Genomic DNA, 230,686 nt, shown 5'->3' on the forward strand with positions numbered 1-230,686 from the left:
GCTGCTGCCCCCTGTGCCGTTGGCGATTCCTGTGTCGCTGACGTTGCAGGTGCGGCCGATGCTGCTGATGCTGGTGCTCCCTGTGCTACAGCTGATTCCGGTGCCGCCGACGATGCAGGTGCGGTCGACGCAGCCGATGCTGCTGCCCCCTGTGCCGCTGGTGATTCTTGTGTCGCCGACGTTGCAGGCGCGGCCGATGCAGTTGATGCTGCTGATGCTGTCCCCAGTACTGCTGGTGGTTCCGCTGTCACTGACGATGCTGGTGCAGCCGATGCTGCTGATGCTTCCTGTGCCGCTGGTGATTCCTGTGTCGCTGACGATGCAGGTGCTGGAGAGTTCACTGGCGACTCCTGTACTGCTGTCTCTGCCGGCGACTCCGACACCGCTGGTACTGCCAGTTTCACATCCGCGAGCAACGCCGTCTGCGCGCCCACCGGCACACTCAAGGCCGGGCCCAGGGTCAGCAATATGGCAGCATAGAGACGGTGCTTACGCAGAGCGGCAGGCGGCATGATGCAGGCACGATTGTGCTGCTTCTTTTGATTCATCATCTTACCTTCCTCGATCTTGGGCGAGGCCATCGGGAAGCTAGACCCATCCCCCGCCCTTGTTGTTATCCCTCCCTGCGTACCGGTTGAACCGGTTTTTGTAGGGAGGCATTGTCGAGGGGCACTGCCTTTCTGGACATTGTCTTTTGGTGCTAGCCAGGATGCAGCACCATGCGCCTTGATGCCTTGCGCGAGAATGGAAGGAGAGCGAGAAGCCGCCCTCAGCCAGGCTGCTGGGGGCGGCCGCGTGCAGATCAGAAGCGCCAGCTGGCCTTGAGCGCTGCGGACTGGTTGATGAAACCGCTGCGACCTTCCGCATCCAGGCGCAGCGAGATATCGGTGGCGGTGCTCAACTGGTGGCGATAGCTGATCCCCGCCTTGAACAACCATGCAGAACGTGCCGCACCGGGTGCGCTGAAGGCTTGGCCCGGCGTCCCGGCATAAGTGGCCACCAGTTCGTCGCGCGCGTTGATGACATCGTAGCTGGCACCGACATGGGCGCTGATCTGCGAAGCCGTCGTGAGCGCATAGTTCAAGCGCGTACCCACACCCAGCAACAAGGCCTGGTTGCGCTTGCCCTGCACCGCCAGGCTCAGATCGCCTGCCCCGCTCTCGGCGTAGGACGGACTTTGCAGACGGGTGTAATCAAGCTGCAAGGCCGGTACTACGCTCAATGCTTCACCCAAGGGCAGCGTATGCGATACGTTTGCGCCCACGTGCGCACTCCAGCTGTCGTAGCGGCTGCTGGCCACGCGGTTCAACCCGCCGAAGCGCAGCTCACGTGCCAGGCGGTTGCTGTTCCAGCCGGCGTCGGCCTGCCACGACAGCGCCAGCTCACCCAGCGGGACGCTGCCATAGACGGCCACCATGTTGGATTCGATACGGCTGCGGCTGCCGGTACCGGTGATGGCGGTGTTGCCGCTGGCACTGGTGCTGGCATAGGCGTAAGAAAATCCAATGCGCCCGCTGTCCAGCTCCGCCTCGGTGCCCGCGGCCATGCCCCGGGTGCTGGCGCTGAAACCGGAGTCGCCATTGCGATCCCCCTGGTTCGAACGCGATTCGAAAGGCATGAGCCAGACCTGGCGATCGCCACCGGCCTCGCCATAGCCCACGCCGCGCCCCGCACCGCCCATACCGCCGCCAGCGTTACCCGCATCAATGCGCGTGGCAATGACGCGATTGAGCGAAGCCAGGGTGCCACGGATGGCGTTGTCGCTGATGTTGCTGGGCAGGGTCTGAGCGGCGGCGCGCAGAACGCTGGTGGCGTCGGGCAGACGTCCCAGAGCAGTGACGACCTGCGCCATATCGGCGCTGGAGGGACGCTGGATCTGACGGTCCAGCACCGGCGCCACCGCAGCCGCAGCAGTGGCGGCAGCGACTGCCATCGGAGTACGCACTGCCGGGGCTACTTTGACTGCGGGTGCTGGCGGTGCTGCCGGTGCTGCCGGTGCTGGCGGTACCACTACGGCCGCCGCTGCAGGCACGCTCGCGGTGGAGGTGCCGGATGCCGGTGCACTGACCACCGGCATGTTCGGAGCAACTGCACTGGAAGCAGGCGCGCTCGTTGCCGGTGTGCTCGCGGCAGGTGTACTGGAAGCAGGCGCACTCGTTACCGGTGTGCTCGCGGCAGGTGTACTGGTAGCAGGCGCGCTCGTTACCGGTGTACTCACGGCAGGTGTACTGGTAGCAGGCGCGCTCGTTACCGGTGTGCTCGTGGCAGGCGTACTGGTAGCAGGCGCGCTCGTTACCGGTGTGCTCGTGGCAGGCGTACTGGTAGCAGGCGCGCTCGTTACCGGTGTGCTCGTGGCAGGCGTACTGGTAGCAGGCGCACTCGTTACCGGTGTGCTCGCGGCAGGTGTACTGGTAGCAGGCGCACTCGTTACCGGTGTGCTCGCGGCAGGTGTGGTGGTGGCCGATGTGTTGGTGACAGGAGTAGCGGAGGCAGGTGTACTGGTCACCGCTGCGCTCGCCGCCGGTGTACCGGATTCAGATGTGCTTGCAGGCGTAGCGGCCGGCGCGAGCGTGTCATGGACCAGCTTGTCGATACTCACCGCACTGACGATATCGAGGTCCACGGCGTTGCTCGTCACCACGGGGTGGAAGTCGAACAGCAGCGAATTGTCCGAAACGTTCAGGCGCGGGGCGCTGAGGCTGCCGGCCGTGACCACGCCAGCCAGCTTCTGACCGTTGTTCAGCGTCGCAGCCTTGGCCACATCGACCGCCATCGCGGCGCCCGAGGCGAAGCTGGCCGCATCGGTCACCACCAGCTTGCCGTATTGGGTGGCGCTGGCCACGCCTATCGTCAGGGTCTGTCCCGCCGTCTGGACGTAGCCTGGCACGCTCAGCGTGCCGGCCGCGATCGTCGTATTGCCGCTGTAGCTCACCGTACCGAGCACGCGCAGCGTCCCCTCGCCCTGCTTGACCAGGCTGCCCGGCGCGCTGCCATCGGCAATGCCGTTGTTGAGCGTGAAGGTGAAAGCCTGAGTATCGATATTGCCCGTACCGCTGATGCGCACCGCATTGGCCAGGGTCAGACTGTCAGCGGCGGCGCGCAGGGTGGTGCCATCGCCCATGACCAGCGCGCCGCTGCCCAGCGCGGTGGATGAGGCCACGCCCAGCGTGCCGCCTTCCAGGCGGGTTCCGCCCGAATAACTGTTGTTGCCCGACAGGGTCAGGCTGCCCTCGCCGGTCTTGACCAGGCTACCCACGTAGTCGGCATCGGTCTTCTTGCGCACGGCGTCGAGGTAGGCGGTCTGGCCGTTGTAGTTGCCCAGGGCCAGGTTGGCCGCGACGGTATTGGCATCGGTGGAGAGCATGTAGGTCAGCAATTGCTCCTTGCTCAGCAAAGGCCCGCTGCCGGACTGCTTCAGAATGGCGGCCGCCAGCGTGTTGGCGGTCACGGCCTTGTCGGCGTTCTGAAAGGCGGTATTGTCGGCCTTGCTCTTGCTGGCCTGATAGGCGGCGTTGAGTCGGGCCCGCGTCTGCACCAGCGCCAAGGCCGCATCGTAGTCACTGTCGACCTTCGCCGTGACGACCGCAGTGGCACTGTCGAGCGTCGCTTGCAATGTGGAGGGAGACAAAGCCTCCCAGGCGGCCAGTTGCGCCTTCTCTTCGCTCTTGCGCTGGATCAGCGCGGCTTCGGAAATGTCGTTGCTCCAGGTATCGGCCTTGCCTGCACCGATCCTGGCATTGAAGACGCCCAGCAACTGGCCGGGGCCGTAGAGAGCCTTGTTCAGATCCGGCAAGCCCCAGCCAAACATGGCGTTGGGAGCATCGGCCGGACCATCGCCGAGATGCTTGGCCGTAGTCAGCAGAATGGTGCGAATGGCCTGGTTGTCCAGCTCCGGATAACGTTGCATCAGCAGGCCCAGCGCGCCCGTCACGTGGGGGGCCGCCATGGAGGTGCCGGAGGCGTTGACCAGGGAGGTATCGGAGGTGATGTTCAGGCTGGGAATAGTCGAGCCCGGTGCGGATACGCACCAGTACCTGGCCAGACCGCACTGGTTGGAAAAACTGGGCAGCGCCGAACTGGCATTGACCGCGGCTACCGCGATCCAGTTCTGCTCCAGCTCCGGCCTGAAATACGGCAGCGCCGAGCGGATGTTGACGTTGGCCTTGCCGGTATTGCCGGCGGCCCAGACCATGAGCGCATTGGACTCTTGCGCCACGTCGGCGGCCGCATCCAGCCAGCTCTTCTTGCCGCCGCCCTGCAGGCGCTGGTAGGAGGCCGCCACGCCGCCGATGCTGCCGAAATCATCGCGTGAATCGGGGCTGCCCCAGCTGCTGTTGATCACGCGCACACCGGCGCTGGCGAGATTGCCGTAGGCCGCCTTGAAGTAGTTGTAGTCCATGTTCACGCCATAGACCGAACTGTCGGTGCCGTTGGTATTGGTAATGTAGTAGTCGCTGTCGAACGCCACGCCCAGGAAACCGGCGCCATTCTTGGATGCCGCGATGGTGCCGGAGACATGGCTGCCGTGCTTGTCGTTGAGGGAACTCAGGGCACCGGTGGTGCTGAAGGCGTCACCAGCCTTCCAGGGCTGCTTGCCATCCTGGTATTGCGATCCATCGTTGGCATAGGTCCCCACGACGGCCAGCGGCGTGGCGTTGCGGCCGACGAATTCGGCATGGGTCAGCAAGAGCCCCGAATCGACCGAGCCCAGCTTGATGCCCAGGCCGGTGTAGCCCGCCGCATAGGCATATTGGGCATTCATGGCGCCCAGGCCCCAGTTGGTCTTGAACTCCTTGTTGTCGGCCCAGCTGGCCACGGCCGCTGCCGCATCGGTGCTGGTGCTGCCGTCATAGTTGACATAGCTCTGCGCCATCGCCGGCACGCTCAGGGCCGGGCCCAGGGTCAGCAATACGGCGGCATACAAGGCTTTTTTCTTGAAGACGGCCGGTGGCATCGGCGCGACTTGATGTAGCGACTTCTTGTTCTTCTTCATCTTCCCTTCCTAGGTCGATCGTGTGGAATTGGCCAGGAGATCGGGAATGCTTGCCCGCCCCCGCGCTGCGTGTCGTCGCCCCGGATGCCGGCTGATACCGGCTTTTTGTAGGGGCGCATTGTCGGGGGCCGACCAGGTTCTGCACATTGTCTTTTGGTGCTGTTTGCACGCAGACAATGTGCTGTTTTTGGCATCACGCCAGGGCGTGATCAGAGGAAGGAAAAGACAAAAAAGAAGCGCAAGCCAGGTCAGCCGCGCTGACCGCAACCTGCTTCAGAAACGCCAGTTGGCGCGGATCCGATAGCTCACGCTGGCCTTGAATGGCCAGGGCGGACGCGGCGTTCCGGGCACGGCCTCGGTCAGGGCGGCCAGGCCGTCGCGCTCGGCAAGGAGCTCGAAGCGACTGGCCGGATGGTGACTGCGTGGCGGCAGCGCACGCCCGCCGGAATGCAGCTGCGTGAGCACGCCTGACAATGAACGTTGACCAGGCTGGCCCGGCAGGGACAGATCCAGATCAGCCACGCCAGCGGTGCCGAAGAATGTGTCTTGCCGACGCGAAGTACCGAGCTGCAGGCCGGGATCAAAGGTCCCCGGGACCAGGCCCAGGCCCGCCGCCAGATTGACGATGCCGGCCGTGGACGCCAGGCTGTGGCTATGGCCGCTGACCCGGTGCTGGGCCCTGGCGGCCAGGCCCAGCATCAGGCCCAGCACCAGCAGCATGAGGGCATTGCGCCAATAGGAAAGGAAGATCGCCGCAACATGCGGCGCGCCATGCTTGCTCAGGTTCTCACGATTGCTCATCTGTTTGCCCACCTCGACGCTGCGGAATCGATCAGGGCAAACCACCATGCCGGATGCCCCGTCCTCGTTTTTTTTCATCCCCGGAGGGACGCTGCTCACCGCTTGTTATGTCGCGTATTGTCGGAGCACTGGGCGATTCTGGACACTGTCTTTTGGTGCAGCTTCCGTAAAGAATATGTGAATTATTTTTCGTAAGCTCACCCACCCGGAAGATGAATCTTCTGTCGCAATGGCGCAAAAAAACCGGCAGCGCATCGAGGCGCTGCCGGCGTGGGAGTGCGCTCGGGCGGATTCAGCCCGGCTGGTCGGACCAGCCCAGTCCCAGCGCCTTCTGGATGCCCACGAAGCTGCGCGTGAGATTGGCCTCGGCCTGCAACAGGTTCTGTTGCGCGGTGAGTTGCTGGCGGGTGGTATCGAGCACCTCGATGAGCGTGCCGGTACCGGCTTGATAGCGTTGTCGCGCCAGCGCCAGCGCACGGTCGGCGGAGACCTTGGTACGTGCGAGGGTGGCCACGCTGATGCGACCATAGCGCATGCGCGAGAGCGCATCCTCGGCATCGCGCAGCGCTTCCAGCACGGCCTGGCGGTACTTCATCTCGGCTTCGTCACGCGCCCGTTCGGCTTGCGTGACGCGCGCCCTGGCGCGGCCAAAGTCGAGGAAATTCCAGCTCAGCATGGGGGCGCCGATGGCAGCGAAATCATCCAGGCGCGTCAGGTCCGATGGATGCGTGCCGCCCAGTCCGATGACACCAAAGAGCTTGAGGCTGGGATAGCGTGCCGCTTCGGCCTGGCCGATCCTGGCGGTATCGGCGGCCAGCGTGCGCTCGGCCGCGCGCACGTCGGGCCGGCGACGCAACAGCGACACCGGATCGCCGACGGCGACCTGCTGCGGTGGCAGCGGCACCGGTGCGGTCGCGGCCAGTTCCGCATCGAGCGTGCCGGGCTCCTGCCCCAGCAGCGTGGCCAGCTGGTTGAGGTAGGCATCGCGCTCGGCCTGCAGGGGGACCAGGTCGGCGCGGCTGGCATCGAGCTGGTTCTGCACACGCAACTGATCCAGCGACGAGGCGGTGCCGCGCTGGACCCGCTGGTCGGTCAGCTGCAGCATCTGCTCCTGCGCCTGCACCGCTTGCCGGCCCAGCGCCAGGCGCTGCTGGCGGTCGCGCAGGCTGATATAGGCGTTGCCCACCTCGGCGGCCAGGCTGACCTGTACATCGGCCAGCGAGGCTTGCGCGGCGTCCGCCGTCGCCGTGGCTGCCTGGACGGCGCGGCGGTGTGCGCCGAAGAGATCGATCTCCCAGCTGGCATCGAAGCCCACGCTGTAGAGATTGGCGCTGGTGGCCGAGCCATTGCCGGAGCTGGAACCGCCGGTCAGCGCCGCCAGATTGGCCGGTGGCAGGCGTGCGTGCGCCGCCAGCGCCGAGGCGCCCACGCTGGGCGCGGCGTTGGCCTGCTCCAGCGCCAGCCCGGCGCGCGACTGCTGCAGGCGGGCGCGTGCCACGCCAAGATTCGGGTTGGCCTGCAAGGCGCGTTCGATGAGGCTGGTGAGCTCGGCATCACCCAGGGCTTGCCACCACTGGTTGATTGGCGCGGTGGTAGTCACGGTGTCGCCGCCGCGCACGAACTGCCTGGTGTGTGCGGCTTGCGGGGCGGCCTCGGGCGGGCCGACATAGTCCGGACCGAGGGCGCAGCCGGCCAGCAGAGCTGCCGCGGCCAGGGCGATGAGGCGCGTGGCCGGGAAGGAAGAAGAGGTCTTGTCCATGTTGTTCATCAATGAGAAGCCACCGGTGCGGCATGGGTCGGCAAGGGACGCAGGAACAGCACCAGCGGTGTCACACACAGGATGGCCACGCCCAGCAGCCAGAACAGGTCGGCATAGGTCATGGTCAGCGCCTGGGCCTGGATGGTGCTGCCCATGAGCCGGATGGCCACATCCTGGCCGCCCAGCAGATGGCCTTGCGCAGCGATGGTGGATTGCACCAGCTCGGAATTGGCGTTGAGGCTTTCCTCCAGGCGGCGGCTGTGCAGCCACAGGCGCTGGTCCTGGATCACGGCGATGGCAGCCAGCGCCAGCGAGCCGCCAAGATTGCGCGCGGCGCTGTAGAGTCCGGAGGCATCGCCGGCCTGCGAGGGGGGCACCGAGCGGATCGCCGCCTGGTTCAGGAACAGCATCGCCAGCACGGTGCCCACCCCGCGCATGAGCTGCGAGGCCACGAAGGAGCCGCCGTAGGAGAGCGGACTGAGGTCGGTCTCGATGAAGGCCGAGGTCGCCAGCAGCAGGAAGCCCGTGCCGACGGCGATGCGGATGTCCACCAGCCGCATCAGCAAGGGCGTGAAGGGCATCATCAGGATCATCGGTACGCCCGAGAGCAGCACGATCCAGCCCGACTGCAAGGAGTTGTAGCCGGCGATGCCGGAGAGGAACTGCGGGATCACATAGGCCGTGCCATACAGCGCCACGCCCACGATCATGGCCATCATCACCACCGAGCCGAACTGGCGGTCACGCAAGAGCCGCAGTTGGATCACCGGATGGCGCGAGCGCACCTGGCCGATGGCCAGCAAGATGAAACCCAGCACGGAAGTGGCGGCCAGCCAGCGGATGTCGGGCGAGGAAAACCACTGCTCGCGCTCGCCCTCTTCGAGCACCACCGTCAGCCCGCCCAGCCCCAGCGCCAGCCCGGCAATGCCGAACCAGTCAGCCTGGCCGAACTGCTCGAACTTGGGACGCTCATAGGGGATCGCCACCAGCAGCAAGGTGATGAGGGCCGCGCCCACCGGCAGGTTGATGAAGAAGGCGTAGTGCCAGCTGACGTTCTCGGTGAGCCAGCCTCCCATCACCGGCCCCAGCACCGGCCCGAGAATGGCAGTAGCGCCGAACAGGGCATTGCCCACCGGCTGCTGCGCGCGCGGCAGCCGGGTGGCGATGATGGTCATGGCGGTCGGAATGAGCGCGCCGCCCGTGAAGCCCTGCCCGACCCGCCCCACGATCATCATCGGCAGCGTGGTCGAGAGACCGCACAGCACCGAGAACATCGTGAACAGGCCGGCTGCCGTCAGCAGCAGCACGCGCAGCCCCAGCAGCCGCTCCAGCCAGGCCGACATGGGGATGATGACGATCTCGGCCACCAGATAGGCGGTGGCGATCCAGGTACCTTCGGTGCCGGAAGCACCAATCTCGCCCTGGATGGTGGGCAGCGAGGAATTGACGATGGAGATGTCCAGCGTGGCCATGAGCGCGCCCAGCGTACCGGCGGCTACTGCCAGCCAGGCAGCGGCATCGGCCTTCTCTCCCTGGACGCCCTGCCCTGGCGACGCGGCGCTGCTCACTGCGGCTCCTTGCGGGTGGCGTTGATCTCGCTGTTGCGTTCGCGCAGATCGCGCAGTTCATCCTTGGCGGCGATGGTGTTGACCTCCACCGTCACCGACAGGCCGGCCACGAAGGCGCGGGTTTCTTCCGGGGTGGCATCGATGGCAATGCGCACCGGCACGCGCTGGACGATCTTGGTGAAGTTGCCCGTGGCGTTCTGCGGCGGCAGCAGCGAGAACTGCGCCCCGGTGCCCGGCGAGAGGCTGTCCACATGACCGTGGAACTCCACGCCCGGCAAGGCATCGACCTTGATGATGGCGGGCTGGCCGATGCGCATGATGCCGATCTGAGTCTCCTTGAAGTTGGCCGAGACGTAGAAGTGTGTCGGCACCACGGTCATCATGCGCGTCCCCGGCGAGACGAACTGGCCGACCCGCACCTGCTTGTCGCCGATGCGGCCATCCACGCTGGCGCGGATCTCGGTATAGCCGAGGTTGACGCTGGCGGCGTCATACTGCGCACGGGCGGTTTCGCCCTGGGCCTGGGCCTGGCGCACCTGCGCCTGCAGCGAGCGCACCCGCAGCCGGGCCGCATCCAGCGCCGCACGGCGCGCCGCCACGGTGCTGCGCGCCTGGGCCTGCTGGTTGCGCAGGCTGGTCAGGCGTTCGCGGGTCTCGGCGCCGGAGGCGGCCAGGGGCGTGTAGCGTTCCACTTCGGCGCTGGCGAAGCGGGCATCCTCGTCCGCCGAGGCCAGCTGTGCCTTGGCCTGGGCGATGGCGGCCTGCTGCTCGGCCAGCTGCGCCTTGGCAGCTTCCTCGCTGGCGGCGGCGGCATCGATCTGGGCCTTGGCCTGAGCCGCCTGCGCGGAATAATCACGGGCATCGATGCGTACCAGTGCCTGGCCGGCCTTGACGATCTGGTTGTCGGCCACCAGCACCTGGTCGACATAACCGGTGACCTTGGAGGAGACCGTCACGCTGTCGGCCTGGACGAAGGCATCATTGGTGCTTTCGAGATACTTGCCACGGAACTGGTAGTACAGCACCCAGGCCGCTACGATGACCAGCACCAGCAAACCCAGCGTACGCAGGATGAAACGGGCACGCGGGCTCATGCGTTTCTTGGGAGCGCTGTTCTTGTCGTTACCGGGAGAGGAGGAATCTGGCTGGGATGGACTGGCTTCTGGTTTGCCGGGTGTGGCGTCGGTCATCTTTTTTATCCTAATATCGGGGCGCGGAAGGTTTCAAACGGAATCCATACGGTGCCAGTACAGTGTTGGTGACTGGCAAGACACTTTGCCGTTGGGAAGCAATACAGTGCCAATACAGTGCCAAGACAGTGGCGATACAGCGTCAGTACGGTTATGCGCAAACCAAGGCAATAATTAATGAGGTACCATATGATATGGTATCTGGAAAAATCATGTCTACAAGCTTTACAAACGATGACAGCAGCAGTGCCGCCGAGGCACTGCGCGACTTCTACATTCGCTCGCACCGCACGCTGGACAAGCTCATGGCCGGTGAAGGCGCCTCGCTGGCGCGCAACAAGATGCTCGGCCATATCGAGCGCAACAGCCCGGTGCGCGCGGCTGATCTGGCGACGGCCTTCGGTTTTGCGCCGCGCACCATCACCGAGGCCATTGATGCGCTGGAGCGCGACGGACTGGTCCGGCGCAGTGGCGACGCCAGCGACCGCCGGGTCAAATACATCGCTTTGACCGCGTCGGGCAAGGAAGTGCTGCGGGCCTCGGAGCCGGTGAAGAAAACCTTCATCGATGGACTGTTCGCTGCCTTGAGCGAAAAGGAGATCGCCAGCTTGACCACTGTCCTGGGCAAGCTCAACCATCGATTGGCGGAACTGGAAGAGGTCTATTCCGCGCCCCCCTCTGCGACAGCCGTTGCAACGGATGAGGTACCCGCCAGGCGCGGTCGAAAGAAAAGCTGACACGGCAGAACAGACAAAAAAAACGCTCCCGCCAGGGGAGCGCCAGAACATGCGGTATGGCGAGGGGTGAGACCGCCTTCAGCGCCGGGCCATCATCGATCCGCGAAACGATCGGTGGCTGCGATGAGCTGGTCGAGAATACCGGGTTCGTTGTAGGCGTGACCGGCACTGTCGATCAAGTGCAGTTGCGAACCGGGCCAGGCCTGGTGCAGGTCCCAGGCGGACTTGGCCGGGGTGGCCAGGTCATAGCGACCCTGCACGATCACACCGGGAATGCCTTCCAGGCGCGCGGCATTGGCCAGCAGCTGGCCCTCCTCCATGAATCCCTTGTTGAAGAAGTAGTGGTTCTCGATGCGCGCAAAGGCCAGCGCGAATTGCGCATCGTTGAAGGAATCGATCAGGCCTTCATCGGCTACCAGGGTGATGGTGCTGGCTTCCCAACGGCTCCAGGCGCGCGCGGCCTGCAGCTTGGCGGCTTCGTCGTTGCCGGTCAGACGTTGGCGATAGGCATGCACCAGATTGCCGCGCTCGGCCACCGGGATCGGGGCCAGGAATTGGTCCCAGCGGTCCGGCACCATCCACGAGGCCCCCTCCTGGTAGTACCAGTCCAGCTCGGCCTGGCGCAGCAGGAAGATGCCGCGCAGGACCAGCTCGGTCACGCGCTGCGGATGGGTCTCGGCATAGGCCAGCGCCAGCGTGCTGCCCCAGGAACCGCCGAAGACCTGCCAGCGCTCGATGCCCAGCAGTTCGCGCAGGCGTTCGATGTCGGCCACCAGGTCCCAGGTGGTATTGGCCTCGAGGTTGGCATGCGGCAGCGAGCGGCCACAGCCGCGCTGGTCGAACAGGACGATGCGGTATTTTTCCGGATTGAACAGGCGCCGGTGCGAGGGGCCGCAACCGCCACCGGGCCCGCCATGCAGGAAGACCACCGGCTTGCCCTTGGGGTTGCCGCAGACTTCCCAATAGACCTGGTGACCGTCACCAACGTCGAGCATGCCGTGCTCATGGGGTTCAATGGGGGGATAGAGGCCGCGCAGGGTGGCAGGGGAGGAAGTGGTCATCAGCAGATCCTTGGGGATGAAGACAAAAGAGGCAGTATAGGGTGGGCAGGATGAGAATACAGATTCCTCATTCCACCACGAGTTCCGGATTGTTCTTCACTTCGTTGAGGACAAAAAAGGAACGCAATTGCCGCACCCCCGGCAAGCGCAGCAGGGTGTTGGCGTGCAGGCGATTGAAGGCTTGCAGATCCTTCACGCGCAGCTTGATCCAGTAATCGAATTCCCCGGCCAGCAGCAGGCACTCCTGGACGGCGGCAATCTCGCGCACCGCCTTCTCGAATTCGGCGAAGCTCTCCGGGGTGGAACGGTCCAGCACCACGCCCACCGTCACCAGTACCGGCAGACCGAGTTTTTCGGGATCGAGGATGGCGCGCACTTCCTTCACATAGCCCTCGTCCATCAGCCGTTTGGTGTGGTTCCAGCAGGCCGTGGCACTCATGCCGAGCTTCTTGGCCAGCTCGGCATTGCCGATGCGGCCATCCTTCTGCAGCGCCTTGAGGATGCGCTTGTCCATGCGGTCGAGCGTCATGATGATTCTTTCCTTAAATGACAAATTGTCGCAATTTTCTTTGCATTAAATAATTTACATCGATTTTTCATCACGAATAATGCCATAAATTCGGAAGCACCATTTTAATCCTCCGGCGTAAAGTTGATCCCGGCGATTCACCATGAATCGGACCAGATTCGGACCCCTTTCGACCATCCACCTGAACCGGAGCACTCCATGCTGGCACTCGACAAACTCTTCCCTCGCAAGACCCTGGGCTTCTTCCCCTCCCCCATCCACAAGCTGGAACGCTTGTCCGCCATGCTGGGCGTGGAAGTGTGGGCCAAGCGCGATGACGTCTCTTCCGGCCTGGCCTTCGGCGGCAACAAGATCCGCAAGCTTGAATGGCTGGTGGCCGATGCCCTGGCCAAGGGCTGCGACACCCTGGTTTCGATCGGCAACATCCAGTCCAACCACACGCGCCAGGTCTGCGCAGCGGCTGCTGCCGTGGGCATGAAGTCCTACACCGTGCAGGAAACCTGGCTGGAATGGGATGACCCGGTCTACGACAAGGTCGGCAACATCCTCCTGACCCGCATCATGGGCGGCAACCCGATCATGGGCGGCTATGGCTACTCCACCACCGAGAAGGACACCTGGGCCCGCGCCCTGGAAGAAGTGCGCGCCAAGGGCGGCAAGCCCTATGCGATTCCGGCCGGTGCGTCGGATCACCCGCTGGGCGGCCTGGGCTATGCCAACTTCGCCGATGAAGTGGCGATGCAGGAACAGCAGCTGGGCATCTTCTTCGACAACATCGTGGTGGCGACCTGTACCGGTTCCACCCAGGCTGGCATGGTGGTCGGTTTCGCCGCCCAGGAAAAGCGCCGCCGCGTGATCGGCATCGACACCGCCGATGACGAAGCCATGACCCGCCGCGCCGTCACCAAGATCGCCAACGACACCAGCGAGCTGATCGCCGCCAAGGGCGGCAAGCGTGTGGTGGTGCGCGACGCCGACATCGAGATCATCCCCGACTACAGCGGCCCGGCCTACGGCCTGCCGAGCGAGCAGACCATCGCCGCCATCCGCACCGCCGCCGAGATGGAAGCCATGCTGACCGATCCGGTGTATGAAGGAAAATCCATCGACGGCTTGATCGACATGGCCAAGAAGGGCCATTTCAAGGGCCAGCGCGTACTGTATGCCCACCTCGGTGGCGCACCGGCACTGAACGCTTATTACAAGGCCTTCGAAGATCCGGAAAACCTCACCAAGCTGGCGCGCGAAGCACGCTACAAGGAGTAAGCCGGAGCGCTCCGCGCAGGCGCATCGGCGCGCTGCACATCCAGCCCGTGCCTGCTCAAGCAGGCCGGGCTTGTGTCATTTTGGGGCGCAAGTTCCCGCTGGCCGGCTCATTTTTTATTCATGTGCCTGCCCGCTTGATCGGCATCAAAGCCCGCAGAAAGCTTCACGCGTACCTTTCGGACATCCTCACTCGACAGGTAAAACACCGTGAAAAAAATCGTCACCCTCACTGCCGCCGTGGCCGCCCTGGCCTCCTCCTTTGCTGCTGCTCCCGTGTTCGCGCAGGAAGCCCAAGGCCCGTGGCTGGTGCGCGTACGCGCCGTCAACCTGAGCCCGGAAAACAAGTCCGACCCGGTCGGCGGCACCGGCGCCTCGGACCGCATCACCATCAACAACAAGGTGATTCCCGAGTTCGACATCAGCTACTTCTTCACCCCGAACATCGCCACCGAACTGGTGCTGACCTATCCGCAAAAGCAGGACGTACGCCTGGACGGCACCAAGATCGGTACCTTCAAGCACCTGCCGCCGACCCTGACGCTGCAATACCACTTCATGCCTGAAGCGGCCTTCAGCCCCTACATCGGCGCCGGCATCAACTACACCCGCATCTCCAGCGTCAGCCTCGCCAACGGCCTGCAACTGGATAGCAGCAGCGTCGGTGGCGCCCTGCAGATCGGTGCCGACTACAAGATCAACAAGAACTGGCTGATCAACTTCGACATCAAGAAGGTGCAGATCTCCAGCGACGTGAAGACCGCTGCCGGCACCAAGGTCAGCAACGTCAAGATTGATCCGTGGCTGATCGGCGTTGGCGTGGGTTACCGTTTCTAAGGTATTCTTGCCGCACCCAAACGGCGCGATCCGTCATCGATGATGACCGGTCGCGTTGTTTTTTGGGATCCGCGCTAACGTCCCGCCACCGGTTTTCCGGCCGCCATGTCTTGCAATGCCATCCGCCCCTTGCAGCGTTAGCTGGAGCAGTCTCCTGCGGCATGCTCCCCCGTCCACCGTTTGATAGTAGGAAGAGGTAATTACGATGTCGACGACTTCGCACCCCCACACCCCGGTCGCGCCTGGCGCACCGATGCCCCATCGCAAGATCATCCGCTCCTGGGTGATCCCCATCAGCCAGCGCAGCACGGCCATCGCCCTGGCGCTGTCGGTACTGGACTTCTGCCTGTTCGGCGCCAGCCTGGCGGCCATCGTCTGGGCCCCCTGGCTGCTGGCCAAGATCGCCTTGGGCGTGGTCAATGGCTTCATCATCGGACGCCTGTTCATCCTCGGCCACGATGCCTGCCACCAGGCCTTCACGCCCAGCCGCAAGCTCAATACCTGGCTGGGCCGCCTGCTGTTCATGCCTTCGCTCACGCCCTATAGCCTCTGGGCCGTGGGCCACAACGTGGTGCACCACGGCTATACCAACCTGAAGGGTTTTGATTTCGTCTGGCAGCCGCGCTCGCTGGAAGAGTTCCGCGCCCTGCCGCGCTGGCGCCAGCGCCTGGAGCGCCTCTATCGCAGCGGCTTCGCTCCGGGTCTGTACTACATGGTCGACATGTGGTGGAAGCGCATGTACTTTCCCTCCAGGAAGCAGATGCCGACCCGTCGTGCCGAATTCATGTGGGATGGCGTGCTGGTGACGGCCGTGGCGGCTGTCTGGATCGCCGGCCTGGCCTGGGCTGCGCAAGCCACCGAACAATCCTTCTGGACCCTGCTGGTGACCGGTTTTGCGATTCCGCTGCTGTTCTGGAAGGCCATGATCGGCTTCGTGGTGTATGTGCACCATACGCATACCTCGGTGGCCTGGTATGAAGACAAGATCACCTGGGCTGCTGCGCAACCCTTCGTCTCCACCACCGTGCACCTGACCTTTGGCCGCTACTGGGGCGCGCTGCTGCATCACATCATGGAACACACCGCGCACCACGTGGACATGAGCGTGCCGCTGTATCGCCTGAAACAAGCCCAGAAGAAGCTGGAAACCATGCTGCCCGGCCGCATCGTGATCCAGCGCTTCTCCTGGCGCTGGTATTTCGATACCGCACGTCGCTGCAAGCTGTACGACTTCAAGCGCCTGTGCTGGACCGACTATCGCGGTCGTCCCACCAGCACGCCGCTGCCGCTGCCGGAAGTCAACAAGGCGACGGCCGAAGCCTGATCCGGCAGTGCCGGTCAACGCCTTCAGATCGCCACGAAGATACTGAAGTTTCAATAACAAGACGGTCGCATGGAAGGGCATTCGCGGGTCCCCGGTAACCCCGCGATACCGCCCACTTTCCCCCATCAAGGCCGCTTCTCTACACTGCGCTGTGCGCGCTTTCCAGTGCCGCTCAGGCACCGTCAGTTGTGATGGATTGCAGTGGAATTGCGCGTGACAACGCGGCCCCGCCAGTCGATTGCGGCGATTACTTCGACCATGTTTGATCTGGGACAAGAAATGCCGTCTGATACGGGAATACTGTGCTTCCTATTACGTTCCGCGCACTTAAAATCGAGTCATTCGATTGCCACAAGTCCGCCGGGAACATCGTATGAACCAGCCTTGCCATTCCACTTCGCTCGCCGCTGGCGCCACCAACGCCACCGCTTCCCTGACCTCATGCTCGCCGCTGACGGCCGCGCGTGAAGCCGCTGCCAGCTCCGCGCTGCGCAGTTGCACCGCCTGCGGCATGCACCAGCTGTGCCTGCCCATGGGTCTGGACGAATCCGACATGAAACGCCTGGACAAGATCATCGGCCGCCGCAAGGTCGCACGCGATGACTTCCTGTACCGTATCGGCGACCGTTTCACGGCACTCTATGCAGTGCGCGTGGGACACTTCAAGACCTACCAGGAAAACCTCGACGGCGACCGCCAGATCACCGGCTTCCAGATGCCCGGCGAACTGCTGGGCATGGATGCCATCAGCACCGAGCAGCATCAATGCGATGCGGTGGCCCTGCAGGACAGCGAAGTCTGCGAAATCCCGTTTGCACGCCTGGAACAGCTGTTCGGCCAGATTCCGCATCTGCTGCGTCATTTCCACCGCATGATGAGCCACGAGATCACCAGCGAACAGAACGTCATCATGCTGTTGGGGAACATGCGTGCGGAACAGCGGTTTGCCGCTTTTCTGGTGAATTTGTCTTCACGTTACGCTGCACGCGGCTATTCCTCCACACGCTTCCAGCTGCGCATGACGCGCCAGGACGTCGGCAACTATCTGGGCCTGACCATCGAGAGCATCAGTCGCCTGATTTCCAAGTTCCGCAAGCAGGGTCTGCTGGCGGTGGAACAGCGCGATGTGGAAGTGGTCGACCTGGCCGCGCTCAAGCGCCTGGCTGCGGGCGTGGATGCCTGCACTCCGGTGGCGGCGGCAACCGCCCGCTCGGGCAGCTAAGCGCTAGCGGCCCGAAAAGCGTCCGGGGTGCTCAGCCCTGGACGTAATGGCGCAGGCGCTCTCTTGGCAGCGCCCGCGTCAGCCGTACGGCCAGCAGGCCACATGCGGCAAAACTTCCCCAGAAACAGAAGAACCCTACGGTGTAGGCCGCCAGTGCTTCCCACTCATGGCCGGCTGCCATGGCCAGCTCCTCGGGATTGAACAGGGAAAAGAACATTCCTTCGGCCGCGATGGCCATCAGGAAGGCGACCCAGCCCACGATGGCGAGATTGCGTTGTTGTTTGCGCATGACTGTCTCCTTGATGCAGGAAGTTTCATCCGTAGAGGGCCGGTCTTGAAGCCGGCTTCACTCCAGCTTAGCGCATTATTCGGCCGGCGCGTAGGCCTCGGCATTCATTTCGATGCTGCGCTGTTGCGGCCACACCCAGGTACCGTGCAGGCGCCAGCGGTGGCTGCCATCTTCGGCTACCAGGCGCCAGCGCGCCTGTTCCATCTCCGCCAGCGGCACCGAGAAGCTGCCATCGGCGGCGGGGTGGACCATGAGCGTCCTGTCCTTGGCGGGCAGCGTCGGGTGCACCAGGTTCAGTACCAGGGTCTGCCCTTCTTCGCCGGTAGCAGGCGTCTGGCGCATCTGCAAGCGGCCCCGCAGCACCGCGCTGGCCGGATCATAGGCAATACCGATGGAGGCGCCCAGGCGCTGCGCTTCGTGATCGCGGCGCAGGTCCTTGTTGATGGCCTTGCCCTGCTTGTAGTAATCGTCGGCCACCAGCGCATCGGCGCGCGAAATGGCCAGCCAGGCAGTGAAGATGCCGGCCACCACCACCACGGCCGGGCCGGACATCAACAGCCAGGGCCAGCGGTGACGGTACCAGGGAAGGGTGTTGCCAAGCTTGGGGGAGACGGTCTGCATGGTTTCCTCTCGATATGACGTTGGGTTCATGTGAGCTGCGCCATTTCCTGCCGTCAGCGGCGCGGCACCAGGAAGACCGCCTTCTCGCTGACGTGCAGCGCGGGCTGGTCCTCGGCCTGCAATTCGATATGAATCTTGTTGGAGCCGGACTCGCCTGCCCCGTGCGGTGCCCTCACCCTGACCGGCACCATCAGGGCCTGGGTCGCAGCCAGTTCGATGGGACCGGCGGGATCGACCGTCAGACCATCGATGCCGGTGGCGCTGATGCGGTAGCGATGGCCGCGCTCGTCGGTATTGATGACCTGCAGGCGATAGACGTTTTCGATGATGCCATCTTCCACTTCGCGCCCCATCGAGCCGCGGTCGCGGATCACATCCAGCTTCAGCGGGGTGCGCACCACCAGCGAGCCCAGGAACAGCGCGATCACCGCCCCCAGGATGGCGGTGTAGATAAGGATGCGCGGACGGAACAGGCGACGCCGGATTTCCGGCGTCGAGAAGCCCTGCTCGATGGCGTTCTCGGTGGAATAGCGGATCAGGCCGCGCGGACGGTCGATCTTGTCCATCACGCTGTCGCAGGCATCGACGCAGGCGGCGCAACCGATGCACATGTATTGCAGGCCCTGGCGGATATCGATGCCGGTCGGGCAGACCTGGACGCACATGGTGCAGTCGATGCAATCGCCCGCCTTGCTGCCCTCCTGCAGCTTGGCCGCCTTGGCCGCCGGCATGCGTGGCTCGCCACGGGTGTCGTCGTAGGTAATGATGAGCGAGTCGCGGTCGAACATGGCGCTCTGGAAGCGCGCATACGGGCACATGTACTTGCACACCTGCTCGCGCATCCAGCCGGCATTGCCGTAGGTGGCGAAGGCGTAGAAGACGATCCAGAAGCTTTCCCACGGGCCCAGCGCGAACTGCCCGATTTCCGGCAGCAGGTCGCGGATGGGCGAAAAGTAGCCGACGAAGCTGATGCCGGTCCACAGGCCCACGCTGCCCCAGGCCAGGTGCTTGGCGGACTTGCGCCAGAGCTTGTCGAACGACCAGGGCTGGCGGTCCAGACGCATGCGGGCGCTGCGGTTGCCTTCGATACGACGTTCAATCCACAGGAAGATCTCGGTGTAGACCGTCTGCGGGCAGGCATAGCCGCACCAGACGCGGCCGGCGATGGCAGTGAAGAGGAACAGGCTGAAGGCACAGATGATCAGCAATGCGGCCAGCCAGATGAAGTCCTGCGGCCACAGCACCAGGCCGAACAGGTAGAACTTGCGCGAGGCCAGATCGAACAGCACGGCCTGGCGCTCGTTCCAGTTGAGCCACGGCAGGCCGTAGAACACCAGCTGCGTCAGGAACACGCACAGCCAGCGCAGGCTGGCGAAGCGTCCTTGAATCTCGCGCGGGTAGATCGGTTCACGCGCGGCATACATGCGGATGACGGCATATTCATCCTTGCCGTCCTTGCGGGGCGCCTCCTCCTGGGATGGCGGGCCCTCTTCCTTGCCCTGCCTGGGTGTCATTGCGGCCTTGTTCATGGTCTTGCCTGCTCTGCTTTCGCTCTCTGGAGCGCCCCTTGGCCGGGCGCGGTGATCATGGCCATCGGGCCATCACGAAGGACGCCGGGGCCGCGCAGCTCTGTGTCTGCGTCGGCCCCGGCGCGGGTTCAACTACGCATGGCGTCCTACTTGGCCGCGGCGTTGCTGGGCTTGTTGGACAAGCTCCAGACATAGGCGGCCAGCACATGCACCTTGGGTTCGCCGAGGAATTCGCCAAAGGCCGGCATGGTGTTGTCACGTCCCTTGTTGATGGTTTCCTTGATGGTGTCGATGCTGCCGCCGTAGAGCCAGATCTTGTCCGACAGGTTGGGCGCGCCCAGGGCCTGGTTGCCCACGCCGCCAGGGCCGTGGCAGGCCATGCAGGCGGCGAACTTGGACTTGCCCAGCTCGGCCTTGATCGGGTCATGCGCCGAGTTGGACAGGCTCAGCACATAGTTGGCGACGTTGTCGACATCCTTGTCCGTCCCCACCGCAGCAGCCATGGGTGGCATGACGCCGTGACGGCCCTTGAGGATGGTTTCCTTGATGATCTCGGGTGTGCCGCCATGCAGCCAGTCGTTGTCGGTCAGGTTGGGGAAGCCCTTGTTGCCGCGCGCGTCCGAACCGTGGCACTGCGCGCAGTAGGTCAGGAACAGACGCTCGCCGATGGCATGGGCCTGCGGGTCGGCGGCCACTACCTTCAGATCCTTCTTGAGGTAGCTGTCGAAGAGCGGTCCGTACTTGGCTTCGGCCTGCTTGACGTCGGCATCATGCTCGCCGGTCGAACGCCAGCCCAGGGTGCCGGGCAGGTTGCCCAGGCCGGGATAGGCGATCAGGTAGCCCACCGAGAAGATGATGGTGATATAGAACAACCACATCCACCAGCGCGGCAGCGGGTTGTTCAGTTCGGTCAGGTCTTCGTCCCAGACATGACCGGTGGTCGAACCGGCAATGGGCTGGTCGCCCTTCTTGACCTTCCAGCTGGACTGCTGCCACAGCAGCAGCGCGCAACCGGCGATACCCAGCACGGTCAGGACGATGATCCAGATATTCCAGAAACCATTGGTGAAATCAGCCATGGCTTGTCTCCTTGTCGCTGCTGTCGGCCGCGGGCTGGCCGATGTCGCCATCGGCGAAGGGGATCATCTCGGCTTGCGTGAAGTCAGCGGGCTTGTGGCTGACATAGGTCCACCACAGGATGCCGGCAAAGGTGAGGAAGCTGATCAGCGTGATCAGGCTGCGTGGATCGGTCAACATTTCAATCATGGTCTTATCTCTCCGCCTTGATCAGGACACCCAGGCCTTGCAGGTAGGCGATCAGCGCGTCCTGTTCGGTCTTGCCGACCAGCTCGGCCGGCGCATTCTTGATGTCTTCTTCGGTGTACGGGTCGCCGATGCGCTTCAAGGCCTTCATGCGCGAGACGATGTCGTAGTTGTCCAGCTTGGCCTGCTCCAGCCACGGATAGGCCGGCATGTTGGACTCCGGCACCACGTCACGCGGATTGTGCAGGTGGGCGCGATGCCATTCATCGCTGTAGCGGGTGCCGACCCGGGCCAGGTCCGGACCGGTACGCTTGGAGCCCCACTGGAAGGGGTGGTCATAGACCGATTCACCCGCCACCGAATAGTGGCCATAACGCTCGGTCTCGGCGCGCAAGGGGCGGATCATCTGCGAGTGGCAGTTGTAGCAGCCCTCGCGGATGTAGATGTCGCGGCCGGCCAAGCGCAGGGCCGAGTAGGGCTTCAAGCCGGCGATCGGTTCTGTGGTCGATTTCTGGAAGAACAGCGGCACGATCTCGGCCAGGCCACCCACACTGACCACCAGCAGCACCAGGCCGATGAGCAGCCAGGGGTTCTTCTCAATCCATTCATGCGAAAACTTCATACTTTCCCCCAATCAGTGCGCAGCGTTGGTCACGGCAGGAATCGGTGCGACAGCCAGTTCGGTGCCGCGCATGGTGCGCCAGGTGTTGTAGGCCATCACCAGCATGCCGGACAGATACATCAGGCCACCCATCAGACGAATGACGTAGTACGGGTAGGTCGCCTTGACGCCCTCGACGAAGGTATAGGTCAGGGTGCCGTCGGGATTGACCGCACGCCACATCAGGCCCTGCATCACCCCGGCGATCCACATGGCGGCGATGTAGAGCACGATGCCGATGGTGGCTACCCAGAAGTGGATCTCGATCAGATCCTTGCTCCACATCTGGGTCTTGCCCGACAGACGCGGGATCAGGTAATACATCGCTCCCATGGTGACGAAGCCAACCCAGCCCAAGGCACCGGAGTGCACGTGGCCGATGGTCCAGTCGGTGTAGTGGGACAAGGCGTTGACGGTCTTGATGGCCATCATCGGACCTTCAAAGGTGGACATGCCATAGAAGGACAGCGAGACCACCAGGAACTTCAGGATGGGATCGGTACGCAGCTGGTGCCAGGCGCCCGACATGGTCATCATGCCGTTGATCATGCCGCCCCAGGACGGTGCCAGCAGGATCAGCGAGAACACCATGCCCAGCGACTGGGTCCAGTCAGGCAGCGCGGTGTAGTGCAGATGGTGCGGACCGGCCCACATGTAGGTGAAGATCAGCGCCCAGAAGTGCACGATGGACAGGCGATAGGAGTACACCGGACGGTTGACCTGCTTGGGAATGAAGTAATACATCATCCCCAGGAAGCCGGCGGTCAGGAAGAAGCCCACCGCGTTGTGACCGTACCACCACTGGATCATGGCATCCTGCGCGCCGCTGTACATGGAGTAGGACTTGGTCAGCGTGGCCGGCATGGTCATGCCGTTGACGATGTGCAGGATGGCCACGGCGATGATGAAGGCACCGTAGAACCAGTTGGCCACGTAAATGTGCTTGACCTTGCGCTTGACGAGGGTGCCGAAGAACACCACGGCGTAAGCGACCCAGACGATGGCGATGAGAATGGTCAGGGGCCATTCCAGTTCGGCGTATTCCTTGCCGCGGGTCAGCCCCATGGGCAGCGTGATGGCCGCACCGACGATGACCAGCTGCCAGCCCCAGAAGGTGAAAGCGGCCAGGAAGTCGGAGAACAGCCGCACCTGGCAGGTCCGCTGGACGACGTAATACGAGGTAGCCATCAGCGCACAACCGCCGAAGGCAAAGATGACTGCGTTGGTATGCAGGGGACGCAGCCGGCCGAAGCTCAGCCAGGGAATCCCCATGTTCAATTCGGGCCATGCCAGCTGGGCGGCGATGATCACACCGACCAGCATACCGACTACGCCCCACAGGATGGTCGCCACGGTAAATTGGCGCACAACCGTGTAGTTGTAGCTATTTTCTTTGCTCACGAAACTCTCCCCACTTTGTTGAGTACTGTTCAATGCGAGCTTACGGGGCAAGCCTTCCAGGGGCATTGACGTGTATCAAGTAGAAAGACAGCGGCAGAGAAATGCCGCAGATCGTGAGCCACAGGCCGCAGCGCGCGGCACGCAAGAGCGGCTCAGGAAGGATCGTGCCGACCCTGCGGCGCAGGGGTGTCATCGTCGTGGAGAATGCGCATGGCCGGGCCTTCGAGGTCATCGAACTGGCCGCCGTCGGAGGCGCGGAAGAACACCCAGATCGCCACGAACACCAGCAGCGTACTGAGCGGAATGAGCAGGTAGAGCGCCTCCATCACGCCCCTCCTGCCAGTGCTGGCCGAGGTGCCGATGTCGGCACCGTGACCGGCAGCGATGGGCGCGTGGCCCGACTCAGGCGCAAGGCATTGCCGACCACCAGCAGCGAGCTGGCCGACATGCCCACCGCCGACATCCAGGGATCGAGCAGGCAGAAGGCTGCCGCCGGGATGGCGAGGAAATTGTAGAGGCTGGCCCACACCAGATTCTGGCGCACGATGCGCATGGTGCGCCGAGCCATCTGCGCGCACTGCGCCACGGCAGACAAGCGGTCGCTCATGATGACGGCATCGGCACTAACCTGGGCCAGCGCCGCACCCTTGCCCATGGCGAAGGACACATCCCCGGCGCGCAGCATGGCGGCGTCGTTGATGCCATCGCCAACGATGGCCACCACCGCCCCGCCCTGCTGCAGTTCGCGCACCACCTCCAGCTTGCGTTGCGGGGTACAGCCGGCAATCACTTCATCGATGCCGACGGCGGCCGCCACCTCGGCGCAGACGTCAGGCTGGTCACCGCTGAGCAGGATCACGCGCATGCCCTGCGCACGGAAGGCGGCCACCGTCTCTTCGGCATCGGCACGCAATGCGTCAGCCAGGTCGAAGCGCGCCAGCCAGCCATCGCTGTTGCCCAGATAGACCGACCCGGCAGCGGCGGCAGCGGGATGACTCAGCTCGGAAGGCAGCTGTGCTCCGGCAAGCTCGGCCACGAAACGACGCGCTCCCAGACGATGCGGTACGCCATCGATGAAGCAGTGCATGCCAGCACCGGTCACCGAACCCGGTTGCATCACCTCGCACGCCGCAACACCCTGGCGCCGCGCCTCGTCCACCAGTGCCCTGGCCAGTGGATGCAGGCTGCCGTGCTCCATGGCCGCTGCCAGCGACAAGGCCCGTGCTTGCGGGATGCGGCTCCACAAGGCTGTCAGTTGCGGCCGGCCCTGGGTGAGCGTCCCGGTCTTGTCGAAGAGAATGGTATCGGCGCGTTGCAAGGTTTCCAGTACATTGCCACGCACCACCAGGGTACCTTCACGCAGCAGGCGATCCGTCGCGGCGGCCAGGGCCGAGGGCGTGGCCAGCGACAGCGCACACGGACAGGACACCACCAGAACGGCGATGGCCGTGGCCCAGGCGCGCGCAGGATCGATCAGGTGCCAGGTGAGAAACGTGATGGCCGCCAGCAGCAGCAAGGCCACCACGAAGCGCGAGGCCACGATGTCAGCCCACTGCGCCAGGGCCGGCTTGCCCTGCCCGGCTTGCTCGGCCAGGCGGGTAATGGCGGCCAGCGTACTCTCGCGCGTGGTGCGCAGTACACGCAGCAGCACCGGCTGGCTCAGGTTGACGGCACCGCCCGGCGCCTCCTGGCCGGGCTGGAAAGTCTGCGGACGACTTTCGCCGGACAGCAGGGCCAGATCCAGTTCGGCCAGGCCTTCGAGCAGGCAGGCATCGGCGGCGATGGTATCGCCGGGACGGGCCAGAATGACGTCGCCGACCTGCAATTGCGCGGCTGCCACCAGCGTCGTCTCACGTTGCTGCGGATAATCGCGCAGCACCAGCGCCGCCGCAGGAAAAGCCTGCTGCATGCGTTCCAGCGCCGCCGCCGACTTGCGTCGTGCGGCGGTTTCCAGATAGCGGCTGGCCAGCAGCAGGAAGATGAACATGCTCACGCTGTCGAACCAGATCTCGCCCTCCCCGCGCCAGGTGGCGATGGCGCTGCCGGCGAAGGCGGCGGCGATGCCAATGGCCACCGGCAGGTCCATGCCCGGCGCACGGGCGCGCAGACCTGCCCAGGCGCCGGTGAAGAACGGCAAGGCTGAATAGAACACCGCCGGTATGGTGAGGAACAGGCTGGCCCAGCGCATCAGCGCCATCATGTCGGGATCGATGCCTTCATGCGTCATGTAGACCGGCACGGCATACATCATCACCTGCATCATCGACAGGCCCGCGATGAACAACTGGCGGAACAGGCGGCGACCGGCGCGGCGCGCCTGTTCACCCTGGCGTAGCGGATCGAAGGGATAGGCGGTATAACCCAGGCCACGCAGACCGCGCAGGATGGTGGAAGTGGAACAAAGGGCGGGATCACGGCGGATGTGCAGCCGTGCACTGGCCACGTTGAGTTCGGCGATATGGATACCGGGCAGCCGCGCCAGGTATTTTTCGATCAGCCAGACGCAGGCGGCACAGCGCAAGCCGTCGATGGACAACACCAGTTCCTGCGCTTGGTCGGTTGTGCCAGAAACTTCACCATCGCCTGTCTGCACGGGCAGGTCCACCAGCGCCAGCTCGGGCGGCAGCAATTGTTCCGGGTCGACACGGGCTGAGGGAACGGTACGACGCAGGTAGAAATCTTCACATCCACTCTCGACGATGAGCCGGGCCACGCTCTGGCAGCCCACGCAGCACAGGGCGCGCTGAACACCGCCGATCTCCAGCCGCCACGACTCCCCCGCCGGCACCGGCTGGCCGCAGTGGAAACACAGGTTCGCCGCGTCACTTTCCTGCTTGCGCATGGTCATCCTCCATGTACCGGACTGACGCAGAATACGTCGATCCAGCCACGTGCGATTCCCAGGCCGCCTATTTCGGCAACGCGCAGCAACCCCAGCAAGCCGAAGGCCAGCACGATCACACCGGCGCTGCGCCGCACCCAGGCCCGCGCGACCAGCTGACGCAGGCGCGCACCCGACATGCCTGCCACCAGCAGCACCGGCAAGGTGCCGACACCGAAGCTCAGCATGGTCAATGCGCCCTGCCAGGCACTACCGGCCATGAGTGCGGTGAGCAAGGCGCTGTAGACCATTCCGCACGGTAGCCATCCCCACAGACTGCCCAGCAACACGGCCTTGGCGGGCGTATCGACCGGTACCAGCCGTGCCGCGTGCGGACGCAGGCGCGCCCACAAGCCGCTGCCCAGTTGCTCCATGCGTGACATGCCGCTCCACCATTGGGTCAGGTAGAGCCCCAGCAGGATCAGGATGAGATTGGTGATGACGTAGGCTACCGTCTGCGCCGGTGCCATCCAGCCCAGCACATCGGCGCCGCGCAGCAGACCGGCGGCGATGCCACCGGCCAGCGCACCCGCCAGCGTATAGCTGGACAGGCGTCCCAGGTTGTAACCCAGCACGCGTACCAGGTCTTGTCCGAAGGCCTGCAGCTGCGCCGGGCCAACGAAATGAAGAGGAATCACGCGAGGTGTGCCGCGCACCGGCTGAGCCGCCATGACGCAGACCTGAGCCGGTGCCGGTGCTGGCCTGCCCGATGCACGGGCAGGTGCGGCCGAACTGAGCGCACCGACGATGCCGCCACACATGCCGATGCAATGGACGCTGCCCATCAGGCCTACCAGGAAGATCGGCAGCAGGTTCATCGTGGCTCCGCTCAGACGGTCTGCGAATAGCGCTGCGGTGCGTCCTTGTCTTGGCTCGCAGCCTTCTCGCGATCCTGGGTCAGGTAACGATCGAACACCATGCAGATGTTGCGGATCAGCAGGCGCCCCTTGGGCTCGACGGTGATCCATTCAGGTTCGATCTTGATGAGGCCGTCTTGCTCCAGCAGCTTGAGCTTTGCCATCTCGGGTGCGAAGTATTCGCGGAAGACGATGGGATAGGCGATCTCCAGCGAGTTGATCGACAGTTCGAAATTGCACATCAGTCGCTGGATGATGAGCCGACGCAGCACGTCATCCATGCCCAGCTGGATCCCGCGTGCAATGGGCAAGGTGGAGTTTTCCAGACGGGCGTAATAGCCGTCCAGGGTCTTTTCGTTCTGGCTGTAGCTGCCGCCCACGGCGCTGATGGCCGAGACGCCGCAGGCCACCAGATCGGTCTCCGAATGGGTGGAATAGCCCTGGAAGTTCCGATGCAGGCGGCCCTGCTGCTGGGCGATGGCGAGATCGTCGGTGGGCTTGGCGAAGTGATCCATGCCGATGTAGACGTAACCCGCACCGGTCAGCTGGCGGATGCACAGCGAGAGCATGTCCAGCTTGCTGTCGGCGCTGGGCAGGTCTTCTTCCCTGATCTGGCGCTGGGTCTTGAACAGCGCCGGCATGTGCGCATAGTTGTAGACGGCGATGCGGTCGGGGCTGGCGGCGATGACCTTGGCCAGGGTGCGCGACATGGACATCACGTTCTGCTTGGGCAGTCCGTAGATCAGGTCGATGCTGACCGAGCGGAAGCCGGCATCACGCGCGGCGGCGATGATCTGCAGGGTCTGCTGCTCGGACTGCACGCGGTTGACGGCCAGTTGCACCTCCGGATCGAAGTCCTGGACGCCCAGGCTGATGCGGTTGAATCCCTGCTGGCGCAGCTTGTGGACACGCTCCACCGAGACCGTGCGCGGATCGATTTCGATCGAATATTCGCCGACGTGATCCGGTGCCAGCGTGAAACTGTGGCGGATGTGGTCCATCAGGTCAGACATCTGCTCGTCCGACAGATAGGTCGGCGTACCGCCACCGAAGTGTAGCTGCTCCACCTGGTTCATGCCGGAGAACAGCGAGCCCTGCATGCTGATCTCGCGCTTGAGATAGCTCAGATAGAGTGCAGCCTTGGCGCGGTTCTTGGTGACGATCTTGTTGCAGGCACAGTAGTAACAGATGGTGTCGCAGAACGGAATGTGCAGATACAGCGACAGTGCCCGCCAGGCGCTCATGTTGCGGCGGTCGGAGACCGCGTGCAGGTAGTCGGTGACGTCAAAGTCGCTGGAAAAGCGGTCTGCCGTCGGATAGGAGGTGTAACGCGGGCCACGCTGGTCCATTTTGCGCAGGACGGCCTTGTTCATGCCGGCGAGACTGGCGGAAGGATGCAGGGTGGACGGATGGGCGACTTGCATGCGATGCTCCTGGCCGGCTGCCGCGCCGGACTGACGCGGCGCGCACATGCGCTGGGCCGCGAGCCCACCGGGCGAGCTGGTATTGACTGGAGCTTGCAGAATAGACAGATCCTTGCAGGATCGCATTGATGTGCATCAAAGGGGCGGGCCTGTTGACCGGTGGATATCAGTTACGCCAGGGCTCAAGCAGTACAGCCGCATACCGGCGCCCGTTGGCTCAACCGTGCCACCAGCCTGAGCACCTCAGTGCTGAGCGCCTGCGCGGGCCTGTCCATAACAGGCCCGCAACGCGTGATAGTCGTAGTAGTGGCTGCGGGGCGCGATTCTGGCCTGATCACAGGACGACTTGAAATCCATCTCCCCCTCGTTGTACAGCAGTCGCACCAAGGTACGCCCGGCGGCATTGGCAAACATGTCCCATTGCAGGTTGGCAGCCATCGGCGCAATCTGCGCGCCACGCCAGCCATTGCGAGCCGGCGCATAGGGTTCACGCGCGTCAACCTGCTGCGCCGCACCGGGCAGGCCCAGCAACGTGGCCAGCGGTATGACGATCTCGGCATGGGCAAAGCGCAGCTTGGCCAGATGCTGGCGCTGACCACGGTCGATGGCGTCGGCCTCATCAAAGAAATCCTGCAGCAGGATGCGTCCCATGCGCGAAGTCACATCGCCCTGCTCTACCATTGCCGGCCCTTTGCTGTAGAAATCTTCAGCATCTTCGATTTCCGCGAAGACCTGCGCCGCCATCGGAGGCATGATGTTGTCGAAAACCTTCACATTGCTGCCAGCCCGCTCCAGTTCAGTACGCATCCCGGCACTGATGGCATAGAGGTCATACAGCGCCCTGGCTGCCTGCACACCACTGGCGATGACACTGCGGCCGTCGCCAGTCAGGGTATTGGTATGACGCCCATCCGCGCTGGTAAAGCTGAGCGTGCCGCTGTTGCTGAAACGATAGCTGCCCTGCTCCAGGCGCGTCAGGAAGTCTGCTCTGAACAGCCGCGACAGGACCGCATCGGCGGCGTCCTGCAAGCGCGGATCCTGGCCGATGCGCGCCAGTTGCGCCTGCAGCGCTGCCCCATGCAGATAGGCCTGGTAGGCGCGGCTATCCTTCCAGGTCTGCAGGCGCAGCGTGGTCGTCTGTGTCGGGGGATTCTTGGGCAAACGATGGAAATACAGCAGATAGGTATCCTTGGAAGGCCCCTCCACATGACCGCGCAAGCCCGGACGGGCGGCCAGCAACGACTGCGTAAAAGCCTCTGCACTATCCACCGCGCGATCCTTGCCCGAACTGACCACGACGACCTCGCGTGCACCTGAGCTGGCCTGGTCGAACAGGCCGGGCAGACGTTGCACCATCCGTCGTGCCAGCTCGATGTGCTCTTGCAGCCCGGCCAGGGTCTCGTTGCCATAGCCGGGCTCGCTGATTCCGGGCACACCCGCCCCCAGCAGAAAATTGGCCCGCAGCATGGCCTGCAAGGCCGGTCCCAGCGTCTGGCCCAGCGGGGTCAGTGCGTGCTCCTGCTCGGCCTGCTGCCACAGGCGATAGAGGGCCAGATCGGATTTCATCCCGGTCAGGCCACGAGAACCATGGCGCGCCAGCAACTGGGTGAACACCGGTGCATAGCCGGCAGGCACCGGTTCCAGGCTGGAGAGCGGCTGGCGCGGGGCATAAGGTGTCTTGGTCTGGCGATCGTCACGATCAGCGGCCTGCGCCAGGCTGGCGGCCAGCAACAGGCCGATCAGCCAGGCACAGGCCCTGGCAGTTTTATGGAAGTTCATGCCACCGATCATGCGATATCAGCCTTTCCGGGTCGGGAACCCCTCACGCTCAGAAGTCGGCGCGCACGTTCAGGTTCAGGGTACGCGGCGCCCCCACGTTCAGGTAGGTTTCCTGATAGTAGGTCCAGTACTTGCGATTGGCCAGATTGGTGATGTTGGCGCTCCAGGTGGTCATGTGGCCACCGATACGGGTGCGATAGTTCAGACCTGCATCGAACAGGCTGTAGGGAGAGAGCATGTTGGTATTGGCCGAATCCAGCGCCATGGTACCCACATACTGCGCGCCGGCATGCAGTGACAGGCCTGCCAGGGTCGGCACCCGGTAGCTTAGCTGCGCACCGGCCTGCACATCTGCCGCGCCGACGGCGCGCTTGCCATTGACCGCTGCTGCCGCATGGGTGACTTCGGAGCCCATCACCATCACGCTGCCATCCAGGCTCAGGTCCCGGGTGAGCTGTAGCGACGCATTGACTTCCACCCCGCGATAGATGCTCTGACCATCGGCCACATAGACGTTGGCGCTGTTGATGTACTGCGAGCCACGCTCGATGCGGAACAGCGCCAGGCTGCCGTTCCAGGCGTCGTGCTCGGTCTTGACGCCCACTTCTGCCTGCTTGCTCTTGATGGGAGCGAAGGTCTGGTTGGCATTGACCGTCGTAGTGGGCGCCGAGGCGCTTTGCTCCAGGGCCTCGGCATAGCTGACGTAGACCGTCGTATCGGCACGCGGCTTGAACATCACGGCGGCCGTCGGGCTCAGCGGGCTGGCAGTGAAGCGTGCACTGGCGGCGTTGGCGGTGGTGTAGGCGGTATCAATGTAATTGGTGTAACGCAGGCCGGCCAGCAACGACCAGCGCTCATCGAACTTCATCGTGTCGCTGGCGAAGAGCGCGGTCTGCGTGGTCCTTTCATCACGATAGGTACCGCCGCTGTAGTTGACGCTATCGGCCGAGTAGATCGTCGGCGCATACAGGTTGCCGGTGCCGATGTAGGGCTTGGGCGTGGTCACGGAAGAAGTGGAAAGCAGGTTCTGGGCCATCGCACCGAACACGACTTCATGCTGCAGGAAGCCGGTGCTCACCTTGCCCTGCACCATGGCCTGTGCTTCGTTGAATTCGTAGCCATGGTATTCGGATGTGAGGCGGTCGCGATAGTTGCCGCTATTGCTGGTGATGTAGTACTGATCCTTCTTGTAGACTCGCACCGATTCGGAATGACGCACGGCGACGGTGGCCTTCCAGTCATCCGAGAGACGATAGTCGGCACTCAGCGTCACCAGGCGGTAATCCACATTGGTGTAGGAGCCATTGCTGTAGAGGCGCGTGCTGCCATCCAGCGCCGATGGGATCTTGAAGCCGCTGACGATGACATCGGTGCCACCGGTGGTGATGCGCCGCTGGTAGAGGGCATCGAGCCTGACGGTCAGGTCGCTGCTCAGCCGTGCATCGAAGGAGGCACCGATGGATTGGCGGTTGATGCTGCCGTGATCGGCCTCGGTATCGCCGCTCTCGTTGACCAGGTTGATGCGGTAGCCCAAGCGCTGGTCCTCGCCCAGACGACCTCCGGCGTCGACGTGTTCCTTCCACGTCCCGCCACTGGCATAGCCGAGATCGGTAGCGAGAAAAGCGTCATCGGTCGGACGCTTGGTGACGTAGTTGACGATGCCCCCCGGCGAGCCAAACCCGTACATGAAACCGGACAAGCCCTTGAGCACCTCCACCTGCTCGAACATCTCCAGCGGCATCTCGGTGCCCCGATTGATGTTGGCCAGGCCATCGATCTTGTAGCCGTTCAGGTCGTCCAGGCGCAGCCCGCGTATCGCAATGGTGGCCGGGTGAGTGCCGTTGACCGGACTGCTGTTGCTGACGCTGGCGTCGTACTTCAGCACTTCGGCAAGCGAGGTGGCCTGGCGGTCTTCGATCTCGTCGCTCGTGACGGCGCGCGTGGAGAACGGCGTCTCCAGTTCGGAACGCTCGCCGAGGGCTCCTCCGCTGACCTGCTCGGCCAGCTTCTTCTTGTCGGCGCTGTCGGTCACGGTGATCTGGGGCAGCACGCTGTCATCGGCCTGTGCCAGCAGCGGGCCGCTACTGCCCAGCAGCAGACCGGCGCCCAACAAGGCGCGCCGCATGGTGGAAGGACGGGGGGTAGCAATACGTCTGGAAATCATCTTGAACTCGCAGTGGATGGAAGTGAGGAATTTGGCCTTGCTTTTTTATGGTCTGAATCCGGGCATGCCCGATCAGCCTTTGGTATCGATTGAATCTGATCTGTCTGTCTGCCTGGCTGCCTGGCTACCTTATGGCCGCGGATCGGTCACGAAGCCGATCTTGGCCAGCCCGCCAGCCTGTGCCATGGCCATCACCTGCGCCACCTTTTCATAAGGCGTGGTGCGGGCCGCGCGCAGATGCAGTTCCGGTGGCTGCGACCGGGCCGCCGCGGCGCCGATGCGGGCCTTCAGTTGCGCCATGTCGACCGGTTCGTCATTCCAGAAGGTCTTGCCCTGGGCATCGATGGCCAGGTTGATGCTGTCCGGCTTGAGCGTATCGGGCTGGGCTGTGGCACGCGGCAGGTCGATTTTTACCGCGTTGTTCATGACCGGAACGGTGATGATGAAGATGATCAGCAGCACCAGCATCACATCCACCAGCGGGGTGGTGTTGATCTCGGGGTTGAAGTCGTCGTCCGATTCGGACAGGGATCCCATGCCCATCACGCTGCTCCCTGGACGCGCAGGTGCATCGTATGGGACTGTTGCGGCCCGGCACCGGAGGCATCGGCGCGAGCGCCAGTGACGAACAGCGCATGCAGTTCGAATCCGAACTTGTTCAGGCGCGCGATGATGCTCTTGTTGCCACGCAGGAGCGCGTTGTAGCCGAAGGTGGCGGGAATGGCGACGGCCAGGCCCAACGCCGTCATGATCAGGGCCTCGCCCACCGGGCCGGCCACCTTGTCGATGCTGGCCTGGCCGCTGCTGCCGATGGAGACCAGGGCGTGATAAATGCCCCAGACCGTTCCGAACAAGCCCACGAAAGGGGCCGTCGAGCCGACCGAGGCGAGGACGGCCATGCCCGACTGCAAACTGGCCGAGGCCTCATCGATGGCCTGGCGCAACGACAGTGTGACCCATTCGCTGACCGGCAGACGATCCTGCAACTGGCCCTGATGGATCGTGTGATGATCCACCGCCCCTTGCCCGGCACTGGCGAGCGCGACGAAGGGATTGTCCCGCCCCAGGCAAGAGACGCCGGCAGCGACGTTGTCAGCCTGCCAGAAGGCGTGACCGGCGGCCTGTGCCGGGGCGCGATAGCGCAACAACTGCAGGGCCTTGGTCAGAATGACGTACCACGAGGCCATCGACATCATCGTCAGCAGAATCGCCACCGCCTTGGTGACGACATCGCCTTGCGACCACAAGGCCGTGAGGCCGTAGGGACTTGCATCCATTGTTGATTCCTTTCTGGCTGGATTACTGCGTCAATTGAAATTTGATCGGCACGACGACATAGGCAGACTGTGCCCGGCCCTGCTCTACATAAGGCTGAAAGCGGGCCTGCGCGACCGCCACGCGTGCTGCCTGGTCGAGGCTGGCGATGCCCGAGGATTTTTCCAATGCAATCTGTTCCACGCTGCCCTGGGCATTGATCAACACGCGCAGCAGCACTTCACCTTCGTCGCCACGACGACGGGCAGCGGCGGGATAAACCGGTTGCGGGGCGGTGAGGTATTGCACGCCGCTGGTGATGACGGGCGGACTGGATGGGCGGGACACTGCCGCTACCGGTGCAGCGGCAGCGCTCGCGGCGGCAGGCGCAGACGAGGATGATGCAGAAGCGGCTGGCGCAGTCACGGCGGCCACGGGAGGCGCCAAGGTCGGCGCTGCGCTCACGGGAAGGGATACGGGCATGGCTGCCTGGTGGGCGCGCGGCGTTGGCGCGGGCCGCACGTGCACGGTGCGTACCGGCGGTGCGGGCGCCGGTAGCGCAGAAGGACGGACTGGCTGGGGTGCAGGCTCGAAGAGCGCCAGCATCACGGTGCTCGGTACCGGTGGTGTAATGGCGGGAGGTGACAGCGGACGCATCTGCAGCGCCAGCCACAGCACACCAAGATGCGCTGCGATCACCAGCAGCGCCGGCCGGACCGTCCGCCACCGGTCCGCTGCTGGCCAGGCGCGCCAAGCCGGTGAAGCAGCCGCTGCCACGGCCATGCCGGCAGCGGTGCGCTGAGGAAAATGAGGGAGAGATGACAACATGACTCGCGCCGCAGGGTACGGCGTTGCTTTGAAAAAAGCAGGAGTCTAGGCAGTCATGATGACCTTGCCGTTACGCTTGTGTGACAACGGCGTCAGGAAGGGCGTCGCCGATGTAAAACTTTGTAAGCCACCCCCTCCCCAACGGAGCTTCCCGCGCGACGAACGTCAAGGGTCCCGGCGTCCCGCCGTCGCCCGCCAGCACAGGATCGACCCGGCACACACCAGCGCGGCCCCCACCCAGAAAGAGGGCGGCAAGGGGGCTCGCAGCAGCAGCGCCGACAGCGCCGATGAAAACACCGGAATGAAATACGAGGCCCCCGCCAGCACCGTCACGTTGCCATGCAGAATGCCGATGTTCCAGGCTGCATAGCCCAGCCCCATGGCAGCCGAGGCCAGCACCAGATAGACCGCTGCGGGGATACTGAAGGATAGTTCATCGACATGCCCACCCAGCAAGACCTTCACCCACAAGGCCAGTGCCACCAGCATGAAGAAAGGAGTCACGCCGTTCTTGCCCCCGGCGATGCGCGTGGTGACGGTACAGTAGGCGGCCCAGATGAGGGCGCCGATGAAAGCCAGGCCATAGCTCAGCGGATTGTCCTGGATGTTGATGAGCATGCCGGGCAGATCCAGCCCCTGGTCGCCGCCCAGCACCCAGCAGATCCCCAGCATGGACAGGATGAACCCGGGCACCACCAGCAGCGTGGCGCGCTGCCCGCCGAACAGGATGGCCGCCACCAGCGTAAAGGTCGGCCACAGGTAGTTGACCATGCCGACCTCGATGGCCTGGCGGCCACTATGCGCATAACCGATGGAAAGCGACAGGCACAGCTCATAGGCCACGAACAGCACACTGCCCCACGCCAGATACCGGCGCGGAAAGCTCGACAGCCGCGGGAAACCCACCGACACCATCAGGATCAGCGACGCCACCGTATAGATCGCCGCCGCGCCGCCGGTGGCGCCGAGATGTTCGCTCACGCCCCGGATCAGGCCCACGATGGCGCTCCACAGGACCACGGCGCTCAGTCCGATCAGGGTTGCCTTCTTGCTGTTCATTACACCTGCCCAAAAGCGCAAGAGTGTACCTCATGGGCCACGCTGCCTGTCCTGCAGCGGCGGGCGAGCCAAGCCCCGCCCCCGCTGCCGTGATAGAATCCTGCCCCTTCTGTCCGCGCTTGAGTGGCCGTCGCCCACCTGGCCGGACGTGTTCCATGGGTTCCCTCGCCCCCATTCATCAAAAAGGTTCATATGACGACTCTCGACCTGCGCCGCCACGCTGCGCTGCTGACCTGGCTATCTCTGTTCCACCTGGTGGTGATCACCTCCAGCAATTACCTGGTGCAACTGCCGGTTTCCATTTTCGGCCTGCATACCACCTGGGGCGCCTTCAGTTTTCCCTTCATATTCCTGGCGACCGATCTGACGGTGCGATTCTTCGGCGCCCCGCTGGCCCGCCGCATCATCTTTGCCGTGATGCTGCCGGCGCTGTTCATTTCCTATGGCATCTCGGCGCTGTTCTACATGGGGCAGTGGCAGGGCTTCGGCACGCTGGCGCATTTCAACCTCTTCGTGGCGCGCATCGCGGCGGCCAGCTTCACGGCCTATGTACTGGGACAAGTGCTGGACGTACAGGTCTTCAACCGCCTGCGCGCCTCGCGCCACTGGTGGCTGGCGCCGTCGGTATCGATGATCTTCGGTAACGCCAGCGATACCATCGCCTTTTTCTCCATCGCCTTCTGGCGTAGCAGCGATCCCTTCATGGCCACGCACTGGGTGGAAATCGCGCTGGTCGACTACGGCTTCAAAATCGCCATCAGCCTGCTGTTCTTCCTGCCGGCCTATGGCGCCCTGATGTCGTTCCTGAAGAGCTGGTTCGCCCGCCCTCTGGCCGCCGATCCGGCCTAAGGCCTGCAGCGATTTCCATCCGGCGGTAAACTTGCGGCTTTTGCGCGCTCTGCCCGGGCGCGCCCTCCTCCTCTCCACTCTCCACCTGGACTGCGCATGAACTGGCCCCTGTTTGCCCTTGCCGTTGCCGCCTTTGGTATCGGTACCACTGAATTCGTCATCATGGGCTTGCTGCCCGACGTCGCGCGCGATCTGGGGGTGAGCGCACCGGCCGCCGGCATGCTGGTCTCGGGCTATGCCCTGGGCGTGGCCGCTGGCGCCCCCATCCTCGCCATCCTCACCGCCAGATGGCCGCGCAAGCAGGCGCTGGTGGGGCTGATGTGCCTCTTCATCCTGGGCAACGTGCTGTGCGCGGTAGCGCCCAATTACGTCTTCCTGATGGTGGCGCGGGTGGTCACTGCCTTCTGCCATGCGGCCTTCTTCGGCATCGGCTCGGTGGTAGCCGCAGAACTGGTCGCGCCGCACAAGCGCGCCCAGGCGGTGGCACTGATGTTCACCGGCCTGACGGTGGCCAACATCCTTGGCGTACCGCTGGGTACGGCCTTCGGCCATGCGGCGGGCTGGCGCTCCACCTTCGGCGTGGTGACCGGGATCGGGGTGCTGGCCGCCATCATGCTGTGGACCATGCTGCCCAGGAAGATCCCCATGCAGGCCGGCAATATCTTCCAGGAGTTCCGCTCCATCATCGATACTCGCGTACAGCTCTCGCTGCTGACCTCCACGCTGGCCTCGATCAGCATGTTCAGCGTGATCACTTATATCGCCTACATCCTGCTGGATGTGACCGGTTTCACCACCCGGCAAGAGAGCTGGGTGCTGCTGCTTTTCGGTGCCGGCATCACCGTGGGCGGGCTGGTCGGTGGCAAGCTGGCGGACTGGAAACTCATGCCGGTGATGTGCGGCGTGTTCCTCTGCATCGCCGTGGTACTGGGACTGTTCTCCTTCACCAGCCACTACAAGTGGCCGACGCTGGTCACCATGTTTGCCTGGGGCGCCTTCGCCTTCGCGGTGGTACCGGGCGCGCAGATCCGCGTCCTCGATACCGCGCGTGGCGCGCCCAACCTGGCCTCCACCCTCAACCAGGGCGCCTTCAATCTGGGCAACGCCACCGGCGCCTGGGTCGGCGGCGTGGCGATCTCGGCGGGACTGCCCCTGACCGATTTACCTTTGATCGGCTCGATCTTCGCCCTGCTGGGACTGCTAACGGTGGCCTTCTCGGCCTCGCTGGACAAGCGCGTGCGCGCCCCGGCCTGATCAACCACGACGCCAGCAAGAAGGCGCTTGTCCCTCGCGGGAAAAGCGCCTTTTCTTCATTGCGGCAACGACAGCGGCGCCGTCAAGCCGCCGTCAGATGTGCCGAAGCGATGAAGTTGTCGAAGAAACCTTCACATCTGGCCAATTGCTCCAGCGTGACGAACTCATTAGGCTTGTGGGCATGGACGATGTCGCCCGGTCCGCAGATCACGGCCGGCATGCCGGCCTGGCCGAACAGCCCGCCTTCGGTACCGAACCCGACCTTGCGTGCACGTTCGCTGCCCAGGATGCGCAACGCCGAGCTCACCAGCGGATCATCGGGTGGCGTGCTCATGCCGGGATAGGCCGTGAGGGTCTCGAATTCGATGCGTCCTTGCGCGCCCTCGATCTGCATCTGCGGCAGCAGTTCCTGCTCGGCATAGCGCCTGACTTCCTCGAACACCTCCGCCGGATCGATACCAGGCAGGAAGCGATGCTCGAAGACGAACTCGGCCTTGTCCGGAATGATGTTGGGCGCATTGCCGCCGTTGGAAAGCGTGGTGACGATGGAAGAGTACGGTACGTCGAAGTCGTAATCCTGCGCCTCCGAATTGCGTACGCGCAGGGCGATCTCGCGGATCTTCAGCTGCATCATGGCGGCATAGTCGATGCTGTTGATGCCCAGGTGCGGGCAGGAGGAATGGGCTGCATGACCATGCACCGAGCAGCGATAGGATCGCTTGCCCTTGTGCGCGATGACGGGCTGCATCATGGTGGGCTCACCGATGATGACGCCGGTGGGCCGGATGTCGTTCTGCTGCAGATCGGCCAGCAGCTCGCGTACCCCGAGGCAGCCGACCTCTTCATCGTAGGAGAAAGAGAAGTGCAGCGGCGTGTGCAGCCTGTCCTGGGCGATGGCGGGCAGGCGCGCCAGGCAGACCGCGATGAAACCCTTCATGTCGCAAGCACCGCGACCGAATAGTTTGCCATCGGCCACGCGCGCCACGAAGGGATCGGAATCCCAGTTCTGGCCGGTGACCGGCACCACATCGGTGTGGCCGGAGAAGACTGTTCCGTAGTGTCCGGGACCAGCGTCGCCCAGGGTAGCGAAGAGGTTGGCCTTGCGCCGTTGCGCATCGTAGGTCAGACGGGTGGTGGCGCCGTGGCGCTCCAGGGTGTCGCGCACCCATTCGATGAGGCCGAGGTTGGATTCGCGGCTGATGGTGTTGAAGCCGATGAGGGTCTTGAGGATATCCAGCGTCGCCTGGGTCGGGGCCGCAGCGGCTGATGTCAGTGGTGCATTCATGATGATGGTTTGCCTGTTCAAATCCGGAACGCCGGGCCATCGGACAGGAGGACAGATGGCGTGGGGGTTCCCTCAGAAGTGCAGCAAGCGGCGTGCCACGGCCTGCCCCTGCTGGCATGGCGGCCAGCCGAGGCAGACGGCGCGGCTGCAGATCCCTGCGCCTGGTTCCCTGCCGTCTCATCGGACGGGATCGGCATTGATCCGGGGGATCGCTACCCTGCACGTGAAGGACTTAGCTTACACCGCAATACATGGCGTGGTTGGAGAGATGAAGGATTTTCACGGCTGGGGGCGGGGATGCGCGCTGGCGAGCTTGCCCTGTCATGGCCCATCGAACAGGCCGGACGGCCTGCTCGACCGCGAAGCCGGGCCGTATCAGGAAAATCCTGCTAGGCGCTTTTGCGCATTTTTGTCAGACTGCTGCTGAAGTTTTGTGCCGGGAGAGGCGCCCGCAGAGGCCAGCATGGATTCCCGCAGCACAGGAATGGTGATCAGGGTCACTACAAGAGAAGGACAAGACCATGAAGCCGCCGATCATATTGATGATTGAGTCGAACGGCGAAGCAGTGGAGCTGGCGCGTTTTGCGCTCTGGCGCCAGAATTTTCACTGTGTATTGCAGTGGTATGACGAAGCAGACGCTGCCATCGAGCGACTGTTGCCACGCCGCCAGGAAGGGCAGGTGCAGTTACCGGGCATGATTTTCCTCGATCCGGGCATGATGGAGAACAATGGCCTGGACTTCATCGAGGCCATGAGGGTGGGCCGCAACACGCGCGCGGTACCGATCGTGGTGTTTCCTGACAGTGATTACCCGCCGGAGATGCCGGCGCTGCTGGAAGCCGGTGCTGTGGAATATCTGCTCAAACCCGAGACGGCCCAGCAATACATGGATGTGGTAGTTGACCGTGCGCGGCGCTGGAGCAAGCGACGGCGCCGACGCGATTCGGCTGCGGTGAAGGCTGACGGGGATGGCTAGCGGCCCGACAAGAACGCCGCGATCCTCGCAGGTCGCGGCGTTTTTTCTTGTGCCCGCACGCATGCCGGGGCAAAGTTGACGCTTATTTCTTCACGCGCGTGCTGATGTGGCCATCGAACTCACGCTGCGCTGCTTCCAGCCTCTTGAGGGCTTCCTGCCAGGGGTGGTAGTCGGCTTCCGTGAGCCAGGAACCGTCAGGATTCTGTTTCCACTGTTCCAGCTTGGCGGTCATTTTTTCATATTCTTCCAACTGGGCGACCAGTAGCGATTCCATTTGCGTCTTCAGCTCTTCAGCGCGGGTGATCCAGGGATCCTGTTCTGACATGGGCGACTCTCTTTCGTCATGAATGAAGGTGCGGGAATGTTAACACGACCGCCAGCGTGTAATGAGCCACTAAAAAACCAGCACTAACTCTGCATCAAGGTCCAAGTTATGTATTCGTGTTTACAATCCAGAATGCACTGCATGGACAGCGCAACCCTCATCAAACTACTCAAGGCCGACAGCTGGGCTCTGGTGCATACGGTCGGCTCGCACCACCAGTTCAAACACCCGAGCAAGCCCGGCAAGGTGACGGCACCACATCCCAAGAAGGATCTGCCGCTGCCCGCGCAGAACAGCATTCTCAAGCAAGTCGGCCTGAAGTGAGGCCAACAGGAGAACTCATGCTCTACCCCCTCTACGTCCACAAGGATGCCGAAAGCGCCTACGGCGCGGCCTTTCCGGATTTTCCCGGTTGCTTTGCTGGCGCGGACAAACTGCAGGACCTGCCTGCCGCTGCGCAGGAGACCGTGGAAGCCCACTTCCATGGCGAGACCGAGCCCATTCCGCATCCGAGCGTTCCCGAGCACTGGGCCGGCGATAAGCAATTCCAAGGCGCCTACTGGTGGCCGAGCTCCATGGGAAAAACGATGTAGCTGAGAAGCTTTTGATCGCTTCTAGCGGCATGTCTCTAAAACTGGTTGCGGCGGCGCGATTTGCCCGTTATCTACCCTTTAGAATCAAATAGCCACCTATCAAATCACCAGGTGCAGAAGCGATCCGAACGCGTAAAGTGCGAAACCGATCAAGATCAAACCGGAGAGTCGCGATACCCATGTCGTGAAGCTTTCCGGTAACCGCTGCCGCATCATCGCCACGCCACCGCTCAGGAAAAACCACCACAGAATCGATCCCAGGAACACGCCCGCTACGACAAGCGTTGCATTGAGCCCGCCGGCAGCCTCTGCCAATCCGAGACCTGCAAACATCGCCGCGAAGGAAAGAATGGTCGCCGGATTGCTGATCGTCAGAAGAAAAGTCGCCGCCACTGTCCCGAGCAAATCGCGCGTACCAAGCTGCGCCGCCGCCCGTTTGGGTCCGGGCGTCAGATTTTTCCAGCCGAGCCAAAGCATGAACAGGCCGCCAATCAACTTGAGAGGCACATCGATCATTGCCAATACGGCGGCAAAAGCGGAAAAACCAATCGCCGCCAGACCCGCATAAAAAGCATCCGCAGCCGCCGTTCCCAACCCTCCAGCCACGCCGGACCAAAAACCACGTTCGAGGGTGCGAGTAATGCACAAAGCACCGATTGGCCCCAGCGGGGCCGCTACCGCCAGACCGAGAAGCAGGCCTTTTCCCAGCAGCAGAATCTCCATCAGACCATTCCTTCCTTCAAAATAAAGGGACCATCCACGACAGACGACAAGGCGATAATCGTCTCGGAACGGGCGAGATAGCCATGCTTTTTCATGTCAGCCAGAAAGTCCTCAATCCCTGCTAGCGACCGCGTATGGATTTTGATGAGATAAGACCATGGGCCGGTTACGTGATGACACTCCGCGATAGCAACATGTGCGGCCGCATAACTGCGGAACGCAGCCTCATCGGCTTGAGGCGCAAGGGCAATCCAGACAAAGGCAAGAATCGGCAAATCCAGCAAATGCGGATCTGCATCAACAGTCGTGCGGCGGATCGCGCCGTTTGCGGTTAGGCGGCGAATACGTTCATTGACGGCCGATGTAGACAGCCCCACCGCGCTACTAACATCTGCCAGAGAGCGCCGTGCGTCTTTCGCCAGAAATCCGATTATTTTGCGGTCAGTATCATCCATGACCACATTATTTATTGTTTAAGTATATTTTTCAATAAAATTTTCTTAACGAGGCATGATTCGCGTGACTGCGATCATAGAGATGAGAAGAGCCTCAAGGCTAGCCCTACGGTGCATGCCGCGTGGACGCACTGCTCAAGAACTCGAAGACTCCGGAAAAGGAAAAACTTGAACTGGCGTTGTTGGCCGCTTGAGGAGATTGGGCTCGAAGCAACACTGGCGTAGCTGAATGCCGTAGCCACTGAGTTATAACTAAGCAGCTTTGATCTGAGGCATAAGGTGGCCACCGCCCGAAAAGCAAAAAACCGCTATCGACCAAGGCTGATAACGGTTTTCTGAGATTTGGTTGCGGGGGCGGGATTTGTCCGTTATCTACCATTCAGGATACGATGAAGTCACATCGCGCTGAGCTAAAGCGCCGCCCCTTTGTTTCCGCCATGCAATTTCTGCAACTGCACCTTTACCTCACGATCACGGCGGGCTTTCTCTTTTTTCTCCGCAGCCTCGGCTAGCACGATCTCGATGGCCATTCTCAAGATCGGCAACGCCTTCTCACAAGTCGCGTTATCCCACTGATGGACGCCTTCGCTGAGCACAGGATAAAGTTCAGGCGTATCCGCCAAAAACTGAGGGATTCGTTCCCCAAGCATCTTGATACGGTCTTTGAATTTAGCGGATACAAATCGTTCTTTATCAAAATCCTTTTCTTCGGACTCGGCTTCCACCGACGCTGCTGCCACAAGATTTTCGACTACCCGCCGAAGGTAGAGGAACGATGCGACGTTAAAACCATATGAAGCGAGAATTCCTGCCTCGCGATATTCTCTTCGAGAAATTTCATCCAGTAGCTCCTCTCTAACAGCAGTTGCAGGAAGCATGTCCGCCATTGACGGATATTGGCCGACCTTTCTCAGAGTCAACAAGTTTTTGTCGAAATAGAAATTAACCTCAAATAGGTGTTGTGGATTCCGCGAACATGCATACTGAATAATAAAGCGTGCTGGATCAAGCCACCATTGGTTTGGGTCGCCATAATGACCTGCAGTATGAACCTTCACTTTATTCGTTGTAATTGCCACCCAGTCCGCGTCAACGCTGCGCTGCCAAGTCGTGTCTTTTTTGCAGAAGGGGCAATAATTATCGACGTTCGCCGAAGTGTGACCGAGGTGGAGTGACCTCGCGTATTTACCCATGCTTTCGAGCTTTGCATCAGCAACAGATGTATAGAGCGGTGCCTTAAAGAGCAAATCAACAGGAGCATATTCCAAGGTCTGCGACTTCATCCTCCCCCCTTATCTTGTCAAATTGAATATTATTTTACCTCATGCGGTAGGATGACTTTTTGCATACCTTTAAAGGGGTTGCTCAAAACGTTCCCCAAAAGACAACAATCTTCCATTTCTCTACAGCAGATATAATTCAATGGCTGAGCTGATGCACAGCTCGGCGGGCGGAATGCAATCCGCTATTAGGTGATTGAAAGCTTGATCTGGAAGTATGGAGAACGGGTCGCACCCGGGGTGGGCTAGGCCTGCTGAAACGCGTAATTCATGCGGATGGTGATGGTGGACATGAGCTGATCAGCCGCGACGAGGAAAACTCCAAATCATAACGGCTGAGCTTGTCGCTATTCTAGATATTGGGACAAGCGGGCGCCTGGTCAAGGCGCCTTAAAAAAATGACGAGCTAATCGCTCGTGCCGGCACGAGCTTTCTCCGGACCAAAATCATGGCGAAAGTTAGTGTAAAGGTGGATGTGAAAGTCGATGCGGCAAAATGCCTCTGGTATGCGCTGCTTATCGTTCTGATCATCGTGACCTAAGGAAGAAGGCGTGACGGCTTGCCGTCACGCCTAACGCCTTTAAACCCGCCTTTTGCTTCTGCGCTACCTCTGTCCCGCAAGCTCCTTCATTTGCTCTGCGCGGTGGTACTTGTCGATGCAGGCGTTGAGGTCCCGCACGATGTCATCGCCCTCGAGGGCGAAATCGAGAAGAACATCAGCAGCCGCTGGCAGTAGGTCGGCTCTCGCTTCTCGATCCCCAGCGGCGGCAGCTTGGGCAGCGGCGGCTGCACTAGCCGCGTCGACGGCGACTGACAGGCGCACAGCACCAGGGCGGAGGCAGCTCGTTTTGGAATTGCGGAGCGGAATTTTCTTAGCGAAATACGAATGTGGCTCCCGATCCTGATACAGTTTGCGATGCCCGCTACCGGCCGAGGCTGTGTAAAAACACCTTCCGGAATTTGAGGGACACGATTGCTGTTTGATAATTTGATAACCAAACTGATTTGGGGGAAAAGTGGCCGTAAAAATTTATGCCTTTTATAACAATAAAGGTGGCGTAGGAAAAACTACGCTCGCACAAAATGCAGCTTGCCTGTATGCAGAGCAGAACCCGGATAAGCTCGTGCTAGTTGTTGATCTTTGCCCGCAGGCGAATATCTCCCAGTTTTTGTTAGGCGGAGGCCATCACGGCTACAACGCGAATCAAAAACTGCAAGCGCAGGCAACACGCCGGAACATTGTTGGTTTTATGGACTGGTTGCTTACGGGGAACTCTGCTTTTACCAGCCTCACTACCAGCTATCTCACACAAGTTCTACCGCTCAATCCGCAGGTAAGTAAAAATCTCTATTTAATTGCTGGTGATTCATTCCTAGAGTCCCAAACATTGGCACTCAATTTCGCAACGATGAATCCTGGTAATGTCATGGCTTGGCAGGAGTATGTAACAGCAATACGCCGTCTTTGCGATTTGGAGCTTCAAAACTCTGCGTACAAAGAGATGACGGTATTTATCGATTGCAATCCGAGCTTCTCGATTTATACGCAGATGGCACTGGTTTCTTCGGATGCGCTGGTTATTCCGATGATGCCTGACTTTAGTTCGCTCGAAGGCATTAAGGGAATTTTGATGTTGCTGTACGGGAAATACCCTTCGGCAGCGGTGCGAAATTACGCAAGTAAAGTTGTGACTTTCTCGCGGCAGATTCAAACTTTTGGGCTAAATTTGCCAAAAATATTTGAGTTACCGTTTAATAATTTCACGGTAAACGCAGGTGTTGCTACAGCGTTTGATGCAGTGAGAGAGGAATTGATCGACTACGTGCATCAGCAATATGTTAGTGATCCGTCAATCTTCTGGCCGCCAGCCGCTCCGGTGAAAACGAAGCAGGAGTTCGAAGCTCTCTATATCTCGAACGTCAAAGATTTCCACACTGCCGGCAAGGTCTCGTCCAGTCTCGGAATCCCTATCCATCGTCTTCCAAACCAGACAAATTACGTGATGCCAAATGGCGACAACGTGAATATTCCATCGAGGAATTACGCCGTTTCTTTGCAGCATGTTCAAGACTTTGTCGCAAAGTTGTAAACGCGTGACTGTCTGAAAGGTTGCTCCGAGATACACCACTGCCCATTCTACGCATGCGCCCTCCCGGCGCGCATGCGTCGTCCGCGAAAATGCCTCCTGAGTGCGTCAAAATGCGTCAGATTTTATGCCCGTCTGGCGGGGCGCCGGGCCAGGATGGGCAAGCTTCGGCGCCTGACGCAAATTTGAGTCAAAACCGACCTATGTAGCGGGCAGGCGCGGGGTGGGGGCAACTGCGCGCGCCGACTCCGATACGCTTTAAAGTTGTTGTTTTAATAATCTCTCCCGCATGTACGGGCTGCGATGACCTGGTGAGCCACAGATCTGGCCTGGGCCAGCATCGACGAGTTTGTCGCATTTGAGAGGCTGGTCCGTTACTCGTCAGAGAAAAAATACATGGACACCCGAAGGCGGTGAAGAACAAGTCGAAGCCGCTTTCTGCTGGCTTTCATTGCCGGGTCAGTGGGACAAGCATACCTTCACACCGTAGCCACCAGCCGATGCTCACCCGGTGTGACGGGCACTCGCAATGCGCCACCATCGCAGGTGAGTGGCATGCCGTCCAGTTCAGCTGCCGAGATACCGACGCAGCGCATCCCCGGCGATTCGACCTGGATGATGTAGCGTGCCGCACCCAAGACGATTTTTGCCTCAAAGCCAGGCCATCCGGCTGGAATACACGGATCGAGGATTAACACCTCGCCTTCGCGGCGAATGCCTAGAATCCCCTCCATACCCGCACGGTGCATCCAGCCGGCGGCACCGGTGTACCAGGTCCAGCCGCCCCGGCCCTCGTGCGGCGATACCGAATACACATCCGCAGCCACCACGTACGGTTCCACGCGGTAGCGCGCCGTCTGAGCAGGTGTCCGAGCATGGTTGATAGGATTGACCAGAGCGAACAGGGCATGGGCGTGCTCGCCCGCCTGCGGGTCGCCGCGTAACTGCGTGAACGCTAGGATGGCCCACATGGCCGCGTGGCTGTATTGACCTCCATTCTCACGTAAGCCCGGCGGGTAACCCAAGATGTAGCCAGGGTCGCTCTGTGTGTGGTCAAAAGGTGGGGTAAAGAGCAACGCCAGCCCCGCCTCTGGCAGCACCAGGTGCGAGCGCAGCGAGTCCATCGCCATCTGTGCGTGGCCAGGATCGGCGACTCCTGACAGTACGGCCCAGGATTGGGCGATCGAATCGATGCGGCATTCCTCGCTGTGGCGGCTGCCCAGCCACGTGCCATCGTCGAATATGGCGCGCCGATACCAGGCGCCGTCCCAGGCCTCGCGCTCCAGCGAGGCCGTCACAGATTGGACATGGCTCCGCCAGCGCGCGGCACGAGTGGGGTCGCGTTCCTCTGCCAGAGGAGCGAATAGGATCAGTGTGCGTACCTGCAGCCAGCCGAGCCAAACGCTCTGCCCCCGGCCTTCCTGGCCCACACGATTCATGCCATCGTTCCAATCGCCGGTCCCCATCAGCGGCAGCCCTAATTCGCCAGTGAGGTCGATACTCTGGTCCAATGCGCGCGCGCAGTGCTCAAACAGCGTTGTAGAGATGCCTGCAGGCATCGGCTGGAAAAAGGCATCATGTTCGCCTACCTGCAGCGCGGGGCCGTCCAGGAAGGCGATGGATTCGTCAAGTACCGCTGTATCGCCCGAGACGATCACATAGCTGGCCGCGGCGAAAGCCAACCAGATGCGGTCGTCCGAGATTCGCGTGCGCACGCCTTGGCCCGAATGCGGCAGCCACCAATGTTGCACGTCACCTTCGAGGAACTGACGGCCTGCAGCGCGCAGCAAGTGTTGACGCGTTTCTTCAGGCCGCGCGAATGTGAGCGCCATGCCATCCTGCAGTTGGTCTCGAAAGCCGTAGGCACCGCTGGCCTGATAGAACGCCGAGCGGGCCCAGATGCGGCAGGCCAGCGTCTGGTAGAGAAGCCAACCGTTGAGCAGGATGTCCATCGCGCGGTCTGGCGTGCGCACTTGCACGGCACCGAGCAGCCCTTCCCAATGGTCACGCACCCGCTGCAGTTCGGCCTCCAGATCAGTCTCACGCCAGCGCGCCGCTAGTTCCAAACTTTCCTGCGCGCTGCCGCATTGCCCGAGTAGAGCGATGATGTCTACCGACTCGCCGGGCCGCAGCACTAGGCTGCACTGCAGCACAGCGCAGGGATCCAGGCCCGCACCCACCGTACCGGATAGGGACGCCTGGCTCTGCAATGCAGCGGGTGCCGCCAGACTGCCGCGATGGCCAAGGAATTCCTTACGGTCAGCGGTCCAAGCGGTCTGCCGGCCCCCGAGATCGGCGAAAGCGACTCTACCCGGAAAGGCTGTGCTCCAGGGATTGCGCGCCAGCAGCACGCCGCTGGCTGCATCGATCTCGGTAAGGATGAAGGGTGCGCAAACCGCACGCGAGGCGCCCAACACCCATTCTGCATAGGCCGTGACGGATAGGCGCCGCGTCTGTGGGCTGAGATTGTGTAAGGTGAGGCGCGACACCTTAATTGGGTCGTCCAGTGGCACGAACTGCAGCAGTTCAAGCGCGATACCGTGCGCCTCGTGCGTGAAGCGGCTATAGCCATGACCGTGGCGTGCAACGTAGGTACCGCCGTCGCGGATTGGCTGCGCTGTAGGGCTCCAGAGCTCGCCGCTCGACTCGTCTCGTACGAAGAACGCCTCGCCGGTCGGATCGATCACTGGATCGTTGGACCATGGGGTAAGTTGATTCTCACGGCTGTTACCAGCCCAAGTACTTGCGCTGCCATCGGCCGAGACCTGGAAGCCGAAGGCAGGGTTGGCGATGACGTTGATCCAGGGGGCGGGGGTGGTCTGTCCGTCGGTGAGTACGGTGACGTATTCGCGACCGTCCTGATCGAAGCCACCGAGTCCGTTGAAGAACTCCAGCCGCGCCGTGTCTGTGCTCTGCCCCTGCCTCGTCAGGTTGGAAGATTGGGTATAGGTAGCTAATTCGAGCGCCGCACTCGCGTAGTGCACCGTCTCCGGCAGGAGACCGATTTGCCGAGCGATGTCGCCCCGACGCGCTAGCAGCAGCACGCGAGCTGCTGAATGCAGTAAGGCCCGGGCTGACACATCCATCAGATCTGCGCGCAGTGTATGGACCACCCCCTGGGCTATCGTCTCGTCGTGTGGTCGAAGGGGCGACTGGCTCCGGCGCACGGCCGTTTCGATAGCGGACTGCAGATCCTGCACATAAGAGGAAGCTCGCTCATTAACGATCACCAGATCGACGCTCAGCCCCTTCATTCGCCAGTACTCGTGCGCACGAAGTAGTTGGCGCACCTGAGCAATATCCTCGATGTCATCGATTCGCAACACCACGATTGGCAAGTCGCCGGAGACCGAGTGCCGCCACAAGCCCGACTGCGGGCCTGCACCACGAGCGATCTCCTCGGCCGGTGGGCGGAAGCGTGTATCCGCATAGAGGATAGGTGCCGCCAGCCGCTGGAAGTCTGCGGCTTCGTCGGCTTCGACGCCGATGTGTCGCAACTGTACCTGGGCCTGGGTCCAGGCCAAGGTCCGAGCACGCTCGAAGGCGCTACGGTCATGGTGCTGGTCCACCAATTCCAGTAGCGCTTCGCGAGTAGGCGCCACCAGCGTCCAGAAGGCCAGGCGCGCCATACGACCGGGCGCGATACGCACGCGGTGTCGCACCGAGAAAACCGGATCGAGTACCGTACCGGCCGTACCAGACAGCATGGCTCCGTCCGCCATGGCTTGCGCCGTGGCGGATGTACGACCTCGGCCCAGGAACCGTGCCCGGTCGGATTCGTACTGCACGGGTGCCGTGACGATGCCTTCGACCACGGCGAAGTGTGCGGCCCAGATCCGCTGCTCGTGCGGCCCGCGAGGGCGTCGCGTAGCGATTAGGGCACCGAACTCTGGGAGATATTCAGTCTGCACGAACATCTTGGAGAAGGCCGGATGGGCATCATCACCCGCGGGCGACGCCAACACCACCTCAGAGTAAGAGGTGAGTTCGATTTCACGAGTCTTGCGGCCTGTATTGACGACTGTGACGCGGCGTACCTCGCCGTCAACTTCGGCGGACACCAGCACCTCCATTGTGGTCGTCAGGCTGCCGTCGTGCCGCGTAAAGGCGGCGTGATCCTCGGCGAAGACTACCTCGTAGCTGTCGGGTGACATGGCCAGCGGCTGCGCCGCAGCGGACCATATCTGACCGGTATCCGTGTCACGTAGATAGACGTAGGCGCCCCAGTCGTCGCGGGTCGCGTCTTCGCGCCAGCGCGTCACAGCCAACTCACGCCAGCGGCTGTAGCCAGCACCCGCTGCGGTGAGCATGACGGCATAACGCCCGTTGGACAGCAGGTGCGTAGCAGGGGCCGCCGTAACAGACGGGTCTATGTGCCGTACCGCATGTAAGTCACCATGTGGATTGGTTGCGCCAGACAGCACCTCTTCAGCGCGCGCACGCGCCACAGAGACGAGGCGCGGCATACGCTCGTGCAACAGCAATTCGCAGGCCTGGATCATCGGTTCACGATGGAAGCGTTCCCGCATGCGAGCGCCCTGGAGCGTATTGGCGATTGCGACAAGTGTCATGCCCTGGTGATGCGCCATAAAGCTGCGTACGATGGCGACCTGCGACCCGCCGGGCAGGCGGGCACGGGTGAAGTCCAGCGCCTCGTAAAAGCCATAGCGCCCGAGCGCACCAAGCGTCTGCAGGTACTCAAAGTTGCGTTGTGCGAGCGGTGCATCGACCATGGTAGCGAGACCGGTCGCGTAAGGCGCGATCACCAGATCCTGAGCCAGCCCCCGTTTTAGGCCCAGGCCTGGCACGCCAAAGTTGGAGTACTGGTAAGTGAATTCCAGGTCGCGAGCGTTGTACGCCGACTCGGAGATGCCCCACGGCACGCTCATCCGCCGACCGTAGGCCATCTGGTGCTGCACGATCAGGCGATTGGTCTGCTCCAGTAGGCTACCTGCCGGTGCGCGCATCACCAGCGAGGGCATCAGATACTCGAACATCGACCCTGACCAAGATACCAGGGCCGATCCACGTCCTACGGGGATGGCTGTCCGATCCAAGCGGAACCAGTGGCGCGTGGATACGTCGCCCTTGGCGATTGAGAAGAGGCTGGCTAGTCGCGCCTCAGAGGCTAGTAAGTCGTAGCAGTTGGGATCGAGCACGTTCTCCACTGCGGCATAACCTATGGAAAGCAGTTTGCGTTCAGGATCCAACAAAAAGGCGAAGTCCATCCCTAGCGCTAGCGCACGCGCCTGTTGCGCCAACGCCTGCCAGCGGGCATCGATAGCATTCGCCGCGACGCCGAATGACTTAGCGTCGCGTGCCTGTTGCTCGATCCGCCCTTGCAGCGCATTGGTCCAGAATAGCAGGTCGTCACCTTCCGCTTGTATTGCTGGGACCAGCGCCTGCGCTTCTTCTGCCGCCTTATCGGCCAGGCGCTGAAATACCGGAAGTGGCATGCTGGCAGGATCGTGGAACCCTGCCTCGATCTCGGCAAGAACGCTCAGCAGTCGCTGTCCCTGTGCCCCTTGGGTCGAAGGTTTAGCAGACGCCGACTCCCGGGCTAGCGCGAGTGCGTCGCTCGCACCCTCCGTCCAATCCGTCGACAGCGACGCACCCATCCATTCTTCGCAGGCATTAGCCAGTACGATCAAGTGGCCGGCGAGGTTACCGCTGTCCACAGACGACACATAGGCCGGTGCAAGCACCTGGTTCGTGCGCGTGTCATACCAGTTGTAGAAATGGCCTCGGAACCTTTCCAATGTCTGCAAGCTGACGAAAGCCGCTTCCAGGCGCTCGCAAGTCTGCAGGGCACCAGCCCAGCCAAAATCGCGGGCCGCCACCGTCGACAGCAAGTACAAGCCTATGTTGGTAGGCGAGGTGCGGTGAGCGATCACTGGCTTCGGATCTTCCTGAAAATTGTCCGGTGGAAGCATGTGCTCAGCCGGCGTCACGAAGGTTTCGAAAAAACGCCAAGTGCGACGTGCAGTAAGCCGCAGGGCCAAGGTATCTGTGAGTTCGGGCGCACCGGGTGTCACGATCGGCGGACGGCGGCTGACGCGCCAGGCCAAGACCGGCGCTGCGACCCAGAGCGCCGACAGCGGCAACGCAATTGCGCATGCTGCAGGAAAGAACACGCTAACGCCCATGGCGAATACTAGGGCCAACAGCACGCCACCGGCCATCTGGCCATAGAAGCCAGTTATACCGGGGCGCGGGCGAGCGGCGGACTGGGCTGCGGTTGTCCATTCCAGCAGATGCCGATGCGTCGCGTAGAGTCTGATCAGGGTACGCGTAATAGCATCCATCGTGCGCCAGGTCTGATCCGGAAGCAGAGCTAGCGTCCAGAGTGTCTGCATTACGGCTAACCGAAGATCGCTGGCCAACCGGCGTAGTTGGCTACCCAGCCCGATGCCCGCGCGCGTTGGCGCTAGTCCGGAGATGTGGGGCAGAAAGAACGGCACTGCCAGTGCCAGTACCAGCATCCCCATGGCTTGTAATGATTGAGGCCAGGGCAACCAAGCGCACAGCGCTAGAGCCAGTAGGCTCGTGGGCGCCAGCAGGGAGCGCCGCAAGTTGTCGATCATTTTCCAGCGGCCCACTGGCGGTAGGGTCGCACCTGAATGGCGTCGCCCGAGTATCCAGGGCATGAGTTGCCAGTCGCCGCGCGTCCAGCGGTGTTGGCGCCTGGCAGCGACGTCGTAGCGGGCAGGGAATTCTTCGACCACTTCGACGTCCGAGGCAAGCCCCGCGCGAGCGAACACGCCTTCGAACAGGTCGTGGCTAAGCATCGTGTTCTCAGGAATACGACCAGCAAGCGCTGCCTCGAAGGCATCGACGTCGTAGATGCCTTTACCGGTGTAGGATCCCTCACCGAAAAGGTCCTGGTAAACGTCAGACACGGCGGACGCGTAGGGGTCCATGCCACCCGAACCGGCCGAAATGCGCTGATAGAACGATCCCTCGCGGCCCAATGGCAGTGTTGGTGTCACGCGTGGTTGCAAGATGGCGTAACCGCCCACTACACGCTGTTCAGCATTGTTCCAGCGCACACAGTTCAAGGGGTGAGCCATCTTGCCGATCAGGCGCAGCGCTGCGTCACGGGGCAGTCGGGTGTCGGCGTCCAACGTGATGACGTAGCGCACTCTGGCAAGGATCTCGGGTTGATGAGCTTTGTCGGCAGCACCACCCAGCGACATAAAACTGGTGTCAGTTGCGCCGCGCAATAATCGATTGAGTTCATGGAGCTTTCCACGCTTACGCTCCCATCCCATCCATCGGTTTTCGCTTGCGTTGAATCGGCGCTGCCGGTGCAACAGGTAAAAGCGCTTACCACCTGGTGCTGGTCCATACCGTTGGTTAAGTGCGTCGATGGCATCCTGCGCAATGCCGATCAGGTAGGCGTCGCCGTCTAGCACTTCCGAATCTGCATCAAGGCCGTCCGATAGCAGAGCAAAAGATAGGTCACCACCGGCACCAGACAGATGGTGAACTTCAAGGCTCTCGATATGCCGGCGCAGTTCCGCCTCGCCGGAGAGCAGCGTGGGCACGACAACTAGTGTGCGCAAATGGGTTGGAACCCCGTCGGCCAGCGCCAAAGCCGGGAGCGTCACTGCGCCAGCGCGGGACGCAATTGCGCGCTGGACCAGCGCTGTGGCTACCTCGGTCGCGGGAATGAATGCGGCCATCGCGAGCACCGCCAGCAGCCCTGTGGGAGCTATCGTCAAGCTGCCGATGCCAAACATGGCCCAGAACGCGAGACCCAGCAGCATGGCCGCAAGCGCGAGGATGGCGGTCACGTATCCGCTAAGCCCCACGCGGACGCTAAAACGGTCGATGCGAAGAACCAGTGGCGGCCGGAATCCGATGGCATGCTCTAATTCGCTGCGTCCCTCGGCGATCAGGTAATGACCGGGATCTATCCTGCTGGAGTTCTGGACGAGAAGCTCGGGCGACTTCGGCGAAGCCGCCTGCGCCAGCGCCAACGCTCGCTCAACAATAGCGAGTTCGGATAACGGTGATCCCCGAGCCAGTTGCTCGATCGCCGTACGGTAGCGATTGCGTGTGGGGAAATCCATCTCCGCGAAGGTGCTGCTAGCGCGCAGACGCGTGTCCACTAAGCTAGTGCTCTCGAACATATCTGCCCAGTCGATATCAGACATCAGGCGCATGCTGGTGATGACGTTGCGCACCGAGACGTTGGAGGCACCCTGACGCTGCTGTGCATGCAGGATAGCCTGGTCAGCATCCGTGCCCTGGTCACGCAGACGCTCATCCAGCCACTGTAGGGCAGGCGTGACGCGCGGGTCCTGGTCGCGCAGACGCTTGGCGAGCTGTGCCGCGAAAAGTTCGGACACAGGGCTGCTCGCGCGCGTGGCGATATCCTGGTTCAACGCGGCATAGGCTGCGCCCGGTTCCAGCAAGCGGTCGGCGAGCCTTTGGGCATCGGCGCGCGCCGCGCGTCCGACAGTGATCTGATCGGCCAATCGGCGCAAGTTCTCCACCAGCACGATACGTAGGGTGATCGCCACAGCCCATAGTTCGCTGATGTCCAGTGGTTGGACCTCCTGGTAGGCTGCAATAAAGCGGCGGAGGACGGCAGGATCGAAGTGGCTGTCGGTGTGGGCGACGAATGCCCACGCAATTCCGAAGACGCGTGGATAGCCCGCCAACGGACCATCTGCCAGCTTGGGCAACTGCCTATAGTAGCCGGGCGGTAGGTCAGTGCGAATCTCGCGCACCTGCGCTTCAACAACGTGATAGTTATCCAGCAGCCATTCAGCGGCCGGGACTACACGGCGTCCAGCAGCCACTTCTGCGGCACCTGCGCGATAGGCCAGCAGCAGATCAACGGCGTTTTCGCGCAACCGATTGTGCAACGACCGAACCCGAGGTGGATGGATGCTAACTAACTGAGCCGTCGCGAGGCTGCGCGCATGCTGCTCTAGGCGCTCGATGCCGAACAGTTCCTCGCGCACAGGTGCGGTATCGGCCCACGGATCTGGGGCGGAGCGTTGGGACGCAAATTGAAAAAATCGGCGCATGTTGGCCTTTCAGGGCACCGCGGGGAGAGACGCCCCGCGATAAACCCGCCGTGAAGAAGCTAGGCCGTATAGCCCCGGGGGCAAAGGCTAGGCGATGTGGCCCAGCGGTTGTCAGGATTTTTATGATTAAGAACCGTTTTCACTACAGTCCTTGATGAGCGCGCTGCACCGGGACTGCTGGCACTGGTTTTTTCTTAGGTTTTTTCGGCTCTCGGTTGCCGCGCTTTTGCTCTTTTTCTGCCATGGGAAACTCCTACTATTGGGATATCGGCCCGTTATCACGGGCAAGGTGCACAACCATTCAACAAAAATTGCTGGCGTGTGCGTCAGGAAAGGGCCTGGATCAGCGATTCACTTACACATCGAGATGATCATCCAGCGGGGTTATCGCAAACAATTGTCCTTTCCACGGCTCAATCGATTCATCGAAAATTGAAATCGACATTTCCTTTGAGCCCGTAGATTCACGAATAAATTGAGCTATTGCTTTTCGACAGACGATAATCTGACTTTCTAGATTGATAGGTGCGTTTCGAATTTGAAACTCTGTTCGTGTGCGGCTGCTTCCTAAACCACTAGTTACTTCAATAACCTCGATCTTCCCAATCCGCAGCCATACGAAGCCAGCCTCATGGCCTCTATCTTCGAAATGAAATCGCATGTCAATCTCCTCATTTAAAAAGGCCGCAACTGCGGCCCCTTTAATAAATTGGACTGCCTGCCCACATACAACATTACCGCGAGCGATCAGCCTTCTCGGTCTCTCTCATGTAGTTCCTTCGATAGATGTCACCCCCTTCATAGCGGCGTGGGCCAGCGTCACTTTGCTGATCAGCTTGCTCTTGCTTTCTCTTCTCGCCATCGCGTGAAGAATAGCGACCATCGTTAGATCTCGACGTCTTCTCCTTATGGGGAGTAAATCCTTGCTGCTCCAGTCGATGAGAGCCTTGGGTCTTATTGAAGTTTGACACGATCATTCTTTCGTATCGCGGTCAGGTTAAGGATTCAATGGAACAGGCCGCGATGTCCGTTGTCGCGATATTTGATCGCGAAAATCATTCAATTAAAATGCTGTCCATCCATATTAATGAATGAAAAATGACGTGAAAGACAAGGGCAACAATTGAGGCTCTCTGTCCGACGGATAACGGACGAGATCTAGTCCACTTGAATCGCTAGTCCTTCCGACTCAGCTGCTAAGATTGCTTGTTGATCTCGAACAGCGTCGGCTCCGAAGATTTGGCTGGCAGCCAATTTCTCATCATTTCTCGTCGACAAGTCCGCCTCAATACCTTTTTCTGGTGAGGAAACAGTCTTTATGAAAGAAAACTCACGCCACCGGTTTACCTTGCTCATAACTTCTCCTACTCATAGGGATATCGCACTGGACTCAGGCAATACCATCAAAGGTTACAAAGGCGCGTACAACTACTATGCATGCAAAATCGGCTTCAGATTAAAACGTGTAATTACCGCTTCGCACATGTTGACGCCCTGCTCAAGCAATACCGCTTCCGCGCGGTAAACTCCTGCGAGATTCTTCTTTGAAAAAATCTGATGATCGCGTCGTTGAATCGAAATGCTATTCATTTGCCACCCATCTGAGTGGTGCGAATATCTGAGCTCGTAGGAAAAGTTTCCGGAGCTGTCTACATTTTGAAAAATGGACATAAGAATCCTGAGTTAGGGTGGCATTTCTGGCGACTTGGTCGGCTACCTGGGATAGTATTTTTATTCGAATTCGCCCTGGAAGTTCGCAAGCCGATATTCGGCATCGATCAATTTCTCTCCATACCTAACCTTTACTTAGTCCACGGATGCTTCACAGCCAGCCGTTGCAAGATCAGTCGCGGGAAACTGTTTTTTTCACCAATGTAAGGTGGTCTTTATTAGGCTTTTCATATAGCCCTTTAGCGGCTTCTTGCTGCTGAGATTGGGAGCCATTACGTTCGACATCGCTAGCCGGTTTACGAATGCGATCCTCGCCCCCCCCTACTTGCTCTTGGTTCGGTTTATGCCCTTGATGCTGCTGCGGATGTCCGCGTGGCGACAAATGTTCTCGGCCTTCGTTTCTTTGATCCACAGGTAGTTTGGTATCTGACATATTCGTCCTTTGTGTATTGTCTATGTATAAGAGTTTCAGGTCTGGGAAGATCCTCCGCATGGGCTGCCCATCGGTTCGGCGGCACCCAAAAATAGGCGTCACAATCCGAGATTTCATTTCAATTTCTCAGCTATTTTTTAATCTTTACCGACGTGACCCGTCGAAAGCTGTTCGGACTCATCGGCCACCCTAGCTTCTTTTCACGAAAGCTCTGCGCCTTTGCACTAAGAGTTGTGGAGTCTTTGATCTCGTTATTTTCAAAATAACAGTCGCCGTGTTCTCGTCGATGCTTATCTATTGCTTCCACAATTTCGTCGCTGTTAAAGCGGCCATTAGAGTAATTTCGCATTTCTTCCTCCAGGCAGGAACAGGTGAATGAAATAAGACGCTCGATGCCTTCGCTCAACTTCAAGAAAGTTTTGGCGAGAGCCAAACTTCTGGCCCCAAGCAAGGTGGCGGCACCAAATTCGGAATACTAAAACCGGTTTGCGGACGATGTATATGCGCACTTTCGCGCTCTAGTCCTCAGACGAAATGGGAGGCCTTGGGTTACAAAGGTCGTTTGTCTTTCCACGACTACGCGCGAGGTCCTCAAGAACTTGCTGAATGCATTCGATATCCGCAAGCTGCCCCGAATAGTCTACGTAGAGGGCACTTCCCGCAACCAGAAAATTTTGGTAATCGGGAACCGGCTCCGTCATTCGAAAGCGATTCATCTTGTTCATATGATTCTCCAATTGGAAAGATAGCAAAGCATCTCAACGGAGGGACTCAGTGAACTGAAGAGGCGGCAGAGTCGGGATGGGGAAAACGAATCAAGCGAGCTTTTTACCTAGCCTTGATTCGCAAAGGGATGCACAGACCTTACTCCCATTACTTCTCTAAAACGGAAATGCACCTCATTTATTTTTCTATCGGTGGGATCATAGTGATAGCGTCGAGACATGCTCCTGTCCAATTATTTTCCCGACGCAGTAAAGGGCGCAGAAATCGTGTTCAAATGGCACCTCTCAATAGGAGATCTAATGAAGAAGCGATTTAACGAAAGCACTGCCAGCCTCAAAGAGCTAACAACAACTATGCCGATGAGCTCAACGGTTCACGCAGAAATTTTACGAAGGAGGGTTGTTATTAGACGGCTCGTCGAAGATGCAAGAGAAGAAACGAAGCTAAGACGAAGTGATCTCGCGTAATTTTTAGGGCCGATCTTCGATTTTTTACGGTCGGGCCCATCGCGTGAAGCACCCGAGGACCTACGCAACGATAACAGAAACTAAAAGTGAGCTATATAGAATCCCTTCTACTGAACAGCTTTAACGGTCGAGACCACTTCAGCGAAGAGACAGGGTTTTACAAGCAACGCGTCAAAAACCTCCAATGCTCTCCAAGAGTTTTTCAAAGGGGTCGCACTCAGGAGAACAATCGGAATGGAAGAAAATCGCGGGTTATTTTTGAGTAAGGTCGCCAACTCGAACCCATCCATGATCGGCATTCGCAAATCTGTCAAAACAACGTTCACAGAATCATCAGACCCCATCATTAGGTCATAGGCTTCTCGACCGTTTGTAGCTTCCAGAACGCGGTAACCCTCATTTTTAAACACCTCTGAAAAGATGGTCCGAACATCGACATTGTCCTCGACAAGTAATATTGTGCGCCCTCGAAACAATCCGTCCATGCCCCCCTCCCAAATAGTGGCCATGGGTCCAGAGTCGGATATCAGAGGGCTACTAATAGTATGAGAAAAAATCTGCCTTATGAACATCAGGCAATTCGCTAAAACGGAGAATCTATCTCCGACAGACACGTAGGATTAATGGATGAAGCTCTGTGGGGAGCGCATCAAATAGCAATAACCTAGAAATGATGTCCCGTTAAAGGCGTGCGCAGAAGTAGTTGCACTTTCGCAGGTCTAGAGGATTATCAGTTGCTACAACCTGAAAAGGATCGGAGCCACACGTAGTAATTCATCGCGGCAGCGTAAGAGCTCCCGGGCTTCGGCTATCGGCGTATGTCCGACTCACTAGCCTGAGCGATTCTCGATTGCGACGGCTCAGACAGCTCATAACCGGCTGCGACTTTTCCCGCCACATTAGCATCTGGTGACCGCGCCCAATTGCCCCTTGTTCGAGTGTTCTTCATTCTCGCCCGCTGCGTTTTCCTGGATGAGCTCCTTGGTAGTGATCGTTATGTGCCATTTTTCTGCACTCATATGGCGGGCTCCGTCAGATGCTTTACTGTCTATGTAGCGCCCATTTCCAACAAGCAAAATAGTCACGAATACACAGCCAATAATCGATAATGTGAGGCAAACATTAAGCAAACCATATCTACCTCCAGACATCGTTTGGTAGTCAAAAAACGGCCAGTCAGGTAGAAAATAGGACATGGGGGAATCCGCCTTGGATTACCCATAGCGGCTTGGCATCGGAAGCTACGGCTTATCGCCCAGAAGCGGGCTATGTGACGAGGATATTAGATGAGCGCGAAATACATCAAACAAGAAATGGAGAGACAACTTGAGTCTGCACGAGATGCTGTGGTGGATGAAGTGAGTTTCATCAATTTTCTGAATGTACTCTCCGCAGACTGGTTCGCAGAAACTGAATTACACGCGGCTTTACTTCCATCACCATACTCTTCGGGTGTATTGGGCTGGAAGAACGGCAATATCGGTGCATTTCTAAATGCCTCCGTTCGTTGGGTGGAGAATTCAAGAAATGGTCCCCATTTCTATGAAGTTTCAATAAATCCCTGGCGTAAGGTTGCCGATATCCTGTTAATGGGGAAGACTTACGAATAGGATGGAATATCTTCTCCCAGCCAAGAGTAGGCATTCTGCAATGGTGAAACGCCAGCTACAATTTTTCTTGGCTCATACGCTTTTCCAAATCTGCCGCAGCTTCCCTCCGTTCGCTGTAGCGGTCGGTCAGATACGGTGAGACATCTCTAGTCAGCAGGGTGAACTTGAAAAGCTCCTCCATTACATCGACGACCCGCTCATAGTAGGGCGAAGCCTTCATCCTGCCGGCATCGTCGAATTCTTGGTATGCCTTGGCGACCGACGACTGGTTTGGAATCGTCAGCATCCGCATCCAGCGTCCGAGCACGCGCATCTGATTGACCGCGTTGAATGACTGGGAGCCACCCGATACTTCCATTACGGCGAGCGTTTTACCCTGGGTCGGCCGAATCGCCCCTTGCGACAACGGAATCCAGTCGATCTGTGCTTTCATGATGCCGGTCATGGCGCCGTGGCGTTCGGGTGAGCACCAGACCATTCCCTCGGACCAGTTGGCCAGGTCGCGCAGCTCTACAACTTTCGGGTGCGTATCCGGCTCGCCGTCGGGCAAGGGCAGGCCGCGCGGATCGAAAATCCTGGCCTCGCCGCCAAATGCCTCCAGCAGACGTGCCGCTTCCATCGTCAACAGCCGGCTGTATGAGCGCTCCCTGATGGAGCCGTAAAGCAATAGGAAGCGCGGCCGATGGCTAGATGCGCCGACTTCTTTAAAGCCGTCAATCGCCGGGACCTGGAACTCGCCTGCCGTGATGTTCGGCAGGTCACTGAGCCGGTGCGACACGTTGTCCCTCCGCGTTGACCACGACTTCACCGTCCTCTTTGGTAAATGGCCCCTGCTGCGGATTGGGCAGGATATCCAGCACCAGCTCCGACGGGCGGCACAGGCGAGTGCCGTTGGTTGTCACCACAAACGGCCGGTTGATCAGGATGGGGTGCGCCAGCATGGCATCCAGCAGCTTGTCGTCCGTAAGATCGAGCTTATCCAGTCCCAGCTCCGCGTAGGGCGTGCCCTTTTGGCGAATCGCCCCGCGTACGCTCAGCCCGGCATCTTTGATCATCTTTGCCAGTTGCTCCCGGCTTGGCGGATGCTGCAGATATTCAATGATAGTTGGCTCTTCCCCGCTATTGCGGATCATGGCCAGAGTGTTACGGGATGTACCGCAAGCAGGATTGTGATAGATGGTGGTCATGACGTTTCCAGGGTGATGTGTTAGGTTCTATTGGAGGCGGATCGCCAGCGCTGCGAGCGTGACAAGCAGCACTGGCATCGTGAGTACAGCACCGACGCGGAAGTAGTATCTCCACGAGATATACAGTTTCTTCTGGTCAAGCACGTGTAGCCAAAGCAAGGTCGCCAAGCTGCCGATTGGCGTGATCTTCGGCCCGAGGTCGCAGCCAATCACGTTGGCGTAGACCATGGCTTCGCGTACCACGCCATGCGCCGTTGTGGCGTCGATGGATAGTGCACCGACCAGCACGGTCGGCATGTTGTTCATGATGGAAGACAAGATTGCCGTCACGAAGCCGGTTCCCAGCGTTGCGGTCCAGAGCCCTTGTTCCGCCAGACCATTCAGTACCTGTGTCAGCAGATTCGTCAGTCCCGCGTTACGCAGGCCATAAACCACCAGGTACATGCCGAGGGAGAAGAAGACGATCTGCCACGGTGCGCCCTTGATCACCTCTCTCGTCGCGATCACATGCCCCCGTGCGGCCACTGCGAGAAGAATCGACGCGCCAGCGGCGGCTACCGCGCTGATAGGAACACCCAAGCCTTCCAGCCAAAAGAAGCCCAGGAGGAGCAGCCCAAGCACCCACCAGCCAGCTGTAAAGGTAGCTTTGTCACGTATTGCCGTAGCCGGGGCGTCTAGCTGCGAAACGTCGTAATTCTTTGGAATATCCTTGCGGAAGAAGAAAAAAAGCGCCAAAAGCGTAGCGGCTAGCGCGGCCAGGTCGACCGGGACCATGACGCCGGCATACTGCGCAAAACTGAGCTTAAAGTAATCGGCCGAAACGATGTTGACCAGGTTTGATACCACCAACGGCAAGCTGGCTGTGTCAGCGACGAAGCCCGCCGCCATAACGAAAGCTAGGGTCGCTTGCGGCGAGAACCGCAGCGCCTGAAGCATGGCAATGACGATGGGCGTCAGGATCAGTGCGGCACCGTCGTTGGCAAAGATCGCCGATACAGTGGCGCCCAGCAGGACCAACAATACGAACAGGCGCTGGCCGTTACCTCTTCCCCAGCGAGCCACATGAAGCGCCGCCCATTCAAAAAAACCAGCCTTGTCCAGCAGCAGACTGATGATGATGATGGAAATGAAGGTCGCAGTAGCATTCCAGACGATGTGCCACACCGTTGGAATATCAGCCCAATGGATTACGCCCAAGGACAACGCCACGACTGCGCCTCCGCAAGCGCTCCAACCAATGCCCAGACCCCGGGGCTGCCAAATGACCAGCACCAATGTAATCAGGAAAATGAAAAACGCTACCAGCATGCTTACTCCGCATCAAGTAGTAGCAGCTGATGGTGGACAGCGTGCACTAACTGGAGAGCAGGGATTGCCACCGCAGCAGTTCTCGGTGAGAAAGCCGAGAACCTCGTTCATGACGTCGTAATTGGCCGCATAGATGACGAAACGCCCCTCCTGCCGCGACGTCACCAGGCCTGCGTGTGACAGCTCCTTCATGTGAAAGGACAGCGAAGATGGTGCGATGTCAAGCGCCTCGCCAATCTTGCTCGCTGCACAGCCGTCCGGCCCGACCTGAACCAGATGGCGAAAGATGCCCAGACGGGACTCTTGGGCCAACGCGCTAAGCGCGGCGATAACGGATTTTGTTTCCATGGCCTGCCTCATTAATTCGATATTTCAATTATTATTGAAATGACAGGCCTGTGCAATAAAATTTTCCGCACCAAACCAATATGCGCTGCTGTAAAAATCTGCCACTCAGGCCTGTGGAAGACGCACGCGGAGATCAAACGCTGCTTGTTTACCTTCGTGACAATGCCCGAGATTATTGATGCCCACCGCATCACCGGAGAAGATTGCTTTCTTGTTCGGATCCTGGTTGAAGAGATGGCGCAGCTGGAAGCCGCTATCGACACCTTGGCAAAGTTTGAGCCTGTTACTACTTCAGTAATTTTGGCAAGTTACCCATCGAAAGCTATCGTTTCGAGAACTTGAATCTCATTTATCATCGGGTCTGTGATAACTATGATCCGAGTCCCCAGCAGATCTTCGTCTACACTCTTGAGATATTCTATTCGGCAAAAAAGTTGTTCCGCAACGGAGAAAAAATGCTTGAATTACGGCCCAGCTGTGAATGCTGCGATAAAGACCTCCCGCCAGAATCGACTGAGGCAAGGATTTGTTCCTTCGAATGCACCTTCTGTACTGATTGCACTATCGACATATTGAAAGGCAGTTGCCCTAATTGCGGCGGCGAACTGGTCGCACGTCCTCGAAGGCCCGTGGAAAAGCTCGTGAATAGTCCAGCAACGACTGAGCGAGTGTTCAAGCAAGGCGGTTGTAAAGGGAGTGCTTAAAGGTACGCGACAAGCCGCTCTGCGTAGATTCTGGACGGCTGTGACCGTTCCCACCACGGCAACCTGCTAGTTGACCAAAATAGCCAGGCTTGACTGACCTGAGATGATTTTTCTAATCACCGATACTTGAGTTATCTATGCTAACGCCAAGGAAAACTCAATGAAGAATGCATTTACGGACGAACAGATCATCAGCATCTTGAAGGAAGCCGAGAGCAGATGGATTCCGACAGTAGATCTGTGCCAAACGGCACAACATTACGGAGCAGGATTTTTACCGCTGCAGAAATGAGTTTTGCGGTATAGATGTCTCGCATGCGTAGTGACTCAGAAATCTAGAATCCAAAAACGACAAGCTTAAACGCTTGGTAACCGAGCAGTTGCTGCCAATGGCTTGAAGTGGGCAAACCGAAAAATGATGGCCACCGCGGTCGGCACGAAGCACTGGAAAGCAATACGTGACGGGAGCTATCGCAGCACAAGGCATGTCGTTATTTGGACTTGAGCCGACGGGTGGCGGGAGAACAATACAGGCACCACCTCGAAATGCGCTGATATCAACATTACCGCAGGCACAGCTAACAAAATTAAAGTCGCTAGTAACTATAAAAACGATAAGGCTCTCACCAGTACCCAGTCAAAACTACATTTGAGCTGGTATCTTGTAGAGCAGCCATCCGCATAACAGCGCGAGCGCAAAAGCCAAAACTCGCAGCGCGATTATCTCCCTTTGAGCACGTCCGAAAGATGCGTCCTTTTCAATGCAAGCCGGACATCCAAGTTGATGTTGCACTCTTTCACTGTGTGCTTTCACCACCTCTGGCACCGCAACCGGACCTGCTTTGGCAGCACCAGCCGAAATCCATTCCTCTAGCGTTTCTTTCACGGTCGAATAATGCTCAATCGGGAGCTCGCGGAAATATCGAATTCCAAAGTCTTTCATAAAGACCTTATAAATTTCGACTTCCTTTTCACCGGAAATGGCAGACAACTCTTTCACTAATACGTTGATTCTTTTCCGCTGGAATTCAGTGATCCGTGGAGGATCTTCCGCGTCTATTACTTCACTCGAATTCCGAGTACCAATGGTCGTTGGGCCACTGATACTATGCACATTCCCATTGATGAGCTGAGAAACGTTTCCGCGAATATTAATTTTCCCTACCATTACCACCCTACTTCGTAAAAATAACCCTCAACGCAGCCATCTATCACATCGAAGAGGCACTACTCCATTTCATGACTTTTTCTTAGACGGGGCTTTGACCATCTGAGGGCCCACGACCTTCTTAAAGGTCTCCCCGTGAATTTGTTGTCCGACGCCGCCGTGAATGGTGATGTTCGCTCGACCTTTGGGAACGGACGCAGGTTTGTCTGTATCGCTCGCTCCTTCGACCACGCCAAGAACACGGGCCTTCGCACGAAGATCCAACTTCCGATATCCCACCAGAAGCTCCGATTCGTCTTCCGTCAACCCGTCGGAAGCCGGAACACCAAGTAAAACATACTGAGTGTCAACACCAAGCGCTGCAACGGCAATTAGATAGTCCGCGCCTGGAAAGCGCTTGTCTTGCTCATAATTGATTTGCGCTCCCTTTTCCACCCCACCGACGGCAGCAAACTCCGGTTGAGTAAGGCCTAGGCGCTTACGCTCATCTTTTAATCTTTGACCAAAGGTACTCATTACGCAAATATTTGTTTGACAGGTACGTTTTTGAGAACTAATATTCACGTCATTGCTAAGTGACGTGTACAACGATTATCCCATATGCCTACCCTCTCCAAGCACGTATCCCGCCCCCATACCGATACCTCGGTGGCCGTTACCTTTCGCCTTGAAGCTGATGAAGAAAAACGACTGGCTGAGCTGGCACGCCAGGATTTGCGTACGCGCTCTTCATTCGTGCGCCTGCTGATCTTGCGCGGCATGGCCGCCTACGACAACGACGTCAAAGCCGGACGGGCTTGAGCATCGGAGACCGCCATGTACGATGATCCCCGCAAAATCCGTCATCGCCGCATCGTAGTGCGCGTCAACGATGACAATTACGACATCATGAAGGCTCTGGCACAGTACCAAGGCGAAAACCTGGCCACCTTGGCCCATGATCTGTTGATGCATCAGGCCATCGCCCTGGCGCAATCCTATTCGATGCCGATCTTATCCGAGCAGAACGTGCAAGCCAAGGCGCTCACGAGCCACTTTTCAGTGCCTCGCAATGCCTGATATCGAACTGCCGTTCACCCACCCTGCGTTAGTCGAAGCCCTGGAAGTGATCATGATGCGAGAAGGCTTCGACACGATTGAACAGGCCGCTGAGTTCGCTCTAGCGCAATCTGTTCGAGAAGGCATTAAACGTGTTACTGGCAAGGGGCGTGCACTCTATGCCATCAAGGAAGAAAAAACAACATGCGTGTAATCAGCCTGCCGTGCCCTCATTGCCAAAGCCCTGTGCGTGCAGCCAAAAGCCGGACCATGTCCACGCTGATGAAGGAAATCACCTATCGATGCCAGAACGTCGATTGCGGCCATACCTTCGTTGCCACGCTGGAGATTTCTCGTACCGTTTCCCTGTCGGCCATGCCCAATCCCGAGGTGAGCCTTCCCATCTCGCCCCGTGCGTACCTTGCCCCCCAAGGAACAGGTACTGCCTGATTTACTGGTGACCGCCTAGCCGGTCGCTGAACCCCAAGTTGACTAAGACCTGTCGTGCGCCTTTGGGCGCACGCGGGATTCGCTCACCCTAAAGAAACCTCACATGGCTCTCGATCAGCAACAGACAACGCTTGCACTCGCCTCGCTGCGGCTTCGCATGGGCGACGACATCAAAGAATTTCAATGCGCCCAACGCATGCTGCAGCGCAAGGCCGTGCTGCAGGACGAACTGCAGTGGAATGTGATCTGGCAAGGGAAGAACGTTATTTCCGCCCGTCTCGTCCAGCGCTTGCAGCGTCTCGGCGGCCTGATGGGAGTGTGGTAATGCGTACTGTGATCGCTCATGGAATCGCTGCTCTGCTGTTGCTTGCACCATCTCTTCTGGCGGCTCTCGGGCTGGTGCGAGGGTAATGATGCGCGGTGCACGAATTAAGGACCATGCGTCATTCCGTCCGGCATCGGACCTGCTGCGCGAGCGCGCGGCATGGGTGCCCACGCCTCCCGGCAATGAAGCCGCTAAGGCTGAGCTAGAGAAATCCATCTCACTCTTGCGCAATCGCAGGCGCCCCAATCTCCAAACCGGGATTGCTTATTCCTGGGCAGCGATGCCCAAGCCAGTGCGTCGACACATCCTCGCCCTGGCGGGACTCTCCGCGGATCGCTGGGAATGCCCTATTCACTCCTTCACAGAAGCTGAACGCTTGGCCATGCGCCATGCGGTGCTGCGTGCCATTACGACGTATGAAAGAGCTCTCAATGCAGTCTAGAACAGTCGATGCCAAGACACGGCGTCGCCATCGGGCTTTCGTCGAGTCGCACCAGTTTGCCGGGGAACTGGCACGTATTCCGCTGAAGTGGCGCGGACGTGTCGTGAGCCAGGCCCTGGAACTGATGTCGGTATGGCACTGGAACAAGATTTTTGAACCGGTCGCCGTTCAATTCGTCCGCGAGTTCGCTGAGCAGTACGTGCCGGCCGGAGTAGATCTGTCGCAGGATGATGCCGATATTTGCGCCACGGCCGAGAAAGCCGCCGAGAACGTCAAGAAGGTTTTGTGGAAAGCGATTTCAGACACCCACGCCCGCGACCTCATCGAACAAGAGTGCAGCGACTACGGCGTTGACATGCCTGACGTGGACGATGACGACCTACGTGCCATCATTGCGCGTGTCGTGGATCCGCGCTGGTGGCGTCGGCAACTGCGTAAGGTAGTCGGCCGTGCCTTTGAGGGCGGCAATATTCGCTTGGGCTATGTGCATTACCACGGCGAGCCCTATGCCAGTAATGACGCCGTACTCTCTCGGCTGGCGCAGAACAGAAGAAATGCCGCCGCTCTGGAAGCGACGATGGTGCGCAATGAGGCTGGCCAGGAATTCAGCATTGCTGAACTGGCCGAAAAGACGACCGCAAACAAGACCATTCGTCGCGGCGAACTCATGCTGCGCATCAATGGTTTCGAGGTCATTGCAAAGGAGTGCAACGATCAAGGGCTTTTCCTCACCTGGTCGTGCCCATCGCGCTTCCATGCCACGCTGCATACGGGCAAGCCGAATCCGAAATATGACGGCTCCGACCCGCGCACCGCCAATAAGTACCTCGGCAAGATGACCGCGCTGGCTCGCTCGGCGTTGGCTCGTCGCGGCATCGGCCTGTACGGATTCCGGATCGCTGAACCGCATCACGATGGGTGCCCGCACTGGCACATGCTGGTGTTCGTGCGCGCGCTGCCGGACTACAACACGCCGCACGTCAAGGACGTGGCCAGCCGCGCTATCCGCGTCATGAAGCGATACGCTTGGCGCGTGGATCGCGGCGAACCGGGTGCATTCAAGCGCCGCCTGGACGTGAAACGCATTGATTGGGCGAAAGGTAGTGCTGCTGGCTATATCGCTAAGTACGTGGCCAAGAACATCGATGGCGTCGCCGACCACAAGACCAAAGAGGGTTATCTCATCACCACTGACATGGCAGGGGATCGTGAGCTAACGCCCTCGGCCCGTGTAGAAGCCTGGGCCGCTCGCTGGGGCATTCGCCAGTTCCAGCAATGGGGTGGCGCACCGGTAAGCGTCTGGCGCGAGCTACGCCGCGTGCCGGCAGATATGGTCAAACAGGCCCCGCCGGCCATGGCCGCTGCCTGGGATGCCGTGCAAAAGGTCGAGGGCGAGAAGCGTGCATGTTGGGCGAGTTATCTGCGTGCCCAAGGTGGCGCGCTGGTGAAGCGAGACGATCTGATGGTCACGCTGGCCACGGAAACCAAGACTGTGACTGGCCGCTATGAAGAGTGCGAACGCGTGATGCCCTATGGCGTCCAGTGCCGCCAGATGGTCGGGGTGGTTTTCAAATCCATTCGTCACACATGGACGCCAGTTCAAGGGCACGACGCCCGCGCATCGGCGGGTTCGGGGTTCCCTTGGACTCGTGTAAATAACTGTACGCAGCCCGCCACACCTGCCTTTGCGGCCGATGTGTCCTTCGAGCCGAAGGCGGCGCCCGCACCGCTCATGTTCAAGCCCGACCAAGCCGCGCAGATCGATCACGCCTGGCTCGCCCTGGGCGCATGCCCATGGCCCCGGCCAACGGTCGACGACAGGCCAGCGTGGCCGGCGCCGGCCATGACGGCCGACGAACAGCGGCAGGCCCTGGCCTCATGGGACGCCATTAAGGCATGCCCCTGGCCGCGCATAGTACCCGCGCCGGACAAGTCCTCGCGCCTCGGCACACCGCGCCAGGTCGCGGACTGGCGCGCCGGCCGGCTCGATGTCAGCGAACTTCCGATTGATCCCAACCCAACGAAAGGGAACGCCCCATGACCGCGTTTCGTGTCGTCGTGCGCACCGCCAGCGCACGCCATTCCTACACCGCCATCGCAGCCCATAGCTGCGACGTGATCGCCGCCGCCGTCGATCGCTTTGGCGTGTGTTCTGTAACGGCCACCAAGGAGAAGAAGCAATGAATGCGCCCGTGAAATTCGATGTAACCACCAGCAAGCCGCGTGACTTCGTGATGCAGCCTCCGCAGACCCTGGACCGCATTACGTTCAACACGCCCGACGATGGGGTGCTAGCGGGCTATGTGTCGGTCATTCGTCAGCACCTGGGCAATGGCGAGCGATTCGCCTGGGTCGAGCTGGATAACGAACCGGCCGGGTTGTTCCGCGGTGTGCCGTTGGCAGACATCCTCACTTGCGATGATGCCGGAGACCTGCGCCGCAATACCCCGAACCGCGAAACTAGACGTCTGTGCCTGAGCGACTACAGCGCGAACATTATCGACAGGGGAAGAATGGATGTCCGCAATTAAAAATCAAACCGCCTGGGGCCAGCTTCTGCGAATACTGGCCGAGCAGGTGGCAAACGAAGTTCCCCAAGTCGAAGGACGGAGCATGAGCAGCCATCCCCGCAACTTGGCGACGCGCGCCGCCCGTTGGCGGAATCAACAACCTAAGCAGAAATATCGGGAGGCGAGATGAAAAAACAGTCCCAGAGCTCACACCAAAGCTCCCCATTTACTGCTGATATGCTTGAAAAAAACTCAAACATGCGTCCATTAATCAGGATGCTTGCAGCCCAGGCGGTGAAGAACTGGTTAACCGGCAACCCACTCAATACAGCAACATCAACGACACAAGATGGTAATGAAGGCAACGATCTACGCACGATATAGTAGCGACAAGCAGAGCGAGACCTCTCTAGATGACCAGTTACGAGTATGCCGGACTCGGGCAGATCGGGAGGGGGCTACTGTCGAATTCGAGCGCTGCGACGCTGCCATCTCCGGCTCGACTGCCGTTGGAAGCCGGCCGGCAGGTAACGCAATGCTGGCCGATGCCCTCGCCGGCCGCTTCGATCTGCTACTGGTAGAAGGCCTCGACCGGCTTGCACGTGATCAGGTGGAGCAAGAGCAAATTGTCCGTCGGCTTGAGCACCGAGGTATCCGGATCATTGGCGTTTCGGACGGATACGACTCGCGGCATAGCGGCCGCAAGATAATGCGCGGCGTGCGAGGTCTGATTAACGATCTATACCTGGACGACCTGCGCAGCAAGACGCATCGAGGCCAAGCCGGCCAAGTGGAGCGAGGCTACATCGCCGGAGGTAAGTCCTATGGGTATGACATTGTGAAGGCTGATGGCGGGAGCACGTACCAGATCAATGAAAACCAGGCGCGCTGGGTAGTTTGGATTTTCGAGCAATATGCGGCAGGAAACAGCGTGCAGCGGATCGCACATGAGCTGAATAACCAGGGCGTGCCATCGCCACGTGACAGCACGTGGGCCGTATCAGCGATTTATGGCAGCCCGGTAAAAGGCTCGGGCATCTTGAATAACTCGATGTATGTGGGGCAGTACGTCTGGAACAGGTCTCAGTGGATCAAAGACCCCGACACCGGGCGGCGCCAGCGGACAGAGCGACCCCGAGAGGAATGGCAGACGGCCAGCCTGCCAGAGCTGCGCATCATTGATGACGAACTCTGGCGCCGCGTGCGCGAGCGCATCGACGCTGGCAGGGACGAGCATGGGCGCAAGCGCCAAGTCCGTCCTGCGACGACTCTCTTTGGGGGCATGATGCTCTGCCCGCACTGCGGCGGAGCAGTGGTTGCGATCAATGCAGAGCGCTATGGCTGTGCAGCTGCCAAGGATCGCGGCCCTGCCGTGTGCAAAGGATTTTCAATACTAAGAGAACTGGTCGAAAAGAGACTGATTTCGATCATCCGCGCAGAACTACTGTCACCGGTGGCAGCTGCCGAGTTCGAGAAGGCCTTTGAAGAGATGCTGAAGGAGAATACAGATTCTACGGAAGATGTTTCTCAGACAACAAAACGTATAGCACAGCTGACGACAGAGATCGGCAGAGTGGTTGATGCCATCACGATGATCGGTGTCTCGGAGGCGCTGGCGGAGAAATTGAAGACCCTCGAAAATGATCGCAGCTCACTGCAGCGCAGGCTTGCGCTCAAAGCTGCGAGCGAGGCAGCGCGCAATCCCAATGTGACCAGCATCTTCAACGAGATCCTGATGAATCTGACTGCTGCGCTTCGGGAAAATCCTCTGATGGCCAGAAAGATCCTGGGCGATATCTTTGGCTCGATCCAGCTGGAGCTCAGGGAAGACAATCAGGTGTGGGCCAAAATGGCAACGGCCCAGCTACTTAAGCAAGTAGCCGGGCCGTCTATATCGGTGGTTGCGGGGGCAGGATTTGAACCTACGACCTTCGGGTTATGAGCCCGACGAGCTGCCAGACTGCTCCACCCCGCGTCTGAAGAACACAATTATAGGACAGCCAAAATGGGAATGCAAACATTTTCTGCAATCTTTTTACAGTGATACACTCCTAACCGCATTGCAGCTTCCTGCAACCGTCCAGCCAGCCGGTCAAGCGGTCCGTGCCGCCACAGGAAAATGCACCCAAGGCCCCTTCCCTACTATATATAAAGACAGACACCTTCCGAGCCTCTATGAAATTCTGTTCCGAGTGCGGCCACACAGTATCCCAGCAGATTCCTCCCGATGACACGCGGCTGCGCCATGTCTGCACCAACTGCGGAGCGATCCACTATCAGAATCCCAAGATGGTGGTCGGCTCCATCCCCGTCTGGGAACAGGATGGCCAGGTCAAGGTCCTGCTGTGCAAGCGTGCCATCGAGCCGCGTCTGGGTTACTGGACCCTGCCGGCCGGTTTCATGGAAAACGCGGAAACCACCGAAGACGCCGCCCGCCGCGAAACCGAAGAGGAGGCCGGTGCCCGTATCCAGCTGCACGAACTGTTCTCCCTGGTCAACGTGCCCCACGTCCACCAGGTCCACCTCTTCTACCGCGCTACCCTGCTCGACCTCGATTACCAGGCCGGCATCGAAAGCCTGGAAGTGGCCCTCTATACAGAAGACCAGATCCCCTGGCAGGACATCGCCTTCCCCACGGTGGAATTCACCCTGCGCGCCTTCTTTGCCCAGATGAAGAAAGTGCGCAGCGGTGAAGGCGGCTTCACGCTGCACACCGAAGACATCCGCCGCCGCATGATCTGATCCGCAGGAGCACGCGGATGATCGCCTGGCTGGATCTCGATACGCCCTTCCCCGATGTCTCGCGCGCCCTGGCCGATCCGGCCGGGCTGCTGGCCGCCGGCGGCGACCTGTCGCCACAGCGCCTGCTCGAAGCCTATCGCCACGGCATCTTCCCCTGGTTCTCCGAAGGCCAACCCATCCTCTGGTGGAGCACCGATCCGCGCATGGTGCTGCACACCGATCACTTCGTCGTCTCCGACAGCCTCAAGAAAACCCTGCGTCGCATCGAGCGCAGTCGCCACGGCGACGGACTCTGGCAAGTCACCTTCGATACCGACTTCGAACAGGTCATGCAAGGCTGCGCCGGCCCGCGCCGACACGAACACGGCACCTGGATCTCGCCCGAGATCATGGCAGGCTATACCGGCCTGCATCGCGCCGGCTACGCCCACTCCTCCGAAGTCTGGCTCAACGGTGAACTGGTCGGCGGCGCCTATGGCGTCTCCATCGGTCGCATGTTCTACGGCGAATCGATGTTTGCCCGCGTCAGCGATGCCTCCAAGGTGGCCCTGGCACACCTGGTGTTCTTCCTGCGCAGCCATGGCGTGCAGATGATCGACTGCCAGCAGGAAACCGCCCACCTGGCCTCGCTGGGCGCACGCCCCATCCCCCGCAGCGACTTCCTGCACCATCTGCGCGCCGCCATCCAGTGGCCGCAGATCCATGGATGGGCACCCCTGAACCTGCTGGAAACCGGCATCCCGTCCGGCCCACGTGACTGAGCCTGGCTCCATCCTTCACTGCGACTATCAAAATGGTGTAAATTGGAACCTGACTCCAGGGACCCACGGTGCGCTCGACACCTCGCCGCCGGCCTCCCGCAAGACAGGACAGGACGCACATGACGCATCTCAAAGACTTGCCGTTCTCCACGTTGCAGTTCTATGCAACCGCGCCCTACCCATGCAGCTATCTCGATGACCAGCAGGCCCGCTCGCAAGTGGCCACACCCTCGCATCTCATCAACGCGGATGTGTACTCGGAACTGGTCAAGACGGGCTTCCGGCGCAGCGGCATCTTTACCTACCGCCCCTACTGCGATGGCTGCACTGCCTGCACTCCAGTACGCATCCGCGTAGCCGACTTCGAACGCAACCGCAGCCAGCGCCGCGCCTGGGAACGCAATCGCGGCCTGCAAACCCTGGTCACCAACCTGACCTACGCCCACGAGCACTACGAACTCTACCTGCGCTACCAGTGCGCCCGCCATGCCGGCGGCGGCATGGACCAGGACAGCCGCGACCAGTACGCGCAGTTCCTGCTGCAAAGCAAAGTCAACACCCGACTGGTGGAGTTCCGCGAGGCCGACGGCACGCTGCGCATGGTCAGCATCATCGACGTGCTCAATGACGGGCTGTCCTCGGTCTATACCTTCTTCGATCCCGACCTGCCGGCCGCTTCCTTCGGTACCTACAACATCCTCTGGCAGATCGAGCAAGCGCGCCAGCTGGAGATGCCCTACGTCTACCTGGGCTACTGGATCAAGGAAAGCCAGAAGATGGCCTACAAGACCAACTACCAGCCGCTGGAAGCCCTGCATGAGGGCCACTGGAGCCTGCTCGAAGGCTGAAGCGGGCTTCACGTCTGTGGCGCAACGTCTGCAAAAACAGCCGCAGAAACTGCAAATGATGGGCGACAACGGCCCGGATACGGAGAACGGAAGGCGGCACGCGTTAGAATAGCGGCAGTTTTTTTGGCCCTCTTCCTTACCTGATCGCCCCATCGTGTCCGACAAATTCCTCTACGCGCTCGCGCGTCCGCTGCTGTTTTCCCTGGAACCCGAAACCGCACACCACCTGGTGCTGCCCGCGTTGCGCTGCGCCGCACGCTACAGCCTGACCGATTTCATCACCAGAAAACCGGCCGCCGATCCGCGCACGGTCATGGGTATCACCTTCCCCAACCCGGTGGGCATGGCCGCCGGGCTGGACAAGGATGGCGCCTACATCGACGGCCTGGCGGCGCTGGGTTTCGGTTTCATCGAAGTCGGCACGGTCACGCCGCGCGCCCAGCCGGGCAATCCGCTGCCGCGCATGTTCCGCCTGCCGGCCGCCAACGCGGTCATCAACCGCATGGGCTTCAACAATGGCGGCGTGGATGCCTTCGTGGCCAATGTGCAATCCTCGCGCTTCTATCAGGAGCGCCAGGGCGTGCTGGGCCTCAATATCGGCAAGAACGCCGATACCCCCATCGAGCGCGCCGCCGAAGATTACGTGCACTGCCTGGAAAAGGTCTATCCCTATGCCAGCTATGTGACGGTGAACATCTCTTCGCCCAACACCAAGAACCTGCGCCAGCTGCAAGGGGCCTCCGAACTGGATTCCCTGCTCTCGCAGCTGAAATCGGCCCAGCGCCGCCTGGCCGACCGTCATGGTCGCTACGTGCCGGTGGCGCTCAAGATCGCGCCGGACATGGACATGGAACAGGTCAAGAACGTCGCCGACGCCCTGCTGCGTCACCAGATCGATGGCGTCATCGCCACCAACACCACCATCACCCGCGATGCCGTGCAAGGCATGCCGCACGGGGAAGAAGCCGGCGGCCTGTCGGGCAAGCCGGTGCTGGAATTGTCCAACCAGGTGATCCGTGGCCTGAAGGCCGAAGTGGGCGAGGCGCTGCCCATCATCGGCGTGGGCGGTATCTTCAGCGGGGCCGATGCGCGCGCCAAGATCGAGGCCGGGGCCTCGCTGGTACAGCTCTACACCGGACTGATCTACCAGGGACCGGCGCTGGTGCACGAATGTGCCGACGCCCTGCGCGTGCCGCAGGCAGCACGCGCGGCGCACCACTGAAGCGGCCCGTACCGCACAAACGAAAACAGCAGGCCAGGTGCCTGCTGTTTGTGTTTCCGGGAGCGCTGCGCTCTCCCGTGGGTGATGCTCAATCCTTGGAGGACTCCCTCTTGAGATTGAAGATCCGGCGCGCATTGGCGTCGGATTCGGACTTCTTTTCAAAATCGGTCTTCTCGCAACCGGCCAGCACAACACCGACGACCAGCGTCAGCAGCATGACGACAAAACGCATGATATTCCCCTGAAGATTCGGATGAGGCCCCGGATGGCCGCACGCCCCTTCGAGGAGCAGGCGGATAGCGCCGCAGGACGGGCCTGTGCGACCAGCATAGGGGGCCGGCAGGCGCCATTTTATGCGCAAAAGATCACTTCGCAATGACTATCAGTGAAAGTTTTCGCTCAAAACCGACTGCCCGTTCCCCTCTATAATGGCAGGCTTCCGACGGCCAGGCCGTCGCCCTGCTTTGTGTCCATGTCCGTCAACACCATCGCCCTCAACCGCCAGATGCGTCGTTTCGATGACCACGCCAGCGTCTGGCTGTTCGGTTACGGCTCCATCATCTTCAAGGCCGATTTCCCCTATCTGGAACGCCGCCCGGCCCACATCACCGGCTGGGCGCGACGCTTCTGGCAAAGTTCCCACGATCATCGCGGCACAGCCCAAGCCCCGGGCCGGGTGGTAACCCTGGTACCGGAGCAGGATGCCGTCTGCGCCGGCATGGCCTACCTGATCACGCCGGAAGTCTTTGCCCATCTGGATCATCGCGAGAAAAACGGTTACCTGCGCCTGGTTACCGAGATGAGCTTCGAGGATGGCCAGGTCGCCGAAGGGCTGATCTACATCGCTGCCGACGACAACGAAGCCTTCGCCGGGCCCGCCAGCGAACTGGAGATCGCGCGCCAGATCGCCGGCGCCGTCGGTCCCAGCGGGCGCAACAGCGAATACCTGCTCAAGCTGGCCCAGGCTTTGCGCGAGCTGGGCGCCGAAGACCACCACGTCTTCGCCATCGAACGACATCTGCTGCAACTGATCGGGCAGCCGCCCGTGCTATCGTCTGCGGCACGCCCCTGAGTCCCGCATCGCCTACGACCACAAGGAAGAGCAACATGATCAAGACCCTCGCCGCCAGCCTCACCCTCATCATGACCCTGGCCGCCTGCACCACCCCGGTGGAACGCACCGCCAGCGGCGCCATCCCCGCCGCGCGCGTCTACATCAAGAGCATGACCGAGCAGGCCGCGGGCCTGTCGCCCGTCACCTTCACCCGTGCCGCCGGCCTGCTCAACAACGACATGCTGGAACTGGCCATCAACGATGTGGTGCTGGCCCAGATCGCCGGCGGTGAACATCTGTCGATCTGGCTCAAGCCCGGCAGCTATGATTTCAGCATCAAGCGCGTCAACAGCCTGGGCAGCAATGCCGGACCGACGACGGACAAGCTGACGCTGCCCGTGGCCCAAGGCGGCCGCTACGAGCTCCGGATCAATACCGAATTGCGCGGCCTGAACCTGCAACTGGTCAAGTAAGCCTGAGCATCCTGCACGACAAAACGTGCCGGATATCGTGATGTTGCCCCATAGCCCCTGTCGTACGGATGACACACCGTGCCACGGGGGCTTGCTGCGTCAGCCCGGAGGGTTTTACGCAAGCCATTGATTAAAAAAGGTTTTTCTCAAGAAAAAAAACATCGGAGATACCCGGACAGCCAATCATTCACAAAATAGATAACTGGTATTGGGATTCAAAAGTGGAAGCACGCCCGTGAAGCGAATATATTGCAATGCAACAGATCAATTTCTTCCTCACGGAGCTCACCATGAACATCATCGCCGACATCCTCCCGTACACCCTGCTCATCGGCGCCATGGTTGCGCGCTACCTGATTTCGGTCAAGTAAGCAGCCTCCTGGCCGGGTGATCGCCCGTCTCCGCACGGAGACGCGATGCCACTTCGGAGCAGTCCTGAAAAGCGGTTATTGTCGCGTTGCAACGCTGACAAGCCGCTTTTTCTTTTGGCGCCGGTCGCGGATCGATTCGCACTGATTTAGGGCAAATTCGCACCATTATCATCATCGTTGATATCTCAACGATTTACCATGGTGCAACTCTGGCTTGCCGGTGTGGTAAATGTCGTGTCGTCGTCTGACTTGCAAAGCTGCTGCAGCGCATTACACTCGCAAGCTTTGCCAACGCAACGAAAGTGACGCATGAAGCGACTTGCCTCCCTCCTCGCCGCCTCCGCCCTGCTGCTGGCCGTGCAAGGCTGCGCCTGCGCGCCTGGCTTCGTCGGCTTTGACAGCCGCTGCCAGTTCAGCAACGTTCCCAGCGGACAACCCTGAGTGAACAAAAAAGCACCGGATCGGCCCCTTCAGAAGCCTGTCGCGGTGCTTTACATGCGTAATTCCAGGTTAATTCCTGAACCCTTCTTCACGCTGGCTTCAGCGTCTTCTGGTTTTACCCCATCGATACCGTCGGCATTGGACTGGCTTGCTCGGTCGGCGGCAACTGTCCCAGCCACTCCCGCAAGTCCTGCATGGCCTGCTCACGCAGTCGGGTTTCCTCATTGAAGATCTCGTGGTAAGCCTGGGCGTACCAGTGCAGCGTCTTGCTTTGGCCGGGCAGGGCCTCGTAGAAGGCCCGGCTGCCGCGCGGGGCGACGAAGGCGTCATCGCCGGCGACCTGCAGCAGCACTGGCCGCGTGAACTGGACGGCATCGCGCGCCGTCTGCTGCATGGCATCGAGCATGAAGTTGAGCATGCGCGGCGCGATCTTGCCGTGATTGAGCGGGTCCTGGCGGTACGCTCTTACCTGCTGCGGATCGTGCGAGATGCGCGCAGCCGGCAAGGCGGTCGGCAGGGCCAGGCCCGGGGCGATGGCCGAGGAGACCTTCAGCAGCAGCCGCTGCCAGCGCGACAGATCCAGCGCCAGCGCCGGTGAGGACAAGGCCAGTGCCCGCACCGGGCTGAAACCGCCGGTGGCAAAGCGCGCCGCCACCAGGCCGCCCATGCTGTGACCGAACAGCAGCGGCGTGCACTGCGTGCGGCGGCTGAAGTCATCGAAGCTCTGCTTCAGGTCGCGCAGCAGATCATCCGGTCGGATCAGGCTGCCCTGGCGGCCACCCGAATTGCCATGGCCGCGATGGTCGCAGATGCGCACGGAAAAGCCGGCCTGATTGAACAGCTGTGCCAATGCCTCATAGCGCCCGCCATGTTCCCCCAGGCCATGCACCATCTGCACCGCCGAGGTGGCGCCGGGCAGCAGCCAGTCGCGGCAAAACAGGCGGGTGCCGTCGGCGGCGTCGATCCAGTGTTCCTGTACGGGGAGAGGATGGCTCATGGTTTCCTGAAGGAAGAGGACTGCGCATCCGCCTGGCGGCGCGTCATTCGCCAGGCCTTGCGCAGGCGCCGGCTCTGGCGCAGGGCGAGCTGCAGCGAGGCAGCCCAGGACAAGGGACGCGGATGCACCACCGCGCGCAAAGCGCGGGCATAGTCCAGCACCATGCCCGGCGTCCAGGCCATGGTCACGGCGCGCTTGCGGATCTGGCTGGCGACCCAGATCTCGGGCGTCAACATCATGCGCACCGCATTGAACCAGTGCCGGTCCCGGGTGCCGATGACGCCCTCAAGCGCGGCCTCCAGGGCATGAGCCACGGTGCTGGAGCAATTGCGATAGGTGAGGTTGTAGATCTCGGTCTGGCGGTAATGCTGCCAGAAGCGCTCCAGCGAGGCGCGACGGTAGTCGCGGAAGACGATCTTCTCGGTCGATTCGCACCAGGCCGCGGCTTCGCTGCGGTAATCGGTGAGGTAGCGGCCCTTGACGTCGTTGTCGGCCGTAGCACGCAGGAGCCGGGCGAACTGATCCGGCGAGCGGTCGATTTCCTCGGCCGGATAGAGGCTGATGTACAGATCGGGCAGGATCTCCAGCGCGGCGTGGCCGGTCGAGATGACACCCTGGGTGTCGACGGCGGCAATGTAGCGGTCGATCACCGGCTGCCGCCGGGCTTGTCCCTTGGCGCTGCCGGTAGGGGTCCATACGTGCAGGGTCATCGGTGACAGCGGCCCTGGTGTCGCAGCAGCCGTGGCCGGGGTGCACAGCTGTGCCTGCAGGTCGGGCGCAGCGTCGTGCAGCCCGGCATCGAAGGGCAAGTCATCGCCGCTGTTGCGCTCGGCCAGCACGTCAGCGGCGGCCTGCTGCGGCAGCATGCGGCTGCGCAGGGCCACCCAGATCATGTTCCAGCCACCGAAGACCAGGCCCAGCGCCAGGCAATACGGCACGGTTCCCTTGTAGTGGGTGGGATAAGGCTGGAAGAAGAAGATCGCCAGCCCGATCTGCACGACCCCGCCGAACATGGCCGTGCGCCAGCGCGGAAAGCGCACCACCAGGGCCGAGGTGATCTGCAGCGCACCGCCGATGGTGAAGGCCAGCCCGAACAGCATGGCCAGCGCCATGTTGCTGGCGTAGTGCTGGGTGATGACCAGGATAGCAATGAGCAGGAACAAGCCGCCCTTGGCGTAGCGCAGGGTCTTCTGCGCGCCCATGCCGCTGTTGGCCACCCACAGGGTGACCAGGCTCTCCAGCAGCAGCAGGTAGCCGAACAGGGTCAAGGGGAAATTGAGCACGCCATCGAGTGCATCGATCATCAGCGACACGCCGACGGCTCCCCAGGCCAGACCGGCCACGGCCAGAGCGTGCCAGTTGCGGCGGATGAAATCGGCACCCAGCAATAACAAGACAAGTCGTATCACGGCATTCCCGGGGCTGTGCCCTTCCTTTTGCGATCCCGCATTCTGGGGGATTCCCTGCGGCGAGGCAAATCGGCATGCGGCAAGGCTGGCCCGGACCGGCACAATCACGCACAATGCCAGGCTGTCCACCATTGCTGCCGATCCCGTTCATGTCATTGCCGGTCCTCCTCTCCGCCATGGCCAGCAGCCTCCTGCTGCCGCCCGTCTCGCCCCTCCTGCTGTACCTGGCCGGGCGATGGCTGCGCCGCCGCGCGCCGCGCAGCGGTCTGGCCCTGATGCTGCTGGGGATGATGATCCTGCTGGTCCTCAGTACCCGCGTCGGCGCCCTGTGGACGGTACGCCCCCTGGAAGACCAGTATCCGCCGCTGACCGGCCCCGGCGATGCGCAGGCCATCGTCATCCTGGGATCGGGTCGGGTCGACCGGGCGCCGGAATACGGTGGCAGCGACGACGCCACCGCCCTCGGCATGAAGCGGCTGCAATACGGCGCCTATCTGGCGCGCCAGACCGGCCTGCCCATCCTGGTGACCGGCGGCAGCCCCGACGGTTCACCGGAAAGCGAAGCCGCCCTGATGACGCGCGACCTGCAGCGCGACTTCGGGGTAGCGGTGCGATGGCAGGAGCAGCAGGCCGACACCACGGCCCAGAACGCCAGCCATTCGGCCGCCATGCTCAAGGCCGATGGCATCACGCGCATCCTGCTGGTCACAGACAGCATCCACATGCCGCGCGCCATGCGCGTATTCACGCAGACGGGCTTGCAGGTCCGGGCAGCGCCTACCCTGTTCCACGGTCGGTCACGCCCCCGACCCACCGACTACCTGCCGCGCGCCAGCAACCTTGAGCTGGCCAGTTATGCCCTGCGTGAACGGATCGGCCTGTGGTGGTATCGGTTCCGCTCGGCGCTGGAGCAGTGAAATTGTCCCGCACCGCACCATTCATTTCCGAAAATGAGCGCACTTGCGCCTCCTGTTCCGGCATTCAGCAAGGCAATACCGGGTTAGAGTGGCAAGGTCGCGCGCATTTCATCTGCGAAAGCCCGTGAACACCACCTTGACTTGGCAACAATGACGCTCACGCAAGACGATGCACCAGGCCCGCGGGGTCCGCTGCCATCGTCCAGGCACGACGATGCCGGCGAGCGTCCAGATAAAAATTGGGAGATTACATCATGGGCCAGTTATCCTTCAGCAAGAAGCTGTGGCTGCCACTCGTATTGAGCCTCGTCGCCCTTCTGGCGATTTCCGTCTTCAGCGCCTATATGGTGCGCGACGTGCGCCTGGAAGAGCGCAAGAACGATCTGACCAACATCGGCCAGACCGCGCTGTCGCTGGTCAAGGCCTATGGCAGTCTGGCCGACAGTGGTGCCCTCACCAAGGAAGAGGCACAAAAACGTGCCAAGGCCGCCATCAAGAGTCTGCGCTACGGGACCGATGGCTACTTCTCGATTTCCACCTCGGCCCAGATCATCGTCATGCACCCGATCAAGACCGAACTGGACGGCAAGGACCTGACCAACTTCAAGGATCCGGCCGGCAACAACCTGTTCGTCGAGATCACCAAGGCCGGCAGCAAGCCCGGCGGCGGCTTCGTGCACTACCTGTGGCCCAAGGTCGGCGCGGCCGAACCGGTGGCCAAGACTTCCTTCGTGATCGCCTACCAGCCCTGGGACTGGAACCTGACTACCGGCGCCTACATGGATGACATCAACGCTGCCTTCATGGGCACGCTGGCCCGCATGGCGATCCTCTTCGCCGTGGTCGCCGCCGCCCTGGTGGGGCTGGTGATCGTGATCAACCGCGGCATCCTGCGCACCATCGGCGGCGATCCGGCCAAGGCGGCCGAGGTCGCCAACCGCATCGCCCAGGGTGACCTCACCCCCAACATCCAGACTGCGCCGGGCGACCAGAGCAGCCTGCTGTACGCAGTGCGCAGCATGCGTGACTCCCTGCTGAGCACCATCGCCAATATCAAGACTTCGGCCGATACCATCGCCACGGCCAGCCACGAAATCGCCAGCGGCAACCTCGACCTGTCCAGTCGCACCGAGCAGCAGGCCGGTTCCATCGAGGAAACCGCCTCGGCTATGGAAGAACTGACCGCCACCGTCAGGCAGAACGCCGACAACGCGCGCCAGGCCAACCAACTGGCCGAATCGGCATCGGACGTGGCGATCCAGGGCGGCAGCGTGGTCGGCCAGGTGGTGCAGACCATGGAAGGCATCACCGACAGCTCGCGAAAGATTGCCGACATCATCGGCGTGATCGACGGCATCGCCTTCCAGACCAATATCCTGGCCTTGAATGCGGCCGTGGAAGCGGCCCGTGCCGGCGAACAGGGGCGCGGCTTTGCGGTGGTGGCCTCGGAGGTGCGTTCGCTGGCCCAGCGTTCGGCCTCGGCGGCCAAGGAAATCAAGACCCTCATCGATGACTCGGTGAGCAAGGTCGATACCGGCAGCAAGCTGGTGGAACAGGCCGGCGCCACCATGACCGAAGTGGTGGCCAGCGTACGTCGGGTCACCGACATCGTCGGCGAGATCAGCTCGGCCAGCCAGGAACAGAGTGCCGGCATCGCCGAAGTCGGCCGCGCCATCACGCAGATGGATGAAGGCACGCAGCAGAACGCCGCACTGGTGGAGCAAGCTGCTGCCGCCGCGCAATCGCTGCAGGACCAGGCCGCTACCCTGGCCGGACTGGTAGGACGTTTCCAGATCGATGGCAACCAGGCACGTACCGCCCAGGCCACGCCAGTGGCACCGGCCGCACCCGTGGCCGCCAGGGCGGCACCGCGCCCGGCGCCGACGGCTGCGGCGCCACGCAAGCCGGCGACGACGCCGGCTGCTCATGCGGCCATTGCCGCACCCAAGGCAGCCGCAGCCAAACCCGCTGCCGCACCAGCCGCCAAGACCGAGCCACCGGCCGAGAAGACAGCCGCCAAGCCGGCCGCCAAAGCCTCGCGCCTGCCTGCCGGAGAAGATGAAGGGGATTGGGAAACCTTCTGAGCCAATGAGCGCAGTACCGCCAGCCCGCCAGCCCGCTTCGTGCGGGCTTTTTCATGGGTGATGCAACTCAGGTCAGGGCGGCGCGGTTTTCCCCGACCAGACGACGGATCAGACCGGTATCAGGCGGCACCGCCAGGGCGCGCGCCGTATCCTGCTTGCCGCTGGCCAGAAGGCCCTGTGCACCGGCCGCTATGGTGTATTCGCTATGGCAGGCCGGACAGTACAGAGTATCGCCCACGGCCGCGTGGCGCGGCTGCACGATGATCGGACCGCAACTGAGGCAGCGTTGCAGGGGGATACCCTCGTCGCTGTGACCGACGATGTGGGCCAGTTCCGGATGGGACTGCAAGCCGATGAACAGCTGACCCAGCTCTGCATCGAACTGCTTGCCCAGCTCGCCCCCGATGATCTCCATGGCGCGGGCGATCGGCATGCCGCTGCGGTAGGGGCGCGTGCTGGTCATGGCATCGAAGGCATCGCAGATGCCGACGATGCGCGCAGCCAGCGGGATGTCCTCGCCGCGTCGTCCGTAGGGGTAGCCGCGGCCATCCGGCGTTTCGTGATGCAGCAGCACGGCCTCTTCGGCCAGCGCCGCCAGCGGGTGGCCGGCCAGCATGCGATGGCCAATCTCGGGATGGGTCCGGATGACCGCATATTCCGCGTCATCCAGTCGAGATTTCTTGCCCAGCACGGCATCGGGAATGCCGATCTTGCCCAGGTCATGCAGGAACGCGCCGATCGTGATGCGCGCCACCTGCTGCGCAGGCAATCCCGCCGACTCGGCCAGCAAACGCGAGAGCCGCGCCACCCGCCACAGATGCCCGCCCGTGTAGGGATCGCGCGCCTCGACCGCCCAGGCCAGCAGAAACAGACTCATCAGCAACTGCTCGTCACGTGCAGCCTGGCCTGCAGCGGTCCTTTGCGTGGCCCGCTGCCACAGGGAAAGCAAACTCATTGGAAAACTCCCGGAGACTTACCAGCGCAACAGGCGCGGACCCAGCAGCAAGCCGACCGCTGCCGGGATGAGAATGCCCAGCAAGTACCAGACGCCCCAGAAGGGAACGCCCATTTCCGGGCAATGCAGGCAATACACCATGGTCGCACTGGCACCGGCCAGCAGCCCGGCCACGGCGCCGGTCAGGCGCAGCCGCGTCGGCGCCATGCCGCGCACGGCCCAGAAGATGCCGATGAACAGCGGCACCGACAACAGCGCGATATTGAAGGGGCAACTGCGCCAGCTGATCCCCATCAACAGCGGCAGACGCTGCGCCACCGGCGCACTGAGCAGCACCGTGACGCCACCCAGCCACAGCGCCAGGCCGGGCAAGGCAATGCCGGCCCAGCGCGCACCCACGCGCAGCCCCGGACGCACCAGACGCCGCAGCACCAGCAGGGTACCCACGGTCAGCGTGGTGGGAAAAGCCAGCTTGATCCAGAACAGCGGCACCCCCAGCATCACGGTCAGATCGGGGCGCAGTCCATAGATCGGCAGCATCAGCAGCAACGAACCCAGGCCGCCCAGCAGCAGTGCCTGGGCCATCTGCCTGGCCGGCAGGCGACGGTCCACCGGCGCTACGTCACCGGCCATCATCGAAATAAGGTCATCAGTCTTCATGCTTGCAGTTTCTCCCGGATCTTCAGGGCCAGGGCCTTGAGGCCGCGATGGATCCCCACCTTGACGGCCGATTCCGACATCCCCGTCAGTTGCGCCGTCTCGGCTACCGACAGGCCCTCCAGCTTGACGTGCACGATCGGCAGGCGCTGCTTGTCGGGCAGCTCCTCCAGCAGGGCGCCGACATCGCGCCGGGCCTGGGCCGGTTCGTCGTCACAGACGGCCAGCAGGTCATGCTCTTCCTCCAGCGGGTCATTGAAGGCTTCGCGGCGCGAGCGCGCGCGCAGGAAGTCCATCAGCTTGTAGCGCGCGATGGCATGCACCCAGGCCGTCAACGGCTGGTCGGGACGATAGGTGTGACGGGCGTTGTGGATGGCCAGCAGGGTTTCCTGCACGACGTCCTCGACGTCATCCTGCAGATGGACCAGCCGCTTGCGCAGGAAAGCGCGCAGGCGTCCGCTGAGTTCGGCCAGGAATTGGCGATAGGCCACGGCGTCACCGTCGAGACCGGCCAGCAGCAGCGTACGCAGGCGTTCCTCGGCCGGGTGCGAAGGCTTGCCGGGAAGACCGGCCAGGTCACCCGACAAGGCCGGGCCGCCAGTGGCCAACAGGAAAGGACTCTCAGTCATGAGCACGCCGACAGATTACCAACGAAGCAGCCATGGGCCGCACAAGGCGCCTGCCCCCGTCGGCAGCGCCACCCCCAGTACATACCAGACGCCCCAGAACGGCGGCGCCATCTCCACGCAATAAAGTGAATAGACTAGCACGCCCTGGGCACCGGCCACCAAACCGGCCACGGCACCGGCTGCGCGCAGTTGCGTAGGTGCCAGTCCGCGCAGGAACCACAGCATCGTTGCCAGCGTGGGCAGCGACAGCAAGGCCACATTGGCCGAACAGACCTCCCAGCTGCTCCCCAGCAGCAGGTCCAGACGCTGTGAGGGTGGTGCCAGCGCCAGCCAGCTGCCGCCAGCCAGCCACAGCAGGGCCGGCGGCAGCAGCAATCCCGCTGCCGGTGCCAGGCCGATGCGCATGCCCGGCAGTGCCAGCCGGGATGCGGCCAGTTGTCCGGCCAGCAGCGCAGCCAGCGGAAACGAGACCTTCATCCAGAACAAAGGTTGCAGCAGCAGGGTGCGCAGGTCGCTGCGGACCCCATACAGAATGGCCAGCAGTAGCGCCGCTCCCATCAGGCCCAAGGCCAGCGCCACGGCCATGCGCGCGGCCACGTTGCGCACCAGGGTGCGCTGGCCGGGGCCGGCGGAACCTCCGGTGCCGGTGGCCAGCATGTTGACCAGTTCCATCGTTTTCATTCACATCCCCTGTTTCGCCCCTGCGGGCAGACTGCGCAACGGCGCGCTCTCCTGTGTATTCGTTCACAAAACCGTTTGGGTTACAGCAAGCGCGAAAAATATTTCTTCAAAAAATTTTCGATGCGCTGTAACCGGCCAGCCTCCGCCTGCGAATTAACCATCAGACCGGCAGCCTGGCTGCAGCAAATCAGCCTGCGCCGGTCAGTGTCATCTTCCACTTCATTCCATTTCAAGGAGCACACCATGAACCACCGCCTCGTCGCCACCGCCGCCCTGACCCTCGCCACCCTCGCCTCCGGCGCAGCCATGGCGCAAGACAAGCAACCGATGAACAAGACTGCCGTCGAGAAGTGCTATGGCGTTTCCATGGCCGGCCAGAACGACTGCAAGGCTGGTGAAGGCACCACCTGCGCCGGCACGGCCAAGATGGATTACCAGGGCAATGCCTGGAAGAACGTTCCGGCCGGCACCTGCACTTCCATCAAGACCCCGCGCGGCATGGGCTCGCTCAAGCCGATCTGATCCATCCGGAGCCAATGGTCATGACAGCGCACCTCCTCACTGCCGGCCTGGGCCTCAAGCCGCAGCACTTCGATGCGGCCCTGGCCTGCACCACGCCCGGGCTGTGGTTCGAAGTCCATCCGGAGAACTACCTGATGGAAGGCGGCCCCCGACTGGCCTGGCTGCAGGCCATCCGGGAAAGGCATCCGGTGGCCCTGCACGGGGTGTCGCTGTCATTGGCCGGGCCGCAAGCGCCCGATCCCGCTCACCTGCGCCAGCTGGCACAACTGGCCCGACGTATCGAACCGGTACTGGTCTCCGAACACCTGGCCTGGTCACGTGCCGGCGCACACTACCTGCCCGACCTGTTACCCGTGCCGCGCACGACCGAGATGCTGGCGCGCGTGGCCGCCAACATCAGCCGTACCCAGGATGTCCTGCAGCGTCGCATCGCGCTGGAGAATCCTTCTCACTATCTGCGCATGGAAAGGCACAGCTGGAGCGAGCCGGAATTCCTGCAAGAGCTGGTACGCCGCACCGGTTGCGGCTTGCTGGTCGATGTCAACAATGTCCACGTCAGCGCCTGCAACCTGGGTATCGATGCCACCGATTACCTCGACCAGTTGCCAGCGGAGGCCATCCTCGAAATCCACCTGGCCGGCCACAGTGCCGACGCCCATCTTCCCGGCCTGCTGGTCGATTCGCATGATGCACCGATCGCGGCCCCGGTCTGGGCCTTGTACCAGCATCTGCTGGCCCGTACCGGCCCCCGCCCCACGCTGATCGAACGCGACGGCAACGTGCCGGCCTTCGATGTACTGCTGGCCGAGCGCGACATGGCCGCTGCATTGCTTCATCCGCAGGTGCCGGCACCAGAGGAGCAGCCCGCATGAATGCCCCCGAGAGCCGCTATCACGACGCCTTCCTGCAGGCCCTCCTGAGCGGTCATAGCGACGATCCCGAGATCGGCGCGCTGCTCGCCCAGCCGGCTTTCGCGATCTATCGCAATACCGTCTTCAAGGGCTGCGTCGATGCGCTGCTGGCCAACTATCCCGCAGTGCACCGACTGGTGGGCAGCGCATGGATGGAATCAGCCGCACTGGAGTTCGCGCATCACCACTTGCCACGCCAGGCCAGCCTGATCGCCTATGGCGAAGGCTTTGCCGAATTTCTCGGCACGCTGGAGGCCGCACGCGCCCTGCCCTATCTGCCCGGCATCGCCCTGCTGGATCGCTGCTGGACCGAATCCCACCTGGCCGCCGACCAGCCCGTCCTGGCAGGCGCGGCCCTGCACACCGCACTGGCCGAGGGCCGGGACGTGACCCTGGTCCCGCATGCCGCCTGCCGCTGGCATCACGATGGGCAACATCCGGTCTACACCATCTGGAACGCCAACCGCAGCGAAGAAGACGCCACGGAACTGGCCCCGCAATGGTGCGGCGAGGGCGCCCTGCTCACCCGCCCTCACGGCCAGGTGCAATGGCAGGCACTGGGCCCGGGCGGCTGCCGTTTCCTCGATGCCTGTCGCGATGGCTGCGCCATCGCCAGTGCAGCCGACCAGGCGCTGACACACGAGCCCGGGCTGGACCTTGCCCTGCTGCTGGGCCAGTTGGTTCTGGCCGGCGCCTTCACTTCCTTCTATTGAACACCCCCACGGAGACCCTCATGGAACCGCCTCTCACCCTGGAAGCCACGGCCCGGCCGCATACCACCCTCTACACCCGCGCCGCCGACCTGGCCAGCCGCCTCATCAGCGATTCACTGCTGGCCCTGGTGGCACGGCTGTCGATTGCCGCCATCTTCTTCCTCTCCGGCCGGACCAAGGTCAGCGGATGGCTGCACATCAAGGACAGCACCTATGTCCTGTTCCAGGAGGAATATCGCCTGCCGTTGGTACCGCCCGACCTGGCTGCACACCTGGCCACCTATGCCGAACACTTCTTCCCGCTGCTGCTGGTGCTGGGCCTGTTCACGCGCGGCGCGGCACTGGCGTTGCTGGGCATGACGGCGGTCATCGAGATCTTCGTCTACCCGGATGCCTGGCCAACCCACCTGTCGTGGGCCGGTCTGTTGCTGCTGCTGGTGGCACGCGGTGGTGGTGCCTGGTCACTGGACCGGCGCCTGGGCCTGCACTGATCGAGGGAGACCATCATGTTGACCAGAATGAAGCTGCGCACTGCCCTGCTGCTGGTACTGGGGCTGTTGACCCTGGCGCTGTGGCTGGCGGTGGCCATGGCCTGGCAGGGCGCGCGCTCGGCAAGCCGTGCCACTGCTGCGCTGATCGAACTGTCGGATCGTCACATCCAGCCCCTGCATGACACCGAGCGCCTGTTCCTGACCACCCTGATCAACATGGACAACGCCTACATCAATCTGGTCAAGGGCGACGAAATCAAGTCCAATGACTACAGCCGACGGGCCTCGGCCGCCCTGCAGGAAGCCCGCAAGGCTTTCGACGGCTACCGCCAGGGCCTCACTCCGCAAGCCCTGGCCGAGCCCGAGGCACTGCGTGTCTCGGCGGCCTATGACAGTTACATCAAGGTGTTGAACCAGCGCGAGGTGGCGCTGTATGACGTGTCGCTGGACGACTACGCCGCCGCCACCGTCAGCGCAGAAGCAGCCGATCGCGAATTTGCCGCCACCCTGCGCGCCGTGATCCAGCGTGCGGAACAGGTCAAGGACGGTCTGCGCCAGGCCTCCGAACGCCGCTCGGCCCAGGCCTCGCTACTGGCCGTATCCATGCTGGCGGCCTCCATCCTGCTCATCGGCGTCTGCTGGCTGCTGTTCGACCGCCTGCTGCTGCGACCGCTCAAGCGCGCCGCCGAACATTTCGACCGCATCGCCGACGGTGATCTGAGTCGCCCGGTACAAGGCATCTCCGGCAATGAAATCGGTGTACTCCTGGCCGCATTGCAGCGCATGCAGCGCGGCGTGGCCCGCACCGTCGACGACATCCGCGAGGCCACCCGCGACCTGCATCACGGCGTCGCCGATATCGCCCAGGGCAACGGCGAACTGGCGCAGCGTACGCAGTCCCAGGCCAGTACGCTGGAGTCGACTGCGGCCACCCTGGAACGGCTCTCCGGTGCCGTGCGCAACAATGCCCAGAACGCCGGCCGCACCAATGCAATGGCGGCTGCCGCCGCCCGCGATGCCGAGCGCGGTGGCCAGGTCATGGGCGGCATCGCCGGTGCAATGGCCGAGGTCACGGCAGGGGCAGCACGGATCTCCGACATCGTCAGCGTGATCGACGGCATCGCCTTCCAGACCAACATCCTGGCCCTGAATGCCTCGGTGGAAGCTGCCCGCGCCGGCAGCCAGGGCCGCGGCTTCGCCGTCGTGGCCTCGGAGGTGCGCTCGCTGGCGCTGCGCAGTGCGCAGGCCGCGCGCGAGGTCAAGGACCTGATCGCCACCTCGATCGGCTCGGTCGACCACGCCGCAGAACAGGTCAAGGAAGCCGACCAGGCCATCGTCCAGATCGTGCAGTCGTTCGGCCATGTCATGACCACCGTCAACGAGATCGCCACGGCGACACAGGAACAGGCCGAAGGCATTTCCCAGGTCAGTCTCAGCCTGGCGGACATGGACCGTGCGACCCGGCAGAACGCGACCCTGGTCGAACAGACTGCGGCAGCCGCCGATGCCCTGACCGAACAGGCGGCTACGCTCACGGCGTCGGTGGCCGTCTTCACCCTGGCCGTCCCTGCCGCCATGAGCAGCACAGACACGACCGATGCGCAGACCCTGTCGCTGCCTCGGCTGGCGGTTTCGAGTCAATAAATTCACATCGCCCCGACGATGACACCAAGAGGAGACCCCCCATGACGTCCAGCGGCGCCCTGGAAGAACTGATCGAAGAAAGCTTCACTTCGGCCTTCAACCACCATGCAGCGGGCCGCCTCGATGCGGCCGAAGAAGACTATCGCCTCATCCTCGCCATGGAAGAGCAGCACGCCCCGGCCCAGCATTATCTGGGCGTGCTGCTGCATCAGTGCGGTCGCCACGAGGAAGGATTGGCGCTGATGCACGAGGCCGCGCGCAACGCCCCGCCTGATGCCGACTGGTGCAACGATCTGGGCAATGTTCTGTTCGCCTGCGGACGTTTCGAGGAAGCGGCACCGGCCTATGAACAGGCCCTGGACTTGCGGGCGGCAGATGCGCAACTGTGGACCAACCTGGCCGCAGCGCGGCGCGCCCTGGGCCAGACCGACGCCGCCATCGCCGCCGGCAAGCAGGCCTTGCAGTATGACCCGCACTGCCTGGCCGCCCTGCATCAGCTGGCAGAGCTCTACGCCCAGCTGGGCGATCGCATGCAGAGTTCGCGCTACCAGTGCATGGCCTTCGTGCTGCCGCCGCACGAGGGCAAGTCGCGCGAGCTGCTGGCGATCTCTTTCTATTTCCTGGGGCAGATGGAGCAAGCCGCAGAAGTATGCCGGCAATGGTTGCTGGAGGAGCCCGGACACCCCATCGCCAGCCACATGTTTGCCGCCTATGCCGGACTGCCCAGCGACACGGTCCCGCGTGACTACATCGTGCAGCGCTTCGATGACTACGCCGATCACTTCGACAGCAACCTCGTCACGCACCTGGACTACCGTGGGCCGCAAGTGCTGGACGCGATGCTGCAGGCGGGCCTGGCCGGCGCAGCACCGGTCAATGTCCTGGACGCCGGTTGCGGCACCGGCCTGTGCGCGCCGGTACTGGCGCCCTATGCGCAGGCGCTGGAAGGCATCGACCTGTCCCCCAACATGCTGCGCCACGCTGCACGGCATGCACAATACACCGCGCTGGCCGAAGCCGACGCGGTGGAGTGGATGAGGGCTCATCCGGCACGTTATGGCCTGGTCGCGGCCTGCGACGTGCTGATCTACTGTGGCCAACTGGCCTCGTTCTTCGGGGCAGCCGTACAAGCCTTGCAGGAAGGCGGCCACCTGATCTTCACCGTCGAACTGGCGGAGGAAGAACGTGCCGCTGGCTACTACCTTCACGCCAGCGGCCGCTTCCGCCACCAGCGCAGCTATGTGCAACAGTGCCTGCAGGAGGCCGGGCTGGCGATGGTGCTGGTGCGCGAGGAAAGCCTGCGCGTGGAAATGCAGCAACCCGTGCCGGGACTGGTCGTCCTGGCACGGCGCTGAGCGGGCAATGCAGATGCGCGTCGGCGAACTCAGAGCACGCTCTGGCCGATGGCTGGCAGCATGTCGGCCGGTTCCGGGCGGCGGGTATAGTCAGGATTGACTTCGGCGTAGACGATCACGCCATCCGGAGCAATCACGTAGCGGGCCGGCATGGGCAGCGTCCAGCTGGGATCGCCATTGAAGGCCGGCAGCTCGTTCTTGAGCGACTGGTAGAGCTGCACCAGGTAGTCCGGCAGCGCAAAACGCAACCCGAAGGCTGCCGCCACCTCATTGCCCGCATCCGAGAGGATGGGGAATGACAGCGCGTTCTGGCGCATGGCCTTGCGGCTATTGGCCGGCAGCTGTGGAGAAATGGCTACCAGGCTGGCGCCGGCCTGCTGCAATTGCGGCAGTGCTTCCTGCAGCGCCTGCAATTCCATGTTGCAGTAAGGGCACCACACGCCGCGATAGAAACTCACCACCAGCGGACCGCGCGCCAGCAGCTCGGCCGACGACACCGGCTTGCCTTCCGGATCGGCGAGCGTGAACTGCGGTGCACGGTCACCGGCCTTGAGCGCCAGCTTTGCTGCGCCCGAGGCGATCAGTTCATCGGTAGCGCGCTGCATGGTGGCAATCACTGGGGCAGGCACGTTGTAGGGCGGCTTGCCGGCCACGAAGTCGGCTTTGAAGGCATCCAGCTTGTCTTGCAGAGTCATGATGAAGCTCCTGTCATTGGTTGGGTTGAGTGCGCTCGGCGGTACGGGTCACCACCGATGAGGCGCATTCTGGTCCCAATGATTCAGGAATGGCAGACAGGTCATGGCTATAATGCTTATTCCAATCAGGAATGAACAAGGCAGATATGGATCGCTTGCTGGCCATGACGGCCTTCGTACGGGTGGTGGAGGCGGGGTCGTTTTCGGGGGCGGCGCGCGTGCTGGGCGTGGGCCAGCCAGCAGTATCCAAGACGGTGGCGCAGCTGGAGGACAAGCTCAAGGTCAAACTGCTGCTGCGCTCGACCCACGGCCTCACGCCGACCGAAGCCGGGATGCGCTTCTACGAACGTGCGCGCCTGGCCATTCAGGAAGCCGATGAAGCCGAACTGGCTGCCCGCGGGGCCGGGGCGGGCCTGGCCGGACGGCTGCGGATTTCGGCGGCGCCGACCTTTGCACGACTGTTCGTGATTCCGCATCTGCCGCTGTTCCTGGCACGTCACCCGGGCCTGGAAGTAGATGTGATCCTGGACGACCGCACCATCGACCTGATCGCCGAGGGTATCGACGTCTCGCTGCGCATGGGCAGGCTGGCCGATTCGGCCAGCGTGGCGCGCAAGCTGGCCACGACCCGACGTTCGGTCCTGGCGACCCGGGCCTATCTGGAGCGGGCCCCGGCACCGCGCGTACCGGCCGACCTGAGCGCACACGAGACCCTGGTCATGAGCCAGCTGGACAATGTCTGGACCTTCACTCGCGCAGGGAGCGAAGTGTCGGTCATGGTCAGGGGACGAGTGCGTTTCAACGCTGCCGAAGGCATCCGCGCCGCCGTCCTGGCTGACATGGGTCTGGCCATCGCGTCGGACTGGATGTTCGCCCCCGAACTGGCCGCCGGCAACGTGGTACGTCTGCTGGAAACATGGTCCCTGCCGGAGATCGCCTTGTGGGCGGTCTTTCCCACGGGCAGACTGGCCAGCGCAAAGGCGCGCGCCTTTGCCGACTTCGTGGAAGAAATCATGCTGCAAGAGCAAACCGCGAACTGATGCACGACGGACATCGTCAGCTTGGTAACGATCCTGCGTCGTGTCGTGGCAACTCTTACCGATTAAGCATGCCGCTACGGCAACGCAGCGGCGAAAAGCATATCCACCATGCAACATCCCCGCAGAAAGCTTCATTTTTTGTTGCACTTTTCGACCAAGGTACAGTCGTAGCTCCATTCGGCATGGCTTAGAATAGCCCAAGCTCACGACGTAATCGATTGGACCGTACCGGCCTGCAGCGCGATGAATCCCCGCTCTTCATTGCCCGCCAGACATCCCCGGTACGACATCTGAAAAGGAAAACGGAATGACGCAGTCTCCCAAAAATATCTCGGCCCTGATGTGTGAGCTCAGCGTGGCGCTGGCGGAACTGTCGGAGAAGATGAGCAATCTCTCGGTCACGCTGGAAAACACCTATCTGCAATCCGACGCCCCGGAACCGGCCGCCCTGATGGAAGCCGCCCGGGAAACCATCGACAAGGCGCGCAACGGCTGAGCGGGCGCTTCGACCTCACCGGGTCTCAAGCTCCTCTCAACTCCCTTCCACCTCACCGGCAGCCGGATCCCCTCCGGTCTGCCCGGCCAGCCGCAAGGCACGCCAGGGCATCAACTCTCCCACGCTCCGCTCAGAAATCGTATTTCAGCTCGGCCAAGACCGTGCGCTGCGGGAAGGGATGGAACAGGAAATAATCCCGGTTGGTCAGGTTGTCCACGCCCAGCGCTGCGCTCCAGTGACGGTCGATGCGATAGCGCACACGGGCGTCGAAGACGGTATAGCCATCAAAGCCCTGATAGGTGTGGGTGTTGATGTCGGTATTGTCGACGGTGGCATAGACCCGTCCGCTGTAACGCCCCGCCAGCGTATAGGTCCAGCGGTCATCGGGCTTGTAGCTGGCCACCAGGGTGGCGCGCCATTCGGGTACATAGGGCGTGCGCTTGCCGACCGAGGTGGCGCCGGCCGTGGTGGCCACATAGCTGCTGTTGTCCAGGATGCGGGCATCCACCCATGTCACGCTGCCATTGAGAGAGAAGCCGCGCATGAACAGATCGTTGCGCTCGAAGGCGGCCTCGATGCCGCGCTGGCGCGTGCGATCCACGTTCTGCGTGAAGGAGGCCACGCCGCTGCCGATGGTCGAGGTCTGCGAGATCAGCGCATCGGATACCCGCTCTTCAAACAGCGACACGCGCCATTTACCCCGCCCTTGCGGCAACTGCTTCTCGATGGCCAGTTCGGTGGACCAGACTTTCTCCGGTTTGAGATTGGGATTGGCCTGCAGATAGACGCCATTGAGCAGCACGTTCTGGTACAGCTCGCCCACGGTCGGGAAGCGCAATGCGCGGCCACTCGAGAGTGTCGCCATCCAGTCGTCGGCAAAGGCCCAGGCCAGCGAAGCCTTGGGCGAGAGCCCGTTGTGACTGACCTGCGGCTGGTTCACCGCAAAGACGGTAGTGCCCGAGGTCGACACATTGCGTCCATCGAAAGCGCGCCACCATTCGTAACGCGCCCCCAGCGTGGCCTTGAGCGCTGGAGCAAGATGCCACACATCCTGTGCCCACAGCGCCGAGGTCTCGGTCTTGCCGCGCGAGTCCGAGGCCAGCGTGCCATTGCCGCCGCTGATCCAGTTGCTGGTATTCCAGGTGGGCGTGGCCAGGGTATAACGATCCACATGCGCACCGAAACTGACGACCTGGGCACTCCCCGCAGGGCGCCAGATGCCCTTGGCGTCGACCGTGCTCCAGCCGGTGCCGCTGGCATCGGCAATGGTACCGGCGCCGCCGCTCTGGCCGGCCGGGAAGGCGGTGGTAGAGGTGCGGGTCAGGTCGCGCGAAGCCGACAAGGTCGAGGCGGCCACTTGCCAGTCCCACTGACCACCGGTCTTGCTGCGCAGCTCCAGCGACTGCATCCATTGCTGCTGGTCTACGTCATTGCTGGCGAAGCTGCTGGTATAGACCGTGGCGCCACTGGCATTGTTCAGGAAACTCTGCGGATTGGCATGGGCCTGGTTCTGCCAGAAGCCCAGCGTATAGGTCGCCGTGAGCGCCGGCGTGAAGTCATAGGAAACCTTCAGCCGCGCCGTATCCTGCACGGTGTGGGTGAGATTGCCGGCCCCCAGCACGTAGAGATTCTTGCCCGTGCGATCCTGCGTCGGCACCGCTCCGGTGGTGCCGGCTGGTGCACTGGCGGCGGTGATGTAGGTCACCGGCTGCGAATAGCTGTCCAGGTGATTGACCGAGAAGCGCCAGGCCAGGGCCCCGCTGCGATTACCCAGACCGACGTTGTATTCCTGTGCGCGATAGGTGCCGGAAGCGCCGTAATGGCTGAAATCCTGCTGCGCGTATTGCGCCTTGATGCTGGCCTCGAACTGCTGTGGCATGCGCGTGGTGATCTCGGTCACGGCACCGTAGGAGTTGCCCGGATACTCGGCCGCGAAGGGGCCATACATCACGTCGATGCGCTCGATCTCTTCCGGTGCCACCATGAACCAGCGTGGCGAACCGTTGCCGTTGTTGTTGTTCACCAGCGCCGAGAGCAGGATGCCATCGGCATAGATCAGGCTGCGCGCGCTGGCGTTTACACCCGTGGTGCGGGTGGCCAGCGGCGACTGGGTATCGCCGATGTAGCGCTTGCGCACCGACAGGCTGGGCAGATACTTGAGCGCATCCGAGCTGTCGGTGACGTTGATGCTGTCGGCGGCGGCGTCGGCAGTGACGCTGGCCGTGGTCTGCGGCAACTGCTTGCGCTCGGCGACCGATCCGCTGCCGTGCACCTCGACGGTCGGCAAGGCCGTTGGCTCGCTGCTGGCAGTCTCGCTCCCGGTTTGCTGTGCCAGTGCACTGCCGCTCCAGGCGCACAGCATCGCCAGGAGCAAGGGCGAGGGACGCAGATCAATGAACCGGGAAGATGACTGCGACGGCGACGGCGAGCGAGATGACGAGGATGGGGAAGAAACAAGCAGCGTGTTCATGGCGAGGATGTCCGGACTTTTCTTGGTATCGTGAGGGAAGCGCGCGCAGCCGCACCCGCGACCGCCGTGACGTTCGCACTCCCTGTTTTTTTCATCGGCGCAATCTATCACGCAGCTTGTGCGCCGCGCTCCGGCCAGTCTGCTGCCGCCCGGCAAGAGCGCGCCGCATGCCCGGAAAAAATCCTTTGCACACAAGCAGTTAGCCACGCCGACCGACAAAAAAAATGGGCTGCGACATATTGCCGCAGCCCGCAAATACAACAGAGAGGAGGTGAGATTGGACCCGATTTCCGGGCCCCTTCCCTTAATCCAAATCAAATGCGCTGCGCGCATGCGAGCGCGTCTACCGTCGCGCAAAACATCCGGAGCAGCCATCACAATCACGACAAGACCAAGCCCGCGCACCCGCTGTAGCGGAGCAACTCGCCACCACCACGCACGATCTTTGCAAGGCGCTGCCCCATGGCCAGCTGTCCGTCCACCGTCCAAACAGGGTATGATCGCTACCCGCCTGAGCACGGCCGGGTCAATGCGAGTCAATGCTTCGCAGGCGGCCCGTCCGTGCCACGCCAGCGACGCCGTGCTCACCGGCCGCGTCAGCACGATCCGCTTCACCCGCATCACCAGGAGAACCCCCATCCATGCTTCGCCGCAACCCTTCCGGCCATCGGCCCCAAGTCCACGAATCTGCCTATGTCGACCACACCGCCATCCTGTGCGGCAAGGTGATCGTGCATGAGAATGTCTTCATCGGCCCCTATGCCGTGATCCGCGCCGACGAAGTCGATGACCAGGGCGAGATGGAGCCCATCGTCATCGGTGCCCATTCCAACATCCAGGATGGCGTGGTGATCCACTCCAAGTCGGGCGCTGCGGTCACCATCGGCGAGCGCACCTCGATTGCCCATCGCGCCATCGTGCATGGTCCCTGCTCGGTGGGCGATGGTGCCTTCATCGGCTTCAACAGCGTGCTCTTCAATTGCAGCATCGGCGCCGGTTGCGTGGTGCGCCACAATGCCGTGGTCGACGGTTGCGACCTGCCGCCGGGATTCTACGTGCCGTCCACCGAACGGATCGGACCCAAGACCGACCTGGCCACCATCCCGCGCGTAACGGTGGCCGCCTCGGAATTCTCCGAAGATGTGGCCCGCACCAACAATGAGCTGGTGCGCGGCTACAAGCAGTTGCAGAACGAGTTCTGAACCCTGCCTCCTGCCGATGACATAAAAAAAATCCGGCTTCTGGCGTGAAGACCGGATTTTTCATTTATCGCTTCAGTCGATGATTCAGGCCCCTCCCATCAACTGCCGCGATAAGTGGAATAGGCCCAGGGCGAGACCACCAGCGGCACATGATAGTTCTGGCTGGCATCGGCCACGCCGAAGGCGATCACCACCTCATCGACGAAACGCGGTTCCGGCAGGCTCACGCCCTGCCCCACAAAATATTCGCCGGCGGCAAATACCAGCTCGTACTTGCCGGGCAGCAGGGCCTCACCTTCCAGCAGCGGCGCATCGCAACGGCCATCGCTGTTGGTGACGGCATGCTTGAGCAGCGTCTTGCCCTCGGCAGTGACCGCGTAGAGCGCCAGCTTCACGCCCGCGCCCGGCTTGCCCTTGGTGATATCCAGCACGTGCGTGCTCAGTTTGCCCATGTTGCTGTCCTTTCCCTTTGTGATAGATGAGTCGTCCTGGGGACCGATGATATACCGCCACCCGCCGATGCCTATACGAGTGCGCTTATACCGGCCATCCTCGCAGCGGACATAATGCCTTACCGCGTCACCCCCTGCCAAACCGGAGTCCACATCCGGTGCGCGGATCACGGCTGCGGCATCAAGGCCAGAAAATCCTAAATCATTTATATCAATAAACATCCATCACTGGAGGAGACACCATGCCCATTTCATCCCTGCGCCGACACGGCCTGCTTGCCGGCGTTCTGCTCGTGACCGGCGGCAGCACGCTGGCGGCCGACTGGTCCGACAATTCGATCGGCTATCGTTACGGCACCCGCTTTGCCGAACCCTACAATTCGCAGGACATCAGCAAGAACATCCTCAACTTCCAGCATGCCAGCGGCTACAAGTACGGCACCAATTTCCTCAACGTCGACCTGCTGATGTCGGACCGCAAGGATGACAACGCCCAGGAAGCCTATCTCACCTATCGCCATACGCTGGACCTGGGCAAGATCAGCGGCCGCGATCTGTCCTTCGGACCGGCGCGCGGCGTGGGCCTGACGCTGGGCCTGGACTGGAACACCAAGAACGACAACAGCTACGCCTCCAAGAAGCGCATGTGGGTCATCGGCCCGACCCTGATGATGGATGTGCCGGGCTTCCTGAACGTGAGCGTGCTGGCACTGTTCGAGAGCAACCAGCCCAAGGGCGTCAGCAGCCGCTACCGCTATGACACCCACCCGATGCTGAACCTGGCCTGGGGCATTCCCCTGGGTACATCCGGTTGGGCCTTCGAAGGCTACATGAACTACATCGCCGCCAAGGGCAAGAACGAGTTCGGCGGTGCCACCGCCCCCGAACTGAACTTCGACGGGCAGCTCATGTACGACGTCGGCACCGCCATGGGCCTGGGCAAGAACACCTTCCGTCTGGGGCTGGAATACCAGTACTGGCGCAACAAGTTCGGCAACCCCGGCAACGTCCCCGGCTCGCTGGCGAAGACGCCGATGGTACGTGCCGAATATCACTTCTGATCCGCGCCTGATCCACGCCTGATCCGCCCAGGGGGCTCATTCTTTTCTTCCAGGATTCAGACGATTCTGATTGAAAAAAAATCGAGTTCCCCGATTCAAATAGCGCGCTTTAAAACTCCTGCAAAAAATCGAAATTTTCAGGAGTTCTTTTTTTCTCCCCGCTTCCTATACTCGTCAGGATCCGTTCCCGGCATGTCTGTCCGCCCGGCCGGATATTCCTGACCTCTCCCCGCCAGCCCTTGCCCGACCGCGCTTCCCGCTTTTCTGCATGAAGCTTCATATCGCGCCGGATACCGCTCTTTGCCAGCCCAGAGTTTTCGCAACCCTTACTCTCGGAACCTGACATGAGCTTCATCAAGAGCCGCAAGCACCCTATCTCCACTCCTTCCACCCCTTCCGCTGCCTCCACGCCTTCCTGTCTCACGGCTGCCATCGCCGGCGCCCTGCTGCTGCCGGTGGTCGCTGCGCAGGCCCAGTCACCCCGTGCGCAACTGCCTGCCGTGCAGGTCGATGCCCTCAAGGACTCACCCTACAAGGCCGAGCAATCGGCCTCACCCAAGTACAGCCAGCCGCTGGTGGACACCCCGCAGACCCTGCAGATCCTCAAACGTCCGCTGATGGAACAGCAAGGTGCCACGACCCTGACCGAGGTCCTGCGCAATACCCCCGGCGTGGGCACCTTCTTCCTCGGCGAGAACGGCAGCACCAGCACCGGTGATACGGTCTACATGCGCGGCTTCGACGCCTCCAGCAATATCTTCGTGGACAACGTGCGCGACCTGGGCGCCATCTCGCGTGACGTCTTCAACCTGCAGCAGGTGGAAGTTCTCAAGGGCGCCGCCGGTACCGACAACGGACGCGGCTCGCCGACCGGGGCCATCAACCTGGTCAGCAAGCAACCCGAACTGACCGACGCGGTGACGGCCAGCGGCACCTATGGCAGCTGGAACCAGAAACGCCTCACCGTCGACTGGAACCAGGTGCTGGTCCCCGAGCATGGCCTGGCGCTGCGCCTGAACCTGATGAAGCAGAACAGCGGTGTACCTGGCCGTCACGAAGTCCACAGCCGCCGCGACGGCTTCGCCCCCTCGCTGGCCTGGGGCCTGAACACGCCGACCCGCATCTATTTCAATTACCTGCACATGGAGCAGCACAACCGGCCCGATGGCGGCGTGATCACCCTCGGCCTGCCCGGCTACAGTTCGCCTGATCTTGCTCGACCTTTCATCTCCCGTGCACCCAAAGTGAATCCGAGCAATTACTACGGCCATCGCGATGATTACGACCGGGTCAATGCCGACATGTACACGCTGCGGGTGGAGCACGATATCGCCCCCGAACTCAAGCTGCACAACACCACCCGCTACGCCCGTACCGACCAGGATTACCGGCTGGCCTCCTTCATCGCCACCGGATCCGACCGCGGCCGCTTCAAGACCGGCATCATCACGCCTTCGGCCACTGATCGCAGCAGTTGGCTGCTGGCGCGCAACATCGTTACCCGGCGCGATCAGGCCAACGAAATCATGAGCAACCAGACCCATGTCACGACGCAATGGCAGACCGGGCGGATCCGTCATGCGCTGGTCGGCGGGCTGGAATTGACGCGTGAACGCCAGCGCTCGCTGTCCTTTGGTACGGACGGCTTCCGCCCCTATGCCAACCTGTACCAGCCGAATCCGCACTTTGACGAATCAGCGGTGCGCATCAGAACCACCGGCAGCAACGAAGGGCAGACCGATACCGTCTCGCTGTACGTGCTGGACACCCTCAAGTTCAACGAGCGCTGGTCGCTCAACCTGGGGCTGCGCGAGGACCATTACCGCACCTCCTTCACCGGCATCGCCTCGGGCAGCCTCACGCAACTCTCGAGCTCGGGCAATCTGCTGAGCTGGAAGCTGGCGGCTGTCTTCAAGCCCACCAGCTACAGCAGCGTCTATGCCCTGCTGGCAACATCGCAGCAACCGCCGGGCGGCAACAATATCACCCTCAGCGCCAGCCGCGGGAACCCGTCGCACCCCGACTACGCGCCGCAAAAGACCCGCACCGCCGAGCTCGGCACCAAGTGGGATCTGCTCAATCGTCGCCTGGCCGTGACCGGGGCGCTGTACCGTACCGACGTGAGCAATGAAATCGAGGCAGGAACGCTGGCCGATACCTACTTCCAGATCGGAGAGAAACGTACCGACGGCGTGGAGCTGGGCGTCACCGGCGAGATCACCCCTGACATTTCGCTCACCGCCGGCTATAGCCGCATGAACAGCCGGGTCAATCAGGGACGTGTGGCCACCGCCAGCGGCGAAAACTATCTGGCCTACGCACCGCGTCAGTCCTTCACCTCATGGGCGACCTGGCGCGCGGCACCGGGCCTGGCGCTGGGTGGAGGTCTGCGCTACACCGACGGCCTGCTGCGCGGCACGGACACCAATGCCGTGGGCACACCCACCCGCACCGATGCCTACTGGCTGGTCGATGCCATGGCCAGCTACGCAATCAACAAGACGGTGGAGCTGCAGTTCAATGTCACCAACCTGTTCAACAAGCAATACGCCGCCGCCATCAACAAGAGCGGCTACCGCTATACCCCAGGCGGTGCGCGTGCCGTCTCGCTGACGGGCAACTTCCGCTTCTGATGACTTCCTCCGGTGGCGGCGTTCTGCCGCCACTGCCCCCGTCTCCCCTTCCTGCAACGCCTTCCTGCAAATCATTTATCACGTTGACCAAAACGGCAGGAGCACGGTGTATTTTCCTCACCACATGCCGAGCCATCCTGCCGATGCCCGCCATGCCCGAGCCCGCGCGGACCATCGGACTGCTGACCGCATCCGACCGGCTGTGACAATAGACTACATGCCAACTTTTTCAGGAATAAGAATCACTTTTATTTTCAATATGTATATAATTGTAAGCATCCTGATTCAATTCGTTACAAAAAAGACCGATACGGGATACACAAAAAGACAACCTCGCCAGCCATTGCGGCGGAGCCTGCCAGGTCATTTCTGACCACGCGATTGCCCGTTCGACTCGTAGCCAGCCAAGAGAACCCTCAACAATTTCTCTCGGAACCAAGCCATGAGTTACATCAAGAGCCGCAAGCACGCACAACCCGCGTTTGCCTCGACCCGCCTGTCTGCTGCCGTTGCCGGCGCCCTGCTGCTGCCCGCCGTGGGCGTGCATGCCCAGACCAGCAGCGCTCTGCCCAAGGTCGAAGTGACCGCCACCCAGGAATCGGACTACAAGGCTGACAAGGCTTCCTCGGCCAAGTACAGCCAGCCGCTGGTCGATACCCCGCAGACCCTGACCGTGATCAAGAAGCAGCTGATCGACCAGCAAGGCGCCACCACCCTGACCGAAGCCCTGCGCAACAGTCCTGGCGTGGGCACCTTCTATCTCGGCGAGAACGGCTCGACCAATACCGGCGACGCCATCTACATGCGTGGCTTCGACAGTTCCAGCGCCATCTTCGTGGACAACGTGCGCGACCTGGGTTCGATCTCGCGCGACATGTTCAACATCCAGCAGGTGGAAGTCCTGAAGGGACCGGCGGGGACCGACACTGGCCGTGGCTCGCCGACCGGCTCGATCAACCTGGTCACCAAGCAGGCCGAGATGAGCAACTTCTTCAATGCCTCGGCCACCTACGGCAGCTGGAACCAGAAGCGCGCCACCGCCGACTGGAACAAGGTGGTCGATGAAGAACGCGGCATCGCCCTGCGCCTGAACCTGATGAAGCAGGACAGCGGCGTACCCGGCCGTCACGAAGTCAAGAACGACCGCTGGGGCGTGGCGCCCTCGCTGGCCTTCGGCCTGAACAGCCCGACCCGCGTATTCCTGAACTACCTGCATATCGACCAGGACAACGTTCCCGATGGCGGCGTACCGACCATCGGCCTGCCCGGCTACACCTCGCCGGACAGCTCACGTTCCTTCCTGAGCGGTGCGGCGCGTGTGGATTCGTCCAACTTCTACGGCCTCTCGGGCGACTACGACAAGGTCACCTCCGACATGTTCACGGCGCGTGTGGAGCATGACTTTTCCTCCGACGTCAAACTGCAGAACACCACCCGCTATGCCAAGACCAGCCAGGATTACCTGCTGACCTCCTTCATGGGAACCTCGGCCAACCTGGTTACCCCGTCGGCCAGCAATCCATCGGCGTGGACCATTTCGCGTTCCAATCCGACGCGCAAGGACCAGAGCAACGAGATCATCACCAACCAGACCAACATCACCGCCGACCTGCAGGCGGGAGGACTCAAGCACACCCTGGTGGGCGGAGTGGAATTCACCGAAGAAAAGCAGCATGCCCTGTCCTTCACCCGTAGCGGCACGCTCTCGGTGGCCAACCTGTACAACCCGAATCCGAACGATCCCAAGACCTACACGATGACGGCCACCGGCTACAACGACGGCAAGACCGACACCGTCTCGGCCTACCTGTTCGACACCATCAAGTTCAATGAGCACTGGGCGATCAATGCCGGCATCCGCGAGGACCACTATCGCACCACGTACTACGCCAACGCCGCCGGCACCATCACCAACCTGTCGACCTCGGGCAACCTGTTCAACTGGAAGCTGGCCGCCATCTACAAGCCCACCGACTACAGCAGCATCTACGCGCTGTATGCCACGTCGCAGCAGCCGCCGGGCGGCAGCAACTTCGCCCTGTCGGCCTCGGCCAACAGCGCTGCCAACAGCAACTACGCACCGCAAAAGACCAAGACTTCCGAGCTGGGCACCAAGTGGGATCTGCTGAACAAGAAGCTGGCCGTCACCGCCGCCCTGTTCCATACCGAAGTGACCAATGAAGTCGAGCGCGATCCGACCTCGCTGCAATACTTCCAGACCGGCAAGAAGACCGTGCAGGGCATCGAACTGGGCGTGACCGGTGACGTGACCAGCAATCTGTCGCTGGCGGCCGGCTATACCTGGATGGACACCAAGGTCGACAACGGCGCCATCGTCACCGCCTCCGGTGACAACAACCTGGCATACACCCCCAAGCAGGCCTTCACCTCGTGGGCGTCCTATCGCCTGCCGCATGGCTTCACCGTGGGGGGTGGTGCGCGCTACGTCAGCTCGCTGCTGCGCGGCACCGATGGTGCCGTCGGCACCCCCAAGTACGCCAACAGCTACTGGGTCTTCGACGGCATGATGGGTTACGTGGTGAACAAGAACGTCGATCTTCAGTTGAACATCTACAATATTTTCGACAAGGACTACGTAGCGGCCATCAACAAGAGCGGCTATCGTTATACCCCGGGCACGCCGCGTTCGGTGGCACTGACGGCCAACTTCAAGTTCTGAGACAGCGCCTCGCGATGACTTGATCTGCCTCAGTTGCGTCACTGCCGGTCTTGCTTAAAGTGAGGCTGCCCACTGAGTCCAGTCATGGATCAGCCAGACTTGACGGCCCCTCCTTCACGGGAGGGGCCTTTTCATTAGCGACAGGAGAAATTCATCATGATGCTGCACATCCCCGCCGTTCTCAGCGCCGACCAGGTGCGCCACATCCGCAGCGAGCTCGACCGTGCCGGCTGGGTCGATGGCCGCGAGACGGTGGGCGACCAGGGCGCGCGCGTCAAGCGCAACCGGCAGTTGCCGGAGCACTCGCCACTGGGTTTCCGGCTGGGCGAGATCATCCTCGAGGCATTGCGCCGCAACCCGCTGTTCTTTGCCGCCGCCCTGCCCAAGAAGACCATGCCGCCGCTGTTCAACTGCTACGAGGGCGGCGAACACTATGGTCTGCATGTCGACGGTTCGGTGCGCAACCTGCCCAACGCAGCGGGCAGCCTGCGTACCGATGTCTCCTCCACGCTCTTTCTCTGCGACCCTGAGGAATACGACGGCGGCGAACTGGTCGTGGTCGATACCTATGGTACGCACGAAGTGAAGTTGCCGGCGGGTGACCTGATCGTCTATCCCTCCACCAGCCTGCACCGGGTGGAACCGGTCACGCGCGGGGCGCGCGTGTGCTCCTTCTTCTGGACCCAGAGCATGATCCGCGACGACTGGAAGCGCAGCATGCTCTTCGAGCTGGATCGCAACATCTACAGCCTGCGCCAGAAGCTGGGAGATAGCGAGGAAGTGGTCGGCTTGACCGGGCACTACCACAACCTGCTGCGGCAGTGGGCGGATGTCTGACTCCGCCAAATTGTTTATTTGTTTTATACCGTTTATATTGATTTGAGTATTTCGATGCGCCAAATGGAAAGGCCGTCCGGCATTGCAGCGGACGGCCTTTCTCATGCAAGCCTGCGCGGGATCAGACGAAACGCCCGATCGCACTCATCACCGCCTCCCGCACCGAACCGCTGACCACAAAGTCATGCGCAGCGCGCACGTCGTCATGGAACCAGCGATCGCCATCCAGGCAGGCCGGGATCTGGCGGCGGATCTCCGCATAGGCCGCCTGCGTACCCTGCCCCAGTTGGAAGCCTTTGAGCAACTCTTCGGTCATGGTCAGCGCCTGCGCCGCCAGCAGCATTTCCACGCCGACGATGTATTGCGTGTTCTGCACCACGGTCATGGCCTTGCGGGCGCACCAGGTCGAGTTGGAAATATGGTCCTCGCTGTTGCCCTTGGAGGGGATGCTGTCGACGCTGCCCGGCATGCAGAGGGTACGGTTCTCCATCACCAGCGAACTCATGGAACACTGCACCACCGGGTAGCCGGTATTGACGCCGCGCACTCCGCTCATGAGGTTGCGCGGCAAGCCCCATGACAGGGTCGGATCGATCAGGCGTGCGATGCGGCGTTCGCAGATGCTGCCCAGATCAGTGATCGCCATGGCCAACAAGTCCATCGCCTGCGCCAGGTACTGGCCGTGGAAGTTGCCACCGGAAATGATTTCGAAACCTTCGCCGTCCTCCTTGTTGAAGATCAACGGATTGTCGGTGGCGGAGTTGGTTTCCTTCTCGATGATGGTGTCGATGTAGTCCAGCGCATCGAAGACCGGGCCATATACCTGCGGTGCGCAGCGCAGCGAGTACACATCCTGGATGCGCGCGGTGTAAGGGATATCGGTACGGCGCAATTCATCGGGCAATTGCACGGCGCGTGCTTCATGCGTGGTACGGGTGGAGCCCTTCAACAAAGTGCGGATGACTTCGGCCGTCTTGATCTGCCCCGCATGCGGCCGTGCCATCTGAATGCGCGGATCGAAGGCCGACATCTCGGCCCGCATCGCTTCCAGCGTCAGCCCCAGCGACAGGCAGGCGTCGGTGAGCAGGTGGCGTGCATCGTGGGCCGCCAGGATGGCCACGGCCAGCGAAGCGGTGCAACCATTGATGAGGGCCGAAGCATCCTTGGCCTTGAGGTCGAATTTCACCGGAGCGATACCGGCCTGCTCAATCGCTTGCGTGGCCCGCATGCGTTGGCCGCGATACATCACTTCGGCCTCATCGAATCCGGCAATGGCCGCCGCCAGATAAGCCAGCGGCGCGAGATCTCCTGAGGCACCGACTGAACCCTTCTGCGGCATGATCGGATGAATACCGGCATTGAGGAAGGCCAGCAGGCGATCCACCACTTCCACGCGCGGCGCAGAGTAATTCGACGCGAAGGCATTGGCACGCAGCAGCATGGTGGCGCGACTGACTTCTTCAGAAAACGGCTCGCCGATGCCTGCGCTGTGCGCGCGGATCAGTTGCGTCTGGAACAGCTCGATGTGCTCGACCTTGATGCGCGTGTCCTTGAGCAAGCCCACACCGGTGTTGAAGCTGTACATCATGGGGGCTTCATCGTGCATCCAGGTGGATTCGATGTAGTCGCGGCTTTGCTTGAGCGCGCTGCGCGAGGAATCGGCCAGTGCGACCTTCAGGTGCGGGGCGCGGGCCACGCTGAGGACTTGCGCGGCGGTGAGGTTGAAGCCGTCGATGGTGATGGTGTGCATGTGATGAGTTCTCTCTGACATGATCGTGTGCGATTACTTGGCCCCGGCCTGGAACCAGGCGGCGACTTCAGCGCGTTCCGCATCGGTCATCTGGGTCATGTTGGCCAGCGGCATATCCTTGGTCTGGACGGCGCGCTGGAAGATCTTGGCCGCGTGCTGACGGATCAGCTCAGGCGTCTGCAACATCATCCCCGCCGGGGCGGTGGCAAAGCCGGCCTGGGTCGGCTTGTCCGAATGGCAGCTGGCGCAACGCTGGGTAATGATGGCCTGAATGCGGGCGAAGTCCGGTGCGGCGGCAGCGACCGGTGCCGCACCCGCAGCAGCAGGTGCCGCCAGGGGCGTCACCGGACGCGGCGCAATCGCCACCGCCACGCCCAGCAACAGGGCCACGCCGGCGATGGGATAGGCCACCACCACGCGGCCCTTGTGTCGCAAATTGAAGAAGTGACGAATCAGCACACCGGCCGCCATGATCGCCGCCAGCACCAGCCAGCTGTAGGCGTGCGTATAGGTCATCGCATAGTGGTTGCTGATCATGATGAACAGAATGGGCAGGGTGAAGTAGTTGTTGTGCACGCTGCGCTGCTTGCCCTTGCGACCATGGACGGGATCCGGCGAGCGGCCCGCCTTCATTGCCTCCACCAGCTTGCGCTGCCCCGGGATGATGACCATGAGCACATTGCCGACCATGATGGTGCCGATCATCGCGCCCACGTGGATATAGGCTGCGCGGCCCGACAGCAGGTGCGTGAGCAGATAGGCCACCGCCACGATGAAGACGAACATCACCAGCCCCAGCAGCCCTTCGCGCTTGCCCAGTGGCGACTTGCACAGCAGGTCGTAGACGATCCAGCCCAGCACCAGCGTACCGATGCCCACGCCCACTGCTTGCGGACCGGTGAGGTTAGCCACCGACTTGTCCACCATCATGGCCGAGGCATTGAAGTAATACACGATGAACAGCATGGCCACGCCGGTGATCCAGGTGGCATAGGCTTCCCACTTGAACCAGTGCAATTCCTCGGGCAGTTCGGCCGGGGCCACCAGATACTTTTGCGGATTGTAGAAACCACCGCCGTGCACCGCCCACAGTTCACCGGAGACGCCCTTCTTCTCCAGATCGCTGCCCGGCTTGGGCGGGCGGATGGAGTTGTCCAGCCAGACGAAATAGAACGAGGCACCGATCCAGGCGATGCCCGTGATCAGATGCAGCCAGCGGACCAGCAGATTGGCCCAGTCGATGCCATATGAAACCAGGAGTGCTTCCATGTCTTCCCCACGCAGGATTGCTGTCCGCCACCGCGACCTACTCCGGACAGGCGAGGCATCGCCTCAGGAATGGGCCGCCATGAAAGTCTTCCCCCGCCATGCGCATGCCATGGCAACGACTGGATGAGTGGAGTGAAGGCTTCCCGCGCGCCGGGAAGCGCGGGCACCGTGATGGTGCCGTGCCTGGTCTCCCGTCGTGCTGCCGCTACGACCCGATGGCTTTTGCCATCTGTTTTTTTGGCCGCCCTGCTGATGCGGGACGGTTGCACGAACGATAAACGCGGGGACTGCACAAAACATGGTCATCAACGTATATTTGACATACGAATGACGATATACAAAAATGCCCCCTGGATGTGGGACGCTTGCGCTCGCATCCCGCCAGGCCGCCGCCCGAGCCGGTCTGGGCAAACGACAACGATAATGCGCCTGCCCCGATGCAGCCGCCCCAGAGTGAACGAAAAACCGTCACCTGTCCCGCACCACAAGACCCCGGAGACATTCCCATGTCCAGGCTGCCTGACCATCTCGACATCCACCTCATCCGCATTCTTTATCTCCTGCTGTGCGAGAAAAACGTCTCGCGGGTGGCCTTGAAACTGAACCAGCCGCAGCCCTCCATCTCGGCCTCCCTGCGCAAGCTGCGCGAACTCACCGGTGACCCGCTGCTGGTGCGCGGTGCGCGCGGCATGGTCCCGACCCAGCATGGCGAGAGCCTGTTGAAACCGGCCAAGCGCATCCTCGACGAGACCGAACGCCTGTTCGTGCCCAAGACCGCCTTCGTACCGCAAGAGGAGGAGCGCACCTTCCACATTGCCGCGCCGGACTACATGAACACGCCCTTCTTCACCGAAGTGATCGCCCGCCTGCGCCGCGAGTCGCCGCGCAGCCGCATCGTCATCCATGCGCTGGGGCCGGATACCGATTACGTGCGCCTGCTCTCCGACGGCGAACTGGATCTGGTCATTGCCAACTGGGACGAGCCGCCCGCGCACCTGCATCTCTCCAAGCTGTTCGATGATCCCATCGTCTGCCTGATGCGCGCCGACTGCGCCTATGCCAAGCGCACCGCGCGCGATGCCATGCGCATCGAGGACTATCTCTCGCTGCCGCATGCAGCGCCCTCGCAGATCCTGCCCGGCTACCACGGCACCATCGACACCTTCCTGGAAAAGCAGAACCTGCATCGCAACGTGGTGGTGGAATCGGCGCACTTCCGCATGCTGCCCTACATGGTGGCGCAAACCGACCTGGTGCTCACAGCAGGCCAGCAGTTCGCCAGCTTCTACGAAAAGCTCCTGGGCCTGAAAAGCTACATGGTGCCGATCAAGTTCCCGCCCCTGCGTTTTTACCAGCTGTGGCATGAGCGGGTGCATCAGGCGACCGAGCACAAATGGCTGCGCGCCCAGGTCAGCGCGGCCGCCAAGATGATGGCGCAGGGCCGCGCCTGAACCGGTGCCGGGCCGCTGCGGCAAAGGAAACGGGCGGTCCGGCATATATCGGCGGCGCGCCTGCCGGTATGCCGGGACTTATATATCGCACTGACCGGATTGCATTAGTATCGCCAGCAACAGGCCGGTATCCGCACAAAGACAGCACCAAGACGCGGAACACGGTACTGGGCCGGAACCACCTTCAAGCGGCAAGGCACGCCCTCCTGGCAACACGGAGACACAATACGGGCGCGGTCACATGCCAGGTTCCATCGATAAAAAAATACCAGGAGACAACCCCATGCAAGCCGCTCGCCATCCGGTGGATGAACGCCTACCCCTATTCAAGCTCTTTGCCCTCGGCATGCAGCATGTGCTGGTGATGTATGCCGGCGCCATTGCCGTGCCGCTCATCATCGGCGGCGCGCTGAACCTGCCCAAGTCCGAGATTGCCTATCTCATCAGTGCCGACCTGTTCTGCTGCGGCCTGGTGACCATCATCCAGAGTGCCGGCATCTGGAAGTTCGGCATCCGCATGCCGGTGATGATGGGCGTGACCTTCGCCGCCGTGGGGCCGATGGTCGCCATGGCCAACGACCCGCAACTGAACATCCTGCACATCTATGGGGCCGTGATTGCGTCCGGCGTCTTTTGTATCCTTGCCTCGCCCTACATGAGCAAGCTGATGCGCTACTTCCCGCCGGTGGTGACGGGCACCGTCATCACCGTCATCGGGGTCTCGCTCATGGGCGTGGGCATCAACTGGGCGGCGGGTGGGCAACCGGTGATCGGCAAGCTGGTCGACGGGGTCTTCGTGAAGGTCCCCAATCCCGACTACGGCTCGCCGCTGTCGCTCTCGATTGCGGCGGTGGTGCTGGTCTCGATCCTGCTCATCACCAAGTACACACGGGGATTCATCTCCAACATTTCGGTGCTCATGGGCATGGTGGTCGGGTTCGTGATTGCCTTTGCCCTCGGCAAGATCAGCTTTGACGGGCTGGATGCGGCGGACTGGTTCGCCTTCATCCAGCCCTTTCACTATGGGCTGCCGCAATTCGACATCGCCTCCATCATCAGCATGTGCCTGGTGATGATCGTGACCATGATCGAATCGACCGGCATGTTCATGGCACTGGGCGACATCGTCGGCCGCCGTATCGACGACCGCACCCTGGCCAGCGGCTTGCGCGTGGATGGCCTGGGCACGGTGATCGGGGGACTGTTCAATACCTTCCCCTATACCTCCTTCTCGCAGAACGTCGGGCTGATCGGCGTGACGGGAATTCGCAGCCGTTTCGTCTGCGTGGCAGCCGGGGGGATCCTGATTGCCTTCGGCCTGTTCCCCAAGATGGCGCACGTGGCCGCATCGATTCCGCAATTCGTGCTGGGCGGGGCCGGCATCGTGATGTTCGGCATGGTGGCAGCGACCGGCATCAAGATCCTCTCCAAGGTCGATTTCCACGGCAACCGCAACAATCTTTTCATCGTGGCCATCAGCATTGGCGTGGGCATGATCCCCATCGTCGCCCCGACCTTCTTCGACAAGATGCCGCATCTGCTGGGCACCATCTTCCACAGCGGCATCCTGCTGGCCTCGGCCATGGCGGTCGGTCTGAACCTGTTCTTCAATGGCCGTGGCAGCGAAGAGGACGTGGCCCGCTATGCGGTGGCGGCGGCGCAGAGCTCGGACCACTGAAACGCAGCCGGCGAGATATGCCGCCGTGCATAGCGCCCAGATGAAACCGTTGATGCCATCCGGGCCAAGATGTTTTAAAGTCTCATCTGCGCTGCAAACCGCACCGGGCGGGCTTGGGCGCAGAGCGTGAGACGACAGCCGCAGACAACAATCGGCACCGACAATCCTGATTTTCAGATGGGAGTATTGGCGCGGACTTGCGGCATCACCCATGAACACAGCGAGGGAGCCGGCGGCGCGCCGACCGGCCAGCACATGACGACGACACTGGAACAACTGAACGCAGCCGAGACTTCGGCCTTCATCGCCGCCCTGCACGGCATTTACGAGCACTCTCCCTGGATTCCCGAGCGGGCTGCGCTGCAGCGTCCTTTCCGCAATCTGACTGCCTTCAAGCTGGCCTTGCACAAGGTCGTGACCGACGCCAGCCGCGCCGAGCAGCTGGGCCTGATCCGGGCCCACCCCGAACTGGCTGGCCGCGCCGCCATTGCCGGCGAGCTGACCGCCGAATCTACGGGAGAGCAGGCCAAGGCCGGATTGAATCTGTGCACCCCGGAAGAATTTGCCCGCCTGCAACAACTCAATGCCGACTACAACGCAAAATTCGGCTTCCCTTTCATCCTTGCGGTGAAGGGCCCCACCGGTGCGGGCCTCACGCGCCAGCAGATCATCGCCACCTTTGCCCGCCGCCTGCGCAACCAGCCGGAAGACGAATTGCGTGAAGCCCTGCGCCAGATCGGCCGCATTGCCGAGATGCGCATCAACGACCTGCTGGGCCATCGTCCGGCGATGGGCGCGATGGTGATGCAGTGGGCAGAAGAGATCGGCGCCTTGTCCGAAGACGAAGGAGCGCTGACCTGCACCTATCTCACCGAAACGCACCAGCGCACGGCAGAGCAGATTGCGCAATGGATGCGCGAGGCCGGCATGCACGTGCATATCGATGCGGTCGGCAACGTGGTGGGGCGATATCTTTCCACGGATCCGCAGGCCAAGACCCTGCTGACCGGCTCGCACTACGACACGGTGCGCAATGGGGGCAAATACGATGGACGCGAGGGCATCCTGCTGCCCATCGCCGTGGTGAAGCATTTGCATGAACGTGGCGAGACCTTGCCTTTCCATTTTGAGGTGATCGGTTTTTCGGAAGAAGAAGGTGTGCGTTTCAAGAGCACCTTCCTGGGCAGCAATGCGGTGACCGGCCATTTCGACATGAAGCTGCTGGAGTTGCAGGACAAGGATGGCATCAGCATGCGCGAGGTCATCACCAGGGCGGGTCATGATGTCGCGGCCATCCCGCAGATCGCGCGCGACCCGGCCGACATCCTGGGCTATGTGGAGGTGCACATCGAGCAGGGACCGGTGTTGCTCAATCGTGATTTGCCGGTAGGCATCGTCACCTCGATCGCGGGCAGCTCGCGCTATCTGGTGGAATTGAAGGGGGTGGCCAGCCATGCCGGCACCACGCCGATGGACATGCGCAAGGATGCGGCCGCCGCAGCGGCCGAGATCATCCTGGCTGTGGAGCAGCGTTGTTCGCAGGACCAGCATGCCGCGCTGGTGGGCACGGTGGGGCAGTTGCAGGTACCGCGCGGGTCGACGAATGTGATTCCGGGCGCGTGCCAGTTGTCGCTGGACATTCGTGCGGCCGAGGATGGAGTGCGTATTGCGGCGGTGAAGGACATCCTGGGCAAGATCGAAGAGATTTGTACTCGCCGCAGCATTGACTTCAAGCTCGAAGAGACCTTGAGCGCCCCGGCTGCGCCGTGTGCGCCGTGGCTGATGGATCAGTTGCGCGCCGCGACGGAGCGTGCGGGGGTGATGCCGTTCGAGTTGGCTTCCGGAGCGGGGCATGATGCGATGGCGATTGCGAAACTGACGGATGTCTGCATGTTGTTTACGCGTTGTGGCAATGGCGGCATCAGCCACAATCCGCTGGAGACGATGACGGCGGATGATGCAGAGGTCTCGGGGCAGATTTTGCTGGATTTCCTGCGCAGCTTTGAGGCGAAGCGCTAATGATTTATATGATTTAGCCAGCGGCGCGTCTTCGATACGCGGCGGTGCCGCTACTCAGTCCGAACGGGAGTTTGAGCACCCGACCGCACAAAGCCGCAGGCGAGGAAGACAATGGCGATGCCGAAGGCGAGGAAGACAATGGCGATGCCGAAGGCGAGCCCGTGTGGACGGTCCCCATAGAGCCAGCCGTCGCAGCGGAGCGAAAAGTGGATCAGAAGAATAGTCGGAGCGAAGCGACTCTATTCTTCCCACTTTTCGCTTCGCTGCGACGGGGACCCTCCGCAGGAGGGCTGGCTCTTTGGGGTCGCCTTCTTTTGCTTACTTTTCTTGGCGAGACAAGAAAAGTGAGCGGCTGCCGGGCCGCTCCCGGCGCGTTCTCCCGACCGGAGAAAGATAGGCGTTGAGCTAGAGCGCAGGAAGAAATTCCGTGCAGACTACCCAAAACACAAAACACAAAACACAAAACACAAAACAGCAAAACAGCAAAACAGCAAAACACCAGCATTAAGCAACTCTTAACGCTAACCAGAAACAGCATTAACCGGACCTAAACCCTCCCAACAACCCCACCCGTCGCAGTCGTTAATAGGGCAAGAAAGGGACTCCCCCCTGTCACCTGCGCCGACCCGCATTCAATCACATCAACAAGGAAGCCAAGAAGGAGTCCAACCATGCAAGAGCAAGCAACAGGCAAGACGCTGTTGATCAGGAACGCGCGCGTCCTGGTCACCATGAACGAAGGCCGTGAAGAGATCGCCGATGGCGCGCTCTACATCAGGAACAACGTCATCGAGCAGGTCGGCAAGACCGAAGATCTTCCGCAAGAGGCCGACGAGATCATTGATGCCAGCCACCACGTGGTCATCCCTGGCCTGATCAACACGCACCACCACATGTACCAGAGCCTGACCCGCGCCATTCCCAGCGCGCAGAATGGCGAACTGTTCAACTGGCTGACCAATCTGTATCCGATCTGGGCTGGCCTGACGCCGGAGATGATCCGCGTATCGACGCTGACCGCCATGGCCGAGCTGATCCTCTCGGGCTGTACCACCAGCAGCGACCACCTCTACATCTACCCCAACCAGACCCGCCTGGACGACAGCCTGGAGGCGGCTGCCCAGATCGGCATGCGTTTCCACGGAGCGCGGGGGGCCATGAGCGTAGGCCAGTCCAAGGGCGGCTTGCCGCCGGATCGTGTGGTCGAAGAAGAGCCGTCCATCCTCAAGGACACGCAACGCCTCATCGAGACCTACCACGACAGCCAGCGCCACGCCATGCAGCGCATCGTGGTCGCCCCCTGTTCGCCCTTTTCGGTCTCGCGCGACCTGATGCGCCAAGCCGCCGACCTGGCGCGTCATTACGGCGTCTCGCTGCACACGCACCTGGCCGAAAACGTCAACGACATCGCCTACAGCCGCGAGAAATTCAACATGACCCCTGCGGAATATGCAGAAGACTGCGGCTGGGTCGGCCACGACGTCTGGCACGCCCACTGCGTGCAGCTGGACGACCATGGCATCGATCTGTTCGCCCGCACGGGCACGGGCGTGGCGCACTGCCCCTGTTCCAACATGCGACTGGCCTCCGGCATCGCCCCCATCCGCAAGATGCTGGACGCGGGCGTGCCGGTCGGCCTGGGCGTGGACGGCAGCGCCTCCAACGACAGCGCCCACATGCTGGGCGAAGTCCGCCAGGCCATGCTGCTGCAGCGGGTGGGCTTTGGCCCCGACGCCATGACCGCGCGCCAGGCGCTGGAAGTGGCCACCCTGGGTGGTGCCAAGGTATTGAATCGCGACGACATCGGTGCACTCAAGCCGGGTATGTCCGCCGACGTCGTCATGTTCGACACGCGCCAGATCGCCTTTGCCGGCGCGCTCCATGATCCGGTGGCAGCGCTGGTGTTCTGCACCCCCGCCAATGTGGACACCAGCATCATCAATGGCCGCGTGATCGTGCGCGAGGGACAGCTCACCACCATTGAGCTGGGGGCGGTGCTGGAGCGGCACAATCATCTTTCGCTGGAACTGGCGCAGGCAGCGCGCTGACATTGCCAGAGGGACGGAACTATATGCGTATCACGGACATGAAAATAGGCGCGCGACTGGCGCTGGGTTTCGGCGCGGTCATGGCGCTGCTGCTGGCCATTGCCGTACTGGGCAACCTGCAACTGGGACGGCTGGCTGATGGCATCGGTCTGATCGTCAAGGACCGTTATCCCAAGACAGTCATGGCCAACACGGTACAGATCCAGGTCAACAAGATCGCGCTCGACATTCGCGACATCCTGCTGACCGACGATCCGGAACGCATCAAGGCCCTGGCTGCCGACGCCACTGCAGCGGACCGCAAGATGAACGCGTTCCTGGACAAACTCAAGGAAGTGGCGCGTACCGAAGAAGACCGACGCTACGTCGAGGCGGCCATCGCTGCGCGCCAGGCCTACGTGCCGGCGCGCGACAAGCTCATGGCCCTGGCCCTGGCCGGACAGGTAGAAGACGCCAAGCAGTACCTGCCCCGACAATTCATGCCGGTGCAGATCAAGTACTTCATCGCGCTCGACGCCATGTTCGACTACCAGGGCGGCCTGATGGATGCCGCTGGTGAAACCGCCACGCAGGATTCCGCCAGCGCCCGCCACATCATCAACGCCCTGGCGCTGGTCGCCCTGCTGCTGGCGGCGGTAGTGGCATGGCTGGTCTCGCGCAGCATCGCGCGGCCGCTGGTCCATGCCGTCACGGTGGCGCGCCGGGTAGCACAAGGCGACTTGTCGGCGCGTGTGGAGGCGAGATCGCGGGATGAGACAGGGGAACTGATGATGGCCCTCAAACTGATGAACGACAACCTGCGCAACATCGTCGGCCGGGTGCGCCATGGTACGGAAGCGATCAACCACGCTGCCGGTGAAATCGCCAGCGGCAATCTCGACCTCTCGGCACGCACCGAGCAACAGGCGGGCTCGATCGAAGAGACCGCCTCGGCCATGGAAGAACTGAGCTCCACCGTCAGACAGAACGCCCACAACGCCAGCGAGGCTACAGCGCTGGCAGGCAACGCAGCGCGCATCGCGGTACAGGGCGGCGACGTGGTAGAGCAAGTAGTCAGGACGATGGCCGACATCAATGCCTCATCGCGCCAGATCGTGGACATCATCGGCGTGATTGATGGCATTGCCTTCCAGACCAATATCCTGGCCCTGAATGCCGCCGTGGAAGCAGCACGTGCGGGCGAACAGGGGCGCGGCTTCGCGGTGGTGGCTTCCGAAGTGCGCTCGCTGGCGCAACGCAGTGCGACCGCTGCCAGGGAAATCAAGGCACTGATCCATGATTCGGTCGGCAAGATCGACAGCGGCGCCACACTGGTGCAAGAGGCGGGCAGCACCATGCAGCAGGTGGTCGCCAGCGTGCAGCGGGTCAATGCCATCATCACCGACATCAGCACGGCCAGCCGTGAGCAGAGTGGTGGCATCGAAGAGATCCACCATGCCATCACACTCATGGATGAAGCGACCCAGCAGAATGCGGCATTGGTGGAAGAGGCTGCTGCCGCCGCCCAGGCCATGCGCGACCAGGCCGCACAGTTGCGGGAAGCGGTGGGGGTATTCAGGCTGGATGCGTGAGATCCGGTCACCGGCCGCGCATGCAGGTGCCCGTGCAATACGGCGACAATTAAAGTAATATTTCCGGCGGCTGACGACCAAGCTCAACTTCGGCGCGCCTGACCATAAAAATTAATCAGGGGAAACAATGAACATTCGAATTGCCATCGCCGGCATCGCCCGTGCGTGCGTAATACTCGCCATCCCATTGACCCTGGCAGCCTGTGCCACCCGCACCCCCTTGCTGCCCGACGACTATGCAGGCCCGACAGCGGTCCTCAAGGACTCGGCCGACATGCTCAGCATGAGCAAGGCCTACATGTATTACGCCGCCAACATCAATGCCATCGAGGTCGACAATGTCCGCTTCGCCACCCGAAGAGCGAGCGAAGGACGCGGCGCCCTGATGCTTCTGCAGAAGGTGGAGCGCCGTATCCCCGCTACACCGGTCAAGGTGCAGGTCGTGGCGAGGACGGCCTATGCCATGCCCATCATGGCCATGACCGGTACGGTCTATCAGGTCAAGGGCGAAATCGATTTCACCCCGGAGCGGGGCAAGAGCTACGTCGTACGTGGCAAGCTGGGACCGAACTACAGTGCAGTGTGGATCGAGGAAGAAGCGAGCAGCACGCTGGTGGGCCAGAAGATCGAAATCAACGGTTCAGCCGAACTGGGATTCTTTGATAAATGAAGATACCGTCACAGTCCGGCCGCGTCAGCACCGCGTCGATCATGAAGACATTTGTTCTGTTGTGCGCCGGTACGTGCGCGCTCCTGCTCGGCGGCTGCACTGCCTATCCCGTCGCCGCCTATCCTGACAGCACAATGACGCGCGTGAGCGCCGCCGATTTGCCGCGCGGCGAAGCGCCATTGAAATTGAAGATGGAAGTGCAATGGCTGATGAATGGGCAAGCGCCCGATACCAGCGCGCTGTCGATGCAGATCGCCTCGCCCGGACCGGATCCCATGGTGTTGCGCAACATCATGGAGACGGCATTTCAGCAGACGGGAGTCATCGCCATCAGTCAGCTTGACGCGGTAGGCGTGGTCAAGGTCACGATCAATGACGTTTCCGATATTGCCGAGGCGATCAATCAAGGAGTACGTCTGGGTGAAAAATGGGGGGACGGCCATGTCACCGGTAAAGAGGAGATGATGATGTCTCTTGCTATCCGCGTCGGCGACAGGAGTGCGCATTCGCCCGCAGTGCGGGGGGCTTTCTACAGCGTGATTGCCAAATCGCGCTTGCCCGATGACCCTCGGCTGCAACCGGCAAGAGCCGTTCAGGAAGACCTGTTCCAGCAATTGCTGATCAAGTGCCTGCTGGCAATGGATAAGGACGGCAGTCTACAACGCCTGCGTGCCCGCTGATACCGGGGCCTGCGCAGAACCCATTTCAAAACAAGGGGGGAATCCGTGAAGTCCAACCTGGTCTTGAGCTTGCTCGCCATCTTGACGCTGTCGGGGTGCGAAACCTATCGCATCACCGGTTACCAGCCCTCGCCAGCGACGACGGCAGCGATCGTGACTTCCCGGCTCACACCCGTGGCTGTCATTCCGTTTACGGCAAGCAAGCCGGGCCTGGCCTCCATCACCTGCCGGGCAGCGGGGCCGGTCACTGTCGCGCCACATTTCGCGGGCTATATCGAGAACGCTTTCATCATCGAATTGCGCAAAGCCGGGGCTTACGATCCGTCCTCTCCCATCAAGATCAGCGGCAAGCTCGAAGAGATCGACTTCAGTACCACCTTCACTACCACCACGTGGATGCTTTCGCTCACGGTTTCCAATGCTGGTCGGCAAAGCTTCACGATCAAATCGACTCAGCAGTTCGAGGGCAGCTTCTTTGCCCCTGTCGCCTGCAGCATGGCCCGAGACTACTTTGTCCCGGCCGTTCAGCAACTGCTGCGAGAGGTCCTGCTGGATCCGCGTTTCAAACAGATGACCAAGCCGACTCACGAACTGCTCACGCAAGTTTTCAAGCCGGCGTTGAATTGATGCAGGATCGTACGTGACCGTCGCAGGCCGGTCATCCGAACTCTAGGGCCAGTTCATATTCGATCTGCGAGATGCGTGCCAGGGCCTGTTCACATTAAATCAAATCGATCAAGGGGAATCATGCTGAAAAAAGTATTGGGATGGGGTGTGCTGAGCGCCACGCTCTTACTCACGGGCTGCGCCACAGTCAAACCGATGAGCTATTCCACCGATGCGCCTGCGGCAGTGGCCAACGACAAGGTGCTCTATCTGATGACCGCCACGATCCGCAATGTCTACCGCCCATCATTCCAGCCCAAGCTGCTGGTGGCGCATGTTGAAATACCCGATGCGCAGAGCAAGGAAGAACGTTTCAACTTCAAGATCGATCCGGAAGGCAGCCTTGAAAACAGCACGCCCGAGGTAGGCAATACCTATCTCCTGCGCATGGAATTGCCGCCTGGTGAATACAAGCTGGTGGGGCTGACCTGCGTGAACAAATCCTTCCCCTTCATCGTCCAATACCTCGTTCCCATCCATGCCACCGTCAAGCAGACGGTGCCAGGCGCCTATTATCTGGGCCATGTCGAGGCGCTGCTGCGTGAGCGTCAGGGCAGCGAATTCCGAGCCGGACCGCCGCTGCCACTGATCGATCAGTCCCTCGGCGGGGCCTCGGGTGGCAGCTTCGATGTAGCGTTCTCCGATCGCTGGAAAGAAGACTCGGAACTCTTCGTGACGCACTTCCCGTCCATGAAGGACCTGCAAGTCACCAGCGCACCACTACCGCCGTTTGATCGAGCCTATGCGCAGAAATGGTGGGAAGACCACTGAGTCTTTGACCAATCCTGGTCCGCTGCAGAATGCCGCCGTCCGCAAGGGCAGCGGCATTTTTCATGATGTGCCCTACCCCCACACCTCCGCCACCCGCAACAGATTGGTACTGCCCGGCTGCCCGAAGGGCATGCCCGCGGTGATGGCGATCTGATCGCCCGTGCGCGCAAACCCTTCCCGCACTGCGGCCTGACACGCCGCACTCACCATCTGCCGTTCGTCATGCACGGCTTCGCTGATGGTGCAATGTACCCCCCATACCAAGGCCAGCCGACGTGCCGTCGCCAGCTGCGGCGTGATGCTCAGGATCGGTGCCGCCGGACGCTCACGCGCGGCGCGCAGACTGGTATGACCGGAGCTGGTGTAAGTCACCGTGGCCGTCGCGCCAAGGATGCCCGTCACATCACGCAGAGCCGCGCAGATCGCATCAGGCCGGTTGTTCTGCGGCGGCGTATATTGCGCCTGCATCAGCGTGCGATACAGCGGATCCTGCTCGACCTGCACAATCACCCGATCCATCATGCTCACCGCCTGCAGCGGATAGTCACCCTGGGCCGACTCGGCCGAGAGCATCACCGCATCCGATCCATCATAGATGGCACTGGCCACATCCGACACTTCCGCGCGCGTGGGCACCGGTGCCGCAATCATCGATTCCAGCATTTGCGTGGCGATCACGATGGGCTTGCCCTGCTGGCGGCAGGCGCGCAGGATGCGCTTTTGCGTGCCCGGCACACACTCCGGCGGCAGCTCCACACCGAGGTCGCCGCGCGCCACCATGATGGCGTCGGACACCGCCACGATCTCGTCGAGCCGCTCCAGCGCGGCCGGTTTCTCCAGCTTGGAGAGGATGGCCGCACGCCCTGCCACCAGTGCACGTGCCTCCAGCACATCTTCGGGGCGCTGCACGAAGGACAGCGCGATCCAGTCCGCCCCCATCTCCAGCGCGAAGTCCAGATCGCGGCGGTCCTTGGCGGTCAGCGCAGGAATCGGCAAGACCGCATCGGGCACATTGACACCCTTGCGGTCGGAGACCACGCCGCCATTGACCACGCGCGTGCGAATGGAATCACCATCGCTGGCTTCCACCTGCAGGCGCAGCTTGCCGTCGTCGATGAGCAGGCTTTGTCCCGCTTCAATGGCTTCGAACAATTCAGGATGGGGCAGGCAGACGCGATGCTCGTTGCCGGGGGAGGCATCACGGTCGAGGGTGAACACCTGTCCGGCCTGCAGCACTGCCCTGCCCCCGTCGAACTGGCCGATGCGCAGCTTGGGTCCTTGCAGGTCGGCCAGCACGCCAATGGGGCGGCCGACTTCGCGCTCCACCTGGCGCACGATCTGGTAACGCGCGTGATGATCGGCGTGGCTGCCGTGACTGAAATTGAAGCGGAACACATCGGCCCCGGCCTCGAAGAGCGCGCGGATCATCTCCGGCGTGGCGCTGGAGGGACCCAGGGTGGCGACGATTTTGGCCTGGCGCAGGCGGCGCATAGGAATCTCCCGTAATGCTGGTTGTGATGACGTGGTCGACATGCGTAATGGTGCAAGCGATGAGGGCTTGCCAATGGCAAGCCCTCTTGGGGATGATGGCGTCCGGTCAGGATGCCTTGGCAATTTCGTGGTTGGACAGCATCTCCACCGCCCGACACAGCGCCGAGTGATCCATCCCCGCCAGTCCATTGGCCGCGCAGGCATTCATCAGTTCCTGGGCCACCGCGGTATTGGGCAAGCTGATGCCCAGCGCCTTGGCCCCTTGCAGGGCCAGGTTCAGATCCTTCTGGTGCAGCTCGATACGGAAGCCCGGCGCGAAGGTACGCTTGACCATGCGCTCGCCATGCACCTCCAGAATCCGCGAGGACGCAAAGCCCCCCATCAACGCCTGCCGCACCCGCGCCGGATCGGCCCCGGCCTTGGAGGCGAACAGCAGAGCCTCGGCCACGGCCTGGATGTTCAGAGCGACGATGATCTGGTTGGCGACCTTGGTGGTCTGCCCGTCGCCATTGCCACCGACCAAGGTGATGTTCTTGCCCATCAGTTCGAACAGCGGCCTGACGTCGTTGAAGGCCGATTCCGAACCGCCGACCATGATGGTCAGCGAAGCCGCCTTTGCGCCGACCTCGCCGCCCGAGACCGGCGCATCCAGATACTGGCAGCCCAGGGCATTGATCTTCTTGGCAAACTCCTTGGTGGCGATGGGCGAGATGGAACTCATGTCCACTACGATCTTGCCCGGTGACAGCCCCTCGGCCACGCCCTTCTCGGCGAACAAGACGGCCTCTACGTGCGGGGTGTCCGGCACCATGACAATGACGATGTCGGCGCGCCGCGCCACTTCCGCACCTGACGTGCAGACAGTGGCACCGCCCTCCAGCAAGGAGGCGGGGGGATTTTTCTGGTCGTGCAGGTAGAGCTTGTGACCGCCCTTCTGCAGGTTCTCTGCCATGGGCGCGCCCATGATGCCCAGGCCAATGAATCCAACTTTTGCCATGCTGTGTCTCCTCAAGAAAGATGAAATCCTGCTGTCAAGTGTTCAGGCCGTCTGCAATCCGTGTTGCGCGATCCAGCCCAGTCCTGCCATGGTCCCGGCCTGCGGTTTGTATTCGCAGCCGATCCAGCCGCGATAGCCGATGTCCTCCAGCCAGCCGAACAGGTAGCGGTAATTGATCTCGCCAGTGCCGGGCTCACCGCGTCCGGGGTTGTCGGCCAGTTGTACGTGACCGATCAGGGAGAGGTTGGCCTTGATCGTATTGGCCAGCTCGCCCTCCATGCGCTGCATGTGATAGATGTCGTATTGCACGAAGAGATTGTCCGAGCCGGTGGCCAGGATCAGTTCCACCGCCTGGCGCGTCGTATTGAGGAAGAAACCCGGAATATCGAAGTGATTGATCGGCTCGATGAGCAGACGAATGCCTTGCTCCTTCAGGCACGCGGCGGCGTATTTCAGGTTGCCGACCAGCACCTCGCGCGCCGCTTCGCGCGAGACGCCCGGCGGCAGGATGCCGACCAGGCAGTTGAGCTGCGACACCTCCAGCGCGCGGGCATAGCGGATCGCTTCATTGACCCCGGCGCGGAACTCGGCTACGCGGTCGGGGTGGCAGGCGATGCCGCGCTCACCGGCGTCCCAGTTACCGGCGGGAAGATTGTGCAGCACCAGTTGCAGGCGATGCGTACGCAATTGGGTGGCGATCTGTTCCGGGTCGAAAGCATAGGGGAACAGGAATTCCACCGCGCGGAAACCGGCCTGCGAGGCCGCCGCGAAACGGTCAAGGAAAGGCTGTTCGGTAAACAGCATGGTGAGATTGGCGGCGAGTCTGGTCATGCTTGGCTCCTTTGTTGTTAGTCCAGCAGGCTGATGGCGGTGGGCGCATCGTCGGCGTGCTCGGCCAGGGGTTCGAATTCATTGATGGCATCGATCTCGGTGCCCATGGCGATATTGGTGACGCGTTCCAGGATGATTTCCACCACCACCGGCACGCGGTACTCGGCCATCCAGCGCCGGGCCTGGGCGAAGGCATCCTGGATGGCGTTGGGATCGGTGACGCGAATGGCCTTGCAGCCCAGGCCCTCGACCACGGCCACGTGGTCCACGCCATAGCCATTGAGCTCGGGTGCATTGATGTTCTCGAAGGCCAGCTGCACGCAGTAGTCCATCTCGAAGCCGCGCTGTGCCTGGCGGATCAGGCCGAGGTAGGAATTGTTGACCAGCACGTGCAGATACGGCAGCCTGAACTGCGCGCCCACGGCCAGTTCCTCGATCATGAACTGGAAGTCATAGTCGCCCGAAATGGCCACCACCTTCTTCTGCGGATCGGCCGCCACCACCCCCAGCGCGGCGGGAATGGTCCAGCCCAGCGGCCCGGCCTGGCCGCAGTTGATCCAGTGGCGATCGCGATAGACGTGCAGAAACTGCGCTGCGGCGATCTGCGACAAACCGATGGTGGCCACGTAGCAGGTATCGCGACCGAAGGCATGATTCATTTCTTCATACACGCGCTGGGGCTTGACGGGCGTGTCATTGAAATGGGTGCGACGTTGCAGGCTCTTCTTGCGTTGCTGGCATTGGGCCAGCCACGCCGAACGATCGGGCAATCGCCCTTCTGCCTTCCATTGCCTGGCCACTTCCACGAACAGCGCCAGCGCCGCACCGGCATCGCTGACGATGCCGTAATCCGGCCCGAAGACGCGACCGATCTGGGTCGGTTCGATATCCACGTGGACGAAGGTGCGGCCCTTGGTAAAGACATCGATGGAGCCGGTATGGCGATTGGCCCAGCGGTTGCCGATGCCCAGCACGAAGTCCGAGGCCAGCAGCGTGGCATTGCCGTAGCGATGGCTGGTCTGCAGACCGACCATGCCGGCCATCTGCGGGTGGTCGTCGGGGATCGCGCCCCAGGCCATGAGCGTGGGGATGACCGGCACACCGGTCAGTTCGGCGAACTGCACCGCCAGTGCGGCGGCATCGGCATTGACCACGCCGCCGCCGATGGTGAGCAGCGGGCGTTGGGCGGCGTTGAGCATCTCCAGCGCCTTTTCGATCTGGGCGCGGGTAGCGGCCGGACGATAAACCGGCAGCGGCGCGTAGGTATCGGGATCGAAATCGATCTCGGCCATCTGCACGTCGAAGGGCAGGTCGATCAACACTGGGCCGGGGCGGCCTGAGCGCATCAGGTGGAAGGCTTGCTGGAACACGCGTGGCACCTGGGCTGGCTCGCGCACGGTCACGGCCCATTTGGTGACGGGCTTGGCGATGGATTCGATGTCGACGGCCTGGAAGTCTTCCTTGTAGAGCCGGGCGCGCGGTGCCTGGCCGGTGACGCAGAGGATGGGGATGGAATCGGCCTGGGCAGAATAGAGCCCGGTGATCATGTCGGTCCCCGCAGGGCCGGAGGTACCGATGCACAACCCGATGTTGCCGGCCTTGGCGCGGGTATAGCCCTCCGCCATATGGGAAGCGCCCTCCACGTGACGGGCCAGGATGTGCTTGATGCCGCCGTGTTTCTTCAGGGCCGCGTAGAAGGGATTGATCGCTGCGCCCGGCACGCCGAAGGCTTGCAGACAGCCTTCCCTGACCAATACCTGCACTGCCGCGTCGACTGCTCTCATCTTTGCCATGCTCGTTCTCCAGGATGTCCGTTGGTGGATGTGTGATCGCTGGAGGCCATGCTAGTCATTACAAATCCGAATGATAAGTATCATCGGAGTCCACTGATTACTGAGCAAAAGTATGGAAACATCCAAAAAGTATTGAATTACACTCAGGCCGGGAGGGATTGATGGACAAACTCAAGCAGATTGAAGCTTTCGTACTGGTGGTAGACAAGGGCAGCCTGGCGGCGGCGGCACTGGAGGAGAAGGTCACCCCGGTGATGATGGGGCGCCGCATCGATGCACTGGAGAGGCGCCTGGGCACCAAGCTGATGCACCGCACGACGCGGCACCTGACGTTGACCGAGCAGGGCAGCGTATTTCTGGATCATTGCCGCAAGTTGCTGGAGCAGATGGACACGGCCGAGAAGAGCATAGCCGAGGGGCGGCACAAGGCGACTGGCCACCTGGTGGTCTCGACGCCGGCCGCGTATGGGCGCCTGCATGTGGCGCCGCATGCCCCGGCCTTTCTGGCTGCGCATCCGGAGGTACAGATTTCCTTCAACCTGACGGACCGCGTGGTGGATCTGGTTCGTGAGGGCTATGACCTGGGCATCCGCATTGGTGGCGCCATCGAACCCAGCTTCGTGGCGGTACGCCTGGCCAGCAACCGGCGTGTGGTATGTGCGGCGCCGGAGTATCTGCATCGTTACGGAGTACCGAGGACACTGGATGATCTGGCGCAGCACAACTGCCTGGCGTTCAACTTGCAGGGTGGGCAGCAGCGCGGCTGGTATTTCCAGCAAAACGGCAAGCCGGTGATCATCAAGGTGCAGGGCAATCTGGATTGCAATGATGGCGAGTTGCTGCATCGCTGGGCTGGCGAGGGCTTGGGGCTGGCGTGGCGCTCGACCTGGGAGATCCAGGCGCAGTTGGCCTCGGGGGAGTTGGTGACGGTGCTCGACGAGTATGCCTTGCCGCACTACGACATCATGGCGGTGTATCCCCAGCAGCGGCATTTACCGGCGAAGACGCGGTTCTTCATTGATTATCTGAAGGAAGTGTATGGGCAGCAGGATTATTGGAACGGGAGGCGATGAAAGACGGCGGTGACGAAGCCGCAGGCGAGAAAAAAGGGCGATGCCACAGGCGAGCACGACCGAGGCCGGAGGCGAGCAAAAAAGGGCGATGCCGCAGGCGAGCACGACCGAGGCCGGAGGCGAGCAAAAAAGGGCGATGCCGCAGGCGAGCACGACCGAGGCCGGAGGCGAGCAAAAAAGGGCGATGCCGCAGGCGAGCCCGAGTGGACGGTCCCCATAGAGCCAGCCGCCGCAGGAGGGCTGGCTCTTTGGGGTCGCCTTCTTTTGCTTACTTTTCTTGGCGAGACAAGAAAAGTGAGCGGCTGCCGGGCCGCCCCCGGCGCTCCGTTCCGCCCGGAGAGAGAAAATAATTAAGCTAGAGCGCAGGAAGACATTCCGTGCAGACTACCCAAGAAAACAAGCAAACAATTTCCGAGAAACAACAAAAACAATCCCCAAAAACCCCAGCCGAATAAAACTGGCAAAATCTCGCCTGAGCGACACAAGATTCCATACCTGCGCATCACCAATCATCGGCAACAATCCTCAGTCTCACCTCCGATTTTCGTCGACGAATCCACTTATAACTCCAGGTTAATAATGGCTATGTCATAGCCCTTACATCCCTCCCATGAAATTGAACGACATTAGCAACGCTGCCAGAACAATGCGAAAAGCACCCCCACCAGCAACGCCCATTTTTTGCCTGACCCAGCCTGACCAGCCCGCACAAGAGGATGGACAGCATCAGACAAGTTTTCCGGCGAATAAAAACGGACCAAACGGAGACAACCCACAATGAACGCCTTGAACAAGTTCTTCCGCCTGGAAGAAAACGGCACCACCGTACGCACGGAGCTACTGGCCGGCCTGACCACTTTCCTGACGATGGCCTACATCATCTTCGTCAACCCCAGCATTCTGGGCGATGCCGGCATGCCCAAGGACTCGGTCTTTGTGGCCACCTGCGTGGCGGCGGCTGTCGGCACGCTCATCATGGGCCTGTATGCCAACTACCCCATTGGCCTGGCCCCCGGCATGGGCCTGAACGCCTACTTTGCCTATGCTGTGGTCAAGGGCATGGGCTTCCCGTGGCAGGCTGCGCTGGGCGCGGTGCTGATCTCGGGTTGTTTGTTCCTGCTGGTGAGCGTACTGCGGGTACGCGAGCTGATCATCAAGAGCATCCCGGCCTCGCTGCGCACGGCCATTCCGGCCGGCATCGGACTCTTCCTGGCCATCATCTCCCTCAAGAGTGCCGGCATCGTCGCGGCCAACCCCGCCACCTTCGTCACCCTGGGCGACCTGCACCAGCCGGCCCCGGTGATGGCCATCATTGGCTTCCTGGTGATCGTGGCGCTGGACCGCCTGAAGGTACGCGGCGCGCTGCTGATCGGCATCCTGCTGGTCACGGTGCTGTCCTTCCTCTTCGGCGGCAACCACTTCTCCGGCATCTTCGCCGCCCCGCCCTCGGTGGCCCCGACCTTCCTGCAACTGGACATCAAGGGCGCCATCTCCATGGGCCTGTTGAATGTCGTGCTGGTGTTCTTCCTGGTGGAACTGTTCGACGCCACCGGCACCCTGATGGGCGTGGCCACTCGCGCCGGGCTCATGAAGGAAGGCAAGATGGAGCGTCTGAACAAGGCCCTCATGGCCGACAGCACCGCCATTGTCGCCGGCTCCCTGCTGGGCACTTCCTCCACCACCGCCTACATCGAAAGCGCCGCTGGCGTACAGGCCGGTGGCCGCACCGGCCTCACCGCCGTCGCCATCGCCGTGCTGTTCCTGCTGTGCCTGTTCATCGCCCCGCTGGCCGGTGTGGTCCCGGCTTATGCCACCGCACCGGCGCTCTTCTTCGTGGCCTGCCTGATGCTGCGCGAACTGGTCCACATCGACTGGGAAGACACCACCGAATGCGTGCCGGCCGTCATCACCGCCCTGGTGATGCCCTTCACCTACTCCATTGCCAATGGCCTGGCGCTGGGCTTCATCAGCTATGCCGGACTGAAGCTGCTCACGGGTCGTATGAAGGATGTTTCAGTGGTAATCTGGATCATCGCCGCGGTCTTCCTGTTCAAGATCATCTACCTCGGCGGTGAGTGAGCCCTGCGCGGGAACATGAAGTAAATTGAAAAATCGAGGAGGCAGCCCGGCACGACGCGGGCCGCCTCTTCGGGATCGTGACAAGAGGGAACCCGACAATCGTCCGCAACAATCGCAGGCGGACAATCCGTTTCCTCTTTTGACGACCCCGGCACGTTTCTTGAATGCCATCTGGCCACGGGAGACACCACAGGCCGGCCCCGCCCCAAGCGGACAGGCCGCCTGAAAGCAGATCCAACAACAAGAAGCACGCCCCACGATACGCCCTGGAGCGCGCCATAAAGCAGTCTGTTTTGTAGACAATCCATTTCGAGTAAAGCCAAATGCCAGAGACCACCCGCCCCATCCAGTTCTACTTTCGCGGCCAGACCCACGAAGTAGCAGGCCAACCCACGACCCGCACCGTTCTGCAGCATCTGCGCGAGGACCTGCATTGCACCGGCACCAAGGAAGGCTGTGCCGAAGGCGATTGCGGTGCCTGCACCGTGGTCGTGGGTGAACTGCGCGATGACCGGCTGGAACTGAAGACGGTCAATGCCTGCATTCAATTCCTGCCCACGCTGGACGGCCGCGCCCTGTTCACCGTGGAAGACCTGAAGCAAGCCGATGGCTGCCTGCATCCGGTGCAGCAGGCCATGGTGGAATGCCATGGCTCGCAATGCGGCTTCTGCACGCCGGGCTTCGTGATGTCGCTGTGGGGCCTGTACCTCAAGCATGACAAGGACGGCATCACGCCCGGCAAGCGCGAGATCGACGATGCCCTCTCCGGCAACCTGTGCCGCTGCACCGGCTATCGCCCCATCATCGATGCGGCACGCCGCATGGGCGAACTGCCCAAGGTCGAGTTCGACCGCGAGGCCGTCAAGACCGCCCTGCGCGCCATCGACCAGGACACGCCGCTGGCCGTCACGCATGCAGGCCAGACCTTCCACGCACCGCGCACCCTGGCACAGCTGGTGCAGCTGCGCGCCGAGCTGCCCAAGGCCCGCATCCTGGCCGGCTCCACCGATGTGGGCCTGTGGGTGACCAAGCAGATGCGCGAGCTGGGCGATATCGTCTACATCGGTCGCGTGGAAGAACTGCGCGCCATGCAGGTGCAGGACGGCATGCTGGAGATCGGCGCCGGCGTCTCGCTGGAAGAGGCTTACGCCGAAGCCGCGCGCCATTATCCGCAAGAGCTGTCGGAACTGTGGCAGCGCTTCGCCTCCCTGCCCGTGCGCAATGCCGGCACGCTGGGCGGCAACGTCGCCAATGGTTCGCCCATCGGCGACTCCATGCCCTGGCTGATCGCACTGGGTGCGCAGATCGTATTGGCGAGCGTGCGTGGCCAGCGCGTCATGCCGCTGGAAGACTTCTACCTGGCTTACCAGAAGTCGGCCCTGCAAGCCGATGAAGTGGTGCAGGCCGTACGCATCCCGCTGCCGCGCAAGGACCTGCGCTTCCGGGTTTACAAACTCTCCAAACGCTTCGACCAGGACATCTCTGCGGTCTGTGCCGCCTTCGCGCTGCGTATGGAGGGCGACATCATCGCCGAGGCGCGCATCGCCTTCGGCGGCATGGCCGCCACCCCCAAGCGGGCCGCGCAGGCTGAAGCGCTGCTGCAAGGCGCTGCCTGGAGCGAAGCGCAAGTGCAGGCAGCGATGGCTGCACTTGCACAGGACTATGCGCCCCTGTCGGACATGCGGGCCACCTCGGCCTATCGCTTGCGCACGGCGCAGAACCTGCTCTATCGCTATTGGCTGGAAACCCGCACCGAGGCGCCGCTGGCGCCTCAGGATGTGCGCGCCTTCGCGGTCAGCGCCGCGTGAAGCCCTTGGACCGAACCAGCAGGAGAACCGCATGAACAAGCAAACCGAACAATTCCTCAACACCCTGGTCCAGCCGCCCAAGGACTGGGCCACCGTGGGCAAGCCGCATCCGCATGAATCGGCGATGCTGCACGTGACCGGCGAAGCCATCTATACCGACGACATCGTCGAGCTGCAAGGCACGCTGCATGCGGCGCTGGGGCTGTCGCAAAAGGCCCATGCCCGGGTGCGCGCGATCGATCTGGAGCAGGTCAGGGCCGCGCCTGGTGTGCGCGCCGTCTTCACCGCCAACGATATTCCCGGCGAGAACGAATGCGGCGCCATCATCCACGATGACCCGGTGCTGGCCGATGGCCTGGTGCAATACGTGGGCCAGCCAGTCTTCATCGTGGTCGCCGACAGCCATGACCAGGCCCGCCGCGCCGCACGCCTGGCGGTGATCGACTACGAAGAACTGCCGCCGATCCTGACCCCGCGTGAGGCGCACGCTGCGCAATCCTACGTGCTCCCGCCGATGCACCTGACGCGCGGCGAACCGGCGGTGGCTCTGGCGCTGGCGCCGCACAAGCTGCGCGGCCAGTTCGACGTGGGCGGCCAGGAGCAGTTCTATCTGGAAGGACAGATTTCCTATGCCATCCCCAGGGAGGGACGCGGCATGCACGTCTATTGCTCGACCCAGCACCCCAGCGAAATGCAGCATCACATCGCCACGGTCCTGAAACTGGCCTCGCATGACGTGCTGGTGGAATGTCGGCGCATGGGCGGCGGCTTCGGCGGCAAGGAATCGCAATCGGCCCTGTGGGCCTGCGCCGCGGCGGTGGCGGCAGCGAAACTGAGGCGCCCGGTCAAGCTGCGCGCCGACCGCGATGACGACATGATGGTCACTGGCAAGCGTCACTGCTTTGCCTATGACTATGAGATCGGTTATGACGACGATGGCCGCATCGTCGCTGCAAAAATCGACATGATCTCGCGCGCCGGTTTCTCGGCCGACCTGTCCGGCCCGGTGGCCACACGCGCGGTCTGCCACTTCGACAATGCCTACTATCTTTCGGACGTGGAAATCCACGCCATGTGCGGCAAGACCAACACCCAATCCAATACCGCCTTCCGTGGCTTCGGCGGACCGCAGGGTGCCTTGGCCATCGAATACATCCTCGACGAGATTGCGCGCAACCTCGGCCGTGATCCGCTGGAGATCCGCCGCAACAATTTCTATGGCCCCAGCGAGGCCGAAGGACCGGAGGCGCGCAACGTCACCCATTACGGGCAGAAGGTGGAAGACAACATCATCCACGGCCTGGTCGACCAGCTCGAACGCACCAGCCGCTATCAGGAACGTCGCCGCGCGGTCGCCGAGTTCAATGCCGCCAGCACGGTGCTCAAGAAGGGCCTGGCTCTGACGCCGGTGAAGTTCGGCATTTCCTTCAACGTGCCGCACCTGAACCAGGCCGGCTCGCTGGTGCACGTCTATACCGATGGCTCGGTGCTGGTCAATCACGGTGGCACCGAGATGGGGCAAGGTCTGAACACCAAGGTGGCGCAAGTGGTCGCCCATGCCCTGGGCGTGCCGCTGGAACAGGTGCGCTGCACCGCCACCGATACCAGCAAGATCGCCAACACCTCGGCCACCGCCGCCTCCACCGGCAGCGACCTCAACGGCAAGGCGGCGCAGGATGCAGCCCTGCAGATCCGTGCACGCCTGGCCGAGGTGGCCGCGCGGCATTTTGGCGTGGAGGCAGCATCGGTACGCTTTGCCGATGGACTGGTGCTGGCGGGCGAGCAATCACTGCCCTTCGTCGAACTGGTGATGAAGGCTTATCTGCAACGCGTGCAATTGTGGTCCGACGGTTTCTATTCCACGCCCAAGGTGCATTGGGATGCCAAGCGCATGCACGGTCATCCCTTCTTCTATTTCGCCTATGCGGCGGCGGTATCCGAAGTGGTGATCGACACCCTCACCGGTGAATGGAAACTGTTGCAGGCCGACCTGCTGTATGACGCCGGCGAGAGCCTCAACCCGGCGCTGGACATCGGCCAGGTCGAAGGCGGCTTCATCCAGGGCATGGGCTGGCTGACCACCGAGGAACTGTGGTGGAACAAGGACGGCAAGCTGATGACGCATGCCCCCTCGACCTACAAGATTCCGGCCATCTCGGATTGTCCGGAAGCCTTCCGTACCGAGCTCTATGCCAACAGCAATGTGTCCGATACCATCCACCGCTCCAAGGCCGTGGGGGAACCGCCGCTGCTGCTGCCGTTCTCGGTGTTCCTGGCAATCCGCGATGCGGTATCGGCGGTGGGCGCGCATCGTGTCAATCCCCCGCTGCGCGCACCGGCCACCAGTGAAGCCATCCTCGACGCGGTCGATGCCGTGCGCGCGGCCACGCTTACTCAGTAATACGCGGCGGAGAAACATCATGACCACATGGCTGAGCGCATTGCGTCGCATGCAGCAGGACAGCGTCCCGGCGGTGCTGGTGACGGTGGCACAGATCCAGGGCTCGACGCCGCGCGAGCCCGGAGCGCGCATGCTCTATACCGCCGGGGGCCAGTTCGACACCATCGGCGGCGGCCACCTCGAATGGCGCGCGGCGCAGATTGCGCGGGCCATGTTGCAGGCCGACGCCGACCCGCTGACCAACCGCCGCCGGCTCGAACGCATCGCCCTCGGGCCCAGTCTGGGCCAGTGTTGCGGGGGCGTGGTGTTTCTCTGCTTTGAGCGCATCGAGGCCGATGCCATATCACTGCACACGTGGCAGGCGCTGGAACAGGCGTGGTCCGAAGGCAGCGACCTGTGGCGCGCCCTGCCGCTGGATCAGGACGGGCCGCTGCAACTGATGGATAACGATGGCGAGCCCTGCCCGCCTGATGGCCCCGAACTCGGCTTGCCGCGCGAGGCATTGCGCCACGCGCGGCAGACGCAACTGGTACGCGACGCACAGGGCCGCCGCTGGCTGCTCGACCTGTGCCGGGCGCACCAGCCGCAGGTGGTGCTGTTCGGTGCCGGCCACGTCGGCGCGGCCATCGTCAAGGTCTTGTCCAACCTGCCCTGCCGGGTGCTGTGGGTCGATGAGCGTGAAGACATGTTCCCGCCCGATCTGCCGCCGCAGATCCGCATCGAGGCTACCGATGTGCCCAATGCTGCGGTCGACATGGCCGAACCCGGCGCGTATTATCTCGTGATGACCCACAGCCACGCCCTCGACCAGCAATTGAGCGAACGCATCCTCAAGCGTGACGATGCGGCGTGGTTCGGGCTGATCGGGTCCATCACCAAGCGCAAGCAGTTCGAGCATCGCCTTGCTGAGCGCGGTTACTCGGCGGCGCAGCTGGAACGCATTACCTGCCCCATCGGCATTCCCGGCATCTATGGCAAGGAACCCGCCAGCATCGCCATTGCCGTGGTGGCGCAACTGATGCAGCTGTGGGAACTACGCTTTACCCACCCCAAACCCAAGGCATGGCCACTGAGTCTGGCCACACACGCTCTGGACGGCAGAGGCTGAAGGAACACCCTGCCGTCACCCCTTCCGGGAATCCTGTCGACACGTCCTGGCTGATCGCACGGGGTTCCCCTTCGATTCCACTTTCGCAACACGGAAAGCATCGTCACGACCGTGCCTTCCAGTATGATGACCACTGAATCGACGGCCCGCGCCCGTGCGCGCGGCGCCGCCTGCATCGAGGAAACACCATGAGCCCATCCCTGCAAGCCTACCGCGCCAGCCTGCTGTATTTCACCAACGATCCCGCCTTCGACGAGCACGCCACCCAATGGCATGGCGATGGCCTGCTGCTGGTGCAAGACGGCAAGATCCAGGCCGCCGGCGACTACGCCACGCTGGCCGCCACCCTGCCGCCCGGCACCGCCATCGAAGACCTGCGTGGCAAGATCCTTTGCCCCGGCTTCATCGATACCCACATCCACTACCCGCAGACCGACATCATCGGCTCGCCCGCGCCTGGCCTGCTGCCCTGGTTGGACAACTACACCTTCCCGGCTGAGCGCCGTTTCCAGCAACCGGAACACGCCAGCGAGGTGGCCGATTTCTTCCTGACCGAACTGCTGCGCAATGGCACCACCAGTGCCGCCGTGTATTGCACGGTACATCCGCAGTCGGTGGATGCCTTCTTCGCCGCCAGCCATGCACGCAACCTGCGCATGGTGGCCGGCAAATGCCTGATGGACCGCAATGCGCCGGATTTCCTGCGTGATACGGCCGAGTCGGGTGTGCGCGAGAGCGAGGAATTGATCGGGCGCTGGCATAACAAGGGACGTCAGCACTACGCCATCACGGTGCGCTTCGCGCCGACCTCCACCCATGAACAGATGAAGCTGGCCGGCGAACTGGCGGCACAGTATCCGGACACGTATATACAAACCCACGTGGCCGAAAATACGGACGAAGTGAAATGGGTGAAGGAGCTCTACCCCGATGCCCGCAGCTACCTGGACGTGTATGACGGCTATGGCCTGATGCGCCAGCGCGCGCTGTATGCCCACTGCATCTGGCTGGACGACCAGGACCGCGCCCGTATGGCGGCCACGCAATCGGCCGCCACCTTGTGCCCGACGTCCAACCTGTTCCTGGGCAGCGGCCTGTTCGACTTCGCCCGTGCCGATGCGGCGCGCGTGCCACTGTCGCTGGCCACGGATGTCGGCGGCGGCACCAGTTTCTCGATGCTGCAGACCATGAACGAGCTCTACAAGGTAGCCCGCATGGGCGGCACCTACCTCCCGGCGCAACGCATGTTCTATCTGGCTACCCTGGGCGGTGCCCGCGCGCTCCAGCTGGAAGGCAGCATCGGCAGCTTCACGCCGGGCTGCGACGCCGACTTCATCGTGCTGGATCCGCAGGCCACGCCCTTGCTGGCCCGCCGCAGCGCCACCACCGACAGCCTGGAGGAACAATTGTTCGCACTGGCCATTTTGGGTGATGACCGTACCATCGCCGCGACCTATTCGGCGGGGGTGCGGGTGCATCAGCGCTGAAATCGTTCATATCGGCCCCGATGCGGGGGAAGCCGGGCTTGCCGTTGAGGCAAGTCCGGCTTTTTTTTACGGCCCATTTTGTAACGGTTTATCCCATCTTTTCGAAACCGCTGGGCGACAGCCTGAGGGAACATCAAACCTCAACGTATCCCACATGCAACATCAATTGATTATTTCCATTAATAAACTGATCAATTGATTTAATATTGGAGCTTCCGCCATGTCAGCGACCCGATTGCAGGTGCAACACTTCCTCGCCCGCTTGGGTGCCTTGCCCTCCCGGGACATCATCTTGTCGCGTCAGCGCAAGACACTGGAATTCATGGCGCAAATCGATTTCGAGATGGTGGATGTGGTGCGCGAGCTCAAGCAGCTCCGCATCGAAGACTACAGCTACGGCCCCGGCCAGAACGACTGGGGCACAGGCTGGGTCTGGCACTTCGGCAAGACGGTAGCGCAGCACATGGGCGGGCAGGAGCAGGGCCATCGCGTGTACATCAAGCTCTGTCTGGCAATGTCGCGCGAGGGACGCCGGACCACGTGCATGTCATTTCACCCGCCTGAAAGACCAATGCAGTTTCCCTTCAAGAAGCCCCCTGTGCAATGGAGTGTTTGATGGAGTGTTTGATGGACCTGAAGCCCTTTGAAATTTGCCCCAACTGTGCCGGCGAGGGAACAGTGCATCTTGTCAGCACGACGGAAGCCCGTATCGTGAACAAGGAAACGTTTGACGTACCGGTGGATTATTTCGCCTGCGACCGCTGTGGCGAGAGCTTCCAGACGCTGGACATGGAAGACAGCCTGGTCAAGGCGCGCGCGCTGTATCGCGCGCGGCATGGAATGGTTGAGCCGGACCGGCTGATCGCCTGGCGCAAGTCGCTGGGGCTGTCACAAGTCGAGCTGGCTGCGGTGCTGGGCTGGGGCGTGGCCACCGTGAGCCGCTACGAAAACGGCAAGCTGCAGTCCGACGCGCATGACAAGGCCATGCGCATGGCAATGGGCTCGGTGGACACCCTCATTGAACTGGTCCGCAGTGCGCGTGATCTTGCTCCGCAAGTGCGTACCCGGCTGCTGGCCGAACTGGAAAAGCGGGCGGGCGCCGCTGCGCTGGAGAAGGCCTTCGTGAGCACCGCACGTACCGCCCCTGCCGAGAGCCTTCGGCTGGACAAGCTCGAACAAGTCGTGCTCTTGCTCAGCGAAGGCGAAGGTGTCTTCGTGACCAAGCTCAACAAGCTGCTCTTCTACAGCGATTTCAAGCATTACCAGCAGCGAGGAAGAAGTCTCTCGGGGCTGGCTTATGAACGCCTGCCCTACGGACCGGTGCCGTCGGCGTTCCGCCTGCTGTTTTCCCTGCTGGAGCAGCGTGGACTCATCGAACAGGCGGAGGTCCAGGTCGGCGCGATGGAAGGGACCCAGGTGCGGGCCTTGCGCAGTGCCGACCGCAATCACTTCGATGAGGACGAAGTGGGCCTGCTGCTGGCCATCAAGAAGCGCTTTGCCAAGATGAGCGCCAGTGACATTTCCGAAACTTCGCACCGGGAACAGGCGTGGACTCAGACGCCCATGGGCGCCCTGATCGACTACCGGCACGCTGCCGCACTGAGCTTCTGAATCCTTTCAGCGCGGCTGATACAGATAAAGAAAAGCCTCCACCGCCCGCTGGGCCGACGCCTGCAGCTGATCCGCCGGGATCTCGGTGACCACGTTGAGCATGCGCACTTCCATCCATTCCGCTTCGATCAACGCGCGAAACTGCATGGCGGCGATCCAGGCGTCAGAGGAGCGCAGCTTGCCCTCCTCCATTTTGACCTTCAGGAAATCGGCAATGCGCGTCCAGCCGCGTTTGGGCCCGCGCTCATACAGCAGCGGCCCCAGTTCCGACTTGCCGGCGTAATACATCGCCAACCGCTTGACCGCCACGATCTCCGGCCGGAACACCACCCCCAGATAATGATTTGCCAAGCGCAATAAACCGGCCCGTACTTCGTCTTCATTACGCAAGGCCATGAACAACTCTTCAAACTGGCAACCCACCTGCTTGATCATCACCTCCACGAAGATTTCTTCCTTGGAGCTGAAATAGTTGTACAGCGTGGCCTTGGAGCCCCCGATACGGGCCGAGATTTCCGCCATGGAGGCGCCTTCGAAACCGATTTCGTTGAATACCTCGGCAGCGATGTCGATCATCTGCTGCCGCCGCTCTTCACTCTTCTTGCGCATGATTGTCCTGTAATGCCGGCCAGAAAACCGGCCAATCCCGAATTATAGGCGACGATGCCGCCGAAAGCCGCCTGATTGCCCTCAAATACGGTAGAAAAAACCATGTTGCGGCAATGCCGCACAAAGACGAGCAATTTCTCGCAATGTGCCTTGACACTTCATAAAACCGAATACTATACTGAACTGTACAGTTAATAAACACCCGATTTTCTGATTCAGTCGTTCACTCCACTCTCCACGCAAATGAACAAGAACTCATCCCTCCCCGATCAGCGGGCGCCCCATCCGGCGCTGCGATCCGCGCGGCCTACCCTGCCGTGGCGGCGGGCGGTGGCGGTCTCGGCGGCCCTGCTGACGGCTACGCTCATGGCCGGCTGCGCCTCCTTCACCGATCTCGGTGCGCGCGCCGAACCGAAATCCATCGATCAGTACCAGACCCGCCAGACCCTGGCCGCTGACGCCGTACAAGCCGCCTGGCCCAGCGACCGGTGGTGGACGGTCTACGGCGACGCCCAATTGAATGCGCTCATCGATGAAGCCCTGCAAAGTGCACCCTCCATGGCCGTGGCCAAGGCGCGCCTGATGAAGGCCGAAGGCAGCGCCCAGCAGCAAGGTGCGGCCCTGTATCCGCAAGCAAGCGGCAACGCCTCGCTGGATCGCATGAAGCAGTCCTACAACAACGGCGTGCCGCCGGATTTCGTGCCCAAGGGCTACAACAACGAAACCCGCACCACGCTGGACTTCAGCTACGAAATCGATTTCTGGGGCAAGAATCGCGCGGCCCTGGCCGCCGCCACCTCGGAACTGGAAGCCAGCCGTGCCGACGCCGCTCAGGCGCGCATCACGCTGGCCACCTCGATCGCCTCGGCCTACGCCGAACTGGCCCAGCTCTACGCCCAGCGCGATACCAATGTCGCCGCCCTGAAGGTGCGTGAAGAGACGCTGGACCTGTTCAACCAGCGCTTCAACAACGGTCTGGAAACCCGTGGCTCGGTCAAGCAGATGGAAGCCCGCCGCGCCATCGCCCAGGCCGATCTGAAAGCCACCGACGAATCCATCGCCCTGCAACGCAACAAGCTGGCCGCGCTGGCCGGTGCCGGTCCGGATCGTGGGCTGCGGCTGGCGCGTCCGCAAATCGATCTGTCCAAGCCCTTCGGCCTGCCGCAGCAACTGCCGGTGGAACTGCTGGGCCGTCGTCCCGACATCGTGGCCGCACGCCTGCGCGCTGAAGCGGCGGGCAAGCAGATCAAGGTGGCGCGTGCGGCCTTCTATCCGAACGTGAACCTGTCGGCTTATTTCGGTTTCCAGTCGCTGGGCATCGACATGCTCACCCGCAGCGGCTCGGACATCGGCAGCTTCGGCCCGGCCATCTCCCTGCCCATCTTCAATGGAGGTCGTCTGCGCGGACAGTTCCGTTCGGCCAGCGCCAGCTATGACGAAGCCGTGGCCAACTACGACCAGGCCGTCACCCAGGCCCTGCAGGACGTGGCCGATGTCGGCGTGAGCGAGAAGGCCCTGGCCGGTCGCCTGCACGACGTGCAAGCCGCCGCCGACGCCGCCGACGAGGCGTATCGCATCGTCAGCAACCGCTACAACGGTGGCCTCAACACCTATCTCGACGTACTCAATGCGCAGGACACGCTCATCAGCAACCTGCGCCAGCTCTCGGACCTGCGCTCGCGCATGTTCACCCTGGATGTCGCGCTGGTGCGCGCCCTGGGCGGCGGCTACCGTGCCGCCGACGACAGCAAGAGCCAAGACAGCGCCACCGCGCCCCACACCGAACAGCAAGCGAAAGGTTGAACATCATGTCCCACAGCGATTCCCAGGCGGCCCACACCCTGGCCGAAGAAACCCGTCAGCGCAATGAAGCGGCCAGCAAGGCGGCCGCCGCGCAAAAGCGCAAGAAGCTCTTTTCCATCTTCGGCGGCGTGGTCGCCATCGTCGCCATCGGTTACGGCACCTACTGGTACCTGATCGGCTCGCGCTACGTCGAGACCGACAATGCCTACACCGCCACCGAAGTGGCCACCGTCACCCCCGCCATCAACGGCATCGTGGCCGCCGTCGACGTGGTCGACACCCAGGCCGTCAAGAAAGGGGATGTCCTGGTGCGCATCGATGATGCCGACGCCAGGCTGGCCGTAGACCAGGCCGCCGCCGACCTGGACCGCACCGAACGCAAGGTCAAGGGCTACTTCGCCAACGATGCCGGCTTGGCGGCCCAGGTACTGGCCCGCGAAGCGGACCAGAAGCGCGCCAGTGCCCAGTTGCTGTCGGCCCAGGCCGACCTGCAGCGTGCCCAGATCGACCTGCAGCGCCGCGAAGCGCTGGCCAAGTCAGGGTCGGTCTCCGGTGAAGAACTGAGCAATGCCCGTACCGCCCTGCTGACCGCCCAGGCCAATCTGAAGGCGGCCGAAGCGGCTGAAGTGCAGTCCCGCGCCAACATCAAGGCCACCCAGGGCGCAGAAAAGGCCAGCACCGTGCTGACCGCCAACACCACGGTGGCCGACAACCCGGAAGTGGTGCTGGCCCGCGCCAAGCTGGATCAGGCCAGGCTGGACCTGGAACGCACCGTGCTGCGCGCCCCGGTCGATGGCGTCATCGCCCGCCGCCAGGTACAGGTCGGCCAGCGCGTGCAGAGCGGTGCCAGCCTGCTGTCGGTGGTGCCGCTGCAGCAGATGCACGTGGATGCCAACTTCAAGGAAGGCCAGTTGACCAAGGTGCGCATCGGCCAGCCGGTGACCATGACGGCAGACCTCTATGGCAGTTCGGTGCAATACCACGGTGTGGTGACGGGCCTGTCCGGTGGTACCGGTTCGGCCTTTGCGGTGATCCCGGCGCAGAACGCCACCGGTAACTGGATCAAGGTGGTGCAGCGTCTGCCGGTGCGCATCTCGCTCGATCCCAAGGAACTGGCGCAGCGTCCACTGTCGGTGGGCCTGTCGATGGAAGTGGAGATCGATACGCGCGGTCAGATCAAGGCCGGCGACGTCCAGCCCAAGACGGCCAGCACCGAGGCCAGGGCCGCCGCGCTGTAAGCGAGGGACCACCAGGAAAGACTCATCATGTCATCCACACCAAGCGCAACGGCTGGCGACCTGCCAGCCCCCAAGCCCGCCGCCCAGCCTGGTCTCTTCGAGGCCCCGCTGACCGGCGGCCAGCTGGTGGGCGCCGGCATTCTGCTGGCGGCTGCCAACTTCATCGCGGTGCTCGACACCACCATCGCCAACGTCTCGGTCTCGACCATCGCCGGCGCGCTGGGGGCTTCGACCAGCCAGGGCACCTACGTCATCACTTCCTACGCGGTGGCCGAAGCCATCACGGTGCCCCTGACCGGATGGCTGGCCAATCGCTTCGGCACGGTGCGCGTGTTCATCCTCTCGATGGTCATGTTCGGCCTGTTCTCGGCGCTGTGCGGCCTGGCCAATTCGCTGGGCATGCTCATCGCCTTCCGCGTCATGCAGGGCCTGGCCGGTGGCCCGCTGATGCCGCTCTCGCAAACCCTGCTGCTGCGCATCTTCCCCAAGGAAAAAGCACCGGCGGCCGTGGGCCTGTGGGCCATGACCACGCTGGTGGCGCCGATTGCCGGGCCGATCCTGGGAGGGGTACTGTGCGACCAGTACAGCTGGCCCTACATCTTCTGGATCAACGTGCCGGTGGCGCTGATCTGCGGCTATCTCGGCTGGCGCATGCTCAAGCGCTTCGAGACCAAGACCAGCAAGCTGCCCATCGATCGCGTGGGCCTGATCCTGATGGTGGTCTGGGTGGCGGCACTGCAACTGATGCTCGATGAAGGCAAGGAAAAGGACTGGTTCGCCTCCACCGAGATCGTGCTGCTGGCCGTGACCGCCGTGGTGTTCTTCATCGCCTTCCTGATCTGGGAGCTGACCGAGCACAATCCCATCGTCGACCTGCGGGTGTTCCGCCATCGCGGCTTCACCGCCAGCGTGACCACCATCTGCCTGGCCTTCGGTGCCTTCTTCGGCTCGGTGGTGCTGACACCACTGTGGCTGCAGGGCTACATGGGCTATACCGCCACCTGGTCCGGCTGCATCTCGGCGCTGACCGGCATCCTGGCGGTGATGACCGCCCCTCTGGTGGCCAAGATGTCCACCACCGTGGATGCGCGCAAGCTGGTCTGCATCGGCGTGACCTGGCTGGGTTTCATCACCTTCCTGCGGGCCTTCAACACCACCGACATGTCGTTCTTCCAGATCGGCTGGCCATTGTTCCTGCAAGGTATCGGATTGCCGCTGTTCTTCGTGCCGCTGACCGGGCTGGCACTCTCCAGCGTGAACGAGGAAGAGACCGCATCGGCCGCCGGCCTCATGAGTTTCTGCCGCACCATGGCCGGGGCGATTGCCACCTCCATCGTCAATACCAGCTGGGAAAACGACGCCACCTACTTCCACGCCGAACTGTCCGGCCTGGTCGATCGTGGCGGCGATGCGGTCAAAACCATGATGGCTGCCGGCATGAGCGCCGAACAGGCCACCGCATCCCTGGCGCAGACCGTGCAGAACCAGGCCGTGATGCTGTCCACCAACCACATCTTCATGATGGCCGCAGTGTCCTTCTCGCTGGCGGCGCTGGCGGTGTGGCTGGCCCCCAAGCCGACCCGGGTGGCCGATACGACAGCGGCGCACTGAGCCTTGCCCTTCTCCCCCCACAGTCCGTCTCCCCCTGCGGACTGGGCAGGCGGCCACTTCGGTGGCCGCCTGTTTTTTTGGGCGGGAATTTGAGCGGGAAGATGGACGGGCTTGGATGCCGAACTTTCTGGATATTCACCCACAGCTTTGCCCCTGCGCCGGGCCGCGCCGGGCGCAACCCTTGGCTGCACCGCCCCAATGCGCGTACAATCCCGGCTCAAGCATGCGGACCACGGTCCGCATTTTTGATTTATGGCGGCCTCCCCATCGCGGCCGCCATGACGTCCCGCCGCCAGCCGTGGCTTGATGAACCCGTGGTGTCCACGGAGATCCAGGCCAGCCCGCGCGGCCATGCTTCCCGAACTTGCAAGAAGCGATGCCCGCATCGCCCCTGACCCATGACCAAAGACCTCGCCGCCCACACACCGATGATGCAGCAGTATCTGCGCATCAAAGCGGACCACCCCAACACGCTGGTGTTCTACCGCATGGGCGATTTTTACGAACTGTTCTTCGAGGATGCCGAAAAGGCGTCGCGCCTGATGGGCGTGACGCTCACCCAGCGCGGCTCCTCCAACGGCAACCCGATCAAGATGGCCGGTGTGCCTTTCCACTCGGTGGAGCAATACCTGGCGCGCCTGATCAAGCTGGGCGAGTCGGTGGCGATCTGCGAACAGATCGGTGACCCGGCCACCAGCAAGGGCCCGGTGGAGCGCAAGGTGGTGCGGGTGGTCACGCCCGGCACCCTGACCGACTCTGACCTGCTGCCCGAAAAGGCCGAGCGCTGCCTGCTGGCCATGCAGCTGCTGCCGGCCAAGTCGCGCAAGCAGATGCAGGTCGGCCTGGCCTGGCTGTCCATGGCCAGCGGTGCGTTGAAGATGATGGAATTCTCGGTCGACAGCGCCCTGCTCGATGGCCGCGTCAAACAGGAGCTGGAACGCATCTCGGCCGCCGAAGTACTGGTGGCCGATGGCCAGCTGGAGCAGTGTGAGCCGCTGCTGCCCAACCGTGCCGTGACGGTGCCGGACTGGCATTTCGACCAGCCCAGCAGCGAGAAGGCCCTGCTCGATCAACTGGGCGTGGCCACCCTGCACGGCTTCGGCGCCGACGGCCTGGGCCCGGCCATCTGCGCCGCGGGAGCCCTGCTGCGCTATGCGCAATCGACCCAGGGACGCGGCCTGCAGCACGTGCGCACGCTCACCGTCGAATCCGAAAATGAATTCATCGGCCTGGACGCCGCCACCCGCCGCAACCTGGAACTGACCGAAACCATCCGTTCGCAGGATGCCAATGCGCTGGCGCCCACGCTGTTCTCCACGCTGGACCACTGCCGCACCGCCATGGGTTCGCGCCTGCTGCGCCACTGGCTGCATCACGCCCTGCGCGACCAGCAGGTGGCGCGCGCGCGCCACGCTGCCATCAATGCGCTCATGCGCACCGATGCCTGCTCGGGCCTGTCGGCCACGCTGGCGGCGGTGCCCGATATCGAACGCATCACCACCCGCATCGCCCTGCTCTCGGCCCGTCCGCGCGATCTGGCGGGATTGCGCAGCGGTCTGCAGCAACTGGGGTCGCTGCGCGCCTACGTGGAAATGTGTGCACGTGACGCCGAAGCCCCGCTGCTGGGCCAGTTGCACGAAGACCTGGCGACGCCCGCGGAATGCCTGGACCTGCTGGAACGCGCCATCATGCTGGAACCCGCCGCCATGGTGCGCGATGGCGGCGTGATCGCGCGCGGCTATGACGCCGAACTCGACGAACTGCGCGGTCTGTCGGAAAACGCCGGCCAGTACCTGCTGGAACTGGAGGCACGCGAGCGCGAACGTACCGGCATCGCCAACCTGCGCGTGGAATACAACAAGGTGCATGGCTTCTACATCGAGGTCACCCACGGCCAGACCGACAAGGTGCCGGAAGACTATCGCCGCCGCCAGACCCTGAAGAATGCCGAGCGCTACATCATTCCCGAACTGAAGGCCTTCGAGGACAAGGCGCTCTCCGCGCAGGAACGTTCACTGTCACGCGAGAAATTCCTCTACGAACAGTTACTCAATGACATGGGCGTTCATATCGTGCGCCTGCAATCCATCGCCCATGCGCTGGCCCAGCTCGACACCCTGGTGGCCCTGGCCGACCATGCCGTGCGCAACAACTGGTGCGCACCGCAACTGGTCGAAGAACCCTGCATCCAGATCGACCAAGGTCGCCACCCCGTGGTGGAAAACCAGATCGAGCGCTTCATCGCCAACGACTGCCAGCTGGCCGCCGAACGCAAGCTGCTGCTCATCACCGGTCCCAACATGGGCGGCAAATCGACCTTCATGCGCCAGGTGGCGCTGATCACGCTGCTGGCCTATGTGGGCAGCTTCGTGCCCGCCACCAGCGCAGTAATCGGCCCCATCGACCGCATCTTCACCCGCATCGGCGCGGCCGATGACCTGGCCGGGGGGCGTTCCACCTTCATGGTGGAGATGACCGAATCGGCCTCCATCCTCAACAATGCCACCGAGCATTCGCTGGTGCTCATGGATGAGGTCGGACGCGGTACCTCGACCTTCGACGGCCTGGCCCTGGCCTGGGCGATTGCCCGGCACCTGATCGACGTCACCCGCAGCTTCACGCTGTTCGCCACGCACTATTTCGAACTGACGCAGTTGCCCGACCTCCATCCGACGGCGGCCAACGTGCATCTCTCGGCCGTGGAGCACAAGGACAGCATCGTCTTCCTGCATGCCGTGCAGAGCGGCCCGGCTTCGCAGAGCTACGGCCTGCAGGTGGCACAACTGGCCGGGGTACCGGCAGCAGTCATCCGCGCCGCCCGCAAGCACCTCTCGGCACTGGAAAGCCAGTCCATGCAGCCGACGCCGCAGTTCGACCTGTTCAGCACCCCTTCCTTCATGGATACCACAGTGGAAACTGAAGAAGCGCACGATGAACGCACGCCGCCAGCCACGGTCGAACCTGATCCGCTGGCGCAGGCGCTGTGGCAGTCGCTGGACGGCATCGACCCCGACGCCCTCACGCCGCGCCAGGCGCTGGATGCGCTCTACCAGCTCAAGGCCCTGCGCCGGGGGCAATGAGGACAGCCCCCACCGCCGCTACCTGCCACCCTTTGACCCGCACAGAGACTGCATGCCGATCCAGCCGCTCCGTCACCTCCTGCTGAGCACCTGCTTGGCGGCAGCCACCCTGCTGGCTGCCGGTGCGGCCCGCGCCGGCGCGCAGGATTTCGCGTTTGCCGTGATCAACCACGCGGCCGCCGGGGTCAAGGGCGACGGCGGGCTGCGCCAGGCGCTGGCCGAGACGGATGCCGACAATCTCGCCTTCGTGGTGGTCAATGGCATCAAATCGCCCTCCGAAAGCTGCGACGACGCGCTCTATGCCCAACGGCATGACCTGCTCGCCCAGGCGCAGAACGGTATCTTCGTCTCGCTGGCAGGCAGCGACTGGATCACCTGCCGCGACCGCGAAAACCGCTCGGACGCCATCGAGCGCCTGGCGCGCATGCGCGATATCTTCTACGCTGGCGAATTCTCCCTGGGCGCCAGCCGCCTGCCGATGCTGCGCCAGTCGCTCACGCCCAAATTTCGCAGCTATGCCGAGAACACCCGCTGGGAAGTCGGCAATGTCCTCTTCGCCACCGTCAACCTGCCGGCGGCCAATAATCATTTCCTGCTCGATGGCGGACGCAACAACGAGTTCGAGGACCGTCTCATCGCCAACCGCAACTGGCTGCAGCACCTCTTCGCCTTTGCCGCACTGAAGAAGAGTGCGGCCATCGTCTTCTTCAGCGATGGCAATCCCTTCGGGACGCCGCCCAGGCGCTCCTTTTTCCGGACCCAGCGCGACGGCTTTGTCGAGACGCGCAAACTGTTTTCGGAACTGGCGGGCAAGTTCCGCGGGCGAGTGCTGGTGGTACATGCTCAGGGCGGCAAGAACAAGGCCGCTGCCCACATCCTCTGGAGCGGCAACCTCGGCAGCGTGGGTGTGGGCGAGCGCTGGCTCAAGGTAGTGGTCGATGAGCACCTGCCGCAACTGTTTGCGGTAGCCGATGCGGATGGAGAACGGCGCTAGGCGGCCAATACGGGTGAAGAACGGCTGGAAAGCGGCTGGAAAACGAGTTTTAACGACTTATATGAAGAAAAACGCCCGCAGAGCGCATCTGCGGGCGTTTTTTAGTCATCGCCGGAAGGAATTTACCGATTTTCGGGACGCCCTCGGCGGCGATGCAGGATCAGTTCAGCGGCTGGCTGCGGAAGTGGTCGCCGGCGTCGCCTTCCTCTTCGTCATCGTGGTGGTGATGATGGCCATGGGCGCCATGCACGTGGCCGTGGGCCACTTCTTCCTCGGAGGCGGCACGCACTTCGGTCACCGCCAGTTCGAAGCGCAGGGCGATGCCGGCCAGCGGATGGTTGCCGTCCAGTACGGCCTTGCCGTCAGCGACTTCGGTGACCGTGAAGATGACCGATTCCTCGCTGTCATCGTCGGGCGAACCTTCGAACTGCATGCCCACTTCCAGCGGCTGCGGCAGGCGTTCGACCGGCTCGATCTTGACCAGCTCGGAATCGTATTCGCCGAAGGCATCTTCCGGCTCGACCTGGATCGTGGTGCTGTAGCCGGTTTCCTTGCCATCCAGTGCTTCTTCGATCTTGGGCAGGGTGTTGTGGTAACCGCCGTGCAGGTAGACCATCGGCTCGCTGCTTTGCTCGATCAGGTTGTTCTGGGCATCCGACAGCTTGTAGTTGACGGAAACGACGGTATTCTTGGCGATCTTCATCGTAAGGGTCCTTTGTATCGATAGTGGTGCGGGAGCGGCAGGGCTGCGGTTCATGCGCGCCAGGCACCTGCCACCCGGGTTGGGGCCTAAGAACCATCCCCTTGCCATTCCCGCGAGGCAAGGACTCTTTCAAAACGGTTTCTCGACCCTGCGATTATACCTGCATCAAACTTGGTCGCCGCCAATGGCTTGCTACCGCGCCAGCCCGCCTATAATGGCGACCATGAAAAAACTCGATCTGCTCGGCGGCATCACGCCCGCCCAATTCCTGCGTGACTACTGGCACAAGAAGCCGCTCCTGATCCGCAACGCCCTCCCCGGTTTCACCGCACCGCTGCCGCGCCGCGAACTGTTCGACCTGGCCCGTCGCGAGGAGGTCGAATCGCGCCTCATCACCCACCGCAGCGATGGCTGGGACATGCAGCACGGCCCCTTCAACAAGCTGCCGCCCTTGAAGCAGAAAGCCTGGACCCTGCTGGTGCAGGGCGTGAACCTGCATCATCCGGCGGCCGACGCCCTGCTGCGCCAGTTCCGCTTCCTGCCCGATGCGCGCCTGGATGACCTGATGATCAGCTATGCCACCGATGGCGGTGGCGTCGGTCCGCACTTCGATTCCTATGACGTGTTCCTGCTGCAGGCCCACGGCCAGCGCCGCTGGCGCATCAGCGCCCAGGATGACCTGACGCTGGAGGAAGGCGTGCCCCTGAAAATCCTCAGCCACTTCCAGCCGGAACAGGAATTCGTGCTGGAGCCGGGCGACATGCTCTATCTGCCGCCGCAATATGCCCACGACGGTGTGGCCGTGGGTGAGTGCATGACCTATTCGATCGGTTTCCGCGCACCGGCCTATCAAGAACTGGGCGAATCCTTCCTGGAATTCATGATGGATACCATCGACCTGCCCGGCCGCTATGAAGATCCGGACCTCAAGGCCAGCGCCAGGCCGGCCGAACTGCCGCTGGACATGGTGGCGCGCATCCGGGATGAACTCAACAAGATCCGCTTCACCGACGACGACATCACCATCTTCCTCGGCGAGCACCTGTCGGAGCCCAAACCCAGCGTCTTCTTCGAGGCACCGGCCCAGGAACTGTCCTTTGCTCGCTTTTTCCAGGGGGCCAAGAAACGCGGCCTGGCCTTGCACCGCAAGACACGCATGCTGTATCGCGGCTCCCACGTCTTCATCAATGGCGAATCCTTCCAGGTCAACCGCGGTGACAAGGCCATCCTGGCCCGCCTGGCCGACTCGCGTGTGCTCGACAAAAGCGACTTCGAGCAGGCCTCCGAAGACTTGCTGGAAGCCCTGCATCAATGGCATGAAAGCGGCTGGCTCGACATTATTCGAGATTAGTTAAAAATTATGGTGGCGACTTCTCGAAATTACTTTAGGAAATCCCGGGAAGTGGCTTGCATCAAGCTTTTGCGGCCGCAGGGAGGGGGATGTAAGTTCTTACAAATTCTTACGAATTCCCGTGGCGACGATGTGATTTCGGAAAAAAATAGCTATAATGATGGGCTGGAAAGTTTTCGTTGTCAGGCATTGTTTCGGCAGTAAAAAGATACAAGAACCGAAGCTCGACCGTGAGGTCATACCCGCGGCGAAAGCCTCCTAGTAGAGCGATAATTACCGGTAATTATTCATCGCACAATTTTTAAATACTGAAGGAATATTCATGAAAAAGACTCTGTTGATCGCTTCGTTGTTGGCTGTTGCTCTGGCTGCTTGCGGCAAGAAGGAAGAAGCTCCGGCACCTGCTGCTGCTCCCGCTGCTGAAGCTCCGGCACCTGCCGCTGCTCCCGCTGCTGAAGCTCCTGCCGCTGCTGCTCCGGCTGCTGACGCTGCCAAGCCTGCTGACGCTGCCGCTCCGGCCGCTGACGCTGCCAAGCCTGCTGACGCTGCCGCTCCGGCCGCTGATGCCAAGCCGGCTGAAGCCGCTCCGGCCAAGTAATCTTCGGATTATCTTCGGAAAAAACCGGTCGCAAGACCGGTTTTTTTTCGTCCGGCGTTTTGTCTCACGTACCGCTGGCATCGCGCCCTTCCCTTCACTTTTTCGCCTCAAGAACGCCGCCTCCTTGGTCGACAGGATCCGGCCCTCGTCCGACCGGGCAAGAATCCCTCAAAACGGCCAGGAAACGCATCGCCACCAGCGTCCCTGCAACCCCCACTGACAATTGACTGACAGCGCCTCCTGAGGCCGGATTTGTGATCGGCGTCAAAGACACAGACCCGGCAAGGGCGTACAGCGTCCTGCAAGCTGAAGAAAAAGAGAAACAAATTGTTTCTGACGCGCCGCACACAAGAACGAAGCAGCCTGACAAAGGACTGACCCACTCGCGTTTGGCAATCAGACGTCCAACCAAGAAAACCCTTCTTCCTGGCAGGCAATGCCGATGTCGCCAAAGGTCGTGCCGAGCACGCTTTCGATGGCCGCGCGGGCCAGTTCGGGGGTGTTGTTCTGCTGGCTCAGGTGAGCGCCGATGACGCGCTTGAGCCGGCTCTTGTCGAGCAACCGGAGGATCTCTGCGCTGGCGTCATTGGCCAGGTGACCGTAGTCGCCGCCGATGCGACGCTTGAGGAAGGCGGGATAGGGCGAGCGGTCCAGCATCTCGCGGTCGTGATTGCATTCCAGCAGCAGTGCATCGCAGGCGCCAAGCGCCTGCACCAGATGCGCCGTCGGCTGACCGGCATCGGTAAGCACTCCCAGACGGCGATCACCATTGCTGGCCACATACTGGATGGGCTCGCGGGCATCGTGCGGAACGGTGTAGGGGGAGAGTTCGAGATCACCGATGGCGATCTTCTGGCCATCGGCGCAGAACCGCACGTCGACGTCATTGGCCTGCTCGGCCACGGCCTGCCAGGTGCCGTAACTCAACCAGACCGGAATGCGATAGCGCCGGGCAAACTTGAAGACACCGCTGACATGGTCCGAATGTTCATGCGTGACCACGATGGCCGCAACCTCGGAGGGATCCAGGCCCAGGCGCAGCATGCGCTTTTCGGCTTCCCGCAAAGTAAAGCCGCAGTCCAGCATGACCGTGGTCCCCGAGGAGGGACGCTGGTCGCCGGCTGCGGCCGAGATCAGCAGCGCATTGCCTTCGCTGCCGCTACCGAGGCTCGCGAACTTCATCTGAGCCCCGGGTCCTGCTTACTTCAGCTGTTCGTTGAGCAAACCGAGGATCTTGTCGGAGATACCCGAGGTATCCGGACCACCCTCGCCGTTCTGCACGACGATGTTGCTGCTGTCGGAACCGGCACCCTTGACCACGATGCGGTACTTGGCAGCCTTCTTGTCCTTGTCCTTGGAACTGAAGATGCGCGAGAAGAAACCTTCATCCTTCTTGTCCTTGGCATCCTGATCCTGGTCCACGTAGCGCACGTAGTAGATGCCCTGGCTGCGGTCCCGATCTTCCACGGTGAAGCCCACGCGATCCAGCGCCAGGCCGACACGGCGCCATGCGCGGTCGAAGCCCTCATCGACCTGCACACTGCTGCCGGCCGCCGTCTTCTTCAGATGCGAACGGGCCTGCAGCGACGGGGCGCTGGCCACGGCGGCCTTGGCCTTGCTCTCCTGGACACCCAGACGCACCATCAAGCGCGACAGGAATTCAGCTTCCAGACCTGGATCGGAGGGACGCGCGGTCCACACCGAGGTCTCCTTGGCCGACCCGGTCAGCACTTCCTCGGCGCCGCGATGGCTGATGAAGATTTCGGTGGTGCCGTTGGGGCCGCGCTCCAGGCGGGTGCGGAACTTGTCGCGCTCACCGGTGGAATACAGGGAATCAAACACCTTGCCCAGCGTATTGCGGATGAAATCCTGCGGGATCTTGGCACGGTTCTCGGCCCAGTCGGTTTCCATCACGCCGGTCTCGGGTGATTCGATGTTGATCAGGAAACCGTTGTCCTGCCAGAAGTCCTTGATCTGCGGCCACAGTTGTTCCGGGGTCTGCTTGACTACCAGCCAGCGCTGCGAGCCGTCGCGTTCGATACGTACCGCATCGCCCTGGGTGTCGGGGGCTACGGTGGCCACCTCGGTGGTCGGCTTGGTCTGCTGTTCCAGCTGGTAGCCGGAGGCAGTAGCCACGCCCTTGTTGGCTTCGGGGATGGCGTAGCGGTTGTCGCGCTGCAGCTGGGTCAGGTCGGGCGGCACTTCCAGGCGGGGGCCGCGGGCCTTTTCGGCGCTCTTGTAATCGATACGGTCGCCTTCGAGCATGCTGCCGACGGACGAGCATCCGGCCAGTCCGGCCAGCGCCAGTGCGACGACGATGCTGCGTTGGGTGAGTGTGTACGCGGAGCGGGAGACCGGACGAACGTTCTTGCTATTAGTCATATCGTTACTAGTGAAAGCGGAATCGGATTTCAGGAGACCTGCGCCAAAGCGGCCAAGCCGATCAGTTTAAGACGCCGGACTCGCGCAGGGCCGCGCGCACGGTGTCGTGGAAGGACTCACCCAGCGGCGCCAGCGGCAGGCGCATGCCCGACGGGATCAGACCCATCTCCTGCATGGCCCACTTGACCGGCACCGGGTTGGGCTCGACGAAGAGCTTGTTGTGCAGCGGCAGCAGCTTGTTGTTCAGTTCCACGGCACGGGCGATGTTGCCGCTCATGGCGGCCACGCACAGTTCGTGCATGTCGCGCGGGGCGACGTTGGCGGTCACCGAGATATTACCGGCGCCGCCGTAGAACATCAGCGCGATGGCGGTGGCGTCGTCACCCGAATAGACCGCGAAGCTCTTGGGTGCCAGGCGGATCAGGTCGGTGCCGCGACCGATGTTGCCGGTGGCATCCTTGACCCCCACGATGCCCTTGACCTGCGCCAGGCGCAGGATGGTCTCGTTGCTCATGTCGGCAACCGTACGACCGGGCACGTTGTACAGGATCACCGGCAGATCCACCGCTTCGGCGATGGTCTTGAAGTGCAGGTACATGCCTTCCTGGGTCGGACGGTTGTAGTAGGGCACCACCTGCAGGGAGGCATCGGCACCGACCTTCTTGGCGAAGGCGGTCAGTTCGATGGCTTCGGAAGTGGAATTGCCGCCAGTGCCGGCGATGATGGGAATGCGTTTGGCCGTGTGCTCGACCGCGACCCTGATCAGTTCGCAGTGCTCTTCCATCGAGACAGTGGGCGATTCGCCAGTGGTACCGACGATGACGATGCTGTCCGTTCCCTCGGCGATGTGCCAGTCGATCAGCTTGCGCAGGCCGTCGTAGTCGAGGCTGCCGTCCGGATACATGGGAGTGACGATTGCAACAATGCTACCCTTGATCATGGTGTGCGTATGTAAGGTGATGGTCAGAATAAAGGCCTGATTGTAGCGGATAGACGCCTCATCAGGTCAAATTGCGGCTGCTACAGATGAAAGCGGACGTAAAAAAAAACCGGAGAGCTCGCCCCCCTGCGGGCCGGACGGGATCATGGCCCCGCCTTGCCGCAGATCAATAACGATCGGCAAGGTTCAATACCCCAGTCCCATCGCTTCGCGCACGTCGCGCATGGTGTCCTGGGCCAGCTTGCGGGCCTTTTCGCAGCCGTCGGCGACGATGGCCCGCACCAGGGAAGGATCATCCAGGTAAGGCTGGGCACGCTCGAGCATGGGTTGCTGCTCCTGCAGGATGGCATCGATCACCGGCTGCTTGCACTCCAGGCAACCGATCCCGGCCGAACGGCAGCCCTTGGCCGCCCATTCCTTCACTTCCGCGCTGGAATACACCTGGTGGAACTGCCATACCGGGCATTTATCCGGATCGCCAGGATCGCTGCGGCGCACGCGCTGCGGATCGGTCGGCATGGTCTTGACCTTCCTGGTGACCGAGGCGGCATCTTCCCGCAGAGCGATGGCATTGCCGTAGCTCTTGGACATCTTGGCACCATCCAGCCCCGGCAGGCGCGACGCCTCGGTGAGCATGGCCTGCGGCTCGGTGAGGATGAGCTTGCGGCTGCCTTCGAGGTAGCCGAACAAGCGTTCACGATCGATCATCGACAGGTTCTGGGCATCGTCCAGCATGGCCTTGGCCTGCTCCAAGGCTTCATCGTCGCCCTTTTCCTGGAATTGGGTACGCAGTTCCAGATACAGCTTGGCGCGCTTGCTGCCCAGCTTCTTGGTGGCGGCCAGGGCCTTTTCCTCGAACCCCTTTTCCTTGCCATAGAGGTGGTTAAAGCGCCGCGCAATCTCGCGCATGATCTCGATATGCGGCACCTGGTCTTCGCCCACCGGCACCTGGCTGGCGCGATAAATCAGCACGTCGGCCGCCTGCAGCAGGGGATACCCCAGGAAGCCATAGGTGGCCAGGTCGCGGTCGGCCAGCTTTTCCTGCTGGTCCTTGTAGGTCGGCACGCGTTCCAGCCAGCCCAGCGGCGTGGCCATGGACAGCAGCAGATGCAGCTCGGCATGCTCGGGCACGCGCGACTGGATGAACAGCGTCGCCTGGGCGGGGTCGACCCCGGCGGCGAGCCAGTCGATCACCATTTCCCAGGTGCTGGTCTCGATCACGGAGGGATCGTCGTAATGGGTGGTCAGTGCATGCCAGTCGGCCACGAAGAACAGGCAGGGCAATTCGGACTGCAGCTTGACCCAGTTCTTCAGGGCACCGTGATAGTGGCCCAGGTGCAGCGCGCCCGTGGGGCGCATGCCGGAGACGACGCGGTCAGGATACATGGCGGTTGGCGTGGGTTGGTGGTTGGCGATTCGACATGAACGCTCAGAACAGCAAGGTGATGGGGAAGGTAATGAGCTGCAGCAGCTTGCCGGCAACGAACATCACGGGCGCCATCCACCAAGCATAGATCACCTTGAGCAGTACCAGCGCCATGACGATGAAGAAGCCATAAGGCTCGATCTGGGCAAATTTATACGCATATCGGTTCGGCAACAAGCTGGTGAGGATGCGCCCACCATCCAGCGGCGGGATCGGGAACAGGTTGAAAGCGAACATCACCAGATTGGTCTGCACCCCGGCCTTGGCCATGAGTGTGAAGAATTCTTCCTGCACCCCGGCCAGCGCCAGGCCATAGATGGCCAGCAACCACAGCAATGCCATGAAGAAATTGGCAGCGGGACCGGCCAGCGAGACCCAGGCCATGTCGCGCTTGGGCTTGCGCAGGTGGCCGAAATTGATCGGCACCGGCCTGGCGTAGCCGAACAGGAAGGCACCGCTGGTGGCAAAGTACAGCAGCAGCGGAATGACGATAGTGCCGAAGGGATCGATGTGCTTGAGCGGATTGAGGCTCATGCGCCCCATCGAATAAGCCGTGGTATCCCCGAAAAACTTGGCCGCATAGGCGTGTGCGGCCTCATGCAGGGTAATGGCGAAGAGGACGGGCAGCGCGTATACCGCGACAGTCTGGATGAGTTCGTTCATGGGCGGGGATTTTAGCAGAGGGACAATACAATGCCCCGGAATCGCACGAAGCCCGACCGGCCGGCCAGGCTTTTTTGAAAAATCATTCGCTCAGGCAGCCTGCAAACCGAAGATGCTTGCGTCTCCCCTGCCCTGGCGTACCAGCACGGGTTCATTGTCATCGGTGAGGTCGATCACGGTGGTCGGCTCCAGGCTGCAGGCCCCGCTGTCGATGACCAGTTCGATTCTCTTTTCCAGATGACTGCGGATGTCCTCGGCGCTGGTCAGCGGCAGGTCTTCGTCCGGCAGGATCAGGGTGGTGCCCAGGAGCGGCTGGCCCAGCTCCTCCAGCAGCATGTGGGCGATGCGATTCTCGGGCACGCGCAGGCCGATGGTCTTGCGCGAGGGGTGCGAGAGGCGGCGCGGCACTTCCTTGGTGGCTTCCAGGATGAAGGTATAGGCCCCTGGGGTGGCGGCCTTGAGCAGGCGGTACTGGCGGTTGTCCACCTTGGCGTACAGGGCGATCTCGGAAAGGTCGCGGCACAGCAGGGTCAGGTGATGCTTGTCGTCCACGCCCCGGATGCGGCGCACGCGCTCGACGGCATCCTTGTTGTCCAGCTGGCAGACCAGGGCGTAGCAGGAGTCGGTGGGCAGGGCCACCAGGCCGCCCTTGTGGATGATCTGCGCGGCTTGCTTGATCAGGCGCAGTTGCGGGTTGTCGGGGTGAATCTCGAAAAACTGGCTCATGATGCGGTTTCCGTTTCCAATCCAAATCCAAATCGTAAAAAGCACAACGGCGGTGTCGCCACCGCCGTTGTCGCTGCCCGCCGGGCTCAGCGCTGGCCGCGCAGGGCGGCGATGCGCTGTTCCAGTGGCGGGTGCGTCGAGAACAGTTCCATGATGCCGGGCTTGTCGCTGATGCCCAGGGCGGCCATGTTCTGCGGCAAGCCTTCCGGGGAGAAGCCCCCCAGCCGCGCCAGCGCATTGATCATCGGCTGGGGCGTGCCCAACAGGCGCGCCGCGCCGGCATCGGCCCGGAATTCGCGATGGCGCGAGAACCAGGCCACGATCATCGAGGCACCGATGCCGAAGACCACCTGGCACACCATCACCGTGACCATGTAGCCGATGCCGGGACCGGAGTCGTCGTTGTTGCGACGCAGGGCCGAGTCGACGAAATAGCCGACCACGCGCGACAGGAACACCACGAAGGTGTTCACCACGCCCTGAATCAGCGTCATGGTGACCATGTCGCCATTGGCGATGTGGGCCACCTCGTGGCCCAGCACGGCTTCCACCTCTTCCTGCGTCATGCCTTGCAGCAGCCCGGTGGATACCGCCACCAGGGCCGAATCCCTGAACGCGCCGGTGGCAAAGGCATTGGGTTCACCCTCATAGACCGCCACTTCGGGCATGCCGATACCGGCGCGCTGGGCCAGCTTGCCTACGGTCTGCAACAGCCAGGCTTCGGTGCCGTTCATGGGCGTCTCGATCACGCGCGCGCCGGTGGACCACTTGGCCATGCTCTTGCTCATCAGCAAGGAGATGATCGATCCGGTAAAACCGACCACCAGCGAAAACACCAGCAGCATCGGCAGGTTCAGCCCGGAGCGGGTGAGGAAGCGGTCCACGCCCAACAGGGAGAGGATCACGCTCATCACCACCAGCACGGCGATGTTGGTGGCGATAAACAGCAGGATGCGTTTCATCGGGGAAAACTCCTATCGGAAAAGTGGGTATTAGATAGGAATCAGCCTGCCGAATTCAAGAGCTTCCGGGGCGGGCGGGCTTTCACAGTCCCCAGTCATGCCACACCGGCTTGACCCCGGTGGGCAGCGGCGGCAGCGCGCCCAGATCCATGCGCGACTCGCCCGGACCATGGAAATCCGAACCCATCGAGCCCAGGAAGCCATAGCGGCGGGCGACCTGGGCATATTCCTGGTACTGCTCCGGCGTATGGCTGCCGGTATTGACTTCGATGGCCACCCCGCCCAGTTGCTTGAACTCGTCGAAGAGCGCGCCAAACTGTGTCGGCGTGTACTTGTAGCGGCCCGGATGAGCGATCACCGCCACCCCGCCCGCGCCGCGGATCCAGCGCACCGATTCTTCCAGCGTGGCCCAGCGATGCGGCACGTAGCCGGGCTTGCCCTCGGTGAGGTAGTTGGCGAAGACTTCCTTGGTATCGCAGCAGGTGCCGCATTCCACCAGGTAGCGGGCGAAATGCGTGCGCGAGATCAGGTCCGGATTGCCCACGTGCTTCAACGCACCTTCATAGGCCCCGCCGATGCCGTGCCGCTCCAGCGCCTCGGCGATCTCGCGGGCGCGACGCTCGCGGCCGTTGCGGGTGGCGGCCAGGCCCGCGATCAGGGTCGGGTCGGTTTCGTCGATGCGCAAACCCACGATATGCACCGTATGCCCGGCCCAGGTGACCGAAATTTCCACCCCGGCCACGTGCTCCATGCCCGCTGCCCGGGCTGCCGCGCGGGCGCGCGCCACACCGCCCACTTCATCGTGGTCGGTCAGCGCCCATACGCCCACGCCATTGGCTTTGGCGCGAGCAGCCACCTCTTCCGGCGACAGCAGGCCGTCGGAGACGTTGGAATGGCAGTGCAGATCGAACTTGAGTTCAGACATAGGAAACCACAATGAAGACGCAACAAGCACAACGACCGGGCCGGTCGCTTGTGGCTGCCGCCGATCAGGAAGTGCCGGGGGGATAGGAATGCCTTCATTCTACGCGCTTGTGGCCGCCCCCGCTCGGCGCGACCGCCTCAGGCAGGCGGCAGCGGCTGCTGCAGGAATGCCTCGATCAATTGCGCCAGGCGCTCGGGCTGGTCATGGTGCAGCATGTGACCGGCATCGGCGATCATCTCCACCTGGGTGCTGGGGATGCAGGCAATGCGACGGTCGATTTCTTCGCGCTTCAACGAGGCCGAACCGAAGAAGCGCCAGATATCGCTGTCGATGGCCTCGATCCACAGTACCGGTGCGGTGATGCGGCTCCAGCAGGCCATCATTTCGTCGACCCGGTACAGGATGGGACTGACCTGCTTGTGCGCCGGGTCGCCCAGGATCTGCCACAACCCGCTCTCATCCTGCTGCGCCCAGTGCCGGGCCAGGAAACCGGCACGCTCGTCCGACAGGCGCGCATTGTTCTTCTGCAGGCGCGCGGCTACTTCGTCCAGCGTCGCGTAGCCACGCAGGACGGGACGATTCTTCATCTCGTCCAGCCACTGGGTGAAGCGTCCCGGTGCCTGCTCCGGCTTGGCCGTGGGCAGGCCGATGCCTTCCAGGTTGATCAGGCGGGCGATGCGCTGGGGCCGCACCCCCGCATACAGGCTCACCACATTGCCGCCCATGCTGTGACCGAGCAGGTTGACGGCCTGGTCGCCGGCATAGTGGTCCAGCAGGACATCGAGGTCGGCCAGGTAATCCGGGAACCAGTAGGATTGCGCCGGACTGCGCTCGGTCAGGCCGAAGCCGCGCCAGTCCGGCGCGATGACATGCCACTCCCCTTGCAGGGCATCGACCATGAACTGGAACGAGGCTGACATATCCATCCAGCCGTGCATCATGAAGATCTTGGGCGCCTGCGGGTCGCCCCAATGGCGTACGTGATAGCGCAGGCCGCGCACGGTGAGGAATTCTGAGCGGGAAGCTTTCTTGGCGATGATTGAGCGCATGGCGTTGTCGTTGTTGTATCTGCTGTGAAGAATCAAGCAGCAAAGTATAGACAAAAGAGAACGATCGTGCGCGAAGCCGGGATTTCAGGGCAGGAAGCGCCCGAGGTCGAAGGTGGAGGTATGGCCGATCTGGGCGAAGTTCTGCTCCAGCCATTCCGAGGCGCGTTCGCGGCCCTGCTGAAACAGGCTGCCGATGAAACTGGCCTGGGTATTGAGCTTGGAGAGGTTGGTCAGTTGCTCCATCAGTTCGTTGGCATCGATCATGTGGAGGTTCAACTGGCGCAGCCGCCGCTCCAGCGAGCCGAAGGCCAGCGTCGAATTCTCGGCCTCGCGCTTGGCCAGGGCCAGCCCGCTCAGCTCGGTGAAGAAGGCCGAGCTGAAGCTGATTTCCGAGAGCCGCTGGCCGATATCGTGGCTGGAGGTGGGCGTGCCGGCACGACGGCTGGGATGCAGCAGCACTACCATCACGTCGCGCGCGGTACAGGAATGCAGCAGCGGATAGATCGGCGGATTGGCCGTGAGCCCGCCGTCCCAGTAGGCTTCGCCATCGATCTCGATGGGTCGGTGCAGCGAAGGCAGGCAGGCCGAGGCCAGCAGCACGTCCACCGACAGGTCGGCATTGCGGAAGATCTTCAGCGTGCCGGTGCTGACCTGGGTGGCGGCGATGAACAATTTGAGCGCGCGCTGGCTGCGCAGGCGTTCAAAATCCACTTGCGCCACCAGGATGTCGCGCAGCGGGTTGATATCCAGCGGATTCAATTGCGTGGGCGAGAAGAAGCGCGTCATCGCCAGCAGCGCCTGCATCCCCGGCATGGGCGTGGGATTGGCGATGACAGGGGCGCCTTCGGTCGTCACGTGGTCCAGCGGGACGCCATTGGAGAGCGCCGTCCAGAAGCGCTCCAGCGCCGCGCGAGCGCCATCGCGCCCATCCTGCACATAGCCTTGCGCCATCACGGCGGCATTCATGGCCCCGGCCGAGGCACCGCTGATGCCTTCCAGGTCCAGCCGCCCATCCTCCAGCAGACGATCCAGCACGCCCCAGGTGAAGGCGCCATGCGAGCCCCCACCCTGCAGAGCCAGACTGACGATCTTGTTCGACATGATGTCCCTTATCTTCACTCACCACCTGACGCAACAGCTGCGCCTGCACTGCCTCACTGTTGCCGTCATTGTCACGGTGACTGTCACTGTCACGCCGACGTCACCACTGCCACTTATGCTGCACTGCACTATCATGGTATAACAGGAACACGACTGGAGATAGTGGCTACTTGGGGCGAGGATTTGATTCTCTCGGGAAACATGAGCAGACCACCTCAGCCATTGTAGCCAAGGACTGACGTAACGACGGACACAGCAGAGGACACATGAAATCGATTTGCGTATATTGCGGCTCTTCTCCCGGTGCATCCCCGGCCTATGCCGAGGCGGCGCGCAAGCTGGCGCAGGAGATGGTAAAGAACAACATCGCCCTGGTGTATGGCGGCGGCAATGTGGGGCTCATGGGCATCATCGCCAGTGAAGTCATGAAGCTGGGCGGCGAAGCCACCGGCGTCATCCCCAAAGCCTTGCTGGACAAGGAACTGGGCCACGACGGCCTGACCCGCCTGCACATCGTCAAGGACATGCACGAGCGCAAGGCCATGATGGCCGAGCTGGCCGATGGTTTCGTGGCCATGCCGGGCGGCATGGGCACCCTGGAGGAACTGTTCGAGGTGCTGACCTGGGCCCAGCTGGGCTTCCACTACAAGCCGATCTGCCTGTACAACGTGGACGGCTTCTACAACAACCTGATCGCCTTCGTCGACCATCTGGTCTCGCAGCGCTTCGTCAGCAGCGACCAGTCCGGGCTGATGATGCACGAAGCCGATCCGGCCAGGTTGATCGAACGCTTCCAGAACTTCAAGCCGACCTACAAGACCAAGTGGGCCGACCGCGAGGCAGTGGCCAATCTGGTGCCCTGACACCGGTTTTTTGCAAAATCGTTCATCTGGCAGCACCAAGAACAACGCCCGTCCCTCTTGCGAGGCGACGGGCGTGTTTTTTTCTTCACTTCGGCCTGGAACCGCCGTCCTGGCGGGCTTGGGCCTCAGCCTGCCAGCGCCTGGCGGAAATCCTCGACCAGGTCATCGGTATCCTCCAGCCCCACCGAGACGCGGATGAGTGACTCGGCGATGCCCATGCTGGCGCGGCGCTCGGCGCCCATCTCGTAGAAGATGGTGTGCGCCACCGGGATCACCAGAGTACGGGTATCGCCCAGATTGCTGGCGGCCACGGCCAGGTTCAGGCGGTTGAGGTAGTCGAAGCAGTCAATGCTGTCCTTCAGTTCAAAGGACATGAGACTGCCGAAGGAACGGAACAGCGCCTTGCTCAAGGCATGCTGCGGATGCGATTCCAGCCCCGGATAGTGGACCGCTGCCACGCGCGGATCGGCTTCCAGCATCTGCGCCAGCGCCAGCGCATTCCTGCATTCGCGTTCCTGGCGCAGGGCCATGGTCTCGGCGCCCACCGCGATGTGGTGCGCCGCTTCCGGGCCCAGCGTGCCACCGAAGTCGCGCAGGCCCTTGGCGCGGATCTGCGCCATGCCCCATTGCGGGGCCGGGTTCTTCTTGTAGCTGTCGGCGATGTGCGGGTAGCGGGTCCAGTCGTATTCACCGGTATCGGTCAGAGCCCCGCCCAGCGCATTGCCGTGACCGCCGATGGACTTGGTCAGCGAATTGACCACCAGCCCGGCACCGACCGTCTTGGGGCGGAACAGATAGGGCGAGGTCATGGTGTTGTCCACCACGTAGAGGATACCGCGCTCGCGGCACAGCTCGCCGATGCGCTGCAAATCGGCCACCTGGGTGCGCGGGTTGGCGATGGTTTCCACGAAGACCAGGCGGGTCTGGGGCGTGATGGCCGCTTCCACGTTCTTCACATCGGTGGCATCGACCATCGAGACCTTGGCGCCTTGCGCGGCCACCGTCATCCACAGGCTATTGGTATTGCCGAACAGGAAGGCCGAGGACACCACATGATCGCCCTCGCGCAGCAAGCCCTGGACGATGGCGCCAATGGCGGCCATGCCGGTGGCAAAGCAGATGGTGGACTTGCCGTCTTCCATCTTGGTGATCTTGTCTTCCAGCGCCGACACCGTGGGGTTGCCCTGGCGGCCATAGCGATAGCCCGACTGCTTGCCCTGGAACACTTCGGCCAGCTGGCGCGCATCTTCATAACCGAAGGTCACGGAAGTGTGGATGGGCTTGTGCAGGGAGCCGTGCTCGATGCCCTTCTGGCGGTCGCTGTGGAGGATGGTGGTGGTGAAGCCGTAGGTCTTTTTATCGTTCATCGCGTGATCGGGAAAGCAGAAGTGAGGGGCAAGGCCGGCGCGCGGCCAAAGGCAAAATGATAAGCCAGATTCCCGTCGGTCGGGTTGTCGAGCAGATCCATGCAAAACGCCGGTGCCGCCAAAGCGGCCACCGGCGTTCTGGTCCAGCCTGGAGTCAGGCGGCGAAGATCAGTCCACGCGCGCCAGGTTCAGGTTCAACTGCGAACGCACCACATCTTCCAGCGCCGGCTTGGGATTCTTGCGGGCGTATTCGATGCGGTCCAGGTATTCCTGGGTGATGTCGCCGGTGATGTAGTGACCGTCGAAGCAGGAAGCCTCGAATTGCTTGAGGGCCGGGTTGGCGTCGGAGATGGCGCGCTTCAAGGCTTCCACATCCTGGTAGACCAGGGCGTCGGCGGTGATTTCGCGGCAGACTTCTTCGTCGCTGCGACCGAAGGCGATCAGCTCGTCACGGGTAGGCATGTCGATGCCGTAGACGTTGGGATACTTCACCGGCGGTGCAGCCGACGCGAAGATCACGTTCTTGGCACCCGACTCGCGGGCCATCTGCACGATTTCACGGCTGGTGGTGCCACGCACGATGGAATCATCCACCAGCAGCACGTTCTTGCCCTTGAATTCGCTGCCGATGGCATTGAGCTTCTGGCGTACCGACTTCTTGCGCAGCGCCTGGCCCGGCATGATGAAGGTGCGGCCGATGTAGCGGTTCTTGATGAAGCCTTCGCGGTACTCGATGCCCAGCTTCAACGCCAGTTCCATGGCCGCCGGACGCGAGGAATCGGGAATCGGCATGACCACGTCGATCTCGCCATGCTTGAACTGGCTACGGATCTTGTCGGCCAGGAACTCGCCCATCTTCAGACGGGTGGCGTAGACCGAGGCGCCATCGATGATGGAGTCCGGACGGGCCAGATAGACGTATTCGAAGGCGCAGGGGTTTAGCGTCGGGTTCTCGGCGCATTGCTGGTTGTACAGCTTGCCGTCGTTGTCGATGAAGATCGCTTCACCCGGGTTGACGTCGCGCAGGAAGCGGAAGCCCATGCCTTCCAGGGCCACCGATTCGCTGGCCATCATGTATTCGATGCCCTTGTCGCTCTCGTTGAAGCCCAGGCACATCGGACGGATGCCGTACGGATCGCGGAAGCCCAGGAGACCATAACCGGCGATCTGCGCCACCACGGCGTAGGAGCCGCGCACACGCTTGTGCACCATGGCCACGGCCTTGAAGAGCGCCGCCGGATCGAGCGAGTAGCCGGTGGTGGCTTGCTGGATCTCGTGGGCCAGCACGTTCAACAGCACTTCGGTATCGGAATCAGTGTTGATGTGGCGGCGATCGTTCTTGAACATCTCGATCTTCAACTGTTCCGCATTGGTCAGGTTGCCGTTGTGCGCCAGGATGATGCCGAAGGGGGCATTGACGTAGAAGGGCTGCGCTTCTTCTTCCGAGGACGAGCTGCCTGCGGTCGGATAGCGCACCTGGCCGATGCCGGTGTTGCCGGGCAGCGAGCGCATGTTGCGGGTACGGAACACGTCGCGCACCAGGCCATTGGCCTTGTGCATCGAGAAACCGTTGCTGTGGTTGGTTGCGATCCCCGCCGCATCCTGACCGCGGTGCTGCAGCAGCAGCAGCGCGTCATACAGCATCTGGTTGACGGGACTATGAGAGACGATACCGACGATGCCACACATGGTGGACTCCTAACGAAAAACGAAAACGAAAATGAACCACGACTGCAACCCGGTCCAAACGATCTGATGCGCTCCGCCACGGAGCCTGTTGTCAGACCGGGGTGGAAAAACTCACATGCTCGGCCAGCTTGCCCGGCAGGTAGGGCAGCACCGCTTCGGCGGCCTGCTCGACCCAGGGACTGAAACGCGCCTGCTTCCAGAAATCCTGTTGCGGAATGGCCGTGGTACCGCACAGCAAGGCCACCGCCACCACCAGCAATACCCCGCGCGCCACGCCAAACACACTGCCCAGCGTGCGGTCCACGAAACCCAGACCGGTCGCCTTGACCAGTTCGCCCAGCGTCTTGGCCACCAGCGCCATCAACAGGCGCGTACCGATGAACAGCGCAATGAAGGCCACGATGAGCCGCGTCAGTTCACCCGGCACCACGTCCGGCAACATCGCCGAGAGCGCCTCGCCATAAGTATTGGCCACCACCAGCGCCACGATCCAGCCGGCCAGGGACAAAACTTCACGCACCAGTCCGCGCAGGGTGCCGATGATCACTGAACAAACAAGGATCAGCAGCACCAGGTAGTCAAATATCGTCACGATGACAACAATATGCGGCTATTTGTAGCCAAATTCAAGCAGGAATAATGGTGGCATTCAGGCCCAGCTTCTTGATTCGGCCGCCCATGCGTTCGGCTTCCTCGCGGCTGGAGAAGGGGCCCACGCGAATGCGCGTACGCTCACCGGCCTGGGTTGCAATCTTCTGCGTATACGAACGGATACCGGCTGCACTCAACTTGTTGCGCAATTCACTGACCTTGTCCTGGGTGGCCAGCGCGGCCACCTGGATGACGAACTTGCCACCGGCTGCGGCCGGTTTCTTTTCCGCCGGGGGCGCTGCCGCGCTGCTGCCGGACTTGCCTTCCAGGATCGCCAGCGCGCGCGCCGCATCGTCGTCGGCGGCATGGGGCGTGGCCTTGGGCTTGGCGACTTCCTTCTTCGGTTCTTCCTTGTGCTCGGCTGAGGCCGGCTTCTTTTCCTCGGCCTTGGGGGGCGCCTTTTCAACGGGCTTCTCGACCGGCTTTTCTACCGGCTTTTCAACTGGCTTTTCTGCCTGCTTGTCCTCCTGCCTGGGCGCGACTGCCGCCACCGGCGGGCTGGCGGGCTCGGGCGCGATGCTGGAGGGCTCGACGATCTCTTCCTTCTGGTCCAGCGACGCCTGCTTGGCATCACCCGTGCCAGGCTGGGCCGCCGCGGGGGCCGGCTGGTCCTTGGAGGGGATCTGGATGGCAATGTCGTCGTTCAAGGGCTTGGGCTCGGAATCGAGGATCATCGGCAACACGATCACCACCGCCAGCGCCAGCGCGACGGCCCCGATCAGGCGGCGCCGGGCGCGCTTCTTTTCCGGCAGCAGCGGGTCGGCGGCGGCATCCTTGCCGGCCTTGCTGCGACTGCTGCCGCGGGCAGAACCGGCGCTGCCATTGGCGGCGCTGCGACTGCTGCGGCTGCGGATGACGGAAGATTGCTCCTCGGAACGTGAACGGAAGGACCCTTGGTCAGCAGTAGCGTCCTGCTTGTTTTTACGGAAAAACGAGAACAAGCCCATGCGGAGTCGTCTTGAATTGATCTGGAAATCGTGGAAAACCTGCGTGGCCACTCAGGTCCTGGCGCCGGCGGGCCAAGCGTGGCCGGCTCCGGAACGCCGTCGGGATCAGTGCAGACCGGGGCGGCGCGCCTGCATGACGCCGGCTACAGTCAGGAAGGACCCGAAAACCACAATTCTATCATTCTCCCCTGCTCTGCTTAACGCATTTGCATACGCCTCGGCCGGAGTAGTGAAGGTTTCTACGCTGCGCGCCGCGTCCCGCCTGAATTCCGGCTGCACGCCGGCCCCCAGCAGGGCCTCCTTGAGCTGTTGCGCGCTGGCCGCGCGCGGCAGAGGCAGATTGGTCACGCACCAGTGGTCAATCTTGTCCTTGAGGTGGCTGATGACGCCTTCAATATCCTTGTCCAGCATGGAACCGAACACCGCATAGGTATAGGGATGGAAGCCCATGTTGTCCAGATTCTGCGCCAGCGTGGCAGCGGCATGCGGATTGTGCGCCACGTCCAGGATCACCAGCGGCTGGCCCGGCAGTACCTGGAAGCGGCCCGGCAGTTCCACCGTGGCCAGGCCGGTACGCACTTCCTGGGCGCCCACCGGCAGCACTTCGCGCAGGGCTTCCAACGCGGCCAGGGCCGCCGAGGCATTCAATAGCTGGTTGGCGCCACGCAGGCTGGGATAGGCCAGCGAATTGCGGCGCATGCCGCGTCCGCCATAGGCCCATTGCTGCTTGTCGCCCTGGTAGTTGAAGTCGCGCCCCATGAGCCAGAGGTCGGCACCGATCTTCTCGGCATGCGCGATCAGCGACTTGGGCGGCACCGGGTCGCCGCACACGGCCACCTTGCCGGGACGGAAGATGCCGGCTTTCTCGAAACCGATCTCTTCGCGGGTCTCGCCCAGGTATTCGGTATGGTCGATGTCGATGCTGGTGACGACGGCCACGTCGGCATCGACCACGTTGACCGCATCCAGGCGCCCGCCCAGGCCGACTTCGAGGATCACCACGTCCAGCCTGGCATCGGCCAGCAACTTCATGATGGCCAGGGTGGTGAATTCGAAATAGGTCAGCGAGATATCACCGCGCTGCGCTTCCACCGCTTCGAAGGCGGCGATCAGCTGGGCATCGCTGGCCATGTCGCCGGACAGGCGGGCACGTTCGTTGAAATGCAGGAAATGCGGCTTGATGTAGAGGCCCACGCGGTAACCGGCGCGCATCAGGATGGACTCCAGCATGGCGCAGGTGGAGCCCTTGCCATTGGTGCCGGCCACCATGATGACCGGGCAGTCGAAGCGGATGTCGAGCTTTTCCTTCACGGCTAGCACACGGTCCAGGCCCATGTCGATCTGCTTGAAGTGACGTTGTTCCAGCAGGGCCAGCCATTCATTCAAGGTGGCGGGAGTCGGGGAGGCTTGGGAAGTCATGGCGCGTCTCGGTCGGTGAAGCTGCTGCTCGAAAAACGGATTACGGATTACGGCTTGCGGATGTCGAAAAGACAAAGCCCGGATTTGCACTTCTGCAAATCCGGGCCTGAAGTATAGCGGCTAATCAGGACACCGTTTCGGCAGCCTGATTTTGCAGCAGGGCCAGCAGATGGGCGATTTCCTCACGCATCTTGCGGCGGTCGACGATCATGTCGATGGCGCCCTTGGTAACCAGGAATTCAGCCCGCTGGAAGCCTTCCGGCAACTTCTCGCGCACCGTGTTCTCGATCACGCGCGGACCGGCAAAACCGATCAGGGCACGGGGTTCGGCCATCACCACATCGCCCATGAAGGCGAACGAAGCGGACACACCGCCCATGGTCGGGTCGGTCAGCACGCTGATGAAGGGCAGCTTCTTTTCCGACAGCTTGGTCAGCATGGCGGTGGTCTTGGCCATCTGCATCAGCGACAGCAGACCTTCCTGCATGCGGGCGCCGCCGGTGGCGGTAATGCAGATGAAGGGGACCTTCTGCTCCAGCGCCGCCTGGGCACCACGGACAAAGCGCTCACCCACCACCGAGCCCATGGAACCGCCCATGAATTCGAACTCGAAGCAGGCCACCACGACCGGCAGGGTCATGATGGCACCGCCCATGACCACCATGGCGTCGGTTTCGCCGGTGGATTCCATGGCGTCCTTGAGACGATCGGGGTACTTCTTGCTGTCCTTGAACTTCAGGGTGTCGACCGGCAGGGCTTCCTGGCCGATCTCATAGCGGCCGCCCTCGTCGAGCAGGGCATCCAGACGAGCACGGGCGCGGATGCGCATGTGATGGCTGCACTTGGGGCAGACATGCAGATTGGATTCCAGGTCGGTACGGTAGAGCACCGCTTCGCAGGAGGGGCACTTGACCCACAAACCTTCCGGGATGGCTTTGCGGCTGGTGGAACCGCGTTGAATCTGGGGTGGCAGCAACTTCTCGAGCCAGCTCATAGAGACCTCATAGATTTTTCCGGTGGCGCGCATTGTACCAGAGCCCACCGGCGGCGAACGTAAAGCACGGTCATGCTTTCCGCAAGGCAAGAAAAAGTCTTCTGCCCGCTTGCGCCCTCTCAAAAAAACAAAGCCTCCGGACACTGCCGGAGGCTGCGCATTGCACACCCCTGCCCTGCCGGACCGGGGTTGCAGCGGCTCAGGCGTCCAGCGCCTGGCGGATATCGCTGACGAAAGCCTGCACCGCGTCGCAGGCCTTGTCCTGGGGGGTGTTTTCCAGTTCGGCAATGATGCGGCTGCCGATCACGACGGCATCGGCCACGCTGCCCACGGTACGGGCGGTGGCGCCATCACGGATGCCGAAGCCCACCGCAATGGGCAGCTTCACGTGCTGGCGGATGGCCGCGATACGCTCGGCCACCTCGGCGGTGTCGATATGACCGGCACCGGTGACGCCCTTCAACGAGACGTAGTAGCAGAAACCGCTGCTGACGGCCGCCACCTGACGGATGCGTTCTTCCGACGAGGTCGGGGCCAGCAGGAAGATCGGATCCATGCCCCTGGCCTGCATCTTTTGGGCGAATTCTTCACATTCCTCGGGCGGATAGTCCACCACGATGGTGCCATCCACGCCCGCTTCGCTGGCCGCTGCGATGAAGGCATCGACGCCAAAGCGCTCGATGGGGTTGGCATAGCCCATCAGCACGATGGGGGTGTGGCGGTTGGTCTTGCGGAATTCACGCACATAGCCCAGCACGTCGTGGGTGCTGATGCCGAATTTGAGGGCACGCTCGCAGGCGCGCTGGATCACCGGGCCTTCGGCCATGGGGTCGGAGAACGGCACGCCCAGCTCGAGGATGTCGACACCACCGGCCACCAGTGCATGCAGCAGCGGCACGGTGAGCTCGGGGGCCGGGTCTCCGGCGGTAATGAAGGTAATGAGCGCCTTGCGCTTCTGCTGGGCCAGTTGGGAGAAGGTGGTCTGGATTCTGGACATGGTGATATGAAGTTTTTTGTCGAATCAGCCGGCTGGCCCCGAAGGGCCGGCCGGCACGTGCGGGCAGGCCGGGGGTCAACCCTGGTGCTGTTGCACGGTGTGCATGTCCTTGTCCCCACGGCCGGACAGGTTGACCAGCACGATCTGGTCCTTGGGCAAGGTGGCCGCCAGCTTGGCCGCATGGGCCAGGGCATGACTGGACTCCAGCGCGGGGATGATGCCTTCGATGCGGCAGCAGTTGTGGAAGGCTTCCAGCGCCTCTTGATCGGTGATGCAGGCATAGCTGGCGCGGGCGCTGTCCTTCAACCAGGCGTGTTCCGGACCCACGCCCGGATAATCCAGGCCGGCCGAGACCGAATGGGTCTCGATGATCTGACCATTGGCATCCTGCAGCAGGTAGGTGCGGTTGCCGTGCAGCACGCCGGGCGAACCCAGGGTCAGTGAAGCCGAGTGACGACCGGTATCCAGACCATCACCGGCAGCTTCCACCCCGACCAGTTTGACGTCGGGATAATCGATGTAGGGATAGAAGATGCCCATGGCGTTGGAACCGCCACCGACACAGGCCACCACGTAATCCGGCTGGCGCGAGGCGATTTCCGGCATCTGCTGGATGCACTCGTTGCCGATCACCGACTGGAAGTCGCGCACCATCATCGGATACGGGTGCGGACCGGCCACGGTGCCGATGATGTAGAAAGTGGTCTCGACGTTGGTGACCCAGTCGCGCATGGCTTCGTTGAGCGCATCCTTCAGGGTCTTGGAGCCGGACTCCACCGGCACCACCTTGGCACCCAGCAGGTTCATGCGGTAGACGTTCTGAAGCTGGCGCTTGACGTCCTCGCTACCCATGTAGACGATGCACTCCATGCCGAAGCGCGCGCAGATGGTGGCCGTGGCCACGCCGTGCTGGCCGGCGCCGGTCTCGGCGATGATGCGCTTCTTGCCCATGCGCTTGGCCAGCAAGGCCTGGCCGATCACGTTGTTGATCTTGTGGGCACCGGTGTGGTTCAGGTCTTCGCGCTTGAAGTAGATCTGGGCGCCACCGGCGATCTCGGACCAGCGCCTGGCGTGGTACACCGGGCTGGGACGGCCGACGAAATGCTTCAGTTCGGTATGGAATTCAGCGAGGAACTGTTCATCGTGCTGGTAGCGCGCATAGGCGTCGCGCAGCTCGTTCAAGGCCAGGGTCAGGGTTTCGGAGACGAAGCTGCCGCCGTAGGGGCCGAAGTGCCCACGAGCATCAGGCAGGTTGTAATGGGCCGTCTGGTGCAGGGCGGCGGCGGGAATGGCCTGACGCTCGGCGAAACCGCCGAGGGGATTCAATTCTTTCATGGTGTTCCTCTGAAACGCTTGGGGGGTGTGCTACGCGGGGGTAGCATCCGCCAGACGCACGGCCTGGATGAAGGCCGCTATCCTGGCGGCATCCTTGATGCCCTTGGCGGCTTCGACGCCACTGCTGATGTCGACCGCGTAGGGACGAACGCCGACCACCGCCTCAGTGACGTTGTGTACGCTCAAGCCACCACTCAAAACGGCCCGAGGCGCGAGTTCTTTTGGAATGAGAGACCAATCGAAAACCTTTCCGCTGCCGCCATACTCCTCGACCAGGGTGTCAAGCAGCAGTCCGGAGAACAAGGGACTGGCGGAGCGATATGCCTGCTCGTATTCTAACAAATCCGCGGGCTGCGTCGAGCTTCCTATTCTGGCGGCACGTATGAAGGGTCTGACAACGGACTCGGCGATGGCAGCGCACTGCTCGGGCGTTTCGTCGCCATGGAATTGCAGCACCGTCAGCGGCGCCTCGGCCAGCACCTGGCGCACCTCCTCCAGGGTCGGATTGACGAACAGCCCGACGATGCTCACGAAGGGCGGCACGGCACGGGCCAGTTCGCCGGCGCGCCGCGGCGTCACGTAGCGCGGGCTCTTGGGATAGAACACCAGCCCCATGGCATCGGCGCCGGCGGCCACGGTGGCGCGCACATCTTCTTCACGGGTCAGGCCGCAGATCTTGATGCGGGTACGAAAGCTCATGAACATTGCCTCATGGATGAAAACTTCGGTTGGTCTGCCTGCGCCACTCACAACCAGGGCCAGGAGCGCGCCTCCTGCGGCAGCGCCCAGCTATCGGGATAGTCGACCCGCGCCAGGTACAGGCCATCCGGCATGAAGGTCGGTGCGGCGCGGCTGCGGTCGCGCAGGGCCAGTACCTGGCCCATCCATTGGGGATCCTGCTTGCCGCTGCCCACCACGATCAAGGAACCGACGATGTTGCGCACCATGTGGTGCAGGAAGGCATTGGCCTTGAGGGTGAAGACGATCATGTCGCCATGGCGGCGCACGGCAATGCTTTCCATCTTGCGTACCGGGGACTTGGCCTGGCATTCGACGGCGCGAAAGCTGGTGAAGTCATGTTCACCGATCAGGTGTTGCGCAGCCCGGTGCATGCGATCCGCATCCAGCGGGCGGAAGGTCCAGCCGACCTTGCCCGCCAGCAGCGGCGAGCGCACGGCGTGGTTGTAGAGCACGTAGTGATAGGTCCGGGCGATGGCTGAAAAGCGCGCATGAAAACCGAATTGCGCCAGGCTCTCGGCCCCTTCCCGCGCGGTCCCGTGCAGCTCGGCTGCCTGGGCGGCGGCACTGGCCCCGGCGATGGCGGCATCATCCACCCAGGGCAGTTCGCAGGCCCAGCGTACCGCGATGGTGGGCGGCAGGAAGGCATTGGTGCCACGCACCCAGGAAAAGGCATCGCGGGCAATGGGCGTATCGAAATGGACGATCTGCTCCAGCGCATGCACACCCGAATCGGTACGCCCGGCACAGGTCGTGGCAATGGGCGTGGTACTGAAACGCTGCAACGCCGCTTCCAGCTGGTCCTGCACGGTCTGGCGGTGCGGCTGGGTCTGCCAGCCCTGCCAGCGGGCGCCGTCGTATTGCACGCCCAGCACGACGCGACGCAGGCCCGCGGATGGGGAAGAAAGTTCTGTCATGGATGTTCACTGCCCGCCGCCAGCGCCTGATGGACGGTGGATGGGTGCAGAAAGCTTCATACAGGCTGCACACCACCCTATCCGGCGGCACGAAAAAAAACGAACGGGCAGCTCATGCGAGCTGCCCGCGAGATGACGCTATTGTAATCGCTCCCGGCACCGGCCTCAGCCGAGGGCGGCGATCATGGACTTGGCGCGTGCCACCTGGGCGTCGTTGCCACCGCGCATCACTTCTTCCAGCAGTTCACGGGCGCCATCCTTGTCGCCGATTTCCTCATAGGCGGCGGCCAGGTCCAGCTTGGTGGTCATCTCCTGTTCGAAGGCCGACTCCTCGTCTTCTTCCAGGATATTGGCCGCCGAGGGCGCCGGGGTGTCTTCCGGCAGGCTCAGGTCCAGATCGGCCAGGGAGCTGGCCGCAGGCGCGTCTTCCTTGCTGTCCAGCAGCATGGACGCCGAAGCCGCCCCGCCGGAGACCGGCAGGATGGGCTCGTCGGCATCCGGCTTGGCACCGTTTTCCAGATCGAGGTCGAAATCGATATCCTTGCCCAGGTCCATGGGCGCCGCCACCGGTTTGGCTGCCGGTTCGGCTTCGGGCTGGAGCTCGGCGGCCTTGAAGTCGGACAGATCGAATTCCATGCCCGGCTCTTCTTCCGCGACCGGCTCGGCCGGCGTGCCGCCGTAGAGCGGATTGGTCGGATCGATGGTCAGACCCAGTGCGGCCGCCTTGACCCAGGCTTCGTTGAGGCCGCCGCTCAAGGCATGCAGGTTAAGGGCGACGCGGTTGAAGCTGGCGACGTCACCACGCTTGGCATAAATCTCCAGCAGCTTGGCATGCAGGGCCTGACGCTCGGGCTGAGCCTGCAGAGCCAGCTTGAGGATATCCTCGGCCTGTTCGTCGCGGCCATAGGCGATGTACATGTCGGCCTCGGCGAGCGGATCGACCGGGGCCTCCTCCACGGGGGCTGCCACGGCCTCGACGGCCGGCACAGGGGCGGGAGCGGGCTCGGCAGACGGAGCCGGTTCAGGTTCAGGCTCAGGTTCAGGTGCAACGGCAGCGACGGCCGCTGCCACGGGTTCGGGTGAGGGGGCAGGCTCAGGCTCGCTGGCCGGCTCGGCCGGGCCGTCCTCGGACTTCTTCTTGCGGCGACGCATGGCCACCACGCCCCCGCCTGCGGCCAGCAGCGCCACCAGGACGCCGGCACCGGCCAGCACGTAGGGATTGTCCTTGATCTTGTCGAGGAAACCACCGGACTTGGCGGACTTGTCCGCAGGTGCCGGCGTAGCCGGTGCCGCAGCCGTGGCCGGCGGCTCCCCGGGCTTGCTCTGGTCACCCTCTGCGGGCTTGTCAGTGGCGGCAGCGCCCGGCTTGGCGGGGTCGGCCTGCTTCTGCTGCTGGGCAGTCAGTTCGGCGATGGTCTGGTTCTTCAGCTCCAGCAACTTCTGGAGGTTGTCGACGTTCTTTTCCAGGTCCTTGACGCGGTCATTGGCGTCGGCCAGAGCGCGTTCGGCGGCGGCCTTCTCTTCGGCAGCGCCGGCGTTACCGGTCTTGCCACGGCCCTTGTTGGCACGCGAGAGCTCCAGGCGGTCACGCGCTTGCCCGGTACCGGAACGCTCCTCCACACGTGCCGTAATCTTGCCACCACCACTCTGGCGGTTGCTGCCAGCCTTGCCGGCCGGCCCATTGGCGACCTGGCCCGCCAGCTTGTTGCGATAGGCGTTGAAGTCCTGGGCTTGTGCGACCACCATGCTGCGTGCCTCGTCGCGGTCCACCGCCGCCGCCGTCGGCTGGTCGGGGATGGACAGGATCTTGCCCGCGCGCAGGCGGTTGATGTTGTTGCCCTGGAAGGCATCGGGATTGGCCCGGTACAGCGCAATGAGCATCTGGTCCAGCGAGACATTGGCCTGCTGGTTGCGCGTGGCGATGGCGCTGAGCGTGTCACCGGGCTTGACGCGGTAATCGCCGCTCTTGCCAGCGCTCGCAGGCGCCGCAGCGGGTGCCGCGACGCTGCCGGAGGCGGCAGGGCCTGCCGGTGCCGCCGCCATCGCATCGGGGCTGGCCGAAGCCGGCGTATTTTCGGGCGAGGCCTGCTGGCGACGGATCAGTTCTTCAGCCAGAGCGGAAGGAGCGGGACGCTGCACGATGGTGCTGGTCGGCTCTTCGCTACTGAACGGGATCGCCGCACTGGGTGCCGCAGCAGGCGGGGGTTCCGCCGCAGCAGGCGCTGCCGTTGCGGCCGGTGCTGGTGCTGGTGCCGGGGCCGGCGCAGCACTTGCCGCTGCCGGTGCGGCAGCGGCCGCAGCGGCCTCCGCATTGCTCGGCGTCAGCGGTGCCACCTGGGCATTGCGCGGGGTCTTGCTGTCGGGCGGATCCAGCAGGAAGGTGTATTCACGCAGTTGCCGGGCCTGACCGGAATCGAGCTCCAGCAGCAGGTCGACGAAGGGATCGCTGACCGGCTGGGACGAACTGATGCGGATCACATGCCGCCCCTGGCGCTGTTCCAGCACGATGGACAAAGAACTCAACACCGGGTTGTAGTCCATGTTGGCGCGGCGGAAGGCGTCGGCCGATGCCAGGCGCGCGGTGAGCTTGCCGGCTTCGTCGGCACTCACGGCAGTCACCTCGATCTCGGCGCGCAAGGGCTGGCCCAGCGACGAAAGCACGGTCAGCTTGCCCAGGGCCGCAGCATGCGCCCCCAGCGGCAAGGCCATGGCCAGTGCAATGGCGGCGCTCAGGGTCTTCATCCGGGACAAGGGAAGCTTCTTGTTGGTATGTACAGGCATGTTTTGTTTGGCTTAGAGAAACGTTGCGCTTCAAACCCGTCACGCTGGCGTTCAAGCCGGTACTGGCCTGGAAATGCCCTACAGATCCGTGAATGGGGCAGATGCCGCGCGGCCTGTGCAGCCGGCCCGCGCCACTCCGGTCCGTGCTGGCTTGCTGTTGTCACGCCTTTTCTTGCAGGCCAGCGGTCCGGAGCAGATCCATTTCATCAAATCCAGCAGGCGCTCTGCTAGGGCGCTGCCACATGTTGGCTTTCATGAAATGAATTGGCTTTTCAAATTAACATCAAGAACTTACACCCGCAAGTGTACTTACTTTCTCAAGATGAGAAAAACCCGCCAGCATCCATTCGCATGGACGCTGGCGGGCTATTGTTGCAGACTGACAACGCGTAAGGCAAGTCCTATTCGCATTGCAGCAACGCCGCGGCGCAACTGACCGGGATTTTCCCGGTCGCCGACATCACTCCAGGTTGCCCAGGATGATGCGCAGCATGCGGCGCAGCGGTTCGGCCGCGCCCCACAGCAGCTGGTCGCCGATGACGAAGGCGGAGATGTATTCCGGGCCCTGGTTGAGCTTGCGCACACGGCCCACGCCGATTTCCAGGCCACCGGTGATGGCCGCCGGGGTCAGTTCCTTGACCGTGATGGCGCGGTCATTGGGGACCCACTTCACCCAAGGGTTGCCGGCACGGATGATGGACTCGATGTCAGCCAGGGGCAGGTCGCGCTTCAACTTGATGGTCAGCGCCAGGCTGTGGCAGCGCATGGCACCGATACGCACACACAGGCCATCGACCGGGATGATCTGCTCGTTGCCGAGGATCTTGTTGACTTCAGCCTGGCCCTTCCACTCTTCCTTGGACTGGCCGTTTTCCAGCTGGGCGTCGATCCAGGGGATCAGACCACCTGCCAGGGGCGCGCCGAAGAACTCGGTGGGCACGTCTTCACGGATGGTCTTGGCCACCTTGCGGTCGATGTCCAGGATGGCCGAGGACGGGGTCGCCAGCTCGTCGGCCACGGCCGCGTTGATGACGCCCATGCCCTTCAACAGCTCGCGCATGTGATTGGCGCCGCCGCCGGAGGCCGCCTGGTAGGTCATGGAGCTGACCCACTCGACCAGACCTTCCTTGAACAGGCCTCCCACGCCCATCAGCAGGATGGAGTTGGTGCAGTTGCCGCCGATGTAGTTCTTCACGCCCTTGGCCAGTGCGTCCTTGATGACGTTGTTGTTCACCGGATCGAGCACGATCACGGCATCATCCTTCATGCGCAGCGAGGAAGCAGCGTCGATCCAGTAGCCATCCCAGCCAGCGGCGCGCAGCTTGGGGAAGATCTCATTGGTGTAGTCGCCGCCTTGTGCGGTGATGATGATGTCGCATTTCTTCAGCTCTTCAATGCTGTTGGCGTCTTTCAGGGTCGTTGCCGTTTTGGCAAACGACGGCGCCTTGCCGCCCGCATTCGAAGTCGAGAAAAACACCGGTTCGATGTGATCGAAATCACCTTCGTCCTGCATGCGCTGCATCAGGACCGAACCCACCATTCCACGCCAGCCAACCAAACCAACCAGTTTCATCATCTTTCCCTATTTAGAACTTCCATGGTGAACAAATCAGATTGAACACAATTGCGCCGGACCATCCGGCATTTCAAGCACCCGGCCGCACCGCTTGGGGCACGGCCAGGCGACGTTGATCTCAGGCGAGGGCCTTGACCACGGCTTGCCCCATCTGCTGGGTGTTGACCTTGGTGCAGCCTTCTTCATAAATATCGGCGGTGCGCAGACCTTGCGCAAGCACTTTCTTCACTGCATTCTCGATGCGGTCGGCCTGTTCGGCACGGTTCAAGGAGAAGCGCAGCATCATCGCCGCCGACAGGATGGTCGCCAGCGGATTGGCGATGCCCTTGCCCGCGATGTCGGGTGCCGAACCGTGTGAAGGTTCATACAGGCCCTTGTTGTTGGCATCCAGCGAGGCCGAGGGCAACATGCCGATGGAACCGGTCAGCATCGCCGCCGCGTCCGAGAGGATGTCGCCGAACATGTTGCCGGTGACGATGACGTCGAAGTTCTTCGGGGCTTTCACCAGCTGCATGGCGGCGTTGTCCACGTACATGTGCGACAGCTCGACGTCCGGGTACTCCTTGCCGACTTCGGTGACGATGTCCTTCCAGAACTGGAAGGTTTCCAGCACGTTGGCCTTGTCCACGCTGCACAGGCGCTTGCCGCGCTTGGCGGCGGCCTGGAAGGCGACGTGGGCGATGCGGCGGATTTCCGGTTCCGAATAGCGCATGGTATCAAAACCTTCACGGGCGCCCTTGAAAGGGCCGTCCGGTGCCTCGCGCATGCCGCGCGGCTGGCCGAAATAGATGTCGCCGTTCAGTTCACGCACGATCAGGATGTCCAGGTTGGCCACCAGCTCGGGCTTCAGCGAAGAAGCGCCGGTCAGTTCCGGATAGCAGATCGCCGGGCGGAAGTTGGCAAACAGCTGCAGGTGCTTGCGCAGGCCCAGGATGGCTTGCTCGGGGCGCAGGGCGCGTTCCAGCTTGTCATACTTCCAGTCGCCGACCGCACCGAAGAGAATGGCGTCGGCTTCCTTGGCCAGCTTCAGGGTACCGTCCGGCAGCGGGTGGCCGTGGGCTTCATAGCCGGCGCCGCCGACGGGGGCGGTTTCCATTTCGAACTTCTCGTCCAGGGCGTTGAGCACGCGGACGGCTTCATCGACGATTTCAGGACCGATGCCGTCACCCGGCAGGATAGCAATCTTCATGGCTTCTCTTTCTCAGTGTTTCCAGCGTTCTTGGAATAGTAACGACAAGGGCGGCCATCTGACCGCCCTTTGCTGTTGTCTCGACGATCACTTCAGATCGTGTTGCTCAGCCAGGGCTGTTCGTGCAGGTGTTTCTCTTCGTAGGCACGAATGGTGTCGGCTTTGCGTAGGGTCAGGCCAATGTCGTCGAAGCCGTTCAACAGGCAGTACTTGCGGAATTCGCTGATCTCGAACGGATAGACGGCACTGCCATTGGTGGTGCTGACGGTCTGCTTTTCCAGGTCGATGACCAGGCGATAGCCGGGGAAGGCCTTGACTTCATTGAACAGGTGATCGACCTGCTGCTCGCTCAGGACGATGGGCAGCAGACCGTTCTTGTAGCAGTTGTTGAAGAAGATGTCGGCGAAGCTGGGCGCGATCACGGCGCGAAAGCCGTACTGGTCCAGCGCCCACGGCGCGTGTTCACGCGAGGAGCCGCAGCCGAAGTTCTTGCGCGACAGCAGGATGGACGACCCCTGGTAGCGCTCCTGGTTGAGCACGAAATCCGGGTTCAGCGGGCGCTTGGAATTGTCCATGCCCGGCTCGCCGTGATCCAGGTAACGCCATTCGTCGAACAGGTTGGGGCCGAAGCCGCTGCGCTTGATCGACTTCAGGAACTGCTTGGGGATGATCGCATCGGTATCGACGTTGGCGCGATCCAGCGGCGCCACCAGTCCTTCATGCACGATAAATTTATTCATGAGCTTGACCTTGGGTCGGTGGGGCGATTGCTCTGCCCTACCCTTCCTGTTTCCTGTTCAAAAACTGAAGCTGCGGCACGCTGGCCGCAGCCTTGCACTGTCTGATCCTGCTGATTTCTGCTTATTTCTTGCTGGCGTCCTGCATCTTTTCGCCGACCTTTTCGACATCCTTGCCGAAACCGTTGACGGTATTGCAACCGGCCAGCGCACCCAGGGTGACGGCCAGCAGAACCAGAGCGGAGATTTTTTTCATGTTTGTCCTCTCGAAAAGATTCACACAAGCAGGGGATTACAGCGAACGCACATCCACGAAATGACCGGCAATGCCCGCTGCGGCTGCCATGGCCGGGCTCACCAGGTGGGTACGACCACCGGCACCCTGACGACCTTCGAAATTGCGGTTCGAGGTCGAAGCGCAGCGCTCGCCCGGTTCCAGGCGGTCGGCATTCATGGCCAGGCACATGGAGCAGCCCGGTTCGCGCCATTCGAAACCGGCATCGCGGAAGATCTTGTCCAGGCCTTCACGTTCAGCCTGCTCCTTGACCAGACCGGAACCCGGCACCACCATCGCCAGCTTGACATTGGAGGCGCGGAACTTGCCGCGCACGACCTTGGCGGCTTCGCGCAGGTCTTCGATGCGGGAGTTGGTGCAGGAACCGATGAAGACCTTGTCGATGCGGATATCTTCAATGGGGGTATTGGGCTTCAAGGCCATGTAGGCCAGCGCCTTTTCCATGCCGTCGCGCTTGGTCGGATCCTTTTCCTTGTCGGGATCAGGGACGCGGGCGTCGACCGCCACCACCATCTCGGGCGAAGTGCCCCAGGTGACTTGCGGCTTGATCTCGGCGGCGTTCAGGGTCACCACCATGTCGAACTTGGAGCCCGGGTCCGAATGCAGCGTGCGCCAGTACGAGACGGCGCGCTCCCAGTGCGGGCCGGAGGGCGAGAAGGGACGACCCTTCAGGTATTCCAGCGTGGTGTCGTCGAAGGCCACCATGCCGGCACGGGCGCCTGCTTCGATGGCCATGTTGCAGACCGTCATGCGGCCTTCCATGGACAGCGAGCGGATGGTCGAGCCAGCGAATTCGATCGCGTAGCCGGTGCCGCCTGCGGTACCGATCTTGCCGATCACGGCCAGCACGATGTCCTTGGCGGTCACGCCAGCGGGCAGCGCACCATCGACCTGCACCAGCATGGCCTTGGACTTGCGCGCCAGCAGGGTCTGCGTGGCCAGCACGTGTTCGACTTCGGAGGTGCCGATGCCATGGGCCAGCGCGGCAAACGCGCCGTGGGTGGAAGTGTGCGAATCACCGCAGACCACCGTCATGCCCGGCAAGGTGGCGCCCTGTTCGGGGCCGATCACGTGCACGATGCCTTGACGCTTGTCGTTCATGCCGAAGTACGTCAGGCTGAATTCTTTTGCGTTGCCATCCAGGGTTTCGACCTGCAGGCGCGAGATGGGGTCGGCGATGCCTTGGGCGCGGTCGGTGGTGGGGACGTTGTGGTCCGCCACCATCAGGTTGGCCGAGTTCCGCCAGGGTTGGCGACCGGCTAGCTTGAGGCCTTCGAAGGCTTGCGGGCTGGTCACTTCATGGAGCAGGTGGCGGTCGATATACAGGATGGCGGTACCGTCATCTTCCGTATGAACGACGTGCGACTCCCAGAGTTTGTCGTAGAGCGTCTTGAGCATGTTGCGGTCCGGCGGAATCGAAAAAGGGATGCTGAACGGGAAAAATAGCTTTTGATTATGCCATAAAGCGACAGGTCTGACCTCCCCGCCGTGTTTTCCGCCGCGTCGCAACAACAGGGAATAATGCTGCAAAGCAGCAGAAAAAGCGCAGCAAGTGCGGCAGCCATGAAAAAACCGGCATTTCTTCCGGAGCTGGAAGAAATGCCGGTGGCTCGCCAGGCAGGACAGCCCGGATCAGTGCTTGCGGGTCTGCTGGTACAGCGGCTCCACGCGCTGGGCGTAGACCGTCAGGTCGGCGATGCGCTCGCTGCTGGAGGGGTGGGTGGACATGAACTTCATCGGCTCGTCGCCGCCCAGGCTGGCCATCTTCTGCCACAGCGTGACGGCGGCCTTGGGGTCATAGCCGCCGCGCGCAGCCAGTTCCACGCCGATGCGGTCGGCCTCGGTTTCATTGGCGCGCGAATTGGGCAAGCCCATCAGGCCCATGTAGAGGTATTGCCCGCCCTGCTTGCCGACATCGCCCAGCCCCAGCAGCGCCGCGCCAATCGAGATGGCCGAATTGGCCACCACCTGCTGCGAAGCGCGCTCGCGCGCGTGTTCACGCAGGGCGTGGGCGATCTCGTGGCCCATGACGGCGGCCAGCTCATCGTCGGTGATCTTGAGCTTGTCGATCAGGCCGGTATAGACCGCGATCTTGCCACCGGGCATGCACCAGGCATTGGTCTCGTCGGAGCTCAGTACGTTGACTTCCCAGTTCCACTTCAAGGCATCCGGGCGGAACACCCCAGTCTGCGGGATCAGGCGACTGGCAATGGCGCGCACGCGTCGCACCTGGGCCGCATTGCGATTGAGCAGGCCCTTGCTCTTGGCTTCGGCCAGTACCTGGGCGTATTCCTTGGTGGAGGCGGCCTCCATCTCGGCCGAGGACACCAGCATCTGCTGCTTGCGGTCGATGCCGACGGCACCGCCCTGGGTGGTCTGTACGGTTTCGCAGGCCACCAGGCCCACCAGGGCTGCGGCCAACAGGCTGTTCTTGACGATAGGGTTGAGCTTCATGCCCGCCTCCATTGAATAATTGATCTTGATCCCGGGGTCGGTCTGCCGGCGTGCGTGCTGCCGCCAGTCAGCCTTGAGCCGCTTCGACCCGGCTCTTTGCAAATTGTTTCAGACAAGAAAAAACCGGCGACCGCATGCGCGATGGCCGGCTTGCTGGCAAGGCTGCCCGGCCTGTCAGCGCAGGGCCGGGGTCTCCACCTTCACATCGCCGCATTGTGCGCGATGACGCAGGGCGTGATCCATCAACACCAGCGCCAGCATGGCTTCGGCAATGGGCGTAGCACGGATGCCCACGCAAGGATCGTGGCGACCGAAGGTTTCCACCGAGATCGGCTGGCCGTTCTTGTCGATGGACGGGCGCGGCGTGCGAATGCTGGAGGTCGGCTTGATGGCGATGGAGGCCGTGATGTCCTGACCGGTCGAGATGCCGCCCAGGATGCCGCCGGCATTGTTGCCGACGAAACCTTGCGGGGTCAGCGCATCACCGTGCTCGGAGCCCTTTTGCGCCACCGAAGCGAAACCGGCACCGATCTCCACGCCCTTGACGGCATTGATGCCCATGAGCGCATAGGCGATCTCGGCATCGAGCTTGTCGTACAGCGGCTCGCCCAGTCCCACCGGGACGTTCTGCGCCACCACGTCGATGCGCGCGCCGATGGAGTCGCCGTCCTTGCGCAGGGCATCCATGTAGTCTTCCAGGCGCCCGACGATGCTGGCGTTGGCGGCGAAGAAGGGGTTGTTGGGCACGTGTTCCCAGGATTCGAAGGGAATCGCGATCTCGCCCAGCTGGCTCATGCAGCCCTTGAAGGTGGTGCCATATTTCTCGAACAGCCACTTCTTGGCGATGGCCGCCGCACCCACTACCGGAGCGGTCAGGCGCGCCGAGGAACGACCGCCGCCGCGCGGATCGCGGATGCCGTACTTGTGCCAGTAGGTGTAGTCGGCATGGCCGGGACGGAAGGTATCGAGGATGTTGCCGTAATCCTTGCTGCGCTGGTCCTGGTTGCGGATCAAGAGCGCAATCGGGGTGCCGGTGGTCTTGCCTTCGTAGACGCCGGAGAGGATCTCCACCGTATCCGGCTCCTGGCGCTGGGTCACGTGGCGCGAAGTCCCGGGACGGCGGCGATCCAGTTCGGGCTGGATGTCGGCTTCGGAGAGCGTCATGCCCGGGGGGCAGCCATCGATCACGCAGCCGATGGCCGGGCCGTGGGATTCGCCGAAAGTGGTGACGGTGAAGAGCGTGCCGAAGGTATTGCCGGACATGATGGAATTCGCGCAAAAATTGGGGGAAGCCGCGATTCTACCAGCCTCGGGGGCTGCCGACGAGCCGCGCCAGGCGGCGCGCTCGCCCCGGCAGGCTTATTTCCAGTCGCCGCGCAGCACCCTGACCTGCTCCTGCAGGCCCTCCGGGCTGACCGCTGCGGGCGCGATCGGCTCGCCCACCGCCAGTTCCAGGCGCGAGAACAGTCCGCGCTTGAAGGTGCGCGCCACCGGATTGCTGGGGTCGCGCGAGAACAGGCTGCCCCACAGCCCGCGCAAGGCCATGGGCAAGACCGGCACCGGGCTGCGGTCGATGATCTTCTGCACGCCGCCCTTGAAGGGGTTGATCTCGCCATCGCGGGTCAGCTTGCCTTCCGGGAAGATGCACACCAGCTCCCCTTCATGCAGGGCCTGGGCGATATCGACGAAGGCTTTTTCGGTCAGCCACGGGTCTTCCTTGACCGGTGCAATCGGGATGGCCCGCACGTTGCGGAACAGCCAGGACATCACCGGAATCCTGAAGATCTGGTGATCCATCACGAAGCGTACCGGGCGCGGGCTGGCCGCCATGATGGCAATCGCATCCACGTAGCTGACGTGGTTGCACACCAGCACCGCCGGTCCCTCCTCAGGAATGGCCTGGCCGTTGATGATGCGCACGCGATAGAAGGTATGGATCAGGATCCATGCCAGGAAGCGGATCAGGAATTCCGGCACCAGCGAGAAGATGTAGACCGCCACCACGCCATTCATGATGGCCGTGGCCAGGAAGATCTGCGGAATGGTCAGCCCCGCCTTCAACAACACCATCGCCACCAGGGCCGACACCACCATGAAGAGCGCGTTCATGATGTTCATCCCGGCGATGGTGCGGGAGACGTGGGCCGGGTCGCAGCGGGTCTGGATGAGCGCAAACAGCGGCACGATGTAGAGCCCGCCGAACAGGCCGATGCCCAGGCAATCGACCAGAATGCGCCAGCTGCCGCCCTGCGCCAGGAAGCCGCCCAGGTCCAGCATGGCCGCTGGAGTGACGTAAGCCTGACTGGCGAAATACAGCTCCAGCCCGAACACCGACAAGCCAATCGAGCCGAACGGCACCAGCCCGATTTCCACCTTGTGGCCGGAGAGCCGCTCACACAGCAGCGAACCGACGCCGATACCGACCGAGAACACCGCCAGCAGCAGCACGAAGACACTGTGGTCGCCATGCAGGTAATTCTTCGCGTAGACCGGGAATTGCGCCAGCATGATGGCGCCATAGAACCAGAACCAGGAATTGCCCAAGAGCGACAGGAACACCGGCCGGTTGCGGCGCGAAAAACCGATGTTGCGCACGGTCTCGGTGAAGGGATTCCAGTTCACCTTCAACTCCGGCACGGGGGCCGGCGAGAGCGGAATGCGCAGGCTCGCCAGCCAGCCCAGCACGGCAATGCCGATGGTGATGCCGGCCACCAGGTGCAGGCCCCAGGGCTTGTGTACCACCAGCACCGCGCCCAGGATTTCACCCAGCAGGATGCCGACGAAGGTACCCATCTCGATCAGACCATTGCCGCCCACCAGTTCCTCGCGCCTCAACTGCTGCGGCAAATAGGCGTATTTCACCGGTCCGAACAGAGTGGAATGGATGCCCATGCCGACCACTGCGGCAATGAGCAGCCACAGGTGATGCGTCATCCAGCCATAGGCGGCGATGCCCATGATGGCGATTTCGAGCAGCTTCACGAAGCGCGCCACCCTGCCCTTTTCCAGCTTGTCGGCCAGCTGGCCGGAGGTGGCCGAGAACAGGAAGAACGGCAGGATGAACAAACCCGGAATGAGGTTGTTGAGCAGGCCCGGATCCATGTCCGTCCACGCCAGCGCGTCATAGGTGAGGATGGTCAGCAGCGCCGTCTTGAACACGTTGTCATTCAGGGCGCCGAGGAACTGGGTCCAGAAGAAGGGAGCGAAGCGCCGTTGAGTGAAAAGCGTGAACTGGCTGTTCTTTTGCATGGGCAATCAGGTGAGGGAGAAAGCGGGCAGCCTACGCTGCATCAGACAGGATTGACAACAACACCAAAGGGCAGGAAGCGCGGAACAATAAAAAACCGCTCCAGCAGGAACGGTCATGACAGCGCCGCCTGCACCGGGCAGGCGGGGACTCCCGGAGCAACACCAGGGGCTCAGCTGTTGCCTTCGCGCTCTTCTTCCTCGGCCGGCCAGTCGCGGATGTAGGCCTTGAGCATCTTGTTCTCGAAGCCCTGCGCATCCAGCACCGCCTTGGCCACGTCGTAGAAGGACATCACGCCCAGCACCGTGCGCGCCTCCATCACCGGCACGTAGCGCGCGTGTTTTTCCAGCATGATGCGGCGCACTTCGTTGAGGTCGGTATCGGGGGTCACGGTGATGGGCGCATCGTTCATGTGCTTGCGCACGGTCGAACCGCCCAGCTCGCCACCGTTCTTGTGCAGCGTCAGCAGCACTTCGCGGAAGGTCAGCATGCCGACCAGGTCGCCGTATTCCATGACGACCAGCGAGCCGATGTCTTTCTCGGCCATGGCGGCCACGGCCTCCTGAATCGGGGTATCCGGCGTGACGGTGAAGAGGATGTTGCCTTTGACCTTGAGGATTTCAGAGACTTTCATGATGTCGTCCTGGTTTGGTTATATGAAGCTGTTTTGACTGTAGGCGATGACGCCGGGAAAATCCAATTCATGGGGGCAACAGGATAACTGATCCTGACCGCAGCCGCTCTGGATGCCTCCTCCACGCCTGCTTTGCAGGAAGGAAAACACATGGTACGGGCAAGGGCGACATTTGGGCAACCCGCAAAGACGCTGCTGCGCAGTATTTCCATACAGAATTTGCATTTAATAGCTGAAGCTTGCTTCAGCACAAGGATTGCAAACGAGCGCGCTGCTGACTAATCTGGAGAGGTCAGGACTCTCCGGAGAAGACCATGGCTGCCACCCTGCCCGAACGCCATTACGCCAGTTTCAGCGAGTTCTATCCGACCTACCTGAGCGAGCACGCGCACCGGGTCAACCGGCAGCTGCATTTCCTCGGGTCGACGCTGGCGCTGCTGAGCCTGTTGCTGCTGCTGATCACGCATCAGTGGTGGTGGCTGGCGGTGGCACTGTTCTGCGGCTACGGTTTTGCCTGGGTCGGGCATTTCATGGTGGAGAAGAACCAGCCGGCCACCTTCCGTCATCCGGTCTATTCCTTCATGGGGGATTGGGTGATGTACTGGCAAATGCTGACCGGACAAGTCTCGTTTTAGAAAACTTCATATCAGAGCCAACATCGGCCGATCCGGGGGGCTGGTCTCGGGTCGCCTCATCTTTCCCACAGGCGCCGCCGCGCTTCCAGCGGTACGGCTGCGTGGGGCATGGCGGCCACGGTCGCCGCGACCTCCTGCTCGGCCTCCCGGCCAGCCTGGCAATACTGTTGCAGCGATTGCCCCAGCACGGTATTGATGGCTTCTTCCACCCGGCTCACCAGGGCTTCTTCCTCACCGGCCTGGGCCAGTACCGCCGGGTCGAACACGAACAGGCGATACACCCGCGCCAGCTGGATGGTGCCGGGATTGGCCACCAGCGTCCAGCGGTCCATGTCATCGGTAATGCGGCGGTTCCAGCCGCGACGGTTGCGGCTGTCCGCATCGGGCTTGACCGAAGCCACCCAGCCCTCTTCGCTCATGCGGGACAGGAGTTGCTGCAGCTCGCCCAGGCCCAGCCTGGTGGCGCGGCGCACCTCATCCATGCTGACCACGGCGGACTCCACGCCCACCCGCGCCGCATGCAGGAATTTCAGGACCTTGACCGCATCGATGAATTCCGCGCCCGGTGAGGGCACGTGCCACCAGCGCTCATAACGCACCACTGGCAATGCTGCCGTGAGCAGTGCACCGAAGAGGGTGATCATCCACATCATGTAGATCCACACCAGGAAGATCGGCAGCACCGCCACCGTGCCATAGACCATGGTGTAGGTCGGGAACTGCAGGATGTAGGCGGCGAAGAGCCGCTTGGCGATTTCCAGGCCGATACCGGCCAACAGGCCGCCGGCGGCCGCATCGCGCCAGTCCACGGTCTGGTTGGGCACGGTGCTGTAGAGCAGCGTGTAGGCCAGCGTGGAGAACATCAGCGAGACCAGGGTATAGAAGCTCGCCCCCAGCCACGGCAGGCTTCTGACGGCGCCGCCGGTGGCGCTTGAAAGATACGAGGTCACGCTGATGGAAACCCCGATCAGCAACGGCCCCAGCGTGATGATGGCCCAGTACACCAGCACCCGCTGTACCAGCGGACGCGACTTCTTGACGCGCCAGATCTGGTTGAACACGCTCTCGATGGTGGACATGGTCAAGACCGACGTCAGGATCAGCAGCACCCCGCCCACGGCCGAGATGCGCGCCGACTTGGCGGCGAACTGGTTCAGGTAGCCGAGAATGGTGTTGGCTACGCCCTTGGGCATGAGATTGTCGACGAAATAGGCTTCCAGCGAGGCACGGAAGGTCGAGAACAGCGGGAAGGCCGTAAACAGCGCCAGCGCGATGGTCAGCATCGGCACCAGCGAGAGGATGGTGGTAAAGGTCAGGCTGCCGGCCACTTGCGGCAGGCGGTCCTCGCGCCATCGCCGGCCGGCGAAGCGCAACAGGTCGCTCAACTGCTCACGGGTCAGACCACGCATACGGGACAAGGAAAAACGCAAAGAAGACATCCGTTCGACTTCAGCGGGGAACGCCACATCAGCAGATGCGCCGCCCCATCGGGGTTGAATCACGCCGCATGACGGCAAGTTTGGCGATTATCGCCCAAGCGGGCGGCAAAATCCCGCAAAAACGCACAGGGGGAAGAAAGTTTCTGCTTCCCCTTGGTGTAGATGAAGTACAGATGAAGAAAAAGCTGATCTACACTGCCTTTTCCTGCTGTCTGGGTACAAAAGAACGGAAATATAATAAGTCACATGACCACCTCCCCGACTGCGATTGCCGTGAACGCTTCTTCCAACGCCACCATTCTGGTGCTCTACTATTCGCGCCATGGCGCCACCCGCAAGCTGGCCGAGCTGATCGCCCAGGGTGTGGAAAGCGTGCCCGGCTGCGACGCCCGCCTGCGCACCGTGCCGGCGGTCTCCACCGTCACCGAGGCGGTGGAACCGGACGTCCCTGCATCCGGCGCGCCCTACGTGGAAGCCACCGACCTGGCCGAGTGCGACGGCCTGGCCCTGGGCTCGCCCACGCGCTTTGGCAACATGGCCTCCGCCATGAAGTATTTCTGGGACGGCACCTCGCCGCAATGGCTCTCCGGCACCCTGGCGGGCAAGCCGGCCTGCGTCTTCACTTCTACCGGCAGCCTGCATGGCGGCCAGGAATCGACGCTCTTGAGCATGATGCTGCCGCTGCTGCACCATGGCATGCTCATCGTGGGCCTGCCCTATTCGCATCCCGAACTGATGAACACTTCCAGCGGCGGCACGCCTTACGGCGCCAGCCACTGGGCGGGCGTCAACGGCAACCAGCCGCTGTCGGACGACTCGCGCTCTCTGGCCATCGCGCTGGGCAAACGGCTGGCAGAAAACGCCATCAAATTACGGAGACCATCATGAACAGCCATGCGCGCTACTTCCATCTCGGAGCCAGCTCCGGCCTGATCGCCCTGATCCTGCTCTGCCTGGCGTGGGAACTGGTGCTGGCGCCGCTGCGACCGGGCGGCTCATGGATGGTGTTGAAGGTATTGCCGCTGCTGCTGCCGCTGCGCGGGGTCTTGAAACGCGATGTCTACACGCTGCAATGGTCCTCCATGCTGATCCTGGTCTACCTGGCCGAAGGCCTGGTACGCGCCACCAGCGACAGCGTGCACACCTCGGCCATGCTGGCCTGGGTGGAAGTGGCGCTGACGACGCTGTATTTCTTCTGCGCGCTGGCCTATCTGCATCCGTTCAAGAAGGCCGCCAAGGAAATCGCCCGCCAGGCGATCCAGAAAGCCTCCCAGTAAGCTCCTCTGTCCCGACCAAGGCGCGCCACTCAAGGTGGCGCGCGCCGCTTTCATGACTGAATTCCTCGATGCCTGCCGGGCCGCCATCGGCGCCGCTCATGTCCTCACCGATGCTGCCGACACCGCCGGCTACCTGACCGATCAGCGCGGCCGCTACACCGGGCGCGCCCTGGCCGTGTTGCGTCCGGCCGATAGCGCCGAAGTGGCGGCGCTGGTGCAGCTGTGCGCCCGCCACGCCGTGCCGCTGGTGCCGCAAGGCGGCAATACCGGCCTGGTGCTGGGCAGCGTGCCCGACCAGCAGGGCAATGCCGTGGTGCTGTCGCTGCGCCGCCTGAACCGCATCCGCGCGGTCGACCCGGTCAACAATACGATGACGGTGGAAGCCGGTTGCGTGCTGCAACACCTGCAGGAGCAGGCGGCGGCGGTGCAGCGTCTGTTCCCGCTGTCGCTGGCGGCCGAAGGCAGTTGCACCATCGGCGGCAATCTCTCCACCAATGCCGGCGGCACCGGCGTGCTGCGCTATGGCAACACGCGCGAACTGTGCCTGGGGCTGGAAGTGGTCACGGCCGCGGGCGAAGTCATGAGCAGCCTCAAGGGCCTGCGCAAGGACAATACCGGCTACGACCTGCGCGACCTCTTCATCGGCGCCGAAGGTACGCTGGGCATCATCACCGCTGCCGTGCTCAAATTGTTCCCGCAACCGCGCGCGCAATTGACTGCCCTGGTGGCGCTGCAGACCCCGGCGCAGGCCTTGCAGCTGTTGCAGCGGGCGCAAGCGCGTTGCGGCTCGGCGCTCACCGGTTTCGAACTGATGTCGCACTTCTGCCTGCAGCTGGTCTGCAAGCATTTCCCCGAGCAGCGCCTGCCCTTTGCGCAGGCGCATCCGCAATACGTCCTGCTGGAACTGTCGGACAACGAATCCGAAGAACACGCCCGCACCCTCTTCGAAACCCTGATCGGCGAGGCCCTCGACGAGGGGCTGGTCGACGATGCCGTGATCGCCGCCTCGCTGGCGCAATCCCGGGCGCTGTGGCGACTGCGCGAAAGCATCTCGATGGCGCAGGCGCATGAAGGCAAGAACATCAAGCACGACATCTCGGTGCCGATCTCGCGCATCGCCGACTTCATGGAAGTGACCGACGCCCTGGTGCAGGAGACGGCGCCGGGTTGCCGCATGGTCAGTTTCGGCCACCTGGGCGATGGCAACCTGCACTACAACGTCTCGCCGCCGCTGGGCGTGGCCGATGCCGACTTTCTGGCGCGCCAGGGCGACATCAACCGCGTGGTGCATGACAGCGTGGACCGCTTCGGCGGCTCGATCTCGGCAGAGCACGGATTGGGGGCCTTGAAGCGCGAGGAAATCCTGCGCTACAAGTCGCCGGTGGAATTGCGCCTGATGCGCGCCATCAAGCAGGCGCTGGACCCGCAGCACCTGATGAATCCGGGCAAGGTGCTGTGAGGCCCGTTTGACGCACTCGTCAGGCACGCACAACAAAAAGGGACGGACGCCACTACTAGCCGTCCGCCCCAACCTCCCCCTCAGGAGCCTGCCTGAAACGCTGGCCTGCCTTGCGTTTCCCCATGTCGTGATCTTTGCATCAAGCTCGCTTTTCCAATCCGAGGAATAGCAGGCGATGCCACGGCCAATTTGTGAATTCAGGCCGCCGTCTTGTGCTGCGCGTGCTCCGTGGGCAGCCTCGTCTGGTCCTGGGTCTGCTCGCGCATGGTCTGCAAGAACAGGTCCGGCGCCATCGGTCGTCCCAGCAGATAGCCCTGCAGGGCGTCGCATCCGGCCTCATGCAGGAACTGCTGCTGGCGCTCGGTCTCCACGCCTTCGGCCACGATACGCAGGTTCAGTGTGCGGCCCAGGGCGACGATGGCCGAGACAATGGCGGCATCCTCGGTGCCTTCGCTGAGATCGCGCACGAAACCGCGATCGATCTTCAATTCATTGGCCGGCAGGCGCTTCAGGTACAGCAGGCTGGAATAGCCGGTACCGAAATCATCGATGGAAATCTCCACGCCCAGGTCGGCGATCTTCTGCAGCGTCTGCAGGCTTTGCTCGGTATTGCTCATGGCCGTCGATTCGGTCACCTCCAGCGTCAGGCTCGAAGGCGGCAGCTGGTGTTTCTCCAGCGCAGCGCACACCACCTTCAGCAGATGCGGATCGGCAAACTGCACCGGCGACAGGTTGACGGCGATCTTCCAGTGCGTGTAACCCAGGGCCAGCCACTCGTGCATCTGGCGACAGGCTTCATCCAGCACCCATGCGCCGATCGGGATGATGAGGCCGGAGCGCTCGGCCAGGCCGATGAATTCATCCGGCCCCACCAGTCCGCGCTGCGGATGCTGCCAGCGCAACAGCGCCTCGGCGCCCAGCACCGGGCCATCGGGCAGGCTGAACTTGGGCTGGTAGACCAGCCGGAACTGCTTGCGCTCGAGCGCCACCCGCAAATCCTGCAGCCATTGCAACTGGTGCTGCGCATTGGCATTCATCGAAGGTTCGAAGAAGTTGTAGCCGTTGCGACCGGCGCGCTTGGTGTGATACATCGCGGCATCGGCATTGATGACCAGGTCGTGGCGCGTGGCGCCATCTTCCGGATAGATGGCAATGCCCACGCTGGCCGAGACGCGCAAATCCTGCTCGGCCAGGCGGAACGGCAGGTTGATCACCTCCACCAGCTTCTCGGCCACCGGCATGGCGTCTTCCGGCTGGCCCAGTTCGACCAGGATGACGAATTCGTCTCCGCCCAGGCGCGCCACCGTATCATGCGCGCGCATGGCCCCGGTCAGACGCTGCGCCACCTCCACCAGCAGGCGGTCGCCCACATGATGGCCGAGCGAATCGTTGATGGCCTTGAAGCCATCCAGGTCCATGAACATCAGCGCGAAATGTCCCCGGCTGCGCGCGGCCTTGTTGATGGCCTGGGTCAGCCGGTCTTCCAGCAAGGTGCGGTTGGGCAGCCGGGTCAGTTGGTCGTGCAGCACCATCTGCGTCAGTTCTTCATTGGCTTCGGCCAGGGAACGCGCCAGCTTGGCGGTGCGCGACTCCAGCCGTGCATCCAGCACCGAGGTCAGCAAGGCGATGGTCAGCACCGCCAGCGTGACCACGATGATGAGGATCGCCAGCCAGCCCGTGCCCACGCCCTCGCGCGCGGACATGCACACTGAACCCATGGGGAAGGTGGCGGCCGCCATGCCGGTGTAGTGCATGCCGACGATGGCCACGCCCATCACCACCGAGGCACCGGCACGGGCCGCCCGCACGTGCGGCGTATTCCTGCGCAGGCTGAAAGCGATCCACAGCGCCGCCGCCGACGCCGCCACGGCGATCAGAATAGAGGCCGCGAACAGTCCCAGGTCGTAATCGATACCGGGCTGCATGCGCATGGCCGCCATGCCGGTGTAGTGCATGCCGGCAATGCCCATGCCCATGAGCAGCGCACTGCCCAGAAGCCGCCGCAGCGGCAGCTCGCTGCGGGTGACGATCCACAGCGCAAAGCCGGAGGTGGCCACGGCGATGAACAGCGAGAGCAGCGTGATCCAGGCGTCATAGCCCAGCGCAATGGGCAAGCGGAAGGCCAGCATGCCGATGAAGTGCATCGACCAGATGCCGACGCCCATGGCCACCGCCCCGCCGGCGAGCCAGAAGCGCGCCGCGCGCGAATGCTGATGGCTGGTGGTATTGATGCGCTCGGCCATATCCAGCGCCGTATAGGAGGCGAGGATGGCAACCAGCAGCGAGACGACAACCAGCAGCTTGTCGTAGGTAGCGATGAGCATGTCGATGGGTAGTGCGTATCAGGACATCAATTGAGCAAACGTCGCCAAAAGGAAAAAGGCAAAAAGGCAGACAGCTTGGCAACATGAACGACTTGCCATGAAGCTTAGAAGGCGCCGCATTGTCACACAATCAGGAAATACCCGTTGTCATGTTGCCATTTTCAGGTGAACAATCGTCTCCTGGACGAGGCAAACCGGCAACAGTCATCGACCGTGTGCAACCCGGAATGATCGTCCGTCCCTTATTGCGCGCATGCCGGGCATCCCATGCGCAGAAGATGACGCTGAAATGGCAACTTTATGCAATGCCATCGATCTGTTCACACGGCAGTGCGCGCATTGCAGCCTGGCAGGCGCAGCACGCCACAGGACAATCTGCAACAAAACAAAAAGTCACCAAAACACAACAAACTGACAACAAGGACAATATGCTCAGCTTATCCCAATCTCGCCCGCGCCCGGAAAAAGAGTGTCTGCCAGTGCGCAATCGCCTGTCGCGCCGCGTGATGCTGGCCCTGTGCGGTCTGGCCGCGCCCTGGTGGCTGGCTGCGCCAGCGCAGGCCGGCATCTCGATGGTGCAGCCGCCCAAGCGTATCGACGCCAGCAAGCCGCTGGAACTGACCCTGCTGGTCGCCGAGGATGAGCAGGCCGAACGCACTTACCAGTTGCCCGCCACGCTGCTGGTGGCGGCCTCGGCCGACATGATTCCGCCGCAGCAGATCGCCCTGCGGCGCGTCGATGGCGAGGACAGCCTGACCCTCAAACAAGGGCAATTCCGCAAGGTACGGTATCGCGGCGAGCTGCCGCGCCGCCTGCGCGGCATGGTGCGCATCGAGCCCATCGGCATCGATGCCTCGCCGGTGCTGGTGGCGGTGGTACGTCCGGATGCCTCGCTGGGCCCCCTGCCGGAATCGCCCGACCTGATCAACACGCCGCTGGCCGATTCGACCAGCAAGGTGGCACCGGTGGCGCCCTCGGCCACGGTACTCACACCCGGCGCCAATGCCTCGCCCACCGACAGCGCCCCGGCGGCCGAAGACATCCTCTCCAACAATCGTCGGCTGTCCTTCAATGAGCCGATGTATTTCACGGTGGGCCACAACAATGGCGACACCAATGCCCGCTTCCAGCTCAGTTTCAAGTTCCGCGTGTTCGTACCGGACGATCCGCGCTCGCGCAGCCTGCTCGACAATCTCTATCTGGGCTATACGCAATTCTCGCTATGGGACCTGTCGGCGCCCTCGGCGCCCTTCCGCGATACCAGCTATCGTCCGAGCCTGTATTACTACCTGCCCGACGTGGGCATCCAGAACGGCGTCTTCAGCCGTATCGGCATCGCCACCGGCCTGGAGCACGAATCCAATGGCCGCGACGGTACCGCCTCGCGCAGCATCAACACCTATTTCGTCGAGCCGACCTTCAACTTCGGCAATCTGAACGACTATCACTTCAAGGTCGCGCCCAAGGTCTATGCCTATCTCGGCCCCACCCGCGACAATCCCGACATCGCCGACTATCGCGGCCACCTGGACCTGAAACTGGCCTATGGCAAACCCGATGGAATGGAAGTGGCGACCACGCTGCGCAAGGGCAAGCTCGGTGGCAAGTACAGCGCCGAAACCCAGCTCACCTACCCGCTCTCGCGTCTGCTGCCGGGCACCGCCGGCTACCTCATGGCCAGCTACTTCTACGGCTATGGCGAGAGCCTGCTGACCTACAACCAGAAGGACCATCCGCAACTGCGCATCGGCTATGCGCTATGGCGATGAGCCCTGCATATCGGGCCTGATGCAAAAAGGGGATGCGGCTGCATCCCCTTTTTGCTCTGCGCGACGATGGCGGACTCAGGCCACGGGTGTGCGCATGGTCACGAACTCCTCGGCCGAGGTCGGATGGATGCCGATGGTGCTGTCGAACTGCGCCTTGGTAGCGCCGCATTGCAGGGCTACCGCAAAGCCCTGGATCACTTCGCCGGCATCGCTGCCGACCATGTGGACGCCGAGTACCCGGTCGGTCCTGGAATCGACCACAAGCTTCATGAAGGTGCGTTCGGTATTGCGCGAGAGGGTGTTCTTGAGCGGCTTGAAGTCCGTTCTGAAGATTTTTACTTCACCATGCTCGCGACGCGCCTGTTCTTCGGTCAGTCCCACGGTGCCCACATTGGGATGACTGAAGACTGCTGTCGGAATGTTGCGATAGGACATGACCCGTTCGCCCTTGCCGAACAGACGCGCCACCACCACCATCGCCTCGGCCAGGGCGACCGGCGTCAGGGCCACGCGATCGATCACGTCGCCCACGGCCAGGATCGAGGCGACGCTGCTCTCGAATTGCTCATTGACCACCACGGCGCCATTGTCCTTGAGCGTGACACCGGCCTTCTCCAGCCCCAGCCCGCGCGTATTGGGTGTGCGTCCGGTGGCAAAGAGCACGCACTCGGCGGCCAGGGTCTCGCCGTTGGTCAGGCGCACCTGCTTGACGCTGTCCTCACCCGCATGGGGTGCTTCGATGGCGGCGATGCTGGCATCGAAGACCAGGCGGATACCCTTCTTGGCCATTTCATCGGCCAGGTGGATACCCAGGTCCGCATCCATGTTGCGCAGCAGGCGTTCGCGGCGATAGACCAGCGTGACCTCGGTGCCCAGACCATTCAGGATGGATGCCAGCTCCACTGCGATATAGCCACCGCCCAGCACCACCGCGCGTTTCGGCAGGCCCTTGAGGTGGAAGAAATCATCTGAGGTGATGCCCAGCTCGCTGCCCGGAATCTGCGGCTTGTCGGGATGGCCGCCGGTGGCCACCAGGATGTGGCGGGCAGTGAAGCGCTTGCCCTCGACGCTGACGGTGTGCGCATCCTCCACCGTGGCAAAGCCGCGATGCAGGCTCACGTTGGCACCGTCGAGCAGGCGCTGGTAGATATCGTTGAGATGGGCGATCTCGCGGTCCTTGTTGGCGATCAGGGCCGACCAGTCGAAGGTGGGCTGGCCGTGCAAGGTCCAGCCGTAACCGGCGGCATCGGCGAAATCCTCGTGGAAATGGGCGCTGTAGGACATCAGCTTCTTGGGAATGCAGCCGACGTTGACGCAGGTGCCGCCCAGATCGCCCTTCTCGGCCAGGCCCACGCGGGCCCCGGCCTGACCGGCGAAGCGCGCCGCGCGCACGCCGCCGGAACCGCCGCCGATGGTGAAGAGGTCGTAATCGTATTGGCTCATGGTTTCTCCAGAGAGTGGCCGCAGCCCCCTGGCTACGCCCTTTTTTGGTCTTTGCATCTTTGCGTTATGCGGGCGGAAGCGCGCTTTGCAAGCCCGCACGGCGCCGGCCATCGAGCGCCCGCATCACCAGCAGCACCGGCGCCAGTCCCACCAGCACGATGGACAAGGCGGGCAGCGCCGCCTCGCCCAGACGCTCGTCGCGCGCCAGGTTGTGCGCGATCACGGCCAGGGTATCGGTATCGAAGGGCCGCAACAGCAAGGTGGCCGGCAATTCCTTGACCACATCGACGAACACCATCAGCGCCGCCACCGCCAGCGAGCGCCACAGCAACGGCATGTGCAGGCGCCAGGCAATCACCGCGCGCGAACTGCCGAGCGTGCGCGCCGCTTCATCGAGGCTGGCCGGAATGCGCGTGTAGCCGGACTCCACCGACTGCACCGCAACCGCCGTGAAGCGTACCAGATACGCGTAGATCACGCCCAGCGAGCTGGCCGTGAGCAGCACACCCAGGCCCGCCGTCGGCCACAGTGCCTGCAACCAGGCCACCGGCAGCAGGATGCCGACCGCGATGACCGAGCCGGGAATGGCATAGCCCATCCCCGCCAGCCGAGCGGTCAGCCGCAGCACGGCACCCTGCACAGGCGGCAGGTGCGCGCGGCGCAGCGCGAAGCACAGGCCCAGCGCCAGCAGGATGGCCGCCGCTGCGGCCATGCCGCCGAAGCGGAAACTGTTCCAGACCCAGCCGCCATAGCGGGTCAGATCGAAGGCGGGCATGGCCGCATCAGGACGGCCCCACTGCCCGGCCCACAACTGCAACAGGATCGCCACCGGCAGCACGAAACCCAGCAGCACCGGCAGGCCGCACACCGCCCATGCGATCAGCGTATGCGGGCGTGACAACTGCGGCAGCTGCGCCTCGGCACCCTCCGCGCCGCGCCCGCCACGTGTGGCCGCAAAGCGCATGCGCCCCTGCTCGCGCCGCTCCAGCCACAGCAGCACCGCCACGAAGAGCAGCAGCAGCGAGGCATACTGGGCCGCAGCGATGCGGTCATCCAGCACCACCCAGGCCTTGTAGATGCCGGTGGTGAAGGTGGTCAATCCGAAGTAGGCCGAGACACCGTAATCGGCCAGCGTCTCCATCAGCGCCAGCGCCGCCCCGGCCGCCAGTGCCGGACGCGCCAGCGGCAAGGCCACGCGACGGATGCGTTCGGACAGGGGCGTACCCAGCATGCGCGCCGCTTCCATCAGCTGCATGCCGCGCTCGGACAGTGCATTGCGCGCCAGCAGGTAAGCGTAGGGATAGAGCGTGAAGACGAACATGCACACCGCCCCCGGCAAGCCACGCACGTCCATGCGCCAGCCCGGGAACCAGCCGCGCAGCGTGCTCTGCACCGCGCCCGCGTATTGCAGGAAATCGGTATAGGCGTAAGCCGAAACGTAGGCCGGCATGGCCATCGGCAAGAGCAAGGCCCAGGACAGCGCCTGCCGTCCGCGAAACTCGAACAGACTCACCGTCACCGCAGCCGCCCCACCGACGATGACCACCCCCAGCGGCACCATCAGCGCCAGCCAACCTGAGGTGGCCAGGTAGCCGGGCAGCACGGTCTGCATCTGCTGGCGCAGATTGTCGATGCCGGCCGCATCCAGACCGAACCAGGCAGCGAGGATGCCGAAGAGCGGCAAGGCGATCAGGACAGCGAGCAAACCGATGATGTGCATAGCGAAAAGCGGCCAGAAGAAAGAATTGCCAGGAGAAGTCTGCGGTCCATGCGCTACACTGCGCACTCCGAGACAAACGCGAATTGTAACCATTTCATCGAGCCTGCCCATGTTTCTGGAAGTCGAACACGTCAGCATCCGTTATCCCCGCACTGCCCACCCTGCCGTCGAGGCCGTCTCGCTGCGCCTGCAGCCGGGCGAGCTGGGCGCGCTGATTGGCCCCTCCGGCAGCGGCAAGACCAGCCTGTTGCGCGCCGTAGCCGGGCTGGAACCGGCGCAGTCGGGCCGCATCCGGCTCGATGGGCAGTTGCTGGAAGGCGATGGCGTACGCGTGCCGGCCGAGGCGCGGCGCATCGGGATGGTGTTCCAGGATTTCGCGCTGTTCCCGCATCTGGACGTGGCGGCCAACATCGGCTTTGGTTTGCGCGGCATGGCGCGTGCGCAGCGTGACGAGATCGTGGCGCAGATGCTGGCCCTGGTGGGCCTGCCCGAGGCCGGCCGCAAGTTCCCGCACCAGCTCTCCGGTGGCCAGCAGCAACGCATCGCGCTGGCACGCGCACTGGCGCCGCAACCGCGCCTGCTGTTGCTGGACGAACCGTTTTCCAGCCTGGACGTGGAACTGCGCGAGCGCCTGGCCCATGACGTGCGCGACATCCTCAAGCGCACCGGCACCACGGCCTTGATGGTGACGCACGACCAGATGGAAGCCTTTGCGGTGGCCGATGTGGTGGGCGTGATGCGGCAGGGCCGGCTGGAGCAATGGGATACGCCGTACGCCCTGTATCACCGCCCGGCCACCCGCTTTGCGGCCGATTTCATCGGGCATGGGGTCTTGCTGCGTGGGGAAGTGCAGCCTGCGGCGAGCACCGGTCCCCAGACAGACATCGAGGTCCGCACGGCAGCGGGACTATTGCGCGGCCTGGTGCCGGAGGATGCCGTCAATGCAGAGGGAACGCAGGTCGATGTGCTGCTGCGCGCTGACGATGTGATGCACGACGACGCCTCGCCATTGCAGGCACGCGTAGTACGCAAGTCATTCCGGGGGGCGGAATTTCTCTACACCCTGGCACTGGAGAACGGCCAGCAACTGCTTTCACTGGTGCCCTCGCATCACGATCATGCGGTCGGCGAATGGATAGGGATCAGGCTGGAGGTGACGCATTTGGTGACGTTTCCCAGCATGGAATCGTCATTGGCGGCGGCACCCTCCGCAACAGCGGAGACCACCCCCGTAGCCGCAGACAGTACCGCCTGATCCACCCCGGCCGCCCTCCCCAGGGCATCCACCACCAGCCAGTCAAGCGCACGCCGCATCAGCCGCGCGCCTTCGACAGCACCACCAGCCAGCGGCGCAACAACAGGATTTCAACATGGCCAGGCTCGATGCCCGCGCTGCACTCGATCACCGGATTGACCCGGTAACGGCGCACGTAGGTATCACGGCAGATGAAGATTTCGCGGCGACCCAGGCGGATGGCCAGCGAAGACGGGGTGGACGATGCAACAGCGAAGCGAGCGTCGGAAGCAAGATCAAAGTGGGTCATGGCAGCGATTCCTCTTCTTGTCGATAGGAGGCTTCACTTTAGCACAGTACTGTATGAATACACAGTATTTTTTATACAGTACTGGTCGCGCCATGGCGAGCATACAACAGCCCCGCTGCCCTGCCCCGTACAGCCTGCCGCAATGTGGCGCTCAGGCCACACCCGCTGCCAGCCGGGCACGGACGAAGCCGATGTGCTCACGCAACACGTAGAACTGGTCGGCAAAGGCCAGCGGCATCTTCATGCGATTGACCGCCATCTCGATCTCGTCGAGCCGCCTGAGCATCTCCGCCTGTTCCTCGGGCGACTCCCGCGACACGCCGCGCTCCAGCGCAATGAGCTCGCCATACCAGCGATAGATGCGCGAGCGCACACGCCAGCCATACAGCATCGGCACCAGGCGCACTCCCGGAATCAACAGCAGGATCACCGGCAGCACGATCACCACCGCACGGTCCACCAGGCTGGCCAGCCAGAACGGCAAGGTGCGATAAAAGAAAGTCTTGCCGGACTTGTAGTAGCGCGCGGCATCATCGCTGATCGGATATTCATGCTCCAGCGGTGCCGGGAATTCCCCCGCCTTCTGCAGCACGTTGGCCTTGCCGTGAACCTCGCGCGCGGCCGCGATGAGCAGGTCCGAGAGCGCCGGATGCAGATCCTCCCGCGCTACCAGTTCGGCCGTGGGCGCAATGAGCTGCGTATCCCGCGCCGGCAGGTTGCGCGCCAGGTCGAACACGCCCATGGGTATCTTCAAAGTATTGAGATAACGGAAACGCCGCACATAGGCATCGGCCTGCGAGAAATCCAGCAGCCGGATACCCGGCGCACGCAAGAGCTTGCCCATGGTTGCCACCGACACCGAATCGCCCATCAGGAAAGCCGCATCGATCTTGCCGCTGGTCAGCGCCTGGGCCGCCTCATCGCCGCCAATGTTCAAGAGCTGCGTACCGCCGCCGGGCTCCACGCCATTGGCCTTGAGCAGCGTCGCCGCCAGCACGCTGGAACCACTGCCCTGTCCGCCAATGGCGATGCGCTTGCCGGCCAGCTCCGACAACTGGCGCAGCAGCGGCGCCGGACGACCATCCTCGCGCGGCGGCGGCGCGCGGTAATACACCGATACCGGCACATAGGAAATGCTGCCCAGCGATACCAGCGGCGCCAGCGATTCAACCGGCACCGCGCCGGCCAGGCCACCCTGCACGAACCCCACATCCACATTCTGGTCCGGATCGGCCAGGCGCTTGAGGTTGTCCAGCGACCCGCCCGTCTCGATGATGTCCAGGCGGATGCCATCGCGCGCCAGCAAAGCCTTGTAGCGCTCGGCCACGCGCCAGAAATTGCTGTCCTTGGGACCGGCGGCAATGGTGATGGAAGAGGGCGGCGCAGGCCGGATCAACCAGATCACCAGCCATGCGCCCACCAGGATCAGCAGGATGATGGGACCAAAGCTGACGGCCAGATCGCGCCAGGAGATGGCCACGAAGCGCGCCCGGATCCGGGTCGCCGAGGGCGCATAGGCGGAGAGTTTCTTGTCTTTGAGCATGCGCGCTATTCTAGCCGCGCATTCCACCTTTGCATCGCCGCGCTTGTAACCCGATGTGAATCAATAGGTCTTGTAGGGCAGGAACTTGCCCGACAGCATCACATTGACGCGATCGCCATTGGGATCGGCCTGGCGCTGGATATCCATCTTGAAATCGATGGCACTCATGATGCCGTCGCCAAACTCCTCGTGGATCAGCTCCTTGATGGTGCTGCCATAGACATTGACGATCTCGTACCAGCGATAGATCAGCGGATCGGTCGGCACCGAAGTCGGCAGCGAACCCTTGTAGGGCACGATCTGCAACCACAGGGTCTCTTCATCAGTGAGCTCGAACATCTCCTGCGCCACGGCCGCCTGCTTGGCCGTCAAGGTCATCTGGCCCAACATGGCAGCGGTGGTCCACTCCTTGCTCTGGCCGATGCGCTCGGCGATCTGGGCCCAGGTCAACTTCTTGCTGACCTTGGCAGTGACGATCTTCTGGGTAACCTGGTTGCGGTCCATGCTCTCTCTCCTTGTGGTGGACGAAAAATGAAAGTCGACGACACGTTGTAGTCCGCGCCATCGATTCTGACGAAACGGTGCTGCACAATGACGATATAAACGGACGAAATGGCAGCTCTGCCTGCCCTCCCCTTCAGGCGGCCGCCTGCTCCAGTCCCGGCATCACGATGCGGGTCGGCAGGCGCACCGCGCCGCTGGCCTGCGCCGCCTGGATCTGGCGCGAGCGATGCACCAGGAAATCGACCAGGTGATTGCGGATGCGATAGAACTGCGGATCGTGGTGCATGCCTTCGCGCGTACGATTCTTGGGCAGCGTATTGACGACCACCTCGGCGATGCAGGCCTGCGGGCCGTTGGACATGAGGAAGATCTTGTCGGCCAGCAGGATGGCTTCATCCACGTCATGGGTAATCATGAACACGGTCTGGTGCGTGGCTGCGCAGATCTTGAGCAACTCGTCCTGCACCACGCCACGTGTCAAGGCATCGAGTGCGCCGAAGGGCTCATCCATCAGCAGCATCTTGGGCTCGATGGAAAAGGCACGCGCAATGCCCACGCGCTGCTTCATGCCGCCCGAGAGTTCGGAGGGCTTTTTATGTTCAGCGCCCTTCAAGCCGACCATCTCGATGAAGCGGCGCGCATGCTCCTCGGCCTGCTCGCGCGACCAGTCCGGCCAGCGCGAACGTACCGCGAACACCACGTTGCCCAGCACGCTGAACCAGGGCATGAGCGCGTGACTCTGGAACACTACACCCCGGTCCAGGCTCGGTCCCTTGACCTCCCGCCGGTCCATGATGACCACACCCTCGCTGGCCGCCTCCAGCCCGGCCAGCACATTGAGGATGGTGGTCTTGCCACAGCCCGAGTGCCCGATCACGCAGACGAACTCGCCACGGTCGATGCCGAAGGACACCTGCTCGAATACCGGCGGCGCACCTGCCACATAGCGCTTGGCCAGGCCCTGCACGCTCAGAAAATTGTGGTCCATGCTGCTGCTCCCTTCATTCGACATAGGTCACCCACTTCTGCAGCCGTGCGAAGATCAGGTCCAGCACCATGCCGGTCACGCCGATGACGAGGATGGCGAAGATCACGCTGGTCAGCGAGAGGTTGTTCCATTCGTTCCAGACGAAGTAGCCGATACCGGTACCGCCTACCAGCATCTCGGCCGCCACGATCACCAGCCAGGCGATGCCCATGGAGATGCGCATGCCGGTCAGGATGGTCGGTGCCGCCGCCGGCAGGATCACCAGGAAGGCACGCCGCAGCGGATTCACCTCCAGGGTCTTGGCCACGTTCAACCAGTCGCGCCGTACCGAGGCCACACCGAAGGCCGTGTTCATCAGCATCGGCCACACCGAGCAGATGAAGATCACGAACACCCCCGACACCGAGGAATCCTTGATGGTGTAGAGCGCCAGCGGCATCCAGGCCAGCGGCGAGATCGGTTTCAAGATCTGGATGAAGGGATCGAGTGCACGCCGCATCAGCGGCGACATCCCCAGCAGGAAGCCCAGCGGCACCGCCACCACCGCCGCAATGGCAAACCCCAGTGCGACCCGCCCCAGCGAATAGGCCAGCTGGATGCCGATGCCCTTGTCGTTGGGACCGTTGTCGTAGAAGGGATTGGCCAATTCCTTGCGCATCGTCTCGCCCATCTGCGCAAGTCCCGGGAAGCCGTCGCGCTTGGGGGCAGCGCTGCTCTTGCCCATCAGTTTGGCGTACTCATCCTGGGCGGCGCTGGCGGTACTTTCCCTGGGCAAGGTGGCCAGGTGCCACACCATCAGCAGCACCGCCAGCAACAGCACGGAAATGAGCGCGGCACGCCAGCCGAGATGCTGCGTGGGCATCATGCGCTCCTCTTGATGGCGAAGCTGTTCACGTAGGCATCGGCCTTGCTGGCGTCGAACTCCTTGCCCATGATGGCGTATTTGCGATAAGCCCCTTCCGGTACGGGCTGACCCAGTTCCTTCATGTGCTTCTTGGCCTCGGTCAACAGCAGCACCTTCTCGGTAATGGCCTTGTAGTTGACGTCGCCCTTGATGTAGCCCCAGCGCTTCATCTGGGTCAAGATCCACACGCCCATCGAATCCCACGGTACCGGGTCGAAGTCAGCCCGGCCCGGCACGTTCCTGACATTGCCCAGACCATCGGCGAAGCGACCGGTGAGCACCTGCTCCACGACCGTCTCCGGCTGGTTCAGGTAAGCCTGCGGCGAAATCACCTTGGCCACCAGCGAACGGTTGGAGGGATCACGCGCCATCGCGGCCGCCGTCAGCACGGCACGGAACAGCGCGGCAAAGGTATTGGGATTGTGCTGGATGAATTCCTCGGATGCCCCGAAGGCGCAGCAGGGGTGACCGTCCCAGATCTCATTGGAAAGGATGTGAATGAAACCGACCTCGTCATACACCGCACGCTGATTGAACGGGTCCGGACCAAGGAAGCCATCGATGTTGCCCGCCCGCAGATTGGCCACCATCTCCGGCGGCGGCGTGACGCGAATCTGCACGTCGCGATCCGGGTCCAGACCGTACTCGGCCAGGTAATAGCGCAAGAGGAAATTGTGCATCGAGTACTCGAAGGGCACGGCAAACTTGAACCCCTTCCATTGTTTGGGATCGCGCTTGTCCTTGTGCTTGGTGTGCAGCGTGATGGCCTGGCCATTGATGTTCTGGATGGTGGCCACGCGCATCTGCGTGGCATTGCTGCCCACGCCCATGGACATGGCCATCGGCATGGGCGAGAGGAAGTGCGAGGCGTCGTGTTCCTTGTTGATCATCTTGTCGCGGATCAGCGCCCAGCCGGCCGTCTTGTTCAAGGAGACGTTCAAGCCCTGTTTGCGGTAGAAGCCCAGCGGATCGGCCATGATGAGCGGCGCCGCACAGGTGATGGCGATGAAGCCGATCTTGAGGTCCTTCTTTTCCAGCGCGCCATTCTTTTCCTGCGCCATGGCCTGCAGCGAGCCCAGCGGCAAGACGCTGGCAATGGCGGCGCGCGCTGCATTCTTGCCGACGGCCCGCAGGAAGTCCCGCCGCTCGGCCACGCGCGGGAAGAGCGAACGCATCAGCGCTTCTTCCACCACGTCATTGGTCAGGGTTTCCACATCGCGGCCTCGCTGGAGGCGCTGCTGCTCGGCCAGCATATCGGCCTCGTGCTGCTGCTGGCTGGCGTGGCGGCCGCAGGAGCAGCCCTGCCCGGCGCGTTCGGCATCATAGGTGTGGAACAGATTGGTCTCTGGTGCGTCAGGCATGATTCCCCCGTTTGGTGAGTGTGAGGTGAGTTGCTGCGTTCACCTGATCCACCTGCAAGGGATTTGCCAGCCCGCTGCAATACGTCATGAGCTCACGACATCTTGTAGTGCTGCCACTACAAGCAGCGTGGATCACATCGTCAGAATGACGAAAACGCGCTGCAAAATGACGACAGACGCACCAACGCGCTCACACCGGCAGCAACTGGTGCCGCACCGCATACATGGCGATGCCCACATCATTGGAAGCGCCGGTCTTCTCCAGGATGCGGCTGCGATAGGTGCTCACCGTATTGGGGCTCAGCTCCAGCTGGTCGGCGATTTCCTTGACGCTGCGCCCGGCGGCGATCAGCTGGAAGACCTGGTATTCGCGGTGCGACAGGCTCTCGTGTGCGGCCCGCTGCGGGGCCGTGGCACGCTGGGCCAGGCCGGAGGCCAGGGTCTCGGCCATCTGCGCGCTCACGTAGAGGCCGCCCCCGGCGGCCTTGCGGATGGCCTCCACCAGTTGCCCGGGGTCGGTGCTTTTGTTGAGATAGCCTGCTGCGCCCAGCTTGTAGCAGCGGGCCGCGTATTGTTTCTCGGGATAGGTGGACAGCATCAGCACGGGCAGGCGCGGCATCTCCTGCTTGATCTGGCGCAGCACATCCAATCCGTCCTGCTGGGGGATGGCGATGTCCAGCAGCACCAGGTCGATCGCTTCGACCCGCGCACTGTGCAGCACCTCCGGTCCGCTGGCGCATTCGGCAGCGACCACGATATCGGGGGTATCCGCCAGGATCTGCTTCAAGCCCTCGCGCACGATGCGATGATCGTCGCACAGCAGGATGCGGATGTTGTCGCCGGGCTTGCTCATGGCACCTCCCGGCTGGCGTGATGAGGCAGACGCAGGCAGACCAGCGTCCCCGGCCTGCCGTGCTCTGGTGCAAAACGCGCACCAGCAATGCTCAGTGCGCCACCGAAGTGCAAGGCGCGCTCGCGCATGCCCATCACCCCATAAGACGTGGCCGCTTCCTGCGCGGCGCGGGGCGTGCCCACGCCATCGTCTTCCACTTCCATGCGCAGTTCTGCCGGGGTGAGGTGGACCGCGATGCGCACCTGCGTGGCCTGCGCGTGGCGCGCCACGTTGGAGAGCATTTCCTGGAAGATGCGAAACGCCGCCGTGGCCTTGGCGCCATCCGGCACGAAGGCCTCCGGCGCGATATCGAACTCGACCTCGCAGGGCAATTCGGTGGCTTCGGAGAATTCCTGCACCTGCCATTCCAGCGCGGCGATCAGGCCCTGGTGATCGAGGATGCTGGGGCGCAGGTCGGTGATGATGCGTCCCACGTTGTCCACGGCAGTTTCGATCAGGCGGCTCATGGCCTCGCACTTGCGCGCTACCGGATCGAGATGGCTGACGCGCTTGGCCATCCAGTTCACGTCCAGTTTCAGGGCCACCAGAAGGCTGCCCAGTTCGTCGTGGATCTCGCGGGCAATCCGGGTGCGCTCGTCCTCGCGTACCGAGTGCGCATGCGCCGACAATTGCCGCACCTGACGCAGCGCCGCCGACAGCTCGCGGGTACGCTCGGCCACGCGCACTTCCAGTTCGGCCTTGGCGCGCTGCAACTGTTCCTCGGCCTGGCGTCGCTTGGAGATATCGCTGAAGGCGATCACGGCCCCGCGCACCTGGCCGGCATCGATGATCTGGTAGGAGGAATATTCGGTGGCAAAGCAGCTGCCATCGGCGCGCCAGAACACTTCCTGGTCGACGCGGCAGGACTGGCCCTTGCGGAATGCCTTCAGGATCGGGCACTCGGCCTCGGGGTAATGGCCACCGTGCTCATGGCTGTGATGCACCAGCTCGTGCATGTTGCGCCCCAGCACCTCGACCGGCGCATAGCCCAGCATGGCCGCACCGGCGCGGTTGATGAAGGTGCAGCGGCCTTCCAGATCGATACCGTAGATGCCCTCGCCGGTGGAGTCCAGCAGCAGGGCCAGCTTGTCACGCAACAGGCCGCCCGGCGGGGACAGGGCCGCCGAGGCGAGAACGGGCAGGAAGGAATCGGCTTGCATGATCCTTCCCGCCCGCAAGAGCCATGCCAGAAATTCCCTGGCGCGGGGCAGCGCAGGACGCTTGCGGCTAGGGCATGTACTGGCCGCCGTTGACGTCGATGATCTGCCCGGTGACATAGCCCGACATCTGGTCCGACGCCAGGTAGAGGAAGGCACCGCTGCATTCGTCGGGCTCGCCGATGCGGCCCATGGGGATGGTCTTGCGGAAGCCCTCCAGCTGTTCCGGCGTGGTGAAGCGTTCCTGGAACGGCGTCATGATCACGCCCGGCGCCACCGCATTGACGCGGATCTTGTCGGCCAGCAATTCCTTGGCCATGCCGCGCGTGATGGTGCTCACGAAGCCTTTGGAGGCCGCATAGATCAGGGCACCGGGGCCACCGCCATGGCGTGCCGCCACCGAGGTCACGTTGATGATGTTGCCGCCGCCCTGAGCGCGCATGACGGGAATGACCGCCCGCGTGAAAGCCACCACCGAGCGGGCGTTGATGTTGATGATCTCGTCGAAGAGTTCATCGGTGACCATCTCCAGCGGTGCGCGCTTGACCAGCGCACCGGCGTTGTTGATGAGCACGTCGATGCGGCCCATCTGTTCCACGGCCTTGGTGATGGCGGCGTTGATGGCCGCCGTATCGCGCACATCCGCGCCGATGGTGATGGCCTTGCTGCCGGCGGCGCGCACTTCTGCGGCCACGGCCTCTGCCTCTTCCTTCGAACTGTTGTAGTGGACCACCACGTGCGCGCCACGTGCTGCGAAGGCGCGCGCGGCGGCCGCGCCGATACCGGTGCTCGCACCGCTGATGAAGACGACTTTACCTGCCAGATCCAGCATGCTGTTCTCCTGCAATCGATTGATAAAGGAAAGATCCTGCCTGTCCGGCTTGTAGAACGGAGTTCATCAACAGGCGGCCCTGCGCGCCTTGCCGGTATCGCTTCTTGTGAGGGGCGCCGCAGGCGATGCTGCGGCTGTGCTGCCACGCCACCGTTGTGGAATGCTGCGGGACCAGCCCGGCAGCAACGGCGGCGCTTCCTGCGTTGGATCGTACGGATAGACTCAGTCGTGGACCGATTCGTTCTGGCTGCGTCCGGCGCTGCGATAGGCATCGCGCACACGCAGCAAATGGTTGCGCATGGCCTCGGAGGCCTTGTGCGGATTGCGTGCCTTCAGGGCGTCCAGGATGTCGCGATGGTCCTGCAGGCTGCGTTCCAGCGTGGAGGGGATGCGCGAGGTGATGGAGCGGCTCTTCTTGCCCAGCATGTAGAGACTGCCGGCGACGCTTTGCAGGAAGGGATTGTTGCAGGCCTCGATGATGGCCTCGTGGAATTCCACATCCGCTGCCGAGAAGGCGGCCGGGTCCGACAGCAGCCGTGCTTCATCCTCGACATTGCGCGCCAGGCGCGCCAGTTCGGCGTCATCGATGTGGGTGGCAGCCAGTGCGGCCACGCCGGTCTCGATGATGAGACGGGCGTCGAACAGGGCTTCCAGCGTACCGGGGTTGAGATCGATGATCATCTCCAGCGGCTCCAGCAGCTCGCGCGTTTCCAGCGAACTGACGAAGGTACCCTCGCCCTGCCGGATGCGCAGCAGGCCCAACAGCGCCAGCCCGCGAATGGCCTCGCGCACGGCGGGCCGGCCCACGCCCAGCATGGCCGCCAGCTCGCGCTCGGGCGGCAGTTGCTGGTCGGGCTTGAGCAGGCCGCTGCGGATCATGGTCAGCAGCCGCTGGGCTACCTGCTCGGAAATGGATTTCTGGACGATGGGGTCGAAGGACATGCTCTCTGGGGTCTCTGCCTGTTGGAATGTAGGGCTGCCGTCGCGGCATTGTCGGCCTGGCCCGCCGGCCCGGCGTGTGCGGGCGACAAAAGGTATGACCAATCGGGGGTGAGGATAGGTATGAGGGAGGATTGTGTCAAGCGGCGGGAAAATTGGTGCGGTGCGCAAGAAGTGAGGCGATATCGCACCGCCCATCAGGCGCCGTCACACCAATGCGCTGATCCGTGCGAAGAGCGTGGGGTCTTGATCCACCAACTTGAGCAACACGGCTGCCTGCGCGTTGGGCCGTGATACACCCTGCTCCCAGTTTTGATATGTCCGCTGATTGACGCGCAGGCTGCGAGCCATAATTGCCTGCGACACCCGAGCCTTGCCACGTACCCGCTGAATCTCCTCGGCCGTAATCGAGACCGGCTCCGGCGATAGCTTGACTTTGGTTGTGCGCAAAGTCACCTTGCCCTCTCGCTCATCGGCCATGTCTTGCACGCCCGCCATCAACTCTTCGAATAAATTTCTTTTTTTCATGATGTCTTCCTTGAGGACAATTCGTCTTCCAGCGCACGCCTGAGCAGTTTTCTCTGATGAACGGTGAGGTCGTTCATCTCATCTTTGTCGTAGATAGAGCAAAGCCAGAAGTGGCATTGTTTGTCCCAAAAATAGTAGATCACTCTCAGGCCACCACGTTTTCCCTTGCAACGACGTGCATCAGGAAAACGAATCTTTCGAAGTCCCCCTGCATCCTTGATGAGGCTTCCCGCATGAGGCTGTCGCATCAGCATCTGCTGAAGCGTTGCAAAGTCATCATCCGAGAGGTAGTTCTCCCGGACTGCTGCAAACATTCGCGTTTCTTTGAAGATCGCTTCCATCCGCGAACCATACGTGTTTCACGTATAGATCACCATCGTACCATAGGGCAGTTCCTTCGCCGCTATGCCAACTCAGCACACCGCGTGCCATGCCGCACATTGAGGGGCATGCTTCCTGAATTGCGTCTGCTATTGGGTAACAACAGCTAGTCGTAGCGCCACCGTATCTGCTAGCCTAGCGACGACTCACTGCCTCCACTTCACCGCCGAGCACTCATGAACCTGCGTTTCGTCGAGGCCTTCCACTGGGCCGCCTCGCTCAAGAGCATCACCCGCGCCGCTGAAAAGCTCCACATCACGCAATCGACCATGTCCAGCCGCATCGCCTCGCTGGAAGAAGAGCTGGGCGTGGTCCTGCTGGACCGCCGCGAGAAACAGTTCCGCCTCACCGTGGCCGGCCAGCGCTTCCAGCGGCTGGCCGTGAAACTGCTCGACATGCAGCGCCAGATCCGCCAGGAACTCGGCGGCAACAGCGCCGGTCCGTTGCTGCTACGCATCGGCAGCATCGAATCGGTGGTGCACAGCTGGCTGCCCGCGTGGCTGCAGGAAATCCGCAACCGCTATCCCGATTTCGCGCTGGAACTTACCGTGGAAACCTCGCCGGTGCTGACTGAGCAAATCCGCCGTGGCGCCCAGGACCTGGTCTTCACCTCGATCGCGGGCAGCGATACCGCCGTGCGCTCGCGCCTGATGACGCCGATGGACATGGTCTTCGTCGGCCATCGCGAACGCTTCGGCACACGTTCTCACACGCTGGAAGAACTGGCTGCACACGACCTCATCACCTTCCAGCGCGGCTCGCAACCGCATCAGGGATTGCTGCAGCTGTGCCAGGAATGGGGCGTGATCGAACCGCGCGTGCATGCCATCTCTTCCATCTCCGCCATGGTGCAGCTGGTTGAAGGCGGCTTTGGTGTAGCCACCCTGCCGCGCGCCTCGGTGCGCGAACTGACGCGACGCTTGCCACTGCGCATCCTGCGTTGCCAAGCGCAACTACCCGCTCTGCAAATCCACGCAAGCTATCGCGAAGACCCCAGTTCCAGCCTGGCCGAACTGGTGCTCGATTCGGCATTGGAGCATGCACGCCGCACCCAAGGCAAAGGCCGCACCACAGAAAAATGAGCCACTGGCACGGAAATCGCTACAGTGAAATTTCCGTTGTCCTCATCGAAAAAATCGATAACAAAAGATATAAATTTTTTGTTGGACGCTGTCCCGGCAGGCTCCTAACATCGGTCCATTCCAAGAAGGAGACCGCCATGCCAGAGACTGCCACCGCCTCGCCCGCCCTACCGATTCGTCCCGCCGCAGCGTCTGCGCTGTCGGCTTCCTCCAGCGCGCTCGATGTGCGGCTGGCCGCCCGCAGCGGCGTATTCACCGGTCACACCAGCGGCGTGGCCAGTGCGCACGTGCAGGTCAACCTGGCGATCCTGCCGGCGGCGCTGGCCGATGATTTTCTCGCCTTCTGCGAACGCAATCCCATTCCCTGTCCCTTGCTGGCCGTATCCAAGCCGGGCTCGCCCGCCCTGCCCGCGCTGGGCCTGGACCTGGACGTACGCAGCGACGTGCCGCGCTATCACCTGTGGCGCTACGGTGAACGCGTGGCCGAGGTGAACGACCTGCGCGCGGTGTGGCGCGACGACCTGGTGACCTTTGCGCTGGGCTGTTCCTTCTCCTTCGAGCATGCCCTGCTGGCCGCCGGCATCCCGCTGCGCCATGTGAGCGAGGGCCGCAACGTGGCCATGTACCGCACCAATATTCCCACGCAGCCGGTGGGCGTGTTCCAGGGACCGACGGTGGTCTCGATGCGACCGCTCAAGGCCGCCGATGCCATCCGCGCCATCCAGATCACCGCACGCACGCCGCAAGTGCATGGCGCACCGATCCACATCGGCGACCCCGCCCTGATCGGCATTGCCGATATCGGCCAACCCGACTATGGCGAAGCGGTGGACATCCATGCCGATGAGCTGCCGGTGTTCTGGGCCTGCGGCGTCACGCCGCAAGCTGCCATCGTCGCGGCCCGGCCCGAATTCTGCATCACCCATGCGCCCGGCTACATGCTGGTGACCGACAAGCTCAACAGCGAACTGCTGCTCGGAGCACAAGCTTAGCGTCTGCAAGCGCCCTACCGTTTTTTCATCGACGGCCGCATGCTTGCTGTATGCGACCGGCGATGCCGCACGTCAGTGATTTACATACTTTGATTACGGGGATCATCATGTGGCTGCAAGAAACAACGACATCCGAGCGTCGCACGCTCACGGCGACCTTCACCGGTTATGCGGTGGATGGTTTTGATTACATGATCTACACCTTCCTCATCCCCACGCTGCTGGCAGCGTGGGGCATGAGCAAAGCCGAAGCGGGCTACATCGCCACCGGTGCCCTGCTGACCTCGGCCATCGGCGGCTGGGCGGCCGGGGTGCTGGCCGACCGCTATGGCCGGGTGCGTGTGCTGCAATGGACGGTGCTGTGGTTTGCGCTGTTCACCTTCCTCTCGGGCTTTACCACTTCCTTCGGCGAACTGTTCTTTACCCGTGCGATGCAAGGCTTCGGCATGGGCGGCGAATGGGCCGTGGGCTCGGTGCTGATTGCCGAGACCATCTCGGCGCGCCATCGCGGCAAGGCTTCTGGCCTGGTGCAGAGCAGCTGGGCGGTGGGCTGGGCGGCTTCGGCGCTGGCGTTCTGGGGCGTCTACGCAGTGCTGCCGCCGGAGACAGCTTGGAAAGTGCTGTTCTGGATCGGCGTGCTGCCGGCCCTGCTGACGCTCTACATCCGCCGCACCATCAGCGAACCCGCCGTGTTTCTGGCTACCCAGGCGCGACTGCGCGAGAGCGGCCAGCGTGGCAACTTCCTGCGCATCTTCCATCCTGACCTGCTGCGCACGACACTGCTGGCGAGCCTGCTGGCCACCGGCATGCAGGGGGCGTATTACTCGGTGACCACCTGGCTGCCGACCTTCCTGAAGACCGAGCGCCATCTCTCGGTGCTGGGCACCAGTACCTACCTGCTGGTGCTGATCGGTGGGTCCTTCTGCGGCTACCTCACCTCGGCGTGGCTGTCCGACACCATCGGTCGCCGCCGCTGCTTCATGCTGTTTGCGACCATGGGGATCGTGCTGGTACTGAGCTATACGCAACTGGTGATCACGGATGCGTGGATGCTGGCGCTGGGTTTCGTGCTGGGATTTTTCCTGTCGGGGATTTTCTCGGGGATGGGTGCTTATCTCTCGGAGCTGTTCCCTGGCGATGTGCGCGGATCAGGTCAGGGCTTCTGCTACAACTTCGGCCGTGCCGTCGGGGCGATCTGCCCGGCGCTGGTGGGTTATCTCAGCAACAGCCTGCCGCTCGGGCAGACCATCGGGTGGATCGCGGCGGGGTGTTATGGGCTGGTGATCGTGGCTTGCCTGATCTTGCCGGAGACCCGGGGCAAGGAGCTGGAGGCGGTAGTGGCGGCTTCGTGAAGGAAGGCCGGGCAGCCCGCTTCGTGCGGGCTTTTTTGCGTTGGTACGACCGGCTTCGACTCGCCCTGACCATACAGCCTCTCTGAATCCGGCTGCAAATGCTCAACGGGATGCCATCAAACCGGTGCAAGCATGGCCTGCATCGCCGGCGTGGCCAGCAGCTTCCTGTAGGTGGCCGCAGACATCGCATTGATCATCAGACGCCCGCTGACATCGGCCTTGATGTACTCCACGGCAAGCAGCGCGATGACCGTGTTGGTGGTCAATGTCGCCTGATCGGCAGTCGTGTCGCCAAACTCCGCCACCACCGCTGCGGTGTCATCTGCAACCGCTACCGCCAGACGACGACCGGAAAGTCGCAACCTTGCGCTGGCCCCGCATTCGGCCAGGTCGTAGGTATGAGGACCTTGCAAAGTCCCCTTTCCATAAATGGCGACATGGGTATCCACTCCGCGCGCGCTGGCCGCCTCCAGCAGCGGCCCGAGCTCGTCAAGCTCCTCGTCCCAGATCCCCGCAAACACACTGCGTTGCGCGCTTGCAATTGAGCGCGCAAAAGCCTGCACGATCTTTTTCCTGCCACTGAGCGACCAGACCAGTCCGGCCTCTTCTTCCACAGGGAGCCGATCCAGTGCCGAGGCCGCCGCTTCGAGGTCAGCATCGAAACGAGAGCGCAATTCCGCCAACAGCGCAGTGTGCGGCACGGCGCTGTAACGCACGGGCTCGGATCGATTCACCAGTACCGCACCGCGCATTTCCAGTCGGGCCAGCGTTTCGTACACCTTGGAAGGGGGCATCGATGCTCTGCGACTCACCTCGGCCCCGGTCAATGCAGCCTGACCGACCAGGGCGGTATAGGCCTGCGCTTCATACTGGGTAAAACCCAGTCGCGTCATGGACGCGATCAGTTCGTTTTCTGCGGTCATGCCGGACTCATTTTTCCATACGAAGGGATTGACTAACTACCTGAGTAGTATACCATTCCAATAACTACTACAAGAGTAGTTATAAATATGAACAACCCATGAAGGAAAGGATGAACCACATGCGTCAACTTGTCAGCACGGGCTCGCCCTGGGAGTCCAAGGTCGGCTACTCGCGAGCGGTGATCGTGAACGATACGATCTTCATTTCAGGCACGGCCGGACAGGGCCCGGATGTGTACACGCAGACCAAGGATGCACTGGCCACGCTGGCCAGGGTGCTCACCGACAACGGCTTTCAGTTGTCGGATGTGGCGCAGAGCCGGCTGGTGGTCGCCGACTTTGCCCACTGGCAGGATGCCGCTCGCGCGCATGGCGAGGTCTATGGTGATATCCGGCCCGCGTTTTCACTGGTGCATGCACTACCGTTCGTCGATGAGGCGATTCTGGTGGAGGTCGAGGCCATTGCCGTCAGAGTCGGGCGGTGAAGACGACAGACGCCCAGCACGGTCGGCTCACGGGACGTGCGCTCACTGTGCTCTCGGTGGCAGCGGGAAGCGCCATCGCGAACAACTACGCGATGCAGCCTGCGCTTTCGGTGATTGCCGCTGATTTTGGCGCCGGGATGGCGCTCATGACGGCGGTGATATCCGGCGCCATCCTTGGATATCTGATCGGCCTGGTGCTGCTGGTTCCGTTGGTGGACAGGCTCAGTGCGCGCGCCTTGATCCCGGGACAGATCTTCGTGCTTGCCTGCGCGCTGGTGCTGGCTGCGTGCGCACCGAGCCCGCGCGCCCTCATCGGATGCTTCGTTCTGATCGGTGCAGCCAGCACGGTTGCGGCACAAAGCAGTGCCATTGTCGGCAAATTTGCCGATGCGCGGTGCCGTGCCCTGAACATGGCGACGATCTCCGCCGGCATCTCCGCAGGGATACTGCTGAGCCGCTTCGTGGGGGGCCTGCTGGTGCAATGGTGTGGATGGCGGGGAGCGCTGTTGGTATTGGCTACCCTCACTGCCGTCTGCGGACTCTGCGTTTTCCCCCTGCTGCCGCGACAACGTCCACCAGGACAGACCGGATACTTTTCGACCTTGTGCGCTCTGCCCGCCCTGGTAGGGCAATCGAAGCAGTTGCGTCTGCGCATCTGCGCAGGAATGCTGTGGTTCTTTGCCTTCAACCTGATCTGGGTCGGGCTTGCCGTACGTCTGGCCGCGCCGCCCTACAACCTGGACGCCGCGCGCATCGGGCTCTACAGTCTGGCCGGACTGATGGGCCTTGCCATGACGCGTATCGCTGGAGCACTGGCAGACCGCTTCGGGAACCGGCGCGTGATTGTCTGCGGTCTGGCTTGCGCCGCTCTGGCTGCGGCTTGCCTGTCTGTCGTCCTCGATCATGCACCCGCCACCCTGGTTGCGCTGGCGCTGTTCGATGCAGGCTGTTTCACTGCGCAAGTGGCCAATCAGGCGGGTGTCGTCGCGATCGATCCATCACGGGCCGGCGCGCTCAACTCCGCCTACCTGTTCTTCTATTACGGCGCGGGCGCCGTGGGTACGGCCGTGGCAGGATCGATTGCCATGCACGGAGGCTGGAGCGCGACAGCCTCGTTGGCCGCCTTCGCGGCCACCGCGGCAGCGATGGTCAGTGCTGGTCTGCGGGCGTCGTCCTGACAAAGAGAGATCTCGCGCCGAAAAAGACAACGCCGCAAATCGTTTATATCAGCGCTGAAACGATCACGCCGCCTGCCGCCCCCGCGCCGCTGTGGCAACGAAACCGCACACGGCTTCAGTCACCTGCACCGTAGTCGCCTTGCCGCCCAGGTCGCCAGTATGCAGCGCCGGATCGACCGTGACCGCCTCAATGGCCTGCATCACCTGCGCCGCCGCGTCGTGCTCGCCCAGATGTTCCAGCAGCATCACCACCGACCAGAAGGTGCCGACCGGATTGGCCAAACCCTTGCCCATGATGTCGAAGGCAGACCCGTGGATGGGTTCGAACATGGACGGATAGCGGCGCTCCGGATCAATGTTGCCGGTGGGGGCAATGCCCAGGCTGCCCGCCAGCGCCGCGGCCAGGTCGGAAAGAATGTCGGCATGCAGGTTGGTGGCCACGATGGTGTCCAGTGTGGCCGGTCGGTTGACCATGCGCGCGGTGGCGGCGTCGACCAGTTCCTTGTCCCACTTCACGTCAGGGAATTCCTTGGCAATCTGCACCGCGATCTCGTCCCACATCACCATCGCATGGCGCTGGGCATTGCTCTTGGTGACCACTGTCAACAACTTGCGCGGACGCGACTGCGCCAGCCTGAAGGCAAAGCGCATGATGCGCTCGACCCCGGCGCGGGTCATCATCGAGACATCGGTAGCCGCTTCGATGGGATGCCCCTGGTGCACGCGGCCGCCGACACCGGCGTATTCGCCTTCGGAATTCTCGCGCACGATGACCCAGTTCAGGTCTTCGGCACGACAGCGTTTGAGGGGCGCGTCGATGCCCGGCAGGATGCGCGTGGGTCGCACGTTGGCGTACTGGTCGAAACCCTGGCAGATTTTCAGGCGCAGGCCCCACAGCGTGACGTGGTCGGGAATGTGCGGGTCACCGGCCGAACCGAACAGGATGGCGTCCTTGTCGCGCAAGGCATCGAGGCCATCGGCGGGCATCATCACGCCGTGCTGGCGGTAGTAGTCGCCACCCCAGCCGAAGTCCTCGAAGTCGAAGGCCAGGTCGGCACGGGCGGCGGCCAGGGCTTGCAGCAACTGGCGGCCGGCAGGAATGACTTCCTTGCCGATGCCGTCGCCGGGAATGGTGGCGATGCGATAGGTCTTCATGTCTCCAGCCTTTCTTGATGAGATGCGGTGTGGGGTCTCGCAAAACGACGGCATGTGCCGCGTCTTTGCATGCGGGCTACTTTACCCATACTGAAAGGACAGGAACCGGTGCTAGACTTAAAGCATTCTTAACCTGGATTCAACAATCCATTTCTTGTTTCCATTTCTTGTTTCCCTTGCGAGGTTTCATGCAGGACACCGTCCTTCCCGCCGACCTGCGTTTCTTTTCCGTGCTGGCCATGGCGGGCAGCCTCTCGGCGGCCGGGCGCGAGCTGGGGCTGACCACGGCGGCGGTCAGCAAGCACCTCACGCAGATGGAAGCGCGTGCGGGCGTGCCGCTGGTGAACCGCACCACGCGCCGCATGATGTTGACGCCCGAGGGCGAGCTCTATCTGGAACACGCGCGGCGCATCCTCGACCAGATCGATGAATTGTCCGAACTGCTGGGCAGCTCCAGGCGCCGCCCGGAAGGTCTGCTGCGGGTCAATGCCACGCTGGGGTTCGGGCGCAGCCATGTGGCGCCGGTGATTTCCAGATTCGTCACGCGGTATCCGCAGGTGTCGGTGCAATTGCAGTTGTCGGTGATGCCGCCACCGCTGACCGAGGACAGCTTCGACGTCTGCATCCGCTTCGGCGAGCCGCCCGATACCAGGGTGGTAGCGCGGCGACTGGCGTCCAATGCGCGCCTGCTGTGTGCCGCGCCGGACTATCTCAAGCGCAGGGGCGTGCCGCAGACGCCGCATGACCTGTCCAAACACAATTGCGTGGGCATCCGCCAGGGCGATGAGGCGTATGGGGTGTGGAAGCTGTCCTCGGGCAGCGGTGTTTCGCGCAAGACCGAGACTGTCAAGATCCGCGGCAACCTCACCACCAATGATGGCGAGATCGCAGTGAAGTGGGCGCTGGATGGGCACGGCATTCTCATGCGCGCCGAGTGGGATATCCGCAGCTATCTGGAACAGGGGCGGCTGGTGCAGGTGCTGCCGGGCTGGCAGACGCCCAATGCGGATATCTTTGCGGTGTATTCGCAGCGCCAGCAGCTGTCGACGCGGGTGCGCAGCTTTGTGGATTTCATTGCGCGTGAGCTGGCCGAACCTTCGCCCAAGCCGCGTATTACCGTGCTGGGCAAGCGCTAGGGTAGCTTCCATCCGCCCCCATGCCCGCGTTAAGATAGCCGCCAACCCCGTCCACCCGCCCAGCCACATCCTTCATGACGTCCAGCCAAGCGCCCGCCGATCTCGCCAGCCGCCGTACCGGCAAGCTGACCGATACCGTCTACGCCAGCCTGCGCGAAGATATCTACGCCTTCCGCCTGCTGCCCGGCGATCGCTTTGCCGAGAACGACGTGGCCGAGCGTCTTCAGGTATCGCGCACCCCCGTGCGCGAAGCGCTCATGCGCCTGCAAAGCGAAGGCCTGGTGCGCGGCCACTTCCGCAATGGCTGGGAAGTGGTACCGATCGACCTGGCGCGCTTTGCCTCCCTCTATGAACTGCGCGAGATGCTGGAACTGCACGCCGTGCGCAAGCTCTGTTCGCCGCGTATGGCCGCCTCGGTGCGCCAGCAACTGGTGGCCGAACAGGGCGCGATCTGGCAATGCGCCCCCAGCGACCGCCTGGCCGACGGTCTGGCCGTGGCGGCCCTGGACGAAGCCTTCCATTGCGCGCTGGTGCAGGCCGCCGGCAATCCCGAGGCCGATACCGTCTACCGCCAGCTGGCCAACCAACTGCGCATCATGCGACGCCTGGACTTTGCCTACGGCGACTGCATCGCCGATACCTACGCCGAGCATCGCGCCATCCTCGAGGCCATCGCCCGCGGCGACGGCGACGATGCCAGCAGGCTGGTCGCCCGTCATATCGAAGACAGCCATACCGTGGTCGAACGCATCACCATCACCCGCCTGGAACAGGTGCGCGCCGCATCGGTGCAGGCTGCACCGGCACGTGGCACGCTGGCGGCAACAGCACCCACCCGGCGCAAGCGCTTTGGCTGAAAAAGTGAAGGTTTGTGCGTCATCTGCGGGTCGCAGGCCGATTTTTCTCCCCTTGAAGAAGATTTGAACCGTTTTTCCCGGTGCCGGATTTGCCCTCAGGCAAATGGCACGAAAGCTGCTTTTGTGAGTACGGAATTTATGAATACATAAATTCGGCGAGCGCTACCCTGCCGGATCCGGCAAGGCTGGCCATCTCACTCTGGCTTTCTGTACAGGAGAAACGCATGACCACCCTCACCCAAACCGCCCCCGCGAGCACGCAGGGCTTGCTGCGCAACCGCTGGTTCCAGTTGTTGATCGGCCTGATCTGCATGATGGCCATCTCCAGTCCGCAATACGTGTGGACCTTGTTCACCAAGCCGCTCACGGCCAAGCTGGGCGTGCCGCTGTCGGAACTGCAGATCACCTTCTCCATGCTGATCGTGCTGCAAACCTTCTTCTCGCCCTTCCAGGGCAAGCTCATTGATCGCTTCGGCGCGCGTCGCCTGATCGCCATCGGCACCTTCATGTCGGGCCTGTCCTGGGTCCTGGCGGCGCAGGTCTCGAGCATCGGCATGTTCTATCTGGCCTATGGTCTGGTCGGCGGACTGGGCACGGGCATCGTCTATGTCGGCGTGGTCGGGCAGATGGTGCGCTGGTTCCCGGACCGCCGCGGCTTTGCCGTGGGCATGGTGGCGGCCGGCTACGGCATGGGCGCCATCCTGACCACCTTCCCGATTGCCGCCTCGCTGGCCAGCGCCGGTCTGGAAACCACGCTCTGGCAGTTCGGCCTGGTGTTTGCCGTCATTGGCGTGCTGGCGTCGCAGGCCCTGCGCTCGCCCGATGCCAGCCATGCCGCTGCCATGCCGGCCCCGGCCATTGCCGCCAGCAAGCTCGACCTGGCGCCGCGCCAGATGCTGCGTACGCCCCTGTTCTGGCTGATGTTCGTGATGATGACCATGATGTCGACCTCGGGACTGATGGTGACCTCGCAGATGGCCACCTTCGCACGTGACTTCGGCGTGGCCAACGTGATGGTGTTCGGGCTGGCCGCGCTGCCGCTGGCGCTGACCATCGACCGCCTCACCAATGGACTCACGCGGCCCTTCTTCGGCTGGATCTCGGACCGCTATGGCCGCGAGAACACGATGTTCTTCGCCTTCGCACTGGAAGGCGTGGCCATGGCGCTGTGGCTGGCCACGCGCGACAATGCGGTGCTGTTCGTGCTGCTGTCGGGCATCGTCTTCTTCGGCTGGGGCGAGATCTTTTCCCTGTTCCCCTCGACTCTGACCGACACCTTCGGCACCCGCCACGCCACCGCCAACTATGGCTGGCTCTACATCTCGCAGGGTATCGGCTCGATCTTCGGCGGTCCGCTGGCCGCCATGATGCACGAGAAGACCGGCAGCTGGCATCCGGTCTTCGGCACCGCCATCACGCTCGACATCCTGACCGCCTGCCTGGCGCTGCTGGTGCTCAAACCCTGGCGCGCACGCTACCTGGCCAAGGCGGCTCAGTAAACCTCGGCTCCCGCGCCACGTTCTCTTTTCTCCTTTCCCCGATGCCGGCCTTGCGCCGGCATCGTCGTTTTTGCAGCGCCCTGACCGCCATGCAGCATGGCCCCGGGCTGATGGCGTGCTTGTGCCGTATACTTGCAAACGTGTTGCAAAGCTGTTGCAAGCCTTTGCAAGCCTCCTGCAACTCCCCGCAGTTCAGCGGGTCTGACCCACCCGCGCCTCATCACAAGAACATCACCCGCTGCCTCATGGAAATCGTCTTCACCGTCTTGATCCTGCTGCTCGCCGTCGCCGTCTCGGGCGTAGTGGCACGCCTGGCGCCCTTCAAGCTGCCGCTGCCGCTGTTCCAGATCGCCCTGGGCGCGGTGCTGGCCATGCCCATGTTCGGCCTGCGCATCAGTTTCGATCCGGAACTGTTCCTGCTGCTGTTCATCCCTCCGCTGCTCTTTACCGATGGCTGGCGCATGCCCAAGCGCGAGTTCTTCCGCCTGGCCCGCCCGATTCTGGCGCTGGCGCTGGGTCTGGTGATGTTTACGGTGGTCGGGGTCGGTTACTTCATCCACTGGATGATCCCGGTCATCTCGCTGCCCTCGGCCTTTGCACTGGCTGCCGTGCTCTCGCCGACCGACGCGGTGGCGGTCTCCTCCATCGTCGGCAAGGGCCGTCTGCCGGCCTCGATGCAGCATGTGCTGGAGGGTGAGGCACTGATGAACGATGCGTCCGGTCTGGTGGCCTTCAAGTTTGCGATTGCCGCCGTCATCACCGGGACCTTCTCCCTGCTCGATGCCAGCATCTCCTTTGTCCTGATCGCCGCCGGCGGCATTGCGGTCGGGCTCATCGTGGCCTGGGGTTTCGGGCTGATCCGCCGCAAGATCATCGAATGGGCCGGTGACGAGCCGGGCATCCAGGTGGTGCTGCTGTTGCTCATTCCCTTCACGGCCTACATCTTTGCCGAACACTTCGGGCTGTCGGGCATCCTGGCTGCGGTGGCTGCGGGCATGCTCATGCCCTATCTGGAAACGGCCGGTGGCGAATCGGCGGCGACCCGGCTGCAGGGACGCAGCATCATGACCATGCTGGAATTCGTCTTCAACGGCATGTCCTTCCTGCTGCTGGGCCTGCAACTGCCTGGCATCGTCGGCCTGGCCCACGTGGATGCGCAGATGGCGGGCAATGTGCCGGTGTGGCACCTGTTCGTCTACATCCTGGCCATCACGGTGGCGCTCATCGTGCTGCGCTTCGTCTGGGTCTGGATCAACCTGCGCATGCGCCGTTTCGCCTCGGCCCTGCGCGGCCAGAGCGGGCGAAATCGCAAGTTCGACCTGCGACTCATCAGCATCACGGCGCTCTCCGGGGTGCGCGGGGCGATCACGCTGGCCGGTGTGATGTCGATTCCGCTGCTGCTGAAGGAACATACACCCTTCCCGGCGCGCGACCTGCTGATCTTCCTGGCCACCGGCGTGATCCTGTGCTCGCTGCTGTTCGGCAGCTTCCTGCTGCCCTGGATGTTGAAGGACCTGCAGCTCGACGCCGAGGTCAAGCGCCGTCGCGCCGAAGAAATGATGGCGCGCCTGCGCCTGTCGGAGGCGGCCGTGCGCACTATCGAGGAGGCGCAGGAACGCATCGGCGTCAATCTCGATGAATCGGACCTGGCCCTGTTGATGGAAGTCAGCGGCAGCCTGCTGGCGACCTATCGCATGCGCATGAATGCGGAGAGCGATTCCGAAGAAACCCAGCGCGCCGCCAACCGCTTCAAGCAGTTCGAGCGTGAACTGCGACTGGAGGCGATCCGCGCCGAGCGGCTGGAAGTGCACTACCTGCGCGCTGAACAGCGCATCAATGACGAGACCTTCCTGATGCTGATCAACCAGATCGACATGGCCGAGACCTGGCTGCTGGGCTCGTTGAACGGACCGGGGCAGCAGCACTGACTTGTCGCGCGCAGTACCAACGACAAAGCCCGCAACACCCTGTCATCGGGCGTTGCGGGCTTTGTTGAATCCAGGTTAAGAATCCGGAATCAGCCAGTTCAGCTGGCCGACAAGGCAGAAATCAGGCCACCGAATTGACGGTCGTGCCGATGATCTCGCCGGTCGCATTGCGCGAAGCCTGCTCGCGGCGGTCGCGTTCCTGGCGGGCGCTTTCGGCCCGGGTTTCGTCGGCCTGGATTTCTTCCAGGCGGCGCTGTTCCGCCTTCAGGGCCGCCGCCGCTTCTTCGGCACGACGCACGGCCACCGGATCGTTGGCCTTGCCAGTGGTCGGGGCATTGCCATTGGGGTCGGAAACGACGCCGTTGACGGCAGAGGAAATATCCATGGCCATGATGGGCTCCCTTTGAAACGAAGACTAAGAAATGAACACTGTTGGCGACAGGATGTGCCATACAGTGATGTGAATGTCGACTATGTTACGCCCATTGACGCGCTCTGCCACGGGGAAAATCCTGAAATGGCAGGATTTTTATGCGGCACGCACAACCGTGATTGCCTGCCTGGCAAGAAAATCCGCCGCGCCGATATCGCCGTGGCAACTTCCTTGTCTCAGGGGCAAGGTGCTTCAGTGGCAATCCGGCACGTTCTGGTCGAGATAGACCTCGAAGGCCACATTGTTGACCCACTTCTTGATGGCATTGGCCCAGAACGCATCGTTCCATTTCGCCGCTGCCTGGCGCGCGACAGCCAGGTCGGCGGGATCGTTGCCGCGCACCTGCAGCACCAGCGCGCGGCGACTGACCGGGGCCAGTTGGGCAGAGAATTTCTTCCATTCGGGCAGCTTCAGCATGGCCTTCATGAGCGTATCGTCATGCACGGCGGCATCGCATTGCCCGGTGCGCAGGGCCAGCAGTGCATCGGCCGGGGCCGGCATCACTTTCTCGATGGCGGCATAGCGCGCGCTGAGGGTGCCGACGTAGGGCGATCCGGCGGAGACGCAGACGGTGCGGCCCTGGAGGTCTTCCCATTTGCGGATGGTGGTGTCGGTGCGCATGATGGCCATGGCACCGGCGCTGTAGCCGGTCGACACCGTAATGAGGTCCGCCGCGCCGGTCTGTGCCGGGTCCACGCGGGTGAGCATCACGTCGGGACGCACGCCCTTCAATGCGGCGCGGTCTTGCGTATTGGGCTGAAGATCGGCCTTGCCTTTCCATTGCGTGGCGAGATCCTCGGCCAGCACGGTGGCAATGTTTTCCGGTGTACGGAATTTCATGCCGGCCTTGTAGGGCGGCGGCACGTGGTCCAGTCCGATACGCACGGTCTCGCTGCGGCGGGCGTCATCGAGCACGCCAGCCTGGGCGGCACCGATGAGCAGGCCGGCCGAGGCGAGCAGCATGAAGCGGTCAAGGGTGCGCATGATCGGTCCCGGCTCAGACGTACTGGTATTTCAGCAGGCGATGCTTGAGGTTTTCCAGGATGAGCTGGTCGATGAGCGCAGCGAAAATGGCAATGGTGAGGATGTTGGCCATCACGCCGATCATGTCCGCCGTCTCGCCCGAGTAGGCCAGCGTGCGGCCCAGGCCCTTGCCGAAGCCCACCAGCATCTCGGCCGAGATCAGCGCACGCCAGGCATTGCCGAAGGCCAGCTGGGCACCGGTGATGAGTTCGGGCATCACCGCCGGCAGGTACACCCGGCGCAACATGGACAAGCGCGAGGCGCCCATCACGCGGGCCGCCGAGACATGCACCTGCTGCACGCTCTCGGTGGCATTCATCACCGACAGCGCCGCCGGGAAGAAAGCAGCAATGGCCACCACCACCACGATGGGCAGGTTGCCGAAGCCCATCAGGATCAGCAGCAGCGGCACCCAGGCGATCGAGGGGATCGATTGCAGGATCACGATGGCCGACTTCAGGACTTCACGGAAGAAGAACAGCACCGCACCGACCAGACCGAAACCGATGCCCAGCACCAGGGCCGAGCCATAGCCCATGCCCAGGCGATAGAGACTGCCGAACAGGGCCAGGCGGAAATTGTTTGACTGCACCTCTTCCCACAGCCGCGCGAGCACTGAAGGCACGCCCGGCATCAGGAAGGAGGGCAGCGACCAGGCCGCGATCTGCCACATCAAGAGGATGAAGACAATGGCCAGCACCATGGCCAGTTTCTTGCGGAGTCCGGTAACGCGACGCTGTGAGCTCATAAGGACAGGAAAGACAATGGCCGGACGGGTCCGGCCAGATTAAAAAAACATCAGGACTACTTTGGCATGACATCCCGAACCGTTCGGGCTCAGCAGACCCAAGAGGGCCGTATCGAAGACGCTGCAGCAGTTACAGCTTGCGCGCGTTCTGCCACGACAGGTCGGTGATGGAGTTGACGTCAAAGGGCTTGCCATCACGCGTCTTGAGCGATCCTTGCGATTGCAGGATGTTGGCGATCTCCTGCATGCGGTCCTGGTCCTTCTTGCTGATCTTGGGGGTGAAGGTCTGGCTCTTGATGGCATCGCGGATCACGTCTTCGCGCAGCATCTCGCCGTGCTTCAGCGTCTTGATGGTCGGCTCGGCGATGAAATAGCCGGCAATCAGTCTGGAGGCATCGGCAGGCTTCTTCTGCAGCAGAGTGATGGCGTCACGTTGCGCGTCCAGCGACTTCCAGACGGCATCGCGCTTCTTCTTCAGAGTCTCGCCGGAGGTGATGACGACCATGCAGGGGAAGGGCCAGACTTCACCGATCTCGTAGATCTGCTTGACCGGCGCAATCAGTTGCGCGATGCGCGCCTGCGGCTCGAACAGGAAGGCCGCATCGACCCGCTTGCCCACCAGCGACTGCACCGCCACCTGGGGCGAGACGCCCATGACGTTGACGTCATCGGGCTTCACGCCCGCATCACGCAACACCACGCCCTTGAGCACGGTGTCGGCGGTACTGCCCTCGGCCTGCGAGGCCAGGGTCTTGCCCTTGAGGTCGGCCACCTTGTTGATGCCCGAATCCTCGCGCGCCACCAGAGCGTGATAGCCCAGTTGCGCACCACCGACCACCTTCAGGTCCGCGCCCTTGGAAGCCCAGGCCACGGCATTGGAAAAACCGAACACGCCGCTGTCGAGCTGGCCGCCGACAATGGCCTTGACCAGGTCGGTGCCGGACTTGAATTCGATCAGTTCCACATCCAGACCATACTTCTTGTAGAGGCCGGCTTCATAGGCAGCCATGGCTTGCGCATCGTCCATCACGCGCAGGTAGCCGATCTTGAATTTCTCCAGGGCAAGGACGTTGCCGGAAAAAGCCAGGGCAGCGGCGGCGATGGCCGGTGCCAGGATGCGTGCGAGTTTCATACTCCAACCCCTTCAATGTTTTTGGCAAATTCGTCCTGCTCGGCATGGATGCCCAGCAGGCAAAGGATTTCGCGGCGGGTCGCCGCGAATTCGGACAGGTCGTGCGTCTTTTCGTGATGCACGAGATTGAATTCCTTCAAGACCTTGGCCGGACGCGGGCTGAACACGAAGATGCGGTCGGCCAGGAACAGCGCCTCATCCACATCGTGCGTCACCAGCACCACGGTCGGGCCTTGCTGGCGGATCAGGTCGCGCAGGGCATCCTGCAGGGTCATGCGGGTGAGCGCATCGAGAGCGCCAAAGGGTTCATCGAGCAATAGCGCCTTGGGCTGCGAGATGAAGGCGCGGGCCAGGGCCGCGCGCTGGCGCATGCCGCCCGAGACCTGGTGCGGATAATAGTTTTCGAAACCCTTGAGCTTGACGTTCTCCAGCCAGAGGCGGGCCTGGTCGGCGGCTTTCTTCTTGTCGACATTCTGGAATTCCAGTGCCAGCGCCACGTTCTGCAGCAGGGTCAGCCAGGGATAGAGGGCATTTTCCTGGAACATCAGGGTGCGCTCGGGATGCGGTCCGCGGATGGCCTGAGCGTCGGCGGACACGGTGCCGCTGCTGGGCTTTTCCAGCCCGGCAGCCATGTGCAGCAGCGTGGACTTGCCACAGCCGGACGGGCCGACCAGCGCGACCAGCTCACCGGAGGCGATCTCGCGGGTGAATTCCTCGATCACGTGCAGGTCGCCGAAACGCTTGGCGACGTTGTTGAAAGATAGCTTCATGTGGTCCGCGGACGTGCCGCGCGCAAGGGATAGTGGAAGGGGACCCGATGCAGATCGCTTCATCCGTGCGTCAATCCGCCCGGAACCTGCCGTGCAACCGCCCCCTTTTAGTCAGGCATGCACTGTACTGAGGCCGGCTATGCAAAACAACTACTTAAAAATCGTATGCTTATTCGCATTTCGAATAAGAACGGTGGGCAAAACGCATAAAGGCGTCAGCCCTTCGTCAGCCTTTGTTCCTGCCATCGGGCCAAGAGGCTCTGCACATCGGGATAACGCAGCCGCACACCCAGCTCATCCTTGATGCGGGCATTGTGAAGGCGACGCGATTCCGACATGAAGGACAACATCATCGGCGAGACGCTGCGTTCCAGCTCGCTGCGCGGCAGGCGCGGCGGGCGGGACAGGCCGGCGGCATCGGCCACGGCATCGAAGTAGTCGCCCATCTTGAGGTCGGTATCGTCCACCGCGTGATAGACGCGATTGGGCGCGCCCAGGCGCATGGCGGCCAGGCAGATGCGGGCCAGGTCGTCGGCGTGGATGTGATTGGTATGCACATCCTCCTGGGCCACCAGGGCCGGCAGGCCCTTGTGCAGGCGCTCCAGCGGCAGGCGGTCGGCGGCGTAAATGCCCGGCACGCGCAGGATGGAAAGCTTGCCGTGGCGGCGCCGCGCCCAGGCCCGCAGCACGGTTTCGGCATCGACCCGGCGCACGGCGCGGGCGTTCTGCGGGTTCACTCGGCGAGTTTCATCGAAGCTTGCGCCAGCGCAATCCCCGTAGACACCGGTGGTGCTGATGTAAACCAGGCGCGCGCCCTCGGGTAAAATGGCGGCCAAATTGCGAGTGCGGCGGTCGATGCGGCCTTCGGACTGCGGCGGGGCCAGATGCACGATGGTCGGTGCCAGACGCGCCAGGCGGCCCAGCGTCAGGGGTTGATCCAGGTCGGCGACGATGGGAATGGCCCCGGCAGCGCGCAGTTCGACGCAGCGCTCGGGGTTGCTGGTCACGGCCAGTACGCGGTAGCGCGGCAGCAGCAGCGGCACCAGCCGCAGGCCGACATCGCCGCAGCCCAGGATCAGTACGCGGGGCAGGCCCAGTTTTTTCACGGTGTTCAATCCAAATTTATCCAGAAGCAGAATTGTATGAGTTTCCAAGTCACAGTCCAGCCCAGCGGTCGCCAGTTCACCTGCGACGCCGACGAATCCATCCTCACCGCCGCCATCCGCGCCGGTGTCGGCCTGCCCTACGGTTGCAAGAACGGCGCCTGCGGCTCCTGCAAGGGCAAGCTGGTGTCGGGTCAGGTCGAGCACGGCCCGCACCAGGTGCGCGCCCTCTCGGAGCACGAACAGCAGCTGGGCCATGCCCTCTTCTGCGTGGCCAAGCCGCACAGCGACGTCACCATCGAGGCGCGCGAAGTGGCCGGCGTGGGCGAGATCCCGGTACGCAAGCTGCCAGTACGCGTGGCCAAGCTGGAGAAGGTGGCCGATGACGTCATCATCCTCTCGCTGCAACTGCCGGCCAATGACCGCCTGCAGTACAAGGCCGGCCAGTACGTGGAATTCCTGCTGCGCGACGGCAAGCGCCGCAGCTACAGCATGGCCAACGCCCCGCACAAGGATGAACACATGAGCCTGCACATCCGCCATCTGCCGGGCGGGCTGTTCACCGACCAGGTGTTCACCACGCTCAAGGAACGCGACATCCTGCGCATCGAAGGCCCGCTGGGGACCTTCTTCCTGCGCGAGGATTCCGACAAGCCCATCATCCTCCTGGCCTCCGGCACCGGCTTTGCGCCCATCAAGGCCATCGTCGAGCAGCTCGAACATGCCGGCTCCAAGCGTCCGGTCACCCTGTACTGGGGCGGCCGCCGCCCGCAGGACCTGTACATGAACGCCCTGTGCCAGCAGTGGGAACAGGAGCTGCCCAACTTCAAGTACGTGCCGGTAGTCTCCAACGCCCAGGCCGAGGACAACTGGAGCGGCCGCACCGGCTTCGTCCACCGCGCCGTGATGGAAGATTTCCCCGACCTGTCGGGCCACCAGGTCTATGCCTGTGGCGCGCCGGTCGTGGTGGAATCGGCACAGCGCGATTTCAGCGCCCAGTGCGGCCTGCCGGAAGACGAGTTCTATGCCGATTCCTTCACTTCCGAAGCCGACCTGGCCAAGGCCGTGTCGGACAACCCGGCCGCCTGACGGAGCCACTGCGGGGGCCGGTGCTGTCATGCCGGCGTCACGCGCATTTGCGAAGATGCCGCGCAAGCCTGATGCCGCGCGGCCCGGCGAGATGCGATGAAATTGCAACGGTAGCCCGCCGCAAGCAGCCGCGGGCGAGTCCGGCGGGAAATTTCTTTTTGACGCTCTGCGCAAAAGGTCATAAACTGCACCGCATGATCGCCAACGCCACATTTTTACGACGCCGCAGCCAACCTGAGAAAGGTTTGCTGCTGCTGCGCGCGTGAAGTGAAACGAATCGCGAAGCCACAGGCAAACCCTGTGGCTTTTTTTTATTCGCCATTTGGGGTCTGTCGTGTGCCTGCTGCCCAGCGCCTAGTCATCGTGGGGGCAACGGTCTGCACCACCCTCCCAACCACCCTATTCTTGCAGGAGCCTATCGATGCAATACAGCCAGTCCGACGCCAACAAGCTGATGTACGTCACCAACCGCCCCGAGCTGGTCTTCACCGAAGGCCATGGCATGTGGCTGACCGATCACAATGGCAAGCGCTATCTCGACTACCTGCAAGGCTGGGCAGTCAACACCCTGGGCCACGCGCCGCAATGTATCGCCGATGCCCTGGCCGCCCAGAGCAAGAAGCTGATCAACCCCTCGCCAGCCTTCTACAACGCACCCTCCATCGAACTGGCCGACCTGCTGACGGCCAACTCGGTGTTCGACCGCGTGTTCTTCGCCAACAGCGGTGCCGAAGCCAACGAAGGCGCCATCAAGCTGGCCCGCAAGTGGGGCAAGAAGAACCCGGCCGCCGACGGCTCGGCGCGCTTCGAGATCATCACCTTCAAGCACAGCTTCCACGGCCGTACCCTGGCCACCATGTCGGCCAGCGGCAAGGACGGCTGGGACACCATGTTCGCACCCCAGGTGCCGGGCTTCCCCAAGGCCATCCTGAACGACCTGGCCAGCGTCGAAGCGTTGATCGGCAGCCACACCGTGGCCGTGATGCTGGAGCCGGTGCAGGGCGAAGGTGGCGTCATCCCGGCGACCAAGGAATTCATGCAGGGTCTGCGCCGCCTGACCAAAGAAAAGAACCTGCTGCTCATCGTCGATGAAGTGCAAAGCGGCATGGGCCGTACCGGCCAGCTGTTCGCCTACCAGCACTCCGGCATCGAGCCGGACATCATGACCCTGGCCAAGGGCATCGGTGGCGGTGTGCCGCTGGCGGCCCTGCTGGCGCGCGAAGAAATCGCCTGCTTTGAAGCCGGCGAACAAGGCGGCACCTACAACGGCAACCCGCTCATGACTGCCGTGGGCGTGGCCGTGATCAAGGAATTGCTCAAGCCCGGCTTCATGGAATCGGTGCGCGAGCGCGGTCAGTACCTGCGCCAGCGTTCGCTGGAAATCTCCGAGAAGTATGGCTTCGAAGGCGAGCGTGGCGAAGGCCTGCTGCGCGCCCTGCAACTGGGTCGCGACATCGGCCCGCAGATCGTCGAAGCCGCGCGCAACCTGGAACCGGTGGGCCTGCTGCTGAACTCGCCGCGTCCCAACCTGCTGCGCTTCATGCCGGCCCTGAACGTGACCAAGGAAGAGATCGACCAGATGTTCTCCATGCTGGAAGACGTCCTGGCCAAGATCGGGAAGTAAGCGATGACGGGGCGCGCAAGGATGGCATTGACGCACAGGGCCGCTGTGCCCTCTTCCCGGTCGGCGCTGGCCGCAGTGTGTGCGGCACTGGTGCTGGCCGCCTGCGGCACGACGCCGACCGCGCCCCCCATCGCCCGGCTGCCCGGTGCCCCGCAATCGCAGGCACCGGCGCTGCCGGCCACCGACAATGGCAATGAGGTGGCCATCTATGCACTCTCGCTGATCGATACCGGCTACCGCTTCGGCGGCAAGAATCCCTCGGCCGGACTCGATTGCAGCGGCATGGTCAGCTACATCTTCGGCCAGGCCGCCAATTACCGCATCAGCGGCAGCGCCGCCGACATCGCCCGCCAGGGCCGCCAGATCGATCCCTCGCAACTGCGCGCGGGCGACCTGGTGTTCTTCAATACGCAGAACCGTCCCTTCTCGCACGTGGGCATCTACCTGGGCGATGGCCGCTTCGTACATGCGCCATCGACCAATGGCAAGGTGCACATCTCGCGCCTGGACAACCCGTATTTCTCGCGTCGCTTCGAAATGGCGCGCACCTACTTCAACTGAGCGTCTTGCGGGCGGACCGCTTGCGCGGCCCGTTCTCCTGCTGCTGGCGGTTGCCGTACTCGCGGATCAGATTGGCGCTGTAGCGCGTGAAGGCGATATCCATGTGCCGCCGCATGGCAGCACGCGCCTGCTCGGCATTGCGCTCGCGCAGGGCCTGCATGATCAGACCGTGTTCCTCGATGGCTTCCTGCCACACGCGGGTGCCGTCGAAGTGGCTGTGCAGGCGCTCGAACAGCGGCCCCAGACGCGCATCGAAGAGCTGCGTCACCAGGCCGACCAGGACGCTATTGCCGGTGGCCTCGGCCAGGCGGATATGGAACAGGCGGTCCGCCTCCAGCGGATCGATGCCGGCCTGGGCGTGGGAGATCATCAGGGCGTAGGCTTCCTCCACCGCCGCAATCTGCTGCTTGCTGCCATGCAGGACGGCGGCATAGGCCACTTCCCCTTCGATCATCTCACGCGCGCGGATCAGTTCCAGCGGCCCTTCCTCGCCGGACAGGTCGTGTCGCAACTCGCGCTGCACCGGTGGCGCACAGACGTAGATGCCCGAGCCCATACGCACTTCGATGTAACCTTCCACCTCCAGCGCGATGAGCGCCTCGCGCAGCGAAGGCCGGCTCACGCCCAGCTGCAGCGCCAGGTCGCGCTCGGACGGCAGGCGCGAACCCACGGCGAATTCGCCCTCCACGATCAGCTTGCGCAACTGGTCGCTGATCTGCCGGTACAGCCGCTGCGGTTCGATCGCTTCGATGGGCATGATGACCCTTCAGTCCAAGGTGGCGGGAAACTCCAGGTCGTAAGCGGCACCCGCTTCGCGCAGCATCGGCGCAATGGTCGGATGCAGGGTCAGCCCCTGCGCCAGTTGCTCGGCGCGGCGCTGCATGCCGCGGTCACCAGGCATGCGTACCTGGCCCACGCCGGGACGTGGCGGATTGCTGCGGCAGGCCTGGGCGATATGGTCCATCTGACGCTTGAAGTCCTGCTCGCCACCGAAGGCCGAGGGATCATAGAGCGACATGAACACCGTCGCCCCCCAGCCCGCTGCCGGATCGGCCCGGCCAAAGCCGGACAGGCCACCGGTGAGCGCCTCGATCAGCACCGCCAGGCCGTAGCCCTTGTGACCCGCCGACAGGCCGCCCAGCGGCAGGATGGTACCGGGCGGCGTGGCCGAGAGCACGGCCGGATCACGGCTGGGATGGCCGGCGCCATCGATGAGCCATTCTTCCTCGAACTGCTTGCCGGCCTTGTGCAGGCGGTTGCTCATGCCATTGGTGGTAATGGAGGCCGAGATATCGACCAGGAAGGGCGTGCCGGAGGTAGGGATGCCCGCTGCAATCGGATTGGGCGTAAACACCGCCTGGGTGCCGCCGAACGGGGCCACGCTCTGCACTGCCGGATCGGAACTGGCCAGAATCATCATGAAGCCCTCCTGCGTGGCCCGCAGCAGGTAGGCCGCCAGGCAGGCGATGTGATGGCTGTGGTGGATGGTCAGCGAAGCGGTGCCATAGTCGCGCGCCTTGGGCATGAGCGCATCGATGCCCTGATGCACCAGCCAGGGACCGGGCAGGCGGCGGCCATCCCAGGCCAGTGCGGCGGCGCGTTCGGAGAGCACCTCGGGTCGGCCACTCTTGGCCATGCTGCCTTTTTCCAGTTCCTTGACGTAGGGGGCCAGCAGCGCCAGTCCGTGCGTGTCATGGCCCAGCAGGTCGCCGTCGACCAGGGTGGCGGCGACGCTGTCGGCCTTGTCGGCGTCCAGTCCGGCGCGCTGCAACAGCGTGGTGGCGAACTGACGCAGAGCGTCAGCGGAGAAACGTTCGGGGACTGCCATGGAAACCACCTTTCCTTGCTTGAATCGTCGATTGAAATCTTTTCACCTCAGGCCGCAGCCAGCGGTTTCTTGCGCAGGAGCTTGAGCAGCAGCGGCAACAACCACAGCAGCAGCGTGATCACGCCCAGCGTGCCGGCGATGGGCCGCTCGAAGAAGGCCAGGAACTGGCCGTCGGCCTTGATCATCGAGGTCACGAAATGTTCTTCCAGCATGCCGCCCAGCACCACGCCCAGTACCGTGGGTGCCACCGGGAAACCGTTCTCTTCCATCACATAGGCCAGCAGGCCGAACACCAGCATGATGCCCACGTCGGTGACACTGTTGTTGGTGGCGTAGGAGCCGACGATGCAGAACAGCAGGATCAGCGGCATGAGGATGCCACGCGGGATGGACAGGATGCGCTTGGCCATCTTGATGCACCAGAAACCCAGCGGCAGCATCAGCAGGTTGGCCAGGATGAAGACCAGGAAGATGGCATACATGGAGACCGGATTGTCGACGAAGATCATCGGTCCCGGATTGAGGTTCTTCATGTAGAGCACACCGATGACGATGGCGGTGATGGAATCCCCCGGAATGCCGAACACCAGCGCCGGTATCCACGCCCCGGCCAGCGCCGAGTTGTTGGCCGCGCCCGATTCGACGATGCCTTCCGGATGGCCGGTGCCGAATTTCTCCGGCTCCCTGGACAGCTTCTTGCTCATCGCATACGACATCCAGGCCGCGATATCGGCCCCGGCGCCGGGCAGCGCGCCCACCAGCGTGCCCAGGACGCTGCCGCGCAGCACCGATTTCGGATACTTCAACAGCAGGCCCCACATGCCCTTGAAGACGTTGCCCACACGACTCTCTGGCAGTTTCATGCCGAAGTCGCGCGAGACCGCAAAACGCAGCACTTCGGACATGGCGAACATGCCCACCATGAGCGGCACCAGCGAGACCCCGCCCAGCAGGTCGGGCTGATCGAAGGTAAAGCGGGGCGCACCGGCCGGATTGCCCATGCCGATGGAGGCGATGAACATGCCGAGGAAGAGCGACACGAAACCCTTGAGCGGATTGTCGGAGGCGATGAAGATGGCGCAGGTCAGGCCCAGCAGTACCAGCCAGAAATATTCGAAGGAAGAAAATTTCAGGGCCAGCTCCGCCAGTGCGGGCGCCGAGAAGATCAGTACGAAGGTGCCAAACAGTCCGCCGATGACCGAGAACACCAGGCTGGCGCCCAGCGCAATCTCGCCCTGCCCTTTCAAGGTCATGGCATAGGCTTCATCGGTGTAGGCGGCCGACGAGGGCGTACCGGGAATGCGCAGCAGACAACCCGGAATGTCGCCCGAGAAGATCGCCATGGCAGTGGCCGAAACCATGGCGGCGATGGCCGGGACCGGCGGCATGAAGAAGGTCACCGGCACCAGCAGCGCGACGGCCATGGTCGCCGACAGACCCGGCACGGCGCCCATGAACAGTCCGAAGACGGACGCGCCCAGGATCACCGCCAGCACATAGGGATCGAACACCATCGCCAGCGCGGCATAGAGGTTGGCAAGCATGTCGTCTCCTTACCAGGCCAGGGGCGAGAGAATGCCCCAGGGCAGCGGCACCTTGAGCAGTTTGTAGAAAATGGTGTGGATCAGCAGCGCGCTGACCAGGGCCACCGGCAAGGCCACCATCAGGCGGGTGCGGAAGGTCAGGAACAGCACCAGCAACAGCACGAAGGCGGTGGGCAAAAAGCCCAGCGGTTCCGAGACCCCGATGTAGAACAGCAGCGAGGCGGGGACCAGCAGGAAGGCCAGCACCGCACGGCCACGGTGGATCCACTCGGGTGGCGTGAACCAGCGTGCATCCTGCGCATCGCCACCGGTGGTGGCGATGCGCGAGGTGTGTGCGCTGTGCACGGCGCGCGCCTGCCGCAGTCCGCG

At 62.4% G+C, this 230,686-nt stretch carries 207 protein-coding genes, 1 tRNA gene and 1 pseudogene (1 of these 209 cut by a window edge); 91 read left to right on the plus strand and 118 right to left on the minus strand.

Annotated features, from left to right (window positions below):
• Positions 1-514: hypothetical protein (locus tag GWL_RS12235; RefSeq protein WP_237713565.1), on the plus strand; the 514-nt coding region annotated here is incomplete at its 5' end.
• 288 nt (positions 515-802) lie between these two features.
• Here GWL_RS12235 and GWL_RS12240 read toward each other — a convergent pair.
• The 5 genes from GWL_RS12240 to GWL_RS12260 all read right to left on the minus strand — a co-directional run bounded on the left by GWL_RS12240 (position 803) and on the right by GWL_RS12260 (position 10,311).
• Positions 803-4,993, minus strand: coding sequence for a S8 family serine peptidase (locus GWL_RS12240; protein WP_008330512.1), 4,191 nt, complete (start codon positions 4,991-4,993; stop codon positions 803-805).
• A gap of 273 nt (positions 4,994-5,266) precedes the next feature.
• Complete coding sequence (locus GWL_RS12245; RefSeq protein ID WP_008330513.1) at positions 5,267-5,794, minus strand: hypothetical protein; 528 nt, start codon at positions 5,792-5,794, stop codon at positions 5,267-5,269.
• A 292-nt stretch (positions 5,795-6,086) separates the two neighbouring features.
• Positions 6,087-7,562, minus strand: a complete 1,476-nt coding sequence (locus GWL_RS12250) for an efflux transporter outer membrane subunit (protein ID WP_008330514.1) — start codon at positions 7,560-7,562, stop codon at positions 6,087-6,089.
• Positions 7,562-9,121 (minus strand): MDR family MFS transporter, encoded by a 1,560-nt coding sequence (locus GWL_RS12255; protein WP_008330515.1) that lies wholly within the window; start codon positions 9,119-9,121, stop codon positions 7,562-7,564. The genes GWL_RS12250 and GWL_RS12255 overlap by 1 nt, the downstream gene beginning before the upstream one ends.
• Positions 9,118-10,311, minus strand: a complete 1,194-nt coding sequence (locus GWL_RS12260) for an HlyD family secretion protein (RefSeq protein WP_008330516.1) — start codon at positions 10,309-10,311, stop codon at positions 9,118-9,120. Before GWL_RS12260 ends, GWL_RS12255 begins: the two co-directional genes overlap by 4 nt.
• Before the next feature lie 212 nt (positions 10,312-10,523).
• Here GWL_RS12260 and GWL_RS12265 point away from each other — a divergent pair, with 212 nt between their 5' ends.
• Positions 10,524-11,048: a MarR family transcriptional regulator gene (locus tag GWL_RS12265; RefSeq protein ID WP_034350741.1), complete on the plus strand. Its 525-nt coding sequence runs from the start codon at positions 10,524-10,526 to the stop codon at positions 11,046-11,048.
• Between the two features lie 92 nt (positions 11,049-11,140).
• Here the strand turns inward: GWL_RS12265 and pip are convergent, their stop codons facing one another.
• Positions 11,141-12,109, minus strand: coding sequence for a prolyl aminopeptidase (pip, locus tag GWL_RS12270; RefSeq protein WP_008330520.1), 969 nt, complete (start codon positions 12,107-12,109; stop codon positions 11,141-11,143).
• Between the two features lie 67 nt (positions 12,110-12,176).
• Positions 12,177-12,638, minus strand: a complete 462-nt coding sequence (locus GWL_RS12275) for an Lrp/AsnC family transcriptional regulator (RefSeq protein WP_008330522.1) — start codon at positions 12,636-12,638, stop codon at positions 12,177-12,179.
• A gap of 198 nt (positions 12,639-12,836) precedes the next feature.
• Here GWL_RS12275 and GWL_RS12280 point away from each other — a divergent pair, with 198 nt between their 5' ends.
• The 4 genes from GWL_RS12280 (at position 12,837) to fnr (ending at position 17,284) form a co-directional block, all read left to right on the plus strand.
• A complete protein-coding gene (locus GWL_RS12280; RefSeq protein WP_008330525.1) occupies positions 12,837-13,904 on the plus strand; it encodes a 1-aminocyclopropane-1-carboxylate deaminase in 1,068 nt (355 codons plus the stop codon).
• 207 nt (positions 13,905-14,111) lie between these two features.
• On the plus strand, positions 14,112-14,738 hold the full coding sequence (locus tag GWL_RS12285) for an OmpW family protein (RefSeq protein ID WP_008330527.1): 627 nt from the start codon (positions 14,112-14,114) through the stop codon (positions 14,736-14,738).
• Between the two features lie 253 nt (positions 14,739-14,991).
• Complete coding sequence (locus GWL_RS12290; RefSeq protein WP_008330529.1) at positions 14,992-16,062, plus strand: fatty acid desaturase; 1,071 nt, start codon at positions 14,992-14,994, stop codon at positions 16,060-16,062.
• Between the two features lie 373 nt (positions 16,063-16,435).
• Complete coding sequence (gene fnr, locus GWL_RS12295; RefSeq protein WP_008330533.1) at positions 16,436-17,284, plus strand: fumarate/nitrate reduction transcriptional regulator Fnr; 849 nt, start codon at positions 16,436-16,438, stop codon at positions 17,282-17,284.
• A gap of 31 nt (positions 17,285-17,315) precedes the next feature.
• On the opposite strand, the gene GWL_RS12300 is transcribed toward fnr, so the two are convergent.
• The 17 genes from GWL_RS12300 to yddG form a co-directional block, all read right to left on the minus strand.
• Complete coding sequence (locus tag GWL_RS12300; protein ID WP_008330535.1) at positions 17,316-17,573, minus strand: hypothetical protein; 258 nt, start codon at positions 17,571-17,573, stop codon at positions 17,316-17,318.
• A 75-nt stretch (positions 17,574-17,648) separates the two neighbouring features.
• Positions 17,649-18,194, minus strand: coding sequence for a FixH family protein (locus tag GWL_RS12305; RefSeq protein WP_008330536.1), 546 nt, complete (start codon positions 18,192-18,194; stop codon positions 17,649-17,651).
• A gap of 53 nt (positions 18,195-18,247) precedes the next feature.
• Positions 18,248-19,723 (minus strand): cytochrome c oxidase accessory protein CcoG, encoded by a 1,476-nt coding sequence (gene ccoG, locus GWL_RS12310; protein ID WP_008330538.1) that lies wholly within the window; start codon positions 19,721-19,723, stop codon positions 18,248-18,250.
• A 146-nt stretch (positions 19,724-19,869) separates the two neighbouring features.
• The gene (gene ccoP, locus GWL_RS12315; RefSeq protein ID WP_008330543.1) at positions 19,870-20,802 is read right to left on the minus strand and encodes a cytochrome-c oxidase, cbb3-type subunit III; all 933 of its coding nucleotides are present in this window, start codon (positions 20,800-20,802) and stop codon (positions 19,870-19,872) included.
• A complete protein-coding gene (locus tag GWL_RS12320; RefSeq protein ID WP_008330546.1) occupies positions 20,795-20,989 on the minus strand; it encodes a cbb3-type cytochrome c oxidase subunit 3 in 195 nt (64 codons plus the stop codon). The genes ccoP and GWL_RS12320 overlap by 8 nt, the downstream gene beginning before the upstream one ends.
• A 4-nt stretch (positions 20,990-20,993) precedes the next feature.
• Positions 20,994-21,608, minus strand: a complete 615-nt coding sequence (gene ccoO / locus GWL_RS12325; RefSeq protein WP_008330548.1) for a cytochrome-c oxidase, cbb3-type subunit II — start codon at positions 21,606-21,608, stop codon at positions 20,994-20,996.
• Positions 21,609-21,620: 12 nt separating this feature from the next.
• Positions 21,621-23,048, minus strand: coding sequence for a cytochrome-c oxidase, cbb3-type subunit I (gene ccoN / locus GWL_RS12330; protein ID WP_008330550.1), 1,428 nt, complete (start codon positions 23,046-23,048; stop codon positions 21,621-21,623).
• Positions 23,049-23,200: 152 nt separating this feature from the next.
• Positions 23,201-23,374: a cbb3-type cytochrome oxidase assembly protein CcoS gene (ccoS, locus tag GWL_RS12335; RefSeq protein ID WP_008330551.1), complete on the minus strand. Its 174-nt coding sequence runs from the start codon at positions 23,372-23,374 to the stop codon at positions 23,201-23,203.
• On the minus strand, positions 23,374-25,890 hold the full coding sequence (locus GWL_RS12340) for a heavy metal translocating P-type ATPase (protein WP_008330553.1): 2,517 nt from the start codon (positions 25,888-25,890) through the stop codon (positions 23,374-23,376). The genes ccoS and GWL_RS12340 overlap by 1 nt, the downstream gene beginning before the upstream one ends.
• 2 nt (positions 25,891-25,892) lie before the next feature.
• Entirely contained in the window at positions 25,893-26,747 is an 855-nt protein-coding gene (locus GWL_RS12345) for a sulfite exporter TauE/SafE family protein (RefSeq protein ID WP_008330554.1), read from the minus strand.
• Positions 26,748-26,758: 11 nt separating this feature from the next.
• On the minus strand, positions 26,759-28,210 hold the full coding sequence (hemN, locus tag GWL_RS12350; protein ID WP_008330558.1) for an oxygen-independent coproporphyrinogen III oxidase: 1,452 nt from the start codon (positions 28,208-28,210) through the stop codon (positions 26,759-26,761).
• A gap of 243 nt (positions 28,211-28,453) precedes the next feature.
• The gene (locus GWL_RS12355; RefSeq protein ID WP_081486088.1) at positions 28,454-29,989 is read right to left on the minus strand and encodes a histidine-type phosphatase; all 1,536 of its coding nucleotides are present in this window, start codon (positions 29,987-29,989) and stop codon (positions 28,454-28,456) included.
• Between the two features lie 49 nt (positions 29,990-30,038).
• Positions 30,039-32,153, minus strand: a complete 2,115-nt coding sequence (locus GWL_RS12360; RefSeq protein ID WP_237713567.1) for a TonB-dependent siderophore receptor — start codon at positions 32,151-32,153, stop codon at positions 30,039-30,041.
• A gap of 129 nt (positions 32,154-32,282) precedes the next feature.
• Positions 32,283-32,696 carry a biopolymer transporter ExbD gene (locus GWL_RS12365; protein WP_008330563.1) on the minus strand — a complete coding sequence of 138 codons (414 nt, stop codon included), beginning with the start codon at positions 32,694-32,696 and terminating at the stop codon, positions 32,283-32,285.
• On the minus strand, positions 32,696-33,430 hold the full coding sequence (locus GWL_RS12370) for a MotA/TolQ/ExbB proton channel family protein (protein WP_008330565.1): 735 nt from the start codon (positions 33,428-33,430) through the stop codon (positions 32,696-32,698). Before GWL_RS12370 ends, GWL_RS12365 begins: the two co-directional genes overlap by 1 nt.
• Positions 33,431-33,452: 22 nt before the next feature.
• Complete coding sequence (locus GWL_RS23205) at positions 33,453-34,235, minus strand: energy transducer TonB (RefSeq protein WP_085943568.1); 783 nt, start codon at positions 34,233-34,235, stop codon at positions 33,453-33,455.
• 165 nt (positions 34,236-34,400) lie between these two features.
• Positions 34,401-35,294 (minus strand): aromatic amino acid DMT transporter YddG, encoded by an 894-nt coding sequence (yddG, locus tag GWL_RS12380; protein WP_008330571.1) that lies wholly within the window; start codon positions 35,292-35,294, stop codon positions 34,401-34,403.
• A 192-nt stretch (positions 35,295-35,486) separates the two neighbouring features.
• Between yddG and GWL_RS12385 the strand changes: the two genes are divergently transcribed.
• On the plus strand, positions 35,487-36,143 hold the full coding sequence (locus tag GWL_RS12385) for a 7-cyano-7-deazaguanine/7-aminomethyl-7-deazaguanine transporter (RefSeq protein WP_008330573.1): 657 nt from the start codon (positions 35,487-35,489) through the stop codon (positions 36,141-36,143).
• A 96-nt stretch (positions 36,144-36,239) separates the two neighbouring features.
• On the plus strand, positions 36,240-37,397 hold the full coding sequence (locus GWL_RS12390; RefSeq protein ID WP_008330590.1) for an MFS transporter: 1,158 nt from the start codon (positions 36,240-36,242) through the stop codon (positions 37,395-37,397).
• A gap of 82 nt (positions 37,398-37,479) precedes the next feature.
• Here GWL_RS12390 and argE read toward each other — a convergent pair whose 3' ends face one another.
• The gene (gene argE, locus GWL_RS12395; RefSeq protein WP_008330592.1) at positions 37,480-38,682 is read right to left on the minus strand and encodes an acetylornithine deacetylase; all 1,203 of its coding nucleotides are present in this window, start codon (positions 38,680-38,682) and stop codon (positions 37,480-37,482) included.
• Positions 38,683-39,203: 521 nt separating this feature from the next.
• Between argE and GWL_RS12400 the strand changes: the two genes are divergently transcribed.
• Entirely contained in the window at positions 39,204-39,659 is a 456-nt protein-coding gene (locus tag GWL_RS12400; RefSeq protein WP_008330596.1) for a response regulator, read from the plus strand.
• Positions 39,660-39,741: 82 nt separating this feature from the next.
• Here the strand turns inward: GWL_RS12400 and GWL_RS12405 are convergent, their stop codons facing one another.
• Positions 39,742-39,984: a hypothetical protein gene (locus GWL_RS12405; protein WP_008330598.1), complete on the minus strand. Its 243-nt coding sequence runs from the start codon at positions 39,982-39,984 to the stop codon at positions 39,742-39,744.
• Between the two features lie 141 nt (positions 39,985-40,125).
• Between GWL_RS12405 and GWL_RS12410 the strand changes: the two genes are divergently transcribed.
• Positions 40,126-40,308 carry a type II toxin-antitoxin system HicA family toxin gene (locus GWL_RS12410; protein ID WP_008330601.1) on the plus strand — a complete coding sequence of 61 codons (183 nt, stop codon included), beginning with the start codon at positions 40,126-40,128 and terminating at the stop codon, positions 40,306-40,308.
• Between the two features lie 17 nt (positions 40,309-40,325).
• Positions 40,326-40,577 (plus strand): type II toxin-antitoxin system HicB family antitoxin, encoded by a 252-nt coding sequence (locus GWL_RS12415; RefSeq protein WP_008330607.1) that lies wholly within the window; start codon positions 40,326-40,328, stop codon positions 40,575-40,577.
• A gap of 99 nt (positions 40,578-40,676) precedes the next feature.
• On the opposite strand, the gene GWL_RS12420 is transcribed toward GWL_RS12415, so the two are convergent.
• From GWL_RS12420 to GWL_RS12430, 3 genes are all read right to left on the minus strand, one after another.
• Positions 40,677-41,300, minus strand: coding sequence for a LysE family translocator (locus GWL_RS12420; RefSeq protein WP_008330613.1), 624 nt, complete (start codon positions 41,298-41,300; stop codon positions 40,677-40,679).
• The gene (locus GWL_RS12425) at positions 41,300-41,755 is read right to left on the minus strand and encodes an Lrp/AsnC family transcriptional regulator (RefSeq protein WP_034350745.1); all 456 of its coding nucleotides are present in this window, start codon (positions 41,753-41,755) and stop codon (positions 41,300-41,302) included. The genes GWL_RS12420 and GWL_RS12425 overlap by 1 nt, the downstream gene beginning before the upstream one ends.
• A gap of 410 nt (positions 41,756-42,165) precedes the next feature.
• Positions 42,166-43,038, minus strand: coding sequence for a hypothetical protein (locus tag GWL_RS12430; protein WP_034350747.1), 873 nt, complete (start codon positions 43,036-43,038; stop codon positions 42,166-42,168).
• A 1,013-nt stretch (positions 43,039-44,051) separates the two neighbouring features.
• Between GWL_RS12430 and GWL_RS12440 the strand changes: the two genes are divergently transcribed.
• Complete coding sequence (locus GWL_RS12440) at positions 44,052-45,125, plus strand: ParA family protein (protein ID WP_034350749.1); 1,074 nt, start codon at positions 44,052-44,054, stop codon at positions 45,123-45,125.
• 476 nt (positions 45,126-45,601) lie between these two features.
• Here GWL_RS12440 and GWL_RS12445 read toward each other — a convergent pair whose 3' ends face one another.
• From GWL_RS12445 to GWL_RS23405, 6 genes are all read right to left on the minus strand, one after another.
• The gene (locus tag GWL_RS12445) at positions 45,602-54,163 is read right to left on the minus strand and encodes a GH36-type glycosyl hydrolase domain-containing protein (RefSeq protein ID WP_008330623.1); all 8,562 of its coding nucleotides are present in this window, start codon (positions 54,161-54,163) and stop codon (positions 45,602-45,604) included.
• Positions 54,164-54,518: 355 nt separating this feature from the next.
• Positions 54,519-54,824: a hypothetical protein gene (locus GWL_RS23395; protein ID WP_157174238.1), complete on the minus strand. Its 306-nt coding sequence runs from the start codon at positions 54,822-54,824 to the stop codon at positions 54,519-54,521.
• A 497-nt stretch (positions 54,825-55,321) separates the two neighbouring features.
• A complete protein-coding gene (locus tag GWL_RS12450) occupies positions 55,322-55,519 on the minus strand; it encodes a hypothetical protein (protein WP_034337080.1) in 198 nt (65 codons plus the stop codon).
• A 487-nt stretch (positions 55,520-56,006) separates the two neighbouring features.
• On the minus strand, positions 56,007-56,267 hold the full coding sequence (locus GWL_RS23400) for a hypothetical protein (protein WP_134040408.1): 261 nt from the start codon (positions 56,265-56,267) through the stop codon (positions 56,007-56,009).
• 1,300 nt (positions 56,268-57,567) lie between these two features.
• Positions 57,568-57,945: a response regulator gene (locus GWL_RS12460; RefSeq protein ID WP_034337074.1), complete on the minus strand. Its 378-nt coding sequence runs from the start codon at positions 57,943-57,945 to the stop codon at positions 57,568-57,570.
• Between the two features lie 414 nt (positions 57,946-58,359).
• Entirely contained in the window at positions 58,360-58,656 is a 297-nt protein-coding gene (locus GWL_RS23405; RefSeq protein ID WP_151201292.1) for a hypothetical protein, read from the minus strand.
• A gap of 90 nt (positions 58,657-58,746) precedes the next feature.
• On the opposite strand from GWL_RS23405, the gene GWL_RS23010 reads away from it, so the two are divergent.
• On the plus strand, positions 58,747-59,070 hold the full coding sequence (locus GWL_RS23010; protein WP_077236028.1) for a hypothetical protein: 324 nt from the start codon (positions 58,747-58,749) through the stop codon (positions 59,068-59,070).
• A 55-nt stretch (positions 59,071-59,125) separates the two neighbouring features.
• Here GWL_RS23010 and arsH read toward each other — a convergent pair whose 3' ends face one another.
• Genes arsH through GWL_RS12480 form a run of 4 tightly spaced genes read right to left on the minus strand, consistent with a single transcriptional unit; the run spans position 59,126 to position 61,913 of the window.
• A complete protein-coding gene (arsH, locus tag GWL_RS12465) occupies positions 59,126-59,848 on the minus strand; it encodes an arsenical resistance protein ArsH (protein WP_034337071.1) in 723 nt (240 codons plus the stop codon).
• Positions 59,829-60,257, minus strand: coding sequence for an arsenate reductase (glutaredoxin) (gene arsC, locus GWL_RS12470; protein ID WP_008330634.1), 429 nt, complete (start codon positions 60,255-60,257; stop codon positions 59,829-59,831). The genes arsH and arsC overlap by 20 nt, the downstream gene beginning before the upstream one ends.
• Positions 60,258-60,284: 27 nt before the next feature.
• The gene (locus GWL_RS12475) at positions 60,285-61,565 is read right to left on the minus strand and encodes an arsenic transporter (protein ID WP_034350750.1); all 1,281 of its coding nucleotides are present in this window, start codon (positions 61,563-61,565) and stop codon (positions 60,285-60,287) included.
• Positions 61,566-61,577: 12 nt separating this feature from the next.
• Positions 61,578-61,913 (minus strand): helix-turn-helix transcriptional regulator, encoded by a 336-nt coding sequence (locus GWL_RS12480; RefSeq protein ID WP_034337103.1) that lies wholly within the window; start codon positions 61,911-61,913, stop codon positions 61,578-61,580.
• Positions 61,914-62,075: 162 nt separating this feature from the next.
• Between GWL_RS12480 and GWL_RS23895 the strand changes: the two genes are divergently transcribed.
• The 3 genes and pseudogenes from GWL_RS23895 to GWL_RS24110 all read left to right on the plus strand — a co-directional run.
• On the plus strand, positions 62,076-62,255 hold the full coding sequence (locus tag GWL_RS23895) for an Lrp/AsnC ligand binding domain-containing protein (protein WP_237713589.1): 180 nt from the start codon (positions 62,076-62,078) through the stop codon (positions 62,253-62,255).
• 113 nt (positions 62,256-62,368) lie between these two features.
• On the plus strand, positions 62,369-62,617 hold the full coding sequence (locus GWL_RS23015) for a DUF1272 domain-containing protein (RefSeq protein ID WP_006461603.1): 249 nt from the start codon (positions 62,369-62,371) through the stop codon (positions 62,615-62,617).
• A 160-nt stretch (positions 62,618-62,777) separates the two neighbouring features.
• Positions 62,778-63,076, plus strand: a pseudogene (locus GWL_RS24110) (transposase); the annotation flags it as partial.
• A gap of 184 nt (positions 63,077-63,260) precedes the next feature.
• Here GWL_RS24110 and GWL_RS12490 read toward each other — a convergent pair.
• Together GWL_RS12490 and GWL_RS12495 are read right to left on the minus strand one after the other, a co-directional pair.
• The gene (locus GWL_RS12490) at positions 63,261-63,785 is read right to left on the minus strand and encodes a hypothetical protein (RefSeq protein WP_134040406.1); all 525 of its coding nucleotides are present in this window, start codon (positions 63,783-63,785) and stop codon (positions 63,261-63,263) included.
• A gap of 69 nt (positions 63,786-63,854) precedes the next feature.
• Positions 63,855-64,349: a helix-turn-helix domain-containing protein gene (locus GWL_RS12495; RefSeq protein ID WP_237713568.1), complete on the minus strand. Its 495-nt coding sequence runs from the start codon at positions 64,347-64,349 to the stop codon at positions 63,855-63,857.
• A 36-nt stretch (positions 64,350-64,385) separates the two neighbouring features.
• Between GWL_RS12495 and GWL_RS12500 the strand changes: the two genes are divergently transcribed.
• The 10 genes from GWL_RS12500 to GWL_RS23030 all read left to right on the plus strand — a co-directional run bounded on the left by GWL_RS12500 (position 64,386) and on the right by GWL_RS23030 (position 70,492).
• Entirely contained in the window at positions 64,386-64,586 is a 201-nt protein-coding gene (locus GWL_RS12500; RefSeq protein ID WP_008330639.1) for a hypothetical protein, read from the plus strand.
• Positions 64,587-64,601: 15 nt separating this feature from the next.
• Complete coding sequence (locus GWL_RS12505) at positions 64,602-64,844, plus strand: hypothetical protein (protein ID WP_006461600.1); 243 nt, start codon at positions 64,602-64,604, stop codon at positions 64,842-64,844.
• A complete protein-coding gene (locus GWL_RS12510; RefSeq protein WP_034337065.1) occupies positions 64,837-65,037 on the plus strand; it encodes a hypothetical protein in 201 nt (66 codons plus the stop codon). Before GWL_RS12505 ends, GWL_RS12510 begins: the two co-directional genes overlap by 8 nt.
• A complete protein-coding gene (locus tag GWL_RS23020; RefSeq protein ID WP_006465440.1) occupies positions 65,028-65,273 on the plus strand; it encodes an ogr/Delta-like zinc finger family protein in 246 nt (81 codons plus the stop codon). Before GWL_RS12510 ends, GWL_RS23020 begins: the two co-directional genes overlap by 10 nt.
• A 103-nt stretch (positions 65,274-65,376) precedes the next feature.
• Entirely contained in the window at positions 65,377-65,598 is a 222-nt protein-coding gene (locus GWL_RS12515; RefSeq protein WP_008330648.1) for a hypothetical protein, read from the plus strand.
• 431 nt (positions 65,599-66,029) lie between these two features.
• The gene (locus tag GWL_RS12520) at positions 66,030-68,081 is read left to right on the plus strand and encodes a replication endonuclease (RefSeq protein WP_008330649.1); all 2,052 of its coding nucleotides are present in this window, start codon (positions 66,030-66,032) and stop codon (positions 68,079-68,081) included.
• Positions 68,078-68,224: a hypothetical protein gene (locus GWL_RS23650; RefSeq protein WP_008330650.1), complete on the plus strand. Its 147-nt coding sequence runs from the start codon at positions 68,078-68,080 to the stop codon at positions 68,222-68,224. The genes GWL_RS12520 and GWL_RS23650 overlap by 4 nt, the downstream gene beginning before the upstream one ends.
• Entirely contained in the window at positions 68,221-68,571 is a 351-nt protein-coding gene (locus tag GWL_RS12525) for a hypothetical protein (protein ID WP_008330651.1), read from the plus strand. Before GWL_RS23650 ends, GWL_RS12525 begins: the two co-directional genes overlap by 4 nt.
• A 165-nt stretch (positions 68,572-68,736) precedes the next feature.
• Entirely contained in the window at positions 68,737-68,934 is a 198-nt protein-coding gene (locus GWL_RS23410; RefSeq protein WP_157174239.1) for a hypothetical protein, read from the plus strand.
• Positions 68,906-70,492, plus strand: a complete 1,587-nt coding sequence (locus tag GWL_RS23030) for a recombinase family protein (RefSeq protein ID WP_085943571.1) — start codon at positions 68,906-68,908, stop codon at positions 70,490-70,492. Before GWL_RS23410 ends, GWL_RS23030 begins: the two co-directional genes overlap by 29 nt.
• Here GWL_RS23030 and GWL_RS12530 read toward each other — a convergent pair.
• Positions 70,449-70,525 (minus strand) — tRNA-Met (locus tag GWL_RS12530). The genes GWL_RS23030 and GWL_RS12530 overlap by 44 nt on opposite strands.
• Before the next feature lie 200 nt (positions 70,526-70,725).
• On the opposite strand from GWL_RS12530, the gene GWL_RS12535 reads away from it, so the two are divergent.
• From GWL_RS12535 to GWL_RS12550, 4 genes are all read left to right on the plus strand, one after another.
• The gene (locus GWL_RS12535; protein ID WP_008330652.1) at positions 70,726-71,292 is read left to right on the plus strand and encodes an NUDIX hydrolase; all 567 of its coding nucleotides are present in this window, start codon (positions 70,726-70,728) and stop codon (positions 71,290-71,292) included.
• 17 nt (positions 71,293-71,309) lie between these two features.
• The gene (gene aat, locus GWL_RS12540) at positions 71,310-72,053 is read left to right on the plus strand and encodes a leucyl/phenylalanyl-tRNA--protein transferase (protein ID WP_008330659.1); all 744 of its coding nucleotides are present in this window, start codon (positions 71,310-71,312) and stop codon (positions 72,051-72,053) included.
• Positions 72,054-72,172: 119 nt separating this feature from the next.
• A complete protein-coding gene (locus tag GWL_RS12545; RefSeq protein WP_008330660.1) occupies positions 72,173-72,901 on the plus strand; it encodes an arginyltransferase in 729 nt (242 codons plus the stop codon).
• Between the two features lie 154 nt (positions 72,902-73,055).
• Entirely contained in the window at positions 73,056-74,123 is a 1,068-nt protein-coding gene (locus GWL_RS12550) for a quinone-dependent dihydroorotate dehydrogenase (RefSeq protein ID WP_008330661.1), read from the plus strand.
• Between the two features lie 88 nt (positions 74,124-74,211).
• On the opposite strand, the gene GWL_RS23415 is transcribed toward GWL_RS12550, so the two are convergent.
• Positions 74,212-74,355: a hypothetical protein gene (locus tag GWL_RS23415; RefSeq protein ID WP_008330662.1), complete on the minus strand. Its 144-nt coding sequence runs from the start codon at positions 74,353-74,355 to the stop codon at positions 74,212-74,214.
• Positions 74,356-74,595: 240 nt separating this feature from the next.
• Here GWL_RS23415 and GWL_RS12555 point away from each other — a divergent pair, with 240 nt between their 5' ends.
• The 3 genes from GWL_RS12555 to GWL_RS24035 all read left to right on the plus strand — a co-directional run bounded on the left by GWL_RS12555 (position 74,596) and on the right by GWL_RS24035 (position 76,462).
• A complete protein-coding gene (locus tag GWL_RS12555; protein ID WP_008330663.1) occupies positions 74,596-75,195 on the plus strand; it encodes a gamma-glutamylcyclotransferase in 600 nt (199 codons plus the stop codon).
• 35 nt (positions 75,196-75,230) lie between these two features.
• A complete protein-coding gene (locus GWL_RS12560; protein WP_008330664.1) occupies positions 75,231-75,650 on the plus strand; it encodes a hypothetical protein in 420 nt (139 codons plus the stop codon).
• A 680-nt stretch (positions 75,651-76,330) separates the two neighbouring features.
• A complete protein-coding gene (locus GWL_RS24035) occupies positions 76,331-76,462 on the plus strand; it encodes a hypothetical protein (protein ID WP_008330666.1) in 132 nt (43 codons plus the stop codon).
• A 115-nt stretch (positions 76,463-76,577) separates the two neighbouring features.
• Here the strand turns inward: GWL_RS24035 and GWL_RS12565 are convergent, their stop codons facing one another.
• Both GWL_RS12565 and GWL_RS12570 read right to left on the minus strand, forming a co-directional pair.
• Positions 76,578-77,459, minus strand: coding sequence for an alpha/beta hydrolase (locus GWL_RS12565; protein WP_008330667.1), 882 nt, complete (start codon positions 77,457-77,459; stop codon positions 76,578-76,580).
• Positions 77,456-78,868, minus strand: a complete 1,413-nt coding sequence (locus GWL_RS12570; RefSeq protein ID WP_034351123.1) for an HdeD family acid-resistance protein — start codon at positions 78,866-78,868, stop codon at positions 77,456-77,458. The genes GWL_RS12565 and GWL_RS12570 overlap by 4 nt, the downstream gene beginning before the upstream one ends.
• Positions 78,869-79,017: 149 nt before the next feature.
• On the opposite strand from GWL_RS12570, the gene GWL_RS12575 reads away from it, so the two are divergent.
• Complete coding sequence (locus tag GWL_RS12575) at positions 79,018-79,785, plus strand: YdcF family protein (RefSeq protein ID WP_034351125.1); 768 nt, start codon at positions 79,018-79,020, stop codon at positions 79,783-79,785.
• Positions 79,786-80,039: 254 nt separating this feature from the next.
• Complete coding sequence (locus tag GWL_RS12580; RefSeq protein ID WP_008330670.1) at positions 80,040-81,869, plus strand: methyl-accepting chemotaxis protein; 1,830 nt, start codon at positions 80,040-80,042, stop codon at positions 81,867-81,869.
• A 67-nt stretch (positions 81,870-81,936) separates the two neighbouring features.
• On the opposite strand, the gene GWL_RS12585 is transcribed toward GWL_RS12580, so the two are convergent.
• From GWL_RS12585 to GWL_RS12600, 4 genes are read right to left on the minus strand one after another with little or no spacing between them, the layout of a single operon-like run.
• Complete coding sequence (locus GWL_RS12585) at positions 81,937-82,824, minus strand: HD domain-containing phosphohydrolase (protein ID WP_008330671.1); 888 nt, start codon at positions 82,822-82,824, stop codon at positions 81,937-81,939.
• Between the two features lie 18 nt (positions 82,825-82,842).
• Positions 82,843-83,484 carry a DUF1109 domain-containing protein gene (locus GWL_RS12590; protein WP_008330672.1) on the minus strand — a complete coding sequence of 214 codons (642 nt, stop codon included), beginning with the start codon at positions 83,482-83,484 and terminating at the stop codon, positions 82,843-82,845.
• A complete protein-coding gene (locus GWL_RS12595; protein WP_034350757.1) occupies positions 83,481-84,110 on the minus strand; it encodes a sigma-70 family RNA polymerase sigma factor in 630 nt (209 codons plus the stop codon). Before GWL_RS12595 ends, GWL_RS12590 begins: the two co-directional genes overlap by 4 nt.
• 15 nt (positions 84,111-84,125) lie before the next feature.
• Complete coding sequence (locus tag GWL_RS12600) at positions 84,126-84,791, minus strand: DUF1109 domain-containing protein (protein ID WP_237713569.1); 666 nt, start codon at positions 84,789-84,791, stop codon at positions 84,126-84,128.
• Positions 84,792-85,034: 243 nt separating this feature from the next.
• Here GWL_RS12600 and GWL_RS12605 point away from each other — a divergent pair, with 243 nt between their 5' ends.
• The 6 genes from GWL_RS12605 to GWL_RS12630 are packed head-to-tail and all read left to right on the plus strand — an operon-like array spanning position 85,035 to position 90,427.
• Positions 85,035-85,313, plus strand: coding sequence for a DUF2282 domain-containing protein (locus tag GWL_RS12605; protein ID WP_008330675.1), 279 nt, complete (start codon positions 85,035-85,037; stop codon positions 85,311-85,313).
• Positions 85,314-85,333: 20 nt separating this feature from the next.
• A complete protein-coding gene (locus tag GWL_RS12610) occupies positions 85,334-86,185 on the plus strand; it encodes a DUF692 domain-containing protein (protein ID WP_034351126.1) in 852 nt (283 codons plus the stop codon).
• Complete coding sequence (locus tag GWL_RS12615; protein ID WP_008330678.1) at positions 86,182-86,937, plus strand: DNA-binding domain-containing protein; 756 nt, start codon at positions 86,182-86,184, stop codon at positions 86,935-86,937. Before GWL_RS12610 ends, GWL_RS12615 begins: the two co-directional genes overlap by 4 nt.
• Before the next feature lie 20 nt (positions 86,938-86,957).
• On the plus strand, positions 86,958-87,428 hold the full coding sequence (locus GWL_RS12620) for a DoxX family protein (RefSeq protein WP_008330679.1): 471 nt from the start codon (positions 86,958-86,960) through the stop codon (positions 87,426-87,428).
• 15 nt (positions 87,429-87,443) lie between these two features.
• Positions 87,444-89,072, plus strand: coding sequence for a methyl-accepting chemotaxis protein (locus GWL_RS12625; RefSeq protein WP_008330695.1), 1,629 nt, complete (start codon positions 87,444-87,446; stop codon positions 89,070-89,072).
• A 41-nt stretch (positions 89,073-89,113) separates the two neighbouring features.
• Positions 89,114-90,427 carry a tetratricopeptide repeat protein gene (locus GWL_RS12630; protein ID WP_008330699.1) on the plus strand — a complete coding sequence of 438 codons (1,314 nt, stop codon included), beginning with the start codon at positions 89,114-89,116 and terminating at the stop codon, positions 90,425-90,427.
• Positions 90,428-90,456: 29 nt separating this feature from the next.
• On the opposite strand, the gene GWL_RS12635 is transcribed toward GWL_RS12630, so the two are convergent.
• On the minus strand, positions 90,457-91,122 hold the full coding sequence (locus tag GWL_RS12635; protein ID WP_008330701.1) for a peroxiredoxin-like family protein: 666 nt from the start codon (positions 91,120-91,122) through the stop codon (positions 90,457-90,459).
• Positions 91,123-91,268: 146 nt separating this feature from the next.
• On the opposite strand from GWL_RS12635, the gene GWL_RS12640 reads away from it, so the two are divergent.
• Positions 91,269-92,162, plus strand: a complete 894-nt coding sequence (locus GWL_RS12640; protein ID WP_034350759.1) for a LysR family transcriptional regulator — start codon at positions 91,269-91,271, stop codon at positions 92,160-92,162.
• A 307-nt stretch (positions 92,163-92,469) separates the two neighbouring features.
• Positions 92,470-92,658: a hypothetical protein gene (locus tag GWL_RS12645; RefSeq protein ID WP_008330704.1), complete on the plus strand. Its 189-nt coding sequence runs from the start codon at positions 92,470-92,472 to the stop codon at positions 92,656-92,658.
• Positions 92,659-92,788: 130 nt separating this feature from the next.
• Here the strand turns inward: GWL_RS12645 and GWL_RS12650 are convergent, their stop codons facing one another.
• Positions 92,789-95,020: a TonB-dependent receptor gene (locus GWL_RS12650; RefSeq protein ID WP_008330706.1), complete on the minus strand. Its 2,232-nt coding sequence runs from the start codon at positions 95,018-95,020 to the stop codon at positions 92,789-92,791.
• Positions 95,021-95,769: 749 nt separating this feature from the next.
• Between GWL_RS12650 and GWL_RS12655 the strand changes: the two genes are divergently transcribed.
• On the plus strand, positions 95,770-96,330 hold the full coding sequence (locus GWL_RS12655) for a carbonate dehydratase (RefSeq protein WP_008330708.1): 561 nt from the start codon (positions 95,770-95,772) through the stop codon (positions 96,328-96,330).
• Between the two features lie 98 nt (positions 96,331-96,428).
• On the opposite strand, the gene uraH is transcribed toward GWL_RS12655, so the two are convergent.
• Positions 96,429-96,782: a hydroxyisourate hydrolase gene (uraH, locus tag GWL_RS12660; RefSeq protein WP_008330710.1), complete on the minus strand. Its 354-nt coding sequence runs from the start codon at positions 96,780-96,782 to the stop codon at positions 96,429-96,431.
• A gap of 242 nt (positions 96,783-97,024) precedes the next feature.
• On the opposite strand from uraH, the gene GWL_RS12665 reads away from it, so the two are divergent.
• From GWL_RS12665 to GWL_RS12685, 4 genes are all read left to right on the plus strand, one after another.
• On the plus strand, positions 97,025-97,843 hold the full coding sequence (locus GWL_RS12665; RefSeq protein ID WP_008330712.1) for a hypothetical protein: 819 nt from the start codon (positions 97,025-97,027) through the stop codon (positions 97,841-97,843).
• A gap of 344 nt (positions 97,844-98,187) precedes the next feature.
• Complete coding sequence (locus tag GWL_RS12675; RefSeq protein WP_008330714.1) at positions 98,188-100,476, plus strand: catecholate siderophore receptor Fiu; 2,289 nt, start codon at positions 98,188-98,190, stop codon at positions 100,474-100,476.
• Between the two features lie 442 nt (positions 100,477-100,918).
• Positions 100,919-103,156, plus strand: a complete 2,238-nt coding sequence (locus tag GWL_RS12680) for a catecholate siderophore receptor Fiu (protein ID WP_008330715.1) — start codon at positions 100,919-100,921, stop codon at positions 103,154-103,156.
• 156 nt (positions 103,157-103,312) lie between these two features.
• Complete coding sequence (locus tag GWL_RS12685; RefSeq protein ID WP_008330717.1) at positions 103,313-103,993, plus strand: Fe2+-dependent dioxygenase; 681 nt, start codon at positions 103,313-103,315, stop codon at positions 103,991-103,993.
• 121 nt (positions 103,994-104,114) lie between these two features.
• On the opposite strand, the gene hutH is transcribed toward GWL_RS12685, so the two are convergent.
• Complete coding sequence (hutH, locus tag GWL_RS12690; protein ID WP_008330718.1) at positions 104,115-105,743, minus strand: histidine ammonia-lyase; 1,629 nt, start codon at positions 105,741-105,743, stop codon at positions 104,115-104,117.
• Between the two features lie 33 nt (positions 105,744-105,776).
• The gene (locus tag GWL_RS12695) at positions 105,777-107,012 is read right to left on the minus strand and encodes a urate hydroxylase PuuD (protein ID WP_008330719.1); all 1,236 of its coding nucleotides are present in this window, start codon (positions 107,010-107,012) and stop codon (positions 105,777-105,779) included.
• 506 nt (positions 107,013-107,518) lie between these two features.
• Between GWL_RS12695 and GWL_RS12700 the strand changes: the two genes are divergently transcribed.
• The 9 genes from GWL_RS12700 to GWL_RS12740 all read left to right on the plus strand — a co-directional run bounded on the left by GWL_RS12700 (position 107,519) and on the right by GWL_RS12740 (position 118,566).
• Positions 107,519-108,463, plus strand: a complete 945-nt coding sequence (locus GWL_RS12700; RefSeq protein WP_008330720.1) for a LysR substrate-binding domain-containing protein — start codon at positions 107,519-107,521, stop codon at positions 108,461-108,463.
• A 283-nt stretch (positions 108,464-108,746) separates the two neighbouring features.
• Complete coding sequence (locus GWL_RS12705; protein ID WP_008330722.1) at positions 108,747-110,141, plus strand: nucleobase:cation symporter-2 family protein; 1,395 nt, start codon at positions 108,747-108,749, stop codon at positions 110,139-110,141.
• Between the two features lie 255 nt (positions 110,142-110,396).
• Positions 110,397-112,160 (plus strand): allantoate amidohydrolase, encoded by a 1,764-nt coding sequence (locus tag GWL_RS12710; protein WP_034351131.1) that lies wholly within the window; start codon positions 110,397-110,399, stop codon positions 112,158-112,160.
• Positions 112,161-112,831: 671 nt separating this feature from the next.
• On the plus strand, positions 112,832-114,208 hold the full coding sequence (locus tag GWL_RS12715; protein WP_008330724.1) for an 8-oxoguanine deaminase: 1,377 nt from the start codon (positions 112,832-112,834) through the stop codon (positions 114,206-114,208).
• 23 nt (positions 114,209-114,231) lie between these two features.
• Complete coding sequence (locus GWL_RS23905; protein ID WP_008330725.1) at positions 114,232-115,779, plus strand: methyl-accepting chemotaxis protein; 1,548 nt, start codon at positions 114,232-114,234, stop codon at positions 115,777-115,779.
• Between the two features lie 127 nt (positions 115,780-115,906).
• Positions 115,907-116,449, plus strand: a complete 543-nt coding sequence (locus GWL_RS12725; protein WP_008330726.1) for a hypothetical protein — start codon at positions 115,907-115,909, stop codon at positions 116,447-116,449.
• A gap of 41 nt (positions 116,450-116,490) precedes the next feature.
• Positions 116,491-117,129 carry a hypothetical protein gene (locus GWL_RS12730; protein ID WP_157174241.1) on the plus strand — a complete coding sequence of 213 codons (639 nt, stop codon included), beginning with the start codon at positions 116,491-116,493 and terminating at the stop codon, positions 117,127-117,129.
• Between the two features lie 45 nt (positions 117,130-117,174).
• Positions 117,175-117,756 (plus strand): hypothetical protein, encoded by a 582-nt coding sequence (locus tag GWL_RS22750; RefSeq protein WP_008330728.1) that lies wholly within the window; start codon positions 117,175-117,177, stop codon positions 117,754-117,756.
• Between the two features lie 120 nt (positions 117,757-117,876).
• Positions 117,877-118,566 (plus strand): hypothetical protein, encoded by a 690-nt coding sequence (locus GWL_RS12740; RefSeq protein WP_008330730.1) that lies wholly within the window; start codon positions 117,877-117,879, stop codon positions 118,564-118,566.
• A 72-nt stretch (positions 118,567-118,638) separates the two neighbouring features.
• On the opposite strand, the gene pyk is transcribed toward GWL_RS12740, so the two are convergent.
• The 4 genes from pyk to gcl form a co-directional block, all read right to left on the minus strand.
• Positions 118,639-120,057 (minus strand): pyruvate kinase, encoded by a 1,419-nt coding sequence (pyk, locus tag GWL_RS12745; RefSeq protein WP_008330731.1) that lies wholly within the window; start codon positions 120,055-120,057, stop codon positions 118,639-118,641.
• A 106-nt stretch (positions 120,058-120,163) separates the two neighbouring features.
• Entirely contained in the window at positions 120,164-121,054 is an 891-nt protein-coding gene (locus GWL_RS12750) for a 2-hydroxy-3-oxopropionate reductase (RefSeq protein ID WP_008330733.1), read from the minus strand.
• 42 nt (positions 121,055-121,096) lie between these two features.
• Positions 121,097-121,885 carry a hydroxypyruvate isomerase gene (gene hyi, locus GWL_RS12755; RefSeq protein ID WP_008330735.1) on the minus strand — a complete coding sequence of 263 codons (789 nt, stop codon included), beginning with the start codon at positions 121,883-121,885 and terminating at the stop codon, positions 121,097-121,099.
• 17 nt (positions 121,886-121,902) lie between these two features.
• The gene (gene gcl, locus GWL_RS12760) at positions 121,903-123,678 is read right to left on the minus strand and encodes a glyoxylate carboligase (protein ID WP_008330737.1); all 1,776 of its coding nucleotides are present in this window, start codon (positions 123,676-123,678) and stop codon (positions 121,903-121,905) included.
• Positions 123,679-123,839: 161 nt separating this feature from the next.
• Here gcl and GWL_RS12765 point away from each other — a divergent pair, with 161 nt between their 5' ends.
• The 8 genes from GWL_RS12765 to GWL_RS12805 all read left to right on the plus strand — a co-directional run bounded on the left by GWL_RS12765 (position 123,840) and on the right by GWL_RS12805 (position 135,245).
• The gene (locus tag GWL_RS12765) at positions 123,840-124,751 is read left to right on the plus strand and encodes a LysR family transcriptional regulator (protein ID WP_008330739.1); all 912 of its coding nucleotides are present in this window, start codon (positions 123,840-123,842) and stop codon (positions 124,749-124,751) included.
• 777 nt (positions 124,752-125,528) lie between these two features.
• On the plus strand, positions 125,529-126,830 hold the full coding sequence (locus tag GWL_RS12775) for an NCS2 family permease (RefSeq protein WP_008330741.1): 1,302 nt from the start codon (positions 125,529-125,531) through the stop codon (positions 126,828-126,830).
• Positions 126,831-127,153: 323 nt separating this feature from the next.
• The gene (xdhA, locus tag GWL_RS12780) at positions 127,154-128,638 is read left to right on the plus strand and encodes a xanthine dehydrogenase small subunit (RefSeq protein ID WP_008330745.1); all 1,485 of its coding nucleotides are present in this window, start codon (positions 127,154-127,156) and stop codon (positions 128,636-128,638) included.
• 31 nt (positions 128,639-128,669) lie between these two features.
• On the plus strand, positions 128,670-131,039 hold the full coding sequence (xdhB, locus tag GWL_RS12785; RefSeq protein ID WP_008330755.1) for a xanthine dehydrogenase molybdopterin binding subunit: 2,370 nt from the start codon (positions 128,670-128,672) through the stop codon (positions 131,037-131,039).
• Positions 131,040-131,058: 19 nt separating this feature from the next.
• Entirely contained in the window at positions 131,059-132,147 is a 1,089-nt protein-coding gene (gene xdhC, locus GWL_RS12790) for a xanthine dehydrogenase accessory protein XdhC (protein ID WP_008330757.1), read from the plus strand.
• 188 nt (positions 132,148-132,335) lie between these two features.
• Complete coding sequence (gene guaD, locus GWL_RS12795; protein WP_008330759.1) at positions 132,336-133,634, plus strand: guanine deaminase; 1,299 nt, start codon at positions 132,336-132,338, stop codon at positions 133,632-133,634.
• A 220-nt stretch (positions 133,635-133,854) separates the two neighbouring features.
• Complete coding sequence (locus tag GWL_RS12800) at positions 133,855-134,250, plus strand: hypothetical protein (RefSeq protein ID WP_008330762.1); 396 nt, start codon at positions 133,855-133,857, stop codon at positions 134,248-134,250.
• A gap of 11 nt (positions 134,251-134,261) precedes the next feature.
• Positions 134,262-135,245: a type II TA system antitoxin MqsA family protein gene (locus tag GWL_RS12805; RefSeq protein WP_008330780.1), complete on the plus strand. Its 984-nt coding sequence runs from the start codon at positions 134,262-134,264 to the stop codon at positions 135,243-135,245.
• Between the two features lie 6 nt (positions 135,246-135,251).
• On the opposite strand, the gene GWL_RS12810 is transcribed toward GWL_RS12805, so the two are convergent.
• The gene (locus GWL_RS12810; RefSeq protein WP_008330781.1) at positions 135,252-135,854 is read right to left on the minus strand and encodes a TetR/AcrR family transcriptional regulator; all 603 of its coding nucleotides are present in this window, start codon (positions 135,852-135,854) and stop codon (positions 135,252-135,254) included.
• 243 nt (positions 135,855-136,097) lie between these two features.
• Between GWL_RS12810 and GWL_RS12815 the strand changes: the two genes are divergently transcribed.
• The 5 genes from GWL_RS12815 to GWL_RS12835 all read left to right on the plus strand — a co-directional run bounded on the left by GWL_RS12815 (position 136,098) and on the right by GWL_RS12835 (position 144,580).
• Entirely contained in the window at positions 136,098-137,657 is a 1,560-nt protein-coding gene (locus GWL_RS12815; protein WP_255347961.1) for an efflux transporter outer membrane subunit, read from the plus strand.
• Positions 137,658-137,662: 5 nt separating this feature from the next.
• A complete protein-coding gene (locus tag GWL_RS12820; RefSeq protein ID WP_008330784.1) occupies positions 137,663-138,895 on the plus strand; it encodes an HlyD family efflux transporter periplasmic adaptor subunit in 1,233 nt (410 codons plus the stop codon).
• A gap of 27 nt (positions 138,896-138,922) precedes the next feature.
• On the plus strand, positions 138,923-140,506 hold the full coding sequence (locus GWL_RS12825; RefSeq protein ID WP_008330805.1) for a DHA2 family efflux MFS transporter permease subunit: 1,584 nt from the start codon (positions 138,923-138,925) through the stop codon (positions 140,504-140,506).
• Between the two features lie 398 nt (positions 140,507-140,904).
• Complete coding sequence (mutS, locus tag GWL_RS12830; RefSeq protein ID WP_008330807.1) at positions 140,905-143,586, plus strand: DNA mismatch repair protein MutS; 2,682 nt, start codon at positions 140,905-140,907, stop codon at positions 143,584-143,586.
• Positions 143,587-143,638: 52 nt separating this feature from the next.
• Positions 143,639-144,580, plus strand: coding sequence for a hypothetical protein (locus tag GWL_RS12835; RefSeq protein WP_034350775.1), 942 nt, complete (start codon positions 143,639-143,641; stop codon positions 144,578-144,580).
• 160 nt (positions 144,581-144,740) lie between these two features.
• Here the strand turns inward: GWL_RS12835 and GWL_RS12840 are convergent, their stop codons facing one another.
• On the minus strand, positions 144,741-145,283 hold the full coding sequence (locus GWL_RS12840) for a peptidylprolyl isomerase (protein WP_008330810.1): 543 nt from the start codon (positions 145,281-145,283) through the stop codon (positions 144,741-144,743).
• Positions 145,284-145,506: 223 nt separating this feature from the next.
• Here GWL_RS12840 and GWL_RS12845 point away from each other — a divergent pair, with 223 nt between their 5' ends.
• Both GWL_RS12845 and GWL_RS23910 read left to right on the plus strand, forming a co-directional pair.
• The gene (locus GWL_RS12845; RefSeq protein WP_237713571.1) at positions 145,507-146,634 is read left to right on the plus strand and encodes a cupin domain-containing protein; all 1,128 of its coding nucleotides are present in this window, start codon (positions 145,507-145,509) and stop codon (positions 146,632-146,634) included.
• 322 nt (positions 146,635-146,956) lie between these two features.
• A complete protein-coding gene (locus GWL_RS23910; protein ID WP_008330814.1) occupies positions 146,957-147,232 on the plus strand; it encodes a hypothetical protein in 276 nt (91 codons plus the stop codon).
• Between the two features lie 396 nt (positions 147,233-147,628).
• Here the strand turns inward: GWL_RS23910 and GWL_RS12855 are convergent, their stop codons facing one another.
• The 10 genes from GWL_RS12855 to GWL_RS12900 all read right to left on the minus strand — a co-directional run bounded on the left by GWL_RS12855 (position 147,629) and on the right by GWL_RS12900 (position 157,406).
• A complete protein-coding gene (locus GWL_RS12855) occupies positions 147,629-148,414 on the minus strand; it encodes an MBL fold metallo-hydrolase (protein ID WP_008330817.1) in 786 nt (261 codons plus the stop codon).
• 18 nt (positions 148,415-148,432) lie between these two features.
• Complete coding sequence (bamC, locus tag GWL_RS12860; RefSeq protein WP_034350780.1) at positions 148,433-149,614, minus strand: outer membrane protein assembly factor BamC; 1,182 nt, start codon at positions 149,612-149,614, stop codon at positions 148,433-148,435.
• Between the two features lie 61 nt (positions 149,615-149,675).
• Positions 149,676-150,554 (minus strand): 4-hydroxy-tetrahydrodipicolinate synthase, encoded by an 879-nt coding sequence (gene dapA, locus GWL_RS12865; protein ID WP_008330820.1) that lies wholly within the window; start codon positions 150,552-150,554, stop codon positions 149,676-149,678.
• 186 nt (positions 150,555-150,740) lie between these two features.
• The gene (locus GWL_RS12870) at positions 150,741-151,940 is read right to left on the minus strand and encodes a tryptophan--tRNA ligase (protein ID WP_008330822.1); all 1,200 of its coding nucleotides are present in this window, start codon (positions 151,938-151,940) and stop codon (positions 150,741-150,743) included.
• A 43-nt stretch (positions 151,941-151,983) separates the two neighbouring features.
• Positions 151,984-152,643 (minus strand): site-2 protease family protein, encoded by a 660-nt coding sequence (locus GWL_RS12875; RefSeq protein WP_008330823.1) that lies wholly within the window; start codon positions 152,641-152,643, stop codon positions 151,984-151,986.
• A 90-nt stretch (positions 152,644-152,733) separates the two neighbouring features.
• On the minus strand, positions 152,734-153,369 hold the full coding sequence (locus GWL_RS12880) for an L-threonylcarbamoyladenylate synthase (RefSeq protein ID WP_008330824.1): 636 nt from the start codon (positions 153,367-153,369) through the stop codon (positions 152,734-152,736).
• Between the two features lie 86 nt (positions 153,370-153,455).
• Complete coding sequence (gene htpX / locus GWL_RS12885) at positions 153,456-154,331, minus strand: protease HtpX (protein WP_008330825.1); 876 nt, start codon at positions 154,329-154,331, stop codon at positions 153,456-153,458.
• Between the two features lie 82 nt (positions 154,332-154,413).
• Positions 154,414-155,256 (minus strand): 3',5'-nucleoside bisphosphate phosphatase, encoded by an 843-nt coding sequence (locus GWL_RS12890; protein ID WP_008330828.1) that lies wholly within the window; start codon positions 155,254-155,256, stop codon positions 154,414-154,416.
• A gap of 137 nt (positions 155,257-155,393) precedes the next feature.
• On the minus strand, positions 155,394-156,305 hold the full coding sequence (locus GWL_RS12895) for an alpha/beta fold hydrolase (RefSeq protein WP_008330830.1): 912 nt from the start codon (positions 156,303-156,305) through the stop codon (positions 155,394-155,396).
• An 84-nt stretch (positions 156,306-156,389) separates the two neighbouring features.
• On the minus strand, positions 156,390-157,406 hold the full coding sequence (locus GWL_RS12900; RefSeq protein ID WP_008330834.1) for a patatin-like phospholipase family protein: 1,017 nt from the start codon (positions 157,404-157,406) through the stop codon (positions 156,390-156,392).
• 266 nt (positions 157,407-157,672) lie between these two features.
• On the opposite strand from GWL_RS12900, the gene GWL_RS12905 reads away from it, so the two are divergent.
• A complete protein-coding gene (locus GWL_RS12905; RefSeq protein ID WP_008330836.1) occupies positions 157,673-158,269 on the plus strand; it encodes a TIGR00730 family Rossman fold protein in 597 nt (198 codons plus the stop codon).
• Positions 158,270-158,394: 125 nt separating this feature from the next.
• Here the strand turns inward: GWL_RS12905 and GWL_RS12910 are convergent, their stop codons facing one another.
• The 20 genes from GWL_RS12910 to GWL_RS13005 all read right to left on the minus strand — a co-directional run bounded on the left by GWL_RS12910 (position 158,395) and on the right by GWL_RS13005 (position 182,236).
• Positions 158,395-159,636 carry a cystathionine gamma-synthase family protein gene (locus GWL_RS12910; protein ID WP_008330838.1) on the minus strand — a complete coding sequence of 414 codons (1,242 nt, stop codon included), beginning with the start codon at positions 159,634-159,636 and terminating at the stop codon, positions 158,395-158,397.
• A gap of 168 nt (positions 159,637-159,804) precedes the next feature.
• Positions 159,805-161,325, minus strand: coding sequence for an amidophosphoribosyltransferase (purF, locus tag GWL_RS12915; RefSeq protein WP_008330840.1), 1,521 nt, complete (start codon positions 161,323-161,325; stop codon positions 159,805-159,807).
• A gap of 91 nt (positions 161,326-161,416) precedes the next feature.
• Positions 161,417-161,917: a CvpA family protein gene (locus GWL_RS12920; protein ID WP_034350782.1), complete on the minus strand. Its 501-nt coding sequence runs from the start codon at positions 161,915-161,917 to the stop codon at positions 161,417-161,419.
• A 34-nt stretch (positions 161,918-161,951) separates the two neighbouring features.
• Positions 161,952-162,923: an SPOR domain-containing protein gene (locus tag GWL_RS12925; protein WP_034350784.1), complete on the minus strand. Its 972-nt coding sequence runs from the start codon at positions 162,921-162,923 to the stop codon at positions 161,952-161,954.
• A gap of 105 nt (positions 162,924-163,028) precedes the next feature.
• Entirely contained in the window at positions 163,029-164,342 is a 1,314-nt protein-coding gene (folC, locus tag GWL_RS12930) for a bifunctional tetrahydrofolate synthase/dihydrofolate synthase (RefSeq protein ID WP_008330848.1), read from the minus strand.
• Between the two features lie 124 nt (positions 164,343-164,466).
• On the minus strand, positions 164,467-165,336 hold the full coding sequence (gene accD, locus GWL_RS12935) for an acetyl-CoA carboxylase, carboxyltransferase subunit beta (protein ID WP_008330851.1): 870 nt from the start codon (positions 165,334-165,336) through the stop codon (positions 164,467-164,469).
• Positions 165,337-165,535: 199 nt separating this feature from the next.
• Positions 165,536-166,333: a tryptophan synthase subunit alpha gene (gene trpA, locus GWL_RS12940; RefSeq protein ID WP_008330852.1), complete on the minus strand. Its 798-nt coding sequence runs from the start codon at positions 166,331-166,333 to the stop codon at positions 165,536-165,538.
• Positions 166,334-166,408: 75 nt separating this feature from the next.
• The gene (gene trpB / locus GWL_RS12945; RefSeq protein ID WP_008330854.1) at positions 166,409-167,668 is read right to left on the minus strand and encodes a tryptophan synthase subunit beta; all 1,260 of its coding nucleotides are present in this window, start codon (positions 167,666-167,668) and stop codon (positions 166,409-166,411) included.
• Between the two features lie 30 nt (positions 167,669-167,698).
• On the minus strand, positions 167,699-168,367 hold the full coding sequence (locus GWL_RS12950; RefSeq protein WP_034351140.1) for a phosphoribosylanthranilate isomerase: 669 nt from the start codon (positions 168,365-168,367) through the stop codon (positions 167,699-167,701).
• 47 nt (positions 168,368-168,414) lie between these two features.
• A complete protein-coding gene (locus GWL_RS12955; protein ID WP_008330857.1) occupies positions 168,415-169,323 on the minus strand; it encodes a tRNA pseudouridine(38-40) synthase TruA in 909 nt (302 codons plus the stop codon).
• A 165-nt stretch (positions 169,324-169,488) separates the two neighbouring features.
• Positions 169,489-172,104, minus strand: a complete 2,616-nt coding sequence (locus GWL_RS12960) for a FimV/HubP family polar landmark protein (protein ID WP_034350785.1) — start codon at positions 172,102-172,104, stop codon at positions 169,489-169,491.
• A gap of 460 nt (positions 172,105-172,564) precedes the next feature.
• Positions 172,565-173,677 carry an aspartate-semialdehyde dehydrogenase gene (gene asd, locus GWL_RS12965; RefSeq protein ID WP_008330865.1) on the minus strand — a complete coding sequence of 371 codons (1,113 nt, stop codon included), beginning with the start codon at positions 173,675-173,677 and terminating at the stop codon, positions 172,565-172,567.
• Between the two features lie 121 nt (positions 173,678-173,798).
• On the minus strand, positions 173,799-174,869 hold the full coding sequence (gene leuB / locus GWL_RS12970) for a 3-isopropylmalate dehydrogenase (protein ID WP_008330866.1): 1,071 nt from the start codon (positions 174,867-174,869) through the stop codon (positions 173,799-173,801).
• A 92-nt stretch (positions 174,870-174,961) separates the two neighbouring features.
• On the minus strand, positions 174,962-175,609 hold the full coding sequence (leuD, locus tag GWL_RS12975) for a 3-isopropylmalate dehydratase small subunit (protein ID WP_008330867.1): 648 nt from the start codon (positions 175,607-175,609) through the stop codon (positions 174,962-174,964).
• Between the two features lie 121 nt (positions 175,610-175,730).
• Positions 175,731-175,862, minus strand: coding sequence for an entericidin A/B family lipoprotein (locus tag GWL_RS12980; RefSeq protein WP_008330868.1), 132 nt, complete (start codon positions 175,860-175,862; stop codon positions 175,731-175,733).
• Between the two features lie 36 nt (positions 175,863-175,898).
• On the minus strand, positions 175,899-177,299 hold the full coding sequence (gene leuC, locus GWL_RS12985) for a 3-isopropylmalate dehydratase large subunit (RefSeq protein WP_008330870.1): 1,401 nt from the start codon (positions 177,297-177,299) through the stop codon (positions 175,899-175,901).
• Positions 177,300-177,533: 234 nt separating this feature from the next.
• Positions 177,534-178,355, minus strand: coding sequence for a M48 family metallopeptidase (locus tag GWL_RS12990; RefSeq protein WP_008330872.1), 822 nt, complete (start codon positions 178,353-178,355; stop codon positions 177,534-177,536).
• Between the two features lie 174 nt (positions 178,356-178,529).
• Positions 178,530-179,618, minus strand: a complete 1,089-nt coding sequence (gene aroC, locus GWL_RS12995) for a chorismate synthase (protein ID WP_008330873.1) — start codon at positions 179,616-179,618, stop codon at positions 178,530-178,532.
• Between the two features lie 96 nt (positions 179,619-179,714).
• Entirely contained in the window at positions 179,715-181,604 is a 1,890-nt protein-coding gene (locus tag GWL_RS13000; protein ID WP_008330874.1) for an MFS transporter, read from the minus strand.
• A 170-nt stretch (positions 181,605-181,774) separates the two neighbouring features.
• On the minus strand, positions 181,775-182,236 hold the full coding sequence (locus GWL_RS13005; RefSeq protein ID WP_008330875.1) for a CBS domain-containing protein: 462 nt from the start codon (positions 182,234-182,236) through the stop codon (positions 181,775-181,777).
• 314 nt (positions 182,237-182,550) lie between these two features.
• Between GWL_RS13005 and GWL_RS13010 the strand changes: the two genes are divergently transcribed.
• Positions 182,551-182,871, plus strand: a complete 321-nt coding sequence (locus tag GWL_RS13010) for a DUF962 domain-containing protein (protein WP_008330876.1) — start codon at positions 182,551-182,553, stop codon at positions 182,869-182,871.
• 56 nt (positions 182,872-182,927) lie between these two features.
• On the opposite strand, the gene GWL_RS13015 is transcribed toward GWL_RS13010, so the two are convergent.
• Positions 182,928-184,280, minus strand: a complete 1,353-nt coding sequence (locus GWL_RS13015; RefSeq protein ID WP_157174242.1) for a YihY family inner membrane protein — start codon at positions 184,278-184,280, stop codon at positions 182,928-182,930.
• A gap of 276 nt (positions 184,281-184,556) precedes the next feature.
• Between GWL_RS13015 and wrbA the strand changes: the two genes are divergently transcribed.
• The 3 genes from wrbA to GWL_RS13030 are packed head-to-tail and all read left to right on the plus strand — an operon-like array spanning position 184,557 to position 187,046.
• Positions 184,557-185,198, plus strand: coding sequence for an NAD(P)H:quinone oxidoreductase (gene wrbA, locus GWL_RS13020; RefSeq protein WP_008330878.1), 642 nt, complete (start codon positions 184,557-184,559; stop codon positions 185,196-185,198).
• On the plus strand, positions 185,195-185,587 hold the full coding sequence (locus GWL_RS13025; protein ID WP_008330879.1) for a DUF2069 domain-containing protein: 393 nt from the start codon (positions 185,195-185,197) through the stop codon (positions 185,585-185,587). Before wrbA ends, GWL_RS13025 begins: the two co-directional genes overlap by 4 nt.
• A 52-nt stretch (positions 185,588-185,639) precedes the next feature.
• A complete protein-coding gene (locus GWL_RS13030) occupies positions 185,640-187,046 on the plus strand; it encodes an FAD-binding oxidoreductase (RefSeq protein ID WP_034351144.1) in 1,407 nt (468 codons plus the stop codon).
• Between the two features lie 197 nt (positions 187,047-187,243).
• On the opposite strand, the gene GWL_RS13035 is transcribed toward GWL_RS13030, so the two are convergent.
• On the minus strand, positions 187,244-189,370 hold the full coding sequence (locus GWL_RS13035; RefSeq protein ID WP_008330892.1) for a bifunctional diguanylate cyclase/phosphodiesterase: 2,127 nt from the start codon (positions 189,368-189,370) through the stop codon (positions 187,244-187,246).
• Between the two features lie 506 nt (positions 189,371-189,876).
• Here GWL_RS13035 and GWL_RS13040 point away from each other — a divergent pair.
• Positions 189,877-191,139, plus strand: coding sequence for a phospholipase A (locus GWL_RS13040; RefSeq protein ID WP_034351147.1), 1,263 nt, complete (start codon positions 189,877-189,879; stop codon positions 191,137-191,139).
• Positions 191,140-191,214: 75 nt separating this feature from the next.
• On the opposite strand, the gene gorA is transcribed toward GWL_RS13040, so the two are convergent.
• Complete coding sequence (gene gorA, locus GWL_RS13045) at positions 191,215-192,582, minus strand: glutathione-disulfide reductase (RefSeq protein WP_008330896.1); 1,368 nt, start codon at positions 192,580-192,582, stop codon at positions 191,215-191,217.
• 64 nt (positions 192,583-192,646) lie between these two features.
• Complete coding sequence (locus tag GWL_RS13050) at positions 192,647-194,302, minus strand: iron ABC transporter permease (protein ID WP_008330897.1); 1,656 nt, start codon at positions 194,300-194,302, stop codon at positions 192,647-192,649.
• Between the two features lie 109 nt (positions 194,303-194,411).
• Between GWL_RS13050 and GWL_RS13055 the strand changes: the two genes are divergently transcribed.
• The gene (locus GWL_RS13055) at positions 194,412-195,557 is read left to right on the plus strand and encodes an ABC transporter ATP-binding protein (RefSeq protein ID WP_008330902.1); all 1,146 of its coding nucleotides are present in this window, start codon (positions 194,412-194,414) and stop codon (positions 195,555-195,557) included.
• 58 nt (positions 195,558-195,615) lie between these two features.
• On the opposite strand, the gene GWL_RS13060 is transcribed toward GWL_RS13055, so the two are convergent.
• From GWL_RS13060 to GWL_RS13115, 12 genes are all read right to left on the minus strand, one after another.
• Positions 195,616-195,846 (minus strand): hypothetical protein, encoded by a 231-nt coding sequence (locus tag GWL_RS13060; RefSeq protein WP_008330905.1) that lies wholly within the window; start codon positions 195,844-195,846, stop codon positions 195,616-195,618.
• A 151-nt stretch (positions 195,847-195,997) separates the two neighbouring features.
• On the minus strand, positions 195,998-197,389 hold the full coding sequence (locus tag GWL_RS13065) for a TAXI family TRAP transporter solute-binding subunit (RefSeq protein ID WP_008330906.1): 1,392 nt from the start codon (positions 197,387-197,389) through the stop codon (positions 195,998-196,000).
• A gap of 60 nt (positions 197,390-197,449) precedes the next feature.
• Positions 197,450-197,893: a cyanase gene (gene cynS, locus GWL_RS13070; protein WP_008330908.1), complete on the minus strand. Its 444-nt coding sequence runs from the start codon at positions 197,891-197,893 to the stop codon at positions 197,450-197,452.
• Between the two features lie 133 nt (positions 197,894-198,026).
• Positions 198,027-198,881, minus strand: a complete 855-nt coding sequence (locus GWL_RS13075; RefSeq protein WP_008330910.1) for an ABC transporter ATP-binding protein — start codon at positions 198,879-198,881, stop codon at positions 198,027-198,029.
• A gap of 13 nt (positions 198,882-198,894) precedes the next feature.
• On the minus strand, positions 198,895-199,746 hold the full coding sequence (gene ntrB, locus GWL_RS13080) for a nitrate ABC transporter permease (protein WP_034350789.1): 852 nt from the start codon (positions 199,744-199,746) through the stop codon (positions 198,895-198,897).
• Positions 199,743-201,146: a CmpA/NrtA family ABC transporter substrate-binding protein gene (locus GWL_RS13085; protein ID WP_008330914.1), complete on the minus strand. Its 1,404-nt coding sequence runs from the start codon at positions 201,144-201,146 to the stop codon at positions 199,743-199,745. The genes ntrB and GWL_RS13085 overlap by 4 nt, the downstream gene beginning before the upstream one ends.
• 190 nt (positions 201,147-201,336) lie before the next feature.
• Positions 201,337-201,999 (minus strand): response regulator transcription factor, encoded by a 663-nt coding sequence (locus GWL_RS13090; protein ID WP_008330916.1) that lies wholly within the window; start codon positions 201,997-201,999, stop codon positions 201,337-201,339.
• Complete coding sequence (locus GWL_RS13095; RefSeq protein WP_008330918.1) at positions 201,996-203,198, minus strand: PAS domain-containing sensor histidine kinase; 1,203 nt, start codon at positions 203,196-203,198, stop codon at positions 201,996-201,998. The genes GWL_RS13090 and GWL_RS13095 overlap by 4 nt, the downstream gene beginning before the upstream one ends.
• Before the next feature lie 67 nt (positions 203,199-203,265).
• Positions 203,266-204,027: an SDR family NAD(P)-dependent oxidoreductase gene (locus GWL_RS13100; protein WP_008330919.1), complete on the minus strand. Its 762-nt coding sequence runs from the start codon at positions 204,025-204,027 to the stop codon at positions 203,266-203,268.
• 222 nt (positions 204,028-204,249) lie between these two features.
• A complete protein-coding gene (locus GWL_RS13105; RefSeq protein ID WP_008330920.1) occupies positions 204,250-204,969 on the minus strand; it encodes a FadR/GntR family transcriptional regulator in 720 nt (239 codons plus the stop codon).
• Positions 204,970-205,173: 204 nt separating this feature from the next.
• Positions 205,174-205,494 (minus strand): DNA-binding transcriptional regulator, encoded by a 321-nt coding sequence (locus GWL_RS13110; RefSeq protein WP_034350793.1) that lies wholly within the window; start codon positions 205,492-205,494, stop codon positions 205,174-205,176.
• Positions 205,491-205,835, minus strand: a complete 345-nt coding sequence (locus GWL_RS13115; protein WP_034350794.1) for a hypothetical protein — start codon at positions 205,833-205,835, stop codon at positions 205,491-205,493. Before GWL_RS13115 ends, GWL_RS13110 begins: the two co-directional genes overlap by 4 nt.
• A 216-nt stretch (positions 205,836-206,051) precedes the next feature.
• Between GWL_RS13115 and GWL_RS13120 the strand changes: the two genes are divergently transcribed.
• The 3 genes from GWL_RS13120 to GWL_RS13130 all read left to right on the plus strand — a co-directional run bounded on the left by GWL_RS13120 (position 206,052) and on the right by GWL_RS13130 (position 209,301).
• Positions 206,052-206,957: a LysR family transcriptional regulator gene (locus GWL_RS13120; protein WP_008330926.1), complete on the plus strand. Its 906-nt coding sequence runs from the start codon at positions 206,052-206,054 to the stop codon at positions 206,955-206,957.
• Positions 206,958-207,094: 137 nt separating this feature from the next.
• Entirely contained in the window at positions 207,095-207,949 is an 855-nt protein-coding gene (locus GWL_RS13125) for a putative hydro-lyase (protein WP_008330928.1), read from the plus strand.
• Between the two features lie 107 nt (positions 207,950-208,056).
• Positions 208,057-209,301, plus strand: a complete 1,245-nt coding sequence (locus GWL_RS13130; protein WP_008330930.1) for an MFS transporter — start codon at positions 208,057-208,059, stop codon at positions 209,299-209,301.
• Positions 209,302-209,417: 116 nt separating this feature from the next.
• Here the strand turns inward: GWL_RS13130 and GWL_RS13135 are convergent, their stop codons facing one another.
• Positions 209,418-210,224, minus strand: coding sequence for a TrmB family transcriptional regulator (locus GWL_RS13135; protein WP_008330933.1), 807 nt, complete (start codon positions 210,222-210,224; stop codon positions 209,418-209,420).
• 119 nt (positions 210,225-210,343) lie between these two features.
• Between GWL_RS13135 and GWL_RS13140 the strand changes: the two genes are divergently transcribed.
• Entirely contained in the window at positions 210,344-210,709 is a 366-nt protein-coding gene (locus tag GWL_RS13140; RefSeq protein WP_034351150.1) for a RidA family protein, read from the plus strand.
• Positions 210,706-211,887, plus strand: coding sequence for an MFS transporter (locus tag GWL_RS13145; protein ID WP_034350796.1), 1,182 nt, complete (start codon positions 210,706-210,708; stop codon positions 211,885-211,887). Before GWL_RS13140 ends, GWL_RS13145 begins: the two co-directional genes overlap by 4 nt.
• 63 nt (positions 211,888-211,950) lie before the next feature.
• On the opposite strand, the gene GWL_RS13150 is transcribed toward GWL_RS13145, so the two are convergent.
• Positions 211,951-213,042 (minus strand): tartrate dehydrogenase, encoded by a 1,092-nt coding sequence (locus tag GWL_RS13150; protein WP_008330939.1) that lies wholly within the window; start codon positions 213,040-213,042, stop codon positions 211,951-211,953.
• A 188-nt stretch (positions 213,043-213,230) separates the two neighbouring features.
• Here GWL_RS13150 and GWL_RS13155 point away from each other — a divergent pair, with 188 nt between their 5' ends.
• The 4 genes from GWL_RS13155 (at position 213,231) to GWL_RS13170 (ending at position 218,462) form a co-directional block, all read left to right on the plus strand.
• Positions 213,231-214,178, plus strand: coding sequence for a LysR family transcriptional regulator (locus tag GWL_RS13155; protein WP_008330941.1), 948 nt, complete (start codon positions 213,231-213,233; stop codon positions 214,176-214,178).
• Between the two features lie 74 nt (positions 214,179-214,252).
• Entirely contained in the window at positions 214,253-215,035 is a 783-nt protein-coding gene (locus GWL_RS13160) for a GntR family transcriptional regulator (protein ID WP_008330942.1), read from the plus strand.
• Between the two features lie 224 nt (positions 215,036-215,259).
• Entirely contained in the window at positions 215,260-216,534 is a 1,275-nt protein-coding gene (gene oxlT, locus GWL_RS13165) for an oxalate/formate MFS antiporter (RefSeq protein ID WP_008330943.1), read from the plus strand.
• A gap of 245 nt (positions 216,535-216,779) precedes the next feature.
• Entirely contained in the window at positions 216,780-218,462 is a 1,683-nt protein-coding gene (locus GWL_RS13170; protein WP_008330945.1) for a Na+/H+ antiporter, read from the plus strand.
• Positions 218,463-218,583: 121 nt separating this feature from the next.
• On the opposite strand, the gene GWL_RS13175 is transcribed toward GWL_RS13170, so the two are convergent.
• From GWL_RS13175 to GWL_RS13200, 6 genes are all read right to left on the minus strand, one after another.
• Complete coding sequence (locus tag GWL_RS13175; protein WP_008330946.1) at positions 218,584-218,853, minus strand: hypothetical protein; 270 nt, start codon at positions 218,851-218,853, stop codon at positions 218,584-218,586.
• A 234-nt stretch (positions 218,854-219,087) separates the two neighbouring features.
• Positions 219,088-219,879, minus strand: a complete 792-nt coding sequence (locus GWL_RS13180) for a transporter substrate-binding domain-containing protein (RefSeq protein WP_008330947.1) — start codon at positions 219,877-219,879, stop codon at positions 219,088-219,090.
• A 13-nt stretch (positions 219,880-219,892) separates the two neighbouring features.
• Positions 219,893-220,666, minus strand: a complete 774-nt coding sequence (locus GWL_RS13185; protein ID WP_034350799.1) for an ABC transporter permease — start codon at positions 220,664-220,666, stop codon at positions 219,893-219,895.
• Between the two features lie 130 nt (positions 220,667-220,796).
• Positions 220,797-221,798 carry an ABC transporter substrate-binding protein gene (locus tag GWL_RS13190; RefSeq protein WP_008330950.1) on the minus strand — a complete coding sequence of 334 codons (1,002 nt, stop codon included), beginning with the start codon at positions 221,796-221,798 and terminating at the stop codon, positions 220,797-220,799.
• Complete coding sequence (locus tag GWL_RS13195; RefSeq protein ID WP_008330951.1) at positions 221,795-222,568, minus strand: ABC transporter ATP-binding protein; 774 nt, start codon at positions 222,566-222,568, stop codon at positions 221,795-221,797. The genes GWL_RS13190 and GWL_RS13195 overlap by 4 nt, the downstream gene beginning before the upstream one ends.
• Before the next feature lie 215 nt (positions 222,569-222,783).
• The gene (locus GWL_RS13200; RefSeq protein WP_034351154.1) at positions 222,784-223,674 is read right to left on the minus strand and encodes an NAD-dependent epimerase/dehydratase family protein; all 891 of its coding nucleotides are present in this window, start codon (positions 223,672-223,674) and stop codon (positions 222,784-222,786) included.
• Between the two features lie 36 nt (positions 223,675-223,710).
• On the opposite strand from GWL_RS13200, the gene GWL_RS13205 reads away from it, so the two are divergent.
• The 3 genes from GWL_RS13205 (at position 223,711) to GWL_RS13215 (ending at position 226,945) form a co-directional block, all read left to right on the plus strand.
• On the plus strand, positions 223,711-224,760 hold the full coding sequence (locus GWL_RS13205; protein WP_008330953.1) for a CDP-6-deoxy-delta-3,4-glucoseen reductase: 1,050 nt from the start codon (positions 223,711-223,713) through the stop codon (positions 224,758-224,760).
• Positions 224,761-225,181: 421 nt separating this feature from the next.
• Positions 225,182-226,384, plus strand: coding sequence for an acetylornithine transaminase (locus GWL_RS13210; protein WP_008330954.1), 1,203 nt, complete (start codon positions 225,182-225,184; stop codon positions 226,382-226,384).
• Positions 226,385-226,405: 21 nt separating this feature from the next.
• Positions 226,406-226,945, plus strand: coding sequence for a C40 family peptidase (locus tag GWL_RS13215; RefSeq protein WP_237713572.1), 540 nt, complete (start codon positions 226,406-226,408; stop codon positions 226,943-226,945).
• Here GWL_RS13215 and GWL_RS13220 read toward each other — a convergent pair.
• The 4 genes in view from GWL_RS13220 to GWL_RS13235 are tightly spaced (at most 47 nt apart) and all read right to left on the minus strand, a layout consistent with a single transcriptional unit that may run on beyond the window.
• The gene (locus GWL_RS13220) at positions 226,938-227,702 is read right to left on the minus strand and encodes a FadR/GntR family transcriptional regulator (protein WP_008330957.1); all 765 of its coding nucleotides are present in this window, start codon (positions 227,700-227,702) and stop codon (positions 226,938-226,940) included. The two genes, GWL_RS13215 and GWL_RS13220, sit on opposite strands and share 8 nt — an antisense overlap.
• Positions 227,703-227,711: 9 nt before the next feature.
• Complete coding sequence (locus GWL_RS13225; RefSeq protein ID WP_008330959.1) at positions 227,712-228,773, minus strand: Ldh family oxidoreductase; 1,062 nt, start codon at positions 228,771-228,773, stop codon at positions 227,712-227,714.
• 47 nt (positions 228,774-228,820) lie between these two features.
• Complete coding sequence (locus GWL_RS13230; protein ID WP_008330964.1) at positions 228,821-230,317, minus strand: tripartite tricarboxylate transporter permease; 1,497 nt, start codon at positions 230,315-230,317, stop codon at positions 228,821-228,823.
• A 9-nt stretch (positions 230,318-230,326) separates the two neighbouring features.
• Positions 230,327-230,686, minus strand: the 3' portion of a protein-coding gene (locus GWL_RS13235; protein WP_008330966.1) for a tripartite tricarboxylate transporter TctB family protein. 174 nt of this gene lie beyond the right edge of the window; the window shows 360 of its 534 coding nt (coding positions 175-534); its start codon lies off the right edge, out of view; its stop codon occupies positions 230,327-230,329.

This window comes from Herbaspirillum sp. GW103 (genome assembly GCF_000261365.1).
In the GTDB taxonomy this organism is placed as follows: Bacteria; Pseudomonadota; Gammaproteobacteria; order Burkholderiales; family Burkholderiaceae_D; genus Herbaspirillum.

Bases quoted from the DNA above. Each gene is read 5' to 3' on its own strand.
- GWL_RS24035 (WP_008330666.1), top strand. From the start codon at position 76,331: ATGAAGCGACTTGCCTCCCTCCTCGCCGCCTCCGCCCTGCTGCTGGCC.
- GWL_RS12950 (WP_034351140.1), bottom strand. From the start codon at position 168,367: ATGAGCTTTCGTACCCGCATCAAGATCTGCGGCCTGACCCGTGAAGAA.
- GWL_RS12290 (WP_008330529.1), top strand. From the start codon at position 14,992: ATGCCCCATCGCAAGATCATCCGCTCCTGGGTGATCCCCATCAGCCAG.
- GWL_RS12450 (WP_034337080.1), bottom strand. From the start codon at position 55,519: ATGAGCAAGGTAAACCGGTGGCGTGAGTTTTCTTTCATAAAGACTGTT.
- GWL_RS12340 (WP_008330553.1), bottom strand. From the start codon at position 25,890: ATGCGCAAGCAGGAAAGTGACGCGGCGAACCTGTGTTTCCACTGCGGC.
- GWL_RS12815 (WP_255347961.1), top strand. From the start codon at position 136,098: ATGAACAAGAACTCATCCCTCCCCGATCAGCGGGCGCCCCATCCGGCG.
- GWL_RS12250 (WP_008330514.1), bottom strand. From the start codon at position 7,562: ATGAACAACATGGACAAGACCTCTTCTTCCTTCCCGGCCACGCGCCTC.
- GWL_RS23020 (WP_006465440.1), top strand. From the start codon at position 65,028: ATGCGTGTAATCAGCCTGCCGTGCCCTCATTGCCAAAGCCCTGTGCGT.
- GWL_RS23905 (WP_008330725.1), top strand. From the start codon at position 114,232: ATGCGTATCACGGACATGAAAATAGGCGCGCGACTGGCGCTGGGTTTC.
- GWL_RS12810 (WP_008330781.1), bottom strand. From the start codon at position 135,854: ATGCGCAAGAAGAGTGAAGAGCGGCGGCAGCAGATGATCGACATCGCT.
- GWL_RS12430 (WP_034350747.1), bottom strand. From the start codon at position 43,038: ATGAAGTCGCAGACCTTGGAATATGCTCCTGTTGATTTGCTCTTTAAG.
- GWL_RS12275 (WP_008330522.1), bottom strand. From the start codon at position 12,638: ATGACGCTCGACCGCATGGACAAGCGCATCCTCAAGGCGCTGCAGAAG.
- purF (WP_008330840.1), bottom strand. From the start codon at position 161,325: ATGTGTGGCATCGTCGGTATCGTCTCTCATAGTCCCGTCAACCAGATG.
- GWL_RS13010 (WP_008330876.1), top strand. From the start codon at position 182,551: ATGGCTGCCACCCTGCCCGAACGCCATTACGCCAGTTTCAGCGAGTTC.
- dapA (WP_008330820.1), bottom strand. From the start codon at position 150,554: ATGATCAAGGGTAGCATTGTTGCAATCGTCACTCCCATGTATCCGGAC.
- yddG (WP_008330571.1), bottom strand. From the start codon at position 35,294: ATGAACAGCAAGAAGGCAACCCTGATCGGACTGAGCGCCGTGGTCCTG.
- aat (WP_008330659.1), top strand. From the start codon at position 71,310: ATGATCGCCTGGCTGGATCTCGATACGCCCTTCCCCGATGTCTCGCGC.
- GWL_RS13130 (WP_008330930.1), top strand. From the start codon at position 208,057: ATGTGGCTGCAAGAAACAACGACATCCGAGCGTCGCACGCTCACGGCG.
- GWL_RS12265 (WP_034350741.1), top strand. From the start codon at position 10,524: ATGTCTACAAGCTTTACAAACGATGACAGCAGCAGTGCCGCCGAGGCA.
- GWL_RS13225 (WP_008330959.1), bottom strand. From the start codon at position 228,773: ATGGCAGTCCCCGAACGTTTCTCCGCTGACGCTCTGCGTCAGTTCGCC.
- GWL_RS12595 (WP_034350757.1), bottom strand. From the start codon at position 84,110: ATGACTGAGAGTCCTTTCCTGTTGGCCACTGGCGGCCCGGCCTTGTCG.
- GWL_RS12775 (WP_008330741.1), top strand. From the start codon at position 125,529: ATGAACGCCTTGAACAAGTTCTTCCGCCTGGAAGAAAACGGCACCACC.
- GWL_RS23015 (WP_006461603.1), top strand. From the start codon at position 62,369: ATGCTTGAATTACGGCCCAGCTGTGAATGCTGCGATAAAGACCTCCCG.
- leuB (WP_008330866.1), bottom strand. From the start codon at position 174,869: ATGAAGATTGCTATCCTGCCGGGTGACGGCATCGGTCCTGAAATCGTC.
- GWL_RS12800 (WP_008330762.1), top strand. From the start codon at position 133,855: ATGTCAGCGACCCGATTGCAGGTGCAACACTTCCTCGCCCGCTTGGGT.
- GWL_RS12925 (WP_034350784.1), bottom strand. From the start codon at position 162,923: ATGGGCTTGTTCTCGTTTTTCCGTAAAAACAAGCAGGACGCTACTGCT.
- GWL_RS13005 (WP_008330875.1), bottom strand. From the start codon at position 182,236: ATGAAAGTCTCTGAAATCCTCAAGGTCAAAGGCAACATCCTCTTCACC.
- mutS (WP_008330807.1), top strand. From the start codon at position 140,905: ATGACCAAAGACCTCGCCGCCCACACACCGATGATGCAGCAGTATCTG.
- GWL_RS12320 (WP_008330546.1), bottom strand. From the start codon at position 20,989: ATGATTGAAATGTTGACCGATCCACGCAGCCTGATCACGCTGATCAGC.
- GWL_RS13120 (WP_008330926.1), top strand. From the start codon at position 206,052: ATGAACCTGCGTTTCGTCGAGGCCTTCCACTGGGCCGCCTCGCTCAAG.
- GWL_RS13140 (WP_034351150.1), top strand. From the start codon at position 210,344: ATGCGTCAACTTGTCAGCACGGGCTCGCCCTGGGAGTCCAAGGTCGGC.
- GWL_RS12705 (WP_008330722.1), top strand. From the start codon at position 108,747: ATGCAAGCCGCTCGCCATCCGGTGGATGAACGCCTACCCCTATTCAAG.
- pyk (WP_008330731.1), bottom strand. From the start codon at position 120,057: ATGCGCCGCCTGCGCCAGGCCAAAATCGTCGCCACCCTGGGTCCCTCC.
- GWL_RS12640 (WP_034350759.1), top strand. From the start codon at position 91,269: ATGGATCGCTTGCTGGCCATGACGGCCTTCGTACGGGTGGTGGAGGCG.
- GWL_RS13185 (WP_034350799.1), bottom strand. From the start codon at position 220,666: ATGAGCTCACAGCGTCGCGTTACCGGACTCCGCAAGAAACTGGCCATG.
- GWL_RS12500 (WP_008330639.1), top strand. From the start codon at position 64,386: ATGCCTACCCTCTCCAAGCACGTATCCCGCCCCCATACCGATACCTCG.
- GWL_RS12615 (WP_008330678.1), top strand. From the start codon at position 86,182: ATGAATGCCCCCGAGAGCCGCTATCACGACGCCTTCCTGCAGGCCCTC.
- GWL_RS13040 (WP_034351147.1), top strand. From the start codon at position 189,877: ATGCTGGCCCTGTGCGGTCTGGCCGCGCCCTGGTGGCTGGCTGCGCCA.
- cynS (WP_008330908.1), bottom strand. From the start codon at position 197,893: ATGGACCGCAACCAGGTTACCCAGAAGATCGTCACTGCCAAGGTCAGC.
- GWL_RS12365 (WP_008330563.1), bottom strand. From the start codon at position 32,696: ATGGGCATGGGATCCCTGTCCGAATCGGACGACGACTTCAACCCCGAG.
- GWL_RS12685 (WP_008330717.1), top strand. From the start codon at position 103,313: ATGATGCTGCACATCCCCGCCGTTCTCAGCGCCGACCAGGTGCGCCAC.
- GWL_RS12620 (WP_008330679.1), top strand. From the start codon at position 86,958: ATGGAACCGCCTCTCACCCTGGAAGCCACGGCCCGGCCGCATACCACC.
- GWL_RS23030 (WP_085943571.1), top strand. From the start codon at position 68,906: ATGAAGGCAACGATCTACGCACGATATAGTAGCGACAAGCAGAGCGAG.
- GWL_RS23395 (WP_157174238.1), bottom strand. From the start codon at position 54,824: ATGCGATTTCATTTCGAAGATAGAGGCCATGAGGCTGGCTTCGTATGG.
- GWL_RS12700 (WP_008330720.1), top strand. From the start codon at position 107,519: ATGTCCAGGCTGCCTGACCATCTCGACATCCACCTCATCCGCATTCTT.
- GWL_RS13155 (WP_008330941.1), top strand. From the start codon at position 213,231: ATGCAGGACACCGTCCTTCCCGCCGACCTGCGTTTCTTTTCCGTGCTG.
- ntrB (WP_034350789.1), bottom strand. From the start codon at position 199,746: ATGATGCCCACGCAGCATCTCGGCTGGCGTGCCGCGCTCATTTCCGTG.
- GWL_RS12820 (WP_008330784.1), top strand. From the start codon at position 137,663: ATGTCCCACAGCGATTCCCAGGCGGCCCACACCCTGGCCGAAGAAACC.
- GWL_RS13055 (WP_008330902.1), top strand. From the start codon at position 194,412: ATGTTTCTGGAAGTCGAACACGTCAGCATCCGTTATCCCCGCACTGCC.
- GWL_RS12565 (WP_008330667.1), bottom strand. From the start codon at position 77,459: ATGAGCCATCCTCTCCCCGTACAGGAACACTGGATCGACGCCGCCGAC.
- GWL_RS12510 (WP_034337065.1), top strand. From the start codon at position 64,837: ATGCCTGATATCGAACTGCCGTTCACCCACCCTGCGTTAGTCGAAGCC.
- pip (WP_008330520.1), bottom strand. From the start codon at position 12,109: ATGACCACTTCCTCCCCTGCCACCCTGCGCGGCCTCTATCCCCCCATT.
- GWL_RS13205 (WP_008330953.1), top strand. From the start codon at position 223,711: ATGAGTTTCCAAGTCACAGTCCAGCCCAGCGGTCGCCAGTTCACCTGC.
- GWL_RS12280 (WP_008330525.1), top strand. From the start codon at position 12,837: ATGCTGGCACTCGACAAACTCTTCCCTCGCAAGACCCTGGGCTTCTTC.
- ccoP (WP_008330543.1), bottom strand. From the start codon at position 20,802: ATGGCTGATTTCACCAATGGTTTCTGGAATATCTGGATCATCGTCCTG.
- GWL_RS12525 (WP_008330651.1), top strand. From the start codon at position 68,221: ATGAATGCGCCCGTGAAATTCGATGTAACCACCAGCAAGCCGCGTGAC.
- GWL_RS12245 (WP_008330513.1), bottom strand. From the start codon at position 5,794: ATGAGCAATCGTGAGAACCTGAGCAAGCATGGCGCGCCGCATGTTGCG.
- uraH (WP_008330710.1), bottom strand. From the start codon at position 96,782: ATGGGCAAACTGAGCACGCACGTGCTGGATATCACCAAGGGCAAGCCG.
- leuD (WP_008330867.1), bottom strand. From the start codon at position 175,609: ATGAATAAATTTATCGTGCATGAAGGACTGGTGGCGCCGCTGGATCGC.
- GWL_RS13100 (WP_008330919.1), bottom strand. From the start codon at position 204,027: ATGCTGGATCTGGCAGGTAAAGTCGTCTTCATCAGCGGTGCGAGCACC.
- GWL_RS12520 (WP_008330649.1), top strand. From the start codon at position 66,030: ATGCAGTCTAGAACAGTCGATGCCAAGACACGGCGTCGCCATCGGGCT.
- xdhC (WP_008330757.1), top strand. From the start codon at position 131,059: ATGACCACATGGCTGAGCGCATTGCGTCGCATGCAGCAGGACAGCGTC.
- GWL_RS12910 (WP_008330838.1), bottom strand. From the start codon at position 159,636: ATGAACGATAAAAAGACCTACGGCTTCACCACCACCATCCTCCACAGC.
- ccoO (WP_008330548.1), bottom strand. From the start codon at position 21,608: ATGAAGTTTTCGCATGAATGGATTGAGAAGAACCCCTGGCTGCTCATC.
- GWL_RS12400 (WP_008330596.1), top strand. From the start codon at position 39,204: ATGAAGCCGCCGATCATATTGATGATTGAGTCGAACGGCGAAGCAGTG.
- GWL_RS12460 (WP_034337074.1), bottom strand. From the start codon at position 57,945: ATGGACGGATTGTTTCGAGGGCGCACAATATTACTTGTCGAGGACAAT.
- GWL_RS12605 (WP_008330675.1), top strand. From the start codon at position 85,035: ATGAACCACCGCCTCGTCGCCACCGCCGCCCTGACCCTCGCCACCCTC.
- GWL_RS12740 (WP_008330730.1), top strand. From the start codon at position 117,877: ATGCTGAAAAAAGTATTGGGATGGGGTGTGCTGAGCGCCACGCTCTTA.
- xdhB (WP_008330755.1), top strand. From the start codon at position 128,670: ATGAACAAGCAAACCGAACAATTCCTCAACACCCTGGTCCAGCCGCCC.
- GWL_RS23415 (WP_008330662.1), bottom strand. From the start codon at position 74,355: ATGCGTTTTGTCGTCATGCTGCTGACGCTGGTCGTCGGTGTTGTGCTG.
- asd (WP_008330865.1), bottom strand. From the start codon at position 173,677: ATGAAACTGGTTGGTTTGGTTGGCTGGCGTGGAATGGTGGGTTCGGTC.
- GWL_RS13220 (WP_008330957.1), bottom strand. From the start codon at position 227,702: ATGCCCATCGAAGCGATCGAACCGCAGCGGCTGTACCGGCAGATCAGC.
- GWL_RS13150 (WP_008330939.1), bottom strand. From the start codon at position 213,042: ATGAAGACCTATCGCATCGCCACCATTCCCGGCGACGGCATCGGCAAG.
- GWL_RS12505 (WP_006461600.1), top strand. From the start codon at position 64,602: ATGTACGATGATCCCCGCAAAATCCGTCATCGCCGCATCGTAGTGCGC.
- GWL_RS12805 (WP_008330780.1), top strand. From the start codon at position 134,262: ATGGACCTGAAGCCCTTTGAAATTTGCCCCAACTGTGCCGGCGAGGGA.
- trpB (WP_008330854.1), bottom strand. From the start codon at position 167,668: ATGAAAGAATTGAATCCCCTCGGCGGTTTCGCCGAGCGTCAGGCCATT.
- GWL_RS13135 (WP_008330933.1), bottom strand. From the start codon at position 210,224: ATGACCGCAGAAAACGAACTGATCGCGTCCATGACGCGACTGGGTTTT.
- GWL_RS13190 (WP_008330950.1), bottom strand. From the start codon at position 221,798: ATGAAACTCGCACGCATCCTGGCACCGGCCATCGCCGCCGCTGCCCTG.
- GWL_RS12960 (WP_034350785.1), bottom strand. From the start codon at position 172,104: ATGCCTGTACATACCAACAAGAAGCTTCCCTTGTCCCGGATGAAGACC.
- GWL_RS12300 (WP_008330535.1), bottom strand. From the start codon at position 17,573: ATGCGCAAACAACAACGCAATCTCGCCATCGTGGGCTGGGTCGCCTTC.
- GWL_RS13065 (WP_008330906.1), bottom strand. From the start codon at position 197,389: ATGCTCAAAGACAAGAAACTCTCCGCCTATGCGCCCTCGGCGACCCGG.
- GWL_RS12875 (WP_008330823.1), bottom strand. From the start codon at position 152,643: ATGAACGAACTCATCCAGACTGTCGCGGTATACGCGCTGCCCGTCCTC.
- GWL_RS12545 (WP_008330660.1), top strand. From the start codon at position 72,173: ATGACGCATCTCAAAGACTTGCCGTTCTCCACGTTGCAGTTCTATGCA.
- ccoG (WP_008330538.1), bottom strand. From the start codon at position 19,723: ATGAACAAGGCCGCAATGACACCCAGGCAGGGCAAGGAAGAGGGCCCG.
- GWL_RS12680 (WP_008330715.1), top strand. From the start codon at position 100,919: ATGAGTTACATCAAGAGCCGCAAGCACGCACAACCCGCGTTTGCCTCG.
- GWL_RS13000 (WP_008330874.1), bottom strand. From the start codon at position 181,604: ATGCAAAAGAACAGCCAGTTCACGCTTTTCACTCAACGGCGCTTCGCT.
- GWL_RS12750 (WP_008330733.1), bottom strand. From the start codon at position 121,054: ATGGCAAAAGTTGGATTCATTGGCCTGGGCATCATGGGCGCGCCCATG.
- GWL_RS12990 (WP_008330872.1), bottom strand. From the start codon at position 178,355: ATGAAGCTCAACCCTATCGTCAAGAACAGCCTGTTGGCCGCAGCCCTG.
- GWL_RS23010 (WP_077236028.1), top strand. From the start codon at position 58,747: ATGAGCGCGAAATACATCAAACAAGAAATGGAGAGACAACTTGAGTCT.
- GWL_RS12845 (WP_237713571.1), top strand. From the start codon at position 145,507: ATGAAAAAACTCGATCTGCTCGGCGGCATCACGCCCGCCCAATTCCTG.
- GWL_RS23650 (WP_008330650.1), top strand. From the start codon at position 68,078: ATGACCGCGTTTCGTGTCGTCGTGCGCACCGCCAGCGCACGCCATTCC.
- GWL_RS12555 (WP_008330663.1), top strand. From the start codon at position 74,596: ATGTCCGTCAACACCATCGCCCTCAACCGCCAGATGCGTCGTTTCGAT.
- GWL_RS13105 (WP_008330920.1), bottom strand. From the start codon at position 204,969: ATGTCCTTCGACCCCATCGTCCAGAAATCCATTTCCGAGCAGGTAGCC.
- accD (WP_008330851.1), bottom strand. From the start codon at position 165,336: ATGAGCTGGCTCGAGAAGTTGCTGCCACCCCAGATTCAACGCGGTTCC.
- GWL_RS12765 (WP_008330739.1), top strand. From the start codon at position 123,840: ATGGACAAACTCAAGCAGATTGAAGCTTTCGTACTGGTGGTAGACAAG.
- aroC (WP_008330873.1), bottom strand. From the start codon at position 179,618: ATGTCCGGCAATACCTTCGGCACGCTCTTCACCGTCACCACTTTCGGC.
- gorA (WP_008330896.1), bottom strand. From the start codon at position 192,582: ATGAGCCAATACGATTACGACCTCTTCACCATCGGCGGCGGTTCCGGC.
- GWL_RS12580 (WP_008330670.1), top strand. From the start codon at position 80,040: ATGGGCCAGTTATCCTTCAGCAAGAAGCTGTGGCTGCCACTCGTATTG.
- GWL_RS13090 (WP_008330916.1), bottom strand. From the start codon at position 201,999: ATGAGCAAGCCCGGCGACAACATCCGCATCCTGCTGTGCGACGATCAT.
- GWL_RS12260 (WP_008330516.1), bottom strand. From the start codon at position 10,311: ATGACCGACGCCACACCCGGCAAACCAGAAGCCAGTCCATCCCAGCCA.
- GWL_RS13230 (WP_008330964.1), bottom strand. From the start codon at position 230,317: ATGCTTGCCAACCTCTATGCCGCGCTGGCGATGGTGTTCGATCCCTAT.
- GWL_RS13215 (WP_237713572.1), top strand. From the start codon at position 226,406: ATGGCATTGACGCACAGGGCCGCTGTGCCCTCTTCCCGGTCGGCGCTG.
- GWL_RS12390 (WP_008330590.1), top strand. From the start codon at position 36,240: ATGAACTGGCCCCTGTTTGCCCTTGCCGTTGCCGCCTTTGGTATCGGT.
- GWL_RS12425 (WP_034350745.1), bottom strand. From the start codon at position 41,755: ATGGATGATACTGACCGCAAAATAATCGGATTTCTGGCGAAAGACGCA.
- GWL_RS13030 (WP_034351144.1), top strand. From the start codon at position 185,640: ATGACTGAATTCCTCGATGCCTGCCGGGCCGCCATCGGCGCCGCTCAT.
- GWL_RS13050 (WP_008330897.1), bottom strand. From the start codon at position 194,302: ATGCACATCATCGGTTTGCTCGCTGTCCTGATCGCCTTGCCGCTCTTC.
- GWL_RS13180 (WP_008330947.1), bottom strand. From the start codon at position 219,879: ATGCGCACCCTTGACCGCTTCATGCTGCTCGCCTCGGCCGGCCTGCTC.
- GWL_RS13160 (WP_008330942.1), top strand. From the start codon at position 214,253: ATGACGTCCAGCCAAGCGCCCGCCGATCTCGCCAGCCGCCGTACCGGC.
- bamC (WP_034350780.1), bottom strand. From the start codon at position 149,614: ATGACTAATAGCAAGAACGTTCGTCCGGTCTCCCGCTCCGCGTACACA.
- fnr (WP_008330533.1), top strand. From the start codon at position 16,436: ATGAACCAGCCTTGCCATTCCACTTCGCTCGCCGCTGGCGCCACCAAC.
- GWL_RS12535 (WP_008330652.1), top strand. From the start codon at position 70,726: ATGAAATTCTGTTCCGAGTGCGGCCACACAGTATCCCAGCAGATTCCT.
- leuC (WP_008330870.1), bottom strand. From the start codon at position 177,299: ATGCTCAAGACGCTCTACGACAAACTCTGGGAGTCGCACGTCGTTCAT.
- GWL_RS12890 (WP_008330828.1), bottom strand. From the start codon at position 155,256: ATGTCTGAACTCAAGTTCGATCTGCACTGCCATTCCAACGTCTCCGAC.
- GWL_RS12575 (WP_034351125.1), top strand. From the start codon at position 79,018: ATGTCATTGCCGGTCCTCCTCTCCGCCATGGCCAGCAGCCTCCTGCTG.
- GWL_RS12630 (WP_008330699.1), top strand. From the start codon at position 89,114: ATGACGTCCAGCGGCGCCCTGGAAGAACTGATCGAAGAAAGCTTCACT.
- GWL_RS12665 (WP_008330712.1), top strand. From the start codon at position 97,025: ATGCCCATTTCATCCCTGCGCCGACACGGCCTGCTTGCCGGCGTTCTG.
- folC (WP_008330848.1), bottom strand. From the start codon at position 164,342: ATGACTTCCCAAGCCTCCCCGACTCCCGCCACCTTGAATGAATGGCTG.
- GWL_RS13110 (WP_034350793.1), bottom strand. From the start codon at position 205,494: ATGAAAAAAAGAAATTTATTCGAAGAGTTGATGGCGGGCGTGCAAGAC.
- GWL_RS12655 (WP_008330708.1), top strand. From the start codon at position 95,770: ATGCTTCGCCGCAACCCTTCCGGCCATCGGCCCCAAGTCCACGAATCT.
- GWL_RS12385 (WP_008330573.1), top strand. From the start codon at position 35,487: ATGACGACTCTCGACCTGCGCCGCCACGCTGCGCTGCTGACCTGGCTA.
- GWL_RS12590 (WP_008330672.1), bottom strand. From the start codon at position 83,484: ATGAAGACTGATGACCTTATTTCGATGATGGCCGGTGACGTAGCGCCG.
- GWL_RS12980 (WP_008330868.1), bottom strand. From the start codon at position 175,862: ATGAAAAAAATCTCCGCTCTGGTTCTGCTGGCCGTCACCCTGGGTGCG.
- GWL_RS13035 (WP_008330892.1), bottom strand. From the start codon at position 189,370: ATGCTCATCGCTACCTACGACAAGCTGCTGGTTGTCGTCTCGCTGCTG.
- GWL_RS23400 (WP_134040408.1), bottom strand. From the start codon at position 56,267: ATGTCAGATACCAAACTACCTGTGGATCAAAGAAACGAAGGCCGAGAA.
- GWL_RS12710 (WP_034351131.1), top strand. From the start codon at position 110,397: ATGACGACGACACTGGAACAACTGAACGCAGCCGAGACTTCGGCCTTC.
- GWL_RS12410 (WP_008330601.1), top strand. From the start codon at position 40,126: ATGGACAGCGCAACCCTCATCAAACTACTCAAGGCCGACAGCTGGGCT.
- wrbA (WP_008330878.1), top strand. From the start codon at position 184,557: ATGACCACCTCCCCGACTGCGATTGCCGTGAACGCTTCTTCCAACGCC.
- GWL_RS12650 (WP_008330706.1), bottom strand. From the start codon at position 95,020: ATGCTGTGCGCCTGGAGCGGCAGTGCACTGGCACAGCAAACCGGGAGC.
- arsC (WP_008330634.1), bottom strand. From the start codon at position 60,257: ATGACCACCATCTATCACAATCCTGCTTGCGGTACATCCCGTAACACT.
- GWL_RS12715 (WP_008330724.1), top strand. From the start codon at position 112,832: ATGCAAGAGCAAGCAACAGGCAAGACGCTGTTGATCAGGAACGCGCGC.
- htpX (WP_008330825.1), bottom strand. From the start codon at position 154,331: ATGAAACGCATCCTGCTGTTTATCGCCACCAACATCGCCGTGCTGGTG.
- GWL_RS12880 (WP_008330824.1), bottom strand. From the start codon at position 153,369: ATGAGCCAGTTTTTCGAGATTCACCCCGACAACCCGCAACTGCGCCTG.
- GWL_RS13025 (WP_008330879.1), top strand. From the start codon at position 185,195: ATGAACAGCCATGCGCGCTACTTCCATCTCGGAGCCAGCTCCGGCCTG.
- hyi (WP_008330735.1), bottom strand. From the start codon at position 121,885: ATGACCAGACTCGCCGCCAATCTCACCATGCTGTTTACCGAACAGCCT.
- xdhA (WP_008330745.1), top strand. From the start codon at position 127,154: ATGCCAGAGACCACCCGCCCCATCCAGTTCTACTTTCGCGGCCAGACC.
- oxlT (WP_008330943.1), top strand. From the start codon at position 215,260: ATGACCACCCTCACCCAAACCGCCCCCGCGAGCACGCAGGGCTTGCTG.
- GWL_RS23205 (WP_085943568.1), bottom strand. From the start codon at position 34,235: ATGTTGTCATCTCTCCCTCATTTTCCTCAGCGCACCGCTGCCGGCATG.
- GWL_RS12870 (WP_008330822.1), bottom strand. From the start codon at position 151,940: ATGTATCCTGACCGCGTCGTCTCCGGCATGCGCCCCACGGGCGCGCTG.
- GWL_RS12585 (WP_008330671.1), bottom strand. From the start codon at position 82,824: ATGAGTTTGCTTTCCCTGTGGCAGCGGGCCACGCAAAGGACCGCTGCA.
- hutH (WP_008330718.1), bottom strand. From the start codon at position 105,743: ATGCACACCATCACCATCGACGGCTTCAACCTCACCGCCGCGCAAGTC.
- GWL_RS13095 (WP_008330918.1), bottom strand. From the start codon at position 203,198: ATGCAAGCCGATTCCTTCCTGCCCGTTCTCGCCTCGGCGGCCCTGTCC.
- GWL_RS12645 (WP_008330704.1), top strand. From the start codon at position 92,470: ATGACGCAGTCTCCCAAAAATATCTCGGCCCTGATGTGTGAGCTCAGC.
- GWL_RS12405 (WP_008330598.1), bottom strand. From the start codon at position 39,984: ATGTCAGAACAGGATCCCTGGATCACCCGCGCTGAAGAGCTGAAGACG.
- GWL_RS12480 (WP_034337103.1), bottom strand. From the start codon at position 61,913: ATGGAAACAAAATCCGTTATCGCCGCGCTTAGCGCGTTGGCCCAAGAG.
- GWL_RS12855 (WP_008330817.1), bottom strand. From the start codon at position 148,414: ATGAAGTTCGCGAGCCTCGGTAGCGGCAGCGAAGGCAATGCGCTGCTG.
- GWL_RS13210 (WP_008330954.1), top strand. From the start codon at position 225,182: ATGCAATACAGCCAGTCCGACGCCAACAAGCTGATGTACGTCACCAAC.
- GWL_RS12895 (WP_008330830.1), bottom strand. From the start codon at position 156,305: ATGCGCTCAATCATCGCCAAGAAAGCTTCCCGCTCAGAATTCCTCACC.
- GWL_RS12240 (WP_008330512.1), bottom strand. From the start codon at position 4,993: ATGAAGAAGAACAAGAAGTCGCTACATCAAGTCGCGCCGATGCCACCG.
- GWL_RS13085 (WP_008330914.1), bottom strand. From the start codon at position 201,146: ATGCCTGACGCACCAGAGACCAATCTGTTCCACACCTATGATGCCGAA.
- GWL_RS13115 (WP_034350794.1), bottom strand. From the start codon at position 205,835: ATGGAAGCGATCTTCAAAGAAACGCGAATGTTTGCAGCAGTCCGGGAG.
- GWL_RS12835 (WP_034350775.1), top strand. From the start codon at position 143,639: ATGCCGATCCAGCCGCTCCGTCACCTCCTGCTGAGCACCTGCTTGGCG.
- GWL_RS12840 (WP_008330810.1), bottom strand. From the start codon at position 145,283: ATGAAGATCGCCAAGAATACCGTCGTTTCCGTCAACTACAAGCTGTCG.
- GWL_RS12725 (WP_008330726.1), top strand. From the start codon at position 115,907: ATGAACATTCGAATTGCCATCGCCGGCATCGCCCGTGCGTGCGTAATA.
- gcl (WP_008330737.1), bottom strand. From the start codon at position 123,678: ATGGCAAAGATGAGAGCAGTCGACGCGGCAGTGCAGGTATTGGTCAGG.
- GWL_RS12355 (WP_081486088.1), bottom strand. From the start codon at position 29,989: ATGAACTTCCATAAAACTGCCAGGGCCTGTGCCTGGCTGATCGGCCTG.
- trpA (WP_008330852.1), bottom strand. From the start codon at position 166,333: ATGTCCAGAATCCAGACCACCTTCTCCCAACTGGCCCAGCAGAAGCGC.
- GWL_RS12305 (WP_008330536.1), bottom strand. From the start codon at position 18,194: ATGCAGACCGTCTCCCCCAAGCTTGGCAACACCCTTCCCTGGTACCGT.
- GWL_RS23405 (WP_151201292.1), bottom strand. From the start codon at position 58,656: ATGTCCTATTTTCTACCTGACTGGCCGTTTTTTGACTACCAAACGATG.
- GWL_RS12675 (WP_008330714.1), top strand. From the start codon at position 98,188: ATGAGCTTCATCAAGAGCCGCAAGCACCCTATCTCCACTCCTTCCACC.
- GWL_RS23895 (WP_237713589.1), top strand. From the start codon at position 62,076: ATGCCCGAGATTATTGATGCCCACCGCATCACCGGAGAAGATTGCTTT.
- GWL_RS12345 (WP_008330554.1), bottom strand. From the start codon at position 26,747: ATGAACCTGCTGCCGATCTTCCTGGTAGGCCTGATGGGCAGCGTCCAT.
- GWL_RS12625 (WP_008330695.1), top strand. From the start codon at position 87,444: ATGTTGACCAGAATGAAGCTGCGCACTGCCCTGCTGCTGGTACTGGGG.
- GWL_RS13015 (WP_157174242.1), bottom strand. From the start codon at position 184,280: ATGCGTGGTCTGACCCGTGAGCAGTTGAGCGACCTGTTGCGCTTCGCC.
- ccoS (WP_008330551.1), bottom strand. From the start codon at position 23,374: ATGGAGGCGCTCTACCTGCTCATTCCGCTCAGTACGCTGCTGGTGTTC.
- GWL_RS13125 (WP_008330928.1), top strand. From the start codon at position 207,095: ATGCCAGAGACTGCCACCGCCTCGCCCGCCCTACCGATTCGTCCCGCC.
- GWL_RS12730 (WP_157174241.1), top strand. From the start codon at position 116,491: ATGAAGACATTTGTTCTGTTGTGCGCCGGTACGTGCGCGCTCCTGCTC.
- GWL_RS12370 (WP_008330565.1), bottom strand. From the start codon at position 33,430: ATGGATGCAAGTCCCTACGGCCTCACGGCCTTGTGGTCGCAAGGCGAT.
- GWL_RS12955 (WP_008330857.1), bottom strand. From the start codon at position 169,323: ATGACAGAACTTTCTTCCCCATCCGCGGGCCTGCGTCGCGTCGTGCTG.
- GWL_RS13060 (WP_008330905.1), bottom strand. From the start codon at position 195,846: ATGACCCACTTTGATCTTGCTTCCGACGCTCGCTTCGCTGTTGCATCG.
- GWL_RS12515 (WP_008330648.1), top strand. From the start codon at position 65,377: ATGGCTCTCGATCAGCAACAGACAACGCTTGCACTCGCCTCGCTGCGG.
- GWL_RS12825 (WP_008330805.1), top strand. From the start codon at position 138,923: ATGTCATCCACACCAAGCGCAACGGCTGGCGACCTGCCAGCCCCCAAG.
- GWL_RS12600 (WP_237713569.1), bottom strand. From the start codon at position 84,791: ATGAAAACGATGGAACTGGTCAACATGCTGGCCACCGGCACCGGAGGT.
- GWL_RS12420 (WP_008330613.1), bottom strand. From the start codon at position 41,300: ATGGAGATTCTGCTGCTGGGAAAAGGCCTGCTTCTCGGTCTGGCGGTA.
- hemN (WP_008330558.1), bottom strand. From the start codon at position 28,210: ATGCAAGTCGCCCATCCGTCCACCCTGCATCCTTCCGCCAGTCTCGCC.
- GWL_RS12695 (WP_008330719.1), bottom strand. From the start codon at position 107,012: ATGGAAGCACTCCTGGTTTCATATGGCATCGACTGGGCCAATCTGCTG.
- GWL_RS23910 (WP_008330814.1), top strand. From the start codon at position 146,957: ATGAAAAAGACTCTGTTGATCGCTTCGTTGTTGGCTGTTGCTCTGGCT.
- GWL_RS12905 (WP_008330836.1), top strand. From the start codon at position 157,673: ATGAAATCGATTTGCGTATATTGCGGCTCTTCTCCCGGTGCATCCCCG.
- GWL_RS12635 (WP_008330701.1), bottom strand. From the start codon at position 91,122: ATGACTCTGCAAGACAAGCTGGATGCCTTCAAAGCCGACTTCGTGGCC.
- GWL_RS12360 (WP_237713567.1), bottom strand. From the start codon at position 32,153: ATGATTTCCAGACGTATTGCTACCCCCCGTCCTTCCACCATGCGGCGC.
- GWL_RS12560 (WP_008330664.1), top strand. From the start codon at position 75,231: ATGATCAAGACCCTCGCCGCCAGCCTCACCCTCATCATGACCCTGGCC.
- GWL_RS13075 (WP_008330910.1), bottom strand. From the start codon at position 198,881: ATGGACCACAATTTTCTGAGCGTGCAGGGCCTGGCCAAGCGCTATGTG.
- GWL_RS23410 (WP_157174239.1), top strand. From the start codon at position 68,737: ATGAAAAAACAGTCCCAGAGCTCACACCAAAGCTCCCCATTTACTGCT.
- argE (WP_008330592.1), bottom strand. From the start codon at position 38,682: ATGAATGCACCACTGACATCAGCCGCTGCGGCCCCGACCCAGGCGACG.
- GWL_RS12610 (WP_034351126.1), top strand. From the start codon at position 85,334: ATGACAGCGCACCTCCTCACTGCCGGCCTGGGCCTCAAGCCGCAGCAC.
- GWL_RS12475 (WP_034350750.1), bottom strand. From the start codon at position 61,565: ATGCTGGTAGCGTTTTTCATTTTCCTGATTACATTGGTGCTGGTCATT.
- GWL_RS12415 (WP_008330607.1), top strand. From the start codon at position 40,326: ATGCTCTACCCCCTCTACGTCCACAAGGATGCCGAAAGCGCCTACGGC.
- GWL_RS13170 (WP_008330945.1), top strand. From the start codon at position 216,780: ATGGAAATCGTCTTCACCGTCTTGATCCTGCTGCTCGCCGTCGCCGTC.
- guaD (WP_008330759.1), top strand. From the start codon at position 132,336: ATGAGCCCATCCCTGCAAGCCTACCGCGCCAGCCTGCTGTATTTCACC.
- GWL_RS12445 (WP_008330623.1), bottom strand. From the start codon at position 54,163: ATGCGCCGATTTTTTCAATTTGCGTCCCAACGCTCCGCCCCAGATCCG.
- GWL_RS12900 (WP_008330834.1), bottom strand. From the start codon at position 157,406: ATGTCGAACAAGATCGTCAGTCTGGCTCTGCAGGGTGGGGGCTCGCAT.
- GWL_RS13195 (WP_008330951.1), bottom strand. From the start codon at position 222,568: ATGAAGCTATCTTTCAACAACGTCGCCAAGCGTTTCGGCGACCTGCAC.
- GWL_RS13175 (WP_008330946.1), bottom strand. From the start codon at position 218,853: ATGGCCATGGATATTTCCTCTGCCGTCAACGGCGTCGTTTCCGACCCC.
- GWL_RS12490 (WP_134040406.1), bottom strand. From the start codon at position 63,785: ATGGTAGGGAAAATTAATATTCGCGGAAACGTTTCTCAGCTCATCAAT.